The 162589-nt window shown below is 36.7% G+C and carries 147 protein-coding genes and 5 tRNA genes; 56 read left to right on the top strand and 96 right to left on the bottom strand.

Annotated elements, in window-relative coordinates:
* Positions 1-518 precede the first annotated feature (518 nt).
* Positions 519-878: a PqqD family protein gene (locus WC644_12550; GenBank protein MFA5012765.1), complete on the top strand. Its 360-nt coding sequence runs from the start codon at positions 519-521 to the stop codon at positions 876-878.
* 1 nt (position 879) lies between these two features.
* Positions 880-2346 (top strand): aminoacyl-histidine dipeptidase, encoded by a 1467-nt coding sequence (locus WC644_12545; protein ID MFA5012764.1) that lies wholly within the window; start codon positions 880-882, stop codon positions 2344-2346.
* A 152-nt stretch (positions 2347-2498) separates the two neighbouring features.
* On the opposite strand, the gene WC644_12540 is transcribed toward WC644_12545, so the two are convergent.
* Entirely contained in the window at positions 2499-3446 is a 948-nt protein-coding gene (locus tag WC644_12540; GenBank protein MFA5012763.1) for a hypothetical protein, read from the bottom strand.
* Positions 3447-3933: 487 nt separating this feature from the next.
* Between WC644_12540 and WC644_12535 the strand changes: the two genes are divergently transcribed.
* Positions 3934-6090, top strand: coding sequence for a peptidylprolyl isomerase (locus tag WC644_12535; GenBank protein MFA5012762.1), 2157 nt, complete (start codon positions 3934-3936; stop codon positions 6088-6090).
* A 52-nt stretch (positions 6091-6142) separates the two neighbouring features.
* Here WC644_12535 and WC644_12530 read toward each other — a convergent pair whose 3' ends face one another.
* Positions 6143-7027 (bottom strand): hypothetical protein, encoded by an 885-nt coding sequence (locus WC644_12530; GenBank protein ID MFA5012761.1) that lies wholly within the window; start codon positions 7025-7027, stop codon positions 6143-6145.
* 52 nt (positions 7028-7079) lie between these two features.
* Between WC644_12530 and WC644_12525 the strand changes: the two genes are divergently transcribed.
* Positions 7080-8024: a DUF561 domain-containing protein gene (locus tag WC644_12525; protein MFA5012760.1), complete on the top strand. Its 945-nt coding sequence runs from the start codon at positions 7080-7082 to the stop codon at positions 8022-8024.
* Positions 8025-8061: 37 nt separating this feature from the next.
* Here WC644_12525 and WC644_12520 read toward each other — a convergent pair whose 3' ends face one another.
* The 3 genes from WC644_12520 to WC644_12510 are packed head-to-tail and all read right to left on the bottom strand — an operon-like array spanning position 8062 to position 10167.
* Positions 8062-8421 (bottom strand): nuclear transport factor 2 family protein, encoded by a 360-nt coding sequence (locus tag WC644_12520; protein MFA5012759.1) that lies wholly within the window; start codon positions 8419-8421, stop codon positions 8062-8064.
* Positions 8422-8459: 38 nt separating this feature from the next.
* Positions 8460-8936 carry a hypothetical protein gene (locus WC644_12515; protein ID MFA5012758.1) on the bottom strand — a complete coding sequence of 159 codons (477 nt, stop codon included), beginning with the start codon at positions 8934-8936 and terminating at the stop codon, positions 8460-8462.
* Between the two features lie 34 nt (positions 8937-8970).
* The gene (locus tag WC644_12510) at positions 8971-10167 is read right to left on the bottom strand and encodes a DUF6051 family protein (GenBank protein MFA5012757.1); all 1197 of its coding nucleotides are present in this window, start codon (positions 10165-10167) and stop codon (positions 8971-8973) included.
* A gap of 57 nt (positions 10168-10224) precedes the next feature.
* Here WC644_12510 and WC644_12505 point away from each other — a divergent pair, with 57 nt between their 5' ends.
* Positions 10225-10689 (top strand): SRPBCC family protein, encoded by a 465-nt coding sequence (locus tag WC644_12505; protein MFA5012756.1) that lies wholly within the window; start codon positions 10225-10227, stop codon positions 10687-10689.
* A gap of 95 nt (positions 10690-10784) precedes the next feature.
* Positions 10785-12848, top strand: a complete 2064-nt coding sequence (locus WC644_12500) for an APC family permease (protein MFA5012755.1) — start codon at positions 10785-10787, stop codon at positions 12846-12848.
* Positions 12849-12866: 18 nt separating this feature from the next.
* Here the strand turns inward: WC644_12500 and WC644_12495 are convergent, their stop codons facing one another.
* Together WC644_12495 and WC644_12490 are read right to left on the bottom strand one after the other, a co-directional pair.
* Positions 12867-13502: a thiamine diphosphokinase gene (locus tag WC644_12495; GenBank protein ID MFA5012754.1), complete on the bottom strand. Its 636-nt coding sequence runs from the start codon at positions 13500-13502 to the stop codon at positions 12867-12869.
* 33 nt (positions 13503-13535) lie between these two features.
* A tRNA-Ala gene (locus WC644_12490) sits at positions 13536-13608 on the bottom strand.
* Between the two features lie 484 nt (positions 13609-14092).
* Here WC644_12490 and WC644_12485 point away from each other — a divergent pair.
* The 7 genes from WC644_12485 (at position 14093) to WC644_12455 (ending at position 21931) form a co-directional block, all read left to right on the top strand.
* Positions 14093-14785: a CoA transferase subunit A gene (locus WC644_12485; protein ID MFA5012753.1), complete on the top strand. Its 693-nt coding sequence runs from the start codon at positions 14093-14095 to the stop codon at positions 14783-14785.
* A 3-nt stretch (positions 14786-14788) separates the two neighbouring features.
* Positions 14789-15445, top strand: a complete 657-nt coding sequence (locus WC644_12480) for a CoA transferase subunit B (GenBank protein MFA5012752.1) — start codon at positions 14789-14791, stop codon at positions 15443-15445.
* A gap of 11 nt (positions 15446-15456) precedes the next feature.
* Complete coding sequence (locus WC644_12475; GenBank protein MFA5012751.1) at positions 15457-16464, top strand: pyruvate carboxyltransferase; 1008 nt, start codon at positions 15457-15459, stop codon at positions 16462-16464.
* A gap of 6 nt (positions 16465-16470) precedes the next feature.
* On the top strand, positions 16471-17478 hold the full coding sequence (locus WC644_12470; protein MFA5012750.1) for a pyruvate carboxyltransferase: 1008 nt from the start codon (positions 16471-16473) through the stop codon (positions 17476-17478).
* 143 nt (positions 17479-17621) lie between these two features.
* Entirely contained in the window at positions 17622-18542 is a 921-nt protein-coding gene (locus tag WC644_12465; protein MFA5012749.1) for a hypothetical protein, read from the top strand.
* Positions 18543-18599: 57 nt separating this feature from the next.
* On the top strand, positions 18600-19535 hold the full coding sequence (locus tag WC644_12460; GenBank protein ID MFA5012748.1) for a hypothetical protein: 936 nt from the start codon (positions 18600-18602) through the stop codon (positions 19533-19535).
* Positions 19536-19669: 134 nt separating this feature from the next.
* The gene (locus WC644_12455) at positions 19670-21931 is read left to right on the top strand and encodes a YCF48-related protein (protein ID MFA5012747.1); all 2262 of its coding nucleotides are present in this window, start codon (positions 19670-19672) and stop codon (positions 21929-21931) included.
* Between the two features lie 2 nt (positions 21932-21933).
* Here WC644_12455 and WC644_12450 read toward each other — a convergent pair whose 3' ends face one another.
* The 3 genes from WC644_12450 to WC644_12440 form a co-directional block, all read right to left on the bottom strand.
* Positions 21934-22632: a hypothetical protein gene (locus WC644_12450; GenBank protein MFA5012746.1), complete on the bottom strand. Its 699-nt coding sequence runs from the start codon at positions 22630-22632 to the stop codon at positions 21934-21936.
* Positions 22633-22955: 323 nt separating this feature from the next.
* Positions 22956-23741, bottom strand: coding sequence for an MvaI/BcnI family restriction endonuclease (locus WC644_12445; GenBank protein MFA5012745.1), 786 nt, complete (start codon positions 23739-23741; stop codon positions 22956-22958).
* Positions 23738-24520, bottom strand: a complete 783-nt coding sequence (locus tag WC644_12440; GenBank protein MFA5012744.1) for a site-specific DNA-methyltransferase — start codon at positions 24518-24520, stop codon at positions 23738-23740. The genes WC644_12445 and WC644_12440 overlap by 4 nt, the downstream gene beginning before the upstream one ends.
* Before the next feature lie 376 nt (positions 24521-24896).
* Between WC644_12440 and WC644_12435 the strand changes: the two genes are divergently transcribed.
* The 5 genes from WC644_12435 (at position 24897) to WC644_12415 (ending at position 31334) form a co-directional block, all read left to right on the top strand.
* On the top strand, positions 24897-25742 hold the full coding sequence (locus tag WC644_12435; protein ID MFA5012743.1) for a CPBP family intramembrane glutamic endopeptidase: 846 nt from the start codon (positions 24897-24899) through the stop codon (positions 25740-25742).
* A 429-nt stretch (positions 25743-26171) separates the two neighbouring features.
* A complete protein-coding gene (locus tag WC644_12430) occupies positions 26172-28085 on the top strand; it encodes a prolyl oligopeptidase family serine peptidase (GenBank protein ID MFA5012742.1) in 1914 nt (637 codons plus the stop codon).
* Positions 28086-28190: 105 nt separating this feature from the next.
* Positions 28191-29129, top strand: coding sequence for a hypothetical protein (locus tag WC644_12425; protein MFA5012741.1), 939 nt, complete (start codon positions 28191-28193; stop codon positions 29127-29129).
* Positions 29130-29183: 54 nt separating this feature from the next.
* Positions 29184-30920: a GNAT family N-acetyltransferase gene (locus WC644_12420; GenBank protein ID MFA5012740.1), complete on the top strand. Its 1737-nt coding sequence runs from the start codon at positions 29184-29186 to the stop codon at positions 30918-30920.
* A 114-nt stretch (positions 30921-31034) separates the two neighbouring features.
* Complete coding sequence (locus WC644_12415; protein ID MFA5012739.1) at positions 31035-31334, top strand: 4Fe-4S binding protein; 300 nt, start codon at positions 31035-31037, stop codon at positions 31332-31334.
* A 75-nt stretch (positions 31335-31409) separates the two neighbouring features.
* Here the strand turns inward: WC644_12415 and WC644_12410 are convergent, their stop codons facing one another.
* The 5 genes from WC644_12410 to WC644_12390 are packed head-to-tail and all read right to left on the bottom strand — an operon-like array spanning position 31410 to position 38726.
* The gene (locus tag WC644_12410) at positions 31410-31865 is read right to left on the bottom strand and encodes a ferritin family protein (protein MFA5012738.1); all 456 of its coding nucleotides are present in this window, start codon (positions 31863-31865) and stop codon (positions 31410-31412) included.
* Positions 31866-31879: 14 nt separating this feature from the next.
* Positions 31880-35500, bottom strand: coding sequence for an FAD-dependent oxidoreductase (locus tag WC644_12405; GenBank protein MFA5012737.1), 3621 nt, complete (start codon positions 35498-35500; stop codon positions 31880-31882).
* Between the two features lie 25 nt (positions 35501-35525).
* Complete coding sequence (locus WC644_12400; protein ID MFA5012736.1) at positions 35526-37304, bottom strand: NADH-quinone oxidoreductase subunit NuoF; 1779 nt, start codon at positions 37302-37304, stop codon at positions 35526-35528.
* Positions 37305-37329: 25 nt separating this feature from the next.
* Positions 37330-37878, bottom strand: coding sequence for an NADH-quinone oxidoreductase subunit NuoE (gene nuoE, locus WC644_12395; protein ID MFA5012735.1), 549 nt, complete (start codon positions 37876-37878; stop codon positions 37330-37332).
* Between the two features lie 38 nt (positions 37879-37916).
* A complete protein-coding gene (locus tag WC644_12390; protein MFA5012734.1) occupies positions 37917-38726 on the bottom strand; it encodes a hypothetical protein in 810 nt (269 codons plus the stop codon).
* A gap of 855 nt (positions 38727-39581) precedes the next feature.
* On the opposite strand from WC644_12390, the gene nhaA reads away from it, so the two are divergent.
* The 9 genes from nhaA (at position 39582) to WC644_12345 (ending at position 50138) form a co-directional block, all read left to right on the top strand.
* Positions 39582-40901, top strand: a complete 1320-nt coding sequence (gene nhaA / locus WC644_12385; protein MFA5012733.1) for a Na+/H+ antiporter NhaA — start codon at positions 39582-39584, stop codon at positions 40899-40901.
* Between the two features lie 123 nt (positions 40902-41024).
* Complete coding sequence (gene glgB / locus WC644_12380) at positions 41025-43232, top strand: 1,4-alpha-glucan branching protein GlgB (GenBank protein ID MFA5012732.1); 2208 nt, start codon at positions 41025-41027, stop codon at positions 43230-43232.
* A gap of 3 nt (positions 43233-43235) precedes the next feature.
* The gene (locus tag WC644_12375; GenBank protein MFA5012731.1) at positions 43236-44747 is read left to right on the top strand and encodes a DUF3536 domain-containing protein; all 1512 of its coding nucleotides are present in this window, start codon (positions 43236-43238) and stop codon (positions 44745-44747) included.
* Positions 44719-46578, top strand: coding sequence for a 4-alpha-glucanotransferase (malQ, locus tag WC644_12370; protein MFA5012730.1), 1860 nt, complete (start codon positions 44719-44721; stop codon positions 46576-46578). Before WC644_12375 ends, malQ begins: the two co-directional genes overlap by 29 nt.
* Positions 46579-47781, top strand: coding sequence for an S-adenosylmethionine:tRNA ribosyltransferase-isomerase (locus WC644_12365; protein ID MFA5012729.1), 1203 nt, complete (start codon positions 46579-46581; stop codon positions 47779-47781).
* A gap of 2 nt (positions 47782-47783) precedes the next feature.
* Positions 47784-48737 carry a D-cysteine desulfhydrase family protein gene (locus tag WC644_12360; protein MFA5012728.1) on the top strand — a complete coding sequence of 318 codons (954 nt, stop codon included), beginning with the start codon at positions 47784-47786 and terminating at the stop codon, positions 48735-48737.
* Positions 48738-48814: 77 nt separating this feature from the next.
* On the top strand, positions 48815-49105 hold the full coding sequence (locus tag WC644_12355; GenBank protein ID MFA5012727.1) for a hypothetical protein: 291 nt from the start codon (positions 48815-48817) through the stop codon (positions 49103-49105).
* A 43-nt stretch (positions 49106-49148) separates the two neighbouring features.
* A complete protein-coding gene (locus WC644_12350) occupies positions 49149-49340 on the top strand; it encodes a hypothetical protein (GenBank protein ID MFA5012726.1) in 192 nt (63 codons plus the stop codon).
* Between the two features lie 39 nt (positions 49341-49379).
* Positions 49380-50138 (top strand): tetratricopeptide repeat protein, encoded by a 759-nt coding sequence (locus WC644_12345; GenBank protein ID MFA5012725.1) that lies wholly within the window; start codon positions 49380-49382, stop codon positions 50136-50138.
* A 3-nt stretch (positions 50139-50141) separates the two neighbouring features.
* Here the strand turns inward: WC644_12345 and WC644_12340 are convergent, their stop codons facing one another.
* The 4 genes from WC644_12340 to WC644_12325 all read right to left on the bottom strand — a co-directional run bounded on the left by WC644_12340 (position 50142) and on the right by WC644_12325 (position 53091).
* Complete coding sequence (locus tag WC644_12340; protein ID MFA5012724.1) at positions 50142-50549, bottom strand: hypothetical protein; 408 nt, start codon at positions 50547-50549, stop codon at positions 50142-50144.
* 62 nt (positions 50550-50611) lie between these two features.
* Entirely contained in the window at positions 50612-50857 is a 246-nt protein-coding gene (locus WC644_12335; GenBank protein MFA5012723.1) for a hypothetical protein, read from the bottom strand.
* Positions 50858-50918: 61 nt separating this feature from the next.
* Entirely contained in the window at positions 50919-52214 is a 1296-nt protein-coding gene (locus WC644_12330; protein MFA5012722.1) for a phospholipid carrier-dependent glycosyltransferase, read from the bottom strand.
* 1 nt (position 52215) lies between these two features.
* On the bottom strand, positions 52216-53091 hold the full coding sequence (locus tag WC644_12325) for a glycosyltransferase family 2 protein (protein ID MFA5012721.1): 876 nt from the start codon (positions 53089-53091) through the stop codon (positions 52216-52218).
* 118 nt (positions 53092-53209) lie between these two features.
* Here WC644_12325 and WC644_12320 point away from each other — a divergent pair, with 118 nt between their 5' ends.
* Together WC644_12320 and WC644_12315 are read left to right on the top strand one after the other, a co-directional pair.
* Positions 53210-53785, top strand: a complete 576-nt coding sequence (locus WC644_12320) for a hypothetical protein (protein MFA5012720.1) — start codon at positions 53210-53212, stop codon at positions 53783-53785.
* A gap of 37 nt (positions 53786-53822) precedes the next feature.
* On the top strand, positions 53823-54611 hold the full coding sequence (locus WC644_12315; GenBank protein MFA5012719.1) for a succinylglutamate desuccinylase/aspartoacylase family protein: 789 nt from the start codon (positions 53823-53825) through the stop codon (positions 54609-54611).
* 2 nt (positions 54612-54613) lie between these two features.
* On the opposite strand, the gene WC644_12310 is transcribed toward WC644_12315, so the two are convergent.
* Complete coding sequence (locus tag WC644_12310) at positions 54614-55966, bottom strand: alpha/beta fold hydrolase (protein ID MFA5012718.1); 1353 nt, start codon at positions 55964-55966, stop codon at positions 54614-54616.
* Between the two features lie 695 nt (positions 55967-56661).
* Here WC644_12310 and WC644_12305 point away from each other — a divergent pair.
* From WC644_12305 to WC644_12280, 6 genes are all read left to right on the top strand, one after another.
* A complete protein-coding gene (locus tag WC644_12305) occupies positions 56662-62820 on the top strand; it encodes an alpha-2-macroglobulin family protein (protein ID MFA5012717.1) in 6159 nt (2052 codons plus the stop codon).
* A gap of 113 nt (positions 62821-62933) precedes the next feature.
* Positions 62934-63260, top strand: a complete 327-nt coding sequence (locus tag WC644_12300; protein MFA5012716.1) for a hypothetical protein — start codon at positions 62934-62936, stop codon at positions 63258-63260.
* A gap of 224 nt (positions 63261-63484) precedes the next feature.
* Positions 63485-65536: a T9SS type A sorting domain-containing protein gene (locus WC644_12295; protein ID MFA5012715.1), complete on the top strand. Its 2052-nt coding sequence runs from the start codon at positions 63485-63487 to the stop codon at positions 65534-65536.
* 88 nt (positions 65537-65624) lie between these two features.
* On the top strand, positions 65625-67328 hold the full coding sequence (locus WC644_12290; protein MFA5012714.1) for an FG-GAP-like repeat-containing protein: 1704 nt from the start codon (positions 65625-65627) through the stop codon (positions 67326-67328).
* Positions 67329-67436: 108 nt separating this feature from the next.
* Positions 67437-68900: a kelch repeat-containing protein gene (locus WC644_12285; GenBank protein MFA5012713.1), complete on the top strand. Its 1464-nt coding sequence runs from the start codon at positions 67437-67439 to the stop codon at positions 68898-68900.
* 87 nt (positions 68901-68987) lie between these two features.
* On the top strand, positions 68988-69797 hold the full coding sequence (locus tag WC644_12280) for a T9SS type A sorting domain-containing protein (GenBank protein MFA5012712.1): 810 nt from the start codon (positions 68988-68990) through the stop codon (positions 69795-69797).
* A gap of 12 nt (positions 69798-69809) precedes the next feature.
* On the opposite strand, the gene WC644_12275 is transcribed toward WC644_12280, so the two are convergent.
* From WC644_12275 to WC644_12225, 11 genes are all read right to left on the bottom strand, one after another.
* Positions 69810-71354 carry a T9SS type A sorting domain-containing protein gene (locus tag WC644_12275; GenBank protein MFA5012711.1) on the bottom strand — a complete coding sequence of 515 codons (1545 nt, stop codon included), beginning with the start codon at positions 71352-71354 and terminating at the stop codon, positions 69810-69812.
* Positions 71355-71524: 170 nt separating this feature from the next.
* Positions 71525-73579, bottom strand: coding sequence for a T9SS type A sorting domain-containing protein (locus WC644_12270; GenBank protein ID MFA5012710.1), 2055 nt, complete (start codon positions 73577-73579; stop codon positions 71525-71527).
* A 44-nt stretch (positions 73580-73623) separates the two neighbouring features.
* The gene (locus WC644_12265; protein MFA5012709.1) at positions 73624-74634 is read right to left on the bottom strand and encodes a hypothetical protein; all 1011 of its coding nucleotides are present in this window, start codon (positions 74632-74634) and stop codon (positions 73624-73626) included.
* A 49-nt stretch (positions 74635-74683) separates the two neighbouring features.
* Positions 74684-75607, bottom strand: a complete 924-nt coding sequence (locus WC644_12260) for a T9SS type A sorting domain-containing protein (GenBank protein MFA5012708.1) — start codon at positions 75605-75607, stop codon at positions 74684-74686.
* A 6-nt stretch (positions 75608-75613) separates the two neighbouring features.
* Entirely contained in the window at positions 75614-76903 is a 1290-nt protein-coding gene (locus WC644_12255; GenBank protein MFA5012707.1) for a YCF48-related protein, read from the bottom strand.
* Between the two features lie 146 nt (positions 76904-77049).
* On the bottom strand, positions 77050-78273 hold the full coding sequence (locus WC644_12250; GenBank protein ID MFA5012706.1) for a T9SS type A sorting domain-containing protein: 1224 nt from the start codon (positions 78271-78273) through the stop codon (positions 77050-77052).
* 5 nt (positions 78274-78278) lie between these two features.
* Positions 78279-79493, bottom strand: a complete 1215-nt coding sequence (locus WC644_12245) for a T9SS type A sorting domain-containing protein (GenBank protein MFA5012705.1) — start codon at positions 79491-79493, stop codon at positions 78279-78281.
* A gap of 53 nt (positions 79494-79546) precedes the next feature.
* Complete coding sequence (locus tag WC644_12240; protein MFA5012704.1) at positions 79547-80833, bottom strand: YCF48-related protein; 1287 nt, start codon at positions 80831-80833, stop codon at positions 79547-79549.
* Positions 80834-80940: 107 nt separating this feature from the next.
* Complete coding sequence (locus tag WC644_12235) at positions 80941-82221, bottom strand: T9SS type A sorting domain-containing protein (protein MFA5012703.1); 1281 nt, start codon at positions 82219-82221, stop codon at positions 80941-80943.
* A 621-nt stretch (positions 82222-82842) separates the two neighbouring features.
* Positions 82843-83496 carry an FISUMP domain-containing protein gene (locus tag WC644_12230; protein MFA5012702.1) on the bottom strand — a complete coding sequence of 218 codons (654 nt, stop codon included), beginning with the start codon at positions 83494-83496 and terminating at the stop codon, positions 82843-82845.
* A gap of 12 nt (positions 83497-83508) precedes the next feature.
* Positions 83509-84162, bottom strand: a complete 654-nt coding sequence (locus WC644_12225; protein ID MFA5012701.1) for a fibrobacter succinogenes major paralogous domain-containing protein — start codon at positions 84160-84162, stop codon at positions 83509-83511.
* A gap of 281 nt (positions 84163-84443) precedes the next feature.
* Between WC644_12225 and WC644_12220 the strand changes: the two genes are divergently transcribed.
* Positions 84444-86306, top strand: a complete 1863-nt coding sequence (locus tag WC644_12220) for a 5'-nucleotidase C-terminal domain-containing protein (GenBank protein ID MFA5012700.1) — start codon at positions 84444-84446, stop codon at positions 86304-86306.
* A 65-nt stretch (positions 86307-86371) separates the two neighbouring features.
* Here WC644_12220 and WC644_12215 read toward each other — a convergent pair whose 3' ends face one another.
* From WC644_12215 to gap, 7 genes are all read right to left on the bottom strand, one after another.
* Positions 86372-87532, bottom strand: coding sequence for a pyridoxal phosphate-dependent aminotransferase (locus WC644_12215; GenBank protein MFA5012699.1), 1161 nt, complete (start codon positions 87530-87532; stop codon positions 86372-86374).
* A 69-nt stretch (positions 87533-87601) separates the two neighbouring features.
* Positions 87602-88309 carry an ABC transporter ATP-binding protein gene (locus WC644_12210; protein MFA5012698.1) on the bottom strand — a complete coding sequence of 236 codons (708 nt, stop codon included), beginning with the start codon at positions 88307-88309 and terminating at the stop codon, positions 87602-87604.
* Entirely contained in the window at positions 88302-89075 is a 774-nt protein-coding gene (locus tag WC644_12205) for an ABC transporter ATP-binding protein (protein ID MFA5012697.1), read from the bottom strand. Before WC644_12205 ends, WC644_12210 begins: the two co-directional genes overlap by 8 nt.
* A complete protein-coding gene (locus tag WC644_12200; GenBank protein ID MFA5012696.1) occupies positions 89072-90103 on the bottom strand; it encodes a branched-chain amino acid ABC transporter permease in 1032 nt (343 codons plus the stop codon). The genes WC644_12205 and WC644_12200 overlap by 4 nt, the downstream gene beginning before the upstream one ends.
* A gap of 86 nt (positions 90104-90189) precedes the next feature.
* A tRNA-Val gene (locus WC644_12195) sits at positions 90190-90263 on the bottom strand.
* Between the two features lie 214 nt (positions 90264-90477).
* Positions 90478-91926: a hypothetical protein gene (locus tag WC644_12190; protein ID MFA5012695.1), complete on the bottom strand. Its 1449-nt coding sequence runs from the start codon at positions 91924-91926 to the stop codon at positions 90478-90480.
* A gap of 206 nt (positions 91927-92132) precedes the next feature.
* The gene (gene gap / locus WC644_12185) at positions 92133-93125 is read right to left on the bottom strand and encodes a type I glyceraldehyde-3-phosphate dehydrogenase (GenBank protein MFA5012694.1); all 993 of its coding nucleotides are present in this window, start codon (positions 93123-93125) and stop codon (positions 92133-92135) included.
* 171 nt (positions 93126-93296) lie between these two features.
* Here gap and efp point away from each other — a divergent pair, with 171 nt between their 5' ends.
* From efp to WC644_12145, 8 genes are all read left to right on the top strand, one after another.
* Entirely contained in the window at positions 93297-93860 is a 564-nt protein-coding gene (efp, locus tag WC644_12180; GenBank protein ID MFA5012693.1) for an elongation factor P, read from the top strand.
* 34 nt (positions 93861-93894) lie between these two features.
* Entirely contained in the window at positions 93895-94377 is a 483-nt protein-coding gene (gene accB, locus WC644_12175; protein ID MFA5012692.1) for an acetyl-CoA carboxylase biotin carboxyl carrier protein, read from the top strand.
* A gap of 25 nt (positions 94378-94402) precedes the next feature.
* Entirely contained in the window at positions 94403-95746 is a 1344-nt protein-coding gene (gene accC, locus WC644_12170; protein MFA5012691.1) for an acetyl-CoA carboxylase biotin carboxylase subunit, read from the top strand.
* A complete protein-coding gene (locus WC644_12165; protein MFA5012690.1) occupies positions 95736-96266 on the top strand; it encodes a hypothetical protein in 531 nt (176 codons plus the stop codon). The genes accC and WC644_12165 overlap by 11 nt, the downstream gene beginning before the upstream one ends.
* A 9-nt stretch (positions 96267-96275) precedes the next feature.
* A complete protein-coding gene (locus tag WC644_12160; protein MFA5012689.1) occupies positions 96276-97073 on the top strand; it encodes an SDR family oxidoreductase in 798 nt (265 codons plus the stop codon).
* 7 nt (positions 97074-97080) lie between these two features.
* The gene (locus WC644_12155; GenBank protein MFA5012688.1) at positions 97081-97440 is read left to right on the top strand and encodes a hypothetical protein; all 360 of its coding nucleotides are present in this window, start codon (positions 97081-97083) and stop codon (positions 97438-97440) included.
* A 77-nt stretch (positions 97441-97517) separates the two neighbouring features.
* Positions 97518-100916: a tubulin-like doman-containing protein gene (locus tag WC644_12150; protein ID MFA5012687.1), complete on the top strand. Its 3399-nt coding sequence runs from the start codon at positions 97518-97520 to the stop codon at positions 100914-100916.
* Positions 100917-100925: 9 nt separating this feature from the next.
* The gene (locus WC644_12145) at positions 100926-101222 is read left to right on the top strand and encodes an FmdB family zinc ribbon protein (protein MFA5012686.1); all 297 of its coding nucleotides are present in this window, start codon (positions 100926-100928) and stop codon (positions 101220-101222) included.
* A gap of 393 nt (positions 101223-101615) precedes the next feature.
* On the opposite strand, the gene lptB is transcribed toward WC644_12145, so the two are convergent.
* The 39 genes from lptB to rplB all read right to left on the bottom strand — a co-directional run bounded on the left by lptB (position 101616) and on the right by rplB (position 131866).
* Positions 101616-102368, bottom strand: coding sequence for an LPS export ABC transporter ATP-binding protein (gene lptB, locus WC644_12140; GenBank protein MFA5012685.1), 753 nt, complete (start codon positions 102366-102368; stop codon positions 101616-101618).
* Positions 102368-103087: a pyridoxine 5'-phosphate synthase gene (locus WC644_12135; protein MFA5012684.1), complete on the bottom strand. Its 720-nt coding sequence runs from the start codon at positions 103085-103087 to the stop codon at positions 102368-102370. Before WC644_12135 ends, lptB begins: the two co-directional genes overlap by 1 nt.
* A gap of 5 nt (positions 103088-103092) precedes the next feature.
* Entirely contained in the window at positions 103093-103827 is a 735-nt protein-coding gene (locus WC644_12130) for a CPBP family intramembrane glutamic endopeptidase (GenBank protein MFA5012683.1), read from the bottom strand.
* Positions 103824-104750, bottom strand: a complete 927-nt coding sequence (locus tag WC644_12125) for a CdaR family protein (GenBank protein MFA5012682.1) — start codon at positions 104748-104750, stop codon at positions 103824-103826. Before WC644_12125 ends, WC644_12130 begins: the two co-directional genes overlap by 4 nt.
* A 1-nt stretch (position 104751) precedes the next feature.
* Positions 104752-106137 carry a GWxTD domain-containing protein gene (locus WC644_12120; GenBank protein MFA5012681.1) on the bottom strand — a complete coding sequence of 462 codons (1386 nt, stop codon included), beginning with the start codon at positions 106135-106137 and terminating at the stop codon, positions 104752-104754.
* Between the two features lie 99 nt (positions 106138-106236).
* Positions 106237-107283, bottom strand: coding sequence for a PorV/PorQ family protein (locus WC644_12115; GenBank protein ID MFA5012680.1), 1047 nt, complete (start codon positions 107281-107283; stop codon positions 106237-106239).
* Between the two features lie 57 nt (positions 107284-107340).
* Complete coding sequence (locus tag WC644_12110; GenBank protein MFA5012679.1) at positions 107341-110760, bottom strand: hypothetical protein; 3420 nt, start codon at positions 110758-110760, stop codon at positions 107341-107343.
* Between the two features lie 42 nt (positions 110761-110802).
* The gene (locus WC644_12105) at positions 110803-113781 is read right to left on the bottom strand and encodes a TonB-dependent receptor (protein ID MFA5012678.1); all 2979 of its coding nucleotides are present in this window, start codon (positions 113779-113781) and stop codon (positions 110803-110805) included.
* 158 nt (positions 113782-113939) lie between these two features.
* Positions 113940-115775 (bottom strand): T9SS type A sorting domain-containing protein, encoded by a 1836-nt coding sequence (locus tag WC644_12100; protein ID MFA5012677.1) that lies wholly within the window; start codon positions 115773-115775, stop codon positions 113940-113942.
* Between the two features lie 146 nt (positions 115776-115921).
* The gene (locus WC644_12095; GenBank protein MFA5012676.1) at positions 115922-116848 is read right to left on the bottom strand and encodes an NAD(P)-dependent oxidoreductase; all 927 of its coding nucleotides are present in this window, start codon (positions 116846-116848) and stop codon (positions 115922-115924) included.
* Between the two features lie 76 nt (positions 116849-116924).
* Entirely contained in the window at positions 116925-117536 is a 612-nt protein-coding gene (yihA, locus tag WC644_12090) for a ribosome biogenesis GTP-binding protein YihA/YsxC (GenBank protein MFA5012675.1), read from the bottom strand.
* Between the two features lie 204 nt (positions 117537-117740).
* Positions 117741-118370 (bottom strand): 50S ribosomal protein L17, encoded by a 630-nt coding sequence (gene rplQ / locus WC644_12085; GenBank protein MFA5012674.1) that lies wholly within the window; start codon positions 118368-118370, stop codon positions 117741-117743.
* A gap of 42 nt (positions 118371-118412) precedes the next feature.
* Positions 118413-119408, bottom strand: coding sequence for a DNA-directed RNA polymerase subunit alpha (locus WC644_12080; protein ID MFA5012673.1), 996 nt, complete (start codon positions 119406-119408; stop codon positions 118413-118415).
* Positions 119409-119429: 21 nt separating this feature from the next.
* Positions 119430-120059, bottom strand: a complete 630-nt coding sequence (gene rpsD / locus WC644_12075; GenBank protein MFA5012672.1) for a 30S ribosomal protein S4 — start codon at positions 120057-120059, stop codon at positions 119430-119432.
* Positions 120060-120095: 36 nt separating this feature from the next.
* Positions 120096-120482, bottom strand: a complete 387-nt coding sequence (rpsK, locus tag WC644_12070; protein MFA5012671.1) for a 30S ribosomal protein S11 — start codon at positions 120480-120482, stop codon at positions 120096-120098.
* A 40-nt stretch (positions 120483-120522) separates the two neighbouring features.
* Positions 120523-120903 carry a 30S ribosomal protein S13 gene (rpsM, locus tag WC644_12065; protein MFA5012670.1) on the bottom strand — a complete coding sequence of 127 codons (381 nt, stop codon included), beginning with the start codon at positions 120901-120903 and terminating at the stop codon, positions 120523-120525.
* A gap of 35 nt (positions 120904-120938) precedes the next feature.
* Positions 120939-121052, bottom strand: a complete 114-nt coding sequence (rpmJ, locus tag WC644_12060) for a 50S ribosomal protein L36 (protein MFA5012669.1) — start codon at positions 121050-121052, stop codon at positions 120939-120941.
* 17 nt (positions 121053-121069) lie between these two features.
* Positions 121070-121288, bottom strand: coding sequence for a translation initiation factor IF-1 (gene infA, locus WC644_12055; protein ID MFA5012668.1), 219 nt, complete (start codon positions 121286-121288; stop codon positions 121070-121072).
* Between the two features lie 7 nt (positions 121289-121295).
* Positions 121296-122057, bottom strand: a complete 762-nt coding sequence (map, locus tag WC644_12050; protein ID MFA5012667.1) for a type I methionyl aminopeptidase — start codon at positions 122055-122057, stop codon at positions 121296-121298.
* Between the two features lie 10 nt (positions 122058-122067).
* The gene (gene secY, locus WC644_12045; GenBank protein MFA5012666.1) at positions 122068-123402 is read right to left on the bottom strand and encodes a preprotein translocase subunit SecY; all 1335 of its coding nucleotides are present in this window, start codon (positions 123400-123402) and stop codon (positions 122068-122070) included.
* Positions 123399-123857, bottom strand: coding sequence for a 50S ribosomal protein L15 (gene rplO / locus WC644_12040; GenBank protein MFA5012665.1), 459 nt, complete (start codon positions 123855-123857; stop codon positions 123399-123401). The genes secY and rplO overlap by 4 nt, the downstream gene beginning before the upstream one ends.
* Positions 123858-123943: 86 nt before the next feature.
* Positions 123944-124633, bottom strand: a complete 690-nt coding sequence (locus WC644_12035) for an outer membrane beta-barrel protein (GenBank protein MFA5012664.1) — start codon at positions 124631-124633, stop codon at positions 123944-123946.
* Positions 124634-124709: 76 nt separating this feature from the next.
* A complete protein-coding gene (gene rpmD / locus WC644_12030) occupies positions 124710-124892 on the bottom strand; it encodes a 50S ribosomal protein L30 (protein MFA5012663.1) in 183 nt (60 codons plus the stop codon).
* A gap of 17 nt (positions 124893-124909) precedes the next feature.
* Positions 124910-125419: a 30S ribosomal protein S5 gene (rpsE, locus tag WC644_12025; GenBank protein MFA5012662.1), complete on the bottom strand. Its 510-nt coding sequence runs from the start codon at positions 125417-125419 to the stop codon at positions 124910-124912.
* A 136-nt stretch (positions 125420-125555) separates the two neighbouring features.
* Positions 125556-125626: transfer RNA gene (locus WC644_12020), tRNA-Gln, on the bottom strand.
* Positions 125627-125654: 28 nt separating this feature from the next.
* Complete coding sequence (gene rplR / locus WC644_12015) at positions 125655-126020, bottom strand: 50S ribosomal protein L18 (GenBank protein MFA5012661.1); 366 nt, start codon at positions 126018-126020, stop codon at positions 125655-125657.
* A gap of 28 nt (positions 126021-126048) precedes the next feature.
* On the bottom strand, positions 126049-126588 hold the full coding sequence (rplF, locus tag WC644_12010) for a 50S ribosomal protein L6 (protein ID MFA5012660.1): 540 nt from the start codon (positions 126586-126588) through the stop codon (positions 126049-126051).
* Between the two features lie 29 nt (positions 126589-126617).
* On the bottom strand, positions 126618-127016 hold the full coding sequence (gene rpsH, locus WC644_12005) for a 30S ribosomal protein S8 (protein ID MFA5012659.1): 399 nt from the start codon (positions 127014-127016) through the stop codon (positions 126618-126620).
* A 25-nt stretch (positions 127017-127041) separates the two neighbouring features.
* Positions 127042-127311, bottom strand: a complete 270-nt coding sequence (gene rpsN, locus WC644_12000) for a 30S ribosomal protein S14 (GenBank protein MFA5012658.1) — start codon at positions 127309-127311, stop codon at positions 127042-127044.
* A gap of 26 nt (positions 127312-127337) precedes the next feature.
* Positions 127338-127988, bottom strand: coding sequence for a 50S ribosomal protein L5 (gene rplE / locus WC644_11995; protein MFA5012657.1), 651 nt, complete (start codon positions 127986-127988; stop codon positions 127338-127340).
* 7 nt (positions 127989-127995) lie between these two features.
* Positions 127996-128334, bottom strand: coding sequence for a 50S ribosomal protein L24 (rplX, locus tag WC644_11990; protein ID MFA5012656.1), 339 nt, complete (start codon positions 128332-128334; stop codon positions 127996-127998).
* Between the two features lie 30 nt (positions 128335-128364).
* Positions 128365-128733: a 50S ribosomal protein L14 gene (gene rplN, locus WC644_11985; GenBank protein MFA5012655.1), complete on the bottom strand. Its 369-nt coding sequence runs from the start codon at positions 128731-128733 to the stop codon at positions 128365-128367.
* A gap of 37 nt (positions 128734-128770) precedes the next feature.
* Positions 128771-129064, bottom strand: a complete 294-nt coding sequence (gene rpsQ / locus WC644_11980) for a 30S ribosomal protein S17 (GenBank protein MFA5012654.1) — start codon at positions 129062-129064, stop codon at positions 128771-128773.
* Positions 129065-129076: 12 nt separating this feature from the next.
* Entirely contained in the window at positions 129077-129289 is a 213-nt protein-coding gene (rpmC, locus tag WC644_11975; GenBank protein MFA5012653.1) for a 50S ribosomal protein L29, read from the bottom strand.
* 15 nt (positions 129290-129304) lie between these two features.
* Entirely contained in the window at positions 129305-129715 is a 411-nt protein-coding gene (gene rplP, locus WC644_11970) for a 50S ribosomal protein L16 (protein MFA5012652.1), read from the bottom strand.
* A gap of 27 nt (positions 129716-129742) precedes the next feature.
* On the bottom strand, positions 129743-130372 hold the full coding sequence (gene rpsC, locus WC644_11965; protein MFA5012651.1) for a 30S ribosomal protein S3: 630 nt from the start codon (positions 130370-130372) through the stop codon (positions 129743-129745).
* Between the two features lie 26 nt (positions 130373-130398).
* Complete coding sequence (gene rplV, locus WC644_11960) at positions 130399-130752, bottom strand: 50S ribosomal protein L22 (protein MFA5012650.1); 354 nt, start codon at positions 130750-130752, stop codon at positions 130399-130401.
* Positions 130752-131042 carry a 30S ribosomal protein S19 gene (gene rpsS, locus WC644_11955; protein MFA5012649.1) on the bottom strand — a complete coding sequence of 97 codons (291 nt, stop codon included), beginning with the start codon at positions 131040-131042 and terminating at the stop codon, positions 130752-130754. Before rpsS ends, rplV begins: the two co-directional genes overlap by 1 nt.
* Entirely contained in the window at positions 131039-131866 is an 828-nt protein-coding gene (gene rplB, locus WC644_11950; protein MFA5012648.1) for a 50S ribosomal protein L2, read from the bottom strand. The genes rpsS and rplB overlap by 4 nt, the downstream gene beginning before the upstream one ends.
* Positions 131867-132267: 401 nt before the next feature.
* Here rplB and WC644_11945 point away from each other — a divergent pair, with 401 nt between their 5' ends.
* Positions 132268-133653 carry an aspartate kinase gene (locus WC644_11945; GenBank protein MFA5012647.1) on the top strand — a complete coding sequence of 462 codons (1386 nt, stop codon included), beginning with the start codon at positions 132268-132270 and terminating at the stop codon, positions 133651-133653.
* A 59-nt stretch (positions 133654-133712) separates the two neighbouring features.
* Positions 133713-133784: transfer RNA gene (locus tag WC644_11940), tRNA-Gln, on the top strand.
* Between the two features lie 135 nt (positions 133785-133919).
* Here the strand turns inward: WC644_11940 and WC644_11935 are convergent.
* From WC644_11935 to rlmN, 11 genes are all read right to left on the bottom strand, one after another.
* Entirely contained in the window at positions 133920-134369 is a 450-nt protein-coding gene (locus tag WC644_11935) for a DUF1569 domain-containing protein (GenBank protein ID MFA5012646.1), read from the bottom strand.
* 33 nt (positions 134370-134402) lie between these two features.
* A complete protein-coding gene (gene dapF, locus WC644_11930; GenBank protein ID MFA5012645.1) occupies positions 134403-135224 on the bottom strand; it encodes a diaminopimelate epimerase in 822 nt (273 codons plus the stop codon).
* Positions 135224-137716 carry a putative LPS assembly protein LptD gene (locus tag WC644_11925; protein MFA5012644.1) on the bottom strand — a complete coding sequence of 831 codons (2493 nt, stop codon included), beginning with the start codon at positions 137714-137716 and terminating at the stop codon, positions 135224-135226. Before WC644_11925 ends, dapF begins: the two co-directional genes overlap by 1 nt.
* Positions 137717-137746: 30 nt before the next feature.
* On the bottom strand, positions 137747-138205 hold the full coding sequence (locus tag WC644_11920) for a TPM domain-containing protein (GenBank protein ID MFA5012643.1): 459 nt from the start codon (positions 138203-138205) through the stop codon (positions 137747-137749).
* Between the two features lie 36 nt (positions 138206-138241).
* Complete coding sequence (locus WC644_11915; protein MFA5012642.1) at positions 138242-139036, bottom strand: TPM domain-containing protein; 795 nt, start codon at positions 139034-139036, stop codon at positions 138242-138244.
* Positions 139037-139183: 147 nt separating this feature from the next.
* Positions 139184-139708 carry a biopolymer transporter ExbD gene (locus WC644_11910; GenBank protein ID MFA5012641.1) on the bottom strand — a complete coding sequence of 175 codons (525 nt, stop codon included), beginning with the start codon at positions 139706-139708 and terminating at the stop codon, positions 139184-139186.
* A gap of 34 nt (positions 139709-139742) precedes the next feature.
* Positions 139743-140333, bottom strand: a complete 591-nt coding sequence (locus tag WC644_11905; GenBank protein ID MFA5012640.1) for a biopolymer transporter ExbD — start codon at positions 140331-140333, stop codon at positions 139743-139745.
* A 42-nt stretch (positions 140334-140375) separates the two neighbouring features.
* Positions 140376-141152, bottom strand: a complete 777-nt coding sequence (locus WC644_11900; protein ID MFA5012639.1) for a MotA/TolQ/ExbB proton channel family protein — start codon at positions 141150-141152, stop codon at positions 140376-140378.
* 60 nt (positions 141153-141212) lie between these two features.
* Complete coding sequence (locus tag WC644_11895; protein MFA5012638.1) at positions 141213-141563, bottom strand: STAS domain-containing protein; 351 nt, start codon at positions 141561-141563, stop codon at positions 141213-141215.
* 84 nt (positions 141564-141647) lie between these two features.
* Complete coding sequence (locus tag WC644_11890; GenBank protein ID MFA5012637.1) at positions 141648-142205, bottom strand: adenylate kinase; 558 nt, start codon at positions 142203-142205, stop codon at positions 141648-141650.
* A gap of 19 nt (positions 142206-142224) precedes the next feature.
* On the bottom strand, positions 142225-143340 hold the full coding sequence (rlmN, locus tag WC644_11885) for a 23S rRNA (adenine(2503)-C(2))-methyltransferase RlmN (GenBank protein MFA5012636.1): 1116 nt from the start codon (positions 143338-143340) through the stop codon (positions 142225-142227).
* Between the two features lie 158 nt (positions 143341-143498).
* Here rlmN and WC644_11880 point away from each other — a divergent pair, with 158 nt between their 5' ends.
* The 5 genes from WC644_11880 (at position 143499) to WC644_11860 (ending at position 147246) form a co-directional block, all read left to right on the top strand.
* A complete protein-coding gene (locus WC644_11880) occupies positions 143499-145715 on the top strand; it encodes a UvrD-helicase domain-containing protein (protein ID MFA5012635.1) in 2217 nt (738 codons plus the stop codon).
* Positions 145716-145727: 12 nt separating this feature from the next.
* Positions 145728-146411, top strand: a complete 684-nt coding sequence (locus tag WC644_11875; protein ID MFA5012634.1) for a VTT domain-containing protein — start codon at positions 145728-145730, stop codon at positions 146409-146411.
* Between the two features lie 59 nt (positions 146412-146470).
* Entirely contained in the window at positions 146471-146602 is a 132-nt protein-coding gene (locus WC644_11870; GenBank protein ID MFA5012633.1) for a hypothetical protein, read from the top strand.
* An 84-nt stretch (positions 146603-146686) separates the two neighbouring features.
* Entirely contained in the window at positions 146687-146821 is a 135-nt protein-coding gene (locus WC644_11865; GenBank protein MFA5012632.1) for a hypothetical protein, read from the top strand.
* A gap of 263 nt (positions 146822-147084) precedes the next feature.
* Positions 147085-147246 (top strand): hypothetical protein, encoded by a 162-nt coding sequence (locus tag WC644_11860; GenBank protein MFA5012631.1) that lies wholly within the window; start codon positions 147085-147087, stop codon positions 147244-147246.
* A 6-nt stretch (positions 147247-147252) separates the two neighbouring features.
* On the opposite strand, the gene WC644_11855 is transcribed toward WC644_11860, so the two are convergent.
* The 5 genes from WC644_11855 to WC644_11835 form a co-directional block, all read right to left on the bottom strand.
* Positions 147253-147495 carry a hypothetical protein gene (locus WC644_11855; protein MFA5012630.1) on the bottom strand — a complete coding sequence of 81 codons (243 nt, stop codon included), beginning with the start codon at positions 147493-147495 and terminating at the stop codon, positions 147253-147255.
* A gap of 32 nt (positions 147496-147527) precedes the next feature.
* The gene (locus WC644_11850) at positions 147528-147848 is read right to left on the bottom strand and encodes a 2TM domain-containing protein (GenBank protein ID MFA5012629.1); all 321 of its coding nucleotides are present in this window, start codon (positions 147846-147848) and stop codon (positions 147528-147530) included.
* A 244-nt stretch (positions 147849-148092) separates the two neighbouring features.
* Entirely contained in the window at positions 148093-148755 is a 663-nt protein-coding gene (locus WC644_11845) for a DUF4395 domain-containing protein (protein ID MFA5012628.1), read from the bottom strand.
* Positions 148756-149078: 323 nt separating this feature from the next.
* Positions 149079-149996 (bottom strand): DUF6624 domain-containing protein, encoded by a 918-nt coding sequence (locus WC644_11840; protein MFA5012627.1) that lies wholly within the window; start codon positions 149994-149996, stop codon positions 149079-149081.
* Positions 149997-150030: 34 nt separating this feature from the next.
* Complete coding sequence (locus tag WC644_11835) at positions 150031-151311, bottom strand: hypothetical protein (protein ID MFA5012626.1); 1281 nt, start codon at positions 151309-151311, stop codon at positions 150031-150033.
* Between the two features lie 414 nt (positions 151312-151725).
* Here WC644_11835 and WC644_11830 point away from each other — a divergent pair.
* A tRNA-Ser gene (locus WC644_11830) sits at positions 151726-151812 on the top strand.
* Between the two features lie 386 nt (positions 151813-152198).
* On the opposite strand, the gene WC644_11825 is transcribed toward WC644_11830, so the two are convergent.
* Positions 152199-152654: a DUF302 domain-containing protein gene (locus WC644_11825; protein MFA5012625.1), complete on the bottom strand. Its 456-nt coding sequence runs from the start codon at positions 152652-152654 to the stop codon at positions 152199-152201.
* A gap of 128 nt (positions 152655-152782) precedes the next feature.
* Here WC644_11825 and WC644_11820 point away from each other — a divergent pair, with 128 nt between their 5' ends.
* Positions 152783-153172 carry an OsmC family protein gene (locus tag WC644_11820; GenBank protein ID MFA5012624.1) on the top strand — a complete coding sequence of 130 codons (390 nt, stop codon included), beginning with the start codon at positions 152783-152785 and terminating at the stop codon, positions 153170-153172.
* A 181-nt stretch (positions 153173-153353) separates the two neighbouring features.
* A complete protein-coding gene (locus WC644_11815; GenBank protein ID MFA5012623.1) occupies positions 153354-155789 on the top strand; it encodes an outer membrane beta-barrel family protein in 2436 nt (811 codons plus the stop codon).
* Between the two features lie 546 nt (positions 155790-156335).
* Here WC644_11815 and WC644_11810 read toward each other — a convergent pair.
* Complete coding sequence (locus tag WC644_11810) at positions 156336-156947, bottom strand: PH domain-containing protein (protein MFA5012622.1); 612 nt, start codon at positions 156945-156947, stop codon at positions 156336-156338.
* A 16-nt stretch (positions 156948-156963) separates the two neighbouring features.
* Positions 156964-159048, bottom strand: coding sequence for an ATP-binding protein (locus tag WC644_11805; GenBank protein ID MFA5012621.1), 2085 nt, complete (start codon positions 159046-159048; stop codon positions 156964-156966).
* A gap of 269 nt (positions 159049-159317) precedes the next feature.
* Between WC644_11805 and WC644_11800 the strand changes: the two genes are divergently transcribed.
* Together WC644_11800 and WC644_11795 are read left to right on the top strand one after the other, a co-directional pair.
* Complete coding sequence (locus WC644_11800) at positions 159318-160883, top strand: capsule assembly Wzi family protein (protein MFA5012620.1); 1566 nt, start codon at positions 159318-159320, stop codon at positions 160881-160883.
* 1434 nt (positions 160884-162317) lie between these two features.
* Positions 162318-162589: two-component regulator propeller domain-containing protein (locus WC644_11795; protein ID MFA5012619.1), on the top strand; the 272-nt coding region annotated here is incomplete at its 3' end.

The raw sequence follows: 162589 nt of genomic DNA, 5'->3' as shown, positions 1-162589 counted from the left end.
TCTCTTGCTCATTCTCTATCTCTTGCTCATTCTCTATCTCTTGCTCATTCTCTATCTCTTGCTCATTCTCTATCTCTTGCTCATTCTCTATCTCTTGCTCATTCTCTATCTCTTGCTCATTCTCTATCTCTTGCTCTTTAAATTGCCGTTGCCTTTAGGCAACGGATTGTAAATTTATCAAAAGAAGTCTCGGGCTTCAGCACCAAAATTTACTATATCTCTTGCTCTTGCCTTACTCTTGCTCTATTTCTTGCTCTTCACATTGCCGTTGCCTTTAGGCAACGGATTGTAAATGTATCAAAAGAAGTCCCGGGCTTCGGCTCCACAATTTACTCTATCTCTTGCTCCATCTCTTGCCTTATACTTACTCTATTTCTTGCTCTATAAATTGCCGTTGCCTTTAATCAACGGATAAAAAATGCATCAAATAAAAATCCGGTCTTCAGCCCCATCCCCCGAACCAAATTTCTCTTTCCTTTGTAACTTTATTTAATGCTTTAATAGAAGTATCTTGTAAAATGTTTAAGAAAAATAAAGCTACTAATATTAATCTGCTGGAACTTACTCCTGTACGAATCAATAATCATGAGCAGGTTGACGGGCTTGTGAATATACTTATTCCTAAATTTAAAAAAGAGTTCATGAAGAAATTTATCCCTAAAAATAAATCTAAAGATATAAGGGTCAAACTCGATGAACTCGGCTCTGCTGCTTGGCTCGCAATTGACGGCAGCAAAAAAGTTCTTTCTATCGTTGAAGAACTTAAGCTAAAATTCGGTGATAAGATTGAACCCGCAGTCGATAGAGTCTCGCAGTTCATAAATGGCTTATATGCAAATAATTTATTATACTTTAAAGAACTAAGAAAGGAAAAATAAAATGGCAGTTTTAAATGCTCTGAAACCCTCGGCTATCTGGTCGCATTTCGAAGAAATGTGTGCTATCCCGCATCCCTCTAAGCATGAAGATGCAATGCGGCAATACGTAATCGACTTTGCTAAAAAAAATAAGCTTGAGTATGAAGTCGATGCCGTAGGTAACGTCGTAATTCGCAAACCGGCTACAAAAGGCTTCGAAGACAGAAAAGGGGTCATTCTTCAAGGGCATCTCGATATGGTACCTCAGGCTAACAGCGACACAAAGCATGATTTTGAAAAAGACCCTATTAAACCTCGCATCGACGGCGAATGGGTTAAGGCTACCGGTACAACACTCGGTGCTGATAATGGAATGGGTGTATGCGCCGCACTTGCCATTCTCGAAGCTAAAGATTTGAGCCACGGTCCTATTGAAGCTCTCTTTACAATCGATGAAGAGACGGGGATGACGGGTGCTTTCGGTTTGAAACCCGGTTATCTGAAAGGTGATATATTAATGAATCTCGATTCAGAAGATGAAGGCGAATTGTTCATTGGCTGCGCAGGCGGTACGAACGCTCTCGCTGAATTCAAGTATGAAATTAATCCTGTTCCGAAAGATAGTGCTTCATATAAAATTGTAGTCAAAGGTCTCAAAGGCGGTCACTCAGGATGCGATATACATCTATTTCGCGGTAATTCAAATAAAATTATATTCCGTTTCCTTAGAATGGCAGAACGTAATTTCGGTCTGAGATTAGCATCTGTCGAAGGCGGTACACTGAGAAATGCTATACCACGTGAAGCACATGCAGTAGTCGTTGTTCCGTCTGCCAAAGCAAAAGATTTTGAATCCGCTTTAAAGAATTTCGAATCAACTCTTAAAAATGAATTCGCAACCGCAGATCCTGGTCTTGAAATTAAATTTGAAAAGGCTGAAATACCCGAAGGAGTTATAGACGCAAAGTCACAGAAGAATGTCTTTAATTGCATTTTTGCTCTGCCTAACAACGTTATCAGAATGAGCAACGATATGCCCGGTCTCGTTGAAACATCGACAAACCTCGCTATCGTTAAATCTGACAATTCCGAAAAGAAATTTTCTGTTATCTGCCTGCTCAGAAGCTCTGTAGATAGCGGTAAAGAAGCTCTTGAGAGAAAAATGGAATCCGTGTTTGAACTCGCTGGTGCTTCGAAGATTGTTTTCGATGGTCAGTATCCGGGCTGGAAACCAAACCCGAATTCTCCGATTCTTAAAGTTATGATTGGGGGCTATAAAAAACAGTTCGGCAAGGAACCAAAGATTAGCGCTATTCATGCAGGACTTGAATGCGGGCTTATCGGAGGCGTATTCCCGAATCTTGATATGATTTCTTTTGGACCAACTATCCGCAATCCGCATTCACCCGATGAAATGGTGAACATTGCAACAGTTCAAAAGTTCTGGGATTATCTCGTTGAAACTCTTAAAAACGTCCCAAAGAAATAATTTTTATTTCCAAATTATATAATGAATGTCATCCCCGCTTTCTCTTAGCGGGGATCTCATCATCAAATCTCGAAATATTTCAGTTACTCCTTTTTCCGGTTACCTGTTTCTTTGTTCTTCTTGCTCTTTCTGCACTTTCCGTTCTTGTTGCTCTACATGCTTTTGCTGTTCTTCACCATTTCTTCAAGTACTGCCTCCGCATACATTTCCGCTGACTTGGGTTTCGTCCTGAACCACAACTCCGGCTCAATCAGCTCCAGCTCTGATACGGCAAGATTTCCGTCATTGTCCTTTATGGCATCTACCCTACCATACACCGGGAATGGATTGCACATTGACACGACTCTCTCCGCAAATTCAATCTCTTCCGCACTCGCATCGTATTTATGAACCGTTCCTCCAAAATCATCTTGTACTCTGAAATCACCAGCTTTAGCTTTCTTTAAAACAGCGTGTGAAAACTTTCCACCAAAAACTACAAATGTCTTTTCACCTTCCTTTAACACACTGTACTGAAACTCCTGAAGCATCATACCTTCTTTCTCTATAAGTTCTCTGTAATTCTTTTCGTATTCAAAGACATTAACTCTGTCAATCTTATATGTATGTCTTCCACCGCCTGAAACAACGGGTTTTAATATTGAATCTATCCATCCTGAATTCAAAAATATATCTGTCAGCCCTCTCTCATCACCCTTCTCAATAAATATCGTTTTCGGTATGTTAACACCACTATTCTTCAAATCAAGCAGATAATGTTTATCCGCATTCCAGCGAATCGTCTCGATTCGGTTTATTAGTTTCGTTTTTTTGCTAACCTCATCAAGCCACTTCGAAAACTCTTCATACCTGTTAAAATAATCCCATGTCGTTTTAAAAATTGTATATTCTGTCTTAGTCCAGTCAAATTCAGAATTGTCCCAGTTCGTCCTTCCGACTCTTAATCCCCTTCTCTCTAACGCCTCCTTCGCATAATTATCCTCTAAAAGAATATTCTGAACATATTCGTCTGCACCAACTGGATTCACAAACCTTGAGTCAGTAAGTATTACTATGTCATATTTCTTTTTTAATCCCATGAAATGAATTTCGTACAACATACACTAAATATTTTTTCTTTTCAACGGAATTATTTTCTTCTATTCTATGTTTAAAAAATATAATATATTGTATATATTATACTATACGCTTGAATTATGCAAATAAACAGTATGTTATTTAGTTACAAATCGCATAATTTTAAGATATTTACTGTAATTACAGTATAATAGACATTTATCCTCTCCATATTCACTTTAAACCCACTTTATATCCACTATATATTCAGTCTTACTTCCTCCTTACTTCGTTCACATGTCGTACTCACTTACTGTGCGCCTAATCCGCCGTTCATCCCCGGTACAAAGCTGGCACTTAATTCCAATTAGTCCGGCTTTGAGAATGTAAAATACCGCTGCATTCATTTTTCTCAATTTCTCTGTTTCTTACACATTTGAATTGATTTTCCTCCATAAATCACTTATTTTTCATGTTTGTTTTAACTTAATTTTATAACACTAAATATATTTTAAAGGAGTTGTTTCGGTAATGATTACAAGACAAAAAGCTTCACATGGTACAGGCGTAATGAATAAGATGCGCGATAAGATGCCTTATATTATCGTTTTTCTCATCATTGCTTTTGTCGGTCTTATTGTTTTTGAATGGGGTATGAATTACGTTGGTTTAAGAGGTGGAGATATGGTTATCTTTGGTAGTGTAAACGGTGAAGAAATTACTTATCAGGAATATGAACAAGCTCTCCAGCAGCAGCTCGAAATGATGAGACAGCAAAATGGAGGCAAAGACGTTGATGATGCTACACTCGAACAGATTAAAGAACAGGTTTGGAATCAACTCGTTCAGCAAAAACTTACTAAACAGGAAATCGATAGACTCGGAATCACAGTCTCCGATAACGAAATACTCGACTTTATTTACAACAGACCCGATGAGCTCCCCGAAGCCATAAGACGTAACTTTATGGATTCAACAGGCGTCTTTAATATGGAGTTCTACCAGCAGGCTCTCGGTATGAAAACTAAAGAGGCTACTCAGTTCTGGAATCAGGTCGAGGTCTATATGCGTGAAGTTCTCTTATCCGATAAGCTTCAAAACTATATCACTGCTTCAGTTATCATTCCCGAGGAAGACGTTCTTCAGAAATATAAAGATGATAATATAAAAGCAAGCTTTAATTATGCTTTCCTCGACGTTAATGCCGTTACTGATACAATGCAGTTCCAGGTTTCTGAAGAGGAAATGAAAGATTATTTCAATAAGCATAAGGACGAATTCAAACAGGAAGAAGCTGTTAAATTCAAATATGTTGTTTTCTCCGACGCTCCAACTATAGATGATACAAATTCCGTAAAGAAACAGATGGAGTTTATGGTCAAAGATATGAAGAGTGCAATGATGGAAGATTCTTCTTTAATCAAACTTGTTAACGATAACTCTTCCGTTCCTTTCAAAGCAGATTTCCAGAAACCAAACGCATTAGGCGCTGCAGGAAAGAATGCACTAAACTTTCTCTTTAATGCTAAACCTGATGAAGTTTCAAATATAATTATCGATCAGGACGGTTACAAAGTTATTAAAATGCTCGAATCAAAAGAAGGTGATGAATCTTTCGTTAACGCTTCACACATTCTTATAAATTTCGGAACCGATACAGCAGCTGCAAAGAAGCAAGCGGAAGATATTCTAAAACGTGCAAAGAGCGGTGAAGATTTTGCTAAGCTTGCATTCGAACTTTCTCAGGATCAATCTGCTAAGCAGAACAGCGGTGACCTCGGATGGTTTACTAAAGGGGCTATGGTAAAGGAATTTGAAGATGCCGCGTTAAATGGTTCAGTTGGAAGTATTATAGGTCCTATTAAAACTCAGTTCGGCTTTCATATAATCTATATTAAAAACAAATCAAAGAAAGAGTTTAAGTTTGCGGAAATCAGAAAGCCTGTAACCGCAGGTCAAAGGACTAAGGATGTCGCTCGCAAGAAAGCACAGGAGTTTATGTCCGATGTAGAAAACGGCGCTATAATCGACTCTCTTGCAAAGAATATGAATATCCCTATTTATACAACACCTGAAGTATCAAAAGGGGGCTTTGTTCCCGGTGCGGGTCAGAACAAGAATATTATTGAGTTCGGTCTTTCAAACAAGAAATCGAAACTATATGGACCGACTAAAATCCAAGGCGGATATGGTGTTTATATGATTACCGATAAAATTTCAGAAGGCACAAAAAATTTCGACTCTGTTAAAGTTACTCTCGTCAAACCTAAAGTCGCTCAAATAAAGAAATTTGGATACTTGCAAAAGATAGCCGGAGATATTCGTTCTAAAATATCAGGAAGCGATATACTCGGTCTTCAGACTATATTTCCGCAATATTCATTCAGTACTGCAGACAGTGTTTCTTTTGCAAAGCCGGACGTTAAACTCGGTATTGATTACCCGCTCTATAACGCTGTATTCTCAATGAAACCGGGCGAAATCACAAATCCAATAAAAGGAACTCGTGGTTATTATATTGCTGTCCTTAACTGGATAACTCCTTTCGACCAGAATGACTACGTTGTTAAAGCAGCCGATTTGCGCAAACAGCTACTTACCAACAAGAAGCAGCAGGCTGTTCAGGAATGGATGACTAACCTGACAAACAATGCTAAGATAGTTGATAACAGAGATAAGTATTTATAAAAAATTAGAATAATCATATAACAAAAAGCCCCTCACTCGAGGGGCTTTTTGTTTATTTATATCTGTACTCCCAAATGTATATACTGTTTTCAATTAAATCTTCAAACTTAATACTCTGCAGCATTCCATTTTTATACGTATAGAATTTTCTTAATTTTATATCCTTAGAATCCCTTAATTCTTCAATTATCTTATTTCCTTCATAAGCAAACTTATTATAACTCAATATATTTCCGCTGTTATCCTTCGTTTGCTCTTCAATAACATTAGAGTTTTCATCGTAAGAATAATTGGTAATCGTCTTTTGCTCATTAATCAATATAATCCTATCTTCAATCATCCGCCCTTCCGAATCATACGTGTATTCATATTTTTGTTCAACTTCTCCTTTCGAATTATACTTCAATTCTTCTATTAACTTCTTTTGGCTGTTTAGTTTAAATAAAGATTTGTTCATTAAAGTACCATCGGCAGAAAAGTTATTTACTTCTCCGCTTTCATAATTTCCGAATTCATATACTTCATCTATAGCTTTAACATTACCGAAATACAATTCTCTCTTCGAAATAAATCCCTTATCATTATAAGTGTAAAGTGTCTTCCCTGCAAGCTGTCCGTTCTTATCCGTTATTTCTCTATATAAAATGTTACCATCATAATTAACTAAAGTTGTGTATTCGGTCACAGCATCAAATTCTGTAACCAAACTTTTATCGTTACTTATTGAAATCTTATAGACCAGAGAAGTATCGTTCTCGTCTTCTGAATCACTTATATCAATACGAAATATTTGAATATCTGAAAATCCTGAGTTAATATACCCTGCAATTTTCTCCTTCTCATTTTTTTCCGACTCAAAAAGCATCTTGATTTGTGCATTCGAAATACAGGAGGTCAAACTTAATAATATTAAAACAATTATTCTAATGTTTTTCATGGTATTTTATTTCTATTTATTCGAAATTGATAGGGTTATTAACAAAATATTTATGAATATAATAACAAAATTACTCGGCATAAAATATCCAATTATACAGGCCGGAATGGTATGGTGCAGCGGATGGAAACTCGCTTCTGCGGTAAGCAATGCAGGTGCACTCGGTCTGATTGGAGCGGGTTCCATGCATCCCGAAACACTTGAAGAACATATTATAAAATGCAAAGTTAATACCAATAAACCCTTTGGAGTTAACATTCCCCTTCTTTATTCCCAAATCGATGATATTATTGATATCATTATAAGAGAAAATGTAAAGATCGTTTTTACATCAGCAGGCAGTCCGAAAAAATACACTTCATTGTTCAAGGAAAAGGGAATCACTGTTGTCCACGTTGTCGCAAGCGCAAAGTTTGCTGTAAAATGTCAGGAAGCAGGTGTTGATGCTGTTGTAGCGGAAGGATTTGAAGCAGGCGGGCATAATGGCATAGAAGAAACTACAACTATGGCACTGATACCCTCAGTCAGAAATGCTGTTGACATACCTGTAATAGCCGCAGGTGGAATTGCCTCAGGTTCATCAATGCTTGCTGCTTTTGCACTCGGGGCTGATGGTGTGCAGATTGGAACTCGTTTCGCAGCATCAGTTGAATCATCTGCACATGAAAGTTTTAAAAAGATGATTGTAAATTCCTCTGAAGGTGACACAAAACTTATGATGAAAAAAATCGTACCTGTAAGACTTTTAAAAAATAAATTCTATGAGGAAATTAAAGAGGCTGAAGACTCTTGCGCATCACCTGATGAACTAAAAGCACTGCTTGGAAAAGGAAGAGCCAAAAAGGGAATGTTTGAAGGAAATCTCGAAGACGGTGAACTCGAGATTGGACAGGTATCAGCATTAGTCAATGAAATTAAACCTGCGGGTGAGATTGTAAATGAAATAATGAAGGAATTTAACGATAGATTAAATATATTATCAGAATATAAACAATGAGCCGGACTATTAATTCCGGCTCAAATAGAAATATACTTTAAGCAAATAAAGGTGTGTTATCTATGTAAATGAGATACTTTTCTATCAAATCATCTTTCATGTAGAATATATTACAGAAGTTAACATTAACCTGCTTCCCGTCTAACCTTGTATATAATACTTCACCCTGCCATACAACGCTATCACCCTGCTCCCAGAAATTAACAACTTTATGCTGACTGCCTTTTATCATGTTAAAAAATGCTGCCACATACTCCTCAACCTTTTTTCTTCCTTTAACTTCGTCGGCATTTCCAAATTTAAATATACCGTCTTCAGTCAATAAATTAGAAAATCCTGCTGAATCTTTTGCGTCAATAATATCACCAATTTTTTCGAGCCATTCTTTTCTGTCCATAAAATATTTTATTTTTGAATTATAAAACTTAACAATATCTATTTTCCATAAATTCCCTGATTATTTGTTAATACTCTTTCCTCAAGAATTTTCACTCTTTTTCTCAAATTAAAATATGATGTTATTGTATGAATTATAGCAGTGATTAAAAGCAGCACTAATCCGCATGTAAACATTATTCCCCTAACCGCATACGAAACAGCAATCAATATCGGTTCATACACAATATCACTGATATAATTATGTCTCTTTAATTCTATAGGCTTTTGCTCGTCGTCTCCAAATGTTAAATAATTCTTTATTCGCTCTAATCTGTAAATGAATAAATTCATATTGTAAAAAGACATATCTATTTGAGAATCAAGCGAATCAATCTTTGATTTATCAATTCCTATAGTATTTATTGTCTTCATAGAAACTTCCTCTATTATCGGCTCAGTAAGCGAGCCGCCGAACAAAGCCGCAATTATTAACAATACAGATACCGAATAGAACAAAAGTATTAAAATCTTCATTATTATGTTATAAAGTTAAAGATATATTATTAAATTAGTTAAACCATTTTGCAACTGAAGAAAATACATTATTGAAACACTCGTTAGTTTCATTCTTGGACTTTTCATTTAATGGGAAAGGCGAGATGTGATTATACTCATACGGGAAATGCATTTCCTTAATTTTGATTTTCAATCCATCAGTATCTAAAGTCTCCCGAACCGAATCCGGAGGCATTACTTCATCATTTGTTAATGGTATTGCAAGTATTTGATTCTCAAATCTCTTAAGTTTCGTTGTACGCAATTCTTCAAATCTATTTTTATTAAGCAATGACCTGAACAACATTCCATCGCTTTCATTTTCGCTAAAATATCTTTTGAGTGTTTCATTTGATTTTAAATTATCCTCAAAGTCTTTCGGATAATAGGCTGTCATTACTCTTTCTGCGGCACTATCGTAAATGTACTTTGAAGCGGGATGCATCAAATCCATAGTAGGTCCTCCACAGAATAACACAATTTTGGAATCGGCAAATAAATCTGTTCTCGCCATTATGAGTATTTCAATTAGAAAAGCTCCAATAGAATAACCGAATAATGATATTTCGCACCCTTTATCAATCTCTTTAAATTCTTCATTACGTATATTAGAAATAAGTTTTTGGACATCATTAAAAGTCCTTAAACCTGAAAAGAAGAAATGTTCAGGATTGAACTGCAGTCGTGTGCTTATTGCAGCATTAACGAATGAATACTCCTGAGAGTTAAATTTGGTTTTTCTTTCTTTTGCAAGAGCATTCATAGTTCTTGAATCACCCCATTTTAAAGGCCTTCGATTTATATGGTATGATATCGGAAACATTAGTACTGCCTGACCTGTCAGCTCCACGAGTCTTTTTGCCCATGTATGATATTTGTCCCAGCTGCTTTCATTTAATCCATGAAATAAAATAATAAGTTTATTGCACTTTTGTTTTTTACAGTACAATGGAAATATAAACTTTCTATCGCATTCCATTGCTTCCTTCGAATTCTCAAGAAAGGAATTCGTCAGGGGTGAGGATTCATTTAGTTGTTGAAGTTCTCTTTTTACGGAATTAACAAATCTATTTGAGTCAGGATAATATTTATTATCATCTGAAGTGAAACTAAAATTCCTGATAAAAATATCACATCCGGGAATTTGGATTGATTCCTTACTTTCGGAATAAATTTCTTTCAGAAGATTATAGTCTTCAAGATAGCCCATATTGAACATTTAATAATTAATCTTTGTTCAAACTATCGAATTAATAATACTTTTTATATGCACTTTTTGAAGACAGTTCAAAGACTGCCGATAGATTTGAAAACGGCCTGGGATTTCTTTTCATCGCCCGAAAACTTAAAGGTGATTACACCTCCATACATGGGGTTTGAAGTAACATCGGAATACCAGGAGAAGAAGATGTATCAGGGAATAATTATAACATACAAAGTTACTCCGCTGTTCAATATAGCGATGAACTGGGCGACTGAAATAACACATGTTAAAGAACCGAACTACTTTGTTGATGAACAGAGATTCGGTCCTTATAAATTCTGGCATCATCAGCATAAGTTTTACGAAATAGAAGGCGGGGTTGAGATGTATGATATTCTTCATTATAAAGTCGGATTTGGTTTTATCGGGAAAATAGTAAATTCATTTCTGGTAAAGAATAAGTTGAAGGATATTTTTGATTTCAGGTACAGGAAGCTCGAGGAGATATTTGGGAAAATGAGAACTTAAATGCAAAATATTTACTATTTATTATGATGTTCTTTTCATGTATTTTGCATCTGCATGAAAATGTGTAAATTTTATATTATTTTCTTAATCAACTAATGGATACCGAGCCACATATACTTAAGCCGTCTATGACGGCCAAAACTACCAAAGTTATTGTTCTAACCACTGTAATGTTCACCTTCATTTCATTCTGGCGGGCTGCCGCTGTTGTCATTGGCGACCTCGGCTCTACGGCTTATTATATGGGCGGCATTGCAGAGCAGTTTGTAGGAACTGTAGCACCATACTTTATTCTTGGTGTAATGATATTTGCATTCTGCGTGATGGCATTATATTTGGAATCATCGCCACTCTTCACGCGCGGAGGTGTTTACAGAGTTGTTAAATCAACGCTGGGCGGATGGTTCGCCAAGGTCTCAGTTTCTGCTTTAGTGTTTGATTATATACTTACCGGACCTATCAGCAGTGTATCCGGCGGACATTATTTCGCAGGACTATTGAACGATATATTCAAAATGATTGGGTTAGAAATACAATTCGATAGGAATATATTATCAATGGTAATTGCAATAGGTATTGTTTTATTCTTTTGGTGGGAAAACGTGAAAGGAATAGAAGAGTCATCTTCAAAAGCACTAAAGATTTTTATAATTACAGCAGTAATGGGTGCGATGGTTATTATTTGGGGTATAGTAACATTGCTTTTAAAGGACGAACCATTCTTTGCACACTTTCCGTCTTTCGAGATTAATCTTTCGCACGAAGCTTACGGCTGGCTAAGCAATGCTGACTGGGCGAAAACAATAGGGCTGATAAGTATTCTTATTGCTTTCGGACATTCATTGCTTGCACTGAGCGGACTCGAGACTTTAGGTCAGGTTTACAGAGAAGTCGAGTATCCTAAACTGAGAAACTTTAAAAAGACTGCACTCATAATATTTCTGTTTAGCGTTACGCTTACTCCAGGAGTTTCTTTTCTCGGAACAATGCTGATACCGGATAATGTAAGACCGCAATACATAGATAATTTAATCGGCGGAATCGCAATGTTTCTTATCGGACCGCACTGGCTGAATTTAATATTTCAGGCATTCGTTGTAATAGTCGGTGTTTTGATACTTTCGGGTGCTGTAAATACTTCCATAGTTGGTGCAAACAGCGTTCTTAACAGAGTTGCGGAGGACAAGGTTCTTACAGACTGGTTCAGGAAACCGCATAAGAAATACGGAACAACTTACAGGTTGTTGAATCTGATAGCATTATTTCAGATTATAACGATTATACTATCGCAAGGAAATATATTATTGCTTGGTGAGGCATATGCATTTGGTGTAGTCTGGAGTCTTGTATTCATGGGATTTTCAATGATTGTGCTAAGGTATAAAGATAAACGCAATCGCGAATGGAGAGTACCGCTGAATTTTAAGATAGGAAAGAATGAAATACCTTTCGGTCTATTACTCATATTTTTTGTCCTCTTCTTCGTGGGTATAACAAATTTATTCACAAAACCTATTGCGACTATCTCGGGTGTAATATTCACTATAACGTTCTTTGTAGTGTTTGTTATTTCCGAGTTTATAAATAAGAAGAAATTAATGAAAGAAAAGAACCTCACTGAGGATGAGTTTCACAGCCACGAAAATATGAGAGTGCTTGAACATTTTAATCTTGACGATGAATCACAAATTACACCTGAATCGATAGAGAGTGAACTATCGGACAGAGTTATGGTTGCCGTGCGTGACCCTAACAACCTTAATCATTTAAAGAAAATTATAAATGAAACCGATACGGATAAGACTGATATAATTGTAATGATAGCAAGAGTATTCACGGATAAAATAAACACAATAACAAGAAAAGAACTGAAATCTGATGAATTAAATTTATTTAGTGAAGTTGTTAACGTAGCTGAAAAGATTGGGAAGCCGGTAATACCTGTCGTAGTACCAACAAACAACGCTTTTTATTCTATAATGAATGTTGCTCATTCACTTGGAGTGCGTGAAGTTATAATAGGACTATCAGCTAAATATAAACCTGACATTCAGTTACAACAACTTGCGTTGCTTTGGGGTACGGTACATTCAGATGAAAATACACACATAAGAGTAAGAATAATCACAGAAAATAAAGAGCACACTATTGAATTGTAATTTGCTGAATTTGAATCGTTAGACATGGCTTAAGAAGACAAGAAGGTCTCCTTTTTTCTTTTCAATCATAATTTTCTTGGAAGATGAAACGTTTAAAGTCCCTTCCCTGACTCCAAATTCAAGTGATTCATTATCAAGTTTGTATTTAAAACCCTTTATTGTTATTCCACTCGCCACGGGAAAACCAAGAAGTGAAACCACTTTATTCTTCTTATATTCTCTTTCAAATCTTTTCTTTAAATAGAAAATCTCAAATTTTCTATCAATAATCTTTATATCTAAAACCTTTGAGTATCTCTTCATCACGCTTAAATTGTTCGTGATATGATCAGGTCTGTCGCCTGTAGCACCAAATACGACAACATTATTAAGATTGCACTCAACCACATACATCAATGCTTTTTCAAAATCTGTTGTCTCCTGTTCTGTTATCTTCCGAATTTCTACTCCTTTTTTCCTGAAAAAACTTAAATCCGAGTTTGTAATTGAATCAAGGTCGCCTAAAATTATGTTTGGCAAAACATTATAATGCTTCGCAGCTTTGGCACCACCGTCTGCACAAATTATATAGTCACTCTTTTTATAGAATTTCCTGAATATTGTATTTGGAACAACATCACCATTAAGGATTATTATTGTGCGGGTATTATTCAATACAAGAAGTTTTTGAAGTTTAAACAGTTTTAGTGGAGATTAGGGGAGTCGAACCCCTGACCTTTTGAATGCCATTCAAACGCTCTACCAGCTGAGCTAAATCCCCTACTGATGTACAAAAATAAGCGATTAGTGTTATAAAGACAAGGGATATTGGCAAAATTGACTAATAATTAGTGATATTTAAGCCGGGTACATGATTTAACGGTCAGGAAGCAGACAGGAAGCGTGCAGGATGCATGCAAGAAGCGGGCGTGTTGCGGGGAGAATGGTATGTTCATGGTATGTTCATGGTATGTTTATGGGATGTTTATGGTATGTTGAAATAAAGAATTGTTATTACAGAACATTATCTTGCGGTTCTTTTTTATAAACCGTATGTCAAATTTGTAAAGGAGGTACAAATTCTGACTGTAATATCTAAAATAATATACAAAAAATATGTGAGAAAGTAAAGACAAATATGTATAATATTTTATATTTTAAAATACCGATTTTACATGTTTAACTGAACTTGAAAAGCATACTTGAGTGTTATCTATTGTAATAATAAATATTTATCTTTAATTTGCTGAAATTTATAAAGAAGAATGAACAAAACTGTTAACAACGCAAGAGAAGCAATTCAAGGAATGAAAGACGGAATGACTATGATGTTCGGAGGGTTTGGACTGTGCGGTATTCCAGAAAACACGATACTTGAATTATCCAAAACTGACATTAAAGACCTAACGATAATATCAAACAACTGCGGAGTTGATGATTTCGGTTTAGGATTAATGCTTCAAAGGAAACAGATAAGAAAAATGATTTCATCTTATGTGGGTGAGAATGCAGAGTTTGAGAGGCAAATGCTCAGCGGAGAGCTTCAGGTGGAGTTAGTACCGCAAGGTACACTTGCTGAAAGAATAAGAGCCGGTGGTGCGGGTATTCCTGCATTCTACGTACCTGCAGGATACGGAACGGAAGTAGGGATAGGAAAAGAGTCACGCGAGTTCAACGGCAAGATGCACCTTTTAGAGCATGCATTTAAGGCGGATTATGCAGTTGTAAAGGCATGGAAGGGTGATACGGCAGGAAATCTGATATACAGATATACAGCAAATAATTTTAATAACATGATGGCAATGGCGGGAAAGATAACGATTGCAGAGGTAGAAGAACTTGTACCTGCGGGAGAGCTTGACCCGAATTTTATACATACGCCGGGAATATTTGTACAGAGGATATTTCAAGGTGTAAATTACGAAAAGAGAATTGAGCAATTAACCTTATCAAAATAAAAAATGGCATTAGACAAGAATCAAATAGCAAAACGCATAGGTCAGGAACTTCGCGACGGTTACTATGTAAATCTTGGGATAGGTATTCCTACATTAGTTGCAAACTATGTTCCTGAGGGTATTAAAGTAATATTACAATCCGAAAACGGAATGCTTGGGATGGGTCCTTTTCCGACGAAAGAAACTGTTGAAGCAGACCTTATAAATGCGGGTAAGCAGACGATAACATATTTGCCGGGAGCATCATTCTTTGATTCGGCTACAAGTTTTGCTATGATAAGGGGCGGGCATGTAGATATTACAATACTTGGTGCGTTTGAAGTTTCAGAGAAAGGTGATATTGCGAGCTGGAAAGTACCCGGAAGATTAATAAAAGGAATGGGCGGTGCGATGGATTTAGTAGCATCAGCCGAGCATATAGTTGTTGCAATGCAGCACACGAATAAAGATGGACAGTCGAAACTGCTTAAAGAATGCACATTACCTTTAACAGGCGTAAAATGTGTAAAGAAAATTGTGACTGACCTTGCTGTTCTTGAGGTAACGGATAAGGGTTTCAAGCTGCTTGAAAGAGCACCGGGTGTAACGGTCGAGCAGATAAAGGCGGCTACAGCGGGTACGCTGATAGTTGAGGGTGATATACCTGAAATAGCTTTATAAGATTTTATTTTATGAACTATCCCCGAAAAGTTGTATTAGGCGATATTACAGTAAGAGACGGATTTCAGCATGAAGAAAAGTACATACCACTTGAAGCAAAACTATGGCTGGCTGAGCAATTAATCCTTGCAGGATTTAAGAATGTTGAAATTACAAACCTTGGAAACCCAAGAGCAATGCCGCAGTTCAAAGACGGCTACGAGCTGATAAAAAGGATAAAGACAAGCAAAAAAACAGTACACCTTATTGATTCAGTTACACTTACCGCAGTAACGATTAGAGAAAAAGCAATAATAAGAGCGATTGAAGATAAGAAAAACGGCTTTGGTCCAGACAGAATTCTGCTAATGACACCGACGAGCTATTCATACCACTTCAAGAATGCCGGTATGTCTTATGAAGATTATTGGAAGTTGGCGGAGAAGTACATAAAGCTATGTGATGAAGTTGGGATAAAAGTTGATGGTTCTGTAAGTACAATATGGGGTTGTCCGATAGAAGGCCCGACTGATTTAAACAGGGCTTTAGAATTTACAAAAAGATGGTTAGATATTGGTGCGAGCGATGTGGAGCATGCAGACCATGATGGTTCAGCAACGCCTGACAGAATATATGATTATTTTTCGATGGTATTGGATAAGTTTCAGAATCCGGAAAAACATATAGCCCATCTTCATTCGACTCATGGATGGGGTTTAGCGAATGTTCTTGCGGCACTTCAGGCGGGAATGACAAACTATGAATCAACGATGGGCGGACTCGGCGGTCAGCCTGCAAACTTCTTTGACGGTGTGCCTGTAATGGGAACGGGAGATTACTACTCAGTAGATACAGAGCTTGCCGGTCTGATTTGCACTGAAGATATGGTTGTAATGATGGATGAAATGGGCATAGAGACAGGGCTTGATATAGAAAAGGTTTTGAACATAGGCAGAATGGTAGAAAGAATTGTCGGCAGAAAGCTTCGTTCGGAAAGTATAAGAACGGGCAGGGTTCCAAAAGAATTAAAATCAAATTAAATATAAATGAATTATCCTAAAAAAGTCACAATAGGTGATATTACCGTAAGAGATGGTTTCCAGCATGAGGAGATATACATTCCAATGGAAGCAAAGCTCTGGACAGCAGAGCAGCTTATACTTGCAGGATTCAAGCATGTTGAAGTAACAAACCTTGGCAATCCAACAGGCATGCCGCAGTTCAAGGATGCAGATGAACTAATGAAGAGATTAAGAACGAGTAAGAAGATAGCACATCTGATTGATTCGGTATCTTTAACGTGCGTTACGATAAGGGAAAAAGCAGTTGAGAGAGCGATTGAAAACAGAAAGAACGGATTCGGACCCGACAGGATTTTGCTGATGGTTTCGACGAGCGAATCGCATCACAAGAAGAATTCTGGATTGTCGCTTGATGACTACTGGAAAATGTCTGAGAAGTATATTAAACTTGCACGCGATGCAGGAATAAAAGTTAACGGAACGGTAAGCACAATCTGGGGATGCCCGATAGAGGGTCCGACAGAAATGAAGAAGGCGGTAGAATTCACGAAGAGATGGTTTGACATAGGAGCGAGCGATGTAGAGCATGCAGATCATGACGGCTCGGCTTCACCTGACAGGATTTATAAATATTTTTCGATGTTGATGGATGAGTTTCAAGACCCTGCCAAGCACATAGTACATCTTCATACAACGAGAGGCTGGGGTTTAGCGAATGTACTCGCGGCACTTCAGGCAGGAATGACAAACTATGAATCAACAATGGGCGGATTAGGCGGACAGCCGGCAAACTTCGTAAGCGGAGTACCTGTAAGCGGAACGGGAGAATATTATTATAAAGATTCCAGTATAGTAGGACTTGTTTCGACTGAGGATATGGTTGTAATGATGGATGAGATGGGAATTGACACGGGTCTTGATGTTGATAAAGTTTTAAACATAGGCAAGATGGTGGAAAGGATAGTCGGGAAAAGACTCCGGTCAGAAAGTATAAAGACAGGAAGAATACCAAAGACACTTTCGGGAAGATAAAATAAAACATAAAGATAATTCGATATGGACACACGATATATTCGGGTGTCCATTTTTCATTCATAGACTTCTCCCCTCTCATGTAATCATTATCGAATTGAAAAATAAATCTAAAATATGCAGGTTAAGAAATAATTACAGGAATGAAAAAGTTTATTATTATAGGACTATTATTAAGTATAGCTATTGTAAGTATTTTATATTATACTTTTCGAGCAAACACATCGCCATCTAATCTTGATTTTCAAATATCGGTAGAAAAAATTACTTTTTTAAAAGGTGAAGAATTTGACATCATATTCTCTATAACTAATGTGGGAAGTAAAATAGATTCTGTTCAAAACTTTAATTCAGTTACGCTAAGTTCTGATGCAGAAATCAGCAGTGACAAAAAACCCACATTACCATACGGAGGAATGCCTGCTTTAGATTTACCACTTTATTATTATAAAATACAACCGAATGAAAATATTTCCGAAGAAGTTTCACTTCAATTCTTTCGTGGTGATGATGGGGCGCCATTCTACATTTATTTCTCGAACGGAAAGTATAAAGTAAGAGGTGTTTGTAAGGATGGATTAGGGCAAACTATAAAATCAAACACAATAGAATTTGAAATTATAGAACCAGAAGGGATTGAAAAACAAGCATTTGAGGATTTTTCCTTCATAGTAAATTATCAAAAAAATCTTGAGAAGAGAGTTACAAATCAAGGAGATAGGATTCTTCTTGTTGATAAAGCAATAGAATTTCTACATAAATATCCAACATCTGTTTATACAGGAAGAATACTTTATATTAGTTATCATAATAGGGAACCTGGCAAGTATAAATTTGATGAATCATATTTAAATGATATTGAGTTTTTTCTCGAAAAAAATCCAAAGTCAAGTTCTTTGAAGCCATTAATATCTTCTATGACGGCGTATTTCTGGTCAGTACCAAATGGGAAAGAAAAGGCGATAGAACATTTTAATACACTTAAGCAAAAGCTAAACAACAGCAGAGTTGATGAATTGATTGAAGAACAGTATCGGCAAAATGAATTATTTAAAGAACAGTAATATTAATTAAAAATTTTATGTTATTAGAAAAATAATTTTCATTAGTTTAATAAAAGTATGAAAAGATACATTAAATTAATTCTTGGTACTTTTATAATTCTGATTATAGCAAGTACGTTATGGGACACTTTAAGGATTAAAGCATCTGCATCTAATCTTGATTTTCAAATATCGGTAGAAAAAAATACTTTTTTAAAAGGTGAAGAATTTGACATCATATTCTCTATAACTAATGTGGGAAGTAAAATAGATTCTGTTCAAAACTTTAATGAAGTTACTCTAAGTTCCGATGCAGAAATCAGCAGTGACAAAAAACCCACATTACCATACGGAGGAATGCCTGCTTTAGATTTACCACTTTATTATAATAAAATACAACCTAACGAAAAAATTTCTGATGATGTTCCACTTCAATTTTACCGCGGTGATGATGGGGTATCATTATACAGTTATTTCTCGAATGGGAAGTATAAAGTAAGAGGTGTTTGTAAAGATGGATTAGGGCAAACTATAAAATCAAACACAATAGAATTTGAGATTATAGAACCAGAGGGAATTGAGAAACAAGCATTTGAGGATTTCTCTTATATTGTATATTATGAGAAAAAATACATTAAAAATAGAGCTAGAAATCAAGAAGATAGGGTTATTCTTGTTGACAAAGCAATAGAATTTCTCTACAAATATCCAACTTCAGTTTATACTGGAAGAATATTATCTTTAAGCTTTTTAGTTCGGGAATCTGGTAAGTATAAATTTGATGAATCATTTTTAAATGATATTGAGTTTTTTCTTGAAAAAAATCCAAAGTCAAGATATTTAAAGACATTAATATCTAACACAACGGCGTATTTCTGGTCAGTACCAAATGGGAAAGAAAAGGCGATAGAACATTTTAATACACTTAAGCAAAAGCTAAACAACAGCAGTGTTGATGAATTGATTGAAGAACAGTATCAAAAAAATGAATTATTTAAAGAAAATATTAGGTAGTATAAGTCATATCCAACTCATCAAATAACCTAGCTATTAATTTTTTACAAAGCCAGATTTGAGATAAACGACAAACATTTTTCTCTTGATTATTATTCATCAAATTAATAAATCGTATTAAATAAATGAATATTATGAAAACATTATTTATTTTCTTAGCAATTTGTTTGTTTGCAACGGGAGCATTAAGCCAGAGTTATCAGGACTGGAAATGGCTTCATCAATCACCGCAGGGTAACGAACTTAGATGGGTTAAGATGTGGGATGTGAATACGATATATGCAATAGGCGGCAAAGGAACGTTTATCAAGACAACGAACAGAGGCGCAAACTGGTTCGTTAATCACACGGCTGGGCGAACATCGGGAATACCGATACAGAGAGCAGACTTACGGAACGCATGGTTCTTTAATCAGAGTACGGGAATTGTAATCGGTTCGTATGGAAGTATATTAAGGACAACTGACGGCGGTTTGACATTTGACAGTACGGGCAACCCTGCGCCGACAAACACTACATTTACAGGAATAAGTTTTATAAACAATCTGACGGGATATGTAGTCTGCGGATTAACAGATTACAGATTAATGAAAACAACGAACGGCGGAATAACCTGGAATAACAACATCGGTACGACGCCGGGCTATTCAAATCCATACGAACTGCATGCTTTTACGGAGAATAAACTTATAGTATTCAACCAGCTTGGAGATAATTTCATAACGACTAACGGAGGATTTTCATGGACTACATATCCGATTGGCAATTTAGTTAATTTTAACAAAGCTGTTTTCTTAGACGCAAACACAGGTTATGCATGCGGTGACTGGGGCAGGTGCAGATATACAAATGACGGAGGATATACCTGGGCGAACATGGCAGGAATACTTTTTGACAGAAACATACATTTCACGGATATAAAATACAGGGATAATACTGTTTATCTGACGGGAAATTCGAACTACATATACCATTCATCGAACCATGGCGACACGTGGGATTCGATAGCATTTATGGCACCTTCGGCACAGCCATTATGGAGCAACTCATATTATTCATCTGACTTCTCCATAACGGCGGATACAATGATAACCGTAGGGGCGAAGGGTTCCATACATCAAACACTTGGAACTTTTAAGCAGCCGCTTGGACAGTATTTAAAAACGGGAAACATGCGGGACGTCTGGTCGTCGGCGAATGCCGGAGTACTGTTAGCAGTGGGAGCACCGTCCGTTTCGACGGTTACACAAGACCAGATATTAAGGTCAACAAATTCGGGCAATAACTGGACGGTTGTTTCACCTTCTGCAACGTCGAATGCAGAGTTTTACAGTATAGACATGATAGATGACAACACGGGATATATATGCGGGAATAGGTCGGCAGTTTACAGAACGACTAACGGCGGAGTCAACTGGGATTCGCTTGTTATACCGAATATGCCTGCAGGAATAATATTATCGAAAGTCGATTTTGTGAATGCGCAGACGGGATGGTTATTTTCGAGATACACTGCGGGTAATGATTCGACAATTTTCAAAACAACGAATTCGGGAACAACCTGGACGAAGCAAAAGATAAACGCAAACACGACGGGTAATACGATATACAGTGCCTGTATGCTGGATGAGAACAACGGATGGCTTTTGAGCAGCAGGCCGAGAGCATGGAAAACCACTAACGGCGGGGCTGTATGGGATTCGACGCTATTGGGGGATAATTATCTCGCAGGTTCACTTTACGATATAAAGATGCTGAATGCACAAACTGGATACTGCGTCGGTTCGAATAACAGAGTTTACAAAACGACTAACGGCGGAGCAACGCCATGGTCGAACGTAAGTTTTTCGTCCACGACTGTAATAACAAATTATGCAGTTGAAGTTAGGAATCAGCAGGAGTGCGTGGTGATGGGTACTTACGGTACGGGATATTACACGTCGAACGGCGGCCTTTCATGGACTAAGAAATTTTTACAATCGAGCATAAGCGACATATACGGTTCTTATTTATCGCAAGACGGTATTTTGTATGCTGTTACACTTTTAGATTCTTATATTTTTAAGAACTCAAGTATATTCACGACAGGAATAAACACGGTATCGGAGAATGTACCTGTAACAATAAGACTAAAGCAGAATTATCCGAATCCGTTTAATCCAAGAACAGTTATTGGTTTTCAGCTGCCCCGCCACGGCGGGTCTCCGACCAGTAATGTTGTTATAAAAATCTATGATGTTACGGGACGAGAGGTGCAGACTCTGGTTAATGAAACGCTAAATGCGGGAGATTATAAAATTACATTTGACGGTTCGGGACTGACGAGCGGGGTGTATTATTACAAAATTACTGCGGGCGAATTTTCGGAGACACGGAAAATGATTTTACTGAAATAAAATTACTGCAACAAATTTATTTCTACTGCATCGGTAGAAGTCCATAATATATTTTGCGGGTCGGGATAATTTGCAATAAAGGATATATAAATTATACCTTTTTTGAATTCCGATAATAATTTTTTATTCTCATCGGTAAATTTAAATGTTACAGTATTAGGTTTATGGTTAAATTGTTCTGAAATTAGTTCTTCGAAAGACAAGAAATCAAAAGCAGTATCTTTTTTAGGATTGCGTGGGTCATAGAGGTAAACAATAGAGACTGCCTGATAGGGTAAAGTAAAGACTTTTTCGGGATTACTATCGAAGGAGTATTCAAGAGAAAAATAATCATCATCCCAGATTAGAGCATTAGTTTTCATGTAGATATTAGGAGGAGAAATAATATTATTCGGAGTAAGTCCTGTTGAGGGGGTTTTACTTCTATTTGCACTGAAAATACGTCCGTAATAATTCTCACCGAACAAATCGGAGTTTTTCCAGATAAATTTTAAATATTTATTTTCAGATATTTCTTTAGTAAAAGAGGAAGTATAAGCGAAACCGCTTTCATTGTCTTTAGTTTTCCGGGATTTTGGTTTATTTGGGTCACGGGGGCTTGGTTTACTGCGGAAATATCTTTTTCCGTTCCTGATACAGAATACCATATCACCAGCAGAACCTGAGAATTTACCAAGCAGAGAGCGTTTAATGATAGCCATAGATGAAAAATATTAGTTTATTCATTACAAAAATACAAAAAGTTTACATGAATTTAAACAGTTCGTTGGCACTTTTAGGATTGGACATTGACCATCGGGGGGTAAAGGAACGCCTATGAATTGCGTCTTATTTGCGAATAAAAGGCGTATAAAAGGCGTATGAGATGAGTGTAAATATTGAATAAACATATGGTTATTTTGTTAAGAATTGACAACCTCGTAATAATAGCTATATCATAGAAAAATGAATTTTTCCACGACTAAGCGGGTGGGAGTTCCCGAGCACTGCTTTTGGAAATAGGAAAAGATTTAATTCTTAATAACTAAACAATGACAGTTACCTTCTCATAGAGTTCTGGTAAACAATTTTGTCTCATACGGAACTTCGTCCCATGATTATGACCAGTTCTTGCATCAAAATCTACTAAAATATTTCCATTCTCAATAGAATTTAAGAAACCCTCGAAATTGAACTTCTGTAACATTAAAACTTTACAATAGCTATAATACTCTTTATCGTTTTCTTTTTTCACCTCTGCTTGAACATAAAAACAATTGATCAATTTTGTTCCAGCTTTATTTGATAAATCATCAAAGCCCCAATATGGTTGAGGATTTAATTCACTAAGTCCTATTCGCTTATTAACTTGTTTCAACCATGATTTATGTTTGCATGATACTTTTGTGTTGTCAAAAGAAATTAAAACTTTTTTATCGTTTCTATTTATCTTAACCATAAAACCTCTATCACTGGCTGACAGCCCATGAATTGTTTGTCGAAAGCTCATTTCATTTTTAGGATATTTCTTTCCAGCTTCTTTATGCTTCCAACCATATTTTAAAAGAAATAATTGCGGAACAAATCTAACTGCTCTTGGTGATGGTTCAATATGTAATAATGTTGTAAGAGAGGTTGAGTTAATGCGTTGAGATTTCAGCTCCCACTCTGCTGCATTAGGCATCGGCAGATTATTTTCTGTAATACCTAACAAGTCTTCAAGAGTATTTCCAATACCGCCTGAGTTTCCATGTCTAGCATTTTCAATCCATCCTCTTGCTGCGATATCTTGTAGTTCTTTTATTAAACTTTCCTTAGTGAAAATTTTCATTCTGTTTTTTGAAAAAGAGTAAGTGGTCTATACTTTAATAATTCACTGTGTTTTTTATTCCGTTCAATTCTTTCCTCAGAATTTTTGCAATACTCGGGGGAAAGTTCGATACCAATAAATTTTCTTTTTAGTCCCATAGCGACTATTGCTGTTGTACCACTACCCATAAAAGGATCTAAGATTATTTTAGAGGTTGTTGAAGCTATTATTCTATCGATAAGTTCAACAGGAAATGGCGCGGGATGAGTATTATTCATTTCTTGTTTAAATTCCCATACATCACCATAAGCATTTGCTTTCGGAGCCAGTTTAAATTTTTGTTTAGGGATTAAGTAAATTACTTCATAAGTAGGAAGAAAATAACCGGGATTAAAATTTATTCCGCCTTTTCTTTTCCAAATAATTATTTGTCTGACTGGTAAATCTCTAATAATATCTTTGCGGTCTTGTATAACGCCATCTTGGACTCGCCATTTGTGATTATAAAAGATTGCACCATCATCTTTTATAAGACGGAACATTTCTTTTAAACAATTATACTGCCATTCCGCATATTTCTCATGAGGCATATTGTCATCATAATTGTTATAACCGTTAACTAAAGCCGCACCAGCCCACTTTCCGCCCCTACCATCTTTCATTCCGTTACCCGTCGAGTTTTTTAAATTATACGGAGGTGATGTGACAACTAAATCCAGACATTTATTGGGCATCTGCTTCATCGTAACTAAACAATCACCACAAATAATTTTATTAATAAAATTATCCGGAAATTTCATATTAGGTTTTTCGTTAATCAAAAGATGAAGTCCATTTCATAAAATAAAGAGTTTATGTAATTCTATCAAATAATATAAGAATTGTATAAATATTATTCTATAGAAAATGCGAATATTCACTCTGAAAAACATAGGATATTCATAATAATTATTTTACATATATTAAATTACTTCCTGAGCAAAGATTGAAAGGAAGGTGAAATAGTATAAGTATTAGAAAAACAATTAATAAATTGTAAGAATTTAGTCATTTTAGTCTGGAAGTGGTAAATAGAGTTTTTAAAAGAAATTTGAATGGAATCTGATTGTATTTGATTGAAACGATATGGACAGTAAAACCTTATTAAAGGTATAAAATTATTTAATTGATTTCATTATGGATGAGAGAAAAGAGATTTCCAAACAGGTAATTATATTCTTTGTGATATTGTCATTAATGACGACAGGGGTTTTTCTCTGGATGTTCAGCGGTGCAAAAGAGAATATTGCTGCAATACTACTGATGATGTACACCCCCGCAATTTCTGCAATAATAACTTCTTTAATACATAAAGATAAAATCGGTGGCTACGGATGGAAGCCCGGGAAGATAAAATATCTGGGTTATGCATATTTATTTCCTCTGGCTGTTTCACTAATTGCTTATGGAATTGCGTGGTTTTCGGGACTTGCAGAATTCACTGCGGATCAAGTTGTAAATTACAAATGGTCTAAGATGCTGGGATTTGAGCTGCCGGCACCATTCATCGTTGGTGCTCTTTCAAAAATGACGCTGGGATTCTTATTTACTTGTATTTCTGTACTTGGGGAGGAAATCGGGTGGAGCGGATTTTTAACGCCAAAGCTATTGAAAATATTTCCAGTGCCTGTTACCTCTTTGATTGTAGGGTTGTTCTGGTCGGTTTGGCATTTCCCTGCAATCATCGGCGGATTCTACGGTCAGGGTACTCCGCTTTGGGTTGCATTACCCGGGTTTACGCTTGTACTGGTCGGGTATTCTTTTATGAGAACAATGCTTGTTAAGAAATCAAAAAGTTTGTGGACGGGTGTTGTGCTTCATTCAAGCGGAAATATTATACTGTTGGGGATGTTCTGGGAAATGACAGTGCAAAAGGACTTTGCCGCTTACTTTGTATCCGAGACCGGGATACTGACGGGGATTGTTTGCTTAATATCGGCAATAATAATCACTTTGTTCAAAGGCGGCAAAGAAAAGGAATAGATACGAAAAACAAGTTGCGGTTTCTTTGACAGCTATTTGATTTGTTCTTTGTTTATTGTTTAACTGGATTCCCAAGGAATATCGCATTCGGGACTGATGAGCGGGGTGTTTTTTTACGGACTTGTTTCGGGACAGTATACAGTAACAAGAGGATGGTATATGAAATAATTCGGGTTTATTGTTATTTTATTCGTAATTATATTTATGCGGGATTATGTAATCCCGTATTTTGTTTTATAGAATATATTGATTGAAAGTGGTCACTGAAAAGAGTAATATATAATTTTGATGTTAAGAGCTTTTTAACACGAAAACACCAAGGCACAATTAGAGATTATTTTAATTGGGGATGAACCGGAGTTTTAACTTTTCAGGTGCGGTTGCGTATTCAAATTAGACTTATCATCATACAATAGCGGGAGGGATAAAATGATACGAGTTATACTAATTGTAATTGCATTAATCTGCGGTTTTTCAGAGAGCAATGCGCAGTGGATTGTAGATACTCTTAAGACTAATACAAGTGTCAGCGAAGTTGATATAAATTTTCTATCATCCACACCAATAATTGACGGGGTAATTGATAAGAATTTGGAATCACTTCCTGAGAGGAAATTTTCTTACATATCGAGGATGATAAACGATGCGGCTCCATTGGTAACGTACAGAATTGGTTACGGCACCGAGTTTTTGTATGTTTACATTGAGGCAAAGACGGAGTTTTTAACCTTCCGAGACCGTGCATATCAGAATGGAGACGGATTCCTTTTATTAATTTGCAAACCTCAAACTGACAATAAACCAGCGGACGAATTTTATGAGCTTGCCTGTTCAGCTGTAAACTCACCAGATAAAGAATGGACGCGTCATATATTCTGGAACTACAATGTTGACAGAATATTTTTACCGACAAGCACGGATACAAAGCTCGAATTCGCTGAAGGTGATGGAAAGATTAGTTTTGAATTATTGCTGCCCTGGACCGACGTAAAGCCAAACCATCCATGGCTTTCAGAGGGAATAGGATTTAACCTTACGTTTTGCAAGGCAGTAGAACCGAAGGGGCAAATCTGGTATCAGACATCGGATGATAATTCTGGTGCGGAATTTCAGAAAAGGAAATATGAGATAATGCGATTTCAGAGACCTGTAATGGAAGGAAAGCCGCAAACATTTGTATCATTCAGAGAAGGGCACACTATGGAGGGTAATGTGATAAATGGTGAGGCAATAACAATTTCCAATGAAACAATAAAAGAGAATGTATTTATTATACAGGAATCGGGCGAAAAGCCAGCGGTTATTGATGTGTTGAAATATGATTGCACACTCGGATTAACGAGGCATGAGTTTACGCTAAACATCAAACAAGCCCCTGAAGGTGCGTATATGTTCAGATGGAAATCACAGAATAGGTTAAGTTTAGGAGCGAATGGTTTATCAATATTACCAAAGTTCGACGAAAAGGAATTTGAAAATGTAGTGCAAAAAAACAAGGAAGTGCTTTCAAAGAGTTCGTATAGTACAATACAATTTATGATACAAGAATTAGGTGAAAAACTAAGAGCATTAAAAATTTACGAGACATGCAGGACAGAGAGAATCAATTTATCGAGATTAAACAAAGTGATTAATACTGTGAAGACGGGAATTGACCCATTTGAGAACAGCGCCGGTTTCATACGCAAGGCTTACCTTTCGAAAGTTGACGGTACTTTACAGCCGTATGTAGTTTATCTGCCTGAGAACTATGATAAGAACAAAAAGTATCCGTTGATGGTATATCTTCACGGAAGTGCATCGGACGAGAATAATATACGCGGAGTTCTTGGAATAATTCCAAAAGATTTCATCGCAGCAGGCCCGCTTGGGAGAGGAAAATCGAACGCATACTCACGAGACAATGCACAGGACGATATTGCTGAAGTAATTAACGCTGTGACTGAAGATTACAATGCAGATACAACACGAATTCTTTTAACAGGATTTTCGATGGGAGGATATGGAGTTTACAGAACGTTCTATGAAACGCCGAACAAATACAAAGCATTAGCTGTATTCAGCGGAGGACCTAATATAGGTTCAAGGTATGCACCGGCAGAGCTTGCACCTGATTTTACGGATGAAAAGAATCTTGGCTCTTTTAAGAATGTACCAATATTTATATTTCACGGGGAAAAAGATTTAAACGTAACATTGCAGGCGACATTAGATTTTGTAAACAAGATGAAAATGACGGGTGCAAAGATTGAATTACTTACTGAACCGGACAAAGGTCACGAATTTCCGGGAATTGCTACAGTAGAAAAATATCTGAGATGGGTTGAGAATGTGATGAGATAATATCAGAGTGTATTCCACGTATAAGTTTAGTCCGGAAATAGTACTGAACAATAACACTTAGATTTACGTATAATAATCAGATAAATAAAAAGGAAGGGGTACATCATGAAAAACTTATATGTACTTTTAATTGTAATATCTTTCCACATTACATCATTCAATTGCACCGCATTTGAAAAAGGAACAAAGTATACTTTCCCATTTAAACTTGTCAACAACAAAGTGCTTGTACCAGTAAATATTGGGGAATCAAGAACTTTTGACGTGATACTTGACAGCGGGTTCGGGTTTGACGGATTAATATTGTTTAACGGCGATCTTGCCGATTCTATACAGATAAGGAACAGAATGTCGGTTCAGATACCGGGAGCCGGAGACGGACCACCATCGAATGCAATAATGTCCGACTCGATGACGTTCAATTCGGGAAGCTGTGAGTTTACGAATCAAAGGATTATTTTTCTTCAGAACGAAGTATTCAAGAAATCATCCGCAGACGGCGTGATAGGATATACTTATTTCGGACACTACAAAGTTGAAGTGGATTATGACAACAAAATTATTACATTACACGAAAATACTGATACGATAGATGAGGCGGGTTGGGAGGTAATTCCTCTTACATTTGACTTAAATAACAAACCGCATCTTGATATATCACTTTCGATTGCCGGAGAAGAACCTGTTAAGCTGGATGTGTATATTGACTATGCGGCAAGTCTATCGCTGGAGCTTACGATAAAAGAAGGCATGAAGTTCGAACTTCCCGAAAAATATATAGCGGATTACGGAGGTTACGGTTTGAGCGGCGACGTGCATGGAAAGACAGCAAGAATACACGGCTATAAAATCGGGAAGTATGAATTCAGAGATGTGACAGCAACTTTCTTTGAAGGAAACTCGCGTTCGAAAGACAGGTATGCAGACGGAGTAATATCGAATGATGCGCTCCGCAGGTTTAATCTTGTGTTTGATTACAATGGGAAGAAACTACTAATAAAGCCTAATGATTCCTTTAATGAGCCGTTTGAGGTAGTAAATTAGTTGAAACCGGAAATAACATTAAATTTTCGAAATGGAAATTGATAATTTATCACAATGAAAAGTAAATTAACTGCGGAAACAAAGTATGAACTACTAAAGGAAATCTCGAATAAAATGAGGGATACTTTAGAGCTTGATGAAATACTTAATAAACTTCTTGATGCACTGAAGAATGTTGTAAAACACGATGCGTCGGGAATATTTATACTTAGTCAAGATATATCTTCGCATCCACATTACAATTTCCCGAAACAACACATAGCAGGTATTGCACAAAGGGGGTTTAACCTGCCGCCGGAAAAAGATGATATGTTAACCTCGGGTAAAGGTTTAATAGGGCATGTTATCAGCACAGGAGTTAGCCTTGTGATACCCGACGTACGGCTTGATTCACGGTACATTCCGGGCAGGAGGCAGACAAAATCCGAGATAGTAGTTCCGATAAGGAAGAACAACAGGACAATAGGTGCGCTTGATGTGGAGAGCGACAAAATAGGAGCATTCAATGAAACCGATTTAGAGATATTGAGTTTTTTTGCTGATGCGGCATCTATATCAATAGAGAGGGCAATGCTCCACACACAAATACTTGAAAAAGAAAAGGTTGAGAAGCAGCTTCAGATTGCGAGAGAAGTACAATCGAGACTTTTACCGCAGACCTCTCCTAAAATAAAAGGATATGAATTTGCGGGGTTGTGCATACCGACGTATGAAATCGGCGGTGATTATTTTGATTATATAAGAATTGATGAGGACAATACTGCAATAACGGTAGCTGATATTTCAGGTGACGGTATTCCAGCAGCGCTAATAATGACGGCATACAGGGCGCTTCTGCGTTCGCACGTAAAAACGTATAGTAATCCTTCAGATTTAATGCAGTATTTGAACAATCAGTTATCAGACTTCACGAGGAAGAAAGATTTTGTAACGGCATTTTACGGTATATTAAATACAAAGAACAATACTTTCCGTTACACTAACTGCGGGCACAATCCGCCGTTGCTATTTAGAGCGAATGGAAAAATTGAGCTGCTTGATTTACATGGTCCAACACTTTGTATAATGGAGGACGTGATATTTCAAACGGGAAAAACCAAGCTAAATCCGGGAGACCAGATTGTGCTTTACACTGACGGTGTAACAGAAGTATTTAATGACAAGAGAGAAGAATTCGGACTAGATAAGTTAATTGATGTAATTAGACCAAAAATAAAAATGCAGGTGAGTGATTTACTTCATAAGATTATTGAAGAAACAAAGAACTTTTCCAAGTCTGAATACTATAAAGATGATTACACACTGGTAATAGTGAAACGACAGAAAACGGTAAAGATAGTTGATTATTCGAGCAAACTAAAAAAGCACTTTAAAGATTTGAATTTAGAATGGCTGAACAAATACTTTGAGGTAGAAAAAGCGGATGAAATGATACTTAACAATCCGGAAAAGTACATAATAAATAAGGGAGGATTCATATTATTTGCAAAAGCAGAGGGTAAAATATGCGGGACAGTTGCAGTAAAAAGAATCAATGATGCAGAATATGAGATGACCAAAATGGCAGTATCGGAGGAATATCAGGGAAAAGAAATTGGTAAAAAACTTGCGAAGGAAGCAATTAAAAAAGCTGTTTCACTCGGAGCGGTGAAAATTGTGCTGGAAACGAGTTTAAAACTTGAAAAAGCCGTCAAATTGTACAAAAAGCTTGGATTTGAAGAAGTAAATTACGATGCAAACACAAAAACCCGGTACGAAAGACCGACAATAAAAATGGAATTAAATTTGTAAAATTTTAAGGTGTCCAGGTTAATCAAAAGGTACCTAATAATTGAATTTAATTTTAATAATATTTCTGCTAAATTTGTATGTTAATAAATTAATCATTAAATAAGGAGTAATACTTTGGCAGTAAAGATAACTGAAGAATGTATAGCCTGCGGAGCCTGCGAAGCAGAATGCCCAAACGATGCAATTTATGAAGCAGGAAAAGACTGGGTAATAGGCGGCGAGACGAAACCATCACTTTCAGACGAACATACATATATCGTCCCCGATAAATGTACTGAATGTGTAGGATTTCACGATGAGCCCCAATGTATACCAGCATGTCCTACAGAAGCAATTATATTGGATCCCGACCATGCAGAAACAAAAGAACAACTCATGGCAAAGAAGGAACATTTAGACAGTGTAGGCAGATAATAGATTTTAGTTCTAAATGAAGAAAGCTCTTTCACTCGATGGTGAAAGAGCTTTTCTCTTTATATGAAAAATTAATTAGTTTTCCCGAAGAACAAATTCATCGTACTCCATTTCAAAACGGAGTTTATGTTTAGATTCTTCTTGTGCAAGCATTTGAAATATAGCCTTCAGTTCAGGAATGTCGGTTTTCTGAGAGAGACGTGTGTATAGGTTGAAGGAAGATTTTTCGCGGTTCATTGCAACAATTAACGCTTCCTGATAGCTCATATCGGGTTTAATAACAACAGAATCGACATAATCGCTGATTTTAAGGTCCGAAATGCTTTCCGAAGAAGCGATAAATACTTTTTCCTCTTTTATCTTTTTTAGCTTAGCTTTATGTGCCACTTCTTCCTGAGCGAACTCAAGGAAGATGTTTTTCATATCCTTATTCTTCACTCTCTCGGCAAGCTGATTATAGAAATCAACGGCTTTCTGTTCAGAATCCATTGCAAATTCGAGGACATCGTCAATATTTTCAAATTTATCCATTAAAGTAATTTAAATTAATTTAATAATTCTTTTGATTCTTCAATTTGAGTGTCGAAGTACAGTTCAAAACGTTTCGTAAGATAATCGCAACCATAATCGAATAACTTCGATTTAGAATCTTCTGCTGTTATTTTCAAAGAATATAAACTTTCGACATTGCCTTCCACTTTATCATTCAACATAGATGCAATTTCAAGAGAAATATCCTCAGACTGAACTGTATTTTTCTTATCACTAAATAAAAATAATAATTCTATTATTTGTGTGACAGAATCTTTTTCAAGTTTTGACACAGATTCAGCGTCAAAATTGAGAATATACTTCTGCGTATTGGAATAGCTACCGCCTATTTCAAATGGATATGAAGCAGGAAGGATTACATCCGCAAGAGATGCAGTATCGGTCATGAAATAATCCTGAACGACTTTGAAATCCGACTTATTCAGCATAGCGATGATCTCATTTTTGTTGTAAGAACAACCAACGGGATCTTCGCCAAATATGAATAGGTTTTTCAGGTTATTGAACTTTTCAGATGTAATATTACCGTTATAAATATCCATATCAAAAAGTCCCTGAGAATTGTTCTTTTCTTTCAGAGAAATAAGCCCAGATGATGATTTTCCGAGTTTTCCAGTAATAAGCATAAGATTGAAAATCTCCATAGCTGTTTCCGATGCTACATTCTTCTCTGCAAAGATGAGCATTGCATTCGGTTCATTATTAAACTCTTCAATAAACTCAACGAGCTGATTCTTGGAAGCTATTCCGGACTGTTTGACAAGATCATTGAAGTCCAGAGAGAGAATATTTTTCTTATACTCATCAAAACCTTTTACACGATCATTTATGAAAACACTGTTTTCCATACTGTTGGATAGTATGTAATGATTAACAGCTTTTATAAAGCAGTAATATGAATCAACATTAATGATTTTATCTGCTTTGTTCAGAGTTCTGTCACACTCTTTATCCGTAATGACACTGACTATTACACCGTATTGTGTTTTTGCATTATTGACCATATACCCAACAACGGGGTTTTCATAATTTACTTCAGAACCGAGAAGATAGATTCTACCCGAGCCATTAATTTGAGAGAATGGAACGTTAGCTTCGGTTATGTTTAAGTAACCATCTCCCCTATTTAAATAGTGAAAACTTGAAGTATTAACTGATTTAACTGAAGCTGATAATTTTTTAATAAGGAATAATTCTTCGTTTGTCAGCCGAGCACCAGCAAAGAAAGCATTTTCATCAGGCAAAACAGATTGAATTTTCATCTTAATAACATCGAATACATTTTCAAAAGATGTTTCTTGAAACGTTCCATTTACTTTAATTAAAGGTCTAGTAATTCGTTTGCCGTCATTGAGGTATCTGTATCCGAATTTTGGGAAGCGACAGATATTTTCATCTTTATTAATTTCACCGCTCACTCCTGTTACTTTCATAACAAATCCATTTTTATGGTGTATTCTAATCGCACAACCGACAGAGCAATAATTACAGATTGATTCGAATGAATCGAGTTCGAGAGGGCCCGGTTTAAACTTGAAATTTTCAGTTATTGCACCTGTAGGGCATGTAGAAATACACATTCCGCAAGATTCACAATCAGTATCGAGAAGGCTTTCACCGAGGCTTGGAGCGACGTAAGACTCGAATCCCCGGTTAACAAGACCGAGAGCATTTGCACCCACAACATCTTTACAAATTCTAATACAACGAGAACACAGGATACATTTATTATTATCTATTTCAATAAAGGGATGTCTGAAGTCAACATCATATTTTTTGTATTCACCGTCAAACCTTGTCTGCACAGCTTCATATTCAGTTGAGTATTTCTTTAAGTCACAAGTGTAGTATTCTGTGCAACCGCATTCCATACATCTTTTAGTTTCTTCATGAGCTGCTTCGTGAGAATATCCAAGTTCTACTTCAAAGAAATTACTGCGTTTTTCAGGAGCAAGAGTCGGCATTTCTTTTCTAAGTTGTTCAGCGTATTTTCCTAAATAATCATCTTTTATCTGCTTCTCAAAATTTTCACGTTTAGATATAAACTCATACTTGTCACCAGTAATAGGCAAGTCAGATAAGTACTGATGACAGCTCTTTGCAGCTTTCCTACCCTGAGCAATAGCTTCAATAAGCGTAGCAGGACCAGTAACACCATCACCGCATGCGAAAACAGATTTTATTGAAGTCTGCAGGGTCTTTTTATTTGCATCAATATCACCCCATTTATTCACAATGAGTTTTTCATCTGAGTATTTATTAATATCGTCGATAAAGTTAACTTCAGTCTTCTGACCGATAGCGGCAAGTATGATATCAAGTTCAACGTTGAACTCTGAACCATCAACTTTAACAGGTCTTCTTCTGCCTGAGGCATCCGGTTCACCGAGCTCCATTTTATAGCATGATAAAGAATTAAGTTTACCATCATCGTTAACGTTTACTTTTGCCGGAGCAGTTAAGAACATATATTCAACACCTTCGAGTTTCGACTCATGAATTTCAATCGGATTCGCCGGCATTTCCTTTTCAGTTCTGCGGTAAATAATATAAACTTTAGAAGCACCGCAACGCATTGCGGTTCTGCAACAGTCCATAGCAGTGTTACCACCGCCGATGACTGCCACTCTCTTTCCTGAAAAGTCATATTTCTGGCCTGTCATCTCCATATTGCGAAGGAAATCGATACCTGAGTACACACCGTTCGCCTTGTCATTGTCGCAACCGATGCTCGTACCATTCTGTGAGCCAATAGCGAGAATTACGGAATCATATTTACCTTTCAAGTCCTTATAACTGAGCGAATCGCCAAGTCTTATATTATAATTAATATTAACACCCATCTGTTCGATGCTTTCTACTTCCTTATCAATAATATCATTCGGTAAGCGATAAGGTGGGATACCATAGCGAAGCATACCGCCGGGATGGGGGCTTGATTCAAAGACATCGACAGAATGTCCTTCGAGTGCAAGATAGTATGCAGAAGAAAGTCCGCCGGGTCCGGCACCGATAACAGCAACCTTTTTACTTGTAGCAGGTTTGCATTCAGGCATGTATTTATCGCCTGATTCAAAATCCATATCTGTAGCATATCTTTTCAGATAATCAATTCCAACGCCTTTACCTTCGAGTAGATTTCTTCTGCAGGCAACTTCACATGGTCTCACGCAAACTCTACCGCATATTGCAGGAAGAGGGTTCGTTTGTTTGATGAGTCCTATAGCATCGCGATACATTCCTTTGTTAATAAGGGCAATGTATCCCTGAACGTCAACGCCTGCCGGGCAAGTCTGTTTGCATGGAGCCATACAATCGGCATAGTGATTCGAAAGGAGTAGCTCGAGAGCAGATTTTCTTGATTTATGTACCTTTTCATTATCGGTATTAATTTTCATGCCTTCGACTATCTTGGTAGAACAGGAGGGCTGAAGACCACGTGTACCTTCTACTTCAACGACACAGACAAAGCAAGAGGAAAACGGAGTGAGTCTCTCGTCATTACACAGAGTAGGAATTTCAATACCGTGACGATTAGCAAGTTGCAGAATAGTCTCGCCTTCATATCCCGTAACAATTTTACCGTTAAGAATTATATTTAATTTATTATCCATTTAAAAAGAAACTTTGATTTTGAATTCAATAAACAACAATAGAATCAAACTTACATTTAGAGTAACAATCGCCACACTGAATACATTTTTCCTGATGAATAAAGTGCACCTGTTTCTTTTCGCCCGTAATTGCTTCGGTAGGACATCCACGCTTACAGACCATACAACCCGTACACTTTTCGGGAATAATTTCATAAGTAAGAAGTTTCTTACAATAAAGAGCAGGACACTTTTTATTATTGATATGAGCTTCGTACTCATCACGAAAATACTTAATAGTAGTTAGAACCGGGTTAGGTGCTGTTTGACCGAGTCCGCAAAGAGAGGCATCTTTAATCTGGTAAGCAAGCTCTTCAAGTTTTTCCAAATCATCGGGACGACCTTCGCCTTCAGTAATACGGGTAAGGATTTCAAGCATACGTTTAGTACCGACACGGCAGAATGTACATTTTCCGCAGGACTCCTTACAAGTAAATTCAAGAAAGAACCTTGCAACATCTACCATACAAGTTGTTTCATCCATGACAACCATACCACCAGAGCCCATAATAGCGCCTGTAGCGTTAACGGAATCATAATCAACAATAGTATCAGAAAGATATTCAGGAATGCAGCCACCTGACGGACCGCCAAGCTGAACAGCTTTGAACTTCTTATCACCTATTATACCACCACCGAGTTTATAAATTATATCTTTAATTGTAATACCCATAGGTACTTCAACGAGTCCGCCGTTTTTAATCTTGCCTGTCAAAGCAAAAACCTTTGTCCCTTTACTTTTTTCGGTACCATAAGCAGCATAAGCTTCGGCTCCGTTAGTAATTATCCAAGGAATATTTGCGTATGTTTCCACGTTGTTAATGTTAGTCGGTTTCTTCCATAAGCCTGAGACTGCGGGGAATGGAGGACGTTTACGAGGCATACCTCGTTCACCTTCGACGGATGCGATTAAAGCAGTCTCTTCACCGCATACGAATGCACCTGCACCTTCTTTAATGTAGATATTGAAATTAAAATCATCGAGACCGAGTATTTTCTTTCCAAGATAACCTTTTGCACGGGCCTGTTCGATTGCTATATTAAGACGTTTGATTGCGAGGGGATATTCCGCACGGCAATAAATAACACCGTCGCCTGCTCCGATAGCATAAGCACCTATTATCATACCTTCGAGAACAGAATGCGGGTCGCCTTCAAGGACCGACCTATCCATAAAAGCGCCCGGGTCACCTTCGTCGGCATTACAGATTATATACTTTTCTTTGGATTGGCTGTTGTTAGCAAACTTCCATTTCAAACCTGTCGGGAAACCACCGCCTCCCCTACCGCGAAGGCCAGAATCAAGAATGGTTTTGATAACGTCCTGAGAGCTAAACTTTTCGTTCACAATCTTTTTAAAAGCCTCATAACCGCCACGAGCTTCATACTCCTCAATGCTTTCAGGGTCTATATAACCGCAGTTACGCAGAGCAATTTTAACCTGACCATCGAAATACTGATTAAATCCTGTTTCGATGACATCGGACTTCACAAGATATTCCTTCACAGGAGTATAATTCACAAGATGTTTTTCGATTATTTCATCTGCTTTTTTAACATCAACTTCACCGTATAGGTAATGTCCAGTATCATCAATAATCTCAACGAGCGGTTCTTTAAAACACATACCGATGCAGCTTGTTTTCTTAAGTTTAAAATCGAGATTATCGGCTTCGCGAATTCTAAGAAGTTCATCATAGACCTTTCCTGCACCTGCTGCAAGACCGCAGCTACCAAGACCGACTATTATTTGTGTTTGAGACATATAATAAAAATTTTCTTTTCTATCGTTAATTATTTGAAATTTGCTGTTTTGCAGCGAGTGTTTCCTTACGCTTAATTTCCTTAATTACTTCGACAGCTTTCTTTCCGCTAAGTTTACCATAGGTTTCTTTGCTAATCATCATAACAGGAGCGAGAGAGCAGCAGCCGAGACATGCGACAGTTTCGAGTGTAAAAACACCGTCTTCAGTAGTTTCGCCGTCTTTAACGTTAAGGAAATTATGGACATCTTCCGTAACCTTTTTAACATTCTGAACATGGCATGCAGTACCATGACACATCCTCACTATATATTTGCCAGCAGGCTGTAATCTGAACTGTGCATAGAAAGTAACAACACCATACATATCGCTGATTCTCAGACCTGTTTTCTTTGAGATGTAATAAAAAGCTTCTTTAGGAATATAACCGAAAATATTCTGTGTGCCCTGAAGCAGAGGGATAAGATTACCCTTTTTATTTCTGTATTTGTATATTAAAGTGTCGAGAAGTGTTAGGTCGACCGCCTTTTTAGTTACGGATTTAACCTCTTTTTTATTTATACGTAAGACTCTCATAAGAAAATATAATTAATATAATAAATTAAAACAGCGTACTACCATTCAAGGCTTTCATCAAGTTTGATATTGTTAATATCCTCTTCGCTAAGTCCGTGCCATCTGCATCCTTTTTTAGTGCAGATAAAAAAGTCAATAAGCTTAGAGCGGGCACTAATAGAGACGCCACAAATAGGAGACCCACAGGAATGGCATTGTTTATTCTCGACCATTAAAGTATGGTCGCAATGAAAGCATCGTAAATCACCAACAGGTTTCCCCTCAGTAAGGAACAAGGTTGATTTAGCAGAAAATACATTCAGGTACGGACTGAGCAAAATATCCCCGGATTCATTTTTATCATTTACGAGTTTTAACTTAAGCATTTCAGCTTCTATCAAACTCTTCCTGCAATGCGGACAATATGCCTGAAGGAAAGTTCCTGCTTCAATAATTTCCAAGTTCTCATCTACATGTACATGGGTATGAATTTCATCGGGCTTTCTTTCGGGCAGAGAACTTTCGAAACCGTAAACCTGGTGAAATTTTCTGAGAGCATTATTGAGGTCCTCTATTTCGACAGTATGATTCCGGCATCCCGAGCGAGTACAAAAGCTAACCTTCCCTCCGATATCAAGTACGAGAGAAGCCATAGGAGCATTACATAGTTTGCACGACGAGGCCGATTTAATATCCTTGCCGCAGTGCGGGCAAGAGAAGACAGCAATTCTATCGACAGGATTTTCAACAGCTGAAGAATAATTAAAACTACCGTAGATAGAGCTGAGGTTTATTTTTCCTTTCGTGTTGGCAATTTCGATTTGTAAGGCAATACTTGCTTCATTATCGATGAGGACTTCAGAATCCATCAAAGATTTACTACAATGAGGACACTTAAGACTCAGGGAAAGAGTATTATACATATAACTGTATATTTAAATTTTAAAAAATGACATATCTATTCGGGAAAGTCATTCTTAAATTAATTAATTACTTTATTCAATATAATTAGAAATTGGTAATATCAAAATGCAAAACATATTTTATGAAGGTTGATGATTTTTTTACGGATTGAATTAAATAAAGAGAAATGAGGATAAATTACTATAATGGTAGAACATAAAACAACAGTGAAGGGAAGTACAATTTAAGTTTATTGACAGTATGATTATAAGTTAGTAAGACGGGTTTATGACCGAACGCCCCCTAAGTAAGGACTTAATAATGTATAATTATAGTGAATTGGAAGTGGAGTTGAAGTGGATATGAACCGGAGTTAGGAATGGATTATTATTCTCAACTTATCCAGAAAAGATGAAGTGTTTTTGATATTTTAATTATATTGCATTTAAAATAACACAAATATAAGTAATTGAGTTCCACAAATCAAGATCGGAATAATATTTTTTGTATTTCCTTTGATTTCAGATGATTTTTTTAGTAAAAACACAGCATAATATAAAAAATAAATAGATAATTCCACCAGATTTTTGAACAAAAAGCAGATTTATTTGGTTATAAATATAAAGCTTTTAATTGATAAAACAGCAAAATACATAGTTCGAGGAGCATCTCGACTGATGACAGAATAAAGCACAATAATAAACGATTCGGATGATACCCGATTTATTTGAATGAATTGACAGCAAATCGAATTATCATCTTTGCATAATTATATAATATTTATAAAAATAATTACGAGACAATTAATAATTTGAAAAGGAATGAAAAAGAAAATAGAAGTAGTAGAGAATCCGAGGATTCGTAAAATTTTAAAGCCTGCCATAAGGTTTTTTCAATTAGAGCAAGCAAGCGGTTTATTATTAATCGCAGTTGCAATAGTTGCTATTGTATGGGCAAACAGTCCACTAGCTTCATCATATTTCAGCATCTGGTCAAGCAAGGTAAGTTTCGGTTTCGGTGAATTTAAGATTGAGAAAGATTTTTTACACTGGATAAACGACGGTTTAATGGTTGTGTTTTTCTTCGTTGTAGGACTTGAGATAAAAAGAGAACTTCTCATAGGAGAGCTATCGAGTGTAAAGAATGCTGTAATGCCTGCTGTTGCGGCATTGGGCGGGATGATATTTCCTGCTATTATTTACTTCTCGATAAACAGTACAGGCGAAGCTGCACAAGGATGGGGTATTCCGATGGCAACTGACATTGCATTTGCAATAGGAATACTTTCAATACTTGGTAACCGAGTACCGTTTGCGCTGAAAATATTTCTAACAGCAGTTGCAATAATTGATGATCTTGGTGCAGTAATAGTTATTGCCGTCTTTTATTCAACAAATATTTCTTTAATGATGCTCGGTGCTGCAGGAATAGTGCTTATAATTTTGATAGTATTAAATTACCTGCAGATTAAGTCACCGCTTGTGTATATTTTATTCGGATTAGTACTATGGTTTTTATTTTTGAAGAGCGGCGTGCATGCAACGATTGCAGGTGTGGTACTTGCATTTACGATACCGACAAAGACTCGAATGAACGGCAAGAAGTTTTTTGATGAAACAAGCGATGCACTGGCAGAGATGAAAGAAAGGGATCTTGTTAAGGATGAGAACAGGATTTCGGTGTCAGTGAACGAAGTACTATACACAATAGAAGAGAATTGCGAAAAAGCAACAGCCCCAGCACACAGACTTGAGCATAAACTACATCCATACGTTGCATTTTTCATCATGCCTGTTTTCGCACTTGCAAATGCCGGAGTATCATTGGGAGGAGTAAGCGGCGGTGTAATAAACGGAGTAACTTTAGGAATAATAGCCGGCTTATTTATAGGCAAAGTACTTGGTGTAGGATTATTTTCGATGGCAGCTGTGAAGCTTGGATTAGGAGTATTACCTACGGGTTCGAGTTTACGACAGATTATCGGAACCGGATTTTTAGCCGGGATTGGCTTTACGATGAGTTTATTTATAGGTTCGCTGGCATTCAACAATCAGGAACTGATTGATTTTGCAAAGATAGGAATAATAACCGGATCTTTGTTTTCGGGAATAGTAGGATACATGATATTAAAAAAGGGTTAATACAGAACAGTATCTTTAAAGATTAAGATTGTTTTTGCATATAATCAAATAAATCAAGGAGTTATTTTTGTGTTCGCAAAATGAATTTGTATAATATAAATTAAATTATTAACAGGAATAAATGTGATTAGTTTCAGAAAGTTTACGAAAGACAATTATCAAAAAATAGTAAATTTTGAGAATATCAATCCATTTGATATACTCGGACCGCATTACAACAGCGAGAAGAAAGAGTTCTTTGTTAACTGTTATTTTCCAAATGCAGAAGAAGTAAGAATAATACCAGCAATACAAACGAGGAAAGAGCAAGTCATGAAGCGTGTAGAAGGGTCGGATTTATTTCAGGCAAGTTTCAGGAATGTAGCAGAAGAATTTAGTAATAAATTCAGCGTGAAATATTCGGAAGGGTATCCAATCGAAATGGAAGACCCATACAGCTTTCATACAGATATAACAGATTTTGACCTTTACCTGCTGGGTACGGGTAGTCTTCATAAGAGTTATGATAATTTCGGAGCAAGGGTGAAAGAAAAAAGAGGAGTAAAGGGTGTTGAGTTTGTTGTATGGGCACCGAGCGTACAGGCGGTTTGCGTAACAGGAAATTTTAATCAATGGGGTATCGGAAATTTTCCAATGCACAACGTAAACGGCTCGGGAGTCTGGGCTCTTTTCATACCCGGCATTGACGAAGGGGAAGTATATAAGTACGGATTAAAGCCTTGGGAGGGTGACGTGTTTTTTAAAAGCGACCCATATGCATTTCAGATGGAAGTAAGACCGAAGACGGGTTCAATAGTCTGCAATATTGAAGGGTTTGAATGGAACGACGAAGAATGGATGAAAAAGAGAGAGGGTTTTGATTTTCAAAAAGAAGCGATATCAATATACGAATTGCATCCCGGAAGTTTTAAAAGAAATGAGGAAGGAGGGTTTTTAAATTATAAAGACCTTGCGATAGAGGTTGTGAATTATGTAAAGGAAATGGGTTACACACACGTAGAGCTAATGCCTATTATGGAGCATCCACTTGATCAGTCGTGGGGATATCAGGTAATAAATTATTTTGCACCAACGAGCAGATTCGGTACGGCAAAAGATTTCATGTGGTTTGTTGATTACTGTCATAATTCAGGAATAGGGGTAATTCTTGACTGGGTACCAGCCCATTTCCCGAGCGATGAACACGGACTTGCGAGTTTTGACGGTTCACAGCTATATGCATACAAAAGCTGGAAGAAGGGTTACCACATGGACTGGGGAACTTTTGTGTTTGATTACGGAAGGAATGAAGTAAGAAATTTTCTGATATCGAATGCAATATACTGGTTAGACAAGTATCACATAGACGGACTGCGCGTAGATGCGGTAGCCTCGATGCTATATCTTGATTATTCAAGAAAAGAAGGAGAATGGGAACCGAATATTTACGGCGGAAGAGAAAATCTTGAAGCGATAGAATTCATAAAAGAGTTAAATGTAAAAGTACACGAATACTTCAAAGGAGTAGTGATGATAGCGGAGGAAAGCACAGCTTTTCCGGGTGTAACGCTGCCTGTATATCTCGGCGGGCTAGGCTTTGACATGAAATGGAACATGGGATGGATGAATGATATACTTAAATATTTTTCTAATGACCCTGTACACAGAAAGTATCATCATAATCTGATAACATTTTCCATGTGGTATGCATTCAGCGAGAATTTTATACTGCCTATATCACACGATGAGGTTGTACATGGAAAGAGAACACTGTTTGAAAAAATGCCCGGAGATGCATGGCAGAAGTTTGCGAACTTAAGACTCTTTTTTGGTTTTATGTTCGGACATCCGGGAAAGAAATTAAACTTTATGGGAAATGATATTGCGATGTACAATGAATGGAATTGCGATAGCAACATTGACTGGTATCTTGCAGACTTTGACATGCATAAAAAGGTTAATCTCTTAGTAAAGGACCTGAATTCTTTATATAAAAGTTACAGAGCTTTGAGCGACATAGATTTTAAGAACGAAGGATTTGAATGGCTCGATTTTTCCGATTGGGAGAACTCAGTAATTGCATTTATAAGAAAATCGAGAGACGGTAAACAGTCAGTAATGTTCACTTTTAATTTCACACCTGTAGTAAGAGAGAATTATATAATAGGTGTACCTTTTGAAGGTTACTACAGAGAAATACTTAACACAGATGCACTTGAATACGGAGGCAGCGGAGTCGGTAACGGTGGAGGGGTACACACAACGAAGGAGAGAAGATTCAACTGGGAGAACTCAGTTAGAATAAACCTGCCGCCACTTGGAGCTAATGTATTTGTGTATGAAAGGGAGTAAGTGATGAAATTACATTTATGCATACACGGACATTTTTACCAGCCTCCTAGAGAAAATCCATGGACGAACTTGATTGAGCAGCAGCCATCGGCGGCTCCATTTCACAACTGGAACGAAAGGATATTTCAGGAATGCTATAAACCAAATTCAGAGGCTGTGATAGTTGACGACACGGGAAAAGTTTTAAGAAGTGTAAATAATTACGAATATCTCAACTTTAATTTCGGACCTACACTACTTAACTGGATTGAAGAAGAGCACAAAAACACATACGACAGAATAATAGAAGCTGACAAGAAGAGCATTTCAGAACACAACGGTCACGGTAATGCTATAGCACAGGTTTACAACCATATAATAATGCCTCTTGCAAACAAAAGAGACAAGACAACGCAGGTCAGATGGGGTGTTAAGGATTTTGAATACAGATTCGGCAGAAAACCCGAAGGAATATGGCTATCGGAGACGGCGTGCAACAATGCGACAATGGAAGTACTTATTGAAGAAGGGATAAGGTTTACAATACTTGATCCGTCACAGGCAGAAAAGATAAGGAAGATAGGGACGTCAAACTGGGAAGAAGTAATCGGGGGCAGAATCAACACTAAAATTCCGTACAGATTTTTTTCTAAGAGACAATTCGGTTATATAGATATATTTTTCTATGACGGGGCGCTTTCTAAAGGTCTTGCGTTTGATGATGTAGTATATGATTCGAAAAGATTAATGGAAAAAATTGATTCAGCAAAGATTAGCAATTTCAAAGAAGACCAGCTTATATCGATGGCAGTTGACGGGGAGACATTCGGACATCACAAACATTTTACAGAAAGAACGATAGCGTTTTTGCTCACAGAGTATGCCGAAGCAAACGGATACAAAGTAGTAAACTATGGTGAGTATCTATCGCTGCACGAACCTGAGTACGAAGTAACATTAAACGAAGGAAACAGAGGTGAGGGTACTTCATGGAGCTGCGTACACGGTGTTGCGAGATGGAAGAAGAACTGCGGATGTCACACAGGCGGGCATGACGGCTGGAATCAAAGATGGAGAAGGCATTTAAGAAATGCATTCAACCATCTTAACAGCAAACTGGGAATACTGTATGAATTAGAAGGAAAGAAATATTTTAAGAATGTCTGGAATGCACGAAACGATTACATTAACATTATATTAAAAGGGGATAGAAAAGGATTTTTTGCAGAACATGCGATTAAGAAATTAAGCAAAGCTGATACAGATAAAGCGATTAAACTGCTTGAGATGCAAAGATATTCAATGCTTATGTTTACGAGCTGCGGATGGTTTTTTTCTGATATATCAGGTATAGAATCTAAAAAAGTTCTGGAATATTCAAAGCGAGCAATAGAGCTTGGAGAAAGTATTTCCGGAATTTCTTTACACGATGAATTTCTCGATGAGCTCGAAAAAGCTAAGAGCAACATACCTGAATTCAAGAACGGAAAAGAAATATATTTGAAAATTGGAACAGAGAAAAATGATAGATTATAGTTTTTTGAAAGAAAGCAAGACTGCTGATAAATGGGAAAAAATTGGTTTTAATAGGCGAGCAGGTGTTGCAGTTCCGTTATTTTCAGTAAAATCAAAGAAAAGCATTGGCATAGGCGAGATACCCGATATAAAACTGATAGTGCAATGGTGCGTACAGACAGGGAATACAATACTTCAGTTATTACCGCTGAATGATACCGGGTATGACTATGCACCTTATAACTGTGTTTCCTCTTTTGCGTTAGATCCGATGTACATATCATTACAATCACTAAAGGAAGTTAACTTAGTACCTTTCAAAAGGGATATAAGAGAATTAAGGCAAAAATTCAGCAATACAAACAACAAGGTCAACTACGCAATCAAGCAGAACAAGATAGAGCTTTTATGGAGGATATACAAACGTTCATACACAAAGGGAATAAGGAGGTTTGATAAATACGTAGAAGGAAACAAGTACTGGATTGAAGATTATGCGGTATATAAAGTACTTAAACATATAAACGGAAACGAAACATGGGAAAGCTGGGATGAGCATTACAGGTTAAGGGATGCAGACCGGATAAAAGAATTTGAGAAAGAAAACTTTGAGAAGATACATTTTCATTACTGGGTACAATGGCAACTATATGAGCAGTTTAAGAGTGCTAAGAAATACGCTGCTGAAAAAGGCGTATTGATAATGGGAGATATACCATTTCTGGTAAGCCGCGACAGCTGTGATGTGTGGTCGAGAAGGAATTACTTTGAGCTTAGTTTACAATCGGGAGCCCCGCCCGATATGTATTTTGCCAACGGACAACGATGGGGTATGCCGCCGTATAACAGGGCAACATTAGAAAGTGACGGACATAAATATTTCACAGACAGGCTAATGTATGCAGAAAACTTTTATGACATGTACAGGATTGATCATTTTGTAGGATTTTTCAGGGTATGGACGATAGACAGAATGCAACCTGAAGAAACGGGGGGATTGAACGGTAAATTTTCTCCGGAGGATGCAAACGTATGGGAAGAGTCAGGAAAGAAGATACTTGATTCAATAGTTTATAAATCAAGATTACTTCCATGTGCAGAAGACCTCGGAACGGTACCTGAATGTTCAGCGCGTGTTCTTTGGGAATACGGAATACCCGGAATGGATGTACAAAGATGGATAAAAGATGCGAATGATTTCATCCCGAGAGAGAAATTCCGCTGGCTGACAGCGGCTACTGTCTCGACACATGATTCTTCTTCATTAATAGAATGGTGGCACAATGAAGCCGGAACTATAGACGGATTACTATTTGAAAGACTTCTAAAGAATAAGGGTTTTGACACTGAGCAAATTAATGAGGTTAAAGTCAAATTGTTCGACCTTGAGAATTCTAATTATAACAGGTTATACTGGAAACAAGAAATTAAAACAAGAGAAAAGTTTTTAGATATTTTAGGTTTGAAAACAGAAAATAACTGGGATTTAGTGATACTTTATGATGAGAGCTACGGAGAAAAGGAAAAATTTGTTAAAAGAGTTTTCAGCAGTGAAAAGGAAATGAATTTTTTCAGAGAAAACGGAAAGGTAACAACAGATTTCATAAGGAAAATTCTTAATTTCGTTTGCGGAACAGATTCAATATTCTGTATTCATTTACTGCAGGAGTACTTATGCCTTGATGAGAATTTTTTAAGAATAGCCGAAGAAAGGTCAATCAGGATTAACTTTCCGGGTGTTGTGAATGACGAGAACTGGACAGCGGTGCTACCTTTTAAACTTGAGAAAATATGTAGATTAAATATTAACAAAGAGATATACGAAATGAACTCTAAATTCGACAGAGTTTAATTGGATAAGAGAATAAATATTGAGGAATACAATTACGAGCTACCGGAAGAAAGGATAGCTCAGAAACCCTTACCAGAAAGGGCTGCATCAAAACTTTTATTCTATGACAAAGGAAATATAACCGAGAAAACATTCAGAGATATTAATGAATGCCTGCCAAATAATTCCTTTATGATATTCAACAATACAAAAGTAATAAATGCGAGAATTTTCTTTAAAAAAGAGACCGGGGCAAAGATAGAAATATTCTGTTTAGAACCGATTGGGAAGGGAATTGAGAAAGCTTTCGAAAGCATGAATGAATCAGAATGGAACTGTTTAGTAGGAAATGCAAGCAAATGGAGGGATGAAATACTCGTAAAAGATTTCACTATAGATAACAAAGCTGTGCAACTATATGCAGAAAAGACAAGAAAAGATACAGATGGATTCAGTATAAAGTTCAAGTGGGAGGGAGGGTACAGTTTTTCAGAGGTAATGAGCAATGCAGGAACCACTCCCCTTCCGCCATACATTAAAAGAAAAGCTGAAATATCAGACGGTGAAAGATACCAAACAGTTTTTGCAGACACAGAAGGTTCAGTAGCTGCTCCAACAGCAGGACTGCACTTCACAAAAGAGGTATTAAACGGATTGAATGAGAGAAATATTTGCTTTGATTTTATAACATTGAATGTTGGTGCAGGAACTTTCAAACCCATGAAAACCAATGACGTGTATGAACACAGAATGCACAAAGAAATTTTCACAGTAAGAAAGAGTTTTCTGGAGAACCTGCTTAACAACAATCATAAAAAGAAAATTGCGATCGGGACAACGAGTGTAAGAACGCTTGAGAGTCTGTACTGGCTTGGTGTATTTACTGAAAAAGATGGGTTTAATATAAAGCAATGGGAAGTGTATGAATTTATGAGCAAGGATTTACCGGAACCTGAGCAAGCGATTAAGAATCTTATAAAAAGGCTGGATAAGAGTGGAACTGATACAATAGAAGGAAGTACAAGTCTTATGATAATACCAGGTTATAAGTTCAAACTCGTTGATATACTTGTTACAAATTTTCATTTACCGACTTCGACATTGCTTTTACTTGTTTCGGCGTTTACTGGACCAGATTGGAAAAAGATATATGAATATGCTTTGAATAATGATTTTAGATTTTTAAGTTACGGAGATTCGTCAATAATAATACCGAAAGATTAATTATGAAAAATAATAATAAACTGCATTACTCAATACTTCCAACTCCGCTGCATAAACTTGAAAATCTTTCTAAGAAATTTAATACAAACATATTTTGTAAGCGGGATGACCTTACCGGATTTGCGTTCGGAGGGAACAAGACGAGAAAGCTTGATTACCTGATTTATGAGGCAATACAAAACGGAGCTGATACCATAATAGCAGTAGGTGCTTATCAATCGAACTTTTGCAGAATTGCCTCGGCATACGGAGCAGCGACGGGACTTGAGGTAAGGCTTGTTTTAGGCGGAGTAAAACCAGAAAGAGCAACAGGAAATTTGCTACTTGACAATCTTTTCGGGGCTCAGATACATGATGTAGAATCGTTTGAATGGGATGACTGGGAAAAAGAAGCAGATGTCCTGATGAAAAAGCTTGAACATTCAGGGAAGAAAGTTTATAAGATGCCTATAGGAGGTTCAACAAGCACGGGTGCAAAAGGTTATATTGACTGTATGAGAGAAATAAAAGAATTTTCAGAAAAAGAGAATATATATTTTAAGAACATATTTCATGCAACTGGTTCAGCGGGAACTCAGTCGGGATTGGTATTAGGAAAAAGTTACACGGGTTATGATGCAAGGATAAACGGAATAGCTATTACAAAAAATGCGAAACAAATTGCAGCCGAAGTAGAAGCATTATGCGCTGAGGCTGAGAGTAAGATTGAAACAGGATACAGAAAGGAAGATATCGTTGTCGATGACACATACATAGGTGATGCGTACGGTGCGGAGACTAAAGAAGCAAATGAAGCAATATCATTATTTGCAACGAACGAAGGAATACTCCTTGACAGAGTATATTCGGGTAAGGCTGCTGCAGGAATGATAGATTACATAAGAAAAGGAAAATTTAACAGCGGAGAAAATTTGCTGTATATACATACGGGCGGCAACATACAGTTATTCAAATGAGTTATACATAAAAATACATTGAAAGACAGATTCTATTGATATATTTTATTTAATAAATAAAGTAATTATATTACTGAATGGATATAGTATTTAATCAAAAGCCATTACCCGAAGAATATCCGGGTCATTACACGCATTACGTTGACCTTGTACCAGAAGGCAATATAATTAAGACTTTTGAGAAACAATCAGCGATAGCGCACGAGTTTTTATCGAATATACCGGAAGAACTAGGAGACCACACATACGCATTTGGGAAATGGACGATAAAAGATATTGTGGGGCATCTTTCTGACACAGAAAGGATATTCAGTTCAAGAGCACTTAGGATAGCCAGAGGAAGATACACAGCCATTACCGGGTTTTGAGCAGGATGATTACGTTAAGAAAGCGAACTTTTTCAACAGAACATTGAAAGATATCGTTGATGAAAGGCTATTTCTTAGGGCGGCTAATATTAATCTATTCAGAAGTTTTGATAAATTGACAATGATGGAAAAGGGTGTAGCTAACGACAATGAAATCACGGTAAGGGCGATAATTTATTTAATGACAGGACACGAAATATATCATATTAATTTTTTAAAAGAGAATTATCTTTAGTTTACAACGGAAAGCAAGTAAAAATTTAAAGGGGAAAAAATGCCAAACATTTCAAAGGCTTTATTATTGGGGATAGTAATTACTGCAATCATGCTGACGGTTTATTCCTGCAGCAAGAAAAAGCAAACCGAAAATTTAGTTCAGGACAGACAAGAAATAGATGTAAGAAGACCTGTAAGGGACAGTACGGATATTTACGGAAAAGGATATTTTGATTACAGAGATACGATAGAAAGTTTTCATATGGGATATTCAATACCGAGAGATAGTGCTTACAAGGTACAAAACCTGAAAGCATTTGAAGAATTAAACCTGCTTATTGCCGCTGACAGTATGAATCCGGGTCCATATCTTGACAGAGCAAATCATTTGCAAAACATACACAAATACAGAGAGGCTATAAAAGATTACGACAGGTATATACAGCTGAATCCTTATAATCACTCCGCATACCAGAACCGAGGGACAGCGCAGGAGAGACTGAAGCAATACAACAAAGCCCTATGGGATTATCAGATGGTATTATTCTTAAAGCCAGACGATACTATTGCTAATTTCAACAAGGGTGTTGTTTACGATGCATTGAATGAGACATGGCAAGCAATAAAAGAATATGATACAGTTATTGTAAAAGATTCAAAACTAGCCAAAGCATATTACAACAGAGGAGCTGCATTTGAAAGAGTAGAAAAATATGACGAGGCGATTGAAGATTTCATAAAAGCAACACAGTTAAACCCTCAATATAAAGACGAACTTGATAAAAAAATAGATTACCTGAATTATACGTATAAATAGTAATTATTTAAAATCAAGTCCCCACTTACCCGTGGTTTTTATATTGATGGTATAAGCATCGGTTTCGGGAACTTCAACTTCCATTTTCCCGCGATAATCACCTTTTGTCTGTGCTAGTACTTTCAATAGTCTTCCGTCAGAGTATTTCACATCTACATAAAAATCACCGCGCCCTTCATGATAGAATTCAAACAGAGAGCTACCCCTGTTAAGGCTTATAATGTTTGTCATGTCACCATTACCAGTGTATGCAAACTTATACTGATAACCCTTGCCGAGCTCTATATCGTCAGCTGAATCTCCTGATAAGAATTCCAATATGTTATTGTTAATAAGCCAGTAAACGAGAGCCATAAGCCCCAAGACAAAAAGGAGACTAATGAATAATCTAAAATTTGATTTTCTTGCCATACTTCAATTAAGTTAAATAAAAGCCAAAAACAACAAGGCTGATAAGATTTAATAAAATAATATTAAATTAAACCACCTCCAAGCATGAGTCTAAATGCACCTACAAACAATGCAATACCACACAGAATCATACCCGTGATAGCCGGTCCTTTTGAGTTATCGCTTGTAGCAGCTCCAATAATACTGATAACAAGACCGAGTAAGGCTAAAGGAATGTTAAACCAGTTAAACCAACCCAGAAAAGGTATTAGACCTATAAAAAAACCGATGATTGAAAAAACTCCAATAATTAATCCTGCTATTCCCATTTTAATACAGTTTGATTAAGTATTAAAATATAATATTTAGAATATTAAAACAATAGCTTTGTTAATCATTTGTTTTAAAAAATCCAAGACCTTTCAAGGCGTTTGAATAATAGATTCCCACAGACGCAAAAAGAATCATAAATGGAATAAGCGGAGCAGAATACCGCAGAGAAGAAAAGACAAGCATGTGAAGAGATGAGTAAATAATCAAGAAGAAAAATGTAATCTGAGAAAAGTTATCTTTCTTTTTCAGTGCAAACCAATAGAACCCGATGAACATAAACACAGTCAGGATGAGTTTATAAACAGCAGCAACGATAGTACCCTTCCCCGGTATTGGACGTATATAATAAGGCATGTGAAACCAGAAGCGAGATAACTGAATGGACATGACCTCTATAGATTCAAACGGATGATTTGTGAAATTATCAATGAGCTGTTTTTTACCGAGTGCAGTAAAAGCTGAGTCCATTTGAAATTCGTTCCAGCCTTGTTCGAGTTCCAGTTTATAAACTTTTCCTACCGGATGGTCTGTGAATATGTCATATTCAGGGTCTTTTGGTTCATCACCTTTCAGGGGCAGATAAGTACCCGTAAGAATCATGTACCAGCCGTTTGATGATCCCACAATAAGTTTATTAGTATTTAGATAAGAGACTATGTAATAAGGGGATTGAATAACGAAGAATAAAAGAATTAAAGCAGTCACATATTTACTCACATCTTTTTTTACGAATGCTCTGAAAACAAGGTAAAAATAAATAAAGAAGAAAACATAGAACAACATCGATTTCATCAAAGCTGCAACAGACAGCAAAGCACCAAAAACGAACAACTGCGTTACTCTTTTTTCACTTATTCCTTTCTGGAGAAAGAAGAATGCAAGAACTACTAAGAATGTGAATGAAGTTTCCGTCAGCACTCGAGCAGGAAAAATGAAGTTCGGATAGTATAATGCATAGAGCAATCCGGCGAGTACTGCAACATTTAGATTGCCCGTTAATCTGTAAGCGATAAGAGAAATAAGAACCGATGTTAAAGAAGCAAGAATAATCTGAAAAATAAAGAGGTAAATATAGTTGTTCGAAAATGAGAGGTTTACAGCAACAATATAAGGATACAAAAATCCGGCATACATGCTGAACTGGTCCTTCTTAGCAGGATAACCGTACTTCAGGACTCCATAAGCAAGCTGAGTATAAGTTCTATCGTCAGATATTTGCTCTTCAGCAAGAAACTTCACAGGCAGCTTATCATTAAAGTAATTAACGTGCGGGACGAGCATGTATATCATCCGTAAAGAAAACGCCAGGAAGAAAATTATCAGGAGCCAATTACGCAAGGAAAATTTCCCCATTCTACATCAATCTTTTCTTAATGAATGATAGCTGCTCCGCGATTAGCCCCATTAAAAGACTAAGAATACCCATAACAATCAACAGACTACCTCCGACACTGACGCCTTTACCGTCAAGAACGATTTTAAACGACCAGATTATACCAAGGATGAGGAACATCAAAGATAATGGCAGGAAAACCCTCAGTGGATTAAAAAGGACAGTAATATTAATAATCTCCATAACGGTATCAAAAGCAGTATTTATTGTAATTTTACTCTTACCGTTTACTCGCGGAAGAACTTTTACCGGCACTTCAAGAACCTCATTCTTTTCGGAAATGAAAATCAGGGTTATAACATCGCTGAAAGAAAATGTATCAGGACATATACGAATGTATTTCTTTGCAAGATTTGTCCTCATAATTTTCATACCGGCATTGAGGTCAGTAATCTTGTTCTGAATCAAAATTTTAGAAAGATTTCTGATGATAAACTTTCCGAACCTCTTGGTTTTTTCAGTATTATCATTGTTAATACGCGAACCTATTACCAAGTCGGCATCCTCTGAAATGATTTTATTGTAGAGGACTATTACATCATCGAGTGAATGCTGTCCGTCGGCATCGAAAGTAATAACGTATTCAGTCTCGCATTTCTCGATACCCGATTTAAGAGCAGCACCGTATCCGCGGTTCATTTTGTGCCTGATAAATATGAAATCATCCGTAAAATTAAATGATTTAATGACAGAATCTGAATTGTCATCAGAGCCATCATTTACCATTACAATTTTACATTTATTAACGTCTGAAAACTGAATCAAAGAAGGAATTAATACCTTCAAAGCAGTTTCTTCGTTATAAAATGGTATTATGATTGTTAATTTATCGGTCATTTATAATATATCCAAGTAAATTAAGGGTTTAGATTTTTTCTTTCAATGTAATATGGAATAATAAATGCGGAACATTAGGATTGATAAAACAGTTAAAAAATATATAAAACGACTAAAGATGAAGAGAACCATAATACTGATAATAATCAGTTTATTTACACAATTTGCAGCCGCACAAAGTATTGAATACAAATCAATATCAGCAAAATATTCTGGTAATGACTCATGGCGCGATTGGGACGTACAAACCTCAGAGGGGAGCGGTTCAATGAGGACTACTTTTTCCGGCGATGACGGTTGGAAGAAATGGAATGTTAATTTACCGAGTATCAGCGGAACAATAGAGACAGTATTCAGCGGTGATGACGCATGGAAGTACTGGAGCTTTTACTTCAACGGTATAAACGGAACAATCAGAACAGTGTTCAGCGGAGATGATGCATGGAAGAATTGGGATGTTACGGACGGGAAAACAACGTTAAGAGTAACAACAGTATTTTCGGGTGAAGACAGCTGGACAGACTGGAGTATATCGGGTCCGGACGGCAACATTAGAATAAGCACAAAGTTCAGCGGAAGCGGTGCCTGGCGTGATTGGTCAATAACGGATAACATGCCGAACGTCAGCTATGTTTTAAAAATGGCAGCATTGTTCCCTTGTGTATATTCCGGTGCGATTAGAATAAGGAGGTAGTAATAAACTTTTTGTAGTATAATCATGTTATAAAAGTATGAAAATATTATTACTTTTTGTTTTAATAATTACAATAAGTCCGTTTACACTACAAGCGCAATCGTCCATCAACCGCAGAACTGAACATTTCATTATTGACTCTTATATTGGAGAAGAGAAAGAGTACATGACACCTTATTACATACTCAGGACTGAGAAAGAATACCCTAAAATACTTATAGACGCCGGAATACACGGTGACGAAGTTGCCGGGATTTATGCATGCGATACTGTGATGAAGTACATTAATGTACTTGAAGGAACGGTCGGTTTTATACCACGCGTTAATATGGCGGCATACCAGCAAAACGTAAGAGGTGTTAATATTGACCTTAATCAGGTTTTCCCGGGAGCTGAAAACGGTACTATTTATGAAGAAAATCTTGCTTATGATTTTATGAAATTTGTTGAAGAGTTCAAGCCGGATTATGTAATAAACCTTCACGAAGCATGGACTAAATTCGATGAAAAATGGTATAACAGGCAGAAAGACAAGTCATTCGGACAGACATTTATAACGAACTCAGAGACGCACGCGGATTTTTTAATTAGAAGTCATCTAAACGTAAACAAACAAATAAATAATCCGGAATACAAGTTCCGCATACAATACTTTCCCTACAAGGCTAATCATTCTATGGACAACATAATTGAAAAGCTTAAAATACCATCTTACACAGTAGAGACACTCAGGATACTACCGCTTGAAGAAAGAATAAATTATCAGATAATCTGCATACTTACATTTATAGAAGAAGCAGGTATAAAGTTTACTTACGACAGATAAATTTATTTAAGGCTTTCAATCCAGTTAGAGACCTCGTCAATAATAGCGTCATTAAAATTATTAGCATAGTAACCCGGCTGCGTCCTGTTATTAAAGCTGTCTTCCGGGTTTTTTGATTTAGCGAACCCATGATCCATATTCGGAATCAGGAGAAATTTACCTTTTCCCGGATTGTATGTATTCACAATTTTTACTATATCCTGATGCTCTTCATTTGTAAATGCTTCGAAATCCCCTTCACCTCTAATAACAAGAACATTAGCTTTAACATCTTTCCATACCTGCGGCATATTCAAGTCCTGCAATTCCTGCCAGAACTTGTAGTTTCGTGACCAAACCATATCTCCTCCGTCAAACTCCAGATAATCTTTCATCATAGTTTTAATTTCATCGTTAATGGCTACATCTTTAGGATGTTTTTTCATTACAAGATAATCATAAAGTATGTTAATCATTTTGGACACAACTTTTTCATTCTCTACATAGTCAACTCCCATAATAGGATTCTGAAACCTGAACATTTCGAGTATGTATTCATACCATGTCTTTAAACCCGTACCGCAAACAATAACACCCTTAGCAATTCTGTTTTTATCAATCATTGGCGCCTGATATCCGCCGAGAGAATGGCCGAATATGAAGACGTTATCTTTATCAACGAAATCATAATCAAGTATTTTTTGGAAACCGGTTTCGAAACCATCAAGTTCTGTTGCATAGCCGATATCGAAGCAATCAGGAGTATTAACGCAGTCACCCATGCCGGATTTTTCAACACGCACAACTGCATATCCCCTTTCGCTTAACTTATCCACGAACTGACCGTAAGGATGCTTGCCAAGATTGTCGAGAGAATAGCACATATACCCGGGTATAAAAAGAACAGTTTTGAACTTACCTGCCGATTTAGGTTTAGTTGTAATTATTCTAAGGTAACCATCTTTGAATTTTACCTCATCGTAGATTACATCATATTTATCCGACTTCTCGTAAGGTATTCCCACAGCAGGTGCATTCAAGACAAGAGATTCTGAACTACGAAGAACATTGAACTTAACCTTGTCATTTTCTCTAAAATTCTTAACTGCGTCTCTGTACGCTTTAACAGTATAAGTATTTACATCGTTAACTTTTTGTACAACATCGTTTACTTTTAAACCTGCTGCATCAGAGGTAGAGTTTGCTGTAACCGAGGTAACGAGCACACCTTCTTTGGACGATAGGTTTAATGATGTTTTAATAGAATCATTTATTTCAGCGACTCTGATACCGATAAAAGCTTTGCGGGTTATATTCTGAGAGAAGAGAGAAGTTGAAACAATTGTTATTAAAAGTATAAAAACTAATTTTTTCATAGCGGTAGAATTTAAATTTTTAATTGTACGTACGAAATTAATTATTTTATGTTACAATTGTAATATAAAATTGGATTTATTAAAGCAGAGTATGGGTTTTTTTTAAGGTATATTATATAATTTTTTTTGAGTGGCATATTCAAGACCAATTTAAGACCAATTAGAGACCAATCTGAGTACAAGGTGGCAAAAAATTGACAACGTTGTAAAAACAAGACTTTCGCAATATAAAAAAATGGAGAAAAGAAGGATGATGCATTTAATTCTATAATGTATTTTTTTCAATCAATTTGCTAAAGATATGTAATACGAAAACTAAAACTATGACACGAGAAATTCCGGTCGATTTTTTTGTCAGGATTTTTAATATGCTAAAAAACATTGATTTATTGCAGAAAGAACAAAAATAAACCGGGAAAAATATTTTAAAATTGAGAATTTCCGTGGCATAATTCTTAAAAATGTTGTGATTAATAATAGGAAGGCATACTAGTGTTGTATTGGTTTTCGGTTTAGGTATGAATACTAAAGTTTTACAAAAGAGAATAGAAAAGGGGTGACAAGCGAAAGGGACGGGATTTTAGAGGTTATTTTTATACAACTGATTTTAATTGACTAAATATATATTTTATCATTTGGGAACAGAAAATCTAACAGAGAGTATATAAAATAAATTAATATTTTAAAAAATTACCATGAAAAACTTAGCAGTTGTATTCGTTTTATTATTCACATTAATCGTAATCAATGATTTGCGCTCACAGCATGCACCTCAGATTTATGATTACGATTCAAAATGGAAAGAAATAGATTCTCTTTATAATTACGGTCTTCCGGAGTCTGCGATGAAGATATTGCAGGAAGTTTTAGTAAGCGCAAAAGGCGAAAACAATACGGTTCAGTACGTAAGAGCCCTGCTATACAAGATGAAGCTAACGCAATATAATGTAGAAGACTCATTTTTCACGAGTTTGAGCGAAATGAAGACTGAAGAAAGCACGGCAGAATTTCCGATGAAGCAGTTTTTAAACTCATTGATTGGAGATATGTACTGGACATATTATCAGAACAACAGGTATGATTTGCTTGAAAGGACGAGAGTAGAAAACTTTGTTCTTGATGATATAAAAACATGGGACGCGACGAAGATAATTGAGCAGTCGATACATCATTATAAGAATTCGATAATAGAGCCGGAAAGGCTGCAGACGGTAAGTTTGGAAGGATACAATGACATGCTTAACAATTATGTATATGATAAGTACATACCAAACGGAAGGAAATACCGTCCGACTCTTTATGATTTTCTTGCTTTCAAAGCAGTAGATTTCTTTTCTAACAAAGAAGCAGGAGTAACACGGCCTGCAGAGCAGTTTCTATTGAACGACCCGATTTACATGAGCGAGGCGAAAGAATTTTCGGGCTTGGATATTTCGACTAAGGATGTTTTTTCATTCGATTATTATGCGATTACAATACTCAGGGATATAATCAGGTTTCATCTGAACGATGGAAACGTGGATGCTCTTGTAGATGCTGACTTAAAAAGACTTGCGTTTGTTTATCAAAGTTCGGGAAATGCAGAAAAAGAAGGGATATACTTGAAAGCACTTCAGAATATGCTGGACAAATATTCTGTTTATCCGGTTTCAACTTTAATAAGCTATGAGATTGCAAAAGTCTATCAGGAAAGAGGGGCAAAGTATGTGCCGGGAATAACGGATAATTTCAAGGATGATTTGAAGATTGCTTATTCAATCTGCAAAGATGCGTCGGATAAATTTCCTGATTCGGACGGAGCACAAAACTGCAGAGCTATTATGGCGGCACTCGATTCAAAGAATTTACAGATAACTCTTGAAGCGTACAACTTACCAGATAAACCGTTCAGAACATTAGTAAATTATAAGAATGTAAGCAAACTTTATTACAAGATTGTTGAGACATCATACAGCGAGATAAGAAAGATTGAAGAAAACTACAGTAATTATAATGATTACGCAAAATACAACGCGGATATAATTAATGATTTTAAAGAAAGGACAGCGGTACATACTTTTAGTATAAATCTACCTAACGACGGGGATTTACAGGCTCATAAAGCAGAAGTGAAGATACCTTCTTTGAAAGCCGGTGTGTATGTATTGCTTGCAGGAACGAGCGAAAGTTTTTCTTACAAAGAAAATGCTGTTGCATACTGTTTACTGAACATTAACTCACTGAGTTATATAAATAAATCAAACGAAAAGAAAGATATCGAGTTTTATGCACTGAACAGGGATTCGGGTTATCCGCTTGAGGGTGCAGAAGCTGTAATTTACGTACAGAATTACGATTACAATAAATCAAGGTATGAATATATTAAGAGCGGTGAATACACATCAGATAAGAACGGATATTTTGTGGTAAAGAATGCAGGTAAATCAAGGTCTTTTTATTTAGAGCTCAGTCATAACGGACAGTATCTAACAACAGAGGGATTAAATTTTGGATACGGTTACAGTTATATCAAAGATGCATTTTATCAGGGTGAATATTATGAACCGAATGCAAAGCCATACACAGCGACTTACTTCTTTACAGACCGCTCGCTCTACAGACCGGGACAGACGCTTTATTTCAAAGGGCTTGTAGTAGAAACAATAGGTAAGGAGCACAAAATAAAAACGGGTGAGTACGTAACAGTCGAACTTTATGATGTTAATTACCAGAAAGTTTCCGAACAAAGTTTTACAACTAATGAATTCGGAACGATAAACGGTTCATTCACGCTACCGAGCTCAGGATTGACCGGACAGATGCGTATTCAAACTTCGGTCAATAACGGAAGTGCTTACTTTTCAGTTGAAGATTACAAGAGACCAAAGTTTGAAGTTACTTTTAATCCGATAAAAGGCAGTTATAAACTCGGCGAAATGGTTCCGGTGAGAGGGCTTGCGAAATCTTATTCGGGTGCAAATCTTGATAATGCATCGGTGAAGTACAAGGTAGTGAGAAAGGCGCTATACCCGAGATGGTTTTATGACTGGTTCTCAAATTATTTCGGAACGAGCAAGACGAATGAAACCGTGATATTAAACGGAACCACGAAGACGAATGAAAACGGAGAGTTTGAAGTAAATTTCAAAGCAATTCCCGACGAATCTGTATCGATAGGATTGAAAGCATATTTTAATTATGAAATCACTGCGGATGTAACGGATATAAACGGTGAAACACATTCAAAGGCAATGAATGTCGCGGTAGGTTATTCATCGCTGATGGTGACTTTTGGGATCGGTCAAAATGTTGATAAGAATGACGATGCAAAATTCAGGTTGGTGACGACAAATCTGAACGGTGAAAGAGAAGGGACTGATGTCAAGATTGAAATATATAAACTGAAGAGCCCGGAAAGAGCATACAGGAGCAGGATGTGGCAAAGACCGGACAAGTTTACGATGACAAAAGAAGAGTATTACAGGGATTTTCCTTATGATGAATACAGCGATGAAAGTGATTTTACAAAGTGGGAAAAGGAAGTAAAAGCGTTTGAGAAGACATTTAATACAGAACAGGATTCCGTACTTGATTTGAACGTAATGAAAGGATGGAATCAGGGAAAGTACATGGCAGAAATTAAAGCAAAAGATAAGAACGGGGAAGAGATAATCGAGAAATATTATTTTACGGCTTTTAGCAAGGGTGAAAGCACGATGCCGTATTCAATGTTCAGCAATTTTATAGAGAAGAAAAGTACTTATGAGGTGGGTGAAACGGCAGAATTTATGTTTGGCACGTCATTAAGCGATACAAGAGTACTTTATGAGGTTAACGGTGCAGATGGAATGATAAAGAGAGAATGGATTACGATTAATAAAGGGCAGAGATTATTTGAACTGCCGGTAAGAGAAGAATACAGAGGGGGTATAGGATATAATTTAGTATTTGTAAAAGAGAACAGAATAATAACTGCTGTGCGATATATTGGAGTGCCTTACACTAATAAGATGCTTGACATAAGTTTTGAAACGTTCAGGGATAAGCTGAAGCCAGGAGAAAAGGAGGAATGGAAGATAAAGATAAAGGGGAAGAACGGTGAGAAGGCAATGGCAGAGATGGTTGCGACAATGTACGATGCTTCGCTTGATGCGATAAGGAGTCATGGTTGGACATTTGGGTATGGGCTGAATTATTATTATTACGGAGATTCATGGGAGAGTGATGTATGTTTTGATGCTTATAACGGGAATGTTTATCAGGAGGAATGGAATAAGAGCGTAGATTATACGAGTATTAGTTATGATTTTCTGAACTATTTCGGAGCACCGATTTATACGGATAATTATAAATATGCACCGATGTATAGCGAGAGGATGGCTGTTGATGAGGAGGTGAAGACGGGGTATAAGACAGATAAGGTTCAGGAGAAATCGAAGAAAGAGGGAAAGGAAGTGGAATCGGATATTACGGAAAGTCCAGAGCCGATTAACGGTAAAGACGGCAAGGGTACTGAGGAGAAGAAGAAGAGTGAGGATTTTGGGAGTATTCCTACAAGGACGGATTTCAGGGAGACGGTTTTCTTTTTGCCAGAGCTACGGACGGATGAGAATGGAGATTTGACGATTAGTTTTGAGATGGGAGATGCCCTGACGAGATGGAAGATGCTGGGGTTTGCTCATACGAAGGATTTGAGGAGAGGAATGACAGAGAAGCAGGTGATAACGCAGAAGGAGCTGATGCTGACGGTGAATGCACCGAGGTATTTGAGGGAGGATGATAAGGTGGTGATTTCGGCGAAGGTGACGAATTTAACGGATAGGGATTTGAAGGGAGATGCGGGACTGGAGCTTTATGATGGATTGACGGGTAAGAGTGTGGATGCGGAGTTTAAGAATGTGAGCGGTGGGAAGGGTTTTGAGGTAAGCAAGGGCGGCAGTACGAGTGTGAGCTGGGAGATTGCTGTGCCTTATGGTTTTGAGGCGATTGGCTATAGGGTGAAGGCGAAGGCTGAGGGTTTTACGGATGGAGAGGGTTCGGTTTTGCCAGTGCTTTCAAACAGGCTGCTTGTGACGGAGACGATGCCGATGAGTTTGAGGGGAAATGAGACGAAGACGTTTTCGATGGGTAAGCTTGTGAGCGGGGGTACGGAGACGATGAGGAGTTACAGGCTTTCGGTTGAGTTTACTTCTAATCCTGCGTGGTATGCGGTTCAGAGTCTGCCATATTTGATGGAGTATCCTTATGAGTGTGCAGAGCAGGTTTTCAGCAGGGTTTATGCGAATAGTATAGCGGGTTTTATTGCAAATTCGTCGCCGAAGGTAAAGGATGTTTTTGAGAGGTGGCGGAATGAGAGTCCTGATGCTTTGCTTTCAAATTTGGAGAAGAATGAGGAGTTGAAGGGTTTGATTTTGCAGGAGACGCCATGGGTGAGGGAGGCAAAGAATGAGAGCGAGAGGAAGAGGAGGATAGGTGTGCTTTTTGAGGTGAAGAGGATGGAGAGCGAGCTTGGGAAGGCGGTGAAGAAGCTGAAGGGTATGCAGGTGAGCAGCGGAGGCTGGGCGTGGTTTGAGGGTATGCCTGTTGACAGGTATATGACGCAGCATATTGCGACGGGTTTTGGTAAGCTGCACAAGCTTGGGATAAGGAGGTTCGAGGATGATGAGGAAATGGTGAGGGGTGCTTTGGGGTATTTGGATGGGGAGTTGAGGAGGGATTATGATGAGCTTTTACGGGGAGAGAGAGAGGGCAGGATTAAGATGAGCGATAATAATTTGGGTGCATTGCAGGTTCATTTTCTTTATATGAGGAGTTTTTACAAGGATATTGGTATGGATGATGGTGTGAGGGAGGCGTTTGATTATTATAAGGGTCAGGCGACGAAGTATTGGAACGGGAGAGGTTGGTATTTAGAGGGGATGCTTGCTTTGGCTTTGAGCAGGTTTGGCGATGCGGCGACGGCTGAGGGGATTTTGCGGTCGCTGAAGGAGAATGCTTTGTATTCTGAGGAGATGGGGATGTATTGGAAGGAGAATAGGGGCGGTTTTTATTGGTATGAGGCACCGATTGAGACGCAGGCTTTGCTGATAGAGGTTTTTGATGAGGTTGGGAAGGATGAGAAGAGTGTTGATGATATGAAGGTGTGGCTTTTGAAGAATAAGCAGACTAATGACTGGAAGACGACGAAGGCGACGGTTGAGGCGGTTTATGCTTTGCTTCTGCGGGGGGATGATTGGCTTGCGGGAGATATGCTGGTGGATGTGAGGGTTGGTTCGATTGATGTGACGAAGGGTGTGAGTGCGGAGGCGGGTACGGGATATTTTAAGGAGTCGTGGAAGTGGGGAGATGTGAAGAGTGATATGGGTAATGTGACAGTGACGAGGAAGTCGGAAAAGGGAATCAGCTGGGGTGCTTTGTACTGGCAGTATTTTGAGGATATGGATAAGGTGACGAGTAGTGCGACGGGTTTGAGTTTAGAGAAGAAGTTGTTTGTTGTGGAGGAGACTGCGAGCGGTGAGGTGATTAGTCCGATTGGTGAGCTGAAGGTTGGCGACAGGGTGAGGGTGAGGGTTGTGCTGCGGAGTGACAGGGATATGGAGTATGTGCATATGAAGGATATGCGGGCGGCTGGTTTTGAGCCAGTGAACGTGCTTTCGGGGTACAGGTACAGGGATGGTCTTGGTTATTATGAGAGTACGAGGGATGCGGCGACGAACTTCTTTTTTGGTTTTCTGCCGAAGGGTACTTATGTTTTTGAGTATGATTTGCGTGTGAATTTGTCGGGAGATTATTCAAATGGGATTACGACTGTTCAGTGTATGTATGCTCCTGAGTTTAGTTCGCATAGTGAGGGGAATCGGGTTGTGGTGAAGTAGGTGATAGTTAGGGATTAGTTATTAAATGCAGGGGACGTGAGTCCCCTGCTCTATTTTTATTGTGTTGCAATAATTTAATTTGTTATCTAAATTAATTTAACTTATTAGATAAAATGAGTTTAAGTAAACTTAATATTATCAAAATTGCGATATTAGTTTTTGTTTTCACGTTTTCATTTCTGTTAATGACTTCAGGTGCGTACTCACAAATAAAGCAAGATAGTACTTCAAATGCATCTACTTTTTATGTATATGAAAGGTACGATAAGGACGGGAATACTTGCTTTTCTATAGAACCTCCGACAACTGAAATTAGATATGACTGCCCAGTATGCGACGGTGCAAGAGTGTTAAGTACCAGAAATACTGGGGTTCCAGTAAATATAGTGTGCTGGAGATGCAACGGTAAAGGTTATCTTGTTTCGAGCAAGGGAAAGTAGTTTAAAATTTTACATAAGAGAGTTGGCACACTGAAAGGGAGATTCTGCACAAGAGAAGCAAACAGAGTTGATTCAATGGAGATTGATAATTGGTTATTCTATGCAGGGGACGTGAGTCCCCTGTTTTGTTTGTGTGCGGATTTCCGTGTTGTATGATTTTTAAATTTATTGAATGTTAAGACGATAACTATTACTTTTGGGTACATCTACTATAAGATAAAATAATGAAAAGATTATTTCTCATCTTCATAATGCTTGCATCATTAGCTGTGAATGGGCAGTGGGTGCAGACAAACGGTATATTGGGAGGAGGGATTATCCGATCTCTTGCCGTTAACGGGAATATTGTTTTTGCAGGTACATATAGAGATAGTCAGAGTTTTGGTTGTCTTTTTCGTTCCACAAATAATGGCTTTACATGGACTAAAACTGCTTTAGATAGCCAAAACATTATGTCATTTGCTATAAACGGAGAATATATTTTTGCAGGATCAATGTCGTATGGTGTTTATATATCAACAAACAACGGTTCGAATTGGACTCAAACTGCTTTAAATAATAAATCTATTTATTCCCTTTCAGCAAATGGAAATAATATTTTTGCAGGAACTTGGGATAGCGGAGTTTATATTTCAACTAATAATGGATTGAGCTGGTCTCAAACTGCTTTGAATAGTAAGTCTATTTATTCACTTGCCGTAAACGGAAATAATATTTTTGCAGGAACTTGGGTAAACGGACTCTACCACTCTACAGATAACGGTTCAAGTTGGACGCAAGTTGCTTTGAATAATAATGGCATTCATTCCCTTGCAATAAGTGGTAATCATATTTTTGCAGGATCGTATAATGGTTTATTTATGTCAACAAATAATGGATTAAGCTGGACGCAAACTACATTGAATAATGAATCTATTTGGTCTTTAGCAGTTAATGGAAATACTATTTTCGCAGGAGCAGAAATGGGTGGAGTCTATGTCTCCACAAATAACGGAATGATGTGGTCCCAAACTACGTTGAATGACAAGTTTGTTCCTTCATTAGCAGTTAGTAATAATAGTGTTTTTGCCGGGACAACTAGAAATGGCTTATATTTATCAACTAATTTCGGTTCAAGTTGGACAGTAACCGGATTTAATATGAAAATTGTTACTGCTTTTGCAGGTCTTGGGGATAATATTTTTGCAGCAGCAAGTTATAATAATGATTCCTCAAGCCTTTATATTTCGTCTAATAACGGAGCAAATTGGGCAGAAGCTACATTACATAATACAACAGTTACCTCTCTTGCAACACTTGGAAATAATATTTTTGCAGGAACAGCTGGCAATGGTGTATTTATTTCTATGAATAACGGAATAAACTGGTCACAAACTACTTTAAATTATGCAAATATAAAATCTCTTGCTGTCAGCGGAAATAACATTCTTGCAGGAGTGTTAACTCAACAATCCGGTCCCGGATCACTTATTTACTCATCAAATAACGGTGTTAATTGGGTATCTACTACTTTGCTCAATAATGATGTTTATTCTCTTGCAGTAAAAGGAAACATTGTATTTGCCGGGACGAAAGTAAATGGTGTTTACCGCTCAACAGATAACGGTTTAACATGGACTCAAACGGTATTGAATAAATTTGCAAACTCAATTATCATCAGTGGAAATACTATATATGCAGGATGCTTTTCCGGTGTTGGTTATTCAGGCGGTGTTTATTTATCCACAGATGATGGCATAAGCTGGACTCAAACAGCATTAAATAACAGACCAGTTAATTCTGTTGTTGCAAAAGAAAATAATATAATCGCAGGAACTGATGATGGTATATATCTCTCCACAAATAATGGAGTAACTTGGACGCAGAAAAATCAAGGATTCAATCCAGCTCAAAGGATCTTGTCCTTACTAATATCAAATAATTATGTATTGGCAGGAACACTTGGCTATTCTGTCTGGCGAAGAGAATTATCAGAAATAGTCGGAGTGCAAAATCTAAGCACGGAAACACCTTCAGCATTTTCGCTAAGCCAAAATTATCCGAATCCTTTTAATCCAATCACAAAGATTGAGTTTGCAATACCGAAGATTTCGGATGTGAAGATTAGCGTTTTTGACGTGACGGGAAAAGAAATAGAAGTACTTGTGAATGAAAGACTTGCCGCAGGGACTTATTCTACCGATTGGAATGCAAGCAAGTTTTCAAGCGGAGTATATTTTTATAGAATAAAAGCTGGTGATTTTGTTGAGACGAAGAAGATGGTACTTGTGAGGTGATATGTAAGATGTGAGAAGTAAGATGTGAGAACAAAATGCGATTAGAGCATGAGTTTAAAACAGTATGAATAAAACAAATAATACACAAATGAGAAAGTTAATTAAGTTATTTAGTATAGCTTTGTTTTCTATGGTTTTTTCAGTTCTTATTAACAATATAACCATAGCACAGGTTTTTTTCCCTACAACTCCGATATGGACTTCAACTGATGCGGGTTATGATACAGGATGCGGCTGGGCAGATATAAACGGGGATGGATGGGTTGACCTTGTTGTAGCAAAGGGCAATGATATGTCGAGGCAGAAAGTTGTCGTCTATTACAATACAGGAGGGAATTTCCCTTTCACACCAAGTTGGCAATCCAATGATATTGACTATAACGCACAATTATCAATTGGTGATATAAACAAAGACGGATATCCCGATGTTGCCGTATCTGTTTACATTGGACAGGCGGGATTTTCCCAAAAAGGAAAGTTAAAAATTTATTTGAATAACAACGGAACTCTTTCTCAAAATCCGTCATGGATTTCGCAAGATTCCCTATACACGTTCAGTTGTGCATTTGGTGACGCGGACGGTGACGGTGACCTTGACCTTGCTGCTGCATGCGGGGAGAGTTATGAGCAAAAAATCGATAAACAGAGAATTTATTATAATAATAACGGAGTTATTGAAACGCTTCCATCATGGACAAGTTTAGATCAAGGTTATGGAATGGACGTAAACTGGTCTGATTTTGATAAAGACGGCAGGCTGGATTTGGTATTTTGCTGCGAGCGAGGACCGAGTAAAATTTACAAAAATTACGGTGATTCAATAGGGCGAATGCCAATCTGGACTTCGCAGGATGCAAGCCAGTATTCAAATTCATTGTTTGTTAACGACGTAGATAATGACGGCTGGCTTGATCTCGCCATATCTGATAACGACCAAATGGGAGGAAGCGGAAAGTTCAAAATATATAAAAACAATTCGGGGACAATGAATCCAACTCCCTTTTGGACTTCGAATTTTTCCGGATACGGTTCCGGAATAAATCTTTGCGATATTAACAATGACAACTATTGCGATTTAATTTGCGGCGCTTGGTGGACAGCATGCTATATTTATGTTAACTCGGCCGGAACATTCTCTCCGACCCCCCAATGGACTTCAGCAACAAACAGTGTTGTTGAAACGATCGTTGCAGCAGATTACGACCATGACGGATTTGACACTCTCAATACTGAGTTTACAGGTAATGGAGTTAAAAAACTTTTTTATCTCCCCAAAAATCCGGTGCAAAAACTTTTAAGTGTAATTTTCGGGAATGATACAATACCATTAAACCAGTTTTGCTTTGACCTTGAAAACGGCTGGGTAAGTTTTGGAACTCCTCCGCCTAACGGCACAAATATGACTATTAATGCAATATATACACATGACCCTGATTTTGCAGTAAGCAACTGGGATAACAATATCGGAAATTATTTATTCAAAAATTCTATAGTCACTTTTGCAGGCAATTTATCGCATGAAATACAAAGTGATTTTAAATTGCTCCAGAACTATCCGAATCCTTTTAATCCATTAACGAAGATTGAATTTGCGATTCCAAAGAGTACGGAAGTAAAAATTTCGGTTTTTGATGTGACAGGAAAAGAGGTGGCAGTGCTTGTAAATGAAAGACTTGCTGCAGGTACGTATGTTACTGAATGGGATGCGAGTTATATATCAAGCGGAGTGTATTTTTACAGGATGGTGACGGACGGTTTTCTTGAAACGCGAAAGATGATGCTTTTGAGGTAGTTGTAAGATATTTTTAGAGATAGTGTTTTAAATGTCAATAAAATAAATTTTGATGTATATTCAAAATTAAAATTTATTATTATTTTAAGGTAATCAAATGCATTTAATATGACGAGTTTTAGACAACTTCCGCGTTCTTCAGGTAAAATAAAATATTTTATTTTAGTTACCTCATTTATAATTGCACAGATTGCCCCAACACCATTGTGTTACACTTTCTTGATGAAGAATTGTTTTTCTCAGGAATCCTGGACTTCAACTTCATTAACTAACGCCCCTACCGCACGTGAACGCCACTCTGCTGTCTGGACCGGCACAAACTTTATTGTATGGGGTGGTACAGGAGGTTCCTCAGCGTCAACAAATACGGGAGGAGTTTATAACTTATCAACAGATACCTGGACTCCTACTTCATTAACAGGTGTACCGACTGCACGCATTGCTCATATAGGAGTCTGGACTGGTACGAAGATGGTAGTCTGGGGAGGAAATTTAAATGGAAGTTACTTGAATTCGGGTGGAGTTTATGATCCCGCTGCTGATATATGGACGACTACAAGTACAACAAATTCCCCTGCCGGCGGGAACAACCCTGTTGCAATCTGGACGGGCAATAAGATGGTTGTTTGGGGCGGTTATAACGGAACCTACTTGAATACCGGCGGACAGTTTGATCCTTTAACAAATACGTGGACTCAAACTTCAATAACTAATGCACCTTCGGGAAGACAATACCATACTGCAGTCTGGACGGGTAACAAAATGATTGTATGGGGAGGGTACAACGTTACTAACTATTATAATACAGGCGCTGCTTACGACCCTGCGGCAGATACATGGACTACAATATCAACGAGCAACGCTCCGACAGGCAGAATCTGGCACACTGCTGTCTGGACGGGAAGTAAAATGATTGTGTGGGGCGGGTATGCAAATACAGTTTATTACAATACCGGCGATATTTACGACCCCGCATCTGATACATGGATACCTGTTTCAACAGTAAATGCTCCAACCGGCAGGGACTGGCATACGGCAATCTGGACTGGAAGTAAAATGATAGTTTGGGGCGGGTATAACGGCTCTGTTTATTACAATAACGGAGGAATTTATGACCCTGTAACAGATACTTGGACAAACATGACAGACCTTAATGCACCAAATGCACGCTGGCATCATTCGGCTGTTTGGACGGGGAATAAAATGATTGCATGGGGCGGTTTCGGCAACAGTACTTATTACAACTCAGGAGGTATATATACTAATCCTGCTGTAACGGGTATAATGAATATAAGTGCGGAAACACTTTCAGGTTATTCATTGAGTCAAAATTACCCGAATCCATTTAATCCTGTGACTAAGATTAGTTTTCAATTGTCTGTTGCCGGTTTATCAACGTTGAAAATATTCGACGTTACAGGTAAAGAAGTTGCTACACTTGTAAATGAACGTCTCAATGCGGGAACATATTCCGTTGACTGGAACGCAAGCGGATATCCAAGCGGTGTCTATTTTTACAAGCTGAAAGCAGGAAATTTTCTCGAAACAAAGAAGATGATACTTGTGAGATAGTCATATTTTGACGATAAATTAGATCATTAAAAATAAAAGGAAATAATATTAATTTTTAAAACATTTGCTAAAAGAAAGTGAACTGTCATGAAACATTTAATTACGATTATTGTGTTCGCAATTGCTCTTCCGATTTATGGACAAGGAAGCTTTACGCTTGAATTTGAAAATCCAAGCGGATTAGATTTAGTAAGCCTCGCTAAATTTGAAAATAACAACGTGTATGAAATTGTCCTGATTAACAATTCTACTCATACTTATAAGGTTTATGATGGAAACTCTCATGCACTAAAATATTCAATTCAAACAGACACTTCAGAAAGCTTGTTCTTCCCTAATTTTGTTGAGTTTCCGTCTGCACAATACATGGATTTCAACAATGATGGTGTTTTCGATTTTCTTAGATTCGACAGATATCCTAATTCTAAGGTTTGGTTTAAAAGCGGTACTGACGGAGCAATTATTACTGAGTTTAATTATCCTTCTAATATGATTGGTTCAAGCCTTGTTTTGCTGGATATAGACGATGATAATTATCTGGAACTCATTTTATGGAATTGGGAGAACAACAAAATAAACGTATTCTCTACGACATTTCACACTGTAGGTATAGCAAACAATAACACATCCGTACAGGACTATGAATTAAAACAAAACTATCCGAACCCGTTTAATCCTGCGACTACGATTGAGTACAAGCTAAATAAGAATGCTGTAGTGACATTGATAATTTATGATATTGCCGGCAGAGAAATGAAAACAATGTCAAAGGGTATGCAGTCTCAGGGAGAATACAAAATAAATCTGTCTTCGGAAAATTTATCGAGCGGTACTTATTTTTATCAGTTAATAGTCGATGGGATACCCGAAACCAAAAAGATGGTTCTTATAAGATAAAAGCATACCCAGTTATTTTAATAATATCATCCTCTTTGTCTCTGAAAACCCATCAGTAGTCAATTTATAAAAATATACCCCGCTATTTAGTCCGCTACCATCGAACGTAGTTTCATACGTTCCAGGCTGTAGCCTTTCATTCACAAGTGTCGCAATTTCCTTCCCTGTAGCATCATAAACCTTTAGCATCACATCACTGACCGTGGGAAGCTGAAAGCTGATAACTGTTCTCGGATTAAACGGGTTCGGATAATTCTGGGACAATGAAAACTCTGAAGGAATTTCACCGTTTACATTGTTAATCGCAACTGAATAAAAAGTATCTATTATAGTAACGTAGCTCTGAACGTTGTAATTTGCTGAAGGCAATGACCATAAGGGTCTTACCTTGTTGTCAAAAGCGTCAAGCCCCATGTATTCGCCGAAGGCAAACCCATTATATAAATTTAAAGTACTTAATCTGACATTCTGAAAAGTATCTCCTCCGTCTGTTGAACGTGCTATGAATGGATTAGACATTGACAACGCATTGTAACGAGAATCATAGAAAAATATCCAGATGTATCCTGTAGCCTTGTCAACACACATCCAGGGCAGTCTCTGATCATTTCCTGCTCCGTCATTATTAACACGTTTTGGTACACTCCAGTTGTTTCCCTGATTAGTGGATTTCACAAACCAAATATCTTTGTCGTTTGCTCCGCTTTTTGTATCTGCAAAACAAATATATATGTTCCCTCTGTATTGAGATTCTGAAATATCGCAGGATGCGGCAGGTGACCAGTTTGCAGACGTATAATTTATTCCTGTCCAACCGCCAACCTGATCACAAACATATATATCATTCTGAAGCCAGTTAACTCCGGCATTAGTCGAACGGTTAAACATCACCTTTTCGTTTAAAGGCCAAACAGCATATACTTCGCTATTCGGACCCGTACAAGGACAAACTCCCTCGGGTGATGAGTTGTCAACCTTCGAAGTTCCGGCTACTCTTGAAATATGAATAGGATTACTAAAGGTTACACCTCCATCGGTCGAACGGCAAAACGCTACATAACAGCTGTCATTTGGATCATTGCTCGGATACCCGTCGTACAAAGACCACGTAACATAAATATTATTTCCATACTGACCGTGCGACATATCCATGCAGGCATTGGGCATATCATCCAACTGCGGAGCCATTTGAGCAAACGCTGTACCGCCGTCCCAATTTTCTCCGCCGTTTGTCGATTTAAATATAAGCAGCTTGTCAAGGTTTGGACCGGATACTCCCCAGTTTGCACAGCAGATATAATAAAAATTTCCAAGCGTATCCACTATTATTATCGGGTCAGATCCGGGTTGAGCAAAAGAACAAGTCATGGGAGCGCTGCCCCATGTTAATCCGCTGTTAGTGCTGTAGCAGTAACCCATTATCCCCGTTAGAGGAGTGTAGCTTGCCATTATACCGGCAACTATCTGATTTGTATTCTTAGGATTTATCTTTAAACTCGACTCTCCAAAAAAACTCTTTCCGGGTGGATTAATTTTATAACTCTGGTATTGAGGCAATAAGATGCTTTGTTGAAAAAGTATCAATAATAACACATAAAAATAAAACGGCAACTTTTTCATAACTAAATCAAAAAGTATAATTACTCAAAAGTAACTATAAAATGTTATTATCAAAACATAAAAATGTGGTTCAAATTATTAACCCGACCGTTTCTCAAAGATTAAACTTATTTTATCAGCAGCATTCTCTTCGTCTCTGAAAAATCACTCATACTTAATTTATAAAAATACACTCCGCTATTTAGTCCGCTACCATCGAACGTAGTATTATACGTTCCCGGATGTAGCCTTGCATTCACGAGCGTCGCAATTTCCTTCCCTGTAACATCATAAACCTTTAGCATCACATCACTGACCGCTGGAAGCTGAAAGCTGATAACTGTTCTCGGATTAAACGGGTTGGGATAGTTCTGGGACAATGAAAATGAATTAGGTATTTTCGTTCCCATGCTCTGTATTCCTATGATTTCGGAAAGAGAGCGTCGCCAGACTGAATAGTTCCAGGTCCCTGCAAATATGTAATTATCAGCGATTAATAAATTATATATGTGCAGATACCGAAGATTGATAAATCCCTGATTTTTTTCAGTCCAGTTTACTCCGTTATTTGTCGATAGATAAACGCTGCTGGACCCCGATTCAGAATTATTTGCCGCAGCAAAGATGTAATTTCCGCTGACAGCAAGAGAAGAGACATCCTGATTATTCAAAGCAGTTTGAGTCCAGCTTGAACCGTTATTCGTTGAGAGATAAACGCCATTAAACCGCGTCCCTGCAAAAATATTATTTCCGTTGACGGCAAGAGAGTAAACCTGTTTATCATTCAATTCCGTTTGAGCCCAGCTTGCGCCATTATCTGTGGATATATACACCCCGCTGTCTTGCGTCCCTGCAAAAACATAATTCACCATTCGTGCAAATGAGATAACGCTTTGATTAAACAACCCGGTTTGAGTCCAAGTATTGCCGTTATTATTCGAAAGATAAACACCGTTTAATTGTGTTCCCGCAATAACGTAATTTCCGAATGCTGTAAGTGAAAGTATATTTTTTCCTGTCAAAGCACATTGCGCCCAGCTTGAGCCGTTATTTAAAGAAATATAAATACAATAATAAGAAGGATAAGGATCTGCATAAGTTCCTGCATATATTTTATTTCCGTTTACAGCAATGCAAGAAATATTTTCATTATTAAGTGGAGTTTGATACCAGTTTCCACCATTATTTGTTGAGATGTGAACGCCGCCGTAACCCGGAGGATACTTATCTACTCCTGCAAACAGAATACCACCTGTTGATGACAAGGAAAAAATACTATGCCTATTCACAGCAGTTTGAATCCAGTTTGCTCCGTAATTTGTAGGGAAATATGTTCCAAATCCATCAGTTCCCGCAAAAACATTAGTTCCGCTCACGGCAAATGAAATAACGTCCTTATTATTCAAGTCAGTTTGAGTCCAGCTTGCACCATTATTAGTTGAACAATAAATACCGCTTTGTTCCGTCCCTGCAAAAACATAATTGCCAAGTGCTATAAGAGAACGAACAGTTTTATTATTTAGTGAAGTTTGTGTCCAGCTTGCTCCGTTATCTGAGGAAAAGTAGATGCCGTTATACCAAGTTCCTGCAAAGATATTATTCCCATTTGCCAAAATGGAATAAACAAGTTTATTATCTAAAGATGTATGTGTCCAATTCATTCCATTATCAGCAGAGAGATAAACGCCGCTATCGCTTGTACCCGCAAAAATATTATTTCCACTAACGGCTAAGGAACGTATAGAAACATTATTCAATGAGGTTTGTGTCCAAGTCAATCCGTTATTTGTTGATTTATAAAAGCCGGAAAGTGTCCCCGCAAATATATTATTTCCTGATACCGCAAGTGATGGAACTTCATAATTATTCAATGCAGTTTGTGTCCAAATTATTCCGTTATTTGTCGAGAGATAGACACCCTCCTGTGTCCCGGCAAAGATATTATCTCCGCTTATGGCAAGAGAATATACAGTTTTATTATTTAAAGAAGTTTGTATCCAGCTCGCTCCGTTATTTGTAGTATAAGATACACCATCAAAATCTGTGCCCATAAAAATACTGTTTCCCTTTATGGCAAGGGTATAAACACGGAGATAGCCTCCGCGCGGACCATCACACTGTTCCCACTGAGCATTTGAGTTAATCGCCGCAAGCATTATCAAAACTATAAATATATTTTTCATCTCAAATAACTCTATTCTAAATTTTAAGAACTTCTTTTATTACATTAATAAACCGCGTTGCCTTTAATTGCATAATAAATTGATTTGTGACTAATTTGGGCACTAGTTTTCCTCATTGAATAAATTTCAAAATAGCAATAATTGGAATCATTAGGCGACAAAGGCAAATCCCTTCCAAACGGTTCGAGCGTAGGAAAAACCAAATAACCCTCTGCAGGGAAAATTGTTTTTCCGTTCAACCAATCAAACTTTCCATCAGGCGGTGGTAATAATGTTGTGTTATTAACCTTGTCAAGCTTTAGCATAGTTATCAGTGGAGTTGTATAGCCTGTGATTGTATCGCGGTAAACATTATTCTCATTGAACCCTGTTTTTATTGTTGTTGAATTTTGTAGATTTGTATATGGAATCTTATAAACATTCTTCATCTTCAGTTTCCACGCAAGCGGTGTTAAATCCGGACTTTGATTATCAACCTTTACCAGTTTCAATACAATCGTATCTGTCGGAAGTGATTCAATAAAACCCTTTCCAAACATTTGATTAGAATAATTCCTGTAAACCACACCCACATGATAGTTTTCGGGAACCGAAATATTCAAACCGATAAACCCTGCAAGATTATTGTGATAATATTCCGAAGGTCCTAATTTCCTGAAATAACCCGCAAACTTTTCACCCATTACAGTCTCAGGATTTGTAACAGATGTGTCATATCCCTGCGGCGGTCGTTCCCCAAGCATAACTTTACCGACACAAAATCTTTTTTCCGCAATTGTGACATCACACTGAACCCAAACTTCAAGCGGCTGCGTGGGGCTTTCAATTATTGAATTCGAAATTAAATAAGTTGTCATACTATCCCTGTAATACTCCGTAAAAGAACGTCTGTACAAAGTATCAACAAAATAATGTGTTTCAGAATAATCCCAAACGTTGAATAAGAAGTTATCTTGAGGGATCGGGGTATTATTATTAATAACACTGTTTTCGCACGAAATTAATGCAATGGATATCATTGCTATAGCAGCAAATGCTGCAATTTGTCTTTTCATTTTATTCAAATATTACAAATTAAACATTTCAATTGTTTTCACCGAGAATTTATTTTACTAATAACATTCGTTTCGTCTCTGTAAAACCATCCGCAATCAGTTTATAAAAATACACACCGCTATTCAGTCCACTCCCGTCAAAAGTGGTTTCATACGTCCCCGGCTGTAAACTTTCATTCACAAGCGTCGTAACTTCTTTCCCTGTAACATCATAAACCTTTAGCATCACATCACTGACCGCTGGAAGCTGAAAGCTGATAACTGTTCTCGGATTAAAGGGGTTCGGATAGTTTTGCGATAGTGAATATTTCCCCGGGATATTTGTACTAATTGTATTAATAAATGTTAAAGTTGTATCGCCGTATAATTGGCCGTTAATTACAAAGCCTTTCAAAGTGTAAATGTTATGATTTTGACCGTAGACACTTGCTACATGTGAAATATCAGAATAGCAACCAATGTTTTTCGCAAAATTTTCTGTCTTTGTACTACCACCATTATGTATCGAAAATGAGTAATAATAGGTTTTTATTCGCGTAATTATTCCGAAAAGTGAGGTGTCCTTTATCTGAGTGCAATAATAATTATTCATTGTACATGGCATATACGAATTATTGCAGGAATCGCCTACATTAACCGACAAATCATAATACATTCGTTCATAATTACAATCTGGAGCATAATTTGCGTACATTTTAATTTGTCCATTAGTGGAATCATAACGAATCCAGTATGCGGAAACTGAAGGGATAATGTTTGTATAGAAATATTTTCTGTTATTAATAACAGTATCTTTTGTAATTTGTGTTACGGTAATTGAATAGATATAAGAACCACCCATTGAAGATGCTTTTAAATACACCCATTTATTCCCGACGGCAAGGGGTAAATATTTGGCAGAAACTGTATCTGCTGCTTTTGAGATCATAGTAATAAATATTATCTGCAATAAAACAAATATTATCTTATTCATAATTTATTATTTTAAATATACCATTCTTTTTGTCTCCGAAAAACCATCTGTAGTAAGTCTATAAAAATACACCCCGCTATTCAGTCCACTCCCGTCAAAAATAGTTTCATACGTCCCCGCCTGCAGCCTCTCATTCACAAGCGTCGCAACTTCCTTCCCTGTAACATCATAAACCTTTAGCATCACATCACTGACCGCTGGAAGCTGAAAGCTGATAACTGTTCTCGGATTAAACGGGTTCGGATAGTTTTGCTTTAATGAATACACTGAAGGAATCTCAGTTGAAATATTCTGAACATCTGTCAAACCTCCCGTCACAGTTGTATAAATTATTCCGTTGTTGCCTGCAATCCAACCTGAGTTTTTATCGAGAAAATAAATTGAGTTTAAACCTCCCGCGGATAATTGCTGAATCCAGTTAGCCCCGCTGTTGTTTGTTCTTAAAACTGAGTTAGAATTTTTTAATATCCATATTGTATCTTTGTTAGCAAGAGCAAAACTATTTACAAAGTATGTAGTTGCCGAATCAACTATTTGCCAATTCACACCGCCATTTGTTGTTTTACGAAGCATTCTCTTAAAAGTATATCCATTATTTGCATCAACGAATCTTATTTTTCCAATGTATGAACCTCCCAAGGTAGTATCACCATATACTAAATTCCAGTTCACACCTGTGTTAGTAGTTTTCAAAACTCCAAAAAATCCAATCATTACATCACTAATACTGTAAGTTGTTGCCCATCCTGTGCTTGAGTTTATAAATGAGATTCCTTTCATCCAACCATTGCCAAATTGATTCCAATTGCTGCCACCGTTGAATGAACTGTACGTTCCGCCTGATGAACCCATACAAAAATTATCTGTACCGGCATAAGTTGCAAAAATTGTATCTTTGTTCAAGACAGCAAGGTCATAAAAGATATCCCACGTTGAATTTGAAAGTAGCGTTGTCCAGGTTTCTCCTCCGTTTGTAGTCTTTGCAAGAATATCATTATCAATACAAAACGGATCCTGAGTTTGCAAACCCCCTGCTACATATCCGAAATTGGAATTATAAAATCTTATTACATTCAATTTGCTTACTGTAAAAGGAGGTATCTCAGTCCAGATACTCCCGCCGTTCGTTGTCTTTATAATTCTTCCCGAATCTCCGCAAGCCCAGCCTGTCTGAGAATTTATGAAGAAAATATCCAGTAAATTTTTTGTTGTAGGAGTTGTTTGCAAAAACCAACCCGTCTGAGAAATAGCAACATTGCAAATCAACATAAGAAGTATAACAATTAACTTTTTCATTCCTCATAAAATTTATGTTTTTAAATTCCCCGCTATTCTCACAACGGGGATTGATTTATTTCAATAATAATCCCGATACTGTTAGTTATTCCCGATAAAGAACATCGGGATAAACTAAGACTTCCGGTAAAGTCCTCCACGGCGGACTATTTAATCATAATCATCCTTTTTGTTTCTGTAAAATCAAGTGTGCTTAGTCTATAAAAATAAACCCCGCTATTAAGTCCGCTCCCGTCAAAAGTGGTTTCATACGTTCCCGCCTGCAGTCTTTCATTCACGAGTGTCGCAACTTCTTTCCCTGTAACGTCATAAACCTTTAGCATCACATCACTGACCGCTGGAAGCTGAAAGCTGATAACTGTTCTCGGATTAAATGGATTGGGATAATTTTGCGATAGTGAAAATGCTGAAGGTATTTCAGTGCTTATCATTTGTATTTGTAGTATTTCGGAAAGTTCTCTTTTCCATACAGACCCTGATGTATTAGAAAATGCTCCTGCATATATAATGCTGTTAACAATAAGTAATGAATGAATAGAAGGTGGAGGGTAGTTGAATCCCTGATTTTTATTCATCCAGTTTACACCGTTATTTGTAGATAAATATACACCATCACCATGAAATGCATCCTGGTCGGAAAATCCCGCAAAGATTCTATCGCCGGATATTACAATACTCCTGATTCTAAAGGTTGCACTTGTTAATACATTTTCCGTCCAGTTTGTGCCATTATCTATCGATGAATACACACTGCCGTCTGTACCCGCATATATATTTGAACTTGAAACCGCAAGTGACCAAATGGGAATATTGTTTAATCCTTTTAAGGACCAGTTCGCTCCGTTATCAGTTGATAAATATACTCCACCGGTGTTGTATGTTCCGGCATATATACTTGTTCCTGAAACCGCAAATGTCCAGATACCTCTCTCTGTTAAACCGGCAGATGACCAATTTGCTCCGTTGTTTGTTGATAAGAAAACTCCTCCGTTATAGGTTCCTGCAAGAACATTCATGCCCACTACAGCAACTGCCTTTACGATTTGACCGCTTAAACCGTTATTTACAGCAGTCCAGTTGGAGCCATTATTTGTCGTTAAAAATACTCCGCTGTTATTTGCACCTGCAAATATGTTTGAACCTGATACTGCAAGCGATGTTATTTCCATACCCATTAATCCTTTGACAGTCCAGTTTGTACCATGGTTAGTTGATAAGAATACTCCATTGTATTGTGTTCCTGCAAAAATATTTGATTCTGAATAAACTAATGTATTAACCGTTCCGCCTAATGGTGCAGATGTTGGCATCCACTGCGCAATAGTGTTCATTGATAAGAGCATTGCTAAGATTACTAATAATTTTTTCATGGTAATTATTTTATTAATACCATCCTTTTCGTCTCCGCAAAACCATCCGTCGTCAGTCTATAAAAATACACGCCGCTATTAAGTCCGCTCCCGTCAAAAGTGGTTTCATACGTCCCCGGCTGCAGCCTTTCATTCACAAGCGTCGCAACTTCCTTTCCCGTAATGTCAAATACTTTCAATGTCGATAAACTAACAACTGACAACTGAAAACTAATTTTAGTTCTCGGATTAAACGGGTTCGGATAGTTTTGCGATAGTGAATACTTTGATGGTAATGCAGATGATATTTCGTTTACAGATACTAATTCCTGAAAGTCTCTTCTCCATACTTTGTATGATTGGAATCCACTTGAATAATAAGCACGACCTGCAAGAACATAACCGTTTGCATACAAAAGATTTGTTATTATATAATCGTCTCCATCAAAACCCTCATTCTTACGTATCCAGTATATACCTCCATTTGTTGAAATAATTATTCCACTGCCCCAAGCTCCAGCAATTACACATGTTCCAAATGCAATTAATGATTTTATGATTGAGCTGCTGAATTGTGATGTTTGATTAAAGGTGTAACCATTGTCTGTAGATTTTATAATTCCTGAGGAATAAGTTACGGCATAAAGTTCATTTCCTAAAGCTGTCATTAAAGATATTTCATATGTATATAAATATGAAGTTGACCAATTCACACCATTGTTAGAAGAAATATTGATATAATTAGAACCATAAACATAAACATTACTTCCGTTAATGAGCAATCGACCGTAAATTGAGTTTATAGTGGCCCAATTTGTTCCGTTATTAGTTGATACTAATAAATTGGGATTTGATGTGGCAAAAAGATGTGTGCTGTTCGAACCGAAAGAACTAATTTCTAAGTTCATCGAAGTCCAACTTGCACCAAAATTATCGGTGTAATATGTTCCTTGATTATTAGTACAGGCAAACAAGCGTGAACCGTTTGCGAATATATTTATTATTCGCAGTGGAAAAAATGCTGTTGGGGTCCAGCTTAAACCGTTGTTTGTAGAACGAAATATTCCGGAAGAGTCAGTAATTTCTGGACCAGTGAAAAAAGATGCTGCAGTGTATATATCAGTACCGATAGTTGTAAATCCGCATACAGAACCTCCTAAAAGTCCGTTTGAAGCATTTTGCCATTGCCCGCTTACATTCATTGTAATGAGCATTACTAAAACAACAAATATATATTTCATATCTTTATGATTTAATAATTATAAAATCCCCAGCATTCAGTGGGATTAGTAAATTATTTTATCATCATCATCCTCTTCGTTTCCGAAAAACCATCCGTAGTAAGTCTGTAAAAATACACGCCGCTATTAAGTATGCTCCCGTTAAACGTGGTTTCGTACGTACCCGCCTGCAGTCTTTCATTCACAAGCGTCGCAACTTCTTTCCCAGTAACATCATAAACCTTTAGCATCACGTTACTGACGGCTGGAAGTTGAAAGCTGATAACTGTTCTCGGATTAAACGGGTTCGGATAGTTTTGCTTTAATGAATACGCAGACGGTATTTCAGTCGAAATATTCTGCACTGATACCGTTCCGCCGCCGTTTGTTGTTTTATATATTCTTCCATTACCTCCAACTATCCACCCTGTATCGGCATTATTAAAATCAACAGCATATAATGGTTGATAAGGACCCGGCGAAGGATCAACCTGTGCTCTCCAGTTCGTTCCTCCATTTGTGGTTTTAATTATTTGACCTGCATCTCCTACTATCCATCCTGTATTTTCATTTATCATTTCAATGTTGTACAGTTCCCAGTTGGCAGGGTGCTGGTTCATCTGGTCAACCCAGTTAACACCTGCATTTGTTGTTTTCTGAATTAAACTTTGGTTTGATGCACTTGTTCCCACTACCCAGCCTGTGTAAGCATTCACAAAATACATTGACATAAACATCATAGCATTTGAATGGGAATATATTTTCGTCCAGTTAAGACCGCCGTTCGTTGTCTTTAACACAGAAGGTTTGCTATCCATACCATACCCTGCCATATACCCTGTGTTTGCATCGATGAAACAAATCTTATCTATACCTATAGCTCCGCTGACGTAAACTCTTTGCCAGCTCTCTCCGCCGTCAGTTGTTTTTACTAAGGCCGTATCAATCGACCATCCACCTGCATAGCCGGTATCAGAATTTATAAATTGAAGTGCCCCTCTTAATGCAATTCGACTTCCACTAAACTTTAAAACCCAGTTTGTGCCGCCATTTGTTGTTTTATAAATAGATGAATTAAATGTCGATGTGTTACTGCAAACCGCAACACCCGTATTTATATCGATGAAATAAATATCAAATACATTTAAATATGTAATTGGAGTTGGCATATCCCAGTTAGTACCTCCGTCGGTCGTCTTTAAAATAATACCACTCACGGACGATATATAACCCGTCTGACTATTCAGAAAAAGAATATTGTAATGCGAAGCAGGGGTTGGTGATATCTGCTGAACCCATTGTGAATATAGCTGTGCGGTTACGAGTAAAACTGCGGTGAGGAGGAAAATCAGTTTTTTCATAGTCTTTTATGGTTTGATTTCTAAAAAACACTATTAACATAAATTATACATTTGAATCAATTTATTCAATATAAATCCCGTGGCTTTCGCTGCTGAGATTTTAAAATTTATTTAATTAGCACCATCCTCTTCGTTTCTGAAAAACCATCCGTAGTTAGTCTATAAAAATACACCCCGCTATTAAGTCCGCTCCCGTCAAAAGTGGTTTCATACGATCCCGCCTGCAGCCTTTCATTCACAAGTGTCGCAATTTCCTTCCCTGTAACATCATAAACCTTTAGCATCACATCACTGACCGCTGGAAGCTGAAAGCTGATAACTGTTCTCGGATTAAACGGATTCGGAAAATTCTGACTGAGCGAATAAGAATTAGGTATTTCAGTCGATATATTCTGCACTGATACCGTTCCGCCGCCGTTAATTGTAAAAAAGACCTTACCTTGTGAACCCGCAGCCCAGCCGGTGTTTTCATTAATAAACTGAATATCCCACATCCACCATCCTGATGGTGTTGACTGCGTAAACCAGTTCACGCCGCCGTTTGTTGTCTTTTGAATTTTTGGTGAATCCCCCGCAACCCAGCCTGTGTTTTCATTCAGGAAGTACAACTCGTATGTTTCATTCGTATTCGCATTCGTTTGATGAGTCCAGTTCACACCTCCATTAGTTGTTTTTCTCAGCAGACCTCCCCAGGGTGAAGACTGATTTCCCGAAACCCAGCCCGTGTTTGCGTTCACGAAGAAAACCGAGCAAAGCCAGAAACCATTGCCAAAGTTTGAATGCAATGTCCACGAATAACCGCCGTTTGTTGTTTTGAAAATCGCCTCGCCGCCTGAATAGCTTCCTGTTGCAAAACCGGTTGTCTCATTTAAAAATGAAAAACATTCAATACCATAACAGTTGAAAGGCACTGCCGCCAGCCAGGTCACACCGGCATTTGTAGTTTTCAAAACAGGTGACATTGAAGCCGAATTCACCCAGCCCCCAAGATATCCCGTAAATGAATTTACAAATTGTAAAGCGAGAAAGTTTCCGTCAGTTGTAATAAAATCAACCCAGTGCAAACCGCCGTCTGTAGTTCTTGATATTAAACCAACTCTTATTGGTGAGGAAAGCCCGCCAACCGCTACACCCGTATTTTCATTCACAAAATAAACGTCAAGATAATCTTTACCTGCTGCATTCTCACGCAGCAAAAACCAGTTCACACCGCCGTTTGTTGTTTTAATTATTGTTTCATCATCACCCGCTGCATATATTACGTTTGCATTTACAACAAAAATTGCTTCGAGTGCATTTGTGGTTGGTGTTGACTGTAATACCCATTGTGAATATAGCTGTGCGGTTACGAGTAAAACTGCTGTGAGGAGGAAAATCAGTTTTTTCATAGTCTTTTATGAGTTGATTTATAAAAAACGTTATTAACATAAATTATACATTTGAATCAATTTATTCAATATAAATTTTGAGAATGCAAAAAATGCTTGTACGGAATCAGGTATGAAAAATCGAAAGAATCTTAATATTTAAATCATTGAAAAATTGTTAATCCAATATCAATTTTTTCCTTTACTTTAATTTATATTTTTTGTATCTTTGTAGTGAGTTTACAATTGAATATTTCCCAGGAGAAATATTCAGGTGTGCAGTTTATAAAAAAGAACTGCTTTGTAATTTTATGTAATAACAATTCTTTATTTTAACATCCCATGAACATACCATCAACATCCCATAAACATACCATGAAAATGCCATATTTCCATATAGCGTTCATATAGAGTTTATATGAAATTTATATAGAACGCATATAGCTCGCAAATAGCTATCATATAGCTTTCATATGGCCCTTATATAGCTCTATATATAGGGTTTATATTTCCGGTTTTTGTAATAATTCCGCCAAAATCTATCAAAAATCTCGAATTTCTTCCAAATATCAAGCAAATATTAATGAAAAAGGGTGAAATTATTGCAATTTCACCCTTTTTGAATGTAAAAACTATGAAAATTTAATCCTTTACTAACCGCACCGATAATCCTCTTTCTTTCGCACCATCAAACCTTGCTACATCAGTATAGTTGTGGATTACAAAATAATACCACGCGTTTGCCTCATTATTCTCTGTCGAAGTCCAAAAACATCCAAACTTTAAGTAATCATAAAAGTCGCCGTCTGAATCTCGTATTCCGCCCGGGACAGCATTAAAACCACTTTCATCGGTGCCGTTCTTATCATTAAACCAGCCGTTCTTACCCTTCAATTTCTGCCCTGATGTCATCCAGTCGCCAAGAAAATCAATGAGCTGTTGCCAGTCGTTATCGGTCGATATATGCCAGCCCTCAGGTGCAAGACCACGCGTGTCATTCACTGCATGCCAATTGTAAAGCCTGCCGTACGTCTTCCCGTTTTCTGTTTTGTTCTCATACCAGCACCATGCACCGGTTTTAAGTTTCGACCATTCATTTGCATCCTGCACTTGTGGTATTTCATCGCCGTTCCTGTAATGTGTAACTACAAGATTTTCAGCCGACCATTCCTGTAAACCTATCTTAACTGTTTCGTAAACATTCCCGTCTTTATCCGTAACTTGGGAAAATGATATGCCTGTAAATAGAAACAGAACAGCGCTTAGCGCTAATGTATATTTTGTTATTCTTTTCATAATATTTTTATATTAATCTTTTACACAACGAACAGAAAGCCCAAAATCCTTTCCGTAATTCGGAGCATATACATCAGGAATACTGCCTATTACATTTCTAAACCAGGCATTAGCTGAATTAAATTCTGTAGAAGTCCAGAAGAGTGCATTCTTTCCCATGTTTGAAAAATAACCGTCATGTGTTCTGTAACCTCCCGGAATTGCAGTAAAACCGCTTTTGTTATCTCCGTTTCCCCCCTCACTCCATCCGCTCGTTGATTTCAGCTTTGTGCCCGCAGTTTCTGCACCGCCTAAATTATCCGTAAGTTTATTCCATTCATCGCTTGAGGGTATAAGCCATCCCTCAGGTGCCAGCCCGCGCGGATCATTCACCGCATACCAGTTATAAAGCCTGCCGTATGTTGTGCCGTTCGCTGAGTTGTTTTCGTACCAGCACCAGGCACCCGTCGTTAGATTGTCCCATTCCTCTTTATCCTGAACTTCAGGAATTGGGTCGCCGTTTCTGTAATGCTCAACATTTAGATTCTCTGCCATCCAATCTTGCTTACCGATTGTAACCGTTTTATAACTATTCCCGTCTTTATCAGTTACCTGAGAATATGATGTGTTAACTGCAAAGAAAAGAAACATAACTAAAATCATTACAAATAAATTTGAATGTTTCATCTGTTTAATCCTTTATTATAAAGTTTATAAAAAGTTTTAATATTCAAAATAAGCAGAGCCGAAAACAGAACAAATCCCTGCAATTAAACCCTCAAACGATATTGAAACATTTATAGACTGAGATAAGATAAACAACTTTATCATTTGTTCAGAAAAGTTGGTTACACAAATTTAATTATTTTTTGCTATTTATGAAACAGATAATAATTGGAACACGAATTAATTTAATTTGCTGAAACTATACAACGCAATTTAAGTGTTAATTTATTATGATTAATTTTATGCTAAAAAGTAAAATAATATATATTATATCAGGATTTCTTTTATTCTTCAATTCTGTTTCGAATAGCACAGAAATCCCGTTTACTATAATTCATTTCAGCGACTCACACTCTTATGTATTAGGTTTGGGTGAAAAGAACATTCAGGGCGAATACACTAAAGGCGGTATATCAAGACTTGCTACATTCATTGCTAACACACGCAGCACAGACTCGAACGTAATGGTATTCCATTCGGGTGATATATTCACAGGAGACTTCTTTTTTAATAAGTACTTTTCATTTCCTGAATATAATGTTTTAAGCAGACTGAATCTTGATGCTATTGCAGTCGGAAACCATGATTTAGACGTAGGTCCGCAGGTTTTGTACAATTCGCTTGATACTGCTTTCCATACAAGTGCCGTTCCTCTTGTATCTTCAAACTTAAACATGAACGGGTTTCCTTCATTAACTCAATTCGTTTATCCATATATCATAAAACATTACGACAGCGTAAAGATTGGAATATTCGGTCTTACAATAAACGACCCTTCAAGTAATCCGTTTCCTGTTGTCATAAATGACAGTGCTCTTCAGATTGCAGGAAAAACGACAGCAGCACTAATAAATCAAGGATGCGATGTAATAGTGTGCCTCTCGCACATGGGATATGAATTTGATAATTTCATGGCTTCAGTCGTTCCTGGTATTAACATAATTCTCGGAGGACATGACCATTTCATAACAACACAGCCGGTTTTCGTGCCGAATCCCGCGGGTCACAGCACGATAATATGCCACCCGGGAAGTCACTACAGATATGCCGGAAAACTTAGGTTCGAATATGATAACGGGAACGTAATATTCGAAAACTATAGTCTCGTTGAAATAAATCAAAGTATTCCTGAGAATGCTGAAATCAAGAGCTATGTAAATTCACTTAAAAAAGGAATAATAAACAGATATGGTGATGTTTTCCAGAATGTGACTTATGCAAAAAGTAATATTTCTCCTTCCTGGAACGATAGTATATCCTTCAGGGATACTCCTCTTGGTAATCTTGTTACGGACGCACAAAGAAGTCTTACAAATACACAAATTTCAATGACAGCCGTTGGACTGACCGCAGAAACAATTTACCATGGAGGTGTAACAGGGTACGACATTTTAAGGACTATGCCTTACGGTTATGACACTGCTACAGGACTCGGTTTCAACGTTATGAAATTCAGTATTACGGGTGCAGAACTGAAAAGAGGACTCGAACTGATATTCGCTTTAATTACGAATAACGTAAGTTACTTCCCTCAGTTTGCCGGTCTTAGATTCGATTATGATAAAACCCTGCCAATCGGTCAAAGAGTGATTCCCTCGAGCATGTTCGTAAATGACACAGCATTTTCGACATCTGCAAACTACTCTGCATCTGCTAATGAAGGTTTACTTTTTGCACTCTCACAGCTTGGGATACAGATAAGCAGCCTGACACCTACATTTACACCTGAATATATATGCATTAAGAATTTTGTATCAACATTCGATACACTTAATTATGTTTCTACTGGTAGAATCAAGGAATTAAGCACAGCTTTCATTTCTAATGAAACATCGAGAATCACTGGATATAAATTATACAATAATTATCCAAACCCTTTTAATCCCGAAACTAACATTAAATTCTCTGTACCAAAAGATGGTAACGTTGTTATTAAAATATTCGACATTAGAGGCAAAGAGATTGCAGAAGTAGTCAATAAATTTTTCAGAACAGGTGAATATACTGTAAAATATAACGCTAAAATACTTTCCTCAGGTGTTTATTTTTACAGAATGTCAGCAGAGGATTACAATGATACTAAAAAGATGGTGTTAGTAAGATAAAGTGTTCATAAACAAAAACGGCTCTTAATGATAGAGCCGTTTTTAATGAAAGAGATAACAATAAGTTATAAAACGTTTTTAATTCTTTTAATTGCTTCCTTTATATTCTCTCTTGAATTAGCATAAGAGAATCTCAGATATCCTTCGCCGTATTCGCCGAAAGCCGTACCTGATAACGCTGCTACGTTAGCTTTGTATAGCAGATGGTCATTAAGCTCTCTTGATGTATAACCCGTCTTTGTTATATTCGGGAAAGCATAGAATGCACCGTCAGGAACGATACATGAAAATCCTTTTAGAGAATTTAATCCTTCAACAATGGTATCCCGGCGTGCAAGGAACTCTGCTTTCATCTGGTCGACTGAATCCTGCGGACCTTCGAGTGCTTCAATACATCCTTTCTGAACGAATGTGTTTGTGCATGATACGCTGTTTGTAACTAATTTGGAAATCATTGGAGCAATCTCTTTGTTCATTACACCAAAACCCGCTCTCCATCCTGTCATTGCGTAATACTTTGAGAAACCGTCAAGTATAATAGTTCTCTCTTTAAAGCCCGGAACCTGTGCAATACTGAAATGTTCGCCTGAAAATATCAAACGTGAATATATCTCATCGCTCAGTATCCAGATATCTTTATCCTTTACAATATCTGCAATCTTAAGAATAGCATCTTTTGTAAGAATTCCGCCTGTTGGGTTCTGAGGTGTATTAATTATTAAAAGTTTAGTCTTTGGTGTAATTAATTTTCTTAAATCCTCAGGGTCAAAGGCAAATCCTTTTTCTTCCTTTAACGGAATAGGAACTGGTTTGCCTCCCATAAATTTAATCATCGATTCATAGATAGGAAATCCCGGATTTGGATAAAGGACTTCATCACCTTCATCAATAAGTGCGATGATTGCAAAAAACATAATCGGTTTCCCGCCCGGTGTCATTACTACTTCATCAGCAGTAAAATCCAGACCTCTGGTTCTTGACATATATTTTGCAATTGACTCTCTCAAAGGCAGAATACCGTTTGAAGGAGTATAATGTGTATCGCCGCCTTGCAATGACTTCGCAGCTGCCTGAACAATGTTATCAGGCGTCGGAAAATCAGGCTCTCCAATTTCAAGATGGATAATGTGCTTGCCTTCAGCTTCCAGTTTCTTTGCTTTAGCTAAAACCTCAAAGGCAGTCTCAGTGCCGAGGTTTTGCATTCTTTTTGCATATTTAAAATTCATGATACAATGTGTTTAAATTGGTAATAGTTTATTGTTAGAGGTACTACAAAAATAGTGAAAATAAAGGAATTATTCGCCCAAATAAGCTTTCCGAACTTCAGGATTATCTGCCATGGCTTTTGCCTCTCCTTCCAGTTTAATGGTGCCCGTTTCGAGTACATATGCGTAATCTGAAATTGATAATGCTATGTTAGCATTCTGCTCAACAAGTAAGATTGTAAGCCCTGAAGCATCTTTAAGAGATTTAATCTTTTCAAATATCTGTTTTACTAATATAGGTGCTATACCGAGTGAAGGTTCATCAAGTAGAAGCAGTTTCGGTTTTGACATGATAGCACGTGAGATTGCGAGCATCTGCTGCTCGCCTCCGCTTAGCGTACCACCGGGCTGCTTTAACCTTTCCTTGAGACGAGGGAAAAGTGTAAAAATAAATTCGAGGTCGTAGTGAATGTTATCTTTATCTTTGCGTGTGAATGCACCCATTTCAAGATTCTCCTGAACAGTCAGGTTTGAAAAAATCATTCTTCCTTCGGGTGCCTGAGAAATGCCAAGCTCAACTATTTTGTGAGGTGGTAAATTAGATATATCTTTTCCTTCTAAAAGTATTCTGCCGGATGCGGCTTTTATGATTGAAGAGATTGTGCGAAGTATCGTTGACTTCCCCGCACCGTTCGCACCGATTAGAGTTACTATTTCACCTTTTTTAACTTCAATGGTAATATCTTTGACTGCCTTTATGGCACCGTAATTAACGTTCAGGTTTTCAATCTTAAGCATGGTGTTTCGTATCTCCTAAATATGCTTCAATAACCTTTTCATTCGACTGTATTTCTGACGGCAATCCTTCAGCTATTTTCTTGCCGTATTCAATAACATAAATCCTTTCGCATATACCCATTACTACACTCATGTCATGCTCTATAAGAAGTATCGAAATCTTAAACTTTTCTTTTACGTCTTTTATAAGTTTCATAAGGTCAGACTTCTCTTTAGGATTCATACCTGCGGCTGGTTCATCAAGAAGCAGGAGTTTCGGCTCTGTTGCAAGGGCTCTGACGATTTCAACCTTTCTCTGGTCACCATAAGGCAATGAGATTGCTTCTTCATCCTTAACATCGTGAAGTCCGAACATTTCAAGGAGTTCATCAATACCCTTATCAATCTTCTTTTCTTCAGCAGCGAATTTGTTCAATTGAATAACTGAAGAAAAGAAGCCTGATTTTAAGTGAACGCCGAATGAGACTCTTACATTATCTTTAACGCTGAGGCTTTTGAACAGACGGATATTCTGAAAAGTCCTGCAGATACCAAGATGTGCTATCTGGCTTGTACTGTATTTTATCAGTGAATCGCCGAGGAACAATACATCGCCTGATGTCGGCGTATAAACACTTGTGATTACGTTGAATACTGTCGTCTTACCGGCACCGTTAGGACCGATAAGACCAACGAGCTCATTTTCATTAACTTCAGCATTCAGAGCATCAATACTAATTAATCCTCCGAACTTCATCGTAATATTATCCAGTTTAAGTACGTTCATTTTACCGTACCTGCTTTCTTCTTCCTAATTCTGAACTTGACACCGAATATTCCCTGAGGACGGGTTAACATCATTATTATAAGCAAAAGTGCATAGACAACCATTCTATATTCTGATATTCCGCGAAGTAATTCCGGGAGTATTGTAAGTATAACAGCGGCAATAATAACACCAGGAATACTTCCCATGCCTCCGAGAATGACCATTGCAACTATTTCGATTGATTTAAGGAAATTGAAGTCTTCCGGGTTGAGATACAGATTGAAGTGACCGTACAGAGCTCCGGCAACACCTGCAAAGAAAGCACCGCTTACGAAAGCCATAACTTTAAACTTTGTTGTATTAATACCCATTGATTCAGCTGCGACCTCATCATCTTTTACTGCAATGAATCCCCTGCCATAGGTTGAGTTAATTAGATTAAATGTGAAATAAATAAGTATAGCCGCCACAAAGAATACCCAGAAGAAGTCCGTATATTTCGGAACACTGTAAAAAACGAATGAGTCCTGAGACCCCTCAATCATTGATAGACTTTTTATTCCATTACTGTATTGATACACACCACGGTACCCCTGCGATGCTCCGATGAAATCCATACCTTGAATTAGAACACGTATAATTTCAGAAAAACCGAGAGTGACGATTGCAAGATAATCACCTTTGAGACGAAGAGAAGGAACTCCAACAAGTAATCCAATCAAAGCAGCAGCAATACCGCCGGCAATTATGACACTAACAAACGTCATATTCTCGCCAAATAATCCGGTACCAAAAAGTGAGCTAAAGAAAGGAGCAAAGTATGTTGAGAAGGCAATGGATAAATATCCTCCGATAGCCATGAAGCCTGCATGACCGAGGGAGAACTGACCTGTAAAACCGTTTATTAAATTAAGACTGGAAGCAAGTATAATGTTGATTCCGATGTAGATAAGGATCGTGTAATAATAAGGGTCGATGGAATCTTTTACAAGATTAATTAGAAATATTGCCAGAACAGTCCCAATAAAATAAAGCTTACTCTTCATCCACAGGTAAAGTTTTCAAATCAAGGTTCTTTATATCAAAAAAGATTGTTGACCCGAGAAAATGTGAATCTACAACCTTTCAAGAGTGGGCGATTAAGGATTCGAACCTCAGACCCCTTCGGTGTAAACGAAGTGCTCTAACCAACTGAGCTAATCGCCCTTTTAACAAACAATAAAAATACTGCTTAAAGAGATAATAATCAAACCAATTTTGAGGAAACCGCAAGGAAATATTTAGTATATGGAAAAACAGAAATAAGGTAAAATTAGGTTAAGACTAATTCAAGACTAATTATAGACAAATTAGAGACAAGTTATGAAAAAATAAAGAGTGCGAAAATGATAACAAAATAAGTACATGTATTTACACGATATTAATATTTGAATATAAGTATTTTGAAGCCGTTTTTATCGGGAGATGAGGATTCGTAAATTTTTTCAGAAAATGATGAAAAGAAGTTTTCCCTTTGAGCAGAGGTAACGATAACTATTTTTTCAGAGTCTTGTTTTAGGGATTCTATGTATAGTTTGGTTTCAAGGTTTTCACCCATCCAGAAATGATTGAATGATTTAAAATTAATTTCGCTAAGGATTTCAATCATCGGGTCGTTACAAAGAATCAGGGCATCAGGATCAAAAGAATTTATATGTTTAAGATATTCGATAGTATCTTGTTTTTCGAAAAAGTTATTTGAGTTAGTATTTCTCCAGATATAGAGCCACATTGAAGTATAAAATAATATGATTACGGCAAACACAGAAAGCAGAAGTTTCCCTGAACTAAAAAGTTTGTATTTTTTCAGATATTCTAATGCAGATGCAAATCCGTATGCAATCAGCAGTGAATAAAAGGGAAGAAGAGATGTAAAGTGTCGGTTAAGTCCAAGGTTTGCCTTCATTACCCAACTTACTGAAATGAAAATCAGAATACTTAGAGACACAACAAAGGAAATTTTGTTTTGTTCAAAGAATTTTTTCAATCCGAAAGGAATAAGAATTGCTGAAATACCTGTATAAAGAAACGGAATCCAAAACGGATAGAAAAATAAATCATTTATAAATTTTAATATTCCACCTTGGAATGAGTTTGCTTCGCCGAGTGCATCGTTTGCAAACTTTTGTGTACCATGTAGGAATGAAAACCACTCCCCATCAGATTGAAAGCGAAGGAATGTCCAAATAATAATAATGAATAAAGGAAGAAATACATTTGAATAATAGAAAAAGCATTTCCCTGTAGATGAAATCTTGCAGTTCTTTTTATTAAAAAACAGAATTAAGAAATATATCCCCAGTCCCGCTAGCACTGCCCACGCTTCATAACGGAGCATGCATGAAGCCGAGAGAAGCAATGCTGATATAAAATATTTTTTAAAATCAAAAGCAACTATAAATAAAAGAATTAACAAAGTGAATAATGGTTCGGGCTGTGCTGTCGTGCCCATCAATATACCAATTGGCGATAGTGCTGTGAGTAAAGAAGCAATTATAGGAATAACAGAATCTGCAAGTTTCTGTCTTAGATAGAAAAATAACACTAAGGGAGTAGCATTCCACAATATTAGATTTACAAATCTTATAGGTTCGAGGTCTGTACCGATTATGACAAAAAATGCACCAATATAATGAAAAAGCGGAAGCCATACCCAGTGAGAACTCAGATTGTAAGGATTTTTGACAATATCTCTTGCTATTATAAAATGTGCATAAGCATCGGTATCGCCGTCATGGAGTTGAATAATGAAGAACAACTGCCAAATTATTACTATTGATAAAGTGCAAAGTAGAATGAGAAGCTCAATATTTCGTTTTGCATGGAACATTGATGTAATTTTGTAAAAAAGCTTGAATTAGTAAATCCAAAAGGATAAACCGGTAATTTATAAAAAACCAAACACTCAAATATGAATTGTCAAAATAAAAAGCCGGTTATTAGCCGGCTTGCAAGTAGTGAAAAAGTTTATAATTATTTTTAAATACCTTCTCAAACCGAAGTTTAACTAGGTGTGAAAATATTTACATTATAAAATTAGATAATTCTTTTAGCTAAGTCAACAACTCTGCAGCTGTATCCCCACTCATTATCATACCACCCAATGACTTTTACAAGACTTCCGAATGCCATTGTTGAGAGTGCATCGAAGATACAGGAATGGTCGTTACCTACTATATCAGAAGATACAATCGGGTCTTCACAATATTCGAGAATACCTTTAAGCGAAGTTTCCGAAGCTTTCTTCATAGCTGCGTTGATTTCTTCTTTCTTAACTTCTTTCTTAAGAATAACAGTAAAGTCTGTAATGGAGCCGTCTGGTGTAGGGACTCTAAGAGATAAACCGTCAAGTTTGCCGTTAAGATGGGGCATAACTTTACCGACTGCTTTTGCGGCACCAGTTGAAGTTGGAATAATATTAACAGCACCCGCTCTTGCTCTTCTGAGGTCTTTGTGCGGCTGATCGAGCATAACCTGATCATTAGTATAAGAGTGGATAGTATTCATAAAACCTTTCTCTATACCGAAATTATCGTCTAGAACTTTAACCATAGGAGCGAGACAGTTCGTTGTGCATGAAGCATTTGAAATTATCTTATACTCGGGCTTTAAAACTTCGTCATTAACACCGAGAACTACTATAGCATCGAGATCATCTTTAGGCGGAGCAGTAAGAATAACTTTTTTAGCTCCTGCTGTAAGGTGCATAGAAAGCTTTTCTTTTGTAGTAAAGACACCGGTGGATTCGATTACGAGATCAACACCTTTCTTATCCCATTCGAGTTTCGTGGGATCTTTTTCAGAAGTAATCAGGATTTCTTTACCATTAAGATTAAAACCTTTTTCAGTTACCTTTAATTCACCCGGAAACCTGCCATGAATCGAGTCATATTTAAGAAGATGCGTTAAAGTTTTGGTATCAGCCAGGTCATTAACAGCAACAACCTCAAAACCACCCTTTTGGATCATCCTTTTAAAAACAAGGCGTCCGATACGCCCGAAACCATTTATTCCAATTTTTAGTGACATTTTAACTCCGTTTTATAGATTTTTGATAAGATTCTAATTGAATTTCATTAAAATACTTAAAAAGCAAACAAAATTCAAATTAAATAATCCGTATATCTTAAATTGATTTTGCTAATCGAATTCGGTATATTTATAATTGCAAAAATTAGATTTAATAATTAAGGAAAAGGAATGGCAACAACCTCAGATTTAAAAAATGGTATTATTATCAAATTTAACAACGATTTACACCAAGTTTTACAGGTAGAGCACAGAACACCCGGCAATTTAAGGGCATTTTATCAGGTAAAAATGAGGAATTTGAGAAACGGGAAGATGATTGACAACAGGTTCCGTTCGGGTGAGGAAATTACTGTAGAGAGACTTGAACAGAAGGTATATCAGTATTTGTACAAAGATAATACAGAGTACTACTTCATGGAGAACGAGACGTACGATCAGATACATTTATTGGAAGACATAGTTGGAGAGCAAGGTGAATTTTTAAAAGCCGGACAGGAAGTTCAGATTGTTTTCCACAATGGAAAGGCATTATCACTGGTTTTACCTCCACATATTGTACTTCAGGTTACTTCGGCACCTCCGGCAGTTAAAGGCAATACTTCAACAAATGCGACCAAGACTGTAACACTGGAAACAGGTGCAGAAGTGAATGTACCTTTATTTATAGATGAAGGAGAGTTCATAAAAATTGATATTAGAACGAGGGAATATCTCGAAAGAGTTAAAAAATAAACAGAATTTTATTAATTTAAAAATACAGATGAAAATGGACCTAAAATATTTACAAAAGATTATAAAGATGCTTGATACAAGCAATCTTGCCGAAATAGAAATTGAAGAAGAGGGCACAAAAATAAGATTATCAAAACCGAGACCTAAGATGTTTGCAGGAACAGTACCAATGTTACCTCAACAAGGTGGTGGATTTATGCATACTCCGGCAGCAGGTATGGAAACTACTCATGAGACAAAATCGGAAACCAAGAAAGAGGAAATATTAGGAACTAATGTTTACGAAGTCAGGTCTCCCATGGTAGGAACGTTCTATGCATCACCTTCGCCTGATGCAGAACCATACGTAAAAGCAGGAGACTTAGTAAGTACAGGGTCGGTAATCTGCATAATTGAAGCTATGAAACTAATGAATGAAATTGAATCAGAAGTTTCCGGTAAATTAATAAAAATTCTTGTAGAAAACGGCACGGCAGTTGAGTACGACCAGCCGCTGATGTTAATAGAGAAAGCATAAAAATAAACTTATCGGGGGAGAATATATGTTTAATAAAATTCTAATAGCTAATAGAGGCGAAGTTGCGTTAAGGATAATAAGAACCTGCAAAGAATTAGGCATTAAGACAGTTGCTGTTTATTCGACAGCAGATAAGAACTCTTTACACGTAAGATTTGCAGATGAAGCCGTATGTATTGGGCCTCCGCAGTCGGACCAAAGTTATTTAAGCATACCTAAAATAATCGCAGCAGCGGAGATTACGAATGCTGACGCGATACATCCCGGATACGGATTTCTTGCGGAGAATGCTGAATTTGCGGAAATATGCGCAGATACTAACATTACATTTATAGGTCCAAAACCTGAAATGATAATTAAGATGGGAGATAAAGCGATAGCCAAAGGACTTATGAAGGAAGCAGGTGTACCGCTTGTTCAGGGCAGCGACGGGAAATTTAGTGATTATGAGACGGCAGCAAGTATTGCAGAAAGGATTGGATATCCTATCATGCTAAAAGCAGCAGCGGGAGGCGGAGGTAAGGGCATGAGAATAGTACGTGAAGCGAGTCATTTAGAGCAGGCAATGTTTATAGCAAAAAGTGAGGCAATGGCTGCATTTGGGGATGACAGTATGTACATTGAGAAATTAGTTGAAAATCCAAGACACGTTGAAATTCAGATAATGGGCGATAAGTACGGGACTATTGTACATGTGGGAGAAAGAGACTGTACGGTTCAAAGAAGGCATCAGAAGTTAATTGAAGAATCACCGTCTCCTATAATTGATGAGGATTTAAGAGAGAGAATGTGCGAGGCTGCAATAGCTGCAGGGAAAACGGTAAATTATGAGAGCCTTGGAACGGTTGAATTTTTAGTGGATAAGAATAAGGATTTTTATTTCATGGAAATGAACACAAGAATTCAGGTAGAGCATCCTATTACAGAGGCAGTTTCAGGACTTGACCTGGTGAAAGAACAAATAAAAATAGCAGCGGGGGAAAGGATATCGAAGAAGAAGCAGAAATTATTCGGGCATTCTTTTGAAGTAAGAATAAATGCTGAAGACCCTTCGAAGAATTTCCAATCTAGTTCTGGACTTATTACTGCGTTCAATGCACCAGGAGGACATGGAGTAAGAATCGATACACACTGCTACTCCGGTTATAACATACCACAGCATTATGATTCTATGATAGCTAAACTGATTGTTCTCGGAACTACACGAGAAGAGGCAATAGCGAGGATGCTGAGAGCTCTCGATGAATTTATAATTGAAGGAGTAAAAACAACATTACCAATTTTTAAACAAATTTTCAGAGAGAAAAAGTTTATCGAAAACGATTTCGATACGAACTACATTGAAAAAAGAGAAGAAATTGAAGTATAGTAGAATTAAAATAGCAGGAACAGCAGTGCTGACAATATTGCTGCTTTTTACTGTTACGTTAGCCGGACAGACAAAGAAGACGGACTCAACAGGAAAGAAGCAAACAGACACATCAAAGATTAATGCTGTACAGATTGATACTTCAAAGATAATAAACCAGATTGATACTACGAGTACAGCAGTAATTAAGACGGACTCAGTGATTAATGCATCCGAAAAGGAAACACCAAGATTTACGAATGTAAATTTATTTGTTTACATACTTCTTTCAGTGGCGGGTGCAGGATTCTTCTTTTTTCTGTTTGTGAAGACATTATTTAGGACGTTTCACAGGACAAAGTCCACAAGACAATCATTGCTGCTAAGCTGGAATTTATTTTTTATAGTAACAGTAATCTGGATTTTTATAATTTGGGGAATAATTGCAGGTATGTGGTCATCCGCTGCCTTTATGACAATATTGATTTTTCTGTTCATAGTCAGTCTGATAATGAGCATAATAGCTTTAAAAAGTAAATAATAATATATAATGGAGAAAACATATTTTGCGCTAATTCTTGGAGCATCAAGCGGTTTTGGAAAGGAAATAGCACTTACTCTTGCAAAGGATGGGGTAAACATAATCGGTGTTCATTTAGACAGGGCAACAACAATGCCTGACGTAGAGAAAGAAATTGAAGAAATCAAATCATACGGAGTTGAAGCACATTTCTTCAACATCAATGCAGCTGACCCGCACAAACGTGAAGATGTACTTAATACAGTTGTTGAGATATTCAAGAATAAAAACAATCCAACGATAAAGGTTCTGGTTCATTCACTGGCTTTCGGTACTCTAAGAAAATTCGTGAGTGAAGACGGCAACGATCAAATAAATATGAAGCAGATGGAAATGACTGTTGACGTAATGGCTCACAGTCTTGTTTACTGGACGCAGGAAGTATTGAAAAGAGACTTGATGAAAGCAGGGGGTAAAATATATGCTATGACATCATCGGGCGGTTCCAGAGTCATTGAGTTCTATGGAGCAGTATCAGCAGCTAAAGCTTGTCTTGAATCACATGTAAGACAGTTAGCGCTAGAACTCGGACACAGGCATATATCTGTTAATGCCCTGCTTGCGGGTGTTACGGACACTCCTGCACTAAGAAAAATACCAAAAAATGATGACCTGATAAAAATGGCTCTAATGAGAAATCCGCAAGGAAAACTTACAGAACCAACAGATATTGCGAATTTTATTCTTGACAACTATAAACGAGACTCGCACTGGATGACTGGATGTGTTATACACATTGATGGCGGCGAAACGATAAGCGGATTCTAAAATAAAATTGAAGAACATCCTTCCCGGCGAGGGAAGGATGTTAAACTATCCTCACAAAACAACCAAAACTAATTCTACAATGATACGTTTCATAAGAAAGGGATATCTCAAGCTCAAATGCAAGGAATGCCATAAATCACATTCGATAGAAGGCAGAGATCTTGTTTTTGACCCGTACGGGAAGTTTGATAAAGATGGACAGACAGAAAGAAAATATTTAAGCAAGAATGATTTTTTCTGTTCATGCGATATAAAGATATCGGCTGAGATAATGATTACTGAATTTCCCGAAGGGAAGATAGCGGACGTTTCTTATGAAGCAAAAAATGCAGAGGTTATTGAAAAAATTACTATCAATGTATTATAGTAAATAATTATTCATGTCTTTTCACTATTTTATAAAATGAGATATGATTAATTTTATTAAAACTACAAATAAAAGATATGGCTGATCCATTTAAATTACCGGAACAAAAAGAACCTGTAACGATTGAGAAGGGTTCATTAGAGCTCAAGACACAGGAATTCATGCCAACAATCCTAATTGGTCTTGGAGGAACCGGAAAAGAAGTGCTTTTAAGAATAAGGAGACAGTTTGTCGAAAAATACGGATCACTTGACGACTTCCCTATTACATCATACTTGTACATTGACACGGACAACGCCCCTGCTGAAGAAAGCGGAATAGCGCGTGAAAGAGATTATCTTATAAATGAAATAGACTTCAAACCATCAGAGAAAGTATTCAATCCTGTTAATCCGTCAGATTACATACACAGAATTAATGACGTTCCTCATATAAAGGAATGGCTTAGCACGACAGGAGAAATCGGAAAACTCGGAACAATGAATACAGGCGCTGGCCAGATAAGACCTGCGGCACGCCTTGCACTTTTCCATAATTACGATGAAATAGTATATAAACTTACGTCCGCGAAATCTACGATTACAGATTCAAGGTCGATTAACGTTGTTAAAGAAAAACATAACATAAAGAATGTAAACACAGAAAAGATAAACGTATATGTAATAACTTCAATTAGCGGGGGAACCGGTTCGGGTATGTTCCTTGACCTTGGGTTTATGATAAGACATTTATTTAGGAATCAGGCAATTTCTTCTTCGTATATAGTATTACCTAAAATATACCAAGGATACGGTAAAGAGAGGGTTTTTGCGAACGGATATGCGGCTCTTATGGAGCTTGAATATTACAATCTAAAAAATCCATTTAATATCTCCTGGAAGAAGAATGAACCTCATAAATTCCAACCCGGAGTTTACGATGATGTATACCTGATAGATGGTGAAAACTGTAAGAACTTATCCCTTTCGGAAATGAGTAACAGGGATATATACAAAATGATATCAGATACAATATTCCAGGATTTCTCTAATTCAGATTTTGCTAATTATAAAAGAGGTGTTAGAGTAAACCTTGTTCAATACAAGCAAAGACTTTTTCCTGATGATAACACAGTTACGGAGAATACATTCTCGAGAAAATACTCAACTTTAGGTCAAGCGACAATTTCTATTCCTGTTGACAGAATAATTTTATCCTGTGCATACAAGTTGTGCGAGGATATCATTAATTATTATTTAACTTATGCGGAGGGTTCTCAGAGTAGTATTGATGAATACCTGAGAGAAGAGATGCTTCCGGAACTTGGTCTTGCAGAGTCAAACTCAAAGCATCAAATGCTTAATTCGCTTTACAGTATGGGAGAGAAATCGTCCATACAATCTCAGATAAAATCCTTCCTAAACAATTTAAAGAATGATTTAATAAGCGGTAAACGCGGTGATAAGTGGTCATCATACATAACAAACGAAAAGATGAAGTTTGAAACAAACTTTAAAGATGACAACGATGTAAGCAGAAAGGGCTTATTTTACTCACAAATATATTCTAATAGAAATAACATTATAAAGAATATAATAGGTGACAGAGAAAGGAACATCACAGGCAAGCTTGAGAGAAAGATTAATTCACTAATAAATGACTCAACAAGAGGAGTATTTTATTCAATAAGCTTACTCAGAAGGTTACAGTTTATACTGACTAACGGAAATTTTGATTACATACCAACATTTGACAAGGAAATAAAAGATTTACAGATTCTGATAACACGATTAGAGGCAGAAGTGAAGAGCCGACTTCAGGATTTAAGGGAAGACGAATCAAGGTCGAAACTTAATGTTATGCGAAGAGCCGCTATGGAAGGCACTTTAGAGAAATTACTGAAAGTACTTGATGAGTATTACAATGCATTAATCAAGCTTCATTCAAGATACTATGCAAAGGAAATATGTCAGAGAATACTCGGATTAATTGAAAGAGGAACAAAAACGGATGACGGCAAGATACTTTTCACCGGTTTAATAAGCGATATAAACAAGCTTACCGGTAATTTAGGACTGCTTAAAGATAATTTCAGGAAGAAATACGAGTACTTTATTCAGAGACAAGATACAAGTTTTAATCTTCACATATATGACCCTGATGACGTGAAGAATGATTATTACATTGCTTACATTGGCAGCGGACAGAACGCAACGGATAAGATAAAGGTCCTTGCGTTTGAATTGTTGAAGGAACTTAATGCATCTGATGTAACGGACATTGTGAATATACTGAAAGACAGTGACGCAAAAATAGTTGAGAACAGTATGCTTAAATTTGCAAGGAAACAATTGGAAGGTATCAGAGAAGATTACAATATTACTGAGATACTCTTTGAGAAAGACGTATTGAGGAGTGAATCGAAAATAAGGGGTATGCTTTCACAAGCTTTTCCATGGCTGAGAATAAATGAGATACCCGGCAGGTTTAAACTGGATGACTCGGCAAAGAAGTTCTACGTAGGAACAAGAACTAACACAGCATCGTTTAATAAATTCAAAAGTTTAATACATTCAATCGCAGGAAACTCGGTCGAATTCAAGGATTCGGCGGACAATTCATCAATTACATTCTACACAGAATGGGCAGGATTTCCGCTGTTTTATTCATACACAGTATCTGAGGAAATGAGAAGCTATTATAAAAATTTGTCACGAAATATTAATATAGACCTTCATATTGATAGGAACTATTATGTGTTTAATGACATAATACCTCTATCACTCGAAGAGAAAATAAGATATAATGAATCGTACAAAGCATTTATTATGGGTTTAATATTTGACCTGTTTGAGATAGGAATAGAAACCGACACAACAACAGGAATGAAAAAAGCTGTGTATAGTTATACACTACCGGAAGGAATAACGGTAAAAAGAACTGAACAACTTGGTATAGAATCAAGATTAATTAACAGGCTTTATGATGAAGAAGAACATGAATCTTTAAGGAATAAAATACTGAAGAAAGCAGAAAGCGTAGAAAAAGAATTGATTAAGTGCAACAAATTTGCGGAGTTACTTTTAATTTATGAGTATTACTATGAGAATGTGTATAAGCCCGAAGAGATTGCTATATCCGGTGAAGCTAAAAAGAAGAATGAAACATACCAGTATAAGGTAGTGAGAGAACTGGCGAGAAAGATAGAGAACAGCATCCCCAATGAGGAAAGGGAAAAATACATATTAAAAGTTCAGAAATTAAAGAGCAATCCTGATTCATTCTCAAAATTATCGGGTGATGGTATTAAGAGGATTCTGAAAGTAAAAGATCTTTTAAATGAAGAGGTCACATATGATGCGGGTTCCAAAGAGAGGGAACAATTTAAATCAGGAATCAGTTATGCTAAATTAGTAGAACTGAAAAAAGCCCTTGATGATAAACTTATTACAAAGGAAGAATTCGAAAAAGCAAAGAATAAATTTTTAAACTTATAATAGTTCAATATGCCAACATACGATTATAAATGTGATAATTGCAAAAATACATTTGAGTTATTTCAATCGATAAAAGAAGACCCTATAACGTTATGTCCGGAGTGCGGGCTTAGCACACTTAAAAAAATGATAAGTATGCCGGCCGGTCTTATTTTTAAAGGGTCAGGCTTTTATCTGACGGATTATGCAAAAAAGAGCAGTTCTTTAACAGAAAAAACTGATAAGAAGGAAACGACACCAAAAGCAAAGACAGAGAAGAAACCGGAGACTAAAGAAAAGAAGACAAACGGAAAGAAGAAAGATTAGAACAGGGAACATTTAATCAAGAAATATTGAACATTATTTAGCAATTAATTTGCTATGATACAGTTTAAAAGGGATGATTTTTACAACCAGCATTTTATTAAAAATACAAGTATGTTGAATATAGGCATAATGAGTAAAAAACCAAATTAACCGCAATATCACCGCAATACAACCGCAAATTGACCGCAACTTTTACCTCATATTGAGGCTATTCTAACCCTAAGTATAGGTTTAATAGAATACAATAAATTAGAAATGTGAATTATAGCTTCTTGTTCTAATTGTTCATATTTAATACATATGGTATGTAAATGAATCAATCTTTGGAATATTTCTAAAGCGTAGGGAAATGATAACGCCTGAATAAACCTGCAAAATGAAGTGTTTTATCTTTTACTTATTGAATTCCTGCATGTAACGGTCTAAGCTGAAATTTTCACCCAGATAAAGCTTTTTAACTCTTTCATCGGATGCCAGTTCTAAAGCAGAACCCGAGCGGAAAATTTTGCCTTCTATAAGTATATAAGCTCTGTCAACGATTGAAAGTGTTTCATGGACATTGTGGTCCGTAATAAGAACCCCGATTCCCCTATCTTTTAGATGCGCTACAATTTTCATAATGTCTTCTGATGCAATAGGGTCTATTCCGGCAAACGGCTCATCAAGCAGTATAAATTTGGGTCTGGATGCAAGAGCCCGTGCTATTTCTGTTCTCCTTCTCTCGCCGCCTGAAAGAGTTAAACCCTTTGAATCTTCAATTTTTTTGATATTAAAATCTTTAAGCAATTTCTCGCATCTGTCTTCCATTTCATCTTTATCCAAATTCATAAACTGAAGAATGGAATAAATATTTTCTCTTACAGTCATTTTTCTGAATATTGAAGGCTCCTGTGGAAGGTAACCTATGCCGGACTGAGCACGCTTGTACATAGGGAATTTAGAAATATCAACACCATCAAGTTCAATTACACCTGAATTTGGACGTACCATACCGCAAATCATGTAGAAAGTAGTAGTCTTCCCTGCACCATTAGGACCAAGAAGTCCTACAATTTCACCTTGTTTAACCTCGATAGAAACGTTATTAACGACAGTCCTTTGTTTGTATTCTTTTACAAGGTCAGAGGCTTTAAGGCTGCTTGGCATCAGAACTTACTAATAATTTTAATCATATCTTTTACTGCCTTATGCAAACCGGTAAAGACAGCACGAGAGATGATTGCATGACCGATGCTGACTTCTCTGATTTCCGGTATATTAAGAAACGGGAAGATATTGTAATAATTCAGACCGTGCCCCGCAGTAACAATCAAACCCATTTCAGAAGCCATGCGTGAAACAGAAGCAATCTTACCAAGTTCTTTAATCTGCGATTTTTCATCCGTCGAATTAGCATATTTACCCGTATGAATCTCAATAATATCAGCACCAACCTCCAAAGAAAGGTCAACTGCCTCAGGAATCGGATCAATGAACAAACTCACTAATATTTCCTTTTCCTTCATCTGAGAAATAATGTCTTTAAGTTTCGGCTTAATAGACAAAATATTAAGACCCCCCTCAGTCGTAAGCTCTTTACGGTTCTCAGGAACAATCGTAACAAGGTCGGGTAAAATTTCAGAAGCAATCCTTGCCATTTCATCCGTCGCAGCCATTTCCAGGTCAAACTTAGTCTTGACCGTTTCACGTAAAAGCCTTACGTCCCTGTCATTAATATGCCTTCTGTCTTCACGAAGATGGCAGACAATACCCTCAGCACCCGCAAGCTCGCATACAGCGGCAGCAGTCACCGGGTCGGGTTCTATCTCGCCGCGTGCTTCTCTGATAGTTGCGATGTGATCAATATTAACTGCTAATTTCATAATGTTAGTTAAAATATTTTATAAAAATTATATTGAAATCTTAGAACGGAAATGGTATCTATTGATACCATTACAAGCCAATGCAAAATCCAGCTGTAAACAAACGACCTGCTTCTAAGCGCTTGAATGCCGAGAATAATTCCTGCAAAGATTGAAGCAAAAAGCTCTATTTCAGGTTTCCCTTTATGCAAAATAAAGAACGGAATCATTTGAATAAATATAGCATAGTATCCCATTTTTTCTTTAAGACCAAACAACATATACCCCCGCCAGAGAAATTCCCAGCCAAGCATATATATAAGTATGCAGAACTCATAGAAGAAAAGAAGCCGGATATCAGTCTTGAGTGCTGCACCGCCCTGCGGGTATGCTAATGTAAACTCCTGGGATGCTGATACAATCCAGACAGTGATAAACATAAAAACAAAGAACAAAGCAGAAGTTATGAGTCCGAATTTTTTATCACCGAGAGTAAAACCAAAATCAGACAACTTCTTTTTAAAAATGAATTTGATTGACAGAACAGGGATAAGGAACATAAATGAACCATCAACAAGAAACCAATAGATTCTTGAATCGAGCCTGTTTCTCCCAAAATAGTCATAATAAAAAGCCGGACTTGCAGCAGTTAAAGAAAAAAACACTATGAAAGCAACTGACATGAAAATATATACAATTCGGAATTCGAGTGTTTTGGTCTCTGCTATAAGATTACGAAACTCATTTTTTAAATAGTCAATCAATTTTCTGACGATTTATTTTTTATTATGTATTTGAATCGTTGCGGCTGAACTTTTATAAGTGTAAAGATATCAGACAGCTCAATAGTAGGTTCAACTTCACCCTGCTCGTCAGCTTCTATCTGATGATAATTTATACCTATGTTTAAATCTTTTGCAGTTAGCTTTGACAACTCTTCCACGCCGCCCCTGAGTGTTATTGATATTTTCGGGGGAATAATTAAAACATCTTTATCAACTGGCAAACCATAAACATTAACATCTATTTCTTCGAAAGTTTTTTCAGCGGACAATTCAACTTTGTAACTAACATTTACTTCAGTAGGTTCAATCTTTATCTGATTTCCGAGAGTATCTATGAGTTTAACGTCACGACTAATGTTTGTATTTACATCCTTAAAAACCACGAACTCCGTCTGAACGAATTTAATTTTCGAAAGAGAAGAACTTGCTCCTGTAAGTTTAACGGAATCCGGACTAAGTGCAACACTACCGATAACAGTAAACTCATCTCTTGTTTGAACGGATGTATTATTTTTGACTCTGACCATTTTTGTAATTATATTATCAAACATAACTTCTATTGAACCGGGATATACATTCTGGACATAAACATCCGGAGGCAGGTTTAATGCCTCGCTTGTATTCTGCATCAGGTCAACTTTAGTATCTTTCTTAAATTGAGTAAGATCAAGATAGTATTCAAGATTTTCAGTTGTAAGAATTTTAAAAAGACTCCAACCTTTACCCTTAAGGATTACATTGACTGAAGCAGGTATATCATTTGAAACACCCTGAGATTTAGACGACCTTACTGATAATGGAACGTTGACCTCAAACGAATATGTTAGATTAAGGTTCACATATATCCACAGCAGAACCGAAAAAATAAACGTATTTATGATGATAAAGATATTCTTTCTCATGTTATTTTTTCAGCTTTGCGTACCAATCAGGGTCTTTGAATTCATTCCGCATAGTAGAATGAACAAGCAAGTAGGTACCTTCCCCTGAAGTCTGAACTTCAGCAAAGACGCATATTGTTCCCCCTTCAAAGAAATCATAAGTCCATATTTCATAGTTCTTAACATCAGCTTCCATAAAATGCCTATCAACTTCACTTGGAGCCCCGTACATAACGTATATACGTCCTCTGTCAGATTTCCATCCGTCCTTAAAATTTTCCTTAAACTGCTTATTAGCTTCTTTTATTCTATTAAAGAATTCATCACGCGACTCTACCCTTGGGGTGTTTAGGTTTGTGTCTCTTTTTTTCCAGAATTTGAAAAGAAACTTTCTTTTATCTTCAAGAGTTTTCAGATTATCCCATTCCTTGTTATCAGAAGAATTTCTAAAGTAAATCAGTTTATTAAATTCATCTTCCACCTGACTTTCCGTTAGAAGAATAAACTCAGATTGCATGAATGCTTCTTCATCGGGACTTGTATAATCCTGTTTTTTAGGAGCATTATTATATATGAAAAACTTTTTTTCCCGTGATACTTTTTTATCGGTAACGTTGTCTATCAATGCTGCTGTTATGAAATAAGAACCGGTCATAAGCGAATCAACGTTAAAGTAACCTGTTTCTGCATAAATAGTATTCTTAGTATTGACGCTCTTTCGTTTTTCATTCAGCAATTTTCCAGAGGGGTCTGTAATTAGTACAGAGAATTGTGCACTGTCGGAATTGAAATCAACTAATGGATAGTAAACCTCAATATAATAGTAAAGCTTATTAAGGTTACTTCCGAAGAGAAGATTCGGATTTGGAGTCAACTCCAATCCATTTTTAAAGAAAATACTTGAGCTATCGCTTGATTTATCAATCCTTGAAGCCAGTTGTAAAGAGCTTAAAGAGGATTTTGTATCTTCAAACTGATTAAGGTTTAGTTCGAGTATGATTGTGTCTTTTCTATTCTGATTGTTCTGATCATAACCGATAAATGTTAACGTATAATTACCATTGGGAATAGTAAGATTTTGCTGACCTATTAGTTTGTTTTTTAGTTTAAATTGAGCAGAATCAACAACTTTTGATTGGAGTCCATAGGTTTCATTAAAAATTTCTTTTGATGTAGCATTATCGAATATGATAATCTGTGTATTAGCCTCACCGACGAAATTATTTCCGGTTTTAACGAAGAAAAGGCCCTTCTGAGTAAAAGAGAAATAAACCTCGAGAATTGATTTTGTTGATGAGCTTCTGAAGACGGAATAATCCGCATCAAAATAGAAATTCTCGGCTGAGAATACATTGCCTAAGAACAATAAAGAGAAAACAAGCGACAAAAAAAATTTTAGTGTTTTCATGATGAATAAAAATTTTATTGTTATAACTACCAGAATAAAAAATAACAAAAAGGTAACCATAGAAACTATGATTACCTTTTATAATTTTATATACTATTATTAGAATCCTAAGCTAACAGTAAAGAACTGATTAGTAGAATTCAAACTCTCGCCTGATGAATTGATAAATCTGTAAGCATAGTCAAATCCAACATTGATACCGCCGATCGGGTAGTGGATACCAGCACCGATAGAGGGTCCAAAAATTGAGATGTCTTGACCACTTTCTTTATCAATTTCCAGGTTATAAGCACCTCTTACATAAAAGATCTCTTTATAGGTATATTCAAGACCGAATTTGAACTCATCACTGGTGAAGCTGTTGTTAGTAAAGCTTGCAGCGAGGGTAAGTCCCATTTCATTCTTGAACATTTTACCCCAAGAAATCCCGATGTCAAGAGCAGTAGGAAGGTCGAAATCCTGCAGCACAACTCTCTGAGTTGAAATCTGCCCGTTTAGCCCCTGGATAGTTCTATCAAGACCCGGACCATTGAATCTCATGGTAGGTCCTAAGTTTTTAATAGCAATTCCAAAGTTAAAACCGGTTTCCCCGCCTTTATACTGAATACCGAAGTCGAACGCATATCCGGTTGCAGAAACGTCTGCAACGGATTCGCTGATGATTTTCACGTTAGTTCCGAAACGGATTCTATCGGTCATCTGTCGAGCGAAGCTCAGGTTAGCAGTAATATAAGTAGGTTTAAAAATAGCACCGGTACCTTCCGGCTGATATTCGGTTGTCTGTTCAAACTCACCGATGTTGAATGCTTTAACGCCAGCGCCGAGGACACCAAGATTACCAATCTTAGATGCAACACTAACGTATTCAATATTCATATCGGCGAAGTAAGTAACATGTGAGAACATTGCTTCTGCATTTCTGGACTTAATATTAGCCAGACCTGCAGGATTCCAATACATTGCGTCTACGCCAGAGATGTATGACATATTCGAGCCGAGGAGCGATGTTCCGACTGAGCCAACCGGTATAAGTAGTTCGGGGGCAGCAGAGGTTCCGTATTTTTTTCTCGGACCCGCATAAGAAATGCTTGCTGCAAACAACACTACCAATAAGATTAGTATAATTTTTGTTTGACTCAATTTCATTTTGAAAATCTCCTTAAATTTTTAATTAAACCCTTTTTCATGGATTTCAATTTTAATTTAGAAATTAATTCTTTCTTGTGACGTAAATATAGCCAGCTTTAGGATCTTCGTTCCGACACCCGGAGCATCAATCAATGCCACGTAAATACCGGAAGCAATAGGGACATTATCCTCATTCTGAAGATTCCATTCCGCTGTAGAGTTGAATGTCGGGTCGCCTGAACCTGACTTTGTAATCGTTTTTATCAAATCACCGTTCAGAGTGTAAATCTTGATAAAACAATTCAGCGGAAGATGCGTAAACGTCACAAACTTATCAGAACTACTCCTGTCTAAGGTTGAAAATCCATAATATGGATTTGGAACAGCTTTGATCTTTTCCATATCAGCCTTAGCTGAAGTCATATCGCCGAACGCAGGCTTCTTTGAAACAAACTCATAGTATAATGGAGCTGTGCCTGAATAAAACGGTCTTGTAGCGGTATAAGGATACATGAAGAAAAATTCGCCCGGTTGGCCGCTTCCGCCCGTGCTAACCAGCTGCGGAGACCATATAAACATAATATCAAATTGCGGCTGTTGAATAAGCAGATTCCTGTTCTTATAAGGCGTTGTAATGCTCGTATCATACCCCGTACCGAACGTATAAAGCAGCAGCTTGCCTCCGAGAGTGTCCGTTGTCGGATTCCATCCCTCTGTAAAAGGATTAACATCGGCAGACTCTACAAAACCGCAATTCACCTGACGTCTCTCATACCTGAATGAAGGTATAGTTGGGTCTTCAATAATCAAAGTATCAACATAAACCTTAAACGGAACCGGTTTAATACCCCTGAAAATATAATAATTATCATTTATTGACGAAGTATCCTGATACCAGTAAGCAAACTGACCCTGTCCCTGACCTGTCCACTCAATAGTAACCTTTCTCAGCTTGTCAGCCGTCAACAAAGACCTCAGATTATTATAAGTCCCTGACATAGGATAAGAAATCGACATAGAAACCGACTGCCATGGCCTCGATAAATCCTTTATATACTTGCTCCCGGTAAGGAACTTGTTCGAAGGATTCGACCACTCATATCCATACTGCTTGCTCTGAATACTGTCAGGAAGTAAAGTTGCCGATGGATCTTTCACCAAACCTGCATTACCCGTATAATTAGGCGCAGTACCCGCAAATCTAATCCTCTCCATATTAATATAAATACCATCAATAGTCCTTGCAGCTTCATCAGACTCCATCTTAGTATCCTTTGGTTTAAGATTGCTCCTTAAAGTATCGAACCTTGTAGCTGAAGGCAATCTCTTCATTATATTGTAAGTAGTATCAGCATTAAACTGAATCCTGTACGTAGCATCCTGAAGCAGATTTGAATTCCTGATAACAGGAATGACCGCAAGGTCGCGCATGTTTGTATTCAGCGTATCGCCGTTATTATAAACAAACACAGTACCAGCAGGCGGAGCCGTAGGAACAATCTTAACAATCTGCGTCCCCACAGAATTCCTGATTACCTTAAACCCTCGTTTAAGCTTGTCAGAAGTACTAACCGCATAAGCCACAACAGCAAACTGATACTCCTGTCCGAAAATAAAAGAAGTTTGCCCATTGTAATTCTGAGAGAATTTAGTACCTGTAAGCGTAATACTCCTTGAAATCCCCTTGTTCGGAAAACCGCTCGGAACAGTCATATTAAACGGAGGAACAATCGGGAATGGAGCCATAACTTCACTGTTATTAACAATAGTACCCGTCGAGAAAGTATCAACAACCAACCCAACATTATTCTTAACATCAAACGCATCAACTAACTTGATAACATTCGGGTCAATAGAATATGGCTTTGTAAAATCAGGAAGCTGATTAGAGAATTTATTAATTTCGTAGATTTCGTAACCTTCAAACTTATATATATTAGAATCACCGGGCATGTAGAATATCGAATCCCAGTAATTATAAGACTCAGAAGCATCGCCCCACGAAAGCGTAATATTACACAATCCATTAACCAGCGGAGTAAACGAAGCATTCACTGACGGTGGCGGCGGTGGCGGCGTAACATTAAAATTGTTATCATAAATAATCTGAGCCGTATTACTCATCCTCTTCAACAATGTAACAGAATTCTTGTTATCCGCACCTCTCTGAACCATCTTAGCAACAATAATATTCTGAGTATCGCCCGGATTAACAACAAAATCATGTGCACCCGAATTAAAGATGAATCTTCTGTCTCCCGGAGGGTTAACCGTAACAGTCGTACCGGTTATACCATTACAGTTCTGCACTGAACCTTTATACTCTGTCCAGCCGGCTCCTGACTCAGGGTCACCCGGATAACAGAATAATGTTACTGCAGGTGGTGTAACAGTCGGATCAAGGAAAGGAGACCTGTCCTTCTTCAAACCCTGAAGCATATGATAAGCCGGTACCGGCTCACCATTAGGATCTGACTCGCAAGGAGGAGGTGAACTTCCTGTATTGGTAAAGAATACAAAAGATGTTAAGCCCAAAGTATCTCCATAATTAGGAGATGCAGGATCTTTATAGATAGGACTCTTAAAATAGTCCATACCAAACGCCGGAGGAGCAGCACCATAAGTCGGCGGAGCGCCTGTACCGTCGTTATTATCCGCATTGTAGCAGAATGCAAGATTTCTTGTAACATCACATCCAATATAATCATCCTCAGCATCGCCAAGGTCAGGGTCAACAACTACACCTGTAAAAGTTGAGTCCCATCTATTCGTACCTCTGTTAATAACAAGCCAGTTTACAAACTGCAAGTCTTCAAGACCGGGAGTTGTGTAAGCCCAGGCTGTGAAATGAATTTCAGCACCGAGAATCGGAGTAGTAACACCACCACCGAAACCTTCACCGGGACTTCTGTTTGAAACATCACCATCACCCATACATTCGAAAATAGTCTGTCCCGCATTCGTCATACCGGGTATATCGACTCCATCATCATACTGATGATTTTTATTTACATCAGTATAAGGGGCACCATAGGGAACCATCTTGTACCAGTTAGCATAATCGGGATTGCTTGAAGCATTATCCCCAAGTCTAACCACGTACATTTTAAAATCATTATTGGTTTCCCAGGTACCATCTGCTTTAAAATGACCAGGAGCATACTCACCCTTGTAAGATGCCATAACCTGAGCATACTGGCCGTTAATACCGCAACCGATGGAAAGACCTGCAGTAAAACTGGCATATCTTCCTGAACCCTTAGGCCACTCAAGACCCGCAGTATTACCGGAAGTAGTATTCTGGTCCATTATTCCTGTATTCTGAAAGTATGCTGAAACATTGTTCGCATTAAGAATAATTCTCTGCAAAACAACGACATCAGGACTCATGCTGTATGGATTACCGCCGATAACAATCCTCGGCTTTGCCATACCCGCAGAAGCAGTTACCAGAATTAACAGGAGTATTATTATTTTTAATTTATTCAATTTCATAATAAACTCAAATTTTGTTTAATAAAATTTTCAAGTTGATTTTTAGAAACTAATGTTTACACCAAATCTTACCTGTCTTGGCGGACCCCAGTTGGAGAAGAACTTGATTCTTTCCGGCCATAACTGTCTGAATACCGGGTCAGTTTCATACCTTGAAGCACCTGTCGGTGTATTAAGGAATCCGTTATCATCCGGTAATCCGGTACCTTCAAAAATTGTGTTGATAATTTCTGAGTCAAGTAAATTAATTACATAAACGTAGAAATTCCAGTTTGTTTTCCAGATTGAGACTGTTTTATCAACTCTCATATCTAACCTGAAGTTCCAGTCGCGGTAAAGTTCATTCTTTGAAGAAAGAACGTAATCGCCCGAGGTACCGGTAGCAGTGTTTGATACTGTTCTTGCTGTATAAGGTCTGCCGCTGTTGAAGCTGAATAACAGGTTCAAACCGGCATTCTTTAACACTTGTCCCATAAATCCTTTTGGCACATCTTCATCTCCGCCAAATCTATAGTCAAAATTAAGACTTCCTGTATGTCTCTGGTCGTAATCGAGCGGATAAACGAACTGCGGTAATTCCTGAGTTGCGTCGTTTGCCAGCGATGTCTTTGAAAATGGGTCAGAACCCGTACCCGAAGCATAAGAAAGCGTATATGCAAGGTCAACAGAAATTCTGTTCCATCTTCTCATGGATAAATACATGTCAAAACCTCTTGAGATAGAGAAGTCATTATTCAAATAAGTAACAAAACCGACGGGTACTTTTCCGTCTGTAGTTGCCTGAATCCTGCCGGCACCTATAAGATCTGTTGCTTCCTTGTAGAAAGCCGTAACACCAAGATTTATATAATCACCAACCTGCTGTTTGAAACCGATTTCATACTGAGTTAACCTTGTTGGTTTCAGCGATGAATTTTCGATTACATCCTGCAAAGCCGTTGAAAGGAATCTCTGTAAAGTTGCCTGATTCACGTATAATAACTGAAGCTGCGGCATCTGAACCATCTTACCGTACTGAGCAACGAAAATAGTCTTATCAGTAATCGGGAATGAAAAACCGAGCCTTGGGCTTACAAAGAAATCCATCTTGCTCTGTGTAAAGTCGTCATTTGTCGCAACGAGACCGTCAGGACCCACAATATCCGTCGCAAGACTCTTGAATACTAAATCATTTACGTCAAAGAAATCAACCCTGACACCGCCGTTAAAATTAAAGTCAGCAAAACTAACCTTATCCCTAACGTAGAAACCTCCGGTTATCGGATGTTTCGGTGAAGTGCCGGCATCTGAATTGTTCTCGTCAGCCACTAAAATACCGGAAACCGGGTCAACAATATTAAACCCGTATGTCTTTAATCTCGCTAAATTAGTCCCGTAATACCTGTCAAGAACGTTCTGAACAGTTTGGTCCGCAATCGAAGCAGGATTAATAGTCAAACGTTTTAAAGTGTTGTATTTATACTCACCACCAAATTTGATTTCGTGGTCACCATATTTTTTAGTAAGTAATGCCCATGTAGCATCTCCCTTGAAACCTAAATAACTAATATCAAGCTTCTGGTAAATGTCTATGACAGTACCAATTCTGTTGTAAAGGAAAGAAGTATTCGGGTCAGAACCATACACTCTGCCGTTACCAAATCCGGGATAGTAATAATTAAGAAGCGGATTGTAGGTCGTATCGCCATATTGATTCAATCTGTCCCTATGAATCGGGTCCATTTGCTCAGAAACGGTTGAGAAGTAATTTGCCTGCAATTCAAAGAAGAATTTGCTTGAAGGATTTACCGAAATTCTGCCGAAGTATTGCTGGTCAATACCCTCAGTTACAGGATTCCTGAAATGATTTCCTATAATCTGACCGTATGTTGGACTGTACACCGTCTCACCCCAGGTTGTTACATACTTCGTGTCATCGAGTCTCTTATAAACACCCGAACCATAAGTCACTCTGCCCTTTGTTGTGTTGTAAGTAGCACCTAATCTTAAATTAATAGGAATCTTTCCGCCCTTTAATTCAGAAAGATTAATGTTTAACCTTCCGTTAAAAGAGTTTGACCCGTATTCATTGTCAGGAAGCTCGCCGTTCGGAACGATTGTCGGCACGCGGTTAATAATCCATGAACCGATAGTCATTCTCTGGAAAGTTCTTTCATAACTCAGGAAAACATTAAGAACCCTGGAAAGCTCTTTTGTTGGAATAAGCGGACCGCCAAGGTTAACGTTATAAAGATTGTATCCCTGAGATTTTGTATCTATCCAGGCACCCGTAAACTCATCTGTAATTGCCTCAACAGAACCCGTAAACTTGTCAGTACCGCTCTTTGAAGAAACGTTTATAACGCCCGAAAGTACGTTACCGTACTCAGCGCCAAAACCGCCCGTTAAGACTGTGATTTCCTGCAAAAGGTTGTTTGGAATAAACGCCCTTGAAGAACCGTCAAAAAGGTTTGTTGTTTCAACACCGTCGAGAATAATTACACTCTCATTAGTACGGCCGCCGCGGATGTTGATAGAGCCGCCTCTTTCGTCCTGAACAACACCGGCTGTCTTTGAGACGATATTAGTGATTCCGCGCGTTCCCTGATTTTTAATATTATCAGTTTCAATAATTCTTCCGCTTTGTTCGACATCAATGCCCTTTCTTGGGGCTTCAATTTCTACCACTTCCGTTTTAATTTCCCCTGTAACGGAAAGTCTGAAATCGGTTATTGTTCTGCCGTCAACGGAAACCCTTACGTTTGTTACTTTTTCTGTTTCGTAACCGATGTAAGAACATACGAGAGTGTATGCTCCGACATCAACGTTTAAGATAACGTATTCACCGTTATCATCTGCCACCGCACCCATATTCGAGCCTTCAATTTTGATGACCGCACCGACTAACGGTGAATTGTCTTTACTATCAGTAACCCGGCCCCCAATGGAACCTGTCGACTGAGAAAAGACGCTTATGGGCAGGATAAACAAAAATGCAAATAGAAAAAGGGAAATAATCCTAAAAGTTGTATTATCCCTCATTTTTCCCTCCGAATAAGATTTATTTTAAAAAATGCAGGGCTCCTGAGTAATCTTCTTACTCAAAAAGTCCTGCTGTAAATTTATTTACTAATACTTGATTTTAACATCATCTTTTTTTCACACTAGTTTCTAGATTTTAGATTCTAGATTCCAGCTTCTTACTTAATTAACATCATCTTCTTTGTTTCCGAGAAACCATTAGCTGTAAGCGTGTAGAAATAAATTCCACTTGCGAGCTTTGCACCGTCAAATGCATAGTTGTAAGTTCCGGCTGCAAGATTTTCTTTAACTAACGAAGAAATTTCTTTACCTGATAAATCATAAACTTTCAAAGTAACGAATCCGGCTTTTGCAACAGCAAACTTTATGTTTGTTGTTGGGTTGAAAGGATTCGGATAGTTCTGTGAAAGCGAGAACTTTTCAGGCATCTCAGTTGAAACAGTATTTATAGAAGTAAAAGTCACAGCTGCTCTTACAAAAGTAAAATCCTCTAAAGATGCAGGTGCACTACCATTAAACACACCGGCTACGAGCCCAGGAGTTGCAACCATATTAGCATAATAGGTTAATCCATTGTTGTCGTTCCAATTTGATAAATTTGGATATCTCCAGTCTTTACGAGGTGTATTCGGATTCAATTTTCCATGAATCGGCCAAGTCATTCCACCATCGTTTGATGCGTACAAGTAAGAATCGCAAAAGCTTGTTGAATCTGTAGCATCAATATCACCTGAAGCTGCCATAAACGAAATAAAAATTGCATTACCATCTGCGGATGTACCAATACTCGGGTGAGACATAAAAGCATCATTATATTGTAATCCTACAAACGGAAAAAATGGAACAGTGTTAGTATCAGCCACAACTTTAACACCTGTCGCCTGTGACCAGAAAAATATCTTTGATTCTAAACCGGTATTGGCAGATCCCGGAGTTTGCTGCAATATTCCTTCAAAAGTAACGACCGGAGTATTTCCTTTATATGCTATATCCAAACTTGTCCATGGACCATAATCGGCGAATATGGAATCAGTATCGTAGACATGCCAAGTTGGGGTCCATTGGTATATCATTAACGGAGCGCTGAAAGTTGCTCCATTATCCGTTGATTCCATAAACCAGACATTGGCAGAAGTATCAACTCCCATGTAAGCAAGACCTATTCTGCCATCAGTTCCTCTTGCCATTGGATGTTTTTCGGCATTATTTGTATTTGGCATATAATTCCAGTTTGTCCAAGTTCCCGGTGTTGATGAAACATCAGTACAACGTGTCATAAACGCTGAATCTCCACTGCCATTCAATGAAGAAATCAAAACGAACTTGTTGGTCTGAGTAAGATCTTTCGTAGGAATAATTCTTCCCCAGATGTATAAATTCAATCCCGGAGGAGTAAACCTCGTAAAAGAACCCGCACCCGGTGCCAAATCCTTATACGCCATACTCCTCGTGTAAGTCGTAGCAACTTCTGGGTCGGCAGTATGAGTCGTAACTAGAGCCGTCCCATCACTGAAACCATCAATCGTTGAAAAACCGCTCCTCACCGAAGGAACATCACAAATAATAGTCCAGGTCGCACCCCTATCGGACGAGAAAATATAAGAAGTCAACCTCGTACCCGTCAAGCCGCCGTCATTATACATAGTAACGGCATGAATATTATTTGGTTCTAAAGGATCCTGCCATACCTGAATAGGAGAACTATTCGAAGGATAATCCAGAACCGTTTGTCTTCCTGTAAAAACTATCTCAGTAGTAATACCCTGAGTTGACCTATCAACACGTGATTTATTAAACTTACTAATCAAATCTGATAATGAAGGTAATCCATAAAAAACAGGCTTACCGTCAACCCTTGTCGTTGAAACATTCTCGCCATACATCATTTTGTGAGGTGTTAACAAGAATTTCCACTCTGCCTTGCTGAACTGTGCGTCAGCGGTACTAATACCAATAATCGCAATCAATCCAACTAAAAGTAGTCTTTTTAGCATTTTGTATCTCCTTTAATTTAATTTAGGAAAATTAATTTGTTATAATATAGTACTATTTTAAAATCTTGTCAATATATAATTTAATAGCAATATTTTACAATTTTATAACATTAAAGCACTATTTCAAACATACTAAAAAATAAACCTCAATAAAAAATATTATTGACTTGCATAAATAAATCATTTCCTATACCTTGCTCGCCCTCAGGAGTCTTACCTGCAACATGATTCGTAAAAACTGCATTCCTCAGCGAAAATAAATCAGGATTCAAATTTGGTTCATCCTTAAACACATCCAGCGCAATAAAAATCTTTTTATTCAACCTTGCTTTTCTAATCAGATACTCCTCGTCAACAACCTCACCTCTTGAAGTATTAACAAAAATCACATTGCTCTTCATCTTGTCAAAAGCCGTACCGTCAATAAAATTCAAATTCCTTTTCTCAAGAGGAATGTGAACAGATATCACATCAGAGTTTCTCAGTAAGAAATCCAGAGAGTAATACTTCAAATCCCTGTTCCTCCTCCTCACATCCCTGTCAGTATCATTCGCAATCACCTCCATCCCGAACGCCTTAGCATACCTTGCCACGAGAAAACCAACTTTTCCCGTCCCGATAACGCCAATCCTCTTCCCCTCAAGCGTCCGCCTTTCATATCCCCAATCAGTAAAATTTCCCGTCCTCACAAGCCCGTCAGCGTAGTTAATCCTCTTAAACCCCGTTAAAATCAGCCCCAAAGTATGCTCTGCAGCAGAAACCGAATTTCCCGAATCTGAAAAAACTACACTAATCCCCCTCTTAAAAGCATAATCAATATCAATATGGTCCAGCCCCTTCGAAGCCGTACAGATAACCTCAAAATTGCATCTCGCCAAAAACACCTTATCCAAACACCTTTGAGATTTAACAAAAAGAACCTGAAAATTCTTCAAACGTGAAAAAGAAAGAATCTCATCATTCGTCATACCGTACCTCAAAGTAACATTAAACTTGGATTTTCTGAGTTTGTGTAAATGAAGAAGATTGACTTTATCAGCAATTAATACATTAATCTTCTTGGAGATTTTCATTTAGGTAGTAGTTTTAATAAATTTTGAATCACCGGGAGAAAATAAACGGATTGCAATATATTCTAAAAAAGAATAATTAGTCTTCGTTTCTTGGTCTCGGATTTTTAAGTGATTTGGAAATTAATCCTAACATCTCGTTCCTGCCCTCACCGGTAATAATAGAAAACGGAATATAATCGACGCACAACTCCTCATTATTAACAATCTTTGCACATCTGTATATCTGTTTATCCATCTTATTCTTTGATATCTTATCAGACTTAGTCAGAACAATTGCGTATGGAATCTCATAGTACTCGAGCCATGTAACCATAAGCTCGTCGAGATAAGTGGGTTCATGTCTCGAATCTATCAGAACAAAAACCATACTTACATTCTGTCTGTCGCTAACGTACTGTTCAACAAGTTTTCGCCAGCCGGCGCGAATCTGCTCTGGAACCTTTGCATAACCGTATCCGGGTAAATCAACGAGATAAAACTCTTCGTTAATTAAAAAATAATTAAGCTGCCTTGTCTTACCCGGTACCGAACCGATTTTAGCAAGACATTTTCTATTACATAACTTATTTACCATTGAAGATTTACCGACATTCGACCGTCCGACAAATACGAATTCAGGTAGTACTGACTTTGGTAATGTTCTTAAATCGTATATACTTGTAATAAATTCTGCAGTTGTAATCTTCATTTTAAAAAATGTATTTTATAATGTCCGGTTAAAAATGCCGGCTTCTTTATGTACTTGTTTATTCAAAAGTTAACAAAAAGAGATATGTAAAAATAATAAAAATGTTTAATTTTAGAAATGACAAAATTAATACTTTGACATTGATTTCAATAAAATAAAAACGGCTGCAAAAAACAGCCGCTTTAATAATATTAATAAAGGGATTTAACCTTCGCTTTTCTTTCTTGAGGCTGTGCGCATAGCAACAGTTTTCTTTTCCGTCTTCTTTATTGGCTTATCATGTGTTTCCGATTTCGTGTGCTTTTCTATTTTTTTCTTGACAGTTTTCTTATCTGCAGGTTTCTTTTCCGGTTTTTCTATTTCGGTTTCAGACTTTTCTTTCCTCGAAACAGATTTTTTAGTTGTTTTTTCAGTTCCCTTTGTAGTTGATTTTGTTTCAGTCTTAGTTTTTTCAACTACACTAAAATCCACCAATTCAATTATCGCTGTTTCACCTCCGTCACCGACGCGATATCCGCTTTTTAGCAAGCGTGTATAACCTCCCGAACGATCAAGAACCTTTGGTCCAATTTCCTTAAGAATTATTGTAATAGCTTCTCTGTCTCTCAGAAATTTTCTTATTTCTCTTGCATAATGTACGTATGCTTCAGGACTTTTTGATGCTTTCTTCGCTTTAGTAATCAAAGGCTCAATAAAAGTCTTTAATTCTTTTGCTTTTGCGAGAGTGGTTGAAATTCTCTTGTGTTTGATTAAAGAGATGCAGAGATTTGATAGCAATGCCTTCCTATGACTTGCGGTTCTTTTTAGTTTTCTTCCTTTTTTTCTATGTTCCATTCTTTACAAAAATATTTGATTACAAAATTATATCTGAACAGCTTACTTTTTCTTTTCCTCGCCAATATATTTATCAACATCCATACCAAATGCTAACCCAAAACTTTCAATAAGGTCTCCAAGCTCAGCAAGTGATTTTCTTCCGAAATTCCTGTAGTGCAACATATCTGATTCCTGTTTACCGACAAGGTCTGCTATGTTCTTGATGTTAGCAGAACGCAGGCAGTTTTGTGACCTGACTGAAAGGTCTAACTCGTCAACAGGAGTTAAGAGTATTTTTCTCGTATTCTCAAACTGTTCATCCTTTACTTCCTCTTCAATTTCTTTTACTTCTGCTTCAGGACTGAGATTCATGAATAATTGTATGTGGTCTTTAAGAATGCGTGAAGCAAGTATCAGAGCGGTTTCAGAATCCATTGCGCCTGTTGTTTCAATCTCGAGTATAAGTTTTTCGTAGTCAGTTTTCTGTGCAACACGAGTATTTTCGATTACAAAATTCACGTTCAATATCGGTGAAAACAGAGAGTCAATCGCAATAAAACCGAGAGGAAGTTCGTGTTTCTTGTTTTCCTCGGAAGGGACATATCCTATTCCGGAACCGATTCTTAATTCAATATTCATTTTGCCTTCTTTATTAAGCGTGGCAATATGAAGGTCTGGATTCAGAATTTCCAAATCAGCAGTTGCTTCCTGAATGTGTTTTGCTTTTAATTCAGCTGGTCCTGAAATGCTTATTTCAATTTTTGAAGCTTTACCGGTTAAATCCTTAAACCGAACTTCTTTAAGATTTAAAATAATTTCAGATACGTCTTCAACTACTCCTTTAATCGTAGTGAACTCATGCTGAATATCATTAACCTGCATCGCAACAATAGCTGTTCCCGGAAGTGAAGATATCAGAATCCTCCTTAAAGCATTTCCGATAGTAACACCATACCCCTTTTCCAGAGGCTGCATTATAAATCTGCCAAAAGTGTTTGTGTACGTATTTTCTTCTCTTATTACCTTTTCCGGTAAATGTAAATGATTGATTTTCATTATAATATTTATTATTTATTTTTATTTCGAGTACAACTCAACGACTAACTGCTCGTTACCTATGAATGGAACATCAGCTCTGTCGGGAATGTGCAGGAAAGTACCAGCCATATTTGCTTTATCAAGATTCAACCAGGACGGAATCATGTTATCTTTCATTCTTTTCATGGCATCATGGAATGCTGGAAGTTTTCTGCTTTTTTCACGAACCTGCAATACATCTCCTGATTTGAGCATGTATGAAGGAATATTCACTATATTTCCGTTTACAGTCAGGTGTTTATGCAGAATAAGCTGTCTTGCTGCTTTTCTAGAAGGTGCAAGCCCGATTCTGTATAATGTGTTGTCAAACCTGCTTTCAAGTATCTTAACGAGGTTTTCTCCAGTAATACCTTTTCTTCTTGCAGCTTCTGCAAAATAACCTCTGAATTGCTTTTCAAGCAATCCATACGTCTTGCGGATTTTCTGCTTTTCTCGAAGCTGAACCAGATAATCAGATGTTCTTGGTCTTTTGCTCATACCATGCTGTCCGGGAGGATAGTTTCTCTTCTCTATCGGGCATTTATCTGTAAAGCATTTTACTCCTTTTAAAAACAGTTTTGTTCGTTCTCTTCTGCAGAGTTTGCAACTTGCATCAGTATATCTAGCCATTTATAATTTTTTCTTTATGTTATAATAAATTGTTTTTTATACTCTTCTTTTCTTAGGTGGACGGCAACCGTTATGCGGTAGCGGTGTAATGTCCTTAATCGATGATATCTCCAGGCCTGCAGTATTTAAAGCTCTGACCGCTGCATCACGTCCGGAACCAACACCCTTAATAAGAACTTCAACCTTTTTTAATCCAAGGTCGAATGCTTCTTTAGCTGCAGCTTCTGCTGTCATTTGTGCTGCAAATGGAGTGTTTTTCTTCGAACCCTTGAATCCCATCTTACCGGAGGAAGCCCATGAAATTGTGTTTCCATAAGCGTCAGTTAAGGTAACTATGACATTATTAAAAGTAGCCCTGATTCTTGCAACTCCTGTCGAATCGACTTGAATCTTCTTTTTAGTCTTTTTTACAGTTTTAGCCAAATCTATTATGTATTAAATTAATTTAAAAAACCTTGTTCAATTATTTCTTGGCTGCTGCTTTCTTCTTGCCTGCAACAGTCTTCCTCTTACCTTTTCTTGTACGAGCATTTGTCCTCGTTCTTTGACCTCTAACAGGTAATCCTCTTCTGTGTCTTTTACCTCTGTAAGTACCGGTATCAATAAGCCTCTTTATGTTCATCTGTACTTCAGACTTCAGTGCACCTTCGAGCTTTATAGTGCTTATTTCATTCCTTATCTTGTTTACTTCATCATCGGTTAAGGCAGAGACTTTTGTATCTTCGCTGATACCAAGTCTACCTAAAATTTGTTTAGAAGTTGAAAGACCGATTCCAAATATGGAAGTTAACCCAATTACTGCTCTTTTATTTCTTGGTAGGTCAACACCTGCTATTCTTGCCAATTTATACTCCTGTTAATATTAAAAATTATAAAAAATTATCCCTGACGCTGTTTATGCTTAGGATTAGTACAAATAACCCTAACAACACCCTTACGTTTTATGATTTTGCACTTATCGCACATTTTTTTTACCGAACTTCTTACTTTCATATCCTTGTAATTTATTTTTATTTATATCTGTATGTAATTCTTCCCTTAGTCAGGTCGTAAGGTGAAAGCTCAACACTTACCTTATCTCCTTGCAGAATCCTTATATAATGCAGCCGCATCTTTCCTGAAATATGAGCAAGTATCTCATGCCCGTTTTCCAGCTTTACTTTAAATGTAGTATTCGGAAGAATTTCCGTAATAATACCGTCGACCTTTATTGAATCCTGTTTTACCAAGTTAATTTTATTTTGTTAATACTTCCGGTACACCGTCATTTATCAAAATCGTATGTTCATAATGAGCTGAAGGCTCTCCGTCTTGTGTCACTATTGTCCATCCGTCGCTAAGTGTCTTAACAGTATAATCTCCATAATTAACCATCGGTTCTATTGCTATTGTCATTCCGGCCTTCAATTTAATGTTACTCGCAGGACTGTAAAAATTTGGTACTGCTGGTTCTTCATGCAGACTTTTTCCTATTCCGTGTCCAACCAGATCTCGAACAACACTGTAACCCGAACCTTCAACATGCGCCTGAACAGCAACTGAAATATCGTTTATAACATTACCTGCTATAGCTTTTGAAATCCCTTTGTAAAGAGATTCTTCCGTTACTTTCATCAGCTTCTGTTTCTTCTTGCTGACCTCACCAACCGGGAATGTATAAGCTGAGTCTCCGTAATATCCGTTTTTTAAGACACCTATATCCACAGATACAATATCACCGGATTTTAATTTTCTTTGTGAAGGAATTCCATGAACAACTTCTTCGTTGACTGAAATACAAGCACTTGCGGGGAACCCCTTTCTTCTTCTTGTAGAGCCATAACCTTTAAACGCAGGAATAGAATTCTTACTTAGTATGAAAAATTCTATTTCCCTATCCAACTCTTGTGTAGTTATACCTTCCTTTATAAAAGACCTTATGTATCTTAAGGTCTCTGCAACAATCATGTTGCTTTCACGCATCAACTCAATTTCTTTTTCACTCTTAATTAAGGACATTAAAAACTTTCTATCTGCGTGATTTAAGTTTTGTCCCTTTCATAAATCCGTCATAATGCCTCATTAACAGATGAGATTCAATCTGCTGTAAAGTGTCAAGTGCAACACCAACAACGATTAGTAAACTTGTTCCTCCAAAAAACTGTGCCAGTCCTGTACTGATACCGAGCTTCATTAGGAACGTAGGTATTATGGCAATAATCGCAAGGAATATTGATCCTGGTAATGTAATTTTTGTTAATATATTATCTATAAAATCTGATGTGGGCTTGCCAGGTCTTACACCCGGAATAAAACCGCCCTGCTTTTTCATGTTATCAGCTACATCCTTTGGATTAAACGCAATAGCTGTATAAAAATATGTAAAGAATATAATTAATAACGCGTATATAAATGAATAAAACCAACTGTCGTAATTAAAGTATCCAGATATAGATTGCATAAACTCACTGTTCGGAAAGAATGACAATACTGTACTTGGAATAAACATTATTGATTGAGCAAATATCAGCGGCATTACTCCAGCCTGATTAACTTTCAGTGGTATGTACTGAGTAACTCCTCCGAAAACTTTTCTACCTACAACTCTTTTTGCATATTGTACAGGTATCTTTCTTGTAGCAATTGTTACTGATATCACACCTGCTATAATAAAAACAAATCCTGCAATATAAATAGCTTCAATAAGAATATTTCTTACACCCGAAGCGATTATCTGATATTCGTCAAATAATGAATATGGAAACCTGTCAATAATCCCGATAAAAATAATTAATGATATACCGTTTCCTATTCCTCGTTCTGTAATCTGTTCACCGAACCACATTAACAAAATTGTACCTGCAGTTAAAAATATTACAGTCGAAAAAGTGAATACAAACATTGATACTTCCGGACTTATAATATTCATCTCTCCTGCTCTTCTTGAAGCAAGCTGAACGCTTATACCCCATGCCTGAAGTGCAGCCACAGGTATTGTTCCAAGCCTTGTAAGCTGGTTGATTTTTTTCCTTCCTTCTTCACCTTCTTTTTGAAGTTTCTGGAAGTATGGAAACACTGCACCGAGTAACTGAATGATAATAGATGCACTGATGTAAGGCATTATACCAAGCGAAAATACAGCAGCTTTGCTGAATGCACCTCCGACAAACAAATCATACAAGCCAAAAAGTCCGCCAGTATTCGCGTTTTTATTAGCCTCTGCTAATACTGATGAATCTATGCCGGGAAGTGTAATATGTGCACCTATTCTGACAACTATTAATAGGGCAATAGTAAAGAAGATTCTCGTCCTGAGTTCTTCTATTTTGAATATATTCCTGAAATTTTCTACGAAACCGCTCATATGATGATGGCTTTTCCTCCGAGGTTCTCGATTTTTTCTTTTGCAGATTTGCTGAATGAATTTGCTGAGATCTCAAGTTTAGATTTTAATTCACCGTTGCCGAGAATTTTCAGCGGCTTGCGTGAGTCTTTTACAAAACCGTAGTCAAGCAGATATTTGAAGTCAAAAGCTGTTTCAGTTATCTTACCCTCATCAATAAGTTTCTGAATACCGCCAAGATTCAATACGTTGTACTCTATACGGTTAATATTTTTAAATCCGAACTTAGGAACCCTTCTCTGCAACGGCATCTGACCGCCTTCAAACCAGGCTCTGTATTTATTGCCTGAACGGGATTTTGCACCGTTTTCTCCTCTTGTGGATGTACCTCCAAAACCGGAACCCTGACCTCTACCGACTCGCTTTTTCTTTTTCCTTGAGCCTTCTGCGTATTTTAAGTTACTGAGTATGTGCATTTATTTACTTTTTATCTATTACTATAAAAAACCCTATGTCCGCTTTTCAGCGGACATAGGTATTGGATGATTTCTAAATCAATTTTTTAGAAGTGAACATTTAATAATATACTTGCAACACCTGTTCCAAATGTGCTTGTTTTAGGACCTTCACTTTTACCTGAAGGTTGTGTGTACTCAGGTGCACCATTCATCTGCATTCCTAATGTGTATTTACCGCCTAATGAAATTCCAGGCGCAAAATACCAGTCAAATCCAAAGTTTGCACCAAAACCAATCGTACTGCCGGTGTTCTTGTACTGTGCACTTGCTCCCCCGCCAGTAACATCTGTTGTTGACGAGTAGGTACCTATGTTAACGTTAAGTCCTAAGTAAGGTGATACACCGTACAATGACTTGAAGTGATAATTACCGTCAACTGAAACACCAAACATTGTGGTTGTGTTCTTTGCTGTTCCGCTTGTTAGTTTGGGCTCCCATGAACTTGTCGCAAAGCTTATACCGCCACCTAAAGAGATATTGTTGGTTACAAAGTACTGGAATCCAACACCGAACATGTTACTAACATTTGCGTTCATTGAGTCAGCATAAGTAGTGTATGAACCTGAATAAGCACCACCGAGGTTAGCACTTACGAACGGAGCATATACAAATACAAAGCTCTTTGAACCCTGATATACTTCAGGTTTTGTACCATCCCAGTTTTTGTTGATCTGTGCAAATGATGCACTTGCAACGAACAAGGACATTACGAAGATGATGAATAACTTTTTCATTTTGTTACCTTTCATTTTTGTTTTTAAATAAGTTTTTTACAGTTTTTTGTTGCTGATGTTGCCGAAAAACTTTTTATTATAATACTTCAACTTTTACTAAATGTTTCACCTTTTCTATCATTCCTCTTATCTGCGGTGTATCCTTCTTAACTGTTGAATAATTAGGTTTTCCAAGTCCCAATGCTTCTATTGTTTTCTTCTGCCTGACAGTTGTGTCTATAATGCTTTTTGTTTGGGTTATTTTTAAATTCTTTTCCATTAATAATTAAAATTGATTTAGATTGAAAAAAGTTCTGCTAAACCGATTCCCCGCTTATCCGCAACCATTTTTGCATCCTTCAAATTCTTCAATGCATTCACGGTCGCTTTTACAACATTATGCGGATTTGATGAACCTAACAATTTAGTCAAAACATCCTGGACACCAACTGACTCGAGTACTGCTCTTACACCACCGCCGGCGATTAATCCTGTTCCCGGTGAAGCTGGCTTTAATAAGACCTTTGCTGCACCATACTTTCCTATAATCTCATAAGGTAACGTACCTTTTCTAAGTGGAACCGAAACGATACTTTTACGAGCGTCTTCTACGCTTTTTCTTATTGCATCCGTCACTTCATTTGCTTTGCCAAGCCCGATGCCTACATGACCTTTGCCATCTCCGACTACACTAACTGCACTAAAACTAAATCTTCTTCCACCCTTTACAACTTTGGCTACTCTGCCTATGTAGACTAATTTCTCTTTTAACTCAAGCTCACTCGCTTTTATGTATTTTTTCGCCATTAAATTTATTTATTTTCTCTTTTCGTTAACTACTTTATTATTAAGACTGAAACAGTGCTTATATAAAGTTTTTATTTAAAAGAACTTGTCAATAATTGTAAAAACAAACAATAAAGTCAAGTCATTTTTAAAATCGTTCTCAGAGGAGGATTCGAACCTCCACTAACGGCTCCAAAGGCCGCTGTCCTGCCATTAGACGATCCGAGATTCGCTCAAATCAACTAACAGGTTTGATTTAAAACTTCAAACCACCTTCTCTGGCACCATCAGCCAGTGATTTTACTCTTCCGTGATACAAATAACCGTTTCTATCAAAAACAACTGTTTCAATATTCATATTTTTTGCTTTTTCAGCAATTGCTTTACCAATTTCTTTTGATTTTGCAATTTTACCTTTAACACTTTTTATTTTCTCGGCTGTTAGTTTCTCAGTTGATGAAGCAGCTGTTAGAGTTTTTCCATTAACATCATCAACTAATGTAGCATATATATGAGAAAGACTTCTATAGACAACAAGACGCGGTCTTTCAGGTGTACCGTTAATCTTTTTTCTAATCCTGTATTTTATCTTTTGTCTGTTAGTTAGATATTTCGTATTCACTGTTATTTATAATTTAAACTTTTATAATTTACTTTGCTGCTGTTTTACCGGCTTTTCTTCTTATCTTTTCTGTATCATACTTAACACCTTTACCCTTATAAGGTTCAGGCTCTCTGAATGAACGTATCTTTGAAGCAATAGCCCCTACAAGCTGTTTATCAATTCCGCTTATCATTATATTCGTTGGATTAGGAACTTCAATATTAATTTCTTCAGGTGCCATAAAAATTATTGAATGCGAATAACCAAGTGCCAAAACGAGATTCTTCCCCTTTAATTCTGCTTTATAACCTACGCCTACTAATTCTAGTTTTTTCGAATAACCGTCTGTAACACCGACAATCATGTTCATCATAAGTGCTCTGTACAAACCATGCAAAGCTTTATTCTTCTTAAGGTCATTATCGCGGGTGAATGTTAGCTCTGAACCCTCAAGTTTCGCTTTTACATCACCTGTCATTGTCATATTCAATGTGCCTTTTGGTCCTGTAACATTTATAACATTGTCTTTTATATCAAGTTTTACATTCCCCGGAATTGTTATCGGCTTTTTACCTATTCTACTCATATTCTGATTTTACGATTAAATTTTATTGATTACCAGATTTCACAAATTACTTCCCCGCCAATTTTCTGAGCTCTTGCCTGCTTGTCGGTCATCAAACCCTTGGAGGTCGAAATTACTGCAATGCCTAATCCGTTGCGGACTCTTGGAATACTTTCCGAATCAGTATAATTTCTTATACCCGGCTTGCTAACTCTTTTTAGTCCTTCAATAACACTGATACCGTCATTGTATTTCAGTTTTATTGATATATATTTTTTAATTCCATCGCCTTCTACGACTGAATAGTCACTAATAAAGTGTGCACTCTTCATTATTTCAGCGATACCTTTTTTCATGTTTGAAGCCGGAATATCGACTGATTTCTTTCCGGCACTTATTGCGTTTCTAACCCTTGTTAAAAAATCCGCTATTGGATCTGTCATTGACATTCTAAATAATCTCCGTTTTAATTTTTTACCAGCTTGATTTAACTACTCCGGGTATTTTACCCTGAAGCGCTAATTCTCTGAAAACAAGTCGTGATACTCCAAACTTTCTGTAATAACTTCTTGCCCTACCTGTCATCATGCATCTGTTGTGAAGGCGCGTTGCACTGCTGTCTCTCGGCAGTTTTGCAAGCCCTGCGTAATCACCTTTTGCTTTTAGCTCTTTCCTTTTTTCTGCATACTGAGCAACTATTCTTTCTCTTCTTTGTTGCCTCGCTATATGTGATTTTTTTGCCATTTATATGAATCTAATATTCTGAATTATTATTTTGTGAATGGTATTCCAAAACCCTTTAAAAGATCGTAAGCTTCTTCATCAGTTTTTGCTGTTGTAACGAATGTTATGTCCATACCTGTTATTCTCGTTATTCCATCAACATTAATTTCCGGAAATATAATTTGTTCTTTCACACCCATAGAATAATTTCCTCTCCCGTCAAAACTCTTGTCAGGTAAACCTCTAAAATCGCGTACTCGCGGTATTGATACATTTATAAACCTGTCAAGGAATTCATACATCCTGTCGTTTCTTAAAGTTACTCTCACACCAATGTTCATCCCTTCTCTTAGCTTGAAGTTAGACACCGATTTCTTAGCCTTAACTACTGTCGGTTTCTGACCTGTAATAGCTTCAAAATCTTTTACTGTTGCATCTATTAACTTCGGATCAACAACTGCCTGACCCACACCACTGTTCAACACAATCTTTGTAAGCTTTGGCGCTTGCATAACATTTTTATATCCGTGTTTCTTAATCAGCTCGGGTACTATCTTTGTTCTGTAAAATTCAAGTAATCTTACAGGTACTTTTTCTTCCTTAAAGTTTGTATCTTTTGCGTCTTTTCCTTTTTTGCCTTTTGCCTGTTTTGCGGCAACTTCAGAATCTTTTTTTCTATCTTCTTTGCTTTTTGCCATTTTCTGATTAACTAATTATAATTTCACCTGATTTTTTGCTCAACCTCATCCTTTTTTCTTTGCCGGTTGTCGGATCTTTTACAATCTCCGTACCTATTCTTGTCTGCTTGCTTGTCTTCGGACATACAAGCGCAACGTTGGTTATGTTGATCGGAGCTTCTCTTTTTATAATTGCCGGCTGAGGATTTTTTTGAGTTGCTTTCTGGTGCTTATGAACTATGTTAACACCTTCAACTATAACTCTGCCTTTTTGCTTGTCAATAAAAAGTATCTTTCCGGTTGAACCTTTTGAGTTTCCACTTAATACTTTTACTGTATCGCTTTTCTTGAGTCTTGTTTTTATCATTTTATAATCTCTGTTAATATCTATATTATATTAAATTACTTCCGGAGCTAATGAAATAATCTTCATAAACTGTTTTTCGCGAAGTTCTCTGCCGACAGGTCCGAAAATACGCGTTCCTCTCGGTTCGTTATTTGCATTTAATAGTACTGCTGCATTTTCATCAAACTTTATACAGCTGCCGTCTTTTCTTTGTACTTCCTTCGCTGTCCTTACTATTACGGCTCTTGAAACTTCACCTTTTTTGACCGTTCCGCCTGGGATAGCAGACTTTACCGATACGACTATTATATCACCGAGACTTGCATATCTTCTGTCCGAACCGCCTAGTACCCTTATACATCTGACAGATTTTGCACCTGAGTTATCTGCAACCGTAAGATTTGTTTCTTCCTGTATCATATTAAATAATTAAAATTGTCTTTACTTTATTAAAAAACTATTTGGCTTTTTCAACTATTTCAACAAGCCTCCAGCGTTTATTCTTACTCAGTGGTCTTGTCTCCATTATTTTTACCGTATCACCTATTCCGCATTCATTCTTTTCGTCATGAGCCATAAACTTTGTTGTCTTCTTAAAAAACTTCTTGTACAAAGGATGTTTGACCCTTTTCTCTATCGCAACTACCACCGACTTATCCATTTTGCTGCTTACCACAACACCGATTCTTGATTTTCTAGAAGTAGTTCTTTTCTTAACTTCTGTTTGCTCCATTTTTTTATCTTCGCTCATTCAGATATTATGTTATTTCTTTGAATTTGATTTTTCTGCTATTTCTCTTTGTCTAAGGACAGTAAGAATCTTTGCAATATCTTTCTTTGTATTCCTCATTGCCTTATAATTTTCAAGCTGTCCCGATGCATGCTGGAATCTGAAGTTCTCTAAAGCTTCGTATGAATCCTTCAGACTATGCTTCAGATCTTCGCTTGTCATGTCCTTTATTTGGTAAAACTTCATTTTTCTTCTTATTAATTAAACTAATCTTTTTACAAACTTTGTTTTTATTGGAAGTTTATGAGATGCTAACCTGAATGCTTCTTCAGCAACAGTCGCCGTTACTCCGTCAACTTCAAACATAATCTTGCCCGGTTGAATTACAGCCACCCAATATTCAGGTGCTCCTTTACCCTTTCCCATACGGGTTTCAGCAGGTTTCTTAGTTACTGGTTTATCAGGAAATATCCTTATCCAGACCTTACCGTCTCTTTTCATAAATCTTGTCAGAGCAATTCTCGCTGCCTCTATCTGTCTGTCCGTAATCCATGCAGCTTCCATAGCTTTCATACCATAAGAACCAAAAGCTACCAGATTTCCTCTGCCTGCTTTTCCTCTTCGGTTTCCTTTCTGGGTTTTTCTGAATTTAACCCTTTTGGGCATTAACATAATCTATATACTCCGTATAATTAACTTTTATTTTGAATGTTTTTCTCCTCTGCAAATCCATACTTTCACGCCTATTGCACCGTAAATTGTATGAGACGTCACAGAAGCATAATCAATATCCGCTCTTAATGTCTGTAGCGGTATTCTTCCTTCTTTATACTGCTCTGACCTTGCGATTTCTGCACCGCCAAGCCTTCCTCCGCACATTACCTTGATACCCTCGGCACCCATTCTCATAGTCGACGTTATTGCTGCCTTCATTGCTCTTCTGAAAGAAACTCTATTTGCAATCTGTGAAGCAATGTTTTCAGCGACTAAGTGTGCATTCAACTCCGGCTTCTTGATTTCCTCAACGTTTATCTTCACCTCTTTATTCGTAATCTTCTTGATTTCCTCTTCCAACTGTGTGATTTCCTTACCGCTCTTCCCGATAACGAAACCTGGCCTAGAAGTACTGATGGTAAGAGTGATTTTCTTGAGAGTCCTTTCAATGTAAACCTTTGCTACTCCTGCTTTCTCAAGTCTTTTCTTAAGATAATTTCTTATCTTCGAATCCTCTTTTAGTTTTTGAGCAAAACTCTTCTCATCATACCAATTAGAGTCCCAGGTATTTATGACCCCTAATCTAAAACCAACCGGATGTGTCTTTTGTCCCAAAAAATCTCCTTAAATTATTTAAATTTTTAAATCTTTTCTTCTATATTTTCAACCACTAATGTCAAATGGGCTGAACGCTTTCTTATTCTGTATGCTCTTCCCTGAGGTGCGGGCAGCATTCTTTTCATTACAGGTCCCCCGTTTACGAAGGCTTCCTTTATTATAACTTCTTTCTTATCTAATCTTCCTGTGTCCAGCTTACCTACAAGATTTGAATATGCAGATAATAATGTAAGCTCTACAACTTTCGCCGGATGCTTCTTCGAAAACTTCAGGGTATTAAGTCCGTCTTCAACATTCATATTCCTTATAAGATCAACAAGAAGTCTCATCTTTCTTGGTGACGTAGGTATATATCTTTTTACTGCTCTTGCTTCCATTACTTAGCACCTCCAGCCTTTTCTTCTTTTCTTTGACCCGAGTGGGCTCTAAAAGTTCTCGTATGCGAAAACTCTCCAAGCTTATGTCCTACCATGTTCTCCGAAATGAAAACAGGAATGAACTTATTACCGTTATGTACTGCAAAAGTATGGCCTATAAAGTCTGGCGTTATTGTACAGGCTCTTGCCCAGGTCTTTATAACCTGTTTCTTATTGCTTTCGTTGAGTTTTTCAACTTTGGCTAAAAGTTTAAAATCTATAAAAGGACCTTTCTTATAGGATCTCGTCATTTCTTATTCCTTTTTTTAACAATGTATTTGTTGGAAACACTTTTCTTCTTTCTTGTTTTATAACCTTTTGCTGGTAATCCCCAGGGGCTTACAGGATGACCACCACCTGATGTTTTACCCTCACCACCGCCCATTGGATGGTCAATCGGATTCATCGCAACACCTCTTACGTGAGGCCTTCTGCCCATCCATCTTGACCTGCCGGCTTTACCAATACTTATATTCTCATGGTCAATATTGCTTACTACACCAATTGTTGCCTTGCATTCGTTCTTAATCATCCTGACTTCACCCGATGGTAGCTTTACCTGACAGTATTTTTCATCTTTCGCAACAATCTGACCAGATGTACCTGCGCTTCTCGCAATCTGTGCACCTTTACCCGGTTTAAGTTCTATATTATGAATAAAAGTACCCACAGGTATCGAATATACCTGCATGGTGTTGCCGGTTTTCATTTCAGCTTCGTTAGAAGATTGAATTACCTCTCCTACTTTTATTCCGTCCGGAGCTACTACATAAGCCTTTGTTCCGTCGCCGTATTGTATTAATGCTATGCGTGCCGTTCTGTTAGGATCGTATTCGATTGCAATTACTTTTGCCTCTTCAGAGTTTGATCTTTTAAAATCTATAATCCTATATCTTCTCTTGTGTCCGCCGCCTCTGAATCTTGAAGTCACTCTTCCGTGGTTATTTCTGCCTCCGGATTTCTTAATCGGTGCCAACAATGATTTTTCCGGTGTTGACTTTGTAATCTCCTCAAATGAAGATATCGAGTAGTATCTCGTCGCCGGTGTTACTGGTTTTAACTTTCTTAATGCCATTTATATAATCAAGTGTTTTCTAATTTTCAAATTGTTGCATAAAACAACCTAAACTTCAAATTTACTGGTTTAACGAATTTTAGACAAACTTTAAATTAATAATTTAAATAAAATAAGTCAATGCAAGAACAGCGGGAATTTTCCACTGCTTGTGAGGATATAAGTTTGATATTTTAGTATTTCTAGAGAACAATCAAAATAATAAATATACTATTAAAATACAAATACTAAATCAATCTTTTTCCTGTTGTTTTTTCTTGATGCAATTACTTGACTCCTTAAAGTTACCTGACTAAAGTTATCCTTGAATAACCTGCTGTTTTGTATGTGCATTATGAATTACATCAAAATAGTCCTTTATTCTTTGTAATTTTGAAAAGATTATAATTAATAAACAAATCGTGGAAAAGAATAATATTAAAGTAATAAAGTTCGGCGGTGACTGTTTGAGTGATTCAAAACATATTCTTAAAGCTGTTGAAATCATTCTATCGGAAAAACAGTTCCCCGTTGTCGTTGTTTCTGCAATGGAAGGAATCACTGACTTGCTTTTAAATGGAATTATAAAAGCTAAGGGCAAAGAAACAAACGTAAACGAGACAATTAGTACTTTAACCGAGTTTCATTATAATATTACACAGGAATCCATCAAGAATGATAAGGTCTTTAACAAAACAATTCAGATTTTCACAAAGCTGATTAAAAAAGTTGAAAGACTTCTTTATGGTGTAAGTTATACAGAAGAGATAACGGATGCCGTTAAAGCATACATTTTAAGTTATGGTGAAAGAATTTCGGCGGCGATTCTTTCGGGCGTTCTTGAAGACCACGGAACAGAATCAACTGTAATTGAGACCGATAAAATTGGATTAATAACTGATGATAATTTCGATCAAGCTATGGTTAACCTTGAAGAATTTAAGCGTAACTTTAATTTTCATGCACATAGTATTTATAATGCAGGTATTATCCCTATATTCACTGGCTTTTTCGGAAGTTCTGCCGAAGGAAAAGTAACCACTTTCGGAAGGAGCGGAGCGGACTATTCTGCCTCTGTCATTGCTTATGGCTTTGACGCAACCGAACTTGAAATATGGAAATGCTGTACCGGTTTTACAAGTGCCGACCCTGACATCGTTAAAGATGCTGTTATTATTGATAAACTTTCATACTTTGAAGCAGCAGAACTTTCTTATTTTGGTAAAAGGATTTTACATCCTCTTACCATTGAACCAATAGCTACACAGGAAATACCCATATCAGTCAAAAATCTCTGCGATCCCAAAGGAAAAGGAACATTAATAATAACCGAAGCATACGTTGAGGAGAATGTCGTCAAAAGCATATCACAAAATGATGATATTGCAATGATTCGAATTCATGGAACAGGAATCGGTTATAAACCGGGTCTGATAAAAAGTATTAGCGATGCCCTTTCAGCAAACGGTATAAATATTTTCTCAACTTTAAGCTCGCAAACGACAATCAATTTGATTATTGAAAACAACTTCGCGGAAGAAGCTCTGGAAATCCTCAATTCATTTAAAGGCAAGATAATTGAAAAAATAAATTTTGTCAGAAACATAGCATTGATTGCAGTAATCGGAGAAGGACTTTTAAGGAAACGGGGAATTTTCGGAAGAATTCTTAATGCAGTATCACATGAGAAGGTAAATGTAGAAATGGCTTCGGGAGGTGCCTCAGAAGTTGCTATTTATATTATAGTTCCAAAAGAAGAGCTTTATGAAGTAATTAATGCTCTGCACAAAGAATTCATAAAGCCTTAAGTTAATTGGCTTGAAAATGTATGAGAACATTGATAGTTTGCATACAATGTAAAAGTTACTCCCCTTTAGTGTAACGGTTAGCACATGACTCTCTGAAAGTCACGGTCGTGGTTCGAATCCATGAAGGGGAACAAACTCATTTCCAACATCAATGGTATTGTACAAACCTTCGACTTAAAATCTGACGAAGAAATTAAGAATGCTTTAAAGAAGTATTTTAAAATCGAATTATAATCGATTTTTTATTTTAAATACCGCTCAATTTCTTACACGCCAAACTGCTTTAGGTGATGGTCAAAATGCCTGAATGATATTGTATCCCATTCTTCAGGCTTTAAAGGTCCGAATATTGCATGAGGCTTTTTTGTAAAAAAATCATATCCCTTAATTTCCATTTCTCTCAGGTATTTCAATATCTTATCTTTTTCCTCGTTAAAATTTTTATCTTCTGATATTATAAACTCTCTTGCAGTTCTTGAATTCTTCTTAAAACTCTCCTGTGATATTATTCTTCTCTTAACCAATCTTCCTAATAGTTTAAAAACAATATTAGATTTTGGTATCACCTCTCCGTTTGCTATTCTAAGTCCTACGGTGCAGTGAGCCAACATCTGTCCTGAGTTCATTTTTCCCCATAATGGTGCAGTATCAGAAGACAGATTATTAATTCTTTCTACAATTTTTTGATTTGATTCTTTTAATGTTAAACTATTCATGTCAAATATATTTATTTAATAAATTAACATCATCTAAATTTCTACCGCACCACCCTTTAGTTTTAACTCTCTTATCACACCCTCCACTACGCTAAAATTTACTGTTAGATACTCTCCGCTTCTTGTTAAAAGTCTAACAGGAGTTTTAACGCTCTTCACTGCATAAGCTGAAATCGCACTTGATAATGATCCTGTACCGCAAGCAAGTGTTTCCCCTTCAACTCCCCTTTCAAAACTTCTTATCTGCAATTCACCTTTTTCAGCATCAATCACTTTCACAAAATGTGAGTTAACTCCATCTGGCAGAAAATCCTTATGCATTCTCACATACTTGCCCCACTCATCCAATGGTATTTCATCAAGATTGTTCACTATTGGTTTTTCAATATCTTCAACAAAGATAATAACATGTGGCGACCCAACATCAACGTAAGAAGCATTAATCAACTGCCACCATTCTTCAAAATGTACTTTAAGTTTAAAATTAAACTTCATCTTTGCAGGTGGCGGAAAGCCTACACTTATCTCCCCATCATCAATAAATCTGCAGTCATAAATCTTACCGACACCTTCAATCAAAACAATTTCATTATTGATAAAACCCTCATCTTTCAAAAACCTTGCTGTACATCTTAAACCATTACCGCACAATGCATCACCGGTACCATCTTTATTAAAATAGTTCATCTTATAATCTGCTATAGAAGAAGGTTCAACAAATATCACACCGTCGAACCCGGAATTTTCTTGCATCAATTCAATAACAACATCTCTGTTCGAATTGATACTGCTACCCAGATTATTCAAGATTAAAAACTTATTACCCGCCCCGCTGTATCTTTTAAAATCAATCATTAATATACACCCCTTGCATTAGTTTGTTTTGTATATTTTAAGTCTTGCAGCATTGGAGCCTTTATTCTGACCTGAAAAAAGAATCCTCTGTATATTCCTATCGGATACCAATTAAAATTCATTTCCCAAGAATTCAAATCTCTGTATGCAGTTATATAAGGTGCAGAAAGTAAACTATTCTCAAGGTCATAGCTCGCAGTGAATGAGAATCTCCATTTCGGTGTCGGACTCACATTAATGCTTGCACTTACATTTGATGTCTTGAAAATTCTTGTTGGATTTTGTCTGTTCTCGCTGAAATTGTAGTTAAGTGAACCCGAAAGCGGTACATTGAGATAAGGCTCATCAAAAGCAGACCTGTAAGTAGGCCTTTCTATTTTTAATGAATCATATTTCCTGCTGTCATCTTCATCCCTTCTCGTACTGAAACCGAAGTTATAAGATGTTGAAATATTAATATTAAAAGTTGACAGCTGTGCAAGTTTACCGTCGCTTACTAAAAATTCATTAATCCTTGTCTGCTTATCAGCATCAAATTTATAAAGATTGAATGTTGCATTTCCACCAATATTTAGAAAATTTCCTATTTGTGTCCTGAAGTCTGTAAAAATCTCAGACCACTTTAAAGAATCAGCAGCAAAATTATAATTAACACCTGCGTTAATATTAAATAGTTGAAATTTGTTTTCAGTTGTGTCATTAGTCCTTGTTTTCATCTCAAAAAGATTACCAAGTGTAAAACCTAAAGATTGCTGTTCATTTGCGGGAGCTGTTCCAAATACCCTCCCGTCATAATATGAATACTTTACTGGATTACCAAAATCATCCTCATACATCCCGTAATATCCCCAGCCGGGTGAAGAGAAATCGGGAGTAAAATTATATGATACCGATGGAGTTAATGTATGTTTTATACCGGTAACATTGAAAACCTTTGGATTAAAAATTCCGATTAGTTTCGTATTAAGCGAAACTCCCATATTGAAATATCGCACTGCTTTATATGCATCATTCTCTATAGTAACCAATGAATCATTAGCGTTTCTTTCCTTTAGAATATATTTATTATACCATATTTCTGTATAATTAAAATATGGTCTTATATTAAAATATTTAAATGTTGGTGCAAAATTCAGTCCCACCCTGTTTATCATACCTAAATTAGACTGTATTTCATCATTGTATTGACCCACAACTTTAGTTCTGTTATTTAATAATGTTCCATTATAAGAATAAGAAAAGAACTCATACAGTTTTTGATCTCCACCGGTATAGTCCTTCCTGAATGGATACGTTTCTGATATATTAAAACTCACAGACGGAAGCCTTTCATTCAAATCTCCAGTTTGTAGATTCTGGTCTCTGTAATAATTTGCAGAAAATGAGAACGGTGTCTCCTCCCAGTACTTTGAAAATGTTAGATTCGAAACTACATTCTGACGGAGAAGATCAGGTAATGCATTTGTAGAATTATCATAATAGCTCTTGCCGCTTACGAACGTTAAATTTCCGGTTAATGAACTTGTCGGTGTAAACTTCTGATTATGATTTAAACTTAGTATCCACTGATTTGAGGTGAATTTATCAGGATCTTTTTCTTCTCCTTTATTTATCAATGAATATCCTGCTTCAAACGTCCCGTCATAAAGATACTTCTTGGCATATCTGAACCTAGTCGAAAAGTCATACCTTCCTTTTGTGAATACTGTACCTTTCAACGCAAGGTCAATGTAATCATTAATTGCCCAGAAATATCCGGCATTTGCAAAATAAATACCATAAGTATTGTCGTTTCCCCAACTCGGTACTATAAATCCTGATGACCTGCCCGTCTTGTTCGGTAATACTATAAAAGGCACCCAAAAAACCGGCACGCCCTCAATATAAAGAAACACAGACTGAGCAATTATTTTATCGTTAGGCATAAGTTTCATTTTGGGTGAATAGAAATAATATTCAGGATCTTTCTTATCAGTTGAAGTTGTGTACAAACCGTCTTTTATAAAGAATATTTCTGGCGTTACTTTCTTGATTTTTTCTCCATAATAATAACCAACGTCAGCATCCGAATAACCCATCGATATAGTACCTCTCTGACTCTTAAAACTATAAGTCAGCTTTGATCCCTCAAACTTATCACTACCCTGCTGCATTAGCGGAGTTTGTTTTATTACTAAAGCTCCGGATGAATCAGTTTCAATCCCAAAAGCCTCAAGTATCTGCGTTTCTCTGTCAATTACTATTATACCTGCATTCAGTTTCATATCTGTGTAATCCACCATCGCATCATTGTATAGATACATCCTGTTTGTTTCAAGAAGAAAGATAACAGAGTCAGATGAGGAATAATTAATTATATCTTTGATATCGGATTGAACAAATTTTGTTGTGTCTTTTATTAAAGTCGTAATCGAATCTCTATTATTAATCAGAGAATCTGTTGCTTTTGCCGTATCACTTTGTGTGTAAGCGTTTGATGTGAAAAAATACAATAATAATATTACGGCAATTCTTACCAAGTATTATTTAATTACAATATCATTTGAGAGCTCATCCACATCATCATTCTTTCTGGGGAACTCTTTCATGAGAACATCCTTTATTTCATCAAGTGCCTTTATTATTCCCTCCTTATAATGTCCCCCTTTGAATTCTTTAACAAGATGATTTGTTATTACTTCCCACTTCTCAGGAGATATCTTATTGTTTATACCTTCATCCGCAACAACCTCAAATTTCTTTTCCTTGAATAACACAAAAAGCAGAATCCCGGTTTTATCCTTTGTTTTATTCATTCCCAGTTTGAAGAACTCCTTCATGGCAAGTTCTCTTGTTGTCAACTTTCTGTCAATCCATGCCCTTGTTTTCTGAAAGCACAACCTTATTTCTCCCGATGTAGATTTCTCAATAAAAGTAATATGATTTTTTATTGTCTCCAGTTCCTCACTGCTGATATATTTCTTTATATAATTTATTGGCATATTTGATAATTACTTTTTAATTTTTTAATTTTTTTATTACCAGCTTCCGCTGCTGCCGCCGCCGCCAAAACTTCCGCCGCCGCCTGAGAATCCGCCAAATCCCCCGCTGCTGCTGCCGCCACCCCAGCCGCTGCCGCCTCCGAAGAATCCACCGCCACCCCAGTGTCTTCCGCCTGTATAAGTACTCCCTTTCCATCCGAAAATTCTGCTGAGTATAGACATAATTATACTGAATCCAATAAATCCGAAAATTATAATTATAAATATAGGAATTCCAAAACAGCAAGCCCCGTTATCTTTTTGATTCTTTTTATCTGCTGTATATTCACCTTTTGTTACAGCCATAATTGCATCTACACCTCTGTTAATACCTTCGAAATACTTTCCTTCCTTAAAATATGGATTCATTTCTTTCGTACGAATCTGCGTAGTATAAGCGTCTGTCAATACTCCTTCAAGCCCGTATCCCACCTCAATCCTTAGCTTCCTGTCATTCTTTGCTATTAATACTAGTACACCGTTATCTTTACCTTTTTGCCCAATCTTATTCTTCTCTGCAATGGTATGTGATACATCCTCAATTGATTCTCCGTCTAGTGAATTTATCATGTAAACAACAATTTGAGTAGATGTTTGCTTATCAAAATCCTCGAGTTTTTTAAGTAGTATGTTAATCTCGCTTTGAGACAACGTCCCCGTTTCGTCAACAACATACTTGGCAATTGATGTCGGATTTTGACTAAGAGAACGAGATTGCTGCTCTTCCTGAGAATAAACATTCAGGAATATTAAAAACGATACAAATACAAGAAAAATACTAAAAGCTTTCAAAATATAATAATTTTAATTAGCCATAATTTGATAAATTTATGCATCATAATAAATGTAAATCATAACATTTCACAGCATCCCCATAAAAACAAAAAGCGGTTTAAGCTAAACTTAAACCGCCAAATATAATTTATTTTTATATATTTTTTAGCCGCCGGCTTCAATTATCTTCTGAAGGTCAACATCTTCCATCTTTATGAATGCATATCTCTTTTCAATTTTTGCTCTTGAGATTTCATCAAATACGTCCGACATAACATTGTATTTCATCTTTCTGTCGAACTTCAAGAGGAGAAGTAATTGATCATTTACTGCAAATATTTTTTCAAGCTCTGTTGCTACATTCTTAATCTCGATTCTTTTCATCGCAGATTCAGAACCGTCAGGATTACCCTGTGCGAAGTATACGTTTCCTTTGTCAGAAACTCTGACGTAGAGAACGTTACCCATATCAACCTTAACTTTATCTTTTACATCACCTTTTGGAAGAGAGACTTTCATTAACTGAGGTGCAGACAAAGTAGTCGTTAGCATAAAGAATGTAAGAAGAAGCATAATAACGTCCACCATAGGCGTCATATCTATATGCACTCCTCTGCCTTTCTTTAAGTACTTTTTACTCCCTTTTCCACCGCTTACTTCCGGGGCTTCTAAACCGCCACCACCAGCCATATTTTAAACTCCTGTGTTTTAGTTAACAAATTATTTATTCCTTTACTTCAGATTTTATCAGCGTAACCAGAGAAAAAACTTTGTTGTCCGATTCATGCAATGATGTCATAAGATCCTCAAACACTCCGTAAGGAACTTCCTTATCTCCTTTTACGACAACCTGAAATTGCGCTGATTTATTCCCTGAAACTGTCTTCAGAGCAGTTTTAACATCAACCAGTGTTTTCTCAAATTGTGCTTTATTCATCAAGTATACTTTCCTCTTTACTTCCTTGCCTCCAACCTTTCCTGTCGTTTGTACGGGACTTTGTGTTAGAGTATCAGGACGAAAAAGACCTATTGCAAACTGATCACCAAATATCTTTTCACGAATTTTATAATTATCTACATCAAGGAATATATCACCATCCTTAGTAAGTGAAAGAGTCATAACATCGATTTCTTTCATCTTATTATCTGGGTCAGAATATACAGATTGAGGTAATGCAACTTCAACAGCCTCCGATTCTGCAGCCCTAAATGTTGCTGTTAACATGAAAAACGTCAACAACAACATGATAACGTCAACCAATGGAGTCATATCAATATGGATGCTCGGTTTTTTGATATTTCTTACTTTTTTCATTTGTTCTTTTTAAAAATTTTGAAAAAGTTAAACCGAAATCACTTACTTGGACTTAAAAGCAATGATTGATAAAATGTTATACGTAGCCTCGTCTATCATATATGTTATACTTCCAACTTTTGTCAGGAAGAAATTGTATGATATCGTACCTACTATAGCACCAAATAAACCTAAAGCCGTGTTGATAAGGGCTTCAGAAATACCTGATGAAAGTTCTGCGGCATTTGGAGTACCTGCTGTTGCAAGCGCCTGGAATGAACGAATCATTCCTAATACCGTTCCGAATAGACCAACAAGCACTGATACTGATGCGATAGTCGCCAGAGCCGGTAAGTTTGTGTTTAATAAAGGAAGTTCAAGTCCCATCGCTTCTTCTATAGCATTCTTTACTTCTTCTAATTTTCTTTCGGAATCCATATTCTTATCGAGTACAAGTACCTGATATGTTTCAAGACCCTGTTTCAAAATGTTTGCAATCGAACCTCTTTGTTTGTCGCATAATGCAATCGCTTCTTCTGCATTGCCTTCCTTTAAAGATATCTGAACCTTTTTTAGAAAGTCTTCAATGTTTCCTTTCCCTTTTGCTTTAGCTAGCGAAAGAGCTCTTTCAATCGTATATGATATTGCCATTATACTAATTGTTATTAGAATTGGAACAATTACGCCTCCAAGATAAACAGCACCTAAAAGGTTTGCAGGTGTGGTTTTTTCCGGGTTTTTAAAGTTTGCCGGGTTTCCGAGCACAAAGATGTACAGTACTAATGCTACGATGAATGCAACGATAATCAGTACAGCCGTGAATAATCCGGATTTTTTCATTGAGTTTTAACCTCCGATTTCTTTGGTTTTAATTTTTTGAATATATTGTTTGAAAATTTTCTATTTAAAACTTGTGACCGCTTCTTCATTTGAATTGTAGCAGTCAAATATTAGCGATAATTTTGTTATTACGAAGAGGTTTTCAAGATTCTTATTTAATCTTGTCAGTTTTATTTCGCCCTCCCGTTTCTTGTAGTTTGCGTGTGCTGATATTAGCACTCCGAGAGCTGTACTGTTTAAGTACATTACGTCTCCGAGATCTATGATAAGCTTACTGTTTCCTTTTTCGGCTACTTCTTTTATAGCAAACTTGAGATCATCAGTCTCGTCACCGCCGATAAAACTTCCCTTTGGTTCAAGGATGTATATATTTTTGTCCTTGACTTCAGATGATTTAATTTTTGCTGCCATACTATTTTATAAATTTAATTTGTCAAAATACTTTAATTAAATATTAATTTCAATTATATAATGATAAATATTTTTTCACTATCCTCAATTTTGGAGCAATTTCAGTATTTTTCCGTTAATTTCTTCTATTTCACCAAGACCGTTTACTTCCATAATCTTTTTGTTGTTTTCATAATATTCTAATACACGGCTGGTTTCTTTGTCGTATACTTTAAGTCTTTCGCGAATAATTTCTTCCGTGTCATCAATTCTACCGCGTTTAAGAAGTCTCTCCACAATTTCATCCTCAGTGGTTTTAATATACACTATTTCAACTCCCTTTATTCCCATTTTCGTAAATATTTTATCAAGCTCAACTGCCTGTTCATAGGTTCTCGGGAATCCGTCTAATATGAAACCGGATTTTCCATCAAGATTTTCTTTGAGCGCTTTGTATACAATTTCTATCATTATATCGTCAGGTACTAAAGCACCCTTTTCGACAATATGTTTAGCTTTTAATCCTATTTCTGATTGTCCATCAATTTCTTTTCTTAAATATTCCCCTGTCGAAAAATGAAATAGATTTAGACTTTTTGCTATTAATTCCGATTGCGTACCTTTTCCTACGCCCGGAGGACCGAATATAATTATCTGGTGCATAAATGAAGTATTGAAGTTATTAAATATTCTTAACTGCTAACTGTCCGCATGCAGCATTTATATCCACTCCGCTGCTGGTTCTAATGTTAACTGCTACTTTTTTGTTTCTCAATATTTCTGTAAAATTGTATATTTTATTTGAATATGAAAGTGAATTTTCTTTACTGAGATTAATTTTTTCATGGTTTTTCTCGTTTAGTTCCTTTATAGGTTCGGTAAGTTCAAAGTCAACGGGATGAAATGGAATGATGTTTATGTTGCATGGAATCATCCTTGATAGCTTTACGAGCCTGTTTATATCATTTTCTGTATCGTTAAGTCCTTCTAAATATATATATTCGTATGTGATTTTATTTCCTGTAACTCTGTAAAAGTAAACAATCTCTTCATACATCTTTTTCAAATTGTTTATCTTCCCCGTAGGTATAAGGCTTTCCCTAAATCCGTTGTCTGTACTGTGTAATGAGAAAGCAAGCTTAACGTTTGACAGTGCCGGATTATTTTTAATGTCATCGGCAAATTTCTTTATTCGGTTAATAAAACCAACTGTAGAAACAGTTATTCTTTTCGATGAAATACCTAAACCCTTTTTGTCTGTTAGGATTATCAGTGATTTTAATACATTCTCGTAATTCAGTAAAGGCTCGCCCATTCCCATGTATACTATATTGGTCGGATAAACGTTCGTTATTTTTATCATTTGGTAAACCTGTGAAACTATCTCCCCTGCTGTAAGATTTCTGTTAAGGTTCATTTTACCGGTAGCGCAAAATCCGCACCCGACGTTACATCCCGCCTGTGTTGATATACAGAATGTATCTCTGTTTTCATCAGGAATATGTACACACTCAATGCTAACATTCTTCAGGTTTACATCAGTTGTCTCAAAAAGGACTTTTCTTGTTTTGTCATTATGGGATTCTGATTCTGCAGTATTGGCTAACAAAGAAATTCTGAAAGAGTTGTTTAAAGAATCCTTCAATTCTCTTGGAATGCCGGTTATTTCTTCGATTGACCCTGAATACTTATTATGTACAGACCTGAAAACCTGCTCGGCTCTGTATTTCGGGATGCCTTCCTTAAGAAATAAATTACTTAATTCTGCAAGAGTATAACTTCTTAAATCATTTCTCATGTACAATAATATACATTCTTCTTTTCTAATTCTACGCTAATTCACATAAATCAAATTATTTAAAAAGTTTAAATAACTTATATTCTTTATTCTCATACGTAAAATGAGTATTTTGATTTTCTACAATTTAAATTACACGGAAAAGTTTTTATACATAGATGTCTTTTGATATTTCAAGTTTAAACCCCGCTCAGAAGAAAGCTGTCGTTTGCATTGAAGGTCCTTCTTTGATTATTGCCGGTGCAGGGAGCGGAAAGACAAGGGTACTCACGAGCAAGATTGCGCATCTAATAGAAAGCGGAATTAATCCTCATGAAATACTTGCTCTGACGTTTACAAACAAGGCTGCCAAAGAAATGAAAGAACGGGTTATCCATTTTGCTGGAAACCGCTCTGAACATGTCTGGATGGGGACTTTCCATTCTATGTTTGCAAGAATTCTTCGTATTGAAGCTGAACTACTCGGATTTACACGAAACTTTACAATTTACGATACTAATGATTCTGTCGGTGTCATAAAAAACATATTGCTTGAACAAAACATATCACCTGAAAAGTTTAATCCTAAAAGCATTCACTCGTATATAAGCAAAATAAAGAACAAAGTAATATTACCAGCTGAATTCAATAAATTAGCCAACACTCAATTTGAAAACATAGTAAGCGATGTTTATACTGAATACTTCGATAGAATGAGGAGAAATAACTCAATGGATTTCGACGACTTGCTTGTTTATCCTGTGTTACTCCTTAATAGGTACGAGGAAGTGCTCAGGAAATACCAAAACAGATTTAAGTTCATTCTCGTCGATGAATATCAGGATACAAACAGAGCTCAATACGAAATCATTAAAGCGTTATCAGTGGTTCATAAGAATATAACCGTTGTTGGCGATGATGCACAATCAATCTATAAATGGCGGGGAGCAGAGATTCGGAATATTTTTGATTTCAGAACAGATTTTCCAGATCATAAAATTTTCAGACTCGAACAAAACTACCGTTCAACAAAGAAAATTCTCGATTTTGCTGGATTAGTAATTAAAAAGAACGTTAAACAAATTGATAAAAAACTCTGGACGGATAATGATATTGGCGACCATATAACAATGATTGAGTCAATTACTGATAAAGAAGAAGCATTGAAAATTTCGAGGTATATTTCAAAAGAAATACAGCATAGAAAATTGAAGTTTAATGACGTAGCAATTCTTTATAGGACTAACGCTCAGTCGAGGACATTCGAAGAATATTTCCGGCTCAATGCAATACCTTACATAATAGTTGGTGGTATAAGATTTTATGAGCGGAAAGAAATTAAAGATATTCTGGCACATCTTAGAATTATAGTAAATCCGGCCGATGAAGAATCTATATCACGTGTACTTCTGCTTAAAGAAGGATTCGGCAAAACAACCATGGATAAGCTCAGGGATATCGCATCCGAGAGCAAAAAGAATCTATTTCAGGTGATTGAATCAACAGACAATCTTGGTACCATAACTGGTAAAGCAAGAAATAAAATTCTTGAGGTTTTAAACTTCATAAATAAATACAAATACCTTAAGGATGATATCGAACTGCATGAACTCGTAAGAGGGGTGATTGATGAAATGGGTACACTGAAAGCACTTCGTCTTGAAAATACTAATGAAGCCGAAGAGAGAATTAATAATATTGATGAGTTTGTTTCTGCTGTCGCAGAATATGTCGAATCACAAGATATGCCCTCGCTCGATGATTTCCTTTCGCGGGTTTCTCTCGTCAGCGATATTGATGAAATTGATGATAAAAAGAATGCCGTTACATTAATGACTATTCATGCGTCCAAAGGACTCGAATTCCCCGTTGTGTTTATTGCAGGTGTTGAGGAGGGAATTTTTCCGGTAACTGGTTCGTTAAACTCTCTTGAAGAACTTGAAGAGGAAAGAAGGCTTTTCTACGTTGCAATAACACGGGCAATGGCAAAACTTTATATATCGTTTGCTGATATGCGGTACAGGTTCGGTAATAAGATGTATCAGATAAAATCCAGGTTTCTGAAAGAGATTGAAGATGAGTTCAATAAAATGGAACTCGTTGAATACGAAAATTTCAAAACGGGTAAAAGTAAAATTGCGTTTCATTATAATAGATCAAATGCTAATCCGGGTATAAAGTTTAAAACTCTTCATGACGAATTTGAAGATTCTGGCGGCGAGTTTTCCGACATAGTTAAAGGTACGGGTGTTTATCATGAAACGTTTGGAAGCGGTGTTGTTATTGGTATTAAAGGAAAAGGAAAAGACAAGAAAGCGGATATACTTTTTGAGGATTGCGGTCTTAAAAAGATTATACTTAAATATGCTAAATTAAGAGTTAATTTTAATAATTAAATAATACACAACTTGGAATTTATTAATGAATTGTGGACTTACGTTACAAACCCTGATTTTCTGAAGATTCTTATCAGAGATGTGGGATACATTGGGTTATTTATAATTATATTCTCTGAAACGGGATTATTAGTCGGTTTTTTCCTTCCCGGAGATTCTCTGCTTGTTACAGCTGGCTTACTCGCAGCAACCGTAGTTCCTGGCAGTCCGACAAATGAAACTTATCTAAATATCTACTATTTGAATTTTCTACTGATTCCGGCGGCAATAATCGGAGATGCCGTAGGATATTTTATAGGTAAAAAACTTGGTACAAAACTTTACAGCAGAAAGTCATCAAGGTTCTTCAAACAAGAACACTTGATTAAAACTCATAACTTTTATGAAAAACACGGCGGTAAGACAATTATTATCGCAAGGTTCATGCCTATTATTAGAACTTTTGCCCCAACTGTAGCTGGTATTGCTGATATGCATTATATTAGATTTGCCCAGTTCAATGTCTTTGGCGGTTTGTTCTGGATTTTAACCATGACCTTACTCGGATACTATCTCGGTAACATACCGGGTGTTGAACATCATATTGAGAAGGTAATTGTTATAGTTGTGTTCCTCTCAATACTTCCGGCAATAATCGGATGGCTAAAGACAAAGTTTAAAAAGACAACTACAAATACGCAGGAATCCGAATCGTAAAATATTAAAAACCTTTGGAATGAAGTTTGTTTTATTTTAGAAGTGTTTGCTGTATTCGATTGATTTGGTACTTCACATATTTTCCGCTTACAAACTGTGGTACAAACTCGGATAATAACTGGTATTCACTTAACGAAAGAATGCCGAAAGCTGTATTTGTTTTTGATTTGGCAGCTTTTATCTCTAAATAGGCCTCTACGTGCCGCAACTCATGGTAGTTGTGTTTTTGAGAGATACCTTCTAAACTATAATTTGTTGCCCGCTGAGATGGAATAATGTCAGTTTCGTCAGGAGTCAATAATGCTTATTTGAAGTTGACAACTGCTGATGAACTGAACAGCAAGAGATTCCGACTCGAAAGAAGTTTAAGCGGTGGTGCTTATGAATTTATAAGTATAATAAAGGGTTAGAGTAACAAAAATTCTCCGACAAATTACAATTATAAAGATGAAAATCTCTGAACGGGAGAATACAAATACAGTATTTTAAATGTAGATTATAACTGTATATTCAGATATTTTTATTTTACAAATTCTGTTCTATTCGGTTAGCCTGATTCTTGAAATCTGTTACAGAATTATCCAAATCCCTTTAATCAGACAGCAATTTTTTATACCGCTTGTCCGTATCAAGTCAAGTATAAATTAGCGTTTATGACAGTACAGGAAAGAAGATGAAAGTATTAATTAATAATAATTCTTCAGAACTGGGTTATTATACTGTAGCTTTCGATGAAAATGGTTTTGCCTCTGATATTATTATCTGCCTTTTAACCGTAGGTAATTTCATACATATTTGGAAAACAGTTCACACAAGATTATTCGGGGGTTACTAAAACTTCTTATACTTTTTTCCAATTATCTTTTATCTTTGCAATGGTTTTTTCATCTTTCAGTTCTTTTTCACGTATATATTCTTCAAAGTAACCGCAGGAAATACAAACATAATATTTTGTTAAAAGCCATTTAAAAGACGAAACCGGTATCTGACTTCTTTCTCCCCTGTTCGGAAGCTGGCTGTCTGTGTAAATCTCTTTACTCCCGCATTGCGGACATATACCCGACTTGAGATTAATATAATCCATTTAGTTTTAATGTTTGCACCAATTAATAAATCTTAATTCTTATTCTTTTCTTTCAACTTTTGATATTCTCTTTCTACCATATCACTTTTACTTGAAAAATACGATTCATAATAATCGAACAAAAGTGCAATACCCCAGAAAAACGAAACATAAGCAGGCCAAGGCAGACTATCACCTATGTGAATATTAATTTGCCCGAGGTATTTGGTAAATAAATTAAAAAGCCAGAAAGCCCATAACACTGCATTCACGAGTATATAAGAGGTTAAGTGACGTTTAAAACCTGCTCTTTTACGAGCAATATTCCATAGCTTGGAATCTTTTTGCTCTGTATTAGTTTGATTGTTTTCCATGACAATAATTTTATTATTTTAAATAATATCTAAACTTACAAATATTATTGAAATACTTAAAGACTTTATTTCCAGATATATTTTAAAACAATTCGGGCAGATTGGTCCTTTATATAATCTGAGAAATGGAATACTAAACTAATTTTTTCATTTAATGAAAACATTCACTCTTTACTTTCAGCTCCTTCAGTAGCTTCTCTGTTCACCTGAACCTTTAAACCAATCAGGAAGTGTACCTAATACACTACTTATTTTGTACTTTTTCTTCAATACCGAATATGTCATATGGTCTTTTGCTGAATTCATCTTTTATCACATATGATGTTATAAAAATTAACGCTGCAAACCCAACCAAAACCGCAAACTGCATGCCTGATATCTTCTGAATATCCTGTCTTGATTTCATATCACAAACTTCTCCCGGACAGTGCTGAGCTTTTTCCTTAAAGAATAAATTATAAAACTTGCACCCCAAACATATTCCAAATGCAGATTCAAAGAAAAGAAAAACAAGACAGATTAAACATATAATTCCTGTTATCGGACTGAAAGCATTTATCACAACCATGTGCACAAACATTACCGCCGCAAGTCCAACACCAATATACCAGGAAAACTTTTTCTGCGCTGCTCCTACGTATTCAGGTGTTTGATTCCTGACTGTAAACCTTCCTAAAATTAATGTTGGTGAAAACTTTGGATTAATAAAAACTCTAATCAAAAAATCAAGGAGAAAACCGGATATTACAATCTTGAACATCGTAAAATCTCCATTGAAAATAATCACCATAAACGAAATAAATGTAAACAGAAAAAGTATCCCTGCCGCAGCCCTGATTTCGCGTTCATTCAAAACAGGTATGTTATAACCCTCTACTTCTTCCCCAAAATTTAATGTTTTCCTCATATAATATTATTTATTTGATTTATTATTAAAACGGGATAAAAGAACATTTGTTGCATTAATTCAACTTACAAATTCAGGCTTTATACATACAGTCCAAATTCTCTCGTTCCCAAACTCTAGTTTGGGAATGCAATCAGATGGAACGCTTTTTCATTCCCTCTTGTGCGTTCTTTGAGCCCTCCTTTTTTTTGGCGGATCATTCCCTCCTGTTCTTAGAGAGAATCATATTACAGGTAATCATGCTCTTTTGTTGCCATACTTTTCCAGTCCAGAACACCTCTTTTAATAAAGTATACCGATGTCATATTAATTATCTTTCATAACTACTTTTTAGGTACAAACTTCAAACCCCAGATAGCTAAATACTCCGATAATGGAATCAATCCCATTTCTTTTCTCCACTCATCAACCTTGCTCTCATCCTCAAGCTGATAAAGCTCAAACGATTTTGTAGAGTTGTTAAATGTCACCTGAGAACCGTAACGCTGAGGCTTGTTTTCATTCATCTGTATCCTGTCATACATTAATGCATAACTTTCCCAGTTTGCTTCTTTAATCTCGCACAAAGCTTTTATTGTTGGTAAATACTTCTTTTGTTTCTCATAATCCGAATGCTGTATTATCAGAAATGCACCACCGGCTGCATTTTCACCTACATCGGATATCTTCGGCCAGCCTTTTGTTTCTATGATGTCTTCCAGATTCTTAAGGTTCGTTTCGTTGAGACTTTTCTTAAACTCCCATATCGCGAATTCAACTGTTGAATACATACCAATCTTTTTCTGAGCCAGCATTATCTCTTTGTAATACGCCTGGTCAATAGCTCTCATCTTCCATAATTGTTTCGCTAATTCTATATCTTTATAATAATTCTTATATTTAATCTTAAGCATTGAAATAAGTGTCTCTTCAAAATCATTCCAGCGTTTATCATCACGTATTGTTAAAAAGTCAGGGTCTGTAAGAATATAAACAGCAGTATCTAAGGCTATTGCTTTGTATATATATTTAAAGGCTGAATCCTTTTGTCTATCCTGAGCAAGAGCACAGGCATAATCGAAAACAAATCTTTTATCGCTGCTGTTTGAATCGAACCATCTCCTGAATTCTTCTATAGCACCTTTAAGGTTTCCCTCCTTTCGTAAACTATCTGCTAAACTGCTGCTCGTAGTAGTCTGCGAATAAACAGTATTAATTAATACAATGAAAAGAACGGTTAATGCAAAAAATTTAGTTTTCATTTTATTATGCTAAGTTTAAAGAAAGTATTCTTTATTATTCTACATTTACAATCAATGATTTCCCGGGATTACCATTCTTATCAAATTTTCTGATGAAGTATTCTCCACTCCTTAGATACAAAGCATAATTTAATTTTATGTCTTCAATAAGTATCTGGTCGGAGGGAACACTTCTTTCAATATCTTCATTTGTCTTTATTGCCTGAATCAAACAGGTATCGTTTATATCCCAAAATTTCATATCAATCGGATATTCGTAGTTGCCGTTTAGGTTTATCAGCCAGTCGGGTCTTTCGTTAAGATAGTCTGTTTTCGAAGGAAACAGTGTAATATCATAACTGTTAGCTTTTAATGAATATGGTTTTCCCTCATTGTTCACAAGCATAACAGGTATTCTATTCTGATTTTTACTCCTAAACAATTCAAAAAGATTATTCGAGTAAGAGGCGTCCGTATATTCTGCCATATCAGTCTGTTCAATCGTTAGCGGATTCAGTCCTGACTTCAATTTAAAAACCGAAGCCATCCATCCCTGCTTTTTGTTTTCATTAATATGGCTATGACCGGCAAGGACTAAAACCTTCGCATCTTTGTGTTTACTTATAAAACGCAGAAGATTATTTGCCTGTTCGGTTTCCCTGTCGCTAGCTGAATAAACTTTTCCGTTATTCTGTAGAACAGTTTTATTAGTATCTTCATAAGACAAAATTATAAAACCAAGTCTGAAAGCCTCCCGAAGCAAATTTCCATAAGCCGGCTCAGACGTGTACCAGCCGCTTTCTATAACTGGATATTTGCGAGTATTCAACAGAGAATCTTTTCCATTCACTGCCTCACAAAACAAATATCGAAAACCCTTCTTATAAAGTATGTCCAAAGAATTCAGAACCGTAACTCTTGTTTGCGGACGCAAATGGTCTTCATTGAAGAATACATATTTCACTGAATCAGGCAGGACATTTAAATACGAATAGATGTTCAGAGTATCATAGGATTCAGTAGATTTCAGTTCATCATCATATTTATTTGTATGATTCAGTTCTCTGCGGAAGAGTAATTCATTTTGTTTGAATGAACCAACAAATGAATATTGTGTACACAACATCTGGAAATAAAAACTTCCGTTTGTATTCTTTAATGAATCATCCACATTAATCAAATACCTGATAGAATTAATATAATAGCTGCCATTATTACTCTTCTGAAAGTTAAATAATGAAGGAACCCCCACAGATTTATTAATCCCAATCTGCGCAAAACTGACATTACCTAAGAGAATTGATAGCAAAGCTATTAAGACAGATTCCCATTTCATATTAAGAAGTATTTAACTCCTTCACCTGATTCGTAAAGAATATTTTGTCATTATATTTTATAAACCTTATTTGCAAACATCTATCTCTTAAAAACTGTAGTATTTGTTCCTTCATTTTATTTAAACTTATTCTTCTATTGCGTTGTCCTGATTATCCGGGTTTATAAAATTACTTATTTGTGATTAATATACTCATTCTCAATAATGTATTATATATAAAATTAAATTTTTCCTTAATAATTCAAACATAGTACTTCGTAAAATGTGCGATATCTAATCATTTTTTATTCCGTAAACCATGTTTTATTCAATATTTGTCATTAAATTGAATTGATCATTAAATACTAATCTCAAAGAGGCAAATTAATCCGTTTCAAAATAATCCTATTTTTGGTAACTTACATATTCAATTACAGAGAGTTGCTCGAGTGGTTGAAGAGGCACGCCTGGAAAGTGTGTAAATGCGAAAGTGTTTCGCGGGTTCGAATCCCGCACTCTCTGCTGTTTATTAATACATATGAATAAGCCTTTGAAAAAATCAAAGGCTTATTTTTTTATTGATTGCATACAGTTTTATTTGCATCATACTGCCGATTAGAATCTTGTAGCCATAATCTATCGTAGAAAAATAAATTCCAGATGACGCTTCAGTATTTACGTTAGTCTTAGAATTCCACTATACTTTATATACACCCTTCCCCGTTATCATTATTGGAATCTCGGATATTAATTTCACTGTAATATTGTATACCCTAATTTATACAATCTTATTTACTGCTTCATTCACGATTATCCTTATCGTAGTTGAAGAATTGAATAAAAGTATATTAATAATTCAACATGGTAATATATAAGAACTATTTAAATGTAATATTTTAATCCGTTAATTATCTTACTACTGCTTTCAGAAATTTTTCCGTCTCGTTTGTCGCATCAGTCATCACTTCTTCAACAAGGCCGCCTATCTGTTTTGAAAGAATAATTGAATTCATTCTGGATACATAAACTTTTCCGTCCTCTTTTTCGTATACCGAGAACCTGCAGGGCATAAGCGATGAATATACGCGTTTGTCGTCCTGTGATAGCAATTTGTACGAATGTTTGGGATTGCATACTTCAAAGATTTTTACAGGTAAAACTTCCTTCCCGGCTTTTTTCATCGATGCCTGAAGGTCGTGTGTAATCAATATTTTCCATCCATTGCCTGTAATCGATTCCTCAAGTACTTTTACTGTTTCATCATACCCAAATCTGCTTTCAGATTCTATAAACATTTCCTCCGTTTGCCCGCTCGCGGTTAGTGAGGCTAAGGATAATAATATTACTAATACTATATTTTTCATGTTTTTATTTTATTTAATTTCCGATATTTATAATTGATAACAACTTACTTGCGATATTAGTTGCTATTAGCATATATATTCTTTATTTTTGTACATTACTTAAATTAAAATAATATAATAATATGGAAATGGAAATATTTTTTGAGGGCAATAAAAAGGTCAGTGCAAACCTGAACGGGACTATCATCAGAACTGACCAGCCCATACAGGCAGGTGGAAACGGCTCTGCTCCGGCTCCCTTTGATTTATTCCTGGCATCCATTGGGACTTGTGCGGGTATTTATGTCAAAGGATTCTGCGACCAGAGAGGTATCCCCTCTGATAATATTAAGATAATACAGCACATGCAGTATAACAAAGAATCACGGCTCTTCAGCAGAATAGACCTTGAAATTATACTTCCTGCTGACTTCCCCGAAAAGTACAAAGACGCTGTTATTAACGCTGCTAATCTTTGTGCTGTAAAAAAACATTTAAATAATCCTCCCGAAATGAAAGTAACTGCAACTCAGGAATAAATACTTTTGAATTTCTGATTTAAGAGAAGTCGCTGTAAGAGCGGCTTCTCTTTCATTTATATCCAACTGTTTATTATTATCCCCTCTCATACAATCTCTAAAATAGTTCTTTAATTATAATTTATTTGCAACTATTATTTAATTGAAACCGTACTATATTTAATTATTATTAGAATCTAAAATGAAGAATATTCTTGTTATTTCAGTTTTGATCGCTTTTGCTTTAATAAGTAACATAGCTTTCTCTCAGTCAAACACATCGACGATTAAAGGTACCGTTGTCGATAAATCCTCCAATAAACCATTGGAATCCGCTGCCGTACAGGTTTTTAACTCTGGTGATTCCTCCTTGGTTACGGGTACACTAACGGATGTTAATGGTTCGTTCTCAATAAATGATATTCCTGAAGGCAGGTACTATGTTAGAATTAGTTATATAGGATACACAAATGCCGTCGCTAAAAATGTTCTTACAGGTAAAGAAAACAGAGACATCAATTTCGGTACTGTGAAACTTGAAATCAGTGAAGAAACAACGCAGGAAATAGAAGTCGTCGATGAAGCCCCTTTAATGACTTTTGAAGCTGGGAAAAAAATATACGACGCTAAAAAAGATTTGACTACACAGAACGGTAATGTAATGGACGTTCTTAAGAATGTTCCCTCCGTTGAAGTCGATAACGATGGCAACGTTAGTCTCAGAGGCAGCAGCGATGTAAAAATTTTAATTGACGGTAAACCCTCAGCACTGTTAAGCAATGGCACTCAGGTTCTTCAGAATATGCCTGCTAATATTGTCGATAAGGTTGAAGTTATTAACAACCCTTCGTCAAAATATGAAGCTGAGGGCGTTTCCGGTATAATCAATATTGTTATGAAACAACAGAATCAGTCTCTCGGATATAATGGGAATTTGAAAGTTAATGGCGGTACTGAAGATAAGTATAATCTGTCAACTGGCGGCTCTTATAAGAAAGGAAAACTTAGTCTAAATGGCAATTACAGTTACTGGAATTATTCGATGCCGGGTATGACAAACTTTGACAGGTATAATTACTCAAGTATAAACTCAAGATTTTCCGACCAGCTTTTAAACTGGAAATATAAAGGTCTTTCGCACTATGGCTCTTTTGGTGTAGACTATGACCTTGATAAAGAAAATACTCTTTCGCTCGTTACGAACATCTTCTTTTATAATCGAGACCTTAATTCAACAAGTAGCATAGATTTCTACAACGTTAACAACGAGTTAACTAATAATTTCTTGTCGTATAACGAAAATGGCAGAGAAGGAATGAACCTTGATGGTACCTTAACTTATTATAAAAAGTTTAAAGAAAAAGGAAGAGATTTCTCAACCTTTATTAATTATTCTTCCCGGAATGAATATGACAACACAGAATATAAAAGCATAGTTTCAAACTCAACTACTGAACAAATAAGAAAGTCTAATTACAGGTTCAATTTTCTTAACTTCCAGGCAGATTATATTCATCCTTTTGGGGAGAAAAACAAGCTCGAATCTGGATTAAAGTCAGAAGCTCGGTTCATTAACGGTGTTTATTCTTTCAGATACTTCGATTCCCCCTCTAATCAGTGGCTCCCCGCTCCTGGTAAGGATAATGACGTTAATTATAAAGATATTATCTCCGCTGCATACGCAGAATTCACGGGTGAGTATAAAGATTTTACCTACAAAGCTGGTTTGAGAGGTGAATTCACTATCGTAGATTTTGATATTCTCAGGCAAACTCAAAAATACGATGATAATTATTTTGATTTATTCCCGAGCCTGAATCTCTCGCAAAAGATAGGAATTGAAAATCAGGTGCAGCTTAGTTATAGTAGAAGAATTAAAAGACCTAATCTGTTCTTCCTTAATCCTTTTGTCGATTACATTGATGAATATACTAGCCGCTCTGGAAATCCTTACCTGAAACCTGAGTACATAAATTCTTTCGAGCTCGGTTATACAAGGTCCCTAAAGTTCGCTACACTTACTCTGTCTGGTTTCTACAGAAATTCGAATAATCCTGTGAACTTCGTTTCCTTCGTGGATACAAACGGTGTCTCCAATTCCAGACCTGAAAATGTCGGTAAATCGAATACTTACGGTATGGAATTTATTGTACAAGGCGGACTTGCTAAATGGTGGACTGTAAACGGAAGCGTTAGTTATTTTAATACTAACATCTATGATAATAGTAACCTTTTTAATTTTGACAAAACGTATAATGCATGGTCAGCAAGGTTTTCAACGAATGCTGCTATTCCTGATTTATTCGATGTACAGTTTACTTATTTCTATTACGGTGAACAGCTTTCCGCACAGGGGAATATTGAACCTATGCAGTCTATGAACATCGCACTTCAAAAAAGCTTTTTTGATAAAAGGTTTATCATAGGTTTCAGAGTTAATGACTTATTCAATCAGCAGAGATTTTCCGCTTACAACTCTGGTAATAATTTTACTCAGATAATTCAGCAGAAGTCAAATTCAAGATCAGCTTTCTTTACTATTACTTATAACTTCGGTGATAACGGTATGACAAAATCGCAGAGGACATCCCAAAGAAAGCAAAGAGAGTCTGAAAACGAAATACAACAATCAAACTAAATACATAAAATTTATATAAATGAAAAAGAGAAAGGAACTTCCTTTCTCTTTTTTATTTCTCTTTCTTATTTTCTGTATCCGATAAAATGTTAAAACACTTCTCAATAAAATAATTTTTCCCACCGTGCTGTTATCCGTAAAATGGTTGTAATAAAACCAAACTTTTTACAAAAATAAAAACATTTTAATTTTCAAAATTTAAAAAACAGATAAAACAATTTTCTATGTTCCCTTTGCTATCTTTGCTCTTCGAGTCGTAGATCCACCGCGGCGGACGACCCTTGCGTTAATAATCTCTATAATTTGTTTTTCGTATTTTGTTTGTAGCCCTGGGCTGCGCCGTGAACTCCGTTCTAACTTTATGAGCTATCTGAAAAATCTATTACATAGCTCCTTTTCTAAAGTGAGAATAATTTTTTCTCTGAGTTATTTGCAAGATTTGCGGTAAAACAAAAATTGATAATAAACTCTTTTGTTTGTTAACATTTAATACTATATTCTTAACGGACAAAGCTCTTCTTTTTGTACAGCAACTAAAATTAAATACTACTCAAGTAACTTTTTCTTTCCGGCTTGAAACTCCTCTTCCGTTATAACACCCTTTTCTTTCAACTGATTTAGTTTCTCCAGCTCGGTACCTATGTCATTATCACTCGAATTCCCAATTGCATTTGCAAATTCTTTCGCCTGATTTTTCATCTGCATCTTCTTGTATTCCTCCTGCATCGTGGTTATCGCATCTTTCAACTTACCGGGTTTCTCAACATAATTGTAAGTTGTTTCCCCTATCTCCGCCGCTGTTTGTATATCAACGTTACCATATCCGAATATCTTGCCCCAAAATGATTGAGAGTAAGAAACATTATTTATCTTATCAAGCGGACTTTCTTTCGTATCACTTGAAAATACACCCTCTTCATCTATTACCCTCATATTAGTAACTGCCCATATATTTCTGTTCCTTTCTAATATTTTATATGCAAGATATACAGCGGATACAACCATAACAGGAATAGCAACTACCGCAAGAGCAAAAAACATAAGTGTAATTCCTGCCGCAATTCCTATCAATCCAATTAAATATTTTAATACCATCGTAAACCAGTGAGGCCTCGTTATAAGTATTACTTTTTCATCTTTTTTGAGTTCTGTTCTCATATTTTTGGTAAATTATTTATTGTATGTATTTTGATATCACTTTTAGCAAGACATCCTTTTCTATAGGTTTAGTTACGTAATCATCACACCCCGCATTTATCGCGACTTCCTTTTCAGTACTGAATGCATATGCAGTTTGTGCAATTATTGGTAATTTCGGCATCCTTTCTTTTATAAGCTTAGTCGCACTTAGTCCGCTCATTACAGGCATCTTAATGTCCATTAAAACCATGTCAATGTCATTTCTCTCAAAGCAAATATCGACCGCTTCTTTTCCGTCCTCTGCTCTTATTACATCAAAATTAAGGCTGGTAAGAATTATATTCAAATAATCAAAACTCATTTCATCATCCTCTGCAATAAGAACTTTTTTGCTGGCCTTTATTATTGATACTTCGGACTTTTCGCTCTCTGGCTCTATTTCCGCAGCTTTAACGTATGGTATTGAAAAATAAAATTCTGTTCCCTTCCCTAATTCTGACTTCAGCCATATCTTCCCTTTCAGAGTCTCCACAAGTCCTTTGCATATCGAAAGCCCTAAACCTGCACCTTCATATCCTCTCGACATAGACATATCCACCTGATAAAACCTGCTGAATATTTTATCCTGATGCTCTTCATGAATTCCCTGTCCCGTGTCTTTCACTGAAAATAATATTTCATTTCCCTGTATAGAATAGTTAATTTCAACACTGCCGTGCTTTGTGAACTTCAAAGCATTGTTAATTAAATTTGTAAGTATCTGACTCAGCATTTTCTCATCAGACTCAAATAGTACATCTTCGGATTGCTGAAGTCTTAACTCAATACCCCGTTCTTCCGACTTTAAAAGAAACTGGTTAATTACGTTTTGCATCATCGTATGCATCGATATACTCTTCATACATACGCTCATGTTACCGGTCTCAATTTTTGATATCTCGATTATATCATTAATCAGCTCCAGTAAACGATTACCGCTGCTTTGAATAATACCCGAATATTTAATTATTTCTTCTTTGTTCGTTTCTTCTGTGTGCAAAAGTTCTGCAAAACCTAATATTCCATTTAGCGGAGTCCTTATCTCATGTGACATATTCTGAAGAAATGCTGTCTTTAGTCTGTCGCTTTCTTCCGCTTTTTCTTTTGCGACTAAAAGCTCTTCTTCTGCCTTCTTCTGTTTAGTTATATCCTGCCCTATTAATAGAATTTTATCTATTTCTTTATATTCATTCTCCAGTGCTTTAATCCTGTGATTAAGAAGCTTATACTCTCCGTCTTTGCATCTTATCTTTATTGATAATGTCTCCGATTTATCATTACTGTTTTTGCATTTGTCAAAAAAAACATTTAAGTCTATGGAATTATCCGGATGAAAGAAATCCGAAACCTTCTTCCCGTACAGCTCTTCCTCATCATAACCAAGAATGTCTTTATGTGTATTGTTGTAATAAATGTATTTCCAGTTTAAATCAAGTAAAGCTATTAGATCATATGAGTTTTCAGTTATGCTCCTGTATTTCTCTTCACTCTCTTTAATCGCCTCAACAAACATTATATTCTCTTCCTGGTCTGACAAAACCTTTCCTATTATAAGAGTTATAACCGGATAAATACCGATAACTGTCAAAGTAAGGACGCTAAAGCTTTCTAATATATGCTCACTCGGTAATGTAAACATCAGGATTAGCATCATAAGATGAACCGTAAAACCCAGTAAATACAAATTCCGTTTTTTAAGACTTAGCTTTCCTTTTTTCCTTAAATAATAAAAAATGTATCCGAATACAAATGCCTCAACTATCGTTAGCGTACCCATAACTAATCCGCCGCCGCCTATGTATGTTCTGTAAACTATTCCTATCAAAGATGATATTACTCCCGATATCGGACCGAAGAACAATGTACATAAACTTATCACTATCGTCCTGCCGTCAAATATTATTCCTTCTGTAAAAACAAAAGGATTCATCATACCTATAATTACCACTGCCCCAAAAAGTAATCCCTGAATTATTTTCCCCGATAATTTTTTTCTGCTGTATCTGGTATCTATGAATCCGGATAGAACGCTTAACGCTGCTAATACTGATAGGTTATATATTAAATCAATGAGTATCATTTCCTGCCATTATAAATGATTATGTTGCAAAGATAGCAAATTTAATCATGAATAGTTAGATTGAGATTTTTCTCATTTCGTTCTCATTTTGCTCTTTTCTTTTTATTTATCTTTTTTAATTACTCATATTTATTTAATTTATACATTATTATATTTTTAACATGAAAATTTTCCATATCCTGATATTTTTACTATCTCTTAGCTCAATTTGCTATCCGCAAATAGAAAACGTCTCTATTGAATACCCCGTGTACGATTTTCTTAAAGAAATGACTGTTAAAAAAATTATTAATTACGACGAAGATAACCCCAACCTCTCAAGGTTTGAAATTGCAAACTTCCTGAAAACTATAGATTCTAAAAAGACAGAATTAAGCAATACTGAAATAAAAATTCTAAATAAATATAAAGTTGAATTCATTCCTGAAGAAGCCAACAAAGATAATACTTGGCAAATGTTTGGCAGTGGGAAAAATTTTATTAAAAATCTCGAAGACTTCTTTTCCAATAAACAGAAATATATTTTCACCGCAGGTAAACCCGGAAGCAATGCTTTTATCGAAGGTATTGGAAATATATATGCTGGCACTGAATTTAAACCCAATAATAAAATACAGTCCGTAATGATGGATGGTGGTTTCAGAGCTCGTGGCACTATTTTTAATCATCTCGGTTATTCTTTCGATTTCACAAAAGGTTTTATAGGCGGTAGTAGTGAACTTGCTCCGTTTATTGAACCAAAATTGCGTTCAAATTTTAAGTTCAATGAAAACTCGGAATCTTATAATAACTATGACTTCACAAATGCTTACCTGAAGTTCTACATCGAACCGACCGAAGGAATGGGGCTTTCCGCTCAGTTCGGTCGGGAAAAACTCACATATGGTTATGGTTACGGCAGTAAACCCATACTCTCTGGTGACAATCCAAATATGGACTTCCTGAAAATGAATTTTGATTATGGAATTGTTAGATTTTCTTCAATCTTTGCCTCAACTGTTGGATACATGCAGCAAAACAGAGACGATAGATACACTAAATACTTCTCAGCTCATAGAATCAAAGTTGCTATTCCCGATATCGTTGACCTTGCCATTTCCGATGTCGTCGTGTATAATGGAAGGATTGAATTTGCTTACTTGAATCCTATCCTGCTCTGGCACTTTGCCGAAAAATCCCTTCAGGATAGAGATAATAAGAATTTCATTTTCGACTTCAAAACAAAATTCCTTAAAAATGTCGAGCTTCAGGGTACTTTCTTCGTTGACGATGACGAACAGTTTGCTATTCTTTCTGGTGCCACGACTCGCTCACAGAAATATGTTTATCAAATCGGTACTATGATTTATGAACCTTTTATAAAAAATCTTTCCTTAACTGTTGAATACACAAAAATAAGACCTTATACCTATACTCACTACGATATCCGTGATAACTATACTGCCTACGGCGTCAATCTCGGCCACCGCATTGGACCAAACGCCGACGAACTCTTCACCCGCATCACTTACAACATCTCCGACTGGGGAAGAATTAATCTCGAATACAGCCACGTCAGAAAAGGAAATAATATCTACGACGCAAACGGTAATCTCGTTACAAACGTCGGAGGCGATATTGCCCAGGGGCACAGAACAGGAATCGACCCCGAAGAAGCTCCTTTCCTCGCCGGCAACCGAGTTAACACTGACGCCATCGGCTTAAACTTCAGGTGGATTCCAATCCGCAACTATATCTTCGATTTCTACTACGGCTATAATATTCAAAACTATATAACCGAAGGATACAAAAAAGATTTCAGCTTCGGTTACATCCGCATGAACGTAGAATATTAATCAACAAATTATGAATCAGTAGAATCTTCTGGCAAGCAAAATTTCTATCCCCTGTAACCCCTCAAAAGTTGTATATCGTTGTATTAAAACAATCTTTTTACAAAAATAATAACGATATTATCTTTCCTTTTTCACCGAATTAAAAAATTTTCTATGTTCTCTTTGTCGAAGATTCGACGTGGCGAACGGTCTTTGCTCTTCGAGTCGTAGATCCACCGCTGCGGACGTCCCTTGCGGTCAGAATCTCTATAATTTGCTTTTCTCTTTTTTGTTTATATCCAAAGGCTACGCCATGTCCTCTTCGGAGTTTGTCTCAAATCCACCCCCATTTGTCATTCCCGAATGTTTTAATCGGGAATCTTATCAAGATAACTAATTCTTCTCTGCTTCCTCTGCGACCCTTGCGTTCAGAATCTCTATAATTTGTTTTTCTCTATTTTGTTTATAGCCATAGGCTACGCCGTGTCCTCAATGGAGTATGTCTCAAAACCACCCCCATTTGTCATTCCCGAATGTTTTAATCGGGAATCTTATCAAGATAACTAATTCTTCTCTGCTTCCTCTGCGACCCTTGCGATAAAATATTTCTATAATTTGTTTTTCACTATTTTGTTATAGCCAAAGTCTACGCTGTGTCCTCAACGGAGTATGTCTCAAAACCACCCCCATTTGTCATTCCCGAATGTTTTAATCGGGAATCTTATCAAGATAACTAATTCTTCTCTGCTTCCTCTGCGACCCTTGCGGTAAAATATTTCTATAATTTGCTTTTCTCTTTTTTGTTTATTATCACAGTCTACGCCGTATCCACCGCGAAGTTTGTCTCAAAACCACCCCCTTTTGTCTTCCCCGCATGCTCTTAGCGGGGATCTTATCAAGATAAATTGTTCTTACCGAATGTTTTAATCGGCCTGCCTGCCACAGGCAGGGGATCTTATCAAGATAAATTGTTCTTCTCTGCTTCCGAGTCGCAGATCCGACATTTCTTTGGCGGACGACCCTTGCGGTCAGAATCTCGATAATTTGCTTTTCTCTTTTTTGTTTATATTAATAGTCTACGCCGTGTCCACCGCGAAGTCATATCGGGAACCTTATCAATTTAATAATTCCTTTTTTGCTTCTATCAAAAATATTACTTTTGAGACAAAATAATTTTCCCGCAAATCTGTAACTTGATGAATACTATATGTTACATTGACATAAAATTAAATAATGACTATTTTAATTCAAGTATTAATAAACGCCCTCCAAAAAATAGTATCTATTTGATTCATTAGGGGGATTAAGCAAATACAATTATGAATAATTTGAGTTATCAAATTTGTTTGTCTGAGGGGCGAGAACTTATTTTGATAATTTCTTTATCTTCAATTACTTTTCATTTTTTAGATTCATCTATCAAACCTGATATTAAATATTCTATAAATTATGTTTATGAAAATTAAATTAACCTGTTTATACATATTACTTCTATCAGCGGTATTTATAAGTAACGTTTTTTCTCAGAACATTATTGTTTACAATTCGAGTAATTCCGGATTGCCTAATGCCCCTGTTTTATGCATTACTCCTGATAGATACGGGGCAATATGGATTGGAACCCAAGATAGCGGAATTGTAAAGTTTTACAACAATCAATGGACAAGGTATGATTCAGCAAATTCGGGACTGCCTGGGAACAAAATAAGAGATATAGTATTTGACAG

It is taken from the genome of Ignavibacteria bacterium, assembly GCA_041649015.1.
GTDB lineage: Bacteria > Bacteroidota > Ignavibacteria > Tepidaquicellales > Tepidaquicellaceae > CAIKZJ01.
The sequence above is the reverse complement of the archived record's forward strand: the minus strand, read 5'-3'. Positions and strand labels throughout refer to the sequence as shown.

Coding starts and splice junctions, on each gene's coding strand:
- WC644_12550 (MFA5012765.1), top strand. CDS start 519: ATGTTTAAGAAAAATAAAGCTACTAATATTAATCTGCTGGAACTTACT.
- WC644_12545 (MFA5012764.1), top strand. CDS start 880: ATGGCAGTTTTAAATGCTCTGAAACCCTCGGCTATCTGGTCGCATTTC.
- WC644_12540 (MFA5012763.1), bottom strand. CDS start 3,446: ATGTTGTACGAAATTCATTTCATGGGATTAAAAAAGAAATATGACATA.
- WC644_12535 (MFA5012762.1), top strand. CDS start 3,934: ATGATTACAAGACAAAAAGCTTCACATGGTACAGGCGTAATGAATAAG.
- WC644_12530 (MFA5012761.1), bottom strand. CDS start 7,027: ATGAAAAACATTAGAATAATTGTTTTAATATTATTAAGTTTGACCTCC.
- WC644_12525 (MFA5012760.1), top strand. CDS start 7,080: ATGAATATAATAACAAAATTACTCGGCATAAAATATCCAATTATACAG.
- WC644_12520 (MFA5012759.1), bottom strand. CDS start 8,421: ATGGACAGAAAAGAATGGCTCGAAAAAATTGGTGATATTATTGACGCA.
- WC644_12515 (MFA5012758.1), bottom strand. CDS start 8,936: ATGAAGATTTTAATACTTTTGTTCTATTCGGTATCTGTATTGTTAATA.
- WC644_12510 (MFA5012757.1), bottom strand. CDS start 10,167: ATGGGCTATCTTGAAGACTATAATCTTCTGAAAGAAATTTATTCCGAA.
- WC644_12505 (MFA5012756.1), top strand. CDS start 10,225: ATGCACTTTTTGAAGACAGTTCAAAGACTGCCGATAGATTTGAAAACG.
- WC644_12500 (MFA5012755.1), top strand. CDS start 10,785: ATGGATACCGAGCCACATATACTTAAGCCGTCTATGACGGCCAAAACT.
- WC644_12485 (MFA5012753.1), top strand. CDS start 14,093: ATGAACAAAACTGTTAACAACGCAAGAGAAGCAATTCAAGGAATGAAA.
- WC644_12480 (MFA5012752.1), top strand. CDS start 14,789: ATGGCATTAGACAAGAATCAAATAGCAAAACGCATAGGTCAGGAACTT.
- WC644_12475 (MFA5012751.1), top strand. CDS start 15,457: ATGAACTATCCCCGAAAAGTTGTATTAGGCGATATTACAGTAAGAGAC.
- WC644_12470 (MFA5012750.1), top strand. CDS start 16,471: ATGAATTATCCTAAAAAAGTCACAATAGGTGATATTACCGTAAGAGAT.
- WC644_12465 (MFA5012749.1), top strand. CDS start 17,622: ATGAAAAAGTTTATTATTATAGGACTATTATTAAGTATAGCTATTGTA.
- WC644_12460 (MFA5012748.1), top strand. CDS start 18,600: ATGAAAAGATACATTAAATTAATTCTTGGTACTTTTATAATTCTGATT.
- WC644_12455 (MFA5012747.1), top strand. CDS start 19,670: ATGAAAACATTATTTATTTTCTTAGCAATTTGTTTGTTTGCAACGGGA.
- WC644_12450 (MFA5012746.1), bottom strand. CDS start 22,632: ATGGCTATCATTAAACGCTCTCTGCTTGGTAAATTCTCAGGTTCTGCT.
- WC644_12445 (MFA5012745.1), bottom strand. CDS start 23,741: ATGAAAATTTTCACTAAGGAAAGTTTAATAAAAGAACTACAAGATATC.
- WC644_12440 (MFA5012744.1), bottom strand. CDS start 24,520: ATGAAATTTCCGGATAATTTTATTAATAAAATTATTTGTGGTGATTGT.
- WC644_12435 (MFA5012743.1), top strand. CDS start 24,897: ATGGATGAGAGAAAAGAGATTTCCAAACAGGTAATTATATTCTTTGTG.
- WC644_12430 (MFA5012742.1), top strand. CDS start 26,172: ATGATACGAGTTATACTAATTGTAATTGCATTAATCTGCGGTTTTTCA.
- WC644_12425 (MFA5012741.1), top strand. CDS start 28,191: ATGAAAAACTTATATGTACTTTTAATTGTAATATCTTTCCACATTACA.
- WC644_12420 (MFA5012740.1), top strand. CDS start 29,184: ATGAAAAGTAAATTAACTGCGGAAACAAAGTATGAACTACTAAAGGAA.
- WC644_12410 (MFA5012738.1), bottom strand. CDS start 31,865: ATGGATAAATTTGAAAATATTGACGATGTCCTCGAATTTGCAATGGAT.
- WC644_12405 (MFA5012737.1), bottom strand. CDS start 35,500: ATGGATAATAAATTAAATATAATTCTTAACGGTAAAATTGTTACGGGA.
- WC644_12400 (MFA5012736.1), bottom strand. CDS start 37,304: ATGTCTCAAACACAAATAATAGTCGGTCTTGGTAGCTGCGGTCTTGCA.
- nuoE (MFA5012735.1), bottom strand. CDS start 37,878: ATGAGAGTCTTACGTATAAATAAAAAAGAGGTTAAATCCGTAACTAAA.
- WC644_12390 (MFA5012734.1), bottom strand. CDS start 38,726: ATGGATTCTGAAGTCCTCATCGATAATGAAGCAAGTATTGCCTTACAA.
- nhaA (MFA5012733.1), top strand. CDS start 39,582: ATGAAAAAGAAAATAGAAGTAGTAGAGAATCCGAGGATTCGTAAAATT.
- WC644_12375 (MFA5012731.1), top strand. CDS start 43,236: ATGAAATTACATTTATGCATACACGGACATTTTTACCAGCCTCCTAGA.
- WC644_12360 (MFA5012728.1), top strand. CDS start 47,784: ATGAAAAATAATAATAAACTGCATTACTCAATACTTCCAACTCCGCTG.
- WC644_12355 (MFA5012727.1), top strand. CDS start 48,815: ATGGATATAGTATTTAATCAAAAGCCATTACCCGAAGAATATCCGGGT.
- WC644_12345 (MFA5012725.1), top strand. CDS start 49,380: ATGCCAAACATTTCAAAGGCTTTATTATTGGGGATAGTAATTACTGCA.
- WC644_12340 (MFA5012724.1), bottom strand. CDS start 50,549: ATGGCAAGAAAATCAAATTTTAGATTATTCATTAGTCTCCTTTTTGTC.
- WC644_12335 (MFA5012723.1), bottom strand. CDS start 50,857: ATGGGAATAGCAGGATTAATTATTGGAGTTTTTTCAATCATCGGTTTT.
- WC644_12330 (MFA5012722.1), bottom strand. CDS start 52,214: ATGGGGAAATTTTCCTTGCGTAATTGGCTCCTGATAATTTTCTTCCTG.
- WC644_12325 (MFA5012721.1), bottom strand. CDS start 53,091: ATGACCGATAAATTAACAATCATAATACCATTTTATAACGAAGAAACT.
- WC644_12320 (MFA5012720.1), top strand. CDS start 53,210: ATGAAGAGAACCATAATACTGATAATAATCAGTTTATTTACACAATTT.
- WC644_12315 (MFA5012719.1), top strand. CDS start 53,823: ATGAAAATATTATTACTTTTTGTTTTAATAATTACAATAAGTCCGTTT.
- WC644_12310 (MFA5012718.1), bottom strand. CDS start 55,966: ATGAAAAAATTAGTTTTTATACTTTTAATAACAATTGTTTCAACTTCT.
- WC644_12305 (MFA5012717.1), top strand. CDS start 56,662: ATGAAAAACTTAGCAGTTGTATTCGTTTTATTATTCACATTAATCGTA.
- WC644_12300 (MFA5012716.1), top strand. CDS start 62,934: ATGAGTTTAAGTAAACTTAATATTATCAAAATTGCGATATTAGTTTTT.
- WC644_12295 (MFA5012715.1), top strand. CDS start 63,485: ATGAAAAGATTATTTCTCATCTTCATAATGCTTGCATCATTAGCTGTG.
- WC644_12290 (MFA5012714.1), top strand. CDS start 65,625: ATGAGAAAGTTAATTAAGTTATTTAGTATAGCTTTGTTTTCTATGGTT.
- WC644_12285 (MFA5012713.1), top strand. CDS start 67,437: ATGACGAGTTTTAGACAACTTCCGCGTTCTTCAGGTAAAATAAAATAT.
- WC644_12280 (MFA5012712.1), top strand. CDS start 68,988: ATGAAACATTTAATTACGATTATTGTGTTCGCAATTGCTCTTCCGATT.
- WC644_12270 (MFA5012710.1), bottom strand. CDS start 73,579: ATGAAAAATATATTTATAGTTTTGATAATGCTTGCGGCGATTAACTCA.
- WC644_12265 (MFA5012709.1), bottom strand. CDS start 74,634: ATGAAAAGACAAATTGCAGCATTTGCTGCTATAGCAATGATATCCATT.
- WC644_12260 (MFA5012708.1), bottom strand. CDS start 75,607: ATGAATAAGATAATATTTGTTTTATTGCAGATAATATTTATTACTATG.
- WC644_12255 (MFA5012707.1), bottom strand. CDS start 76,903: ATGAAAAAGTTAATTGTTATACTTCTTATGTTGATTTGCAATGTTGCT.
- WC644_12250 (MFA5012706.1), bottom strand. CDS start 78,273: ATGAAAAAATTATTAGTAATCTTAGCAATGCTCTTATCAATGAACACT.
- WC644_12245 (MFA5012705.1), bottom strand. CDS start 79,493: ATGAAATATATATTTGTTGTTTTAGTAATGCTCATTACAATGAATGTA.
- WC644_12240 (MFA5012704.1), bottom strand. CDS start 80,833: ATGAAAAAACTGATTTTCCTCCTCACCGCAGTTTTACTCGTAACCGCA.
- WC644_12235 (MFA5012703.1), bottom strand. CDS start 82,221: ATGAAAAAACTGATTTTCCTCCTCACAGCAGTTTTACTCGTAACCGCA.
- WC644_12230 (MFA5012702.1), bottom strand. CDS start 83,496: ATGAAAAGAATAACAAAATATACATTAGCGCTAAGCGCTGTTCTGTTT.
- WC644_12225 (MFA5012701.1), bottom strand. CDS start 84,162: ATGAAACATTCAAATTTATTTGTAATGATTTTAGTTATGTTTCTTTTC.
- WC644_12220 (MFA5012700.1), top strand. CDS start 84,444: ATGCTAAAAAGTAAAATAATATATATTATATCAGGATTTCTTTTATTC.
- WC644_12215 (MFA5012699.1), bottom strand. CDS start 87,532: ATGAATTTTAAATATGCAAAAAGAATGCAAAACCTCGGCACTGAGACT.
- WC644_12210 (MFA5012698.1), bottom strand. CDS start 88,309: ATGCTTAAGATTGAAAACCTGAACGTTAATTACGGTGCCATAAAGGCA.
- WC644_12205 (MFA5012697.1), bottom strand. CDS start 89,075: ATGAACGTACTTAAACTGGATAATATTACGATGAAGTTCGGAGGATTA.
- WC644_12200 (MFA5012696.1), bottom strand. CDS start 90,103: ATGAAGAGTAAGCTTTATTTTATTGGGACTGTTCTGGCAATATTTCTA.
- WC644_12190 (MFA5012695.1), bottom strand. CDS start 91,926: ATGTTCCATGCAAAACGAAATATTGAGCTTCTCATTCTACTTTGCACT.
- gap (MFA5012694.1), bottom strand. CDS start 93,125: ATGTCACTAAAAATTGGAATAAATGGTTTCGGGCGTATCGGACGCCTT.
- efp (MFA5012693.1), top strand. CDS start 93,297: ATGGCAACAACCTCAGATTTAAAAAATGGTATTATTATCAAATTTAAC.
- accB (MFA5012692.1), top strand. CDS start 93,895: ATGGACCTAAAATATTTACAAAAGATTATAAAGATGCTTGATACAAGC.
- accC (MFA5012691.1), top strand. CDS start 94,403: ATGTTTAATAAAATTCTAATAGCTAATAGAGGCGAAGTTGCGTTAAGG.
- WC644_12160 (MFA5012689.1), top strand. CDS start 96,276: ATGGAGAAAACATATTTTGCGCTAATTCTTGGAGCATCAAGCGGTTTT.
- WC644_12150 (MFA5012687.1), top strand. CDS start 97,518: ATGGCTGATCCATTTAAATTACCGGAACAAAAAGAACCTGTAACGATT.
- WC644_12145 (MFA5012686.1), top strand. CDS start 100,926: ATGCCAACATACGATTATAAATGTGATAATTGCAAAAATACATTTGAG.
- lptB (MFA5012685.1), bottom strand. CDS start 102,368: ATGCCAAGCAGCCTTAAAGCCTCTGACCTTGTAAAAGAATACAAACAA.
- WC644_12125 (MFA5012682.1), bottom strand. CDS start 104,750: ATGAGAAAGAATATCTTTATCATCATAAATACGTTTATTTTTTCGGTT.
- WC644_12120 (MFA5012681.1), bottom strand. CDS start 106,137: ATGAAAACACTAAAATTTTTTTTGTCGCTTGTTTTCTCTTTATTGTTC.
- WC644_12115 (MFA5012680.1), bottom strand. CDS start 107,283: ATGAAATTGAGTCAAACAAAAATTATACTAATCTTATTGGTAGTGTTG.
- WC644_12110 (MFA5012679.1), bottom strand. CDS start 110,760: ATGAAATTGAATAAATTAAAAATAATAATACTCCTGTTAATTCTGGTA.
- WC644_12105 (MFA5012678.1), bottom strand. CDS start 113,781: ATGAGGGATAATACAACTTTTAGGATTATTTCCCTTTTTCTATTTGCA.
- WC644_12100 (MFA5012677.1), bottom strand. CDS start 115,775: ATGCTAAAAAGACTACTTTTAGTTGGATTGATTGCGATTATTGGTATT.
- WC644_12095 (MFA5012676.1), bottom strand. CDS start 116,848: ATGAAAATCTCCAAGAAGATTAATGTATTAATTGCTGATAAAGTCAAT.
- yihA (MFA5012675.1), bottom strand. CDS start 117,536: ATGAAGATTACAACTGCAGAATTTATTACAAGTATATACGATTTAAGA.
- rplQ (MFA5012674.1), bottom strand. CDS start 118,370: ATGGAACATAGAAAAAAAGGAAGAAAACTAAAAAGAACCGCAAGTCAT.
- WC644_12080 (MFA5012673.1), bottom strand. CDS start 119,408: ATGAAAATCAATCATTTACATTTACCGGAAAAGGTAATAAGAGAAGAA.
- rpsD (MFA5012672.1), bottom strand. CDS start 120,059: ATGGCTAGATATACTGATGCAAGTTGCAAACTCTGCAGAAGAGAACGA.
- rpmJ (MFA5012669.1), bottom strand. CDS start 121,052: ATGAAAGTAAGAAGTTCGGTAAAAAAAATGTGCGATAAGTGCAAAATC.
- map (MFA5012667.1), bottom strand. CDS start 122,057: ATGTCCTTAATTAAGAGTGAAAAAGAAATTGAGTTGATGCGTGAAAGC.
- secY (MFA5012666.1), bottom strand. CDS start 123,402: ATGAGCGGTTTCGTAGAAAATTTCAGGAATATATTCAAAATAGAAGAA.
- rplO (MFA5012665.1), bottom strand. CDS start 123,857: ATGCACATACTCAGTAACTTAAAATACGCAGAAGGCTCAAGGAAAAAG.
- WC644_12035 (MFA5012664.1), bottom strand. CDS start 124,633: ATGAAAAAGTTATTCATCATCTTCGTAATGTCCTTGTTCGTTGCAAGT.
- rpmD (MFA5012663.1), bottom strand. CDS start 124,892: ATGGAAAAGAATTTAAAAATAACCCAAACAAAAAGCATTATAGACACA.
- rpsE (MFA5012662.1), bottom strand. CDS start 125,419: ATGGCGAAAAAATACATAAAAGCGAGTGAGCTTGAGTTAAAAGAGAAA.
- rplF (MFA5012660.1), bottom strand. CDS start 126,588: ATGAGTAGAATAGGTAAAAAGCCGATAACAATTCCGGGGAATGTAAAA.
- rpsH (MFA5012659.1), bottom strand. CDS start 127,016: ATGTCAATGACAGATCCAATAGCGGATTTTTTAACAAGGGTTAGAAAC.
- rpsN (MFA5012658.1), bottom strand. CDS start 127,311: ATGGCAAAAAAATCACATATAGCGAGGCAACAAAGAAGAGAAAGAATA.
- rplE (MFA5012657.1), bottom strand. CDS start 127,988: ATGGCAAAAAGCAAAGAAGATAGAAAAAAAGATTCTGAAGTTGCCGCA.
- rplX (MFA5012656.1), bottom strand. CDS start 128,334: ATGATAAAAACAAGACTCAAGAAAAGCGATACAGTAAAAGTATTAAGT.
- rplN (MFA5012655.1), bottom strand. CDS start 128,733: ATGATACAGGAAGAAACAAATCTTACGGTTGCAGATAACTCAGGTGCA.
- rpsQ (MFA5012654.1), bottom strand. CDS start 129,064: ATGAGCGAAGATAAAAAAATGGAGCAAACAGAAGTTAAGAAAAGAACT.
- rpmC (MFA5012653.1), bottom strand. CDS start 129,289: ATGAAGTTTTACCAAATAAAGGACATGACAAGCGAAGATCTGAAGCAT.
- rplP (MFA5012652.1), bottom strand. CDS start 129,715: ATGTTAATGCCCAAAAGGGTTAAATTCAGAAAAACCCAGAAAGGAAAC.
- rplV (MFA5012650.1), bottom strand. CDS start 130,752: ATGGAAGCAAGAGCAGTAAAAAGATATATACCTACGTCACCAAGAAAG.
- rpsS (MFA5012649.1), bottom strand. CDS start 131,042: ATGACGAGATCCTATAAGAAAGGTCCTTTTATAGATTTTAAACTTTTA.
- rplB (MFA5012648.1), bottom strand. CDS start 131,866: ATGGCATTAAGAAAGTTAAAACCAGTAACACCGGCGACGAGATACTAC.
- WC644_11935 (MFA5012646.1), bottom strand. CDS start 134,369: ATGAATAGTTTAACATTAAAAGAATCAAATCAAAAAATTGTAGAAAGA.
- dapF (MFA5012645.1), bottom strand. CDS start 135,224: ATGATTGATTTTAAAAGATACAGCGGGGCGGGTAATAAGTTTTTAATC.
- WC644_11920 (MFA5012643.1), bottom strand. CDS start 138,205: ATGCCAATAAATTATATAAAGAAATATATCAGCAGTGAGGAACTGGAG.
- WC644_11910 (MFA5012641.1), bottom strand. CDS start 139,708: ATGGCTGGTGGTGGCGGTTTAGAAGCCCCGGAAGTAAGCGGTGGAAAA.
- WC644_11905 (MFA5012640.1), bottom strand. CDS start 140,333: ATGAAAAAAGTAAGAAATATCAAAAAACCGAGCATCCATATTGATATG.
- WC644_11900 (MFA5012639.1), bottom strand. CDS start 141,152: ATGAAAAAATCCGGATTATTCACGGCTGTACTGATTATCGTTGCATTC.
- WC644_11895 (MFA5012638.1), bottom strand. CDS start 141,563: ATGGCAGCAAAAATTAAATCATCTGAAGTCAAGGACAAAAATATATAC.
- WC644_11890 (MFA5012637.1), bottom strand. CDS start 142,205: ATGCACCAGATAATTATATTCGGTCCTCCGGGCGTAGGAAAAGGTACG.
- rlmN (MFA5012636.1), bottom strand. CDS start 143,340: ATGAGAAATGATTTAAGAAGTTATACTCTTGCAGAATTAAGTAATTTA.
- WC644_11880 (MFA5012635.1), top strand. CDS start 143,499: ATGTCTTTTGATATTTCAAGTTTAAACCCCGCTCAGAAGAAAGCTGTC.
- WC644_11865 (MFA5012632.1), top strand. CDS start 146,687: ATGTCAGTTTCGTCAGGAGTCAATAATGCTTATTTGAAGTTGACAACT.
- WC644_11860 (MFA5012631.1), top strand. CDS start 147,085: ATGAAAGTATTAATTAATAATAATTCTTCAGAACTGGGTTATTATACT.
- WC644_11855 (MFA5012630.1), bottom strand. CDS start 147,495: ATGGATTATATTAATCTCAAGTCGGGTATATGTCCGCAATGCGGGAGT.
- WC644_11850 (MFA5012629.1), bottom strand. CDS start 147,848: ATGGAAAACAATCAAACTAATACAGAGCAAAAAGATTCCAAGCTATGG.
- WC644_11845 (MFA5012628.1), bottom strand. CDS start 148,755: ATGAGGAAAACATTAAATTTTGGGGAAGAAGTAGAGGGTTATAACATA.
- WC644_11840 (MFA5012627.1), bottom strand. CDS start 149,996: ATGAAAACTAAATTTTTTGCATTAACCGTTCTTTTCATTGTATTAATT.
- WC644_11835 (MFA5012626.1), bottom strand. CDS start 151,311: ATGAAATGGGAATCTGTCTTAATAGCTTTGCTATCAATTCTCTTAGGT.
- WC644_11825 (MFA5012625.1), bottom strand. CDS start 152,654: ATGAAAAATATAGTATTAGTAATATTATTATCCTTAGCCTCACTAACC.
- WC644_11820 (MFA5012624.1), top strand. CDS start 152,783: ATGGAAATATTTTTTGAGGGCAATAAAAAGGTCAGTGCAAACCTGAAC.
- WC644_11815 (MFA5012623.1), top strand. CDS start 153,354: ATGAAGAATATTCTTGTTATTTCAGTTTTGATCGCTTTTGCTTTAATA.
- WC644_11810 (MFA5012622.1), bottom strand. CDS start 156,947: ATGAGAACAGAACTCAAAAAAGATGAAAAAGTAATACTTATAACGAGG.
- WC644_11805 (MFA5012621.1), bottom strand. CDS start 159,048: ATGATACTCATTGATTTAATATATAACCTATCAGTATTAGCAGCGTTA.
- WC644_11800 (MFA5012620.1), top strand. CDS start 159,318: ATGACTGTTAAAAAAATTATTAATTACGACGAAGATAACCCCAACCTC.